The sequence below is a fragment of the Pseudoduganella violaceinigra DSM 15887 genome, assembly GCF_000425385.1.
Taxonomy (GTDB): domain Bacteria; phylum Pseudomonadota; class Gammaproteobacteria; order Burkholderiales; family Burkholderiaceae_D; genus Rugamonas; species Rugamonas violaceinigra.
The window spans coordinates 110,146-334,557 of record NZ_AUDI01000004.1; the positions used below are offsets into that span (position 1 = coordinate 110,146).

Below are 224,412 nucleotides of genomic sequence, written 5' to 3' on the forward strand. Positions count from 1 at the left end.
CTTGCGGCTGGGCGCCGGCGAACCGCCTTCGCACCTCTGGCTGGAACCGTGCATGGCGGCGGCGGGCGGCACGCTCAGGCTGCAGTTCGGCACAGGGGCTTAACGAAGACACAATGTTAATATTTGGGCTCCGCCATCACCGAGCCTGCCCATGAGCATCGTGTTCTCCAGCCTGAACCACGCACAGCGCGTGCCGCTCGCTGCCGAAATACATTCGCGGCCTTTCCTGAAATTGGATGCGCCAACCTTGCTGACCCATATCGCCATCATGGGCGAGGAGGGCCAGCAGGAATTGCTGGCGGAGCTGTGCGGCCATTTCGGCGTGGCGGCGCCGGCGGCGGGCGGAAAATACTTCAGCCACGACTTCGGCCGGTTCCGCCTGAAGTGGGAGCTGCACACGGAATTCGCCACGTTCACCTTCGCGGAAACCGTGGCCAGCATGCCGTTGCCGGAGGAGGCGTTCAGCAGCATGCCGTCGCGCCATCTGCCGGAACAATGGCTGTTGCGGCTGCAGGGCAGGGTGCTGGTGGCGGCGCACGTTCTGCTGGGCCGTCCAGGCGGCATGCAGCAGGCGTTCGCGGAAAGCCTGCAGCGCTTGTTCCAGGGCGCGCCGCTGGCGGGCAGCCAGGTGATGAACGGCGGTGAAATGTGGACCGATTTCGCCATCCACGCCGACGGTTTCAGCCGCTTCGTGATTTGCGATGCGGGCATGTACGAACAGCAGTCCGGCCGCCTGGTGCAGCGCGTGCTGGAGATCGAAACCTACCGCATGATGGCGCTGCTTGGCTTGCCCGCGGCGCAAGACGCGACGCCGGAACTGAACGCGGTGGAAGCCGAACTGGCGACCCTGGCTGGCGCCCTGGTGGAAGCCGACGGCAAGATCGACGACGGCACCACCGAGCAGATGCTGCTTGACCGCATTACTCACCTGGCTGCGCGCATCGAAAAGGTGTCGGCCGATACCAGTTACCGCTTTGCCGCGGCCAAGGCGTACTTCGGCCTGGTCAACGCCCGCATCGACGAATTGCGCGAGCTGCGCATCGAAGGCACGCCGACCGTTGAGGAATTCATGGACCGCCGGCTGGCGCCCGCCATGAAAACATGCGAAGCGGTGGCGGCGCGCCAGCAGGCGCTGGCCGGACGCATTGCCAATTGCAACGACTTGCTGCGCACCCGCGTGGGCATTGTGCAGGAGGCGCAAAACCGCAAGATCCTGCAGTCCATGAATGCCCGCGCGGCGCAGCAACTGCGCCTGCAGCAGGCGGTGGAAGGTTTGTCGGTGGCGGCAATCTCGTATTACCTGGTCGGACTGATCGGCTACACCGCCAAGGGTGCCAAGGTGGCGGGCGCCGCCGTCAATCCTGATTTGCTGATGGGCGTAATGGTGCCCGTCGTTGCGCTGGGCGTGTGGATCGGACTGCGCTGCATGCACAAGCGCCTGCATCAAGCATGAAGCGCGCATTCCGCTCCATCGCCGCCCTGGCATTGGCCGCCGCCCTGACGGCGTGCGCACCTGCGCGCGTCGCGCAGGGCCCGGCGCTTTCCTCCGTCAGCGCGCTGCGCTTCATCGGCGAGCAGCGCGTTCCGCATCAGGCCCTGTTTGAAGGGACCATGCTGGGCGGCTTTTCCGGCCTCGATTACGACGCGGCGCATGGCCGCTGGGTGGTCGAAAGCGACGACCGCTGCACCAAGAATCCGGCCCGATTTTACGAAGCCGAAATGGATTTCGACGCCAGTGCCTTCCGCGCGGTGCGTTTCGTCGGCATGCATTATTTCCTGAATGCGGACGGCAAGGATTTCGCCGCCAGCGCAACAGGCTGCGAACGCGCCGACGTGGAATCGATCCGCATCGATCCCCTGGACGGCAGCATGTGGTACTCCAGCGAAGGCGACCGGCGCTTTGGCCTGGATCCCTTCATCCGCCACGCCACGCGCGAGGGCGGCTTGGTGACCGAACTGCCGCTGCCGGAAAGCTTCAAGGTGCACAAGGACGAGGAGCGCGGTTCGCGCTACAATGCCACCTTCGAGGGGCTGACTTTTGCGCCGGGTGGCCGCAGCCTGTGGGCTTCCATCGAATGGCCGCTGTATGAGGACGGCCCGATCCCGACCCCGCAGCATGGCGCCATGGTGCGCATGACGCAGTTCCAGCGCGACGGTGCGGTGCTGCGCCAGTTTGCCTATCCGCTGGACGCGATTCCGGCTGAACCGGGGCCGGGCAAGGAAGCGGAGAACGGCGTTTCGGAAATCCTGGCGCTGCCGGACGGCGAACTGCTGGTGCTGGAGCGCGCGACGGTACAAGGCGCGGACGGCGTCCATACCAATTACGTACGGCTGTATGCCACCGACGCGCGCGGCGCCACCGATATCAAGACGCTGCCGGGCCTGGCCGGTGCGAACTTCATACCGGCCCGCAAGCGCCTGGTGCTGGACTTCGGCACTCTTGGCTTGCCGCGCATCGACAACTTGGAGGCGATGGCTTTCGGTCCGCGCCTGCCCAATGGGCACGCCACCATTGTGTTCGCCAGCGATGATAATTTCGGTAAGGCCCAGGTCACCCAATTCCTGCTGTTCGAAGTGTTGCCCTGACGATTATTCCATTTGGTGGAATGGTGAATTGCCGGCGGCGGCTATTCCCATCGCAGCCGGCATGGATCACACTTTCAGCATTACTTGAAGGGAGATCCCATGAAACTGTACTACCACCCGATTTCTGGCCACGCCCACCGCGCCCACCTGTTCCTGTCCTTGCTGGGGCTCGATTTCGAGCTGGTCGAAGTCGACTTGCTCAAGGCCGAGCAGAAGACCGAGGCTTTCCTCAAACTGAATCCGTTCGGCCAGGTTCCTGTGCTGGAAGACGAGGGCACCGTGATCGCCGATTCCAACGCGATCCTGGTGTACCTGGCCGCTCGCTACGGCGATGCGCGCTGGCTGCCGCAAGACCCGGTGGGCGCCGCCGCCGTGCAGCGCTGGCTGTCGGTCGCCGCCGGTGAAATCGCCAGCGGCCCCGCCACGGCGCGCATCATCAACCTGTTCAAGAAACCGCTGGACCCGGCCGATGCCATCGCCCGCGCACACCGCATCCTGGGCCTGGTCGACAGCAGCCTGGCTGGCAAGGATTGGATCGCCGCCGCCTGGCCGACGATCGCTGACGTGGCGCTCTACAGCTACATCGCCCGCGCTCCCGAAGGCAATGTCGATCTTGCGCCATATGCCAACGTCACATCGTGGCTGGCCCGCGTCGAAGCGCTGCCGCGCTTCCTGCCCTTCATCAAATCACCGGTCGGGCTGGCAGCATGAACACGCCCTGGCACGCCGGCGAAATCGCGATCCAGTCCACCCTTGGCGCGGTTGAACGCATGGACGAAATCGGCCGCAAGGTGATCCGCGACTATATGCCGGACCAGCACCGCGACTTTTTCGCCCAGCTGCCGTTCGCCGTGTTCGGCAGCGTCGATGCCGAAGGACGGCCGTGGGCCACGCTGCGTGCCGGGGAAGAAGGATTCATGCATTCGCCGGACCCGCACAGCCTGCAGCTCGCGCTGCCGGCCGATGCGGACGATCCGGCGCAGGACGGCCTGCGCGACGGCGCGGCGGTGGGCATGCTCGGTATCGAGCTGCACACGCGGCGCCGCAACCGTTTGAACGGACGCCTGCGGTCCCTGGAGGACGGGCGCTTTGAGCTGGCGGTGGCCGAGTCATTCGGCAACTGCCCGAAATACATCCACGTGCGCGATTACCGTTTCGAGCGGCTGCCGGGGGAGGAGTCCGGCTTGCCGCCGCGCCGTCTGCCGCAACTCGATGCGCTCGCACGCGACCTGATCGGGCGCAGCGGGACTTTCTTCGTTGCGACCTATTCCGGCGAAGGCGCAGGCATGCGGGTGGATGTCTCGCACCGCGGCGGCCCGTCCGGCTTCGTCCGGATCAACCGCGGCGGCGCCCTGGTGGTGCCGGATTTTGAAGGTAATCGCTTCTTTTCTACTCTCGGCAACATACTGCTGAACGGCAAGGCCGGACTGGTGTTTCCCGACTTCGACAGTGGCGGTTTGCTACAGATGAGCGGCAGCGCGAAAGTCATTCTGGAGGGGACCGAACGACACTGGGAATTCCAGCCGCAGGAGATTGTATGCCGGGAAGATGCGTTGCCAATCAGATGGGCGCTGCAAGCGAAATAGTTCTGCTACCATCGGTGGCATGGACAGGGCTTCTCCCGCTTCGCCGGGCAGGACCAGGCTGGACGCATTCACCGCCGTGTATGAACACAGCCCCTACCTGGCTTTCATGATGGATGCCGACGGCACGCTGCTGGCTGCAAATGCGCTTGCGCGCGGCTTGGCGGACGAGCTCGGCTCCGGGGAGACGGCATTCCGCCTGTTCCGCAGCTGGGCTGCCGCCGAATTGCGCGACGACGCTATTCCCGAAGCCAAACGGCGCGGTTCCTGGCGCGGCGAACTGGCCTTGCGCGCCGCCAGCGAGCAAGGGGGCGACGGGGAAGGCGCCCCGGTGTCGCTGGTGCTGGAATACTATCCGCCGCATGAAGGCCAGCCCGAGTGCTTCCGTGGCATTGCGACGCCGGTGCCGGAAATCGATTCCTACGGTTCGCGGCTGCGCTTCAAGCGCCTGTTCGACCGCCACCCGCATCCGATGTGGGTGTATGACCTGGAAACGCTGCGCTTCCTGGTGGTCAACCGGGCCGCCATGGCGGTGTATGGCTACAGCGAAGAAGAGTTCCTCGACATGACAATCGAGGATATCCGCCCACAGCACGAATTGGAGCGTTTGCGCGAAGACCTGCAGCGGTCGGTGCAATCGGCGGAGCAGCAATCGGGCGCCTGGACCCACTGCTGCAAGGATGGCCGCTGCATTCAGGTCGAAATTTCGTCCCACCCGCTGCTGATGGCCGGTCACAAAGCCCGCTTCGTCTTCGCCCACGATGTGACGGAGCGGCTGCGCATTGAACGGGCCTTGCACGCGTCGCAGGAGATGACGCAACTGGTGGTCGACCATATTCCGCACCAGATCTTCTGGAAAGACCTGGATTTGCGCTATCGGGGCTGCAACGACGTTTTCCTACAGGCGGCCGGCCTGTCGTCGCAGGAAGAAGTGGTGGGGAAAAGCGATTTCGACTTCCCCTGGTCGCACAATGCGGAGCGCATCCGCGCCGACGACGCCAGTATCATTCGCAGCGGGGTACCGCAACTGAACCGGGAAGACCACCTGCTGTTCGCCGACGGCAGCGTGCACTGGTTCCTGATCAACAAACTGCCGCTGCACGATCCCGGCGGCCGTACCATCGGCCTGCTCGGTACGATCGAAGACGTGTCCGAGCGCAAACAGGTTGAATTGATGCTGCAGCTGCATAACCGCGCGCTGGAGTCGAGCGTCAACGCCATCGCCATCACTGCCATCCATGAGGGCAGCGACGTGATCGAATATGCGAATCCGGCACTGGCCGAACTGACTGGCCATGCGGCCGCCAGCCTGGCCGGGCGCAGCCTGGAACAGTTGCTGGCAAGTGGAGAAGATGCTGCCGCCCGCACGGCGCTGCACGAAGCCATGCATGCTCAAAATGACGTGCAGCTCATATTGCGCGGGCACCGCAGGGATGGGCGGCCTTACTGGGCGCAATTGCAGGTAGCAGCAGTCGGCGGCAGCGAAGCGCGGCATACCCACCGGGTCTGCGTGCTGACCGACATGACGTCCACCATGGACTACCAGGCCCAGCTCGAACACCAGGCCAACCACGACGCGCTGACCGGACTGCCCAACCGCAACCTGTGTGGCGACCGCCTGGCGCAGGCGATCAGCTATGCGCAGCGTTACGGACATACTGTATGGGTGGCCTTCCTCGACCTGGACAACTTCAAGCTGGTGAACGACAACCTGGGCCACGGCGCCGGCGACGAATTGCTGCGCACCGTGGCGTCGCGCCTGCGCGCGTGCGTGCGCGACACGGACACCGTGGCGCGTATGGGCGGCGACGAATTCGTGCTGGTACTGCTGGACGGCCACGGTGCGACGCCTTCGCAAGCCCTGTTGCGCAAGATCCTGGACAACGTTTCAGCGCCGGTAATGTTGGGCGGGAAGGAACAGCTGGTCAATTGCAGCATCGGCGTCAGCCTGTATCCCGCCGACGCCACCGATCCGCAGATGCTGATGCGCTATGCCGATATCGCCATGTACCGCGCCAAGGAAAGCGGACGTAACCAGGTACAGTTCTACGAACCAGCCATGCATGCCCGCATCGTGGAGCGTGCCGCGATCGAGAACGAATTGCGCGGAGCCCTGTCGCGCGGCGAGATGTTCCTGGTCTACCAGCCGAAAATGAAGGTGGCATCCGGCGAGATATCCGGCGTCGAAGCCTTGCTGCGCTGGCGCCATCCGACCATGGGCTTGATCCCGCCCGGCCGTTTCATCGGCGTGGCGGAGGAGACGGGCCAGATCGTCGCGCTGGGGCGCTGGGTGATCCAGACCGCCTGTGCGCAGAACAAGGCCTGGCAGGATGCCGGCCTGCCGCCGCTACGGGTAGCGGTCAACGTGTCGGCGCGCCAGTTCCGCGACAAGGGCTTGGCCGACGACGTGGTGGAAGCATTACGCAGCAGCGGCCTGGAAGCCCAGTACCTGGAGCTGGAGCTGACCGAGAGCATGATGATGGAGAACGCCGACGAGGCGGTGGCCACCGTGCAGCGCTTGAAGAAGATCGGCGTCGGCCTGTCGATCGACGATTTCGGCACAGGCTATTCCAGCCTGGCCTACCTCAAGCTGTTCCCCATCGACTACCTGAAGATCGACCAGTCCTTCGTGCGCGACATGCTGGGCGACCCGACGGTGGCCGCCATTGTGCGTTCCGTGATTTCGCTGGGGCACAGCCTGGACTTCCGCGTCATTGCCGAGGGCGTGGAAACGGAAGGGCAATTGGCTTACCTGCGGCGCTACAATTGCGATGAAGCCCAGGGCTACCATCTGAGCCACCCGATCATGCCGGAGGAATTCGTCGTCTTGCTGAAGCAGGAGCAGTCGCGCCAACCGGCCTTGCGGCCAGCGGAAAGCAAACAGGGGACCTTGCTGTTGTTGGATGATGAACCGAATGTCCTGTCGTCACTGGTGCGGCTATTGCGCCGCGACGGCTATGAGATCCTCCAGGCGCACAATGCGCAGGAAGCGTTTTCCATGTTGGCCACGCATGAGGTGCAAGTGGTCGTCAGCGATCAGCGCATGCCCGATATGAACGGTACCGAGTTCCTGAGCCGGGTGCGCAAGCTGTATCCATCGACGGTACGGATCATCCTGTCAGGCTACGCGGAGCTGGAATCGGTGCTGGGCGCCATCAACCGCGGTGAAATCTACCGCTTCTACACCAAGCCCTGGGACGATCAGGCGCTGCGCGAAAATATCCGTGAGGCGTTCCGCTATCACGGCACGATGCGTGGCGGTGACGAGGCCACGACTGGCACCTAGGCGCCAAGCCCGATGATGGCTTGCAGCTCGGCGACGCATGGCCGGCGAAATGGCGAAATTTTCTTGGATCTTCATTGGCGCTACTGCCGATCGACGTTTCGGCGGAGCTGCCGTCGGATTTGCCGCTTGAAGCGTCGATGTGAGTTGTGCCATAATTTATATTATGGCAATAAAAAATGCAATAGATCAACCTACCACTTCCTTTGGCTGGGGATCGCCCGAAATTGATTTTTCGGCGGGTTCAAGTTTTTACCTTAACCCTAACAATGAAAAGAACTGATGGCGAATAGAAGAACGCGCATGCCGATAAACTTTAAGCAAGTGATTTCAGGTGTGGTGACCATTGCATTCGTCATTATTTGGGTCGGCGTGACACCGTTTTCTGAGCTTGCGCCAAAATGGACGTGGTTTACTCCTGAAGCAAAGAAGTTCGTTGATGGCGAATTGCTGACGTTTTGTGAAAAGATCAAATTGGAGGGTGGTTGTTCGGATCCAAAAACCATGGGGAAGCAGTACTGGATTGCCAGCAGTCCAATTGATCTGCCGGGGGAGCGCGTCGACGAAATACTGGTGAATCTGGGTTGGACGGAAAGCGCCAAATCCGCTCCAACTAACAGGGCGTACTGCAAAGGGGAGTACACATCAAAGGTTGATCAGCCGTCGGGGCGCGCGATTTCTATAGCGTTTCTCGGCGGCAGCTATAGCTGTGCCACCCGGTAGAGGGATCGCGGTTCGGCAAATGGAACGACGGAGAGAAACCACAGCAATCATTGGGCCGATTACAAACGTAAGGTGCCATCGTCAGGAGGCGACGGCCGATCAAGCAACGCTACCAGTTACGACGACTGGGCGCTTGGCAAAGGCTACATGACGCAGCAGCAGTGTAACGAGCGAAACGCCGCACGTGCTGCCGGGGTTGGGATTGGTGGAGCAGCGCTGTTCGGTGGTTAGGCTACCATCCAGGCGGAAGCCGCGGTGTCGTATGCGTCCAGCGCCACCACATATGAAAGGCCGTCTCGCTTCGCCATACTCCGATTTTCACTTCGAAGAGCAGGATGGAAACGGAGAGCGCGAGCAATTGTGGCAAGAGCGCATCGATCAATGGCGTAGCAGTGACCTTTCGCAATGCGCATCCAGGGCTTTGATAACTGTAAAAAAGGTGGATTCAGTGGTTGCTAGTTTATTGACTCCACGAGAACGAATTCATCGCAAGGAGAACTTGATGAAGGTCTGTTTTGCATTGGTTTTCCTTGTGTTTGGCACGATGCTTGCGCTAGATGGACAGGCGCAGCAGATGCCATTTGATTGGTCGATCTCTGAAGCCGACTCGAAGTACGATGAAGGAACGGGCGAGAGTGATGCGAAGGCATATCTGAGGTTGGGTGATATGGTTATTCTTGCACCGGGAAATCCACCTATTCAGTGGCGAGCCGATATTCGTGACAAGGAGTATCGACGTTTTGGCGTTGAGTGGCGGATCACTGGCGATGTGAGTATGCCGGAGTTTGAGGCGTATCGTAAAGGCTTCAACCGAATTATGGAGATAGCTGTTAAGAAGCGATTTGGAGCAGACTTCTTCGAGAAGAGTGAACGCCGAATTGATGATGCTATTCAAAAGGCGGCTCCAAAGGCGAGGAAACATTGAGCCAATGCAGCCGTGCTGTAGTTGATAGGACGCAATGAAGGACAAGCTGGTCAGTCGCTGCGCGGAAGGCAAAGGCCACGCTTGGTTCGTTCGCGGGCTACGTAGCGCGCGCCTTGCGGCGCTTGGCGCCGCGCTCCGCCATCAGTCAGTGAACTACAGCAAAGGCACAGCCCCTCCGGGGGAAATTGGCCGCTGCGCGGCCAATTGTCACATAACGCGGCATTCTGCAAAATCGCCCCCTTCGCTACGCTGCGCTTCGCTACTTGGGTCGATCGCTCCGGCTTCGCCTACGTGCCCTTCGGGTTTACGGAATAGGCGTTATGTCTCGCGCCCCTGCGCGGCTGCCAAGCCATAGTGTGCGCCTTGAGGGCGCATCAAGCGGTCAGCGTCACGGCGTGCGCGCCTATGGCGCTTACGGCCGCGCGTTGCCTTCAGTCCACTGAACACGTAACATTCCCTTTAGCACGGAGCGCACAAATGCGCACGCCCATTTGCTTGTCCGCCTCCGCCGCCGTCAGTCGATCCACCGCAAAAGCTCGTGGCTATGGCACCGTTGTCAAAAGTGGCGGAGCAGTCGTCTATTTAGCTACCACTGGTCCAGCGGCTGAAAGGCTCCATGCTGACGCCTGGAGGGACGTACCATTTCTTCCTTGCCGCATCCCATCGCGCACCAAGGCGTTTCGCCTCGTCTTTTTCGGCGTACGGTACGTTTAAAATCGTTCCTTTCGATACCTTCGCAGCTGGCGGAGCAGAAGCCTGCACCTCCTTGGCAAACGTTTCCGTGGTCCAGGAGGGGGCGGCGTCACATGGGACTTCAGTACCATCGTTCGATACGCTCACCCAACGATCGCCAGCCTCGCTGCTGATTCGTTTCACGTAAGGGGGATCAAAGGGCACAGTTGGATACATGCTTGAACAGTCGAATATTTGCGTAAAATCTGGCACTCGCTGACACAGCAAACGAAATGCTCTAGTATCGGATCAGCTGGCATTCTACCGAAGTTCACGTTTCACGGGGAATCGTATGAAAGTGGCCTCCGCACGTCCGACTCCGCCGCCGGCCTTTGTGGCGAAAAATACGCTTCCGCAAATTCCCCAGCCAGCGACGGGCAGGCCAATGCAGTTGAAATCCTTGTCGACACCGGCAGGCACTCTGACGACTGTACTGGCTTCGCGGACTGGGGTGATCCAGCGCTCTGAAATGTCGGCAAAAGAGAAGCTTGCAGCGAAAAATGCTGCTGCGAAAGCGCTAAAGGAACAGGCAAAGTTAGAGTCTGGACAGAAGGCCGTGGCGGAAGCCAAGGCCAAACGCCAGGCAAAATATCTCAAGAAGTTGCCTCATCTTGCGGGCGAGGAAGTGAATGGCGAACTCCAAGGCGGGCACTTGATCAGTTCGATGAAAAAGGCGCATCCAAACGGCATTTGGCTCAGCAGGGCTCCCGACCATAACAATCCATGGGCCGCGTATTGGACCGACGATCTCAATCGGGCAAAGTACAAATGGAGCACATTTTTCCCTGGTAGCTGGACTGAGAGCGATGCCCTCGGCCTGGCGACAGGCACCACTGACGCGCCATTTGAGATCTTTGAAGCCGACAACACCATGTACCCGCTCATGGGAAAGCAGGCGGCCCCGCCGCAGCCGGCAAAGACCGCAATGCAAAAAGCATGATCAGACCAGCCGACGACAGCCTAGCCGGACGATAGCGCCGAGAACGCGTCCAGCAGCGCGCGGGCGCGGAAGGGCTTCAGCACGATGCGGTTGATGCCTCGTTCGCGCAACGCTGTCAGCAGAGTCTCGTCGCAGCGCGATGCCAGCACGGCCAGCGGAATGCGCGGGCGGCTTGCGCTTTGGCCCTGGCGCACCAGGTCCAGCAGCGACAGGTCGAAGGCATCGCCTGCATCGATAGAAATCAAAGCGCCGTGAAAGGCGCGTTGGCCCAGCATCTGGCGGGCCAGCGACGTGCTGGCGGCTTCCTGCACTTCGGCCAGACCCATTGAACGCGCGGTGAGCGCCACCGTGCGGCGCAGGACGCTTTCCGGTTCCACCAGCAGCATTTGCTTGAGCTCAGCCACGGCTGGTCTCCAGTTCCTGGATCACCAGGCTACGCAAGGTGGATAGGATGGCCAGCTCCATTTCATCGAGTTTGCGTGGACGCGTGTCGATGATGCACAAGGTGCCCAGCGCGTAGCCATTGGACAGGATCAGCGGCGCACCGGCATAGAAGCGGATGAACGGCGCCCCTGTCACCAACGGGTTGTCGGCGAAGCGCGGGTCCAGCAGGGCGTCTTCCACCACCATGATTTCCGCACGCATGATGGCGTGGCCGCAGAAGGAGATGTCCCGTCCCGTTTCGCAAGTCGTTCCCAGACCGACTGCAGCTTTGAACCACTGCCGGTCGGTATCGAGCAGGGAGATCAAGGCGATCGGAACCTCAAATTCCTGGGCCGCGAATTCAACGATTTTATCGAAGCGTTCTTCGGGCGGCGTGTCGAGCAGCAGCAAGGCATACAAGGCAGCCAGGCGCTCGGCTTCATTCGAAGGAGTAGGGGCAAGGAGCATGGTAAGGCAAATGTAGCACGCTTCAATTTTTGCGCCTATTCTTTTGGATTTCTGGCAAGATTTGACGCAACACAATAAAAATGGGGGAGGCGATGACGAAGTGGCTGAAACGTCTTGCGGTCGCAGTATTGGCGCTGTTGCTGCTCACCGTGCTTGCGCTGTGGTTTTTCCTGCGCGGCAGCCTGGCTCAGCTCGATGGCAAGCGCAATGCGCCGGAGCTGGCAGCGAATGTGACTGTCACCCGGGATGACCTGGGCGTGCCCTCCATATCTGGCAGCGATCGCAACGACGTGGCTTATGCGACCGGCTTTGTGCATGCCCAGGACCGCTTTTTTCAGATGGATCTGCTGCGCCGCATGCCGTCCGGCGAACTTTCCGAGCTGTTTGGCGAGAAGGCGCTGGAGACCGATCGCGTCAACCGCCTGCACCGCTTTCGTGTCCGCGCGACGCTGGCCGTCCAATCGATGCCTGCCGGTGACCGCCAACTGCTGGAACGGTATACGGCGGGCATCAACGATGGTTTGAACGCGCTCGGCAACCGTCCTTTCGAATATGGCCTGGTCGGCGTTGCGCCGCGCCCCTGGGCTTTGGAGGATTCCTACCTGGTGGCGTGGGCGATGTATATTGATCTGCAAGTGACTGGCATTGGCCGCGAGCTGGCGCGCGGCTGGCTGAAAGAACATGCAAACCAGGAGCAGCTCGCCTTCCTCCTGCCCGGGAGCACGCAATGGGATGCGCCACTGGATGCCGCCAGCCCGCCCGCTCCCGACGCGCCAATCCCGGCCCGTGCGCCTGATTGGTGGGGCAAGGGTGTTGCCAAGGAACCGGCCACGCTGGCCGCTGCCGCGTTTGTCGACGGCGTTGGCAGCAATAACGGTGCGGTGGCGGGCAGCCGCAGCCGCGCCGGCGGCGCCATCGTGTCCGACGATATGCACTTGGGGATAAAGCTGCCAAGCACCTGGTACCGCTTGTTGTTGCAGGTGCCGGGCCCGCATGGCAGCACGCGCCGCGTTGTCGGCGTCAGCATCCCGGGTGTGCCGGCCGTAGTCGCGGGCAGCAATGGCGATGTGGCCTGGGGCTTTACCAACAGCTATGGCGACTATATCGACCTGGTGGAGGTCGGCGCGGCCAAGGACCGGCCCGGCCAGGCCAAGCTGCCGGGTGGTTGGGAGACACCGGTCGAGCATGCGGAAACCATCCTGGTAAAAGGCCAGGCGCCGGTCAGCCTGAAGGTGCGCGAGACTTCGCTGGGCCCGATCCTGCAGTCCGGCGGGCGTGAATATGCGGTGCACTGGGTGGCGCATGAACCCGGCGCCGTCAACATGACGCTGCGGCATATGGAGGAGGCGGGCAACGTGGCCGAAGCGCTGGCGCTGGCGCCGAAGATCGGCATGCCGGCGCAGAACCTGGTGGTCGGCGACAGGAGCGGCAATATCGGTTGGACCATCGTCGGCCCCTTGCCGCAGCGTCCCGCGGCGCCGGTCGACGCAAGCTATCCGCTGTCGGCCAATGGCAGTACGCGCGGCTGGCAAGGCTTGCTGCCGGCGGCATCCTATCCTTCCGTACGCAACCCGGCGGCCGGCCAGCTGGTGACAGCCAACAGCCGTCAGTTGCTTGGCGCCGACGCGGCCAAACTCGGCGACGGCGGGTTCGACCTGGGGGCCCGCACCAGCCAGGCGCGCGACGGACTGGCAGCGCTGGGCGAGAAGACCGACGAGCAGGGCGTCTTTAACGTCATGCTGGATGACCGCGCCCTGTTCATCTCGACATGGCGCGACCGGGCCCTGGCCGTACTCGATGCGGAAGCTGTGAAAGGCAAGCCGCGGCGCGCCGAGCTGGCCCGTCTGCTGAAGGACAGCTGGAATGGTCACGCCAGCGTGGATTCGGTGTCTTACCGCGCCAGCCGCGCATTTATGTGGTCGCTGTATGAATTGCTGTATGGCGGCGCCAATATGGAGCTGGCCAAGTTGAACAAGGATGCCACTATGCGCGCCGCATCGAGCCGCTGGCCGGTGGTGCTGGGGCGCCTACTGGACGAACAGCCTGGCGCCTGGCTGCCCCAAGGGTATGCAAGCTGGAAGGCGCTGCAGGTGGCGGCGCTGGACCGCACCATCGAGCATCTGGCGCCGGATGGCAAGCCGCTCGCATCGGCCACCTGGGGCGCGCGCAACACGGCCGCCGTTGCACACCCGATCGCCGGTGCTGTGCCGGCGTTGAGAAAGTGGCTGAGCGTGCCGCCCGATCAACTGCCCGGCGATAGCAATATGCCGCGTGTGGCGGGGCCGGCGTACGGGCAGTCCGAACGCATGGCCGTGTCGCCGGGGCGCGAGGAGCAAGGCTTGTTCAATATGCCGGGCGGCCAAAGCGGCCACCCGCTCTCGCCATTCTTCCTGGCCGGCCATGCCGACTGGGTGGCGGGCAAGCCAATGCCTTTTTTGCCGGGACCAGCAAGGCACACACTGACATTCGTTAAATAGTTTGCATGCACTTGTTTGGGGTGCATAATGGAGTTTCGACTCCGAGCAGGTCCGCTATAGATGAGGCAAGCAATGATGAACGATTTTGCGGCCGCTTCCAAGGCTACCATGCAGTTCTTGCGGCAACGCCTGGGCTTCAAGCTTTGGATGGTCACCCGCACCGACGGGAAAGACTGGATTGTGCTGTTTGCCGACGACCATGGTTATGGCGTCAAGGCAGGCGACGTTTTCAATTGGGCCGAAACATTGTGTTCGCGCATGGTGGAAGGGCAAGGTCCGCACATCGCTCCCGACATCGCGAGCGAACCGGCCTATGCCCAGGCCCCGATTACCGGAAAGATCGCGGCGGGCGCGTATGTCGGCGTGCCGCTGCGGCGGGCCGACGGCACCCTGTTCGGTACCTTGTGCGCCGTCGATCCCGAGCCGCAGCCAGAGCGCATCCGGGAAGACCAGGATATGGTCGTTCTAATGGGCGAGCTGCTTGGCGGCCTGCTGGAAGCCGAATTGGCCAATACCGAGGCGGTGCGCAAGGTGGAACGGCTGGATGTCGACAGTACACGCGATGAACTGACCGGCCTATACAACCGCCGCGGCTGGGAAATGCTCATGTTGCGCGAGGAGGAACGCTGCCGCCGCTACGGCCATCCGGCCTGCGTGGTGTCGATCGACCTGGACGACCTCAAGTTTTACAACGATACCCAGGGCTTCGCTTCCGGCGACGCGTTGTTGATCCGTTGCAGCAAGGCCTTGAAGGAAGTCACGCGCGGCTCCGATGTGGTGGCGCGCATGGGGGGCGACGAGTTTGCCATGCTGATGGTGGAGTGCGACTATTTCGATGCCCAGGCCATGCTGCTGCGCGTGCAGGAAACGCTGGCCGGCTACGATGTGCGGGCCTCGATCGGCATGGCGATGCGCAAACCCGGCATCGACATGGAGGAAGCCCTCGCCATTGCCGATGCCGAGATGTACCGCGCCAAGCGCTCACGCAAGGTGCTGAACTAATCCTTCCTGCGCGGCGGGCTTCGCGCCCGCCGTCTTCCCGACGCCGAGCAGCGGCTGCAGCAGCGGTACGCGGCGTACTATTTCAAACACCCCGAAGCTGATCGCCAGGGTCAGTACGACGATCAGCACGCCTTCCGTGGCCGGCGGCAGGCCGGCGGCGCGCAAGCCCATCGCCAGGCAGACGATCAGGGTCTGGTGCAGGATGTAGACCGGGAACACGGCCTGGGTCAGGTAGCGGCGCTTGGCGCTGTCGAAATTCAGGTGGCGATGACCGAAACCGCATGCGGCGGCGATGCCGCTCCACTGGCACAGGGCGTAGCAGGTGCGGGCCAGCGGCAGCCAGTTGGCGAATTCCTCGCCGACCGCGGAGTAGCAGACGATGGCGGCCCAGCTTGCGAGGAAGAAGCCCAGTGCGGCGAAGCGGGCGTCTTCCAGGCGTTGCCAGAAGTCGCCTTGGCGCGCCATGGCGGCGCCCAGCAGGAAAGCCGGCAGGCTCATGGCGTGGTTATGCCAGTCCGCCGTCAGGTTGTGCGTGTGCGGCCAGTGCGACAGCAGCAGAATGCGGCCCAGTGCTAGAAAGACGACGGGCAGGGCGAACAGCTTCCAGCCTTGCAGCTGGTTCAACAGCCAGTTGCCCGCGGCCTGCATGCGGCGGCTGCCGATGGCGGCCAGGATCAGGGTGTAGACCCAGAGGTAGGGCAGGAACCAGAGATGGTTCCAGGTCGGCAGGTCGAGGCAGCCGTTGTGGTCGCAGAAGCCGTGATAGGCGCGCAGGTACAGTTGCATGAAGTCGATGTAGCTGCCCTGATAAGCCACGTCCGATACCACCTCGAAATAAGACTGGGGCGGAACGATGAAGAACATGCCGAAAATGAGGGGAATGAGCAGGCGTTTGCTACGTTCCTTTGCCAAGCCTTTACCGCCCAGTTTCTCGAGCAGGAAGGCGGCCGCCGCGCCGCCGATCAGGAACAGCAGCGACATGCGCCAGGGCGATGAGAGCATCATGAACGGTTCGATGGCTTCGCTGGGGTGGGGCGTTTTCACATGCCAGTCCCAGCTTACGTAGTACATGCCGGTGTGGTACAGCACCAGGAGGAAGAAGGCGCCAATGCGCAGCCAGTCAAGGAAATACAGGCGTTTGTTTTGCATGATAAATTGGCAATCAGGGTTGGACATGCACCCAGATTAAGGCGACGGACCTTGCCAAGCCAGCAATAGGTGGCGAACGGCAACTGGCCGGGGCGAACGTCAAACCAGCATCCATTTCAACCAGCAGGCGTGCGGAATGCAATATGGCTGTATTGAGTGTTCCTATGGGAGTTTTTGATGGGTATTCCGGCGCCGGCGAAGAATTTTCTCGACTACGAGCCCGTGCTGTGGCGCGTATTGAGCAAGCTTGCGCGCGACGGTTATGTCATCCAGCCGCACGATGCGCGCGACCTGATACATGACTTTTTCCTGGAATGGGCTCCGCTCAATAGCCGCTTTGATGCCGGCAAGGGCGAATTCGGCCCCTATCTTGCCACTTCTTTCTACCGCTTCGGGCGTCGCCGGCAATTGAAATTGCACCGCTTGCGCTCGCGTGCAGTGGATATTGAGGAATGCATCGAGCTGGCGTCGGCAGACCCGTTGCCGCTGGAAAGCGTCGAGATGCAACAGCAAACCGCGCAACTGCACACCGTTCTGGGGCAGATGCCTGCGGCAGAACAGGCCTTGCTGGCCGATTTCCTGTCGGATCAGGCACCTGGCGAGCGTGAACTTGCGGAAAAACACCATCTCACGCGTTATCGATTGCGCGAGCAACTGGCTGCTTCAGTCAGCCGCGTCGCGTTGCAAATGATGGAGGCCGGGCCGAAGTCGGGTGACGCCGATGTCGCTTACCGGATCTGGGTGATGGGCCAATCTCCGCGAACGGTCGCTGCCCAGTTTGGAATTTCAACAGAACAGGTGAACCAGGCCAAGACGCGCTTTGCGCAAGCTTTGCTGAGCTCCATACGGGGTACGGAACAGCCGGTTCGCCAGGGGAAGATCATCATGATGAATCTCGAGATACTCAAGAATGCGCTGACCGCATTCGACAATAGTTCGGCATTGGACTGCCTGCGCGCGCATGCACCCCAAGTTCGGGCTACGCTGGAGCAGCAGGATATCGTGTTGGATGATGCCATCAGCCAGGCCTTGGACCAGCACCCGGAATGGCTGGCGAGCGTGTATGCGGCGCTGGCCGGGCCCGATGCGCTGAAGCCTGGGGCGAGCGACGATCAGCGTGCTATTGCCGAAATCCTTGCCAATGAGGACATTGCCATTGCCGAGGCATGGGCGGCCTTGCTCGATAAACTGGACGGGGCGACCGCGTGGGAGCAGCCCTTGCAGGAGGTGGGTACGCCGGACCCGGCCTTTATTGAGTATTTACGCCAGCAACGTCTGGTGCAGGGATGCGGCCTGGCGGAAGAGCGCCTGCTGCGCTATGGCTTGACACCCGCCATGCTGTTCGAGGCACTGCATCTGATGGAGCTGCTGTTTGACCGCTCCCTGCGCCGGGCCGGCAGCGAGTCCGCGCCGCTGCGCAGCAAGGACGAGGGGATTATCCTGCAGGACGGCCGAAAGACTGCAAGCGTTGGAACCCTTGCGCTGCATCGCCAGCTCGCGGGGACGCTGGACCTGCAGCCAGGGATGGCGGCGCCGCTGGCACGCAGCTTGTCGTGTATGTTGCAGTGGTCGCCGCTCCTGATAGACGGGTATCGCCATGTGGCGCCTGGCCGGTTCACTAAATTGCCGGCGAGCGCCCGGCAACCGGGCTTCCTGCAATCCGAACAGCTCGTTCGAAGGTGGTGCGCCAGCGATTGCGATCTTCCCTAATGCAAGGCGAACTGGCGTGGTGGGGAAAGGGGATTGAAGCCTTGCCTCGACCGGATGTAACTTGTCGCCATCCATTCAAGCCGGCCATCGACGTCGAAGATCCTATGCACGAACAAGGAATTCGGATTCGGCTTGATACGGCCGGGGTCGCGCAATTTCAGGCGCCATTTGAAGGGTACCGTATCCAATTGGGTCGTGGTGCCGGCCCCGAACTCCCAGCATTCGTGCACGCCGGAATAATGGCGTCGCGCGCTGGAAAGATGGGTGTGGCCGCACAAAATGACGGATACGTCCTGCCGCTGGATGAAGGCGTCCAGGTCCTGTTTGGCCTTGCCGGCCATGCCGAGCTCGAAGCCTGGCCAGGTGCGGGAATGGTGGATGAGTAGCGTGCGCACTTCGCGTTCGGGGCGGGGTTCGAGTTGCGTATCCAGTTTTTTCAGCTGCGAGGAAAAATTTCCCCTTGCATAGATCCGCTGGATCGAGTTCGGCAAGACGTCCGCGTCGGAGTCGATTTCAATCAGCCTGAGCGTGCGGCCGTGGGACCCCAGTGGAAAGCAGGTCATGTGCGGGAGCTCTTCGATGAAGCGGCTGTAGTAGCTGGATGGCGTTGCGCCGACCGGGCCCGCGTTGCCCGCCCAGTGGTCGTGATTGCCAGGGATCGTGAGGAGCCTGCCTGCCGCGCAGAGTCCGACCGTATCGCCCGATGCGGGATCGAGGTCGATCTGCCGTTCAAGAAAGCGCTGGGCCAGCGCGAGCTCCTGCCAATCGCCAAAACGGCTCACATCGCCCGAGACTAAAATATGGAACTTCTCGTCGCGATCGCGCAAGTCGTCCACGAATTTGGCCAGGTGCTGCAACGCCAGGCCGCGGTGGCCGAGCAATCCGTCGAACACGGGGAAATTATCCAGTCCAAATTGCACGCCTGGGCTGATGTTCGCGTCGCCCGTATCGGGATCGATACTTCCGATATGCAAATCGGAAATATGCACGAATGTGGCAAGCAGTTTTTGTTTTTGCATGGTGACCTCCCGGGTTAGTCCGCTTTGGACAGACGGGCAAGGAGAAAGTTCAAAGCTTTTGGCGATAATGGAAGCCGTGCGGCTTCAACATCGACGGACAGTCCTGGCCGTTGCGTCAAGCCTGAGCTTCACAAAGGCAGGGTAAGCCGGTGCGAGCGGTGATCGCAGCTATCGGGACTGGCGATGCGCGAGGGCTTCGAGAATGGCGGTCTTGAAATTGCGGCCAAGCGGGACGATGGCGCCACCACGAAGCAGCAATTGGCCGTCGTGATCGATCTTGTCGACCAGGGACAGGCGGACGGCGGCACGCCGGTGGCAGCGCACGAACTCTCCACCCAGGCTCTCCAGCAGGTCGGTCAGGGTTTGCCGCAGCAAGGGCGCGCCTTGTGCTGTGTGCAGCATGACGTAGTTATCGGCGGTCTCGAGCCATTGGATCTCGGCGACTGGTACCACACGGGTTCCGCCCCGTTCGCTGATTAGTAGTTGCTGCAGTGGCAGTCCAGGAACAACAGCCGGGCGGTCAGCCTGTACGGAGCGTGCCGCCAGCCGCTCGCGCAGGCGCTGCAAGGCGCGCTGCAGGCGCGTTGCGTCAAAGGGTTTCAGCAGGTAGTCGATCGCATTGGCGTCGAAGGCTGGCACTGCGTATTCGTCGAAGGCGGTGGCGAACACGACCAGGGGCGCGGGCTGGGGCAGGGAGGCTGCGACCTCGAGGCCGCTTACCTCCGGCATCTGCACGTCGAGGAAGACGGCGTCCGGCATAAAGCTGGCGACTTTCTCCAGCGCTTCCACGCCGTCGCGCGCTTCCTCAATGGCGCTTACGCCGGATTCCTGCAGCAGCATGCGGCGCAGTTTGTCGCGCGCAGGGCGCTCGTCGTCCACGATCAGGATACGCATGGCAGCCTCATTTCAGCCCGTACACCGGCCGGTTCTGTTTGCGACAACGCCAGACTGGCGGCGTCGCCGTGCAGCGCTTGCAGCCGCTCGCGCAAATTGCGCACGCCGATTCCGCTCGCTGGCTTGTCGGCAGCGTCCGGCGTGAGGCGGCCCGCGTCGTCGGCCACGGCGAGGAGCAGCTTGTCGCCATCGCGCCGCGCACTGATGGCGATCCTGGTTACCCCTCGCCGCCTTTCGACAGTGTGTTTGAACACGTTCTCGAGCAAGGGCTGCATGCTCATCACCGGGACCAGGCATTCGCCGCATGAGGCGTCGATGTCCCAGTCGATCTGCACGCGGTCCACAAACCGCTCCTCCATCAGCCTTGCATAGCCGCGCAATAAGCGAAGCTCGGTGGACAGCGGCGCCTGCTGCTGCCCGCTGACGTCCAGCGTGGCACGCAGTACGTCGGCCAGTTGAACCAGGGTTGCGTCCGCCCGCTCCACATCCGAATGCATGAGGGAAGAAATCGTGTTCAGGGCATTGAACAGGAAGTGCGGCTGCATCTGCTGCGTCAATTGATGCAGCTGCGCCGTGCGCAACTGTGCATTGGCCTGCTCCGCCGCGCGGAAGGACAGTACGCCGAAAATGATCAGCGTGAAGATCACCACGAAGATGGAGATCTTGATGTTTTCGTACAGGAGGGTTTCGCCCCAAGGCTCATGCCGGTATTCCAGCCCGAGCGCGGCATAGACCGCATGCCGGATGCCGAAGGCCAGCGGCGTGAACAGGATCCACCAGACCGGCAGCCATTGCGCTTGCTGCAGGAACCAGCGGGCCGGCGTGGCGATCAGCCCATCGTGGCGGCGCGAACCCAGGCGCTGCATGGCCAGCAGCAGCGTCGCCACCGCCATGGACGACGACTCCCACAGGATGGGCTGCCATAAAGGCCCATGATCGTCGTGGCGCAGGAAGTCCTGCACCGCGGTGGCCACCATCATGGCCCAGAACAGCAGCCATGCGGCCAGGAGCGACAGCGTGGCGCGCTTGTTCATTTTTTCTGGTGACGTGCTTCGACGAGGTCGATCTCGCGCACCAGCTTGCGCGCCGTTTCGTCGGAAATGTGGTGGTGGCGCGCCAGTTCGAAGATGGCCTGGCGCTCCGCTTCCATGGCCGCCAGGCGCAGTTCGCGCTCGGCGCGGTCAAGTTTGCGGAAATGTTCCTTGCTCTGGTCTTCCGATGACCAGGCCACGTTCAGCCGGTACTCATACAGTGCGATCACGCGCGCCGCGGCCTGCGGCAGCACGTCCGGGTGATGGTTGTCGGCCAGTGCCAGTTCAGCGCGCTCGATGGCTGCAATCGCGGCCGAAGCGGCCTGGCGGCGCGCCATGTCTTCCTGTTGGCGCTCGGCCGGCTCCTCCAGGAATTTCATGCCGCCCAGCAGGCGCGGCAGCCCGATGCTGGCCGCCAGCAGGGAAATAAGGATGACCGAGCTGGCCAGCAGGATGGTCAGGTCGCGCGCCGGGAATGGCTCGCCATTCGGTAGGGCCAGCGGCAAGGTCAACACACCGGCCAGGGTAATGGCGCCGCGCGCGCCGGCCAGCGCCGTTGCCAGCAGCAGGCGCCAGTGCGGCCTGCCGCCCTGGGCGGCGCTGCTGCGGCGGCTGCGGCGGTAAAGCGTCACCCGCAGGGTGGCCCAAACCCAGACGAAACGCAGGGCAATCAGGCCGAAGCTGATGGCGAAGGCATACAGCACCAGCCACCATGCATTGATATGGCCGCTCTGTTCCAGCGATTCGCTGGCGCCGCGCAGGATATCGGGCAACTGCTCGCCGAGCAGCACGAACATGATGCCATTCAGCGCGAATTGCACCGTGTCCCACACGGCGGTGCGCTGGATGCGGGTCGCCGCCAGCGACTGGCCGCTCAGTTCCACATAGCTCATGGTGATACCTGCCGCCACGGCGGCCAGGATGCCCGAGGCATGCATGCGTTCCGCCACCAAGTAGGCGCCGAAGGGAATCAGCAGGCTGACCAGGATGGGCGAGCCGGAAGGTTCGCCATAGCGCCTGGTCAAGGGCCCTTGCAGCCAGGCGATGGCGGCCGTGATCGCAACGCCGGCGGCGATGCCGGCGGCGGCCAGCCAGACAAAGGTCAGCGACGCCTCAGTCAGCGAAAAGGTGCCGGTCAACGCCGCCGCCACGGCAAAGCGGAAGCACACCAGGCCGCTGGCGTCGTTCAGCAGGGCTTCGCCTTCCAGGATATGCATCAGCCGCTTGGGAATCGGCGCGCGCGAAGCGATCGAGCCGACGGCAATCGGGTCGGTCGGCGAAAGAATGGCCGCCAGCGCGAACGCCACCGGCAGCGGCATGGCGGGAATCAGCCAGTGAATCAGGTAGCCGGCGCCCAGCACGGTAAAGATTACCAGGCCCAGGGCCAGTTCCAGGATTACCACGCGGTCGCGGAACAGGCCCGTGTTCGGGATGCGCCAGCCATCCAGGAACAGCAGTGGCGGGATGAACAGCAGGAAGAACAATTCCGGGTCGAGCTGGATGCCGTGGCCGGACCACGCGGCAATGCCGGCGCCAAGCCCGATCTGCACCAGGGGGAGGGGAATGCTGGCGCTCAGCATCCGCTTCAGGTACGCGCTGGCGATCACGGCCAGCAGCATTGCTAAAACTATCTCAATAGAATCCATGCGCGCATTATAGGGGGATGCCATTCGAAAAAGAACTTGTCACTTCTAACAGTGGCTGTCATAATAGCGCCTCCTCTGCGGGAATAGCTCAGTTGGTAGAGCGCAACCTTGCCAAGGTTGAGGTCGAGAGTTCGAGACTCTTTTCCCGCTCCAGAATTCTTAAAAGGACGCCAATGTGCGTCCTTTTTTTGTTGTTTCTGCCCCTCATCGTTCGCGGCACTGAAAAAAAGGCCGGTATACTGCCCAAACATTCCATATCAAAGGGAATGCTTCTCAAAGCAGACTGGAGCGATCGATGAATTCGGTTCAACAAGAAGTTGACGAGCGCAGTAATCTCACAAACTCCAACAAATTCGAGCTGCTGCTATTCCGCCTGGGCGTCGACGACACCAGCGGAAATTCCGAGCTGTACGGCATCAACGTCTTCAAGATCCGCGAGATTGTTGCGATGCCGACCGTGACCGCCGTCGCCGGCTCGGAGCCGCATATGCTGGGCGTGGTCAACCTGCGTGGCCAGATCATTCCTGTCATGGACCTGCCGGGCATCGTCGGCGTCAAGCCGAAGACCGGCCTGAATATCATGCTGGTCACGGAATTTGCCCGCACCACCCAGGCCTTTGCGGTGGAATCTGTGGATGAAATCGTGCGCCTCGACTGGAGCCAGGTGCTGAGCGCGGAAGGCAGCCACGGCGGCGGCATGGTGACCTCCATCGCCCGCGTCGACGGCGACGTGCAGAACACCCGCCTGGCGCAGGTGCTGGACGTGGAAACCATCCTGCGCAACCTGAGCCCAAGCGATGGCAAGGAAATCGATGAGACCGCGGTCGGGCGCCTGCCGCTGAAAGCCGGCACCTTCATCCTGGCCGCGGACGATTCCGTGGTGGCGCGCAACCTGATCGAACGCGGCCTGGAGGCCATGCACGCGCCATTCGTGATGATGAAGACCGGTAAGGAGGCGTGGGATAAGCTGAACCACATTGCCGAAGGCTGCAAGGCCGAAGGCATTCCGGTGGAGGACCGCGTGGCCCTGGTGCTGACCGACCTGGAAATGCCGGAGATGGATGGCTTTACGCTGACCCGCCTGGTGAAGCAGGATGCCCGCTTCTCCAAGATCCCGGTGGTGATCCACTCTTCGCTGTCGGGCAAGACCAACGAAGACCACGTGAAAGGCGTCGGCGCCGACGCTTACGTGGCCAAGTTCGTCGCGGAAGAACTGGCGGAAACCATCCGCAAAGTCCTTATGAAGTAATTGCCTTCAACTGCCGGCTGTGCAACTTCACATGGTCGGCAATGAAGCTCGAAATAAAGTAGTAGCCATGATCGTAGCCCGCATGCCGGCGCAGCTCCAAAGGCTGGCCGGCGGCGCGGCAAGCGTCCTCGAACACTCCCGGATATAACTGCTCCTCCAGGAACTTGTCGGCCAGGCCCTGGTCGATCAGGATGCCATTGGGGAAGGGCGCTTCGTCCTGCATGGACATCAGCGCGCTGGCATCGTGCCGCAGCCAGGTCTGCTTGTCCGCTCCCAGATATCCCGCGAAAGCTTTCTGACCCCATGGGCAGCGCGCCGGCGACGCAATCGGCGCGAAGGCCGAGACGCTGCGGAACAGGTCCGGCCGGCGCAAGGCCAGCGTCAGCGCGCCATGTCCGCCCATCGAATGGCCGAAGATGCCGACGCGGTGTGCATCGACCGGCAATTCATCGATCGCCAGCTTGCGCAGTTCGTGGATATAGCTCTCCATGCGGTAGTGCTGCGACCACGGCGCTTGCGTGGCATCGAGGTAGAAGCTCGCGCCTTCGCCGAAGTCCCAGCTCGCCGCTTCGCCTTCAATGCCGGTGCCGCGCGGGCTGGTGTCGGGCGCGATGAGGATGATGCCTTCCTGCGCCGCGTGCTGCTGCGCGCCGGCCTTGATGGCAAAGGTCTCCTCCGTGCAGGTCAGGCCCGCGAGGTAGAACAATGCGGGCACTGGTCCGGCCGCAGCTTGCGGCGGAATGAAGATGGAAAAGCGCATTGGCAAGCCAATCGCTTCCGACTCATGGCGGTAGAAGCGTTGCACTCCACCATGGCAAACGTGTTCGCTGATCATGTCCATGCATGGCATTGTAGCGGAGTTGAGTGCGACACGTTTTTCATCAATGCAATATAGTGAGGGTCGGAGGTAAGTCTATGACCGATATGTTAGTCATCTCTGACGAACTCGCGTGGCCTTGCGCCATGCTGCTTGCATGGCTCGCAGGTGAGTTCGTTCATCGTTGGACCAATCTGCCGCGCATCAGTGTGTACGGCGTAGTGGGCTTCCTGCTAGCGCAGGCTGTGCCCGATCTTCTCGTGCCGGATGGCAGCAGCCAGGTAACGCTGCTCGCCAATATCGCTTTCGGCCTCATCCTGTTTGAATTTGGTTACCGCATCAACCTGCGCTGGCTGCGCGTCAATCCCTGGATTGCGGTCAGCGGCCTCGCGGAATCCGCGCTGACTTTCGGCGCCGTGTATTTGATCGCGCACTGGCAAGGCATGCCGCCGTTGACGGCTTTGCTGCTCGCTTCATTGGCCATGTCCACATCGCCTGCCGGCGTGCTGCGCGTGATCAATGAGGAACGCAGCTCGGGCCAGGTCACGGAGCGCTTGCTGCACCTGGTGGCGATGAACTGCGTGCTGGCGCTGTTCGTGTTCAAAGTGGTGGTCGGCTTCTGGGTATTCCAGACGTCCGGCAGCCTGACGCAAGCGGTGTCCCACAGCCTGATCGAGTTGCTCGCTTCGGCCGTGCTGGGTGCGGTGGCGGGCATGCTGGTGCCGGCGTTGCTACGCAGCCTGGGAACGCTGGCGCGCGATGGCAGTGTGGCCTTTGCCATGGTGGTGGTGCTGCTGGTGTCGATCACGCAGGCAGCCGATTTGTCGCCGGTGCTCGCCACGCTGACGTTCGGCCTGATGGCGCGCCATCGCCGCGTCACGTTCACCCGTACCCAGCGCAATTTCGGCGCCATGGGCGAGTTGTTGACGGTGCTGCTGTTCGTGTTTGCCGTGTCCACCCTGGACTGGCAGCGCGTGGTGTTCGGCGCTTCGCTCGGCCTGCTGCTGGTGGTGGTGCGCTTTGCCACCAAGATCATTGCGGTGGCGGTGTTCTCGCATGTTGCGGGCATCTCGTGGCGCAAGGGAGCCTTGATCGGTCTGGCGTTGTCGCCGATGTCGGTGTTCGCCATCCTGCTGCTGGAACAGACGCGCTATATGGGTATTGTGCTGGTTGATGAATTGGCCGCACTGGCCGCCATGACGCTGTTCATGGAAGTGCTGGGACCTGTCATCACGCAGCGCGCGCTGATTTATGCGCGCGAAACGGCGAAAGAGGAGGGCTGATATGCCGTTGGAAGAATTCAAATCGTCGCAGCCATTGACCATGGGTGTGGAGCTGGAGCTGCAGCTGGTCAGCCTGTCGGACTTCGACCTGACCGCGTCGAGCCCGGACTTGCTGCACCTGCTGGCGCGCAAGCCGTTCCCCGGCCATGTCACGCCGGAGATCACTGAAAGCATGATCGAGATCAACAGCGACGTGCACACGAGGCACGGCGAGCTGCTGGCCCAGCTGCGCGAAACGCGCGACACGCTGGTGCGCGCAGCCGATACGCTGAACATCGGCATCTGCGGCGGTGGCACGCACCCATTCCAGCGCTGGTCGGAGCGCAAGATCTTTTCAAAGCCTCGCTTCAAGGAAGTGTCGGCGCTGTACGGCTATCTGGCCAAGCAGTTCACCATCTTCGGCCAGCACGTGCACATCGGCTGCAGCAGCGGCGACGATGCGCTCTACCTGCTGCATTCCCTGAGCCGCTATGTGCCGCACTTCATCGCCCTGTCGGCTTCGTCGCCTTATGTTCAGGGTAACGATACCCTGTTCAATTCGGCGCGCCTGAACAGCGTGTTCGCCTTCCCCATGAGCGGCCGCGCGCCGTTCATCCTGAAATGGGATGAATTCGAGCACAGCTTCTTCTCCAAGATGGAGCATACGGGCGTGATCAAGTCGATGAAGGACTTCTATTGGGACATCCGCCCCAAGCCCGAATATGGCACCATCGAGCTGCGCGTGTGCGACACGCCGCTGACGGTGGAACGGGCCGCTGCCCTGGCCTGCTATCTGCAGGCCTTATGTTCCTACCTGCTGGAGCGCAAGGAGGATCCGCCGGCCGAAGACGACTACCTGGTTTACAATTACAACCGCTTCCAGGCCTGCCGTTTCGGATTGGATGGCACGGTAGTGCACCCAAAGACATACGAAAGCCTGTCCCTGCGCGAAGATATCCTCACCACGCTGCGCCGCATGGACCTGCACGCGGAAGGTCTCGGCGGCAGTGCGGCACTGAACCACCTGATGCAGGTGACGCACATGGGCAGCGATGCCCACTACCTGCGCGCGGAGTTTGATGCATCGGGCAGTGTGGAGGGCGTCGTCGATGCTGCGATTGCTCGTTTCAGAGGAAGTTAATGAAGGCAGTTTTCATTGTCGCTAGCTTGATGGCGGCCGAACTCGCAGGTAACGCCGCGGCATGCACGTGTGCCGCGCCAACATTGGCGGAAGAGGTGGCAGAGTCGAAGTACGTCTATGTCGGCACAGTCATGCGTGTGCGCCTCATCAAGGGAAGCGAATCGCCGCATACCGAGTCGACCATCCTGGTACATCGCATCGCGAAGGGGGAAATGCCGACAAGTGAACGTGTCGTGACAACGCCTAGGAATATGTGCAGCACTCCGCTGTTAGTAGGGAGAACATACTCCATTTTTGAGGATGAAAATGGAAACGTGGATGCCTATTGCGGCAGAACGTCGCCCCTACATCGTGCGAACGAGGATGAATTCATTCGGAAGGTGAAAGAGGCAAGCGATGAAAAGTAAGCAGTTGGTCGCTGGCTTTCTGTGCCTGATTGCGGTCGTAGCTCACTCCGCACCACTAGCGCCGCCTCACTCTCCACCACAAAAAAGATATAGCGCCATCTTGCAGGAGGCGAAGGTGGTGCCGTCTCCGATTTGGGAACACGGCATTGAGTTTGAGGTCGTCGTGGAAGTGGCACCCAGCGGCGAACACAAGACGCTTCGATTATCCGGTGACGACGGCATGCGGATAGCGCTGTATCCAGGGGATTACTACAGCGTGAGCGAATATCGCGGTGGGAGCGCCAGCCTGGATTATTTGAGCTTTGCTGAACGGGAGGCATTCTCTAAGCCAACGAAAAAGAAGGCGAAACGATGAGGAATCGCCTGCGCTTGCGTTGATATCGCCTGTTTTCCGCCCGCTGTTCCAGGCAATGGACGGTCATAAGACCGCTGTATAATCAGGCACGTCCTTTAATTCGAATAGCTCATGAGCGATAACAGTTTCCTGGGAATTTACACCTTCGAAGGCGTTTTTGAAGGGAAGCCGGTCTACGAGTACGCACATCCGCAGGAGCATGCGCTGCATAAGTGCATGCTGTTCCTGTTGCAGGAGGGGGCGGAGGCCTTGTGGGATTCTGCAATTATCGAATGCAGCAAGTTCGGGTTCGAAGAAGTGGCGATGGATGCATTCAGCATTTTGCAGACTGAAATGCTGGAACAGGCGCCGTTCAAGGACCTTCACGCACATATTGAAGAATCGCTTTCCCTGGGCAGTTCGTTGGTCTATTACGCCAAACCATAATTCATGCAAGTCGCTGATTCATTCCAGCGGCAAGGCTTCGCAATCCTGGACGGCTTGCTCGATGCCGTCGAATGCCGGCAGTTGATTGAGCAGCTTCCTTCGGCCAACGGCCCCGGATCGCGCACTTTGCTTGGGCAACCGTGGTGCGCCAGCCTTGCCAACCGTCTTCTGTGTTCCGATGCATTGGTTGGTATTCTGCCGGCCGGTCACATCGCCGTGCAATGCACTTTCTTCGAGAAGTCTGAAACCATCAATTGGCTGGTGCCGGTGCACCAGGACCTGAGCATACCGGTACGCGAACGTAGTGATGCGCCGGGTTTGCGCGGATGGTCGCGGAAAGAGGATGGCTGGTACGTCCAGCCTCCCTTGGAAGTATTGGAGCAGTTGGTCGCCGTTCGCGTCCATCTCGACGAGTGCGGAGCCGATGATGGTCCCCTCTACGTGGTGCCGGGTTCGCACGCCCAAGGCGTCATTGGCGCTGGCGAGGCAGCGGAAATGAGGGGCGGCGAACAGGCTTGCCTTGCGGAGGCTGGCGATGCTTTGGTCATGCGGCCGTTGTTGCTGCATCGTTCGTCCAAATCGACTGGCGCCAGCAGGCGCAGGGTGCTGCATTTCCTTTTTGGTCCAGCTAGCATGCCGCTAGGTATAGAATGGCGAGAGTAAGGAGGAGTGCGGTATGAAACTTGTCGTCGCAATAACGGGCTTGGCCTTGTGCCAAGTCGCAATGGCCGGAATTAAACTGTCTGCCGCAGATGAAGCTGCCGCATTCAAGGCCGCTGGATTCAAGCAGCATGGAAAACAATGGAAGTCTTGCAAGGATTCCGGCTCCAGTTACGTGCCAGGGGCGATCGAGCAAGTCGTGGACCTCAATGGTGACGGACGTCCTGAAGTTGTGATCACCGAGGGTGGCACCGCTTGCTATGGCGATACGGGTGTCGGATTTAACCTGGTCAGCCAGCAGGCCGATGGCAGCTGGAAGCTGATGACGAATGGTATTGGTCTGTTAATGGTGCAAAAGACCAAAGGCAAAGACAACTGGCCCGATATCGTTATCGGCGGCCCCGGCTTCTGCTTCCCCATCCAGCGTTGGAACGGCAGCGAATACAGGGTCGTAGGCAAGGAATACGAAGGCAAGCCCTGCCAGCGCTGACGTATTGAGTGAGCTCAATGCATCAGTATCTCGGGAGACTTCTCCTGCGAGAACGGTCTAAGATAGCCATATGGGTTTGACCGTAAGGAGCTGGCTCATGAAATCCCAGAAAGACGCGGTTGAGGAGCACGATTCGAAAGTCGTTGAGTTCGAACGAAAACAGGTGGTCACGGAAATGTTTGCTCGCCTGCGCAAATATCGTGGCCGGTTGCCTCCCAACTTCAAGTTCAATCGCGAAGACGCCAATGAACGGCGCTAGGCCTTTCATCGACACCAACGTTTTGCTCTACCTCGCGTCATGTGAGCTTGCCAAAGCGCAAACTGCCGAAGACGTCCTCTCATTCGGCGGCACAGTAAGTGTTCAAGTGCTTAATGAGTTTGTTTCGGTAGCACGGCGAAAAATGTTGCTTTCGTGGCCAGAGATTGCGGATTTCACTCGTTCCATTCGTAATCTCTGCCAAGTTACTCCTCTTACTCTCGCGTTGCACGACCATGCCTTACAGCTCGCGGAGCGGTATCGTTTGCCTATTTACGATGCTGCAATCGTGGCTGCCGCCCTTGAAGCGGGGTGTGATCTCTTGTTGACCGAAGACTTTCAACCTGGGCAGATGTTTGAGCGGCGCCTGCGGGTTCACAATCCTTTCGCTGCCGCGCGCTAAAAACGCGTCTCGCGGGCCGCGCGCAGGAAGCTGTCGAGGATGCCGGTGCAATCCAGTAGTTCCACCCCTCCAGCGCGGTGGAATTCGGGGTGCCATTGCAGGCCCATGACGAAAGGCGCCCGCTGGTAGCGGATCGCTTCGATCATATTGTCCGGGTACGAAAGCGCTTCCACCTGCATGTCCTTGCCCAGGGACTTCACCGCCTGGTGGTGAATGGAGTTCACCAGTGCCCGTTGCGGGCCGCGCACCATGGCCGGCAGGGACGACCCGGGCGGGAATGTGACTTCGTGCCGGTGGCGGTCGTAATCGTCCGATACGTGGGCATGGGCATCCGGCACGTCGGTTGCAATATCCTGGTAGAGGGTACCGCCGAAAGCGACATTGAGCAGCTGGCAACCGCGGCAGATGCCCAGTACCGGCTTGCCCGCTTCGACAAATTCATGCAGCAGCTCCAGCTCGTACATATCGCGCGCGCGGTCGCCGTTCCACTCCGGCTTGGTTGGCGCTTCGGCATAGCTTTGCGGCGAGACGTCGGCGCCGCCTTGCAGTACCAGTCCGTCGAGGTGCTTGGCGTAGTCGCGCAGGCGGATATTGGACGGGTGCAGCAGGCCGGAGGTATTCACGGTCGGGATCATGAACACCAGCACGTCGCGCGACATGACCCACTGGGCCACCGACTCTTCGAGGTATTGCAGGTTCTTGCTGCGCAGGCCCGTGGCGCCGGGCTCGGGGTGGTAGATGCGGGCTGAGACCCCGATGTGCAAAGGGCGCTGGATGATGTGACGAGTCGCCGCCGCCGCCCAGCGCTTGTAGCGCGCCAAGATCACGCGGCCCCACAGGGTAAATACAGTCTCGCCGGGATCCAGATAGCGCGGTGCGTCGCCGGCGCGCCGCCGTTGTCCTTTGTCGCTTTCGCGCCGATCGTGCTTGCGGGGATCGTGGTCGGTCATGCTCGGGCTGCCTCCTCAGGGCGAGTGTCGCATACACGGCGCTTCAAAGTCGCACTACTGGCTGGTCAGCAGGTCCAGGACGTCCTCCTCTGAAACCTGCGGGAAGCTGCGGTAATGGCGGCTGACCGACGTGAAGTTCATGGGCGCCGCCAGGTAGACGATGTCGTCGCACAGCGGGGCGATGACTTCCAGCGAATCGGGGGCCGCGACCGGGATGGCGGCAATCAGCTGCCTGGGTTTGCGGGCTCGCGTCGAACGCAGGGCGGCGGCCATGGTGGAGCCGGTTGCCAACCCGTCGTCGACCACGACCACGATACGGCCTTCGGGGGCTGCCGGCGGCCGTTTGGCGCCATAGGAGGACCGCCGGCGGCGCATCAGTTCAATCTGCTCAAGGGTTTGCAGCTCGACCCACTCCATGCTGGTGCGGGTGCGGTTGAAGTAGGACGCCAGCTCGCGATTGCCATGTTCGTCGACGGCGCCGACCGCCAGTTCGGGATCGATTGCGGATGGGATTTTCCGCACCAGTACGACATCCAGCTCGCCTTCCAGGCGGTCGGCAATGATGCGGCCCATCAGCACCGCGCCGCGGGGAATGGCGAGGATCAGCGGATTGCTGCCGCGCAGATGCGACAGCCTTTCCGCCAGCAGCTCGGCGGCCTGTTTGCGGTCCTGAAGGGGGAGATCGATGTCGTCCATGCAAGCCTCCGCCACGCTGCCAATACGACAGCATAGCGCGGGACGGGGCCGGCGTTAAGCCTTGATATCGAGCAGTGTACCGATGCGCTCGTCCGCAGCCTGGACTACCTTGGCGGACAGGTCGAAGTTGGCCTTGTAGACCAGGGAATTGGTGATGGAACTGGCCGGGTCGGTGCCCGACGGCGCTGCACCGGCCGTGTCGGCTGCCGACAGGTTGCGCGCGGCGGTGGAAATGGTGACGCTGGTCCCGCCTTGCGTTTCCTGGAACTTCGCCTGCTGCGGCTGGAAGTTCTGCGTGGCCAAATTGGCCACATTGTGCGCTTCCACGCCCAGCGCTTGCTGGTTGGCTTGGAGGCCGGAGAGGCCGGCCTGGAGTGCGGAGATTGTCATGGCGCCAGTCTACATGATTCCGTATGGCAATGCTTGAGCGTGCTTAAAAAATGAGCGCTTCACGCAACAGCTGCCTCGACTGCCATCCGGGCGGCTTGGGCCGACCGCATCCCAGTGTCGCGGAATGTCTACAGTTCCCGCCCCAATCTTGCCGATGAAGTATTGAATCGCTGCATTCCTTGCTCTTAAACATGGGCTAATTGCTACGGTTAATGTTTTGGGATTGCTTTCCCGAGCGGTGCGCATAAGAATCTGGTGTATTGCCCAAACGCATTCAACGTTCCGGAGAGCATCATCAAACCCTTCGCCGCCCGCATCGCCGCTGTATTGCTGGCCTGTGCAAGCCTGCCATTCGCGCAGGCTGGTGAGGGAGCGCTCGATGCACGCCTGAATGAGCAAGTCATCATGGTGCCGGCTGGCCGTGCCCAATCGGTGCAGCTGGAGACGACGATATTCCGTCCGTCCGGCCCCGGTCCTTTCCCGCTCTTGATCGTCAATCACGGCAAAGCGCCTGGCAATCCCAAAATGCAGGCGCGCGACCGCTTCATTTACCTGGCCACGGCCTTTGTCCGGCGCGGCTATGCCGTGATGGTGCCGATGCGCACCGGCTTTGCCCACTCCACCGGCAAATTCGTCGAATACGGCTGCAATATGACGGCCAATGGATACGAGCAGGCTGGCGATATCGCCGACGTTGTGCGTTTCGCGCGCACCCAGCCCTGGATCGACAGCGACCGTATCGTGCTGGCCGGCCAGTCGTTTGGCGGCCTGGCGAGCATGGCGGCCGCCACCCAGGAATTGCCGGGCGTGCGCGGCATCATGAACTTCGCCGGCGGCCTGAAGGTGCATGGCGACTTGTGCGACTGGCAGGGCGCCCTGGTGAAGGCTTTCGGCGAATATGGGCATCGCAACAAGCTGCCCAGCATGTGGATGTACGGCGCCAACGACAGCTATTTCGGGCCTGAGCTGGTGGCGCGCATGCATGGCGCATTCACCGCGGCGGGCGGCAAGGCTGACCTGGTCGCCTATGGCGCCTTCAAGAAGGACGCGCACGGTTTGCTCGGCAATCGCGACGGTGCAACGGTATGGCTGCCGGAAGTGGAACGCTTCCTGAGCGGCCTTGGCATGCCGACCCGCGAGGTCTATGCGGTGGCCGAACCGCCGCCGCAGCGCGCGACGCATTATGCGGCGCTGGATGACGTGAATGCGGTGCCGTTTGTTCCACAGCGTGGCCGTGAGCAGTACCGTGAATTCCTGAAGAAAGCAACGCCGCGTGCGTTTGCGATTTCGTCCACCGGTTCTTGGGGCTGGGCGGAAGAGGGGGAGAACACCAACGAGAAGGCGGTGGCGGCCTGCCAAGCGGCGAGCAAGGAGCCGTGCCGTCTGTATTCGGTCGATAACGATATCGTCTGGACCGAGCGCGGCTCCGCTGGCCGCAATTGATCAAGTAAGCGTCACGGCGGCCACGATGGTGAGGCCGGCACTCAGGTAGCCCAGCGGGCGCTGGGCCCAAAGCATGAGATACGCCATGACGGCGCTGGGCCGGTGCAGGTGGACGAAGGCGTAGCTGGCCAACAGGTTTTGCAGCGCTACCCAGCCATGCATCACAATCGCGGCGCCCAGCAGGGCAATGGCGCCGCCGTGCGCGATGGCGCTATATTCAACTGCGGTGAAAACGACCGTACCCTGTCCGATTCCCAGGATCATTCCGAGCATGGCCACGCGCAGCAAACGCGGGTTGAAGTAATGGCGCTGCCATTGCGGCACCAGGCTCAGGGCGTGGAGGACGAGTATCGTCGTCAAGCAGAGCTGGTAGAGGTCTAACATGGACGCCAGGGATTGCAGATTTTCCACGGGCTGTCCTCCGTGCTGTGGCATCCTTATGTTGAAATTAACATATTCCTTCCCAGGGCTACGCATGATACCCTGAGGTAACCGCCATTTCGCGAGGTGAATCAGCCGATGATTCCAATTGCAGCGCAGGGTGCCAGCCGGGAACGGAAACGCCAGCGGCCGAAGGGCCGGCAGGTCGATGCTGCGGCGCTGCAGCAAGTACGGGCTTTGCTGGGCGAGGCGCCGCGCAGGCGGGATTTGCTGATCGAATATCTGCATCTGATCCAGGATGCGCATGGTTGCCTGTCGGCGCCGCACCTGGCGGCCTTGGCTTTTGAGCTGCGGCTGGCGCAAGTTGAAGTCTTCGAGGTTGCCTCCTTCTACCACCATTTCGACATCGTTCGTGAAGACGAACCACGGCCGCCGGCGCTGACGGTCCGGGTGTGCAACGGCTTGTCGTGCGAGATGGCCGGTGCTTCACATCTTCTGGAACGTCTGCCCGCGCTGCTTGGTCGTGAGGTGCGCGTGCTTGCGGCGCCTTGCATTGGACGCTGCGACCAGGCGCCAGCGGCGCTGGTCGGCCAAGCTGCGCTTGGGCAGGCCAGTTGCGAGAGCGTGGCGGCTGCGGTCGCCGCTGGACAGATTACGCCAGCTACCGCTGCCGTGAAGGCCGATACGAAGTTCGCTGTGTTGGAAGCATGCCTTTCCGGCGAACGGACAGTGGACGCGGTGATCGCGGAGCTGGAGGGTTCCGGCTTGCGCGGGCTGGGCGGGGCAGGTTTCCCGGCTGGGCGCAAATGGCGCATCGTGCGCAAGGAACCGGGCCCCCGGCTGATGGCGGTCAATATTGACGAGGGGGAGCCAGGCACTTTCAAAGACCGCTTCTACCTCGAACGCAATCCGCAGCAGTTCATCGAAGGCATGTTGATCGCTGCCTGGGCTGTGGAGATCGATGAAATCTATGTTTACCTGCGCGACGAATATCACGACTGCCGCAAGCTGCTGGAGCGGGAGCTTGCGCGGCTTGACGGGCGGGCGCCGCGCATACACCTGCGGCGCGGTGCCGGCGCCTATATCTGCGGCGAAGAGTCGGCGATGATCGAGTCGATTGAAGGCAAGCGTGGCATGCCGCGTTTGCGCCCGCCTTATGTCGCGCAAAAGGGCTTGTTCGGCAGGCCAACGCTGGAGCACAACTTCGAGACGCTGTACTGGGTGCCTGAAATCCTTGCAAAAGGAGCTGCCTGGTTCAACAGCCATGGGCGGCATGGCCGCCAAGGTTTGCGTTCGTTTTCCGTTTCAGGCCGCGTTAAGCAGCCCGGCGTGAAGCTGGCGCCGGCCGGTATCACGGTGCGGGAACTGATCGAGGAGTACTGCGGCGGCATGCAGGAGGGGCACCAGCTGTATGCCTACCTGCCGGGCGGCGCGTCCGGCGGCATTCTGCCCGCCAGCATGAGCGATATACCGCTCGACTTCGACACGCTTCAGCCGTACGGATGTTTCATCGGTTCCGCCGCTCTCATCGTTTTGTCGCAGTGCGATAGCGCGCGCGCCGCTGCCAGCAATATGATGCGCTTCTTTCAACATGAATCGTGCGGGCAGTGCACGCCATGCCGCGTCGGCACGGCCAAGGCGGCGGCTTTGATCGGGCAGCCTGTGTGGGATGCTGGCCTGCTTGGCGAATTGTCGCAAGTGATGCGCGACGCGTCGATCTGCGGCTTGGGACAGGCAGCGCCCAATCCGGTGGAGTGCGTGCTGAAGTACTTCCCGCATGAGGTGGCGCGATGATCGCCTTTGAACTCAATGGCCGCGCAGTGCAGGCCGCGGAGGGCGAAACGCTGCTGCAGGCCGCTCGACGTGAAGGCGTCGATATCCCGCATCTTTGCTATATGGACGGAATGGCCGCCGCTGGCAACTGCCGGGCGTGCATGGTGGAGATTGATGGCGAGCGAGTGCTGGCGCCTTCCTGCTGCCGTTATCCTTCAGATGGAATGAAGGTGCAAAGCACCAGCGCACGCGCGCTTGCCGCGCAGAAGATGGTGCTCGAACTGCTGCTGGCCGACATGCCGGAACAAATCCACACGCGGCACAACGAAGTCGAGCAATGGGCGGTGCGGCTGGCCGTTGGCAAGCCTCGCTTCGGAGCACGCCAGCAGCCCGCGCGCGATCTTTCGCATGCCGCAATCGCGGTCAACCTCGACGCCTGCATCCAGTGCACCCGCTGCCTGCGCGCCTGCCGCGACGAGCAGATGAACGACGTGATCGGCCTGGCCTGGCGCGGCGAGCAGGAGAAGATTGTCTTCGACATGGATGACCCGATGGGGGCGTCGACCTGCGTGGCCTGCGGTGAATGCGTACAAGCCTGCCCGACCGGTGCGCTGATGCCGGCGCGCGATGCGGCGCTGGCGGTGCCGGACAAGCGTGTCGATTCGGTTTGCCCCTATTGCGGGGTTGGCTGCCAGCTGACCTACAACATCAAGGACAACAAAATTTTGTTCGTGGAGGGGCGCGACGGGCCGGCCAACCAGGGCAGGCTGTGCGTGAAGGGCCGCTATGGTTTCGACTACGCCCATCATCCGCATCGTCTGCTCAAACCGCTGGTGCGCCGTACCGACGCCCCGCCTAAATCGGGCGATTTCGCCATGGATCCCGCGCGGGTGCAAGACGTTTTCCGCGAAGCGAGCTGGGAAGAGGCGCTGGCGCTGGCTGGTGGAAAGCTGGCGGCCATTCGCGATACGCATGGCCCAAGGGCGCTGGCCGGATTCGGTTCTGCCAAAGGCAGCAACGAGGAAGCCTACCTGTTCCAGAAGCTGGTGCGTACCGGCTTTGGCAGCAATAATGTCGATCACTGTACGCGGCTGTGCCATGCCTCTTCGGTAGCGGCGCTGCTGGAGGGCATAGGGTCGGGAGCCGTTTCCAATCCGGTCAAGGACGTGATGAAGGCGGAGGTGGTGATCCTGATCGGCGCCAATCCGGCCGTCAACCATCCGGTCGCCGCGACGTGGATCAAGAACGCCGTGCGGAATGGAACGAAGCTGGTGGTCTGCGATCCGCGCCGCTCCGACCTATCGCGGATTGCCCATCGCTTCCTGCAATTCAAGGCTGACAGCGATGTCGCGCTGCTGAACGCCATGATGAACGTGATTGTGGCTGAAGGATTGGTGGATAAGGACTTCATCGCCAGCCGCACCATCGGCTACGACGAACTGGCAGCCAATGTGGCTGATTACAGTCCGGAAGCGATGGCGCCGGTTTGCGGCATCGAGGCCGCGACCATCCGCGAGGTGGCGCGGCTGTATGCCACATCCCGCGCGTCGATGATTCTGTGGGGGATGGGAATTTCGCAACACGTCCACGGCACCGACAACGCGCGCTGCCTGATTGCGCTATCGCTGATGACGGGGCAGATCGGCCGGCCTGGGACGGGGCTGCATCCATTACGTGGCCAGAACAACGTGCAGGGCGCATCGGACGCTGGCCTGATTCCGATGATGTATCCGGACTACCAGCGCGTGACCGAGCCGGCCGCCCAGGCCCGCTTCGAAAATGCGTGGGGTCTGGCGCCGGGAGCGCTGGACGACAAACCGGGGCTGACCGTGGTGGAAGTGATGGATGCAGCGGCGGCGGGCCGGGTCAAAGGCATGTACATCATGGGCGAAAATCCGGCCATGTCGGATCCGGACGCCAGCCACGCGCGCGCAGCCCTGGCTTCGCTGGAGCATCTGGTGGTGCAGGATATCTTCCTGACCGAGACGGCCTACCTGGCCGATGTCGTACTGCCCGCCAGCGCCTTTCCGGAGAAGACCGGGAGCTTTACCAACACCGACCGCCTGGTGCAGCTCGGGCGCCAGGCCCTTGATCCGCCGGGAGATGCGCGGCAGGATCTGTGGATCATCCAGCAGATGGCACTGCGGCTCGGGCTCGACTGGCAGTACGGTGGCGCGGCCGACGTATTTGCCGAGATGCGGCGTGTGATGCCCAGTATCGCCGGGATCACCTGGGAGCGCCTGGAGCGCGAGCATGCCGTGACCTATCCCTGCCATGAGGAAGGCGATCCCGGCACGCCGGTGGTCTTTACCGAGATCTTTCCGCGCGAGTCGGGCCGGGCGCGCTTTGTACCGGCCGATATCATTCCGGCCGATGAACGTCCGGATGCCGAGTACCCGATGGTGCTGATCACCGGCCGCCAGCTCGAACATTGGCATACCGGCAGCATGACGCGCCGCACCGCGGTGCTGGATGCGATCGAGCCGGATCCGGTAGCGCTGGTGCATCCGCTTGATCTGGCGGCGATGGGCGGCAAACCGGGCGAGGTGGTGACTATTGCTTCGCGCCGCGGCCAGGTCGCGCTGTATGCGCGGGCGGATGAAAGTTCGCCGCGCGGTGCGGTGTTTGTGCCTTTCTGCTACTACGAGGCGGCGATCAACAAGCTGACCAATCCCGCGCTCGACCCGTTTGGCAAGATCCCTGAATTCAAATACTGTGCGGTCAAGGTCACGCTGGGCGGCACGGTCGCAGCCCAGTCCAGTTTTGGCGGCGGCAAGGCGACGGAGGCGGCGGGCGCATGAGACTACCGGAGATGACGCAGGCCAGCGTGCCGCTGACGCAGGAGGTGGAGGCGATCGACGAGAAGGGGCGCCGCTCGCAGATTCACATTCCCGCCGAGCGGCCGTTGACGGTGTATGTGGATAAGCGCGAACTGGTTACCCTGATGACGCTGGGCGGTGCGCCGGAGGCCCTGGTGCTGGGCTACCTGCGCAACCAGCGCCTGGTGCGCTCGGTGGAGGAGGTGGAATCCATCCATGTCGATTGGTCGGTTGCTGCGGCTGCCGTGAAGACTCGCGGCGGCGTGGCCGATATCGAGGAGCGCACCGCGCGCAAGGTGGTTACTACCGGCTGCGGCCAGGGATCGGTGTTTGGCGATTTGATGGACGAGGTGGACGAGATCGTTCTCCCGCCTGGCGCGCGGCTGAAGCAATCTGGCGTGTACCGCATCGTTGAAACCATTCGCGGCCTGCAATCGATTTATAAGCAGGCTGGCTCGGTGCATGGCTGTGCCTTGTTCACGCAGGCTGGTGAGCTCCTGTACTTTGTTGAAGACGTGGGCCGGCACAATGCGGTTGATTCGATCGCTGGGAAAATGTGGCTGGATGGGATGGATGGCGGCGACAAGGTGTTCTATACCACGGGCCGGCTGACGTCGGAAATGGTGATCAAGGGCGCGCAGATGTCGATTCCTTTTCTGCTGTCGCGCTCGGGCACCACGCAAATGGGCCATAGCGTCGCCAGCCGCCTCGGCATGACCTTGCTGGCGCGCTGCTCCGGGCGCCACTTCCTGCTGCTCTCTTCGCCCGAACGTTTGATCGCTGAACCTGAACTCGCTACGGTCGCGCCCGTGGCAAGCAAAGAGCCTGACCCCAAGGTTGCCACGGGCGCGGCTGTAGGCGGGGGGGCGTGATGGGGTTGTGCGATGCGGTGCGCGGGGCGTTTGGCTTGCTGTTCAACGGCGATCCCGTGCTTTGGCGGATTGTTTGGGTTTCCGTCAGCACCAGTGTGATTGGATTGATGATTGCTGCGCCGTTCGCGGTGATGGGCGGCTATGCCATTGCGATGAAGGAATTCCGGGGGCGCCGCGTCGTGATCTGGCTGGTGCAGGCGGCTTTGTCGTTGCCGACGGTGCTGATTGGGCTGGTGCTCTACATGATGTTGTCGCGCCATGGGCCGATGGGCGGTTTGCAGTGGCTGTTTTCGCAGCCGGGCATTGTGGTGGGCCAGGTGGTGATCGCCTTGCCGGTCTTGCTGGCCTTTACGCTGGCGGCGGTGCAGGCGGCCGATCCGCGGCTGGCGGAAACCGCTATCGCACATGGTGCTTCGTCCTGGCGGGTGATGTCGACCTTGCTTTACGAGGTGCGTTTTGGTGTGATGGCTGCTGTCATCAGCGGCTTCGGGCGGGTGATTTCCGAGGTCGGCTGCGCCATGATGGTCGGCGGGAATATCGCCGGTGAGACCCGCACCATCACCACGGCGATCGCGCTGGAAACCAGTAAGGGCGAGTTCGCGCAAGGCATCGCCCTTGGCGTGGTGCTGGTCGCTCTCGCCCTGGCTATGAACGGGGCGATGATGGTGCTGCAGGGCGATGCCCATGCGGCAAGGGGGCGGGGATGAACCCTATGCTGTCCATCGATCGTCTGACCAAGCGCTATGGCGGGCATCTGGTGTTCGATCTGAGGGCCTTCGAGCTGGAGGCGGCGCGCGCTTATGTGCTGACCGGGATGAATGGCGCCGGCAAGAGTACGCTGCTGCGGGTGCTGGCCGGCTTGGCGCCGGCCGATGCGGAAGGCGTGCGGTTCGCGGGGGAGCCGGTGCGGCTTGCACCTTACGCCGCTGCCCTGCGGCGCGACATCGTCTATGTGCACCAGCACCCCGTGATGTTTTCGACCAGCGTTGCGGCTAATATCGGCTATGGCTTGAAGGCGCGCGGTATGGCGCGCGAGGAGGCCGCCCGGCTGGTCGATGAGGCCATGCGATGGGCTGGCGTGGAGCATTTGCATGCCAGCCGGCCCGCGACCTTGTCCGGCGGGGAAAAGCAGCGGGTGGCGCTGGCCCGCGCCAAGGTGCTGCATCCGCGTTTGCTGTTGCTGGACGAGCCGACCGCCAGCCTGGATGGCGAGGCGAGAGAGCAGGTGCTGGCATTGATTCCTTCGCTGACTCTTGCGGGCAGCACCGTTGTCATGGCTTGCCACGACCGCGACTTGATCAACCTGCCCGATGTGCGGCGCCTGAAGCTGCGCGAGGGGCAACTTGAGGAGAAGTGAATGAAACGGCGGCTCCTGCTTGCTTTTGCCGCGGTCTTTGCGCTGTCGGGGACCGCTTACGCGCAGCAAATCATCCGCTTGTCGACGACGACGAGCACAGAAAATTCCGGGCTGCTGGCCTATCTGCTGCCCGCTTTCGAGGCGCAGACCAACACCAGGGTGCATGTGATCTCGGTCGGTACCGGCAAGGCGCTGGAGTTGTCGAAAAACGGCGACGTCGACGTGACCCTGGTGCATGCGCGCTCCGCGGAGGACAAATTCGTGGCGGAAGGCTGGGGCGTCGACCGGCGCGATGTGATGTACAACGATTTCATTGTCGTTGGCCCGGTTGGCGATCCGGCCGGCATCAAGGGCGGAAAGGATGTGCTGGCGGCTTTCCGCAAGCTGGCCGGCGGTCCGGCGAAATTCATTGCGCGCGGCGATAACTCGGGCACGGACATCATGGAAAAGACTTACTGGAAGCAGCTGGGGACGCAGCCGGCCGGCGCGCAGTATGTTTCGGCGGGTCTTGGGATGGGCGAAGTATTGACCATGGCCTCCGAAATGGGCGGCTATACGCTGACCGATCGCGCGACTTACGGCGCGTACCATGCCAAGACCGATCTTGCCCTGATGGTGGAGGGCGATGCGCGCATGTTCAACCCTTACGGCATCATCGCCACCAATCCGGCAAAGCATCCGGGCATCAACTATAAGGGCGCGCGCCAGCTGATCGAGTGGATCACCTCGCCGGAAGGGCAGGCCAGGATCGCGCAGTTCCGTCCCGCCGGCCAACAGTTGTTTTTCCCGAGCGCGAAGACCGATTTAAGCGCGCTGGAGCCAGGCAAGTAAGGCGTCGGCAACGGCGCCAGGGTTTTCTCGCTGCGGGAAGTGGCCGACACCGGCAAGCAGCGCGCGGTGATATGGCCCGCTGAACAAGTGTTCCTTGTGCTCGGAAGTCTGCGGGCTGTTGGCGCCGTCCTCGCTGCCATGCAGGGTGAGCGTGGGCACGCTGATGACGGAGTTATGCCGCAAGCGCTCTTCCTGTACGGCGTAGAACGGATCGGGCGGTGCCAGGCCCCAGTGGTGGCGGTAGGAGTGCAGGGAGACCTCCACCCAGTCCGGATTGTCCCAGGCATGCATGGTGTCGTGGAACAGGCCCTCGCCGAAATGCCAGGAGGGCGACCATGTGCGCCAAAGCAGCAGGGCGAATTCGCGCCGTTCCTTGCGCAGCGCGTCGGCGCCCCGTTCGATGGACATATACCACTGGTACCAGTGATTGCGCGCCTGGTGCAGGCTCAGTTGCTGGCGCGTGTCATTGGCGCCCCAGCCGACCGATAGGGCCATGCACCGCTGCACGCGCTCGGGCGCCAGGAGGGCGGCGTTGTAGGCCGCGCGCGCGCCCCAGTCATGGCCGACGACGTTGAAGCGTTCGATACCGAGGGCGGTGGCAAAGTCCAGCAAATCCTGGGCCATGGCCACCAGTTGGCCGCTGCGCGGGGTGGCGGGATCGAGGAAGCGGGTTTCGCCGAAACCGCGCAGGCTGGGCACAATCAGGCGGTAGCCGGCCGCCGACAGCGCCGGGATCACGCCGTCCCATGTGTGCATATCGTCCGGCCAGCCGTGCAGAAGGAAAATCGGTTCGCCGTGCATGTCGCCATGCTGGCGGAAGGCGATGCGCAAGCGGTCGGTGTTCACGTATTCCATGAGGTCTCCTGGCTGGCGAAGCGTGCCCTCGGGATTATAAGCCTGCGTTATACTTGTCCGCATGGAAAACCTGCATATCGTTTGCCCCCATTGCGACGCTGTCAACCGCGTCCCGTCGGTGCGCCTGGAAGAGGAGGCCACTTGCGGCACCTGCAAGCGCCCTTTGTTCACCGGCCATCCTACTGACCTGTCGACCGAACGCTTCCTCAAGCATATCCAGCGTAGCGATATTCCTGTGCTGGTCGATTTCTGGGCGCCGTGGTGCGGCCCTTGCCGGACCATGGCGCCGTTTTACGAGGAGGCGACCCGCCACCTGGAGCCTTACTTCCGGGTGGTGAAGGTGAATACGGAAGCCGAGCAGCAGCTGGCGACGCGCTTTGCCATCCGCAGTATCCCAACCCTGGCCGTGTTTAAAGGCGGCCGGGAACTGGCGCGCCAGCCGGGTGCCATGGATAGCAAGAGCATCATTGCGTGGGTGCAGCAGCACTTGCGCTAAATGCGCGCCAGCCAGCTGCGAATTCCGTCCACTGAGCGGAAGTCGGCCACCGAACGGCAGGCAATGCCGGGGTGGCGCGCCGACAACATCTTCGATAAAGCGCTGCCAGGGCCGAGCTCCAATGCCGCGGTGATGCCTTGTTCGGCGCAAGCATCCATGCATTCCGTCCACAATATCGGTTCGGCCAGTTGGCGTGCGAGGTGGGCGATCGCGGCTTCCGCCCCGCGCACCGTCATGGCGTCGATACCGCCCAGCACTGGCGTGCGCAAGCTGCCGAAGGATTCTTCCGCGAGCCTTGCCGCGAAGGCCGCTGCCGCCGCTTTCAGGTAAGGCGTGTGGGAGGCGACAGTCACCGGCAGCGGTGCAATGCGCGCTCCCGGGATCGCTATGGCGTTTGCCATGGCGGCCAGGCCGCCGGCAATGCAGCTGTCCTCGCCGGTTTCAATTGCGATGTGGAAGCCATGCGCGGCCAGTTGCTGGCGCAGGCTTGCGATGCGCCGGCCGCTGATGGCCAGCATCGCGTGCGGGCTGCCGGGCGCGACGCAAGCGTCCATCAAGGCGGCACGCTGTGCTGCCAGGGCGACGGTGCGCTCCGGACTGAAGGCCCCGGCCACGCCGTAGGCGGCCAGTTCGCCGACGCTGTAGCCTGCCACCAGCGCTGGCGCCGGGCATTCGCCGCGCAGCGCTTCCCACATAGCGAGGCTACTGGCGACAACGGCGGGTTGGGCGGCGCGGTTGTTGAACATAGTCTCCGGCATGGACAAATCGGGCAGCCATGGCGCCAATTGATCGAGCAGGGCGGCGCCGCGCGGGTCGCTGCGGGCCAGGTCGTACATCGCGGCGTGTTGGCCGCCCTGGCCTGGGCAGAGGATCAGCAGGCGGCTTTTCATGGCGGCGGCATGGTGGACAGGCTGTGCACCAGACAGGTGGCGGCCAGCAGGTCGGCGGCGCCGCCGGGCGAGAGGCGCTGGGCGACGAATTGCCGGTGGCAGGCCAAGGCGTGGTCATGCCAATGCGGGTTGGCCGTGGCGCCCTGGCGCAGGAATTGACTGGCTGCGTGGCGTACGGTTGCGGCACCTTCCGCCCCGCCGCGATGGTAAGTATTGGTATCGCTGATATGGGCCATGAGGGCGAAGATGGCATCGACGCGCGCGTGCTGTATTGTTGCCCCGCGCGCCAGCGCCGCTTGCATTGCGGGCAGACCAATCTCGAAGACGGACGGCAGACCGAGGGTGCCTTCTTCGCGCGCGCCGCTCGCTGCGTGGCGGGCGGCGGCGCGCAGGCCGTGGGAATCGCCGTCGGCGCGGGTGTGTCCGGCGAGTTCTTCACCCCAATGCAGAAGCAGGGCGGTGCGCAGGGTGGCCGGTGTCAGTGTCATGCGCAGCGCTCGTACGCGGCCCGCGGCGGCGCATAACAGGCCGAGTGCGAAAATGGCGCCGCGATGCGTGTTGATGCCGCGCGTGGCGGCCAGCATGCGCTGTTCGGCGGCGATGCCAAGCTTTTTCAGGTCGGAGAACGGCGCGCCGTCGTAACCGGCCTTGCAGATGCGGGCATAGTAATGGCGCAGGGAGAACAGGCTGCGCATGAAGGTCCTCGCATCCATGTCGGTATGGCTGCCGTTGTCGATCAAGGAGACCAGTCCGGGCTTTGGGTAGAGCGCCAGCTCCTGGTACAGGCTGCGTACGGCGCGCACGGCGACTTCGCGGGCGAGTCCCTGCGCCGGGTGGCGGCGCTGGTTGATGCGCGGGACTGGCCGGGCGTTCCGGGCGGTGGATGCAGACAGGTTCATGCCGGCTCCAGTTCGGCGCGTAGTTCGGTGCAGGCACGAAGCGTTACGCCGCTGTGCGATTTGACCAGGACGCGCCCGGACTGCCCGCGTGCTGAAAACCATTCCTTCCATGCCACCGCTTGCCCGCTGGGGAAGACGATCTCGCCATCCAGGGGGAGTTCCGCGAGATGGCCGGCGAGGAGTGCGGTGCCTTCATCCAGTTCGGCCGCGCTGCGGGGGCGGAACAGCAGGTCGATGTCGGAGCTCGCGCGCAGATAGATCTGGCCGGTCAAGACCTGCAAGGCAAGTGAACCGAAGACGCGCAAGCCCAGGTTGGCGCCGGATTGCTGCAGGCGGGCGAACGGCGCTTGCCAGCGTGCCGGCAAGGCGCTTGCGACGTCCTCCAGCGCCAACGGGGCGCGCCTGCGTTCAATGTGCCTTGCCGGTACGCGTAGTGGAAGGCGCATCCGGGCGCCGCTGCCTGTATCGGGCGGGGCGGCAAGGCCGAGAAAAACATCGTCCAGGCCTGCTCCGGGATCCGGCTCGCGCCGGCGCACAACCAGGGGCCAGCCGGCAGCCGCCCAGCGCTCGATCGCGGCGTGCGCAGGCGTATTCGTCGGCGCGGTCGCCAGCAAGTCCAGCCAGCCGGCGGATGTCAGCCATGCCAGGTCATGCCGTGCGTACATTACCGCCGCCAATGACTGCCTGGATGACCGGCTGCGCGGCCTTGCGGCCGCCGCGCAGCAGGCCGAGTGCGCTGCGCTGGTCCTCAGTGGGCGCGTTGGCAATTGCGTGCGCCAGGTGCGCTGCGAGGTCGCCTTCCCAGATCGCTTGCAGCCCGCCCATGCGAACGTAATTCTCCGGGCCGGGAGCAAAAACCGGATTGCTGCGCGCCAGTTCCACCAGCTTTTCCTCGGACACCTTGGTGATGCGGGCCATGGCCGGCAGGCCCATGACGCGGATGGTGGCATCCGGTAGCGCATAACAGGCATCCGCCATCAAGCCGCTGGTGATGAAGCCGCCCGACAGCGCCTGGTCGTACACCAGTCCGACGATGCGATGGCCCTGGCGGCGTGCCAGGTCGATGCACTTTCCCAGGTGGGCCATATAGCTGTTGATGCCGAGCATTTCGTCGCGGTGGCGCAGGCGCTGTCCCTGGGTGTCGACCAGCAGCACGATGGCGCGGCCGGGATGACTGCGCACCGTGGCCAGTACGGCCTTCGCTTGCGCCAGTGCGATCTCCACACCGATCGGTGCATGGCCGGTGGTGCCGATCACGCAGACGGTCTGCCCGTCCACGTGCGCGCTACCGCTCAGGAATTGCTCATGCTCCGCAATATCGTGCCCGCCCGGGAACAGGGCATCGGCCAATACTTTCCAGTCCATCGTCATGCTCCCTGGCGGTGCGGCGCGGCTGCCGCGATGAATGAAGCGGCATCCAGCATCGGGATGTCCTGCGCTGCTGCGATGCCGAGCGCGGCCCAGATATCGGCCGGGTCGCGCAGGCTGCCAAAGCGTTCGATACGCTGTTCCAGCATGGCGTGTTCCGCTTCCAGCCCGGCCAGCGTCAGTTCGACGGTCTCGTCGCGCGCCTGGATGATTGCTTCCTGCGCCGCCTGGCGGAATGCGGGAATACTGTCGTCCACGATGAGTTGCACGTCGCCCATCAGGTAGCGGTGCTTGCCGCCCGTGGTGCGCCAGACCAGGGCGCGGTCGCGCGAGTCGAATTCCTCCACGCCGTTGGCGGTCTCGATCACTTCCGGCCCCGACATGGCCAGGCGGCCTTCTTCGGAAATCACCAGGGAATTGGCGCAGCGCGCCACGATGCCCATGCCGCCGAAGGCTCCGTTCGAGCCGCCGATCAGGGCTACGACCGGAATGCCGGCCGCGCGCACATCGAGCACGGCGCGCATCACTTCCGATACGGCGATCAGGCCGGCATTGGCCTCGTGCAGCCGCACTCCGCCCGTTTCCAGCAAGAGCAGCACGGCCGCGGGACGTTCAATCAGCGCGCGGCGCAGCAAGCCGGTCAGCTTGGCGCCGTGCACTTCGCCTACGGCTCCGCCCATGAAGCCGCCTTCCTGCGCGGCCGCGAAGACGGCCAGGCCGCCCAGTGAGGCGCGGCCCACGACCACGCCGTCGTCGAAGGCCACCGGTGCATTGAGTTGGCCGAGATGCGGGCTTACGACGCGTTGTGCCGGGCCGACGAATTCTTCAAAACTGTCGAAGAGGGCAAGGCGCTCGCGCGCGGTGGCTTCCAGGTAGCTGCTCATGTGGCGCCTCCGAGCATTTCTTGCACTGCCTGGTCCAGGCGCAGGCTGACCACGGCGGGCGTGGCGCCCATGTCGTTAATGGCGATGCGTGTGTCGGCCAGCTGCCAGCGCTCCTGGAAGTCGCTGATCACCGCCTGCCAAATCTGGCCGAAGCCCTCCGCGGCAGTCTGGATGCCAACCTCGCAGGCTCCTCCCAGCGGCGTGCTTTCGATCAGCACTTCCAGGTTGCCGGAGCTGACCACGCCAACGATGCGCGGCTCCGCCGACAGCGGGCGCCGGCCTTGTTCGAAACGGTAATTGAGTGTTTCCATCTTGGCTCCTACCAGTTGCGGAAGCGTTTGGGCGGATCGTACAGTCCGCCCGATGCCCGCACCAGGTCTTTCATGTTTTTTGCCGCCAGCAGGTCGCGCGTGGCTTGCCGTTTGTCGATGCCCAGGTCTTCGGCGCGGGTAATGATGCCGCGGTCGCGCAGATTTTCCACCATGCGCCTGTCGCGCTGCAAGCCGACCGGGGTGTAGCCGGCGACCCCGCGTATGGCCTGCTCGCGCTCCTCGGCGCTGCGGCACAGCAACAGGTTGGCGATGCCTTCCTCCGTCAGGATGTGCGTCACGTCGTCACCGTAGATCATGACAGGCGGGATCGCCATTTTCGCCTGTTCGCCCAGTTCCCACGCATCGAGCCGTTCCACGAAGGCGGGCTGCATATGTTCGCGGAAGGTTTCCACCATCTGCACCACCAGCTTCTGGCCGCGCGGGATGGCGCCGCTGCCCCTGCGCGCCTGTTCCCCGGCCTTAAGCCATGCCGGGCTGGCGTGGCGCCGGCCGCGGGCATCGGCACCCATATTCGGTGCTCCGCCGAAGCCGGAAATGCGGCCCAGCGTGGCGGTCGACGAATTGCCGGTCAGGTCGATCTGCAGGGTCGAACCGATGAACATGTCGCAGGCATAATGCCCGGCAGCCTGGCAATAGGCGCGGTTGCTGCGCATGGAGCCGTCCGGGCCCACCGCGAAGACGTCGGGGCGGGCGCGGATGTAGTTTTCCATGCCCAGCTCCGAACCGAAGGAATGGACCGATTCGACAAAGCCCGCCTCGATCGCGGGGATCAGGGCCGGATGGGGATTCAGTGCCCAATTGGTGGCGATCTTGCCGCGCAGGCCGAGCGAGGCCCCGTACGTCGGCAGCAGCAATTCAATGGCGGCGGTGTCAAAGCCGATGCCATGGTTCAGTCGCTGCACCTGGTACTCGGCGTAGATGCCTTTGATTGCCATCATCGCCATCAGCACCTGGATCTCGGAAATCTGGGCCGGGTCGCGCGTGAAGAGCGGCTCGATATAGTAGGGCGTCGGCGACTGCACCACGAAATCGACCCAGTCGCCTGGCACATCGATGCGCGGCAACTGGTCCACAATGCGGTTGACCTGCACGATCACGATGCCGTTCTTGAAGGCGGTGGCTTCCACGATCGGCGGCGTATCCTCGGTATTCGGACCGGTGTACAGGTTGCCATGCCGGTCCGCCGCTTCCGCCGCAACCAGGGCAACACGCGGCGGCAGGTCGATGAAGTAGCGGCTGAACAGCTCCAGATAGGTGTGGATGGCGCCGATATTCAGCTTGCCCGCTGCGGCCAGCTTCGCCACGCGCGCTGCCTGCGGGCCGGAGAAGGAGAAGTCCAGTTTTGACGCGATGCCGCGCTCGAACACGTCCAGGTGTTCGGGCAGGGCCAGCACCGATTGCAGCATATGCAGGCCGTGCACGCGCTGCGGATCGAGTCCCGCCAATGCCTGCGCCAGAAAGTCGGCCTGCTTCTGGTTGTTGCCTTCAATGCAGACGCGGTCGCCGTTTTCCAGCACGGCATGCAGCAAGTCGGCGATGCGCCCGGCTGGCAGCGCCTTGCCGGCCAATTCAGCGCCCAACACGCCGCGGGCGCGTGCCAGGCGCTCGTTGCGGTTGCGCTGCAGGCGGTCCCACACGCGGACAGGGGCCGTCATTGCTTGGCCCCCATGATCGCGTCTGGCAGGCCGGTGGCAATGCCGGGGAAGACGCAGAGCAGGATCACCGCAAGCACCATCAGCAGCAGGAAGGGCATCACGCCCCAGATGACATCCTTCAGGGGAATGTCCGGTGCGATGTTCTTAATGACGAAGATGTTCAGTCCTACCGGAGGATGGATCAGCCCCATTTCCATCACCACCGTCATGACGATGCCGAACCAGACCAGGTCGAAGCCCGCCTCGCGCAGCGGCGGCAGGATGATCGGCGCGGTCATCAAGATGATCGACACCGGCGGCAGGAAGAAGCCGAGCACCACCACCAGCACCAGGATGGTCGCCAGCAGCACCCATTTGGACAGGTGCATGCCGACCACCCAGCTCGCCGCCGCCTGGCTGATGTGCAGGTAGCTCATGACGTAGGAGTACAGCAGCGACATGCCGATGATCAGCAGCAGCATGGTCGACTCCCTGATGGTGGACGACAGGATTGGCGACATGTCTTTGGGCCGCCACGCTCCGTACACCACGGCGATCAGGATCAGGGCCAGCAAGGCGCCAAGGCCCGCGGTCTCGGACGGCGTGGCAAAGCCGCCGTACAGTGCCACCATCACGCCGATCAGCAGCACGATGAAGGGCAGCACGCGCGGCAGCATTTCCACTTTTTCGCGCAAGGTGAAATGCTCGTCTTCCAGGTAGGCCGATTTGACGCCGCCATTCTGGTATGCCGCAAGCGCCAGCCGGTATTCGGCACGAGCGCGATAGACCGCATAGCCGGCAAACAGCAGCACCAGCAGCACGCCGGGCCCGATCCCTGCCAGGAACAGGCGGCCCAGCGATTGCTCCGCCGCGACTGCGTACAGGATCATGGTGATGGACGGCGGCAGCAGGATGCCCAGCGTGCCGCCCGCAGCGATAATGCCGGCCGCGAAACCGGGCGAGTAGCCGCGCTTGCGCATTTCCGGAATGCCCGCCGAGCCGATGGCCGAGCAGGTTGCCGGCGACGAGCCGGCCATGGCCGCGAACAGGGCGCAGGCAAACACATTGGCGATACCCAGCCCGCCCGGCACCTTGTGCAGCCAGGTGTGGATGGCCGAATACAAATCCTTCCCGGCCGGCGACTTGCCGATGGCCGCTCCCTTCAGGATGAACAGCGGAATCGACAGCAGGGTGATGGAAGCCATTTCCTCGTACACGTTCTGGGTGATCGTGTCGAGCGAGCTGGCGGGCATGAAGAAGTACATGAAGGTGGTCGCCACAATGCCAAGCGCGTAAGCGATCGGCATACCGGAGAACATGACCACCAGCGTGGCGATGCCGTACAGGGCGCCCAAAGCCAGTTCGCTCATTTTGCGGCTCCCTTGTCGGTGATACGGGCCAGCAACTGCACCAGGATCTGCAAGGTCAGCAAGGTCATTCCTGCGGCCATCATGGCGTAGGGTATCCACAGCGGCGGTGCGAACGTGGACGTGGTGGTCTGGCCGTCGACCCAGGCCTCATGCCACAGCGTCCAGGATTTCCAGGAGAAGAAGGCGCAGAAAATGAAGGACAGCAGGTCGACAATGAACAGCCTTACCGCGTTTGCCTTCGGCGGCAGGATGGCGGCGAGCGCCTCGATGCCGATATGTCCGCGGAAGCTCTGCACATAGGCGCAGCAGGAAAAGGTGACGCCCACCAGCATGAAGATGGACGCTTCATCCTGCCAGTCGGTCGGCGCATGGAAGAAGTAGCGCGAGACCACGGAATAAGTCAGGACCAGGGCTGTGCTGACCATCGCCACCATGGACAGGATCAGCAGGCCCTGGTTCACTTTCGCCAGCAGTGCCGCGACCGGCCCCAGTCCAGGCGTCTGCGGCAAGGCCGCTTCCTTGGGCGGATTGAGTTCGACGCCGTGGCTCACAGCGTCTTCTCCGCGAGCGCCAGCAATTTGGCGCAGCTGTCGTTCTTTTCGCCGTAGTCCTTCCAGGCGGTGGTGCGGGCGATCGCCTGCCACTTCTTGACCGAGGCGGCGTTCAGGTCGACCACCTTGGCGCCGGCTTTCTGGTAGACCGCCGCGACCTGCGAATCGTCCGCCTGCGCCGCGGACTTGGCGAAGGCTTCCAGCTCCGCGCCCACGGCCATGATAGCTGCCTGCTGGTCCTTCGGCAGGCGTTCGTAGGTGGAGCGCGCCATCATCAGCGGTTCGAACATGAACCAGTAGGCATTGCCGCGCCCCGTGGTCAGCGCTTTCGACACTTCCTCCAGGCGGAAGGAGATCAGGGACGTGGAGGAGGTCAGCGCGGCGTCCATGGCGCCGGTCTGCATGGCGGCATAGATTTCGTTGGACGGCAGCGAGACGACGGCGGCGCCGGCAGCCTTCAGGATCAAGTCCATTTCGCGCGAACCCCCGCGGATCTTCATGCCCTTGGCGTCTTCCGGATCGACCACCGGCTTCACGCGCGAAGCGACGCCGCCGGCCTGCCAGATCCAGCTCACCAGCACCACGCCTTTGTCCCATAGCAGCTGGGTCAGGGCCTTGCCGATGTCCTTGTTCTTCCAGCCGTAGCCCTGCTCATAGGAGGTGACCAGGCCGGGCATCAGGCCGATGTTCACTTCCGGGACTTCGCCTCCGGCGTAGGACAGCGGCACCAGCGACAGGTCCAGGGCGCCCTTGCGCATGGCGGAGAACTGCGCGTTGGTCTTCATCAGGGACGAGCCGGGATAGATGGAGAACTTCAGTGCTCCCTTGGTGCGCTTTTCCACTTCCGCCGCGAACATGCGGGTCAGCCGGTCGCGGAAGTCGCCCTCGGTCAGGGTGCCGCCGGGGAACTGGTGGGAAATCTTCAGGGCGCCGCTCTGGCCCCAGGCGGACTGCAGCCACAGCGGGCTGGTGGCGAGCGCGGCTACTACGGACCTGCGGGTCATCTGGGTCATGTCATCCTCCAAGGGTAAGTATGCAGCATTGATATTTATGTATACAAGAGTATCTTTACCGAATACATTGTCAAGCGAAATATGCGTCTTATAATGAAGCCTCATATACACACCGAATATCTCGTTCCATGGCGAAACATTCCTCCACCCTGCGGGAAACCATCGAAGAAATGATCGCGATGGGCGAGCTTCGGCCCGGCCAGCACCTCGACGAGACCGAGCTGGCCACGCGCTTCGGCGTCTCGCGCACGCCGATCCGCGAGACGCTGATCCAGCTGGAGTCGATGGGCCTGGTGGTGATCCGCCCGCGCCGCGGCGCGATCGTGGCGGAGCTCGGGCCGCAGCAGCTGCTGGAAATGTTTGAAGTGATGTCGGAACTGGAGGCGACTTGCGGGCGCCTGGCTGCGCGCCGCATGACGCCGGAGGAGCAGCAGGTGCTGCTGGCGGCGCATGAAGCCTGCAAGGCGGCGGTGGAGGCGCAGGAGCCGGACGAGTACTACTACCGCAACGAAGCCTTCCACGAAGCCATCTACGCGGGCAGCCATAACCGCTTCCTGTTCGAGCAGACGCGGGGCCTGTACCGGCGCCTGCGGCCATACCGCCGCTTGCAGCTGCGCGTACGCAACCGCATCGGCCATTCGTATGCCGAGCATGACGGCGTGGTGCAGGCCATCCTGGCAGGCGACGGCGACAAAGCCGCGGAACTGCTGCGCAGCCATGTGATGATCCAGGGGCAGCGCTTTTCCGACCTGATGGCATCGCTGCCGCAATTGAGCCAATCCGCCGCCTGATAAGTAAATCTTTTCGTTTACTTATTTGGCGGCCCTGGCTATATTGCTGGGCATGAACAACGCCCTCCTGATTGCTGCCACCTGCCTGCTTGGCCTGCTGTCCACCACGGGCGCCTCGCTCCCGTATCCGATCCTGCCGCCGCTGTTTGCCGCGGAAGCCCACAACTCGCTGAATAATTTCCTTGGCCTGCCGCCCAAGCTCTTGTTCGGGATCGCGCTGACGGTGAACCCGATCGGACTGGTGATCGGCTCGGCGCTGCTTGGCCCGCTGTCGGACCGATATGGGCGCCGGCCTATCCTGCTGGCGACCGCACTCGGCGCCGCCGCCGGCCATGCTCTGACGGCGTGGGCGCTGGTGATGCAGTCCTACCCGCTGTTCATCCTGGCCCGCTTCGGCACCGGCCTGCTGGAAGGGAATGGCGCCGTGGCGCGTGCCCTGGTGGCGGAAAAACTGCAAGGCCCGCAGCGTTTGCGCGCGCTGTCGCTGGTGAACGGTTCGCTGCACCTGGGCTGGCTGGTGGGACCGGTGCTGGCCGGCTTCACGCTCGGTTTTGGCATCACGGTACCGTTCTGGGTAGCCGTGGCGGCATTGATACTGGCGGCGGCGCTGGTGGCGATGACCGTGCCGCGCGCCGCACAAGCGCCGGACGATGGCGCTTCCTGGTGGCAGGTGGCACGCTCCCACCACGCCATGAACCTGCTGCGCTTTCCTGAATTGCGCACGCTGTTCATCGTGCAGCTGGCGCTGACCTGCGGGATCACGGGCTTCTACGAATACTACCCCTTATGGCTGGTGGAGCAGGGCGGCTACGATGCGCGCGGCATTGCGACCATCAATATGGCTATGTGCGCGATCATGACCCTGGCCGCCATCATCGCCGGACGTCCTAGCCGCATGGAGCCTCTGCACCGCGCCAGCTGGCTGGCATTCGGACTGGCGGCCGCGGTGGCCGGCGTCGCGCTGGGCAACCTGTGGGTCGGCATGGTGGCGATCTGCCTGTTCGGGCTTCCCAATGCCTTTTACAACGCGACGGTGCAATCCTGGGCCGCAGACCGCTTTGCCGCGCATGGACAGGGCTCGGTCATGGGCTTGCTGTCGATGACTTTCTGTTTCGCGAACATTGCCATGGCGGCCATTGGCTCGGTATTGACGCTGCTCGATACGCGGCTGATCCTGCTGCTCGGGGCGGTGCTGGCGACATGGGCAGCATGGCGGCTGCGCGGCTGGCGCCGCGAGCTGGCCGCCCCATCGGCCGCGATGCCGGCAGAAGGCGCCGGCGCATGAATACCGCGGACCAGATCCTCTTCCTGCTGAAAACACGGGGACCGCGCACGGCGCAGCAGCTGGCCGACCTGCTGGGCCTGACCTCGATGGGGGCGCGCCGCCATCTGGAGGCGGCCGAGGTTGCCGGGCTGGCAAGCCACGAAGACGTCGCCGAAAAAGTCGGCCGGCCATCGCGCCGCTGGCTGCTGACCGATGCCGGCCATGCGCGCTTTCCCGACCGCCACGCCGACCTGACGCTGCAGCTGATCGCGCAAGTCCGTGCCCTGTTTGGCGAAGACGGCATGGACAAGCTGATCATCGCCCGCGAGCAGGCCAGCGAGGCCTTCTACCGCGAGGCCATCGGCGCCGGCGCAGCGCTGCACGAGCGCGTGCAGGCCCTGGCGCTGGCGCGCGACGTGGAAGGCTATATGGCGGAGGTGGAAGCGCACGGCGACGGTTCGCTGCTCCTGGTCGAAAACCATTGCCCGATCTGCGCGGCGGCGCGCGAATGCCAGAACTTCTGCCGTTCGGAACTGGAGGTATTCCAGCGCGTGCTGGGCCCGGGGTGCGAGGTGCGGCGCGAAGAGCACATCCTGTCCGGCGCGCGCCGCTGCGCCTACCGCATCAAGCAGGTGTGACAATCATTCCATTACTGGTGTAGAGTGGGGGAAACCCAATGGAGGCGGCAATGGACGATGAAACCCGGCGGAAATTTGTCACCGACGTATGGAAACGCTATGTCGAGGTGCAGAACTGGGCCATTGCCAACTGGCCCGACCATGATCATCCGCTCAGCTCTTCCGACTTTGTCGAAGGCCGGAAAGAAATCCTCGGTCTAGGCTTGCCGTCCCACCTGAAACTCTCGCATGAGCCGCCGGCGCCGGCACCCGAGCCTGCGCAGGGCGGTCCGCAATATCAGGAAGTGACGCCGGCACCCTGGCCGTGAGTGGCGCCGCGGTAGGTGGCGTAGCTCACCGCCAGGCAAGCCACCAGGCCGAAAGCCAGGTGCAGGGCGCTGCCGAACAGCAGCGGCGCCACCAGTCCGGACACCAAAGCAAACAGCATCATCTGCAGGAACGACTGCATGGAGGCGGCCAGCCCGCTATGCTGCGGGAACAGGTTCATGCCGGCCAGCGTCAGCGGCGGCATCGCCAGCGCGAGCGAGAATGAGAACAGGAATAGCGGCAGCACGGCCCACGGCACGGTCGCCGCGAAGAACCAGTTGTATGCCACATTGATCGACGCGGCAATCGCCATCAGGCCGTAGCTCAGGCGGATCAGCTGCGGCGGCGCCAAGCGATGCGCCAGTTTGCCGCTGGCGCTGGCGCCCAGCACGTGGCCGCTGATCAAAGGGATGAACAGCCAGGCGAAGGCGGTCTCCGGCAGCTTCAGGATATGCATGATGAAGTAGGCCGCCGAGCCAATGTACAGCGCAAAGCCGCCGAAAGCCGCGCCCAGCGCAACGGACAGCAGCAGGAACTGGCGGTGCTTGAGGACCATCCAGTAGTTGCCGGCAATGGCGCCCAGGTGCAGCGGATGGCGCTTCTCTTTCGGCAGGCTTTCCGGCAGCCAGCGCCAGACCGCGATAAACATCAGCACCCCGAAGCCGGCCAGGAACCAGAAGATCGAACGCCAGCCGAAGGAGACCTGCAGCCAGCCGCCCAGCACCGGCGCAATGGCGGGCGCCAGGCCGAACACCATCATGATATTACCGAGGATTTTCTGCGCTGCCAGACCTTCAAAACGGTCCTGCACGATGGCGCGGCTGATCACCGAACCGGCGCCCGAAGCCAGGCCCTGCAGAATGCGCGCGCCGAGCAGGAAGCCGAAGGAACCGGCCAGCGCGCCGCCCAGCGACGCCAGCACATACAGCACCAGCGACCACAGGATGATGGGGCGGCGGCCGAAGCTGTCCGACAAGGTGCCATAAAACAGCATCATGAAGGCGAAGGTGAACAGGAACAGGCTCAGGGTCTGCTGGATCGCCATCGGACTGGCGCTGAAGGTGTCGGCGATCGCCGGGAAAGAGGGCAGGTAAGTGTCGATCGCCAGCGGGCCGACCATGGTGAGGCCGGCGAGCAGCAGTGTAAGCAGGATGTTTTTCATGTAAAGTCTATGCAGTGAACCTGACATTCTAAGGCAAAGCCTATATGCTTGCAGGGCATAAGCTAGTGCGAATAGTTTCTTTCGTTTTGGGACGGAGGCTCGATATGCTTGTGCCTTATGGCTAACGATTTCACCGGCGCCGACAGCGGCGCAACACGCTGGGACCTCGACCAAGTGGTCCACCAGCTTCGCGTATCGCGCGAAGCGACCCACAATATCCGCCACCAGCGCCGCGTGCGCGAACTGCCGTCGCGCGCGGAGCTGCAGCAGATCCTCGAAGGCCTGGCGGCGGCGCTGTTCCCAACGCATTACGGGCGCCCGAACCTGACCGACGAAAGCATCGACTACTTCGTCGGCGACACGCTGAACACCACGCTGGGCCGCCTGCACGAACAGATGCGGCGCGGCCTGCAGTTCGGCGGCGAGCGCGATGCCTATGCCATCACGCGGGATTTCGCGGCCTCGCTGCCGGCAATCCGCGCCCTGCTGGTATCGGACCTGCAGGCCGCCTTCGCGGGCGACCCTGCCGCCACCTCGATCGCGGAAATCCTCCTGTGTTATCCGGGCATGGTGGCGATCCTGCATTACCGCCTGGCGCACAGCCTGCACAAGCTCGGCGCGCCCTTCATCGCCCGCATGGTGAGCGACATCGCCCATTCGCGCACCGGCATCGACATCCACCCCGCGGCGCAGATCGGCGCCAGCTTCTTCATCGACCACGGCACCGGCGTGGTGATCGGCGAGACCACCATCATCGGCGAACGCGTGCGCCTGTACCAGCACGTAACGCTGGGCGCCAAGCGCTTCCCGGCCGATGAAACGGGCCAACTGATCAAGGGCACGCCACGACATCCGATTGTCGAGGACGATGTTGTCATTTATGCTGGCGCTACGGTGCTGGGACGTATCACCATTGGCGCCGGGTCGACGATCGGCGGGAATGTGTGGCTGACCCACGGCGTGGCTCCCGGCAGCAATGTGTCCCAAGTCCCTAATATCGAAAAATTCGATAAGTAGTGCGCACATTATGCGTTTTACACTGATCAATCATCGCCGCATAATGCGGGCACCATTTCCCCACATTGGAGCCTAGATAATGAAAAAACTGATCGCATTCGTCCTCGCCGCCGGTTTCTCCCTCGCCGCGTTCGCAGCGCCGGAAACCTATAACATCGATCCGACCCACTCCTATTCCCGCTTCGAATACAGCCACTTCGGCTACTCGACCCAGGTGAACAAGTTCAATAGCACCACCGGCAAGATCCAGATCGACCGCGCAGCGAAGACCGGTTCGGTGGAAGTGAGCATCGACCCAAAATCGGTCAACACGGGCTACGACACCTTCAACGACCACCTGCAAGGCCCTGACTTCTTCGACTCGGCGAAATACCCTGCCATCACCTACAAGTCCACCAAGTTCGTCTTCAACGGCGACAAGCTGGTCGGCGTGGAAGGCAACCTGACGATCAAGGGCGTCACCAAGCCGGTCAACCTGGAAGTGACATCCTTCTTCTGCATGCCGCACCCGATGCTGAAGAAAGACGCCTGCGGCGCCAACGCGATTGCCAAGATCAAGCGCTCCGACTTTGGCGCCGGCAAATACGCCCCGCACGTGAGCGACGACGTAACCCTCGGCTTCTCGGTCGAATCGGTCAAAGAATAAGCGTCAGAGCAGGCCAACAGCTGAGCCTGTGGCAACCTTGGGGTCAGGCCCGTAGCTTGCCACGGACTCAGCTGTAGTAGTTGCGGGCCGGCCATTGACTTCTGGGCGCCATGGTCAATACTTCCTTGACCGCCCATCCCGCCAGAAGGTGTTCCCATGGATTTGCTGCAATACCTCCCACGCGTCGATGCGGCGCGCAGTGCAATTGTCGACCGTGGTATTGAGGTGCAAGCCAGTTTCAGCACCGTGTGCGCCGTCGAATACATGAAGTCCCAGAATATCGCCCCCCATATCATCCAGCGCGTGCTGCTGCAGCCGGAACAACGGCGCCAGGCAGTTCAGGTTATGCACAAGAATTAACGACAAGTAACGCGCGACTTTATTTAGTTAAAGAACCCGCGTGAGAATCGGTGATTTTGTAAGTCGTTGATTTTCAATGCACTTTTCTCTGCACATTGAAGAGGCAGTTTGTTGGAAATGGCGTCGTTGAGGGCTGTTTGCCATGTCAAGCCCCCCTTATCAACAAAGATATCCACAAACAATGTGGATAATCGGAAAAGCCCTTTCCAATCCGCCACTTACGGTGTTTTGGCCGGAATTCGAAGACTTTAGTGGTGAAATAACTACTGTATATGGATACAGTGCTTATTTGACGATGTGTCCGGACGCCTTGAAACTGCCCGGTTCCGCCCCCGGATGGACCTGGATATCCACAGTTGAGGCCGGCTGACCGATGACCAGCTGGCCGGACCAGTCCTCACCGCGCTGCAAACCCTGCAGAATGGACGCAAATTGTTGGCGGTGCTGGTTGTACTTGGCCAGCTGGGATTGCAGGACAATCAGGTCGGAGTAATTGCGCAGCGAAGAAATCACGGTCGTAAACAGCTTGCGCGTGGTGAGGTCGGTCTTGCACCAGAAATCGTTGATGTCGTAGTCGAGGATGATGCTGTGTTCGAGCGCCTGGCCGGGCTGGCCGGTACGCAGGACGATGCGCACCAGTTCGTTCTTCAGCTCGGTGCGGATCTGGTTGGCGACGCGCAAGCCGGCATCGCTGGTTTCCATGATCACATCGAGCAACACCAAGGCCACATCGGGGTTGTTGCGCAGGGTGGTCAGCGCCTCTTCGCCCGAATAGGCGTGCAGGAAACTGAGGCGGCGCCCCATGAAGCATGCGTTGCTGAGCGAAAATTTGGTCACCACATGGACGTCGACATCATCATCGACGATCAGCACCCGCCAAGGGGCGGGATTAGCGCCTGGGGCTTGCTCGGACGCGCTGGCCTGCGCCTCGTCGTCGATCATCCAAGCTTCGCTTGCGTCGTCCTCAGGAACTTTCACGTCCATGCATTTTCCTTTGTCGGTTGTGGACACGTTATTCTGCGGCGGAACATTTGTCAAAATAATTTCCAGACGCTTAGTGAGTTGCATAATGGCATACGCACTGATTCGCTAAGTCGTTGATTTTATTCATACAATTTACCTGCCAAAGAAATGGGCAATTTATTGTAAGCCGCGCCGTTAAAGGCAAAACCGCCTGTCAAGCCCCGCTTTTCCACACGCTTATCCACAGTGGAAGTGGATAACTCAAATTTCGTCTTTAAAAACTTCGCATTAGAGCAATTTTATCATCCGGTTTAGGAGGCTGCCGCCTTCAGACGGTTGAGCTCGTCCAGGAAGCGCTCGCAGGCTAGCCCCGGCGGCCAGGGCTCCCAGGCCGGCGCCCCGTACAATGCCTGCAATGGATCTTCATTCAGCGGCACTGCCGTAATCTTCAATGTGCGCCGCACTTCGTCGCCGCTCCAGCCCACCACATGCACGGCTTCACTGGCCGCCGCCAGGCGGTCGGCGCGCTTGTGAACCTGGTATTCCTTCGGGGTCCAGGCCGGCAGGCCGTAGCGCAGGAAGACCGCCTGCTCGAGCCGCTGGCTCAATTCGCGGAAACTGTCGCCGAGGAAGGGCTTGAGCACGGAAATGCAGTCGAAGCCCAGCAACCCTTCTTCCGCATCATGCAGCAGCTCGCGCAAGGCGGTGAGGGGATCGAGCGGGGCGGGCGACCACAGGCGGCGCAATTGCAGCACGGTGATCGAATGCTGGGCCACCGACAGCGGCAGGGGCCAGGCCGAATGGCCGCCCCAGCGATAGGTCCGGGCCAGGCCGAGCGCAAGGTCGTCATCGTCCCAATCGAAGGGCGTGGGGTCCAGCAGGTCCAGCCGGCGGCCGGAGGGCATGCGCACCCAGGCGCGTTGTGTCGTCATGCAGCTATCGTATCGTCGCGGCGCAGGTCAGCGCAAGCTTGCACGATGAGTGTCTCCAGTTCCGGCAACAGGGCGCTGGCGCTGGCCAGGTCGCCGCTGGCGCTGGCTTTTTCCAGCTGATGGCACAGGGTGTGCAATTCGGGGGCGCTCAGGTAGCCGCAGCTGCCTTTCAGGGCGTGGAAAGCGCTGCTGGCGCCTTCGCCATCGCCATTCAGCAGGGCCAGGCGGCCTTCGTCCAGCCGGCGCGGCGCTTCGTCCAGGAAGGCTTGCGCAATGCGCTTCTGGTGGCGCGCCGAGATGCCGCTGATGGGCAGGATATGGATGGCCGGCGATGCCGGTTCGACCCCGAACATATCGTCCAGCTCGGCCAGGGTCGGCGCGGTGCGCGGCAGCTCGCGCCCGCGGCTGATCAGCTGGGCGATGGTCTTTTCCAGCTGATCGTACAGCAGCCGCTCGTCGACCGGCTTGCTGAGGAAACCATCCATCCCGGCCGAGAGGTAGCGGGCGCGGTCTCGATCGCTGGCGTTGGCGGTCAGGGCGATGATGGGCACCAGCGGGTCGCGCACCGGCAGGTCGAGGCTGCCGCCCCGGCGGATCAGGCGTGCCGCCTGCTCGCCATCCATTTGCGGCATGCGGCCGTCCATCAGGACCAGGTCGAAGTCGCGTTCGTGCAGCGCGCGCAGGGCTTCCAGGCCGTTCGCGGCCACCGATACCTCGTGTCCCATGCCTTCCAACAAGGTGCCGATGATGAGCTGGTTGGTGCGCACATCTTCCGCGCACAGCACGCGCAGGCGATGGGTATGGCGCAGGTGGGTGGGGATGTTCTGCGGCGGCTCCTCCGGCGGCGCGCCCAGGGCCAGCGGCAGCGAGAAGCGCAGCGTGCTGCCCTTGCCCAGGCGGGTGTCGGCTTCGATATGGCCGCCCATCAGGTCAACCAATTCCTTGCAGATCGCCAGTCCAAGACCGGGCCCGTCGGCGCGGCGCGTCGAGGACAGGTCGGCCGGTTCGAATTTACGGAACAGGCGCGGCAGCATTTCAAGCGGAATGCCGGGGCCGGTATCGGTGATGCTGAAACTGACGCGCGCCAGGCCGTCCGCCGTTTCGCCCGAGGCGCGCAGGCGCACTTCGCCGCGCTCGGTGAACTTGATGGCATTGCCCAGCAGGTTGAGCAGGATCTGGCGCAGGCGGTTGGGATCGCCCTGCACATGGCGCGGCAGACCCGGCGCCAGTTCGCAGCGCAGCAGCAGGGCCTTGGCATCGGCCTGTGGACGCAGGATGGTGATGGCTTCGTCGATGATGTCGATCAGGTCCAGGTCCTGGGTATTGATCGACAGACGGCCCGCGTCGATACGGGAGAAATCGAGCAGGTCGTTCAGGATGGCGAGCAGGGCTTCGCTGTTTTTCAGGCCGATGCGCAGGTATTCGCCGGTCCGGTCGGCAATGGTGCGGTCGCGCAAGGCGAATTTGAGCATGCCGATCACGCCCGCCAGCGGGGTGCGGATATCGTGGCTCATGGCGGCCAGGAAATCGATGCGGTGGCGGCCCAGTTTCTCATTTTGAATCTGGGTTTGCTTCAAGGCGTTTTCACGCGCCTCCAATTGCTTTTTTAAGCGGCGGTTCTCCAATATCAGCAGGATAAGCGCTGCCAACCCCGCAATTATTAATAGGGGCGTGGCAAATTGAATCAACGATGCAAACGAAGAAAGCAAAATATTAATGATCTCCCCAATAGTTCTGATTGTAATGGACAAAACCCGGCCAAATCATAACGAATTGTTACGGCGCGACGCTGTCGTGTATGATCCTGGCTATGCTAATTTCTCCTGAACAAGGGCTGGCCTTCCTGGCCGCCGCCATGCTGATCACCGTCTCCCCCGGGCCCGATAACCTGATGGTTTTAAGCATGGGCATGGCGCGCGGGCGCAAGCAAGGTGTGGTATTCGGCCTCGGCTGCGCGCTGGGCTGCCTCAGCCATACTTTGCTGGCCGCCCTCGGCGTGGGCGCGCTGATCGCCGCGTCGCCAACCGCCTTCACCGCGCTCAAGATAGCGGGGGGACTCTACCTCATCTGGATGGGAATCGGCGCACTGCGCAGCAAGGGGGGCGCACAGGTGGGGCAAGCGGCCTTGCCGGAAGAGTCCTTGGGCAAGTTGTTTGCCAAGGGGCTGTTTGCGAATGCGATCAATCCGAAGGTGGTGCTGTTCTTCCTGTCCTTCCTGCCGCAGTTCGTGGTGGCGGGACGGGGCGATGCCAGCTGGCAGACCGCCCAGCTGGGCCTGATCTTCACGATGCAGGCTTGCCTGCTGTTCGGAACACTGGGCTATTTTTCGGGCGCCGTGGGCAAGTGGATCAACCGCAACCCGCGCGCCGGCCTGTGGCTGGACCGCGGCGCGGGCGCGATCTTTGTCGGCCTGGGCTTGCGCCTTATCGTCGCGCGCTGATCGCGAAACGCAGTTCCAGCTCGTCTTTCACGGCCAGCGCGCCGCCGAAGACGGCGAACGGCGTGATCCCGAAATCGCTCTGTTTGACGGTGAAGGCGCCGCTGGCCTGCACGGTTCCACCATCCTCGCGCACGCTCACCGGAACACGGTATGCCCGTGTCACGCCATGCAGGGTGATTTCGGCGCGCAGCATTTCCCGCGAATCCGCCTCGAAGGCCGCGCGCACCAGCACCCACGGATAGGCCTCGGCCCGCAACACCTTGCCGAACATATTGCGGCGCGTTCCGTCGACGGCGTCGACGGAGGGCTGGGTATCCAGGCCCGCCTCCTTACGTAGCGCGGCGTCGTCCACCATGAGTTGGTCCAGGCGGAAGCGCAATTCAGTGCGGCCCTGACCCAGATCCACAAAACCTTCGAGCTGGCGGGTGGCGACCACGTGGTCGTGCCCCATGCGCGCCAGCGGGCCGCTGCGGCGAACGGTGATGGCGACGAGCGATTCGCCGGCCACAATGCGATGCGCTGACTGGATCGCTTGCAGCGCCGGCGCCGGCTCGGTGGCCGCTGGCGGGACGGGCGCGGTGCTGCAAGCCGAAATGCTCAATCCCGCCGCCAGCAAGGCGGGTTGAAATATCCATTTACAAATTTTTTTTTGCATTGTGACTATTGGATAGTTTCCATTATAAAAATTGTACTATCTTATAGGAAGTCGTGATGTTTTGTTCTTGGATAATCACCGCGCCATATTCGCATGTGAATATCCCCCTTGCACTTTCAAATCTCTCCCGATTTGAAATCCCTTCGCCCGCGCAAAGACGCGGGTATTTTTTTGCCCGCATGATTAAGTTCCTTAATGAACTCCTAAGCCTTAATCGGCGGAAAGCTGGCAAAGTAGCTCCATAGCGTACAGCATCCCTGTGCGCCGGGTTGCCGGATTCCTCAATCCGGCACGGATTCTTCGTCTATCCCCGCGCCCTAAAAAGCGTTTTTCACCGGCCCCCTCCAACTCGGCCGGTTTTTTTTTGCCTTCCGGGTTATTCTGTGCGCCACGAAGCGACCTGGAGATGCTCGATGATCGACCTGTACACCGCGCCCACGCCCAATGGCTACAAGATTTCCATTGCGCTGGAAGAGCTGGAACTGGATTACGAACTGCATGCGCTCGACCTGGGCAAAAATGAGCAAAAGGAGCCCTGGTTCACCGCCATCAATCCGAATGGACGGATACCGGCCATTATCGACCGCGCCAACGACGATTTCGCGGTGTTCGAATCGGGCGCCATCCTGGTCTACCTGGCCGAAAAGTGCGGCCGCCTGTTGCCGCTGGATCCCAAGGGCCGCTCGCTGGTGATGCAATGGCTGATGTTCCAGATGGGCGGGATCGGCCCCATGATGGGCCAGGCCAATGTCTTCCATCGTTATTTCCCCGAAAAGATCCAGCCCGTCATCGACCGCTACCAGGGCGAGTGCCGGCGCCTGTTCCGCGTGCTGGACGGCCGGCTGGCGCAGCATGAATTCCTGGCGGGCGACTATTCGATCGCCGACATCGCCAACTGGGCCTGGGTACGCACCCACCGCTGGTCCGGCGTGGAGACCGACGACCTGCCGCATCTGCGGCGCTGGATGCGCCAGCTCCGTGAGCGCCCCGCCGTACAGCGCGGCATCGAGCGGCCGCCGAGCAATGTGTTGGATCGTGCCGACAGCCGGGAGAAAGTGGAGCAATTTGCCGCCGAAGCCCGCAAAATGCTGGAAACCGGCCAATCGCGCTGAATTCCAATCAGGAGACCCAATGAAGCTGTACACCGCCCCTCGTGCCCCCAATCCGCGCCGCGTCGCCATGTTCATGGCGGAGAAGGGGATCGACATGGACCTGCAGCTGGTCGACCTGGGCAAGGGCGAGCATCGGAGCGAGGCCTATCTGGCGGTGAATCCCTTCGGCCGCTTGCCTGCGCTGGAGCTCGACGATGGCCGCATCCTGTGCGAGACGCGCGCCATCTGCACCTACCTGGAAGGCCTGCACCCCGGGCCGAACCTGATGGGCGAAGGCTACGAGGAGCGCGCCTTCATCGAAATGGCCGACCGCCGGGTGGAGCTGCACTTGCTGGCCATTGCAGCGAACTCGATCCGCCATTCCCATCCAGGCTTCGCCGCCCTCGAGAACCCGCAATTCCAGGACTTTGGTGCCTCGCAGGCCGGCAAGTTCCGCGACAATGCGCTGTGGCTGGACGGCGTGCTGGCCGGCCAGCCGTATGTGGCGGGCGGGCGCTTCACGATCGCTGACATCACGGCGTTCTGCGGCATGGAATTCGCGCGCGGGCTGATGAAATTCCGCCCGGCCGAACACGGGATGGCGCATCTGCAGGCCTGGCGCGACCGCATCGCGGCGCGCACTAGCGCCACCGCCGGGACCTGATGCATGGATGCGCCGCTGCGCCGGCGCGTGCTGGCCTGCTTGCCGGGCTGGCTGGTGTTTCTCTGTCCGTTGCCGGCGGCCGGCGCCGGACCGCTGCGCGCCGCCGTCATCCAGGTCGAGCCCTACGGCGTGATCGACGCCGATGGGCGGCAGTCGGGCGCTTACACGGAAATCTTCGGTTTGCTGGCAAGCCAGCTTGGGCGCCCGATCGACGTGGTGGTGGCGCCGTATGCGCGTTCGCTGGCGCTGCTGCGTTCGGGCGGTGTGGAGATGATGATGGCCATGCCCAGTCCCTTCATCGCGGAAGTGGCCGTCCCTGGGGGCGGCGTGTGGGCGCTGGAAGCCATTGTGATCGGCCGTTCCGGCCAGGACCTGCGCGGATCGGGCGACCTGCACGGTTTGACGGTGGCCCGCATCCGGGGCACGGATTACGGCCCTTCGTTCATGCAGGATCCGGCCATCCGCCATTACGAGATGACCAGCCATGTACAGGGCTTGCAGATGCTGCTGGAAAAGCGCGTCGATGCCGTTGTCGGCGGCCGGCCCGGCATTTTCCACGCGATGCGCAAGCTGGGTATCCGCCGCGCGCAGCTGGGAGCGTCCTTCGTCGTGCAGGTAAAGGAGGTGCAGTTGCACCTGTCGAAGCGCAGTGCGGAACCGGAGCTGGCCGCCGAGCTGCGGCGCGGCATCGCGGCGCTGCGGGCCGCCGGCCGGATCGACGCCGTGCTTGCTAAGTACTCGGCAGGCTTGCCGCGCGATTGAGCTTTCCAACGATCCCGTTGGGGAAGAAATAGATGGCGAGGATGAACAGGATGCCGAGCCACAGCAGCCAGCGGTCCGGATGCAGCGCCGCTTCCAGCAGCGGGATGCCGGCGGCGGCGCCCGCAGCCTGGGCCATCAATGCCTTCAGGTAGTTATTGGCCAGGATGAACAGGGCGGCACCGATCACCGCGCCGTACATGGTGCCCATGCCGCCGATGACAACGATCAGCAGGATATCCGTCATGACTTCGAAGCCCAGCGTGGTTTTCGGGCCGACGTAGCGCAGCCAGAGCGCCATCAGCGCGCCGGCCAGGGCGGCCGCCAAGGCGCCAATGCAGTTGGCTGCGATCCGGTAGGCGACGGTGCGGTAGCCCAGCGCCTCGGCCCTGAATTCGTTCTCGCGGATCGCCTGCAGCACGCGGCCGAAAGGCGAATTCACGACGCGCAGCAATGCCAGGAAGATCAGCGCCGCGCCGCAGAACACGATGTAGTAGGTGAGCACCTTGCCGTCCACGATGCGTCCCATGAATTCGCCGAATTCGTTGGCTGGCGAGAGCAGTTCGGGCACATCGAAGGTCTTGCCGTCTTCGCCGCCGGTCCATTCGGACAGTTGCGATGCCAGTACAGCAAACGAGGAAGCCACCGCGAGCGTCACCATGGAGTAGAAAATGGCACGCACGCGCAGTGCAAACAGTCCGATGAGCAGCGCCAGGACCAGCGTGAGCGCCAATGCCGCGGCCAATCCCAGCGCCATGCCGCCCCATCCGGGCGTCTCGCCCGCGAAGCCGAGGCCGACGCCGTAAGCGCCGATGCCGAAGAACATGGTGTGGGCAAAGGAAACGATGCCGGTATAGCCCAGCAGCAGGTCGTAGGAGGCGACCAGCACGATGTAGACGCAAATGGTGGCGGCGGTGTTCAGCGGCCGGGCGCCGCTGGTGATGAACGGGGCGAGCGCGAGGCCCAGCACGACCAGGAGCAGCAGGGCGGACATGGCGCGGCTGCGCGGCGCCGCGCCGGAGAGAAGGCGGTTCAGCATATCATTTCCTCGACAGGCCGGCCGGGCGCCACAGCAGGATGGCGATCATCAGCACGATGTGGGACACGAGCGCCAGCTTGGGCGCCAGGAAGCCGGCGTAGTTGGCCGTGAGCGCCATCAGCAGCGCGCCGATGAAACAGCCGCCGACCGAACCGAGGCCGCCGATGATGATGGTGATGAAGACCATGACCATCACCTCGCCGCCCATGGATGCGCTCAGCGTTTCCTTGTACAGCCCCCACATCACGCCGCCCAGGCCCGCCAGCGCGGAGCCGGCGGCGAACACCGCGACGAACAGGCGGCGGATGCGATAGCCGAGCGCTTCGACCATTTCGCCATTCTCGACGCCGGCGCGTATCAGCAGGCCAAGCTTGGTGCGGTTCAGTACCAGCACCAGCGCCACGAATACCAGCAGGCCGACCGCGATTGCCAGCAGCCGGTATTTTTCGATGGCGGCGTCACCCAGCATGACGGCGCCGCGCAGGGCGGTTGGCAGCGGCATGGGTTGATGGTCGGCGCCCCAGATCACATGGATCAATTGTTCGACGACGATCATGCCGCCCATGGTGATCAGGATCTGCTTCAGGTGCTGTCCGTAGACCGGCATGATGATGACGCGCTCGAAGGCCCAGCCCAGCAGGGCGGTGACGGCCATGGCCAGCGTAATCGCCAGTCCGAGCGCCGCCAGGTTCATGCCCAGCGAATCGGCTTGCATCCAGCCTTGCATCGGCACCAGCACCAGTGTCGCGGCAAAGGCGCCGACCGAAACGAAGGCGCCGTGGCCGAAGTTCAGCACGTCCATCAGGCCGAACACCAGGGTCAGGCCGCTGGACATGATGAAGATCATCATCCCCATCGCCAGGCCGGCAACGGTCAGCGTGACCCAGGTCGGCGTGCTGCCCACCAGCGGGATCACGGCCAGCATCAGCGCGGGCGCCAGCAGCGACGGGATATAGTCGCGCGGCACGGAAGGCAGTGTCGTATCGCTCACTGTCGCTCCTTATTGGTGTGAGTCGAGGGCCAGGCCAAGCAGGCGTTCCTGCAAGGCCCGGTCGGCGGCCAGTTCGGCCATCCAGCCGCTGTGGACGATGCGGCCGTCGTCCATCACGGCCACGCTGTCGCCCAGCTGGCGCACGAAGTTGAAGTTCTGCTCCACCAGCAGGATGGTGGTTTGTCCCTTCAGCTGGCAGATTGCCTCGGCAAGGTTCTGGATAATGGCCGGCGCCAGGCCCTTGGTCGGTTCGTCGATCAGCAGCAGCTGGCGCGGTTCGACGATTGCGCGCGCGATGGCCACCATCTGTTTCTGGCCGCCCGACAGATTGCCAGCCGGGTAATTCCAGAATTTCTTCAGGGCGGGGAAGAAGGAGAAGATCCAGTCCAGCCGCCCGGTATCCATCGGTCCGCTGCGCGCGGCCAGATACAGGTTTTCGCGCACGGTCAGCTCGCTGAACACGGCCATGGATTCGGGCACGTAAGCGATGCCTGCCTGGGCGATATCCGGGGTGCGCAGCTTGCCGATGTCGCGGCCATCGAATTCGACTTTGCCGGCACTGGCCTGCCATAATCCCATGATGGTGCGCAGGGTGGTGGTCTTGCCGGCGCCGTTGCGGCCCAAAAGGACGGTCAAGCCGCCGCGCGGCACGGCCAGGTCGACTCCCTGCAGGATGTGGTATTCGCCGATGTGGGTGTGCACGCCGGATAGTTTGAGCAAGGCCTCAGTCATGGATTGCCCTTCCCAGGTAGGCTTCCTGCACGATGTCCGACGCCATGACGGCGGCCGGGTCGCCATCGGCCACCAGGGCGCCGTTGTGCAGCACGATGATGCGGTCGGCCAAGGCGCGCACCACGTCCATCTTGTGTTCGACCAGGAGGACAGCCTTGTTGCGCCCGGCCTTGACCTGCTGGATCAGGTCCAGCACTACCGGCACCTCGTCCACGCTCATGCCGGCGGTGGGTTCGTCGAACATCATCACCTCCGGCTCCAGCGCAAGCATGATGGCCACTTCCAGCTTGCGCTTGTCGCCGTGCGAGAGCGCCGCAACCGGCGCGTCGCGCCGGGCAGCCAGCGCCACGCGTTCGAGGTAGTGGCCGGCGCGCTCCACCAGCTCCTTGTGGCTGGACCAGATCGACCACAGGTTCATTCCCGCGTTGGCGCGCGCCTGCACGGCAAGCCTGACGTTCTCGTGCACCGACAGGCGCGGGAACAGGTTGGTCAGCTGGAAGGCGCGGCCGATGCCTTTGCGGGTGCGGGCGGCGGGGCCGCTGCGGGTGACGTCCTCGCCGCGCAGCAGCACCTGGCCGCTGGTCGCAGGCAACTGGCCCGACACCAGGTTGAAATAAGTGGTCTTGCCGGCGCCGTTGGGGCCGACGATCACCGTCAACTGGCCCGCATGGAAGTCGGCGCTGACGTTGTCGACAGCCGTATGGCCCCCGAAGCGGATGCTCAGGCCGCGCGTGGACAGCAAAGGAGTCATCGGCTCAACGCTTGTTCTTGACGGGAACCGGCAGTTCCGCGGCCGGGATTTCGCGCACCAGCTCCAGCAGGTCCCATTCGTTCTTCTGGTCCTTTTTGATGCGGAAGTGGTACATCGGCTGCATGGCTTGATGGTCTTCCTTGCGGAACTTCATCGTGCCCTTCGGCGTCTCGAATTCCATGCCTTCCATGGCCGCGATCATTTTCTGCGTGTCGCCGCCGCCGGTCCTGGCCAGGGCGTTGTAGACCGCGCTGGCCGCGGTGAATCCGCCGGCGGTGAACATGTCCGGCGGCGACTTGAAGCGCTTCTGGTGTTCGGCCACGAACCAGTCGTTCATCGTATTGCGCGGGAAGGCGTAGTAGTAATAGATTGTTCCCTCGGTGCCGGCGAAGGACTTCCAGGTCTTGAGCACCGGCAGGATATTGCCGCCCGGCGCCAGCGAGATGCCGTAGCGCTCAGGCTTCATGTCGGCGATCTTGTTCATCGGATTGGGCCCGGCCCAGATGATCTGCAGGATGCGGGGCTGAGGCGCATCCTTCAATTTGTCGAACAGCCGCTGCGCCGAGGCGGTGAAGTCGGTCGCATTCTGCGGCGCGTATTCCTCATGCACGATAATGGCTTTGGAGCCGGTCAGCTTGAGGGCTTCGCGCGCGGCCGCCACCGCGTCCTTGCCGAAGGCATAGTCCTGCGCCAGGAAAGCCACGCTGCCTTGTTTGAAAGTGGATGCGGCAGCCAGGCCGTCCTGCATGGAATTGCGGGCAGTACGGAAAATATACCTGTTCCACTTGGCGCCCGTGATCGCATCGGCGACCGCCGGTTCCACGAGAAGGATCTTTTTGTACTCGGCCGCGATGGGCAGCATGGCGATGGCGGAACCCGAAGAGCTGGTGCCAACCGCGATGTCGACCTTGTCGTCGCCATAGGCTTCGGCCAGCAGGGTGCGGCCCAGGTCCGGCTTGCTCTGGTCGTCCTTGACGATGACTTTCAGTTTGCGGCCGTTGATTTCCATCTTGCCGCCGGTAAGGTACTCAAGTCCCATCATGAAGCCGGTCTCCGTCTCCCTGGCATACGGTTCCAGGATGCCGGTCTTGCCGGCGATGAGCGCGACTTTCAGTTCCTGCGCTACCGCAAGGACCGGCGCCAGCGCGATGAGGATTGGTAGTAGTTTTTTCATCAATGTCTCCGTGCCCGCCGAATATAGATCAATCCACGCCGGCCAGGAAGCCGCGCAGCGCTTCCTGTGCGGCGGGTTCGCTCAGCATCGGCGCGTGGCCTACGCCGGGTACTTCGGCATACAGCATGCGCGGTGCGGCGGCGCGCATGGCATTGGCCTGCGCCGGCTCGATCAGGTCGGACAGGGCGCCGCGCACCAGCATGGTCGGGCGGCGCCGCGCCAGGCGCCGGAAGGCGAAATGCGCGGCCATGGAGGTGGCGCGCAGCTTGTTGGCGCGGATCGGCACGGCGATATTCGGGTCGTAGCGCAAGGCCAGGCTGCCGTCGGCCTGCTCGCGGAAGGCGCGGCGCGCCCAGCGCTCCCATTCCTGCGGCGTATTGCCGGGGAAGGCGATGGTGTTGATACTGGCGATGTACTCGGCCGCCTGCTGCCAGCTGGTGAAGCGCTCGCCTTTGCCGGTGTAGTTCCGGATGCGGGAAAGGCCGCGTTCGGACAGCGCCGGCCCCACGTCGTTCAGGACGGCGGCCGCCACTAGGCTGGATTTGCGCACGGCGAGCGTCATGGTAATCAGGCCGCCCATCGAGGTGCCGATAAAAACGGCGCGCTCGATGCCCAGGTCGAGCGCCAGCTTGACCATGTCGTTGGCGTAGACCATGGTGGTGTAGCGCTCGGGCCGGGCATCGTATTCGGAGTTGCCGCGCCCCCGCACATCGACGGCGAGCACGCGCCGTCCCTGGGCCGCGATCCACGGCGCGACGTCTTCGAAGTCCGCAGAATTGCGCGTCAGGCCGTGGATGCAGATCACGGGCAAATGGGCCTGTCCGCTGGCGGCAGGGTAGTCGCGCGCATACAGGCGCAAGCCATCGTCGCTGGTGTAGCTGATCTCGGAAAACATGGTCCTCGTGGGCAGCGTTGCAGGAGCGTGCAGTGTGCAAGAAATGCATCAAACGTGGAACCGTTGGCGGCGCCCACTGTGTGTGCAAATTTGCACAGCAATACTACGGCACTGGAAAATGATGCACAATAAGGCGTATGAAAACACTGCCCGAATGGACCGACTTGCGCTTCTTTCTGGAGCTGGCCCGCGCCGGAACCTTGTCCGGCGCCTCGCGCCGTCTGGAAGTGGAGCACACCACCGTCTCGCGCCGCATCGACCGGCTGGAGCAGCAGCTCGGCGCCACGCTGTTCGACCGCTCGCGCGAGGGGTATGAACTGACGGAGATGGGCCAGGCGGTGCTGCCGCATGCGGAGGCGATGGAAAGCGCGGTGCTGGCGGCGCAAGGCCAGTTGTCCGGCACCGAGGTCGCCATCCGCGGCGTGGTGCGCCTGGGCGTGCCGGAGGCGCTGGGCGTGCGCTTCATCACGCCGCTGCTGGCGCAATTTCTGAAGGACTATCCGGACCTCTCGGTCGACCTGCTGGTGCAGCCGCGCTTCGCCAACCTGGCCAGCCGCGAGGCCGACCTGGGCGTGACGCTCGACGCGCCCCATACGGGCCGCTATATGGTGACGCGCCTGACTTCCTTCCGCCTGTATGTGTACGGTTCGCCGGACTACCTGGCGCGCCACGCGCCGATCCACAAGCGCAGCGACCTGGCGGGACACGATTTCGTCGACTATGTGCAGGACCGCCTGGCCAGCAATGAGCTGAACTTCCTCGATGAACTGGGCATCAATCCGCGCCGCCGCCTGTGCTGCACCGGCATGCTGGCGCAGGCGGAAGCGGCGGCCGCGGGCCTGGGCCTGATGATGGCGCCGCCGTATATGGCGACCGACGGCCGCCTGGTGCCGGTGCTGCAGGACGAAGTCTTCGTCGAGCGTGCTTACTGGCTGGTGGCGCCGGTCGACCTGTACCGCTTGCCGTCCGTCAGGGCGGTATGGAACCTGCTGCGCGAGTTCGCCGAATCGCGCGCCACACTGTTTATCGCGAACAAATGAGGCAGGTCGCGCCGGATCTCGGTCCGGTGCGGTTCCAGCCTGGGCGAGGCCGGCAGCGGCGCCCCTTGCGCCAGCGCGTGCAGGATGGGGGCCGGGTCATGGCTCCAGTCCACGATATGGCAGCCCGGATCGCCCTCGCGCACTTTCATCAGGGCCAGTTCGAACTGCGACACCGATACCACCAGCGCATCCCCGTGCCCGGCAAGGAAATCGAGGAAAGCCAGCGGCTGGTATTCGCGGAAAGGCGAGATGTTCTGCTGCCGGATGAATGCCTGCAGCGCTTCTTCCAGCATGCCGCGCCGCCGCAGCAGTTCGACGGTCAGGACGCAGCTTCGTTCCAGCACATAGACCCGCCACAGGTAGACATTGCCGCGCGCCTCGCGTAAATCCACCGAGCCTGCGACGCGGTGGTAGTAGGGCGCGTCGCCGGGGCCGGGCTGGTAGGTGGCGCGCATCAGGCCGAGCAGGATGCGCTGGTGGGTTGCCAGGTCCATGCTTATCTCCAGTCCCGTTCCCGCATCTGCCGCAGGGTGCTGGCGATGGCGGCATTTCCCAGGCCGGGCACCGCTTCCGGCATGAATTCGAAGACGATGACTTCCGCCTGCGTGGCAAAGTCGCGCAGGACTTGCTGCGCCAGGTCCATGGTGCAGGGGCGCGGCAGGCGCGAATGCACATCGAGCATCAGGCCGTTGTGCTTCACCCCGCAAGCGACGTGCAATTCCCGGACATGGCCGCCATCCAGCTCCGCCAGGAAGGCCTGGATATCGAGCGCATGGTTATGCGCATCGCATTCAAGGTTATAGACGTCCAGGATCAAGCCGCAGCCGCTGTGCTCCGCAATCGCATTCAGGAACCCGGCATCCGTGTAGTCTCCCGGACAATCGGAGACCACGTGCACGATATTCTCGAGCAGGAAGGGCAGGCCGTAGCGCTGCTGCAGACACCAGGCGCGCTGCGCGACCAGTTCGGCCGCCTGCTCGGTGCGCGGCATGGCCAGCATGATGCCGAGATGCTCGCCGTCGACCCGGGTATAGCCCAGGTGCTCGCTGTGCCAGCGCACCCGTACCTGGTCCATCAGTTCATCGAGCAGCTGCAGATAGGTCGGCGACCAGCCGTCATGCGATCCGATGGACAGGCTGACCCCGTGCACGACGATGGTCTTTTCACGGTCGATGTTTTTCAGCTCCGCCAGGATTCCCTTGTCCAGTGAAATCCGGTCGCCGTCGGCCACCGACATGGTTTCCGGCGTCACCTCGATGATGTCCACATGCGGCAGCATCATCTCGAGCAGCGCCGGATCGCGCCCCTCGTAGCTGACGCCCACGCCCAGCGGCGGGCATGGGGCGGCAGACGGCAGCCTAGCGGACGCCGATTTCATTTTCCAGCACCGCGCCTTCGATGTGCTGCACCTCGCGCAGCAGGCGGCCGACGGACGGGTCGCCGCGCAGGAACGACAGATCGAATCCGGTCAGGCCGCAATTGCAGCCGCCCTTGGGCACCATCTGGCTGACGGCGATGTCGAGGGCCTTGTGCAGTTCTTCCAGGGTGACCTTGCCTTCGCTGACAATGATCTTGATATGGTTTTTCTTGGGGGCGGCGTTGCGCAAGCTTTGCTCTTCCATGACGATCTCCAATTGGTCCGCGACTCAAGAAGGACGGGTCTTCCGGACCATTGTTCGACTCCGCCCCTTGCTTTCCATGGAGCTCACTTTACGTGGCGGACCGGCGCAGCGAATTGGTACTGGCACCCAGATTCCGGCGCAGGCAGCACCTAGTTTTTGCGCAGGGAGGTGGACGTGCGGCGCAGCAGGTCGAGGCGCGTGGTGGCGCCCATTTTGCCGAGCAGGGTGGAGACGTGATGTTCGACGGTGCGTTCGGAGCGGCACAGCCGCTGGGCAATTTCAAGATTGCTCAGCCCATCGAGCAGCAGTTCCAGCACTTGCGCTTCGCGCCGCGTCAAGCCGCTTGGATGCTCGCGCGCTGCCGCGTAGGGGCCGCGGCGCGCCTTGGGCAACTGCGCCTGGGCGCCGCATGCGCGCGCCCGCTGGCGGGCAAGGGCCGCCGCCGGGGCGGCGCCGATCTGTTCCAGCAGGGCGACGGCTTTCGGCATGGCCTGCGCCGCCGCGTCGCCCGGGATGTCGAGCAAGGCGAGCGCCGCCTCGAAGGGCAGCCCGAGTGCCAGCCAGGCATCGCAGGCCGCCTGCGCCTGGCCGGTACTCTCAGCGGCCCGTGGCGCCGGTACCTGGCACTGCCCGGCTGGGAGCGAGGGCAGTGCCGCGCGACGCCGCCAAGCGGCAAGTTCCGCCAGATCCCATTCGTTGACTTCGGACAGGTCGAACTGGCCGGCTTCTTCAAGCCAGCGCCGGCAGCTGTCGGGTTCCTGCGCCTGCCATGCCGCTTCGGTCAAGGCCAGCAGCACCGGCAGCAGGCGTTGGGCCTCGCCCGTGGCGCGCGCCCATTGCAAGGCCTCCAGCAGGCAGCGCATGGCTTCCGCCTCGCCCTGGCGCGACAGCGTGCGTCCCAGCACAGTCAACGCGGGCAAGCGCATGATCAGGCTCAAGGCCGGCAAGTCGAGCACTTGCCGCGCCAGCGCCGCCGCCGCAGCGAATTCGCCCTTTTCCAAATGAAGTTGCGCCTGCCAGCCGGTCAGGTAATGCACCCAGGCGTCCAGTTCGTGCTCGTGATGGTAGGCCAAGCCTTCGTCCAGCAAGCGTTCGGCCAGGGCGAAATGCTTGAACACGACGGCATACTCGATCCAGTTGCTGTAGATGCGGGCCGCGTGCTCGTGCAAATGCTGCTCCAGCGCGCATTGCAAGCCTTCCGCCAATTCCTGCTGGCCGCTGTCGTCGCCCTTGAACAGTTTGGCGCTGCCGATATTGGTCAGCGCATGCACGCGCGTGTCCTGGTCGTCCAGCGCACTGGCCAAATCCAACGCCAGCCGGCCCCACTCGATGGCGGAGTCGGGGTGATTTTGCAACAGCTGGTGCTGGGAACGCATGCTGTACGCCATGGCCAGCTCTTTGCTGTTGGGGAGCTGTTCCAGCGTACGTATCGCTTCCAGCCCATAGCGCTCGGCTTCTTTCGCTTCGCCGCGGTACCAATGGGTGCGCGCCAGCCAACGCAGGTTCAGGCCCACCTTGTCGGGCCGGTCGACGCTTTGCCACAGCGCGATCGCTTGCTGGCGGGCCTCGATCAGGCGTTCATCGATGCGCAGCAAACCCGCTTCATAGGCCCAGTCCTCGTACAGCTGGGCCGCTTCGCCGGTCCAGCTGACGGCATCGACGAAATGCAGGGCGCTCGCCAGGTGGGCCGCCGCCTGGCGGTGCGCGCCCAGCCGGGCGGCCTGGCGCGCCGCCCGGGGCGCGAGCTGCAGGACCATATGCGCATCCTGCGCGCCGGTCGCGTGGTGCACCAGGCGTGCCAGTTCCACCCGCGCATGGGTGGGCGCCTGCTCGGTCAAGGCCTTGCACAGGCGCTTGTGCAGGGCGCGCGAAGCGGCCGGACGCAGCCCGCTTAACACGGCCTGGCGCGCAAGTTCGTGCCGGAATGATAAGTGGCCGGGACTGGCGCGCTGCAGCAGGCCGCTGTCGGTGCTGCCGTCGATGGCGTCGTGGCCATCCTCGCCCAGCACAGCTTCCAGCAGCCACTCTTCCAGCGCGACAGGGCTGACGCTGACCAGTTCCAGCACCGTGCGCACCTGGGCATCGAGCCGCGACATGCGGGCCCACACCGCGTCGCGCACAGAAGCGGGCAAATGGCCGGGCGTCGTGTCGCAATCCGTCAACAGTTCGGAGAGGAAGAAGGGATTGCCGCCGCTGACCCGGTACAGTTCCTCCGGATCGCAGGCGGCGTCGCGCGCCAGCGTCGCGACAGCTTGCGGCGACAGCAATGGCAGCGTGAGGCGCTGGGTGCTGGCGGCGGGCAGGTCGCCGGCCCAGCGCCAGAAGGCATGGTCGGGCGGCAGCTCGTCGTTGCGGGCGCTCGCCAGCAGCAGGATGTGCTGGCCGGCGATGCGCCGCGCCAGATACTTGAGCAAATCCAAGGTCGCCTGGTCGGCCCAATGCAAATCTTCGCACAGGACCAGCACAGGGCGCGGCTGGGCGGCCAGATGCCCCAGCAGCATGGGCATCAGCACGTCGGGACTGGCGGCGTTGTCGATCGCCGACACCACGTCCGCCCCCAGTTCAGGGGCGAAGTCGCGGAAGGGGCCGAGGACGCGCGGCGTGGACAGGTCTTCGCAAGCGCCCTGCAGAACCAGAAACTGGCCCTTCAGCGGTGCGGTGAAGGTTTGCAGCAGGGACGACTTGCCGATGCCCGCTTCGCCCAGCACGAGGGCCATGCCGCCCGCGCCAGAGCTCACGCGGCCGGCAAGGCGCTGCAATGATTCCAACTCTTTTTCGCGCTCGAGCAACATCTGGCTCTCCTCCATGCCATGATATTCCTGTCAGCGCAAAAAGATTCTCACCAATCGTAACGTGCCTGGCTAGCTGCTTAGAACTTATACGAAGCAGTCAGCTTGTACGTGCGCGGATCGCCGTAGTAGGTGGTGACCGTGTTGAAGAAACCGCCGAAAGCATAGCCGGCCGTTTTGTAGCGTTTATCCGTCAGGTTGCGTCCATGCAGGCCGATTTGCAGGCGGCGGTCGGCGCTGGTCCATACCAGTCCTGCATCCCATAGGGTAAAGCCGCCTTGCGCCAGCATCTGGTTCTGCGCCACGAGGGCGTCCAGCGAGGCCACGCCGGTCAGGCGCACAATCTCGGCCTGGTACACCTTGTCCTTGTAGGACAGGCTGTTGTTGAAGCTCATGCTGCCGCCGCGGCCGAACAGGCTGACCGGCCATTCATACGTCGCCCCCAGGTTGGCGGCCTTCTTCGGCGTGTTCTGGAACTCGGCGCTGTGGGCGACATTGATCAGGTTAGCGCCACTGGCCACCATCCATTCCTTGTAGTCGGCATTGACGAAGCTCAGCATGCCGTTCAGGGACAGGCCGTCCGTCACGCGGGCAATCGCTTCCAGCTCCAGGCCCTTGATCTTGGCTTTGCCCGCATTGGTGAGCGTTCCGGCGAAACCATTGACCTGGCCCTGCGCATTGAAGGTCGGGATCGAGCCCGGAATCTGCACGTTCTTGTAATCGGTGTAGAACAGGGCGGCATTGGTTTGCAGGCGGCCGCCGTGCATCGACGATTTCAGGCCCAGCTCAATGGCGTCGACTTCTTCGGGCTTCACGCCCTTGCGTTTTTCTAGCGATGCCGGGGTGTTAGGGCCGCCGGAAGCGGTCAAGTCCATGCGCGGATCGAACATGCCGCCCTTGAAGCCGCTCTGGTAGCTGCCGTACAGGTTGTGCTCCGGCGCCAGCTTCCAGCCAAAGCCCAGTTTCGGCGTGAATTTCTTGTCCTTGCGATGCAGCGCGTCCTTGCCCAGGTCCGTGTTCGGCGCCAGGCCGATGGCGGCGGGGTTGCCCAGATTCGGCGAGCCGGCCAGGCCCAGATAGGTGCGCTTGAAGATGGCGGCTTCGCGCTCGTCATCGGTCCAGCGCGCACCCACGCTCACATTGAACGTATCGGAAACGTTGTAGCTGGCATCGGCGTACACTGCCCAGGTCTTCGAATCGATGTCGTCGCGGGTCAGCAGGGACAGGCCGGCACCCGCCCCGTACAGCACATCGAATTCATTGAAGGCATTGGTCTTCATATAGAACAAGCCGGCCACGCCATGCCATTTGGCGCCGGTGTAGGTCAACTGGAATTCCTGGCTGTCCTGCTTGTCGCTATAGATGGCAGGCGCCTCCCATAGCGCGGCGTTCAGGGAATCGAAATCGATCGGCGCGTAGGACTTGGAGGAACGGTGCGCCGTGACCGACTTGAACATCGTTTCGGCATTGATGTTGTAGTCGATGGTCAGCGCCGCGCCCTTGGTCGTCACCTGCTGTTCGTGGCCATTCACCTTGTACAGGTTGGCGCGCGTGTCATACAGGCCATCCAGCGGCGCTTCGTTGGCCGGCGGCGGGCCGTTCAGCAGGCGATAGCCTTGCTTGGGCTCCGATTTATCCCTGGTGTAATCGGCGGCGAAACGGATGAACAGATCCGAATTGGGCACCAGTTCGGCACTGACGCGGGCCGCGCCGACCTCCTTGTTATAGTTGTCGTGGCCATTGACGATATTCTTGCCGAAACCGTCGCGGTTGAACGTCCCGACCGTGGCGCCGACGCGCAGCATATCGCTGATTGGCGCACTGCCTTTCAAGACCAGGTCGTGCTGGCTGTAGTTGCCCAGGGCGCCCTTGATTTCGAAGCTGGGCTTAGGGGACAGCTTGCGGGTCACGTATTTGACCGCGCCGCCGATGGTGTTGCGGCCGTAGAGGGTGCCTTGCGGACCGCGCAGGACTTCGATGCGTTCCAGGTCGTAGATATCGGTCAAGGCGCCCTGCGGGCGGGCCAGGTAGACGTCGTCCAGGTAGATGCCGACGCCCTGTTCGTAGCCCGCAACCGGGTCTTGCTGGCCGATGCCGCGGATGAAGGCGGTCAGGGTGGTGTTGGTCCCGCGCGAAGCTTTGAGCGTGGTGTTCGGCACGATATCGGTCAGCGCTGTGATGTCGGGCAGCGCCTGCTTCTCCAGCTGGGCGCCCGACAACGCGGTCACCGCGCCCGGCACATCCTGGATCAGCTCTGCGCGTTTGCGGGCGGTCACGATCACTTTGTCGATCTCGCTGTCGGCCTTTTCACCGCCGCCGCTTTGCGCCATGGCGGGAGCGGTGTACAGGGCCGGCAGCGTCAACATCACGGCGGCAACGGAGCGGCGCAGGATGAAAATGTGTTTCGGCACACGCATCAAAGTCTCCTCAGGTTTTGTTATGCGAGGAGTGTGCATGTTTTGCCAACTGTGCGAAACTGACAGGGTTGCACTCACGTTGTGCAATTTTGCACACGTTGCTAAGCCATGCGCTTGTACCAGGACTGGCCAGGGGACAGGGCTTGATAGACGGCGGCGAAAGGCTCGGCCGGGTCGAGTTCGCGGTCCAGACCGAGCGTGCCGAAGGGGACCAGGCTGTCGTGGAAAAGCTGCAATACGCGCTGGCGCAACAGCGGGCCGAAGTCGGGCAGGGCGCGCTGGCAGGCGATCAAATTGAACTCGTTAAACGAGGCGTCGGTGACCAGGTTGTACTGCGCCCAACTGATATGGCTGCGCAGTGCGGGCGCCAGCACGGCACGTCCCGGTTGCAGCTGGAAATGGTCGGCAAGCCGCCCCCTGCCGCCGGCCTGGGCGTAGCTTTCCTGGGTGCGTTCCAGCTCCGCTTCGGACAACCAGGCCGACGCCGCCTCGTCCAGCATCTCGTCGCTGGCCACGGTGGCGTGGATTTCAGCGTGCGCCAGCAGCCCCATTTCGGCAAGGATGATGGCCAGCGTCCATGCCTGCCCGGCGCCGGCGCAGTCGGCCAGCCAGATCCGGGGCAGGGCGGCGCCGCGCAGGCAATGTTCGGCCGCTTCGCGCAGCATCAGCGCTTCCGCCGGATCGTCGAACAGGCTGGCGGGCGGCACATGCAATGCGCGCAGCAGTGCGCCCGCCGTCGCCGGATCGTGCAGCACATGGTCCTGGAGCTGGGACAGCGTCGCCATGCCGCGCTGCTGCATGAAGTCGAACAGCTTGCGCTTCAGCGGCGGGCGCTCGTGTAAGCGGAAGTCAAAGCCGAGGCGGCGCACCAGCGCCTCCAGCAGCAATTCCAGCTCGAGTTCTTCCAGTTCCGGCGCCGTGCCGCGGCGCAGCTCTTCATTGGCACCCATCAGTGCAGCCAGACCCGCATCAGGGACAGCAGCTGCGCCACGTCCACCGGCTTGGTGATGTAATCGGACGCGCCGGCGGCAATGCACTTGTCGCGGTCGCCCTTCATCGCCTTCGCCGTCAGCGTGATGATCGGCAGCGAACGGAATTTCGGGATGCGGCGGATGGCGCGCATGGTGTCGTAGCCGTCCATCTCGGGCATCATGATGTCCATCAGGACGATCTCGATGGTCGGGTCGCGTTCCAGCACCTCGATGCCGTCGCGCCCGTTCTCGGCGAAGGACACCTGCATCTGCTGGCGTTCCAGCAGCGAAGACAGGGCAAAGATATTGCGCAAGTCATCGTCGACGATCAGCACCTTGCGGCCGGCCAATCCGGCATCGGCAGCGTGGACCTCTTCCAGCATGCGCCGCTGCGCCTCCGGCAGATTGGCCTGCGAGCGGTGCAGGAACAGCGCCGTTTCGTCCAGCAGGCGCTCCGGCGAGCGGGCATCCTTGATGACGATGGTCTTGGCGTAGCGCTTCAGCTTCGCCACCTCCTTGCGGTTCAACTCCTTGGCCGTGTTGATCACGATCGGCAGGTCGCGCAGGCGCTGGTCCTTGCCGATCATGTCCAGCAATTCGAAGCCGTTGATATCGGGCAGGGTCAGGTCCAGTACCATGCAATCGAAGTGCGAAGCGCGCAGCGCCGCCAGCGCCTCCTGCGCCGTGCCGGCCGCCGTGATCTCGACGTCGGTATCGCCGATCAGCTTGACGATGGCATCGCGCTGATTCTCCTCGTCGTCGACCACCAGCAGGTTGCGTTTGCCACCGATCAGGAAGCGCTGGATGCGCATGAACTCCTCATTCAGATCTTCCTTGCTGACCGGCTTATTGAGATAGGAGATCGCACCCGAACGCAGCGCCCGTTCCCGCTCGCGCAGGCTGGACATCACATGCACCGGGATGTGGCGCGTGCTCGGGTCGCGCTTCAGCCGCTCAAGTACGGTGAACCCGTCGATATCCGGCAGATCCAGGTCGAGCAGGATGGCCGACGGCAGGTAATCGCGCGCCAGGCTCAGGGCCCAGTCGCCCTGGTGCGTGACAATGCCCTTGAAGTTCTTCTCGCGTGCGAAGTCCAGCACCACCTTGGCGAAGCGTTCGTCATCTTCGACGATCAGCACCGAAGGATCGCCCGGCGTTGTGAGACCACGGTCGTCGATGGTCGAACCGTATGGCTGTTGTTCAGCGTCCACCGCCTGCTCTGCGGCTGGCGGCGTGTACACCAGCGCAGGCGCCGTGATGATGGGCGCCGTCGCCACAGGTGCGGGCAGGCGCGGCATGGCCGGCTGGCGGGCCGTCTCGTAATACACGAAGCCCGAGCGGTTATACGGCAGGAAGAGGGTAAAGGTGGAACCCACGCCGACGGTCGATTCAACGCGGATCTCACCGCCCAGCAGGCGTGCCAGCTCGCGCGAGATCGACAGGCCAAGGCCGGTGCCGCCGTATTTGCGGGCGGTGGAGCCGTCGGCCTGCTGGAAGGCTTCGAAAATCAGCTGCAGCTTGTCGCCCGCGATCCCGACGCCGGTGTCGCTGACGGCAAAGGCCAGCACCGCATCGGCGTTGCCCAGATTCGGATGCTCGCTGCTCCAGCCGCTCTGCACCAGGGCGATGCCGAGCGATACCTGGCCATGGTTGGTGAACTTGAAGGCATTGGACAGCAGGTTTTTCAGCACCTGCTGCAAGCGCGTGGTGTCGGTCATCAGGGAAGCGGGCAGGTTCTCGCCCAGCTCCACGGTGAAGCCGAGGTGCTTGGCCTCCGCCATGTGGCGGAAAGTGCGCTCCACGTAGCTGCGCAGGTTGGCGAAGCGGTATTCGGACACGTCGAGCGTAACGGTACCGGATTCGATTTTCGACAAGTCCAGGATGTCGTTGATCAGGGTCAGCAGGTCGGAGCCGGAGCCGTGGATGGTCTTTGCAAACTCCACCTGCTTGCCCGACAGGTTGCCTTCCGGGTTATCGCCCAGCTGCTGCGCCAGGATCAGCAGGGAATTCAACGGCGTGCGCAGCTCGTGCGACATATTCGCCAGGAATTCGGACTTGTACTTGGACGAGAGGGCCAGCTGGGTCGCCTTTTCCTCCAGCGCCAGTTTGGCCTGCTCCACCTCGCGGTTCTTGCGTTCCACCTCGATATTCTGCTCGGACAGCAGACGCGCCTTTTCCGCCAGCTCCTGGTTGGTCTGCTGCAGCTCCTGCGCCAGCGATTGCGACTGGGTCAGCAGCGACTCGGTGCGGCTGTTCGCCTCGATGGTGTTCAGCACCACGCCGATCGACTCCATCAACTGGTCGAGGAAAGACAGGTGGGTCTCGGTGAAGCGGTCCAGGGAAGCAATCTCGATCACCGCCTTCACCTGCTGCTCGAACAGGATAGGCAGCACCACGATGTTGGTCGGCGGCGCCGCGCCGAGGCCGGAACTGACGACGATGTAATCGCGCGGCACATCGGTCAACCAGATGCGCATCTTCTCCAGCGCGCACTGGCCGACCAGCCCTTCGCCGGGCAGGAAGGACGTCGGCAGCTTGCGCGAAGAACGGTAGCCATAGCTGGCGATCATGCGCAGGCGGGCATCAGCCAGCTGCGAATCCATCATATAGAACACGCCATGGTGGGCCGATACCAGCGGCGCCAGCTCGGACAGGATCAGCTTTGTCACCGCCTGCAAGTCGCGCTGGCCCTGCAGCAGGCGGGTGAAGCGCGCCAGGTTGGTCTTCAGCCAGTCCTGCTGCGCGTTTTTCTGCGTGGTTTCCTTCAGATTGCGGATCATCTCATTGATGTTGTCCTTCAGGTAGGACACCTCGCCGCGCGCATCGACCTGGATGGAACGGGACAAGTCCCCGCGCGTCACGGCAGTGGCCACCTCCGCAATCGCGCGCACCTGGTTGGTCAGGTTCGCCGCCAGCTGGTTCACGTTCTCGGTCAAATCCTTCCAGGTACCGGCCACGCCGGAAACGTTGGCCTGGCCGCCCAGCTTACCCTCGGTACCCACCTCGCGCGCCACACGGGTCACTTCAGATGCGAAGGAAGACAGCTGGTCCACCATCACGTTGATGGTGTCCTTCAGCTCCAGGATCTCGCCCTTCACGTCCACCGTAATCTTCTTGGACAAGTCGCCGCGCGCCACAGCCGTGGTCACCGCCGCGATATTGCGCACCTGGCCGGTCAGGTTGGACGCCATGAAGTTCACATTGTCGGTCAAATCCTTCCAGGTGCCGCCCACGCCCGGCACATACGCCTGGCCGCCGAGCTTACCCTCGGTTCCCACCTCGCGCGCCACGCGGGTCACCTCGGAAGCGAAGGAGGACAGCTGGTCCACCATCACGTTGATGGTATTTTTCAGCTCCAGGATCTCGCCCTTCACGTCCACGGTAATCTTCTTGGACAGGTCGCCGTTCGCCACTGCCGTGGTCACCTCCGCGATATTGCGCACCTGGCCGGTCAGGTTGGACGCCATGAAGTTCACGTTATCGGTCAAATCCTTCCAGGTGCCGCCCACGCCGGACACGTTGGCCTGGCCGCCCAGCTTACCCTCGGTACCCACCTCGCGTGCCACCCGCGTCACTTCCGAAGCGAAGGAGTTCAACTGGTCCACCATCACGTTGATGGTATTTTTCAGCTCCAGGATCTCGCCCTTCACGTCCACGGTAATCTTCTTGGACAAGTCGCCGTTCGCCACCGCGGTGGTCACCTCCGCGATATTGCGCACCTGGGACGTCAGGTTACCCGCCATCGAATTCACCGAGTCGGTCAAATCCTTCCAGGTGCCGGCCACGCCCTTCACCTGCGCCTGGCCGCCCAGCTTACCCTCGGTACCGACCTCGCGCGCCACGCGCGTCACCTCGGAAGCGAAGGAAGACAGCTGGTCCACCATCACGTTGATGGTGTTTTTCAGTTCCAGGATCTCGCCCTTCACGTCCACGGTAATCTTCTTGGACAAGTCGCCGTTCGCCACCGCGGTCGTCACCGCCGCGATATTCCTCACCTGGCCGGTCAGATTGGACGCCATGAAGTTCACGTTATCGGTCAAATCCTTCCAGGTACCGCCGACGCCCGGCACATAAGCCTGGCCGCCCAGCTTACCCTCGGTCCCCACCTCGCGCGCCACGCGGGTCACTTCCGAAGCGAAGGAACGCAGCTGGTCCACCATCACGTTGATGGTGTCTTTCAACTGCAGGATCTCGCCGCGCACGTCCACGGTAATCTTCTTGGACAAGTCGCCGTTCGCCACGGCGGTTGTCACCTCCGCGATATTGCGCACCTGCGACGTCAGGTTGCCCGCCATCGAGTTCACGGAGTCGGTCAAATCCTTCCAGGTACCGGCCACGCCCTTCACCTGCGCCTGGCCACCCAATTTGCCCTCGGTCCCTACCTCGCGCGCCACGCGCGTCACCTCGGAAGAGAAGGACGTCAGCTGCTCCACCATGGTATTGGCCGTCATGGCCGCGCGCAGGTACTGGCCTTTCAGGGGATGGCCGTCCACCTCCAGCGCCATGGTCTGCGACAAGTCGCCCTTCGCCACGGCCCCGATCACGCGCGCCATCTCAGTGGTCGGGCGCACCAGGTCGTCGATCAGGGTATTCACCGCGCTGATGATGGTGGCATAGCCGCCGGGGACATGCACGGTCGCGCGCTGCGTCAAGCGGCCCTCGCGGCCCACGACGCGGCTCACCTCCGTCACCGACTTCACCATGCGTTCATTGGTCTCGATGATGTCGTTCAGGGTATCGGCGATCTTGCCCGACACACCGGTCCAATCGGACGGCAGGCGCGCCGAGAAATCACCTTTCTTCAAGGCCATCAGGGTGGACAAGATCAGCTTCAGGTCCAACTCTTCCGGGAGTTCGGTCATGTCGTTCATCGACGCTACCTCAGGTATAAAGGTGGAATGCAAGGAAGGCCTAATGTACTCCGGAGCTTGCGACAGTCAAGTACAAACTTGGCAAAAAACTTCAGTATATTAATAGGGCAACTCGCCAGGAAATACTTTCCCAAGCATAACGACGTGCAACTTCACCCCGCGCACGATTGCAGCAGTGCAACGTCGGGGTCAGGTCTGTCATTTGGACACGCAGCGCGCACCTTTGATATTTCTCAACACGCTGACTTATTTTTCTTCGAAAGCTTTAACTGCCCGGCTGACGGTTTTTACGGAAACACGGGCAAATTGGGCGATCTCCGGCATGGAATAGGCCAGCGAGCGATAAGCGTGTGCCATGGCCACTTTAGGATCGTGGAATTCGGCGAAGTAGTCCTGCAAAGGCCGTGAAATTGCCCGTCGCTGGGATCGCTTGACTTCCGCCAAATTGCCATCGCACTGACTTCCCACAACGCGCGCGCAGAACGCTTCGTCTCCCAGTATGAGCTGATGGGTCATGGCGCGCAGCGGACTTGGCATATCAATGCCTGCAATTACAAATTCTCCGTAAGCCTGCCTGGCCTGGTGTTGATCGCTATCGAAGCAGGCAAGCAGCTGATCCGACTTGAGCCATTCCTGGCCGTCGACCATGCCCATGGCGGCGCCGTGGCTGCTCCACAGCCAATGGGACGGCAAGGCAACCATTCTCGCCCGCACCGGATTGAGTTCAATATAGCGCGCCAGCTCTTTCAAGTAGAGGTCGCTTTGGCAAAGAATGGCGGTGAAGCGGCCCTGGAACAGATGCCCGACCAGGCGGTGCTGGCGGTTGAAATACTGCGAATAGCTTCCATTCAAATGGCGCATGCCGCGCGAGAGCTGGCCGTCAAAGGTCTCAAGCAGGATATGGAAGTGATTGGTCATCTGGCAATAGGCAAGCACCGAGAAATTGAAGCGGGCGCAGGTCTCGCCCAAGAGCGCAAGCCAGGTCATGCGGTCGCTATCGGACAGATAGATGCGACCCTTCCTGTTGCCGCGCACTGTGATGTGGAAGAGGGCGCGGTCAAGGCGGATTCGGAGTGGACGGTTCATGGGAAAAGCATAGGCAGCTTTCCCCCAAGCAGGATTGCGATGGCGCAATGAAAATGAAAACACCCGTCAGACATCAAATTCGTGACGGGTATATTGAGAAATATCAAAGGTCGGCTGTCGCTGTCCAAATGACAGACCTGACCCCGACTTTTATTTTAGTTGTTTGAGCAGGAAGGCGTAGGTCAGGGCCCACATCTGGGCTTGCTGGTCGTTGTTGGCGGCGCCGGCGTGGCCACCTTCGGTGTTTTCCCAGTACAGCACGTCGTGGCCTTGCTCTTTCATGCGGGCGACCATCTTGCGCGCGTGGCCGGGGTGGACCCGGTCGTCGCGCGTCGAGGTCGTGAACAGGACCCGCGGGTAGTGCTTGTCTTTGAAGACGTTCTGGTACGGCGAGTATTTGCTGAGGTAGGCCCATTGCTTGGGATCGTCCGGGTCGCCGTATTCGCCCATCCACGAGGCGCCGGCCAGCAGTTTGCTGTAGCGCTGCATGTCGAGCAGTGGGACTTGGCAGACCACGGCGTTGAACAGGTCCGGGCGCTGCGTCAGCGCGGCGCCGACCAGCAGTCCGCCATTGCTGCCACCCATGATGCCAAGGTGGCGCGGGCTGGTGATCTTGCGCCGGATGAGGTCCTGGGCAACGGCGATGAAGTCGTCGAAGGCGCGCTGCCGGTTTTCCTTCAGGGCGGCCTGGTGCCAGCGCGGGCCGAATTCGCCGCCGCCGCGGATGTTGGCGAGCACGTAGACGCCGCCTTGCTTGAGCCACGCTTCGCCCGTGGTGCCGCTGTAGAAGGGCTTCATCGATACTTCAAAGCCGCCGTAGCCGTACATGACGGTGGGATTCTTGCCGTCCAGCCGGGCGTTTTTATCCATCAGGACGAAGTAGGGGACTCGGGTGCCGTCTTTCGATTCGGCCATATGCTGTTGCACGGTGTAGGGCTGGGCGTCGAAGTAGGCGGGCAGCGCTTTGAGCGGGCTGCGTTCGTCCTTGCCGCTGTCGGCCAGGTACATCGTGGTCGGGTTGAGGAAGTCCGTCACCGTCAGGAAGTATTGCTCCGATTCGACGGGGTCGAGCGCTTGCACTTCCAGCGTGCCGAAGGCGGGGGCGTTGACGTCGCGGCGCTGCCATTTGCCGTCCACGTGGCGCAGTTCAACCAGGCGGTTCTTGACCTTGTCGAGGATGTTGAGCAGGAGGGCGCTGCGGGTGGCGGCGACGCCGTCGAGCGAGCTCTCTGGCGTCGGCGTGAACAGGATGTCGAAGTTGCGTTCGCCGGCCATGAAGGCCTTGAAGTCGACGGCGAGCAGGGCGCCTTGCGGGTAGGTGGCGCCGGTGACGGTCCAGTCCGAGCGCAGGTCGATGATCAGCTGGTCGCGCAGCGTGTAGGCGTTGGCGTCGTCCGGTTTCGCAATCCTGGTGAGTTGGTCGCCTTCGCGTACGAAGAGTTCGCTGGAGTAGAAGCCGATCTGGCGCGAAATGAACTGGTGGCTGTGGCCCGGCGTGAAGTCCTTGTAGGCGCCGACGCCCAGGTCGTCGCTCTTGGCTTGGTACAGGGTTTTGGCGGCCGCCAGCGGCGTGCCGCGCTTCCATTCCTTGACGATGCGCGGATAGCCGGAGGTGGTCATGCTGTCGGGGCCGAAGTCGGTGGAGACGAAGACGGTGTCGGCGTCGATCCAGGCGATGTCGCTTTTGGCTTCCGGGAGAGTGAAGCCGTCGGTGACGAAGCGGCGCTTGGCGACATCGTATTCGCGCACGACGTGGGCGTCGCCGCCGCCGCGCGAGAGCTGCACCAGGCATTGCTCGCCTTTCGGGTAGAGGCAGGATACGCCATGCCATACCCAGTTTTCATTCTCGTCGGCGGCCAGCTTGTCGATGTCGAGCACCGTTTCCCATTGCGGTGCGGCCTTGCGGTATTGCTCCAGCGTGGTGCGGCGCCAGATGCCGCGCGTGTGCTGGGCGTCGCGCCAGAAGTTGTAGTAATGGTCGCCGTGGCGGGTGACGTAGGGAATGCGCTCTTTGGAGTTGAGGATGGTCTTCAGGCGTTCGTGGATGGCGGGGTAGTTTGGCTGCGCCTGCAATTCGCGCAGGGCGGCGGCGTTTTGTTCCTTGACCCAGGACAGGGCCTTGTCGCCGCCCACGTCTTCCAGCCAGAGGTAGGGATCGCTGTCCTGCGCATAGGCGCCGCCTGTCGCCGCCAGTCCCAACACCATGCCTGAAGCCATCTTCCGATACGAGCGCATTCCTGCTCCTCAACAATTGAATGCGCTTAATCTACACTAAAGCTGGCGGGCCTCAAAGGTGTTGCACTGGGCGATTTCGCCCGATTCAATGCCGCGCGTGAACCAGCGTACGCGCTGCGCCGAACTGCCGTGGGTGAAGGAGTCCGGTACCACCTGGCCGCCGGCTTGCTTTTGCAGGGCATCGTCGCCGATGGCGGTGGCCGCGTTCAGGGCCGCTTCCACGTCGCCTTTTTCAATGATGCTGCGGGCGCGGTTGGCGTGGTAGGCCCATACGCCGGCGAAGCAGTCGGCCTGCAGTTCCAGCCGTACCGAGAGGGCGTTGGCCTGCCGTTCGGAGGCGTTGCGCTGGGCGTTGTGCACCTTGTCGCTCAAGCCCATCAAGTTCTGTACATGGTGCCCGACTTCGTGCGCAACCACATAGGCTTGCGCGAATTCGCCGGGGGCGTGGAAGCGCTGTTCCATCAGCCGGAAGAAGTCGAGGTCGATGTAGATCCTGCGGTCGCCGGGACAGTAGAACGGGCCGGTGGCGGACAGGCCCTGGCCGCAGGCCGTCGTTTCCCGGCCGGTGAAGACGATCAGTTTCGGCAGCTGGTAATTGCCGCCGTTGCGGCGGAATACTTCGGTCCAAACGTCTTCCGTGTCGGCCAGCACCACCTTCATCAGTTTGTATTCGCGGTCGTTGCCTTCCTTGTGCGGGCGGTGTTGCTGCTGGCTTACCTGCGCCGGGCCGCCAGCGCCGCCGCTCAGCAGGCCGAGCAGGGTCATGGGATTGACGCCCAGTACCCAGCTGCCGATCAGTGCGACGACAATCGTGCCGATGCCGATCGATCGGCCGCCGAAACCGAAGCCGCCGCCACCACCGCCGTCGTCGCCACGGTGGTCTTCTACATTGTCACTTTCCCGATTACCTTCCCAGCGCATTTTTTTAACTCCATGTTTAGTTTTGCTAAGTGTAACGCATTGGTGCCCGGCGCAGGCGCACGTACAATGGCGGCAATGAAGAAACCTGGCAAAGCATTGGCCCTGGCGCTGGGCGTGGGGTTACTGGTATTACTGGTGCTGCTGGCGGCGGGCGGCGCCTGGTACCAGCAGCGTTTGACGGAGCGCGGCAGCCTGCCGTGCGCGCAGCAGCCGCCCGCGCAATTGAGCCCGTATTGTCTGGCGCAGTCGCAGGCGGCGGCCGGCCGCGGCGACCGGGCGGCAATGGCGGCGCTGGTCGCGTATTTCGACCTGCACCAGCCGGCGCAGGCGCTGCGCTGGGTACGGGCGGCAGCCAAATTGGGTGATCCCCTAGCGATCAGCCGCGTGCTGGCTGCTTGCGGCGAGGGCAAACCGTTTTCGGTGGACGAGGCGCGCGCGCTGTTGCCGCAGGCGGGCGCGCTGGCGTCCTTGAACTTCCGCCTTGGCGGTTCGTGTTCGCCGGCCGATATGGACGCGGCGCGCAATTTCGCGCCTGCCAGCCTGATGGCGGCGCCCGACGGCGCCGGCCTGTGCGCGGTGGCGGTGCGCTATGGCTTGCTGCGCCTGTCGCCGGACGGGGCGCAGCTTGATTCGCCGGCGGCGCAGCTGCTGCTGGCCGAGTGCGAGCGCCGCCAGCAGGTCGCCCCCGGTCTGCGCAAGGAGGCGGAGTCGGTGCGCCAGATGCTGGCGCGCGAGATCAGGCCGGTACGTATCAGTGTTGATTGACCCAGACCGGCGCCGACCATAGCTGTCTGCCGTCATCCTGGGTAAGGCGGGCATAGTAGAAATGCATGCCGGGCGCCGGCGTGAAACTGTGCCGGGTTCCCGCCACGTCCGGCAGCGGTGTGACTTCCCCTTGCCGGCCCGGCACCCCTTCCATGATCTGCAGTGCGGCGATGCCGCGGCCCGTGCTGCTGGTGTAGTGCACCGCCAGGGCCAGGGGGCCGGCGTTGTCGATGGTGGCGCCCATCAGGGCGTCGTTGGCGGTCAGGGCGATGGCGCCATGCTTGTCCATGGTGGCGAAGACGTGGCGGGCGCGGATGGCGTCGAGCAGGGCCTCGACCTTGAGCGCGGTGCCGGCGGGCAGCAGGATGCCGGTGCGGTTGCCGTAGGCGGCGCCCCAGTTGGCGCAGTGGTTGTCCTGGTTGCTGCTGAACGCCAGCTTGTAGCCCGCTTCCAGCAGCTTGTCGCAAGCGTCTTCATAGAAGCTGTGGCGCGCTTCGCCTTCGTCGAGCCGTGCGGAGAAGGCGTTGCTGTTCATCACTTCGCACAGGGCCATGGCCTGGGCGCCGTCCTGGCTGAAGGCCAGCGCCTGGCCGCCGATGGCGAACTGGCCGCTGCCGGGGTGGTTGAACTGGCCGATCCAGCCCTGGTCTTTCATCAGGGTGTACAGCGCCGCGTAGTCGTTCTTCGGAGTGAGCACGTCGGCAAACGGTTCGCCGCTGCTGCTGCGCTCCCAGCCCAGCAGGGCGGGGCTGTTCAGGATGTTGAGGTGGCCGCCGCCGCTGATCACCCCCCATTCCAGGCCGTAGATGGCGGCAAAGCCCGGATGGCCGGCGCTGTACCGTTCGGCGGCGTCCAGGCCCAGCCGGTACCGCTGGCGGGCGGCCTGCGGGTCGGCGTCCGGGTCAGTGCCGTCGCTGCCGTCGTACATGTGGTTGTGTTCGGAGGTCATCAGGAAGTCCAGGCCGTGGCGCTTGGCGAACTGGAAGGCGTCTTCGGGGCCGAAGGCGCCGCTCTGGGGGTGCTGGGCGCCGTGGCATTGCGCCGGGTCGCCGCCGCCGTCGCTGTGGTTGGTTTGGCTGTGCAGATTGCCGTACACGATATCGAAGTCCAGTCCCGCCAGTTGCGATGGCGGGCGCGTGCTGCCGGCGCGCCGCCGGGCTTCCAGCACAGCCGCCGCTGGCGGCGCCGCGGGAGCGAGCAGCAGGGCGGGATGGCCGATGGCGATCGGCCGGCGCTGGTGGATGCCGCCGGCTTCCAGGCGCAGTTCGTATATGCCGGCGGGCAGTGAGCGGGACGGCCGCCAGCGAACGCTGGCCTTGCCGCTGTCGCCATGCAAGACGTGGCGGCCGCGCCACTCATTGATGAGTTTGCCGTCCTGCCGGTACAGGCCCACAGTCCAGTCCACCCGCTGCGCCGCGCTTGCACCGGGCAGTGTAAAGTGCACGATGAAAGTCCTGTTGCGCCCCGTGGCTGGCGCCTGGAAATCCGCCTCCAGCCCGGCATCGAATTCGCGGTGATCCAGTATTGGCGCGGGTGGCGGGGCGGGTGGCGAGTGCGCCGCGGCGCCGGGGGATGTGGCCAGGCCAAGCGCGGCGCACTGCATGCAGGCCAGGATATTCCGGCAAGTCCGCGATGCCGGTAAGATGTGGAATCGGTTTTTCATGATGAGCCCTCCTGTCGCGCTTTGATCAGGGGGCGTGGAATTGGTTCCGTTCCGGGCTGCTTTAATAGTATGCTGCTTAAATGCAAGACTTATCTCAATGGATGAAGCGTAGGCTGCGTGGATGGGCTTCCGGCCGGGCACTGCTATGGTTCCTGGGCCTGACGCTGGCGGCAGCCGTGGGCGCTACCCTGTACGCGACCGCCTCCAATATGGTCGAGGACGACGCACAGCAGCGCTTCGATAATATGAACCGGGCCACCCAGTACAGCATTTCGGCCCGGGTGAAAGCCTATTCGGACGTGGTGCGCGGCCTGGTGGCGCTGTTCCAGACCAGCGACCATGTGAGCCGGCTGCAATTTCGCCAGTACGTGACCACCTTGAACATCGGCAAGCATTTCCCGGCGATCGAGGCCATCACGTTCGCGCCCAACGTGCCCCAGGCGCAGCGCGATGCCTTCGTGGCGGCGGTGCGCGCCGATACCAGCCTGGCGCCGGGCGGTTATCCCAAATTCGATATCAAGCCGCCCGGCAAACGCGACGACTACGCGCCGCTGACCTACCTGGAGCCGATGGGCAGCCTGATGGAGAAATTCGGCGTCGACATCACCGCCAACCCGAATATCGCGCGCGCCCTGCAGCTATCGCGCGACACGGGCGAGATCAGCGCTTCCGGCCAGCCGGTGGTGGTCAAGCAGCCGGTGCCCCATATCGGGCTGGGCATGCGCCTGCCCGTCTACAAGCGCGGCATGCCGGTGGATGATGTGAACAGCCGGCGCGCCAATTTCATCGGTTCGGTCGGCATCGGTTTTTCCGTGGCCAAACTGATCCAGGGGGCGATCGACGAAATGGCCGACCGCCAGGTGCACATGATCCTGTATTCGGACGCCTCCACCGATCCGGAAAAGCGCAGCCTGGCCATCGAAAAGGAAGACCGCCTGCTGTTCAACGATAACGGCTCGATCGACAAGCCCGCCGCGCTGCCCGGCAATCCCGGCGATTATTTCGTTTCCGTGCTGCCGATCGATTTCAACGGCAGCCTGTGGAAAGCCCAGTTCTATGCGCGCAAGGACGCGATGATCGTCGGCTTCGACCGCTGGATGCCGTATATCGCGCTGGTGACCGGCTTTAGCGGCACGCTGCTGATTTATGGTTACCTGTTCACCATGTATTCGCAGCGGCGCAATGCGCTGGAGCAGCGCCGCCTGCTGGACAGCGTGCTCGATAACGTCGAGGCCCACGTCTATATGAAGGACCAGGACCGGCGCTACGTCTACGTCAACGCCAAGATGGCGGAAATGATCGGGCTGCCGGTGGAGGAAATTATCGGCCGGCTGGACATCGAAGTCATGCTCCAGCGCGATGCCGACGAGGCCTGGCAGGAGGACAGGGTGGTGCTGGCCGACCGCCAGAAGCGCTCCGGCGAGGCGAGCTACATCGACGGCCACGGGGTGGCCCACCATTTGTGGACGGTGAAGGCGCCGGTGCACCTGGAGAAGGACGTGACGGTGGTGATCGCATTGTCCACCGACGTGACCGAGCTGCATATGCTGAAGGAGCAGGCGCGCGCGGCCAACCAGGCCAAGAGCGACTTCCTGTCGAATATGAGCCATGAAATCCGCACGCCGATGAATTCCGTGATCGGCATGGCCCACCTGGCGCTGAAGGGCGCCACCAATCCGAAGCAGAAGGACTACTTGCAGAAGATTTACCATTCGGGCCAGCACCTGCTTGGCATCATCAACGATATTCTCGACTTCTCCAAGATCGAGGCGGGCAAGCTGGACCTGGAAGTGCTGGACTTCGCGCTGGAGTCGCTGTTGACCAATATTTCCAGCCAGCTGGGCGACGCGGCCAGCCGCAAGGGACTGGAGCTGGTGTTCGAGATCTGGCCTGGCCTGTCGCACCAGCTGCGCGGCGACCCGCTGCGGCTGGAGCAGGTGCTGCTGAACTTCACCAGCAATGCGATCAAGTTCTCGGAGAATAACAAGATCTATATCCGCGCGCGGCCGGTGGAAGACCGCGATAACTACACCGTGGTGCGCTTCGAGGTGCAGGACAACGGCATCGGCATGACGCCGTCCCAGGTCTCGAACCTGTTCCAATCCTTCCACCAGGGCGACACCTCAACCACCCGCAAGTACGGCGGCACGGGCCTGGGCCTGGTGATCAGCAAACAGCTGGCCGAGCTGATGGGCGGTACCGTGGGCGTGGACAGCGAACCGGGGCACGGCTCCACCTTCTGGTTCACGGCCAAGCTGCAGAAAGGCCCGCACCTGCTGCAGGCTGCCGATACCAATGCGCTGCAGCCGGATATGCTGGCGCCCATCCACGGCGCGTCGATCCTGCTGGTGGAAGACAATATCTTCAGCCAGCAGGTGGGCCAGGAACTGCTGGAGGACGCCGGCGCCACCGTGGTGGTGGCCAATAACGGCAAGGAAGCCATCGACCTGCTGCTGAAAGAGCATTTCGATTGCGTCCTGATGGATGTGCAGATGCCGGTGATGGATGGCTACGAGGCCACGCGCCTGATCCGCGCCCATCCGAAGCTCTCCGGCACCTTGATCATCGCCATGACCGCCAACGCGGGCCGGGAAGACCAGGCGCGCTGCCTGACGGCGGGGATGGACGAATTCGTCACCAAGCCGATTGCGCCGAACCTGCTGTTCTCGGTGCTGTCGAAGTGGATGAGCCAGCGCGCCGCCGAGGGCCGCCCGCCGCAGGTGCGCAGTATCACCAAGCCGGGTGAAACGGCGGCGCCCATGGCCAGCGTGCCGTCCCCTGCGCCGCAGTCGCTGCCGGAGCCGCTGCCGGAGCCGCCTGCAGTCGAAGCGGCGGCCGCGGGCGAGTCCGAATTGTTCGACCTGCGGGCCCTGGCCCAGACCTTCGGCAACAAGCCGGAGAAGATGCGCAAGTACGCCAATATGTTCCTCGACTCGGCGCAGGACGGCCTGCGCGAAGTCCAGGAGGCGCTGGCGGCGGGCGACATGGCCCGCCTGTCGGAATTGGGTCACCGCATCAAATCGTCGGCGCGGGCCGTGGGCGCGATGAGTTTCGCCGACCTGTGCCTGGCACTGGAGAAAATGACGCCGGCGGACGGCATCGAGCGCGCCCGCGCCGTCGTGCTGCAGATGCCGCCCCTGCTCGATCGCCTGCGCGAACATATCGCGCAGGAGATGAGCGTCAACGTCGTGGGCTGACGTCGCCTTTCTTGGCGGGGTCGGCCTTGGGCGCCGGTGCGGGAGGCGGGGCGGGGGCCGGGGTGGGGATGGCAAGGTCGATGCTGTAGGACGCCTGCTCTTTCTTGTCCGGCAGCGGGGTATGGGGAACGGCCGGGGTCAGCTCGATCCCGCGCAGCGCCGACATGAAGATGCCCAGGTCGCTCAGGTAGTATTCATCCACCTGTTCGCGGTCCAGCTTGGCGCTCTTGACCAGCAGGTGGGAGCGTTCGCAGCGCAGGATGATGGCCTCGCCCGGCAGCGCCTTGTTCAGTTTTTCGGCCGGCATTTTCTCGCCGACCACGCACACCATTTCAATGTCGGCGTCGAGGGCGTCGGCGCCGCCTTCCACCGAGCGCATGCTGTAGGCCAGGGCGAAGCGGGTGGCCCGCTGCGGCGGCAGGGTGAGCTGCTCGGCGCCGCGCACCTGGGTCAGGCGCATGGTGGAACGGGCCGGGGTGCTCTTGTCCTGCGGGCCGGCCGGACCGGTGAGGCAGGCGGCCTTCTTGCATACCGTCAACTCGCTTTCCTGCAGGCGTTCGACCGGCAGCAGCCCGTCCAGCAGGTAATACGTGGTTTCCGTGCTGGCGCCACGCATGCCGCTGGTGCCCGGTGCGCCCACGCGGTTCCACCAGGTCGCGTTGCCGGTGGCCTTGATGTAGCCGTCGCCAAATGGTTCGAGCTGGCGCGAAATATCGGATTTGCCGTTCGTGCCGCCTTTGGATTCGCTATATTTGAGGCGGAAGGCGTGGCCTGGGGCCCCTGGGCCGTCTTGGTTGGCCGGCAGTTTTTCCAGGCGCTGCAGCAGGTCGATGTCCTGCGGGGCGGCAAAAGTCGGCCGGCCGGCCGGGTGCGGCGCGTCCGGCGCGGCAGCCAAGGCGCTACCGGCGGCAAGCATCAGTGGCAGCAGCATGGCGGCGCGCATGGTGTGGCGGGGAGGGTAAGGCATGAGGTCCTCTGCTTGTTTGGCTGGGAAAAGCCGACATTGTAGCTTTCCCAGGCCGTGACAAGCCACATATAATGGCGCTCCCGGCACCCCTTTTTGTGAAATGGCTCAACCGATTACCCCAGGCCTGCTGATCCTGCACGGCAACCAGCTGGAAGAGCTGCGTGGCGCCGTCTTCCAGTGGTTGGCCAGCCATGCGCTGGCGCCCCTGGAACAGGAAATCTTCCTGGTGCAGTCGAACGGGGTGGCCGAGTGGCTGAAAATCGCGCTGGCCGAGCAGACCGGCTTGTGCGGCGCCACCCGCGTCGCGCTGCCGGCCCGCCTGCTGTGGGAAATCTACCGCGGCATGCTGGGCCACGCCCGCGTTCCACCCGTTTCCGCGTTCGACAAGGGCCCGCTGACCTGGCGCCTGATGCGCCTGCTGCCGCAATTGCTGGCGCAGGAGGCCTTTGCGCCGCTGCGCCACTTCCTGCGCGACGGCGATCCGGAGCGCCGCCTGCAGCTGGCCGAGCGGCTGGCCGACCTGTTCGACCAGTACCAGGTGTACCGCGCCGACTGGCTGGAAGACTGGGCCGAGGGACGCGACCAGCTGCGCGGCGCGCGCGGCGAGCCGGTGCCGCTGGCGCCGGACCAGCGCTGGCAGGCCGCGTTATGGCGCGCCGTGACGGCCAGCGTGCCGCAGGAAGAACGCGGGCTGGGACGGGCCAGCGTGCATGCGGCCTTCGTGGCGGCGGTGCAGCGCGGCGACACGCCTCTGGGCCGCCTGCCGCGCCGCATTGTGCTGTTCGGCGTGTCGGCCCTGCCGTACCAGACCTTGCAGGCCATGGCGTCGCTGGCGCGCTTCACCCAGGTGGTGATCGCGGTGCCCAATCCATGCCGCTACTATTGGGGCGACATCATCGAAGGCCGCGACCTGCTGCGCGCGGCGCGCCGCCGCCACGCATCGCGCAAGGACATCGACCTGTCGGCCGTGCCGCTGGAAGCGCTGCATGCGCACAGCCATCCGCTGCTGGCGAGCTGGGGCCGCCAGGGCCGCGACTATATCCGCATGCTCGACGAATTCGACAGCGCCAGCGACCTGGAAGGGCGCGACGACAAGCTGCGCGTCGATCTGTTCGGCGACGAGGCGGGCGACACCCTGCTGGCCCAGGTGCAGGCCGCCGTGCGCGACTTGCTGCCGCTGGCCGAGCATCCGCAGGTGCCGCCCGAGGATGCGGACCGCTCGATCGAGTTCCATGTGGCGCACAGCGTGCAGCGCGAAGTGGAAATCCTGCACGATCAGCTGCTGGCCATGTTCGCCGCCGATCCCTCCCTGCGTCCGCGCGACATCGTGGTCATGGTGCCCGATATCGACGTCTTCACCGCATCCATCCGCGCCGTGTTCGGCCAGCACCGGCGCCACGACCCGCGCTTCATCCCGCATGAAATCGGCGACGTCAACGACCGCAGCGTCAATCCGCTGCTGGTGGCGCTGGAATGGCTGCTGCGCCTGCCGCAGCAGCGCTGCCGCCAGAGCGAGGTGCGCGACCTGCTGGACGTGCCGGCCCTGGCGCGCCGTTTCGGCCTGGCCGGGGACGATCTGCCGACGCTGGGCCAATGGATCGAAGGCTCGGGCGTGCGCTGGGGCCTGGACGCCCGCCACCGGGCCGGGCTGGGCCTGGCGCCGGCCGGCGAGCAGAACGCCTGGATGTTCGGCGTGCGCCGCATGCTGCTTGGCTACGCGGCCGGCAACGGCGGGCAGTTTTCCGGCATCGAACCGTATGCGGAAGTGGGCGGCCTGGATGCGGCCCTGGCCGGTTCGCTGGCGCAGTTGATCGAGGCGCTGCTGGCCTGGCGCATGCACCTTGGCATCGCGCGCCGTCCGGCCGCCTGGGCGGAGCAGGCGCGCCTGCTGCTGGCCAGCTTCTTCAGCGACCGCGATGAGGCGGACCGCCTGACGCTGGCGCGCCTGGACGATGCGCTCGATAAATGGCTGGAAACCTGCGAGGACGCCGGCTTCGACGAGGAGGTGCCGCTGGCCACCCTGCGCGAAGCCTGGATGGGCGGGCTCGATGAACCGTCGCTGGAGCACCAGTTCGTGTCCGGCGGCGTGACCTTCTGCACCTTGATGCCGATGCGCGCGGTGCCGTTCCGCGTGGTGTGCCTGCTGGGCATGAATGATGGCGATTTCCCGCGCCGCGCCAGCCGCGCCGACTTCGACTTGCTGGCCTTGCCGGGCATGGCCCGTCCCGGCGACCGCTCGCGCCGCGACGACGACCGCTACCTGATGCTGGAAGCGCTGCTGGCCGCGCGCGACAAGCTGTATATCAGCTGGGTCGGGCGCAACGTGCGCGACAATACGGAGCAGCCGCCTTCGGTGCTGGTGGCCCAGCTGCGCGACTACCTGCAGGCCGGCTGGGCCATGGACCTGGCGGCCCGCACCACCTGGCATGCGCTGCAGCCTTTCAGCCGCGCCTATTTCGAGCGCGGCGGCCTGCTGACGTTTGCCGGCGAATGGCGCGCGGCCCATGCGGCGGGCGAAACGGCCGGCGTGGCGGCCGCATTGCCGCCGTACGAGGTGGAAGAGGGCTTCCGCCTGCGCCTGTCGATCCTCGCGGCCTTCCTGCGCCAGCCGGTGCGGCATTTCTTCCGCCAGCGGCTGGGCGTCTATTTCGCCGAGTCGGCGATGGTGGGCGAGAATGAGGAGCCGTTCCAGCTCGACGGCCTGCAGCGCTATACGCTGGAAGACGCCATGCTGGCCGACAGCGGCGAGCTGGAAGCGCTGGACGATGTGCGCGACTGCCTGCGGCAACGGGGCGAACGCCTGCGGCGCCAAGGTGTGCTGCCGATCGGCCTGATCGGCGACCGCGTGCTCAACGAGCTGGTGGAGGAACTGGTGCCGGTGCGCACGGCCTGGCTGACGCTGTGCGGCGCCTACGGGGAGGCCGCGCCCAAGCTGGCGCTCCACCTGGAGCTGGCGGGGCTGGTGCTGGAAGACTGGATCGACCAGCTGCGCCGCGCCGGCGACGCGACCGCCTGGCTGATGCAGATGTCCTCGCGCGTGTGCGACAAGTCCGGCGCCCTGCGCGGGGAAAAACTGATCCCGATGTGGCTGCGCCAGCTGGCCGCGGCGGCCCAGGGGCAGCCGGTCACCGGCTTCCTGGTGGCGCGCGATGCCATCGTCATCATGGAGCCGCTCGATCCGCAGGCGGCGCGCGCCGGGCTGGAGGCGATCGCCGCGCTGTGGCGCGCCGGCATGGACCAGCCGCTGCCTGCCGCCTGCAAGACCGGCCTGGCGCTGGTGATGGACGGCGATCCGCGCGCCACCTACGACGGCGGCTTCGAGCTGTCCGGCGAAAACGACGACCCGTGCCTGGCGCGCCTGTGGCCAGACTTTGCCGCCCTGGCGGCGCAGCCCGGCTTCGCGGACGCCAGCCGGGCGCTGTACCAGCCGCTGGCCGACTGGCTGGCGCAATCGGTGACGGTGCAGCCGATTGAAGGGGAAGCGGAGGAGGCGCAATGAGCATCGCCCTGAACCCGCTCGACTTTCCACTGCATGGATCGCGCCTGATCGAGGCCAGCGCGGGGACCGGCAAGACCTGGACCATCGCCGCGCTGTATGTGCGCCTGGTGCTGGGCCACGGCGGCGAGAACGCCTATTGCCGCCCGCTCATGCCCAACGAGGTGCTGGTGATGACCTTCACCCGCGCTGCCACGCGCGAACTGTCGAACCGGGTGCGCGAGCGCCTGGTGGCGGCGGCCGCCTATTTCCGCGCCGAGACCGCGCAGGCGTCCGACCCCTTCCTGGACGCGCTGCTGGAGGCGCTGCCCGGCGAGGCGGCGCGCCAGCAGGCGGCCTACCGCCTGCAACTGGCGGCCGAGACCATGGACGAAGCGGCGATCTTCACCATCGACGCCTGGTGCCAGCGCATGCTGCGCGAACATGCCTTCGACAGCGGCAACCTGTTCGACGAGGAGTTGCTGAGCGACGAAGCGGCCCTGTATGAGGACGCGGTGCACGACTACTGGCGCCAGCAGGTCTATCCCTTGGGCGAACCGGCGCTGCGCGTGCTGCTCGCGGCCTGCCGCGACGTGGCCGCCTTGGGCCGCAGCGTGCGCGAGCTGGCGCGCCGCCCGGATGCCGCCGAACTGGCCGAACTAGCAGGACCCGAGGCGCTGGGCGCCATGATCGCGCGCGTGCAGCACGCGCAGCAGACGGCCCTGGCGGCGCTCAAGCAAGGCTGGGCCGAGCGCGCCGGCCGCATGGAAGCCTGGATCGCCGCGCAGCGCGCAGCCAACCCCAAATGCTTCAACGGCACCAAGCTGCGCGCCGACTCCGTGACCAAATGGTGCGCCGCCCTGCGCGACTGGGCCAACGATCCGGCCCTGGTGGAGCCGGACATGAACGCCACACCCTGGTTCCGCCTGACCCAGGCCGGCATGATCGACGCCTGCGCGAAAGGCTTCGCGCCCGAGATCCCCGACGATTTCGATGCAATGGCCCCGCTGCGCCGCGCCCTGGACCAGATCGAGCCGCTGCGCCACCATGTCTTGCGCCATGCCGCGGCCACCATCGCGGCCCGCATGGCGGAATTGAAACGCCAGCAGCGCCTGTTCGGTTTCGCCGACATGCTCGAGCGCCTGCGCAGCGCCCTGGAAGGCGCCAACGGCGCGGCGCTGCGCCAGCGCATCGTGACCCAGTTCCCGGTGGCGATGGTGGACGAATTCCAGGACACGGCGCCCAGCCAGTACCGCATCTTCAACCTGCTGTACCAGGTGGCGGCCAACGATCCGCAGCAGGGCCTGTTCCTGATCGGCGACCCGAAACAGTCGATCTACGGCTTCCGCGGCGCCGACATCCACAGCTACCTCGACGCGCGGCGCGCCACGGCGGGGCGCCATTACCAGCTGGGCACGAATTTCCGCTCCACGGCGCAGGTGGTGGCCGCCGTCAACCAGGTCTTCCTGCATGCGGAAGGCGTGGCCGGGCAGGGCGGCTTTGCCCGCGGCGCGTTCCGCTTCCGCAGCGGCAAGGACAACCCGCTGCCGTTCGATGCGGTGGGCGCGCGCGGCCGCGCCGAGCGGCTGGTCGGCACGCAGGGCGACATCCAGGCCCTGACGGCCGGCTGCACCATGGAGCCGCTAAGCGCCGAGGCCTACCGCGAATTCTTCGCCGAGCAGTGCGCCGAGCACATTGCCTGCCTGCTCAACGACACCGCGGCCGGCTTCCAGAGCGGCGCCGGCTTCCAGCGCCTGCAACCGGCCGATATCGCCATCCTGGTGCGCGACCGGCGCGAGGCCGGCGCCGTACGCAAGGCGCTGCAGCGCCGCCTGGTGCCCAGCGTCTACCTGTCCGACAAGGATTCCGTGCTCGCCAGCGAGGAAGCGGTGGATTTGCTGCGCTGGCTGACGGCGGTGGCCAATCCGCTCGACGGCCAGCTGGCGCGCACCGCCTTCGCCACCCGCACCGCCAACCTGCCGCTGGCCGAGCTGGCGCAGTTCTCGGCCGACGAACTGGCGTGGGAGCGCCGCGTCGAACAGCTGAAGGAGCTGCACGTGGTCTGGCAGCGCCAGGGCGTGCTGGCCATGCTGCGCCGCTTCATCCACGACCTGGGCCTGCCGGCGCAGCTGCTGGCGCGGCCGGGCGGCGAACGCAGCCTGACCAACCTGCTGCACCTGGCGGAGCTGCTGCAGCAGGCCAGCCGCCAGCTGGAGGGCGAGCAGGCCCTGATCCGCTGGCTGGCCGAGCAGATCGACGAGGAGACCGATGGCGGCGACGAGCGGGTGCTGCGCCTGGAATCGGACGCGGAACTGGTCAAGGTCGTGACCGTGCACAAGTCCAAGGGCCTCGAATATCCGCTGGTCTACCTGCCGTTCGCCGTCACGGTGCGCAAGGTCGACAAGCGCAACCGCATCTTCTTCGAGTACACCGACGCCGACGGCCAGCGCCGCCTCGACCTGCACCTGTCCGAGGCGGGCCAGGAGGCGGCCGAAGCGGCGCGCATCGCGGAGGACCTGCGCCTGCTTTACGTGGCGCTGACGCGCGCCCGCCATTTCCTGTGGCTGGGCGTTGCCGCCCTGCCGGCGCGCAAGAAAGACGAAAATACGCTGCACGAATCGGCCCTGGGCTACCTGCTGACGGGCGGCGAGCCGCTGCCTTCCGGCCAGTTGCTGGAAAGCTGGCAGCGCCTGCGCGGCGATTGCAGCGCCATCGCCGTCGCCATGCTCGCGCCGTCGGTGCCGGTGACGCGCCTGGCGCGCGCGGTGGCATTGCCGCCGCTGGACGCGGCCCTGGCCTACCAGGGCGATTTCGAACGCGACTGGTCGGTTGGCAGTTTCAGTTCGCTGGCAAGGCGCAGCGGCGGCGAAGCGCTGCCGGCCCCGATGCACGCGGCGCAGGCCACCCTGCTGGAAGGCGAGGACGAGGGCGTGGCTCTGCGCATCGAGGACACGGCATGGCACCGTTTCCCGCGCGGCTCGGTGCCCGGCAACTTCCTGCACGAACAGCTGGAAGCGCTGGCGCGCGAGGGCTTTGCCGCCGTCCACCAGGCGCATTACGCCGAGCGCGCGGCGCGCCAGATCAAGCGCGCCGGCTGGGGCCACCGCGAGGCCGATACGCTCGCCTGGCTGCAGGTGATCGCCACCACGGTCCTGCCGCCGCTTGGCGGCGCCCTCGATGCGATCGGCCACCTGCTGACGGAAATGGAGTTCTGGTTCCCCAGCGAGCGCCTGGACACGGCGCAGCTGGACCGCCTGTGCCGCCAGCACCTGCTGGACGGCATTGCCCGCCCGGCGCTGCCGCAGCGCGAGCTGCACGGCATGCTGAAAGGCTTCTGCGACCTGGTGTTCGAGCACCAGGGGCGCTACTGGATCCTCGACTACAAATCGAATGCGCTGGGCGGCGGCGACGCGGCCTACCACAAGGCGGCCCTGGCGCATGGCATGGCGGCGCACCGCTACGATGTGCAGGGCGCCATTTATATGCTGGCCCTGCACCGCCTGCTGCGCACGCGCCTGGGCCAGGCCTACGACCCGGCGACGCAGCTGGGCGGCGCGATTTTCTACTTCCTGCGCGGTGTCGGCAACGAGCAGACGCGCGGCTGCTACCTGCTGCCGCCGGACGCCGCACTGCTGCAAGGACTGGACGGGCTTTGCCAATGAGTTTTTACGCACATATCGATATGCTGGCCGAAGGCGGCATGCTGCGCCGCCTGGGGCCCGCCTTCGCCCGTTTCGTCACGGCACTGGCGCCGGACGGCAGTGCCGCGGCGGGAACGCCGCTGGCGCTGGCCTGCCTGCTCTTGTCCGAGCTGGAAGGGCGCGGCCACAGCTGCCTGCAATTGTCGGCATTGGCCGGCGACCCGTCGGCCATGCTGGGCTGGAGCGAGGAGGACTGGGCAAGCCTGTGCGCGGAAGCGGGCGACCTGCCGCGCGATGCGGTCGCCTGGCATGGTTTGCTGCAGGCGTGCCCGCAAGTGCAGGCCTGGCCCGGCGGCGCCGACAGCGGCCAGCCGCTGGTGCTGGCCGGCAGCCGCCTCTACCTGCGCCGCTACTGGTCCGACGAAAACACGGTGGCCGATGCGGTGCGGGCCCGCACGGCGGCCGGCGCCGCCGCCGGTCGCGCCCAGCCGTCGCCCGCGCTGCTGCGGCACTGGCTGGACCAGTTGTTCACGCATGCCCCGCGCGAGGGCGGCGCCGACTGGCAGAAGATCGCCTGCGCCGTGGCCGCGCGCGGCGCCCTGGCCGTGATCACCGGCGGCCCCGGCACCGGCAAGACCTATACGGTGGCGCGCCTGCTGGCCCTGCTGTTCGCGGTGGAAGGTGCGCACGCGGGCCAGCTGCGCGTGGCGCTGGCGGCGCCCACGGGCAAGGCGGCCGCCCGCCTGAAGCAGGCCATCGACGATGCGCTGGACAAGCTGGAAGCGAGCCTGGGCGGGGCCTTGCCGCTGCGCGCCCTGGCCGAGCGCATGGGCGGCGCGCGCACCTTGCATTCGCTGCTGGGCGCGCGGCCCGATACGCGCGCCTTCCGCCACAATGCCGGCAATCCGCTCGACGTGGATGTGCTGATTGTCGACGAAGCCTCGATGGTGCACCTGGAAATGATGGCGGCCCTGCTGGACGCGCTGCCGGCCGGGGCGCGCCTGATCCTGCTGGGCGACAAGGACCAGCTGGCCTCGGTGGAGGCGGGCTCCGTGCTGGGCGACCTGTGCCACGACGCCCAGGCCGGCGGCTACGGCACCGCCACGGCGGCGTTCGTGGCGGCGGCCTCGGGCCAGACCATCCCGTCCGAATTCCTCGGCAATGCCGGCGCGCTGGCGCAGCAGACCGTCATGCTGCGCCAGAGCCGCCGCTTCGGCGGCCCGATCGGCCAGTTGGCGCTGGCCGTCAACAGCGGCGATGCCGAGGCGGCGCGCGCCGTGCTGCGTGCCGGCGGCGGTGGGCAACTGCTCTGGAACGAGGCGGCGCAGCCGGAAGACATGCTGCGCCTGGCGACCGAAGGCTACCGTCCATTCCTGGCCTTGGTGCGGCAGGGACGCGGCGCCGCCAGCCACGACGCCTGGGCGGCGGGCGTGCTGCAAGCCTTCGAAGGGTTCCGCCTGCTGTGCGCGGTGCGCGAGGGCGAGTGGGGCGTGTCGGGCCTGAACGAGGCCATCGCCCAGCGGCTGGAAGAGCAGGCGCTCTTGAAGCGGCGCGGCGACTGGTATGTCGGGCGCCCGGTGATGGTGACGCGCAACGACTACGCCACCGGCGTCTATAACGGCGACATCGGCCTGGTGCTGCCCGATCCCGAGCGGCCGGCATCGCTGCGCGTGTATTTCTCCGACGCCGGACAGGTGCGCAGCGTGCTGGCGACCCGCCTGCGCAATGTGGAAACCGCGTTCGCCATGACGGTGCACAAGTCGCAGGGCTCGGAATTCCGGCACACGGTGCTGGTGCTGCCGCGCGAAGCGTCCAGCGTCCTGGCGCGCGAACTGGTGTACACCGGGATCACGCGCGCGCGCGAGCGCTTTACCCTGTTGACCCCCAATCTCGGCGTGCTGCCGGACGCGATCCGGCGCCGGACCGAGCGCACCAGCGGCTTACGCAGCCTGCTCGCCTGATCCGGCCTGCAGGTCGGCGTGGAGGGCCCGCAGCATCTGCTCCAGCAGCGGCGCCAGATGCGCCAGTTCGTCCGCCGCGGCGCTGCCGGCCCGCAAGGCGTTCAGCACTTCGGCCGCCGCGCGGCGCAACGCTTCCATGCCCAGCTGGGCCGACAGGCCGGCCAGGGTGTGCGCCAGGCGCTGCGCGCGCTGGCTGTCGCCCTGCGCCACGGCGGCGCCGATGAGGGCGTGGATGCCGGCCTGGCCTTGCAGGAACTGCACCAGCAGCTTGCGCAACTGGGGGCCGTTGCCCTGGCAGCGCGCCCGCGCGCCCGCCAGGTCGGCGCCGCAGGCGGTGAGGGCGGGGTAGGCGGCGCGGGCCGCGGCCTGCGCTTCGGCGCTGCCGGCGCCGCCCGGCAAGGCGTGCGGGAACAGGGCCGTGAAAATGAAGCGGTTGCCCTGCACCGGGTCGCTTTCCAGCAGCAGGTGGCCGCCCATCATGGCCGCCAGCTGGCGCGCCACCGACAGGCCGAGGCCGGCCGCCGAGTCGCCCGGTCCGGCCGGTTCATACATCTGGACCGCGGCGTCGCGCGCCATGCCGGTGTCGTGCACTTCGCAGCGCAAGATGGTGCCGGCCGCGCTGCCGCCGTCCTCGCGCAGCAGCAGCTGCACCTTGCCCTGTTCCGTGAACCGGACCGCATGCCCCAGCAGGTGCTGCAGCAGCTGCTGCAGGCGCGCCGCGTCGCCCACCAGCTCGGCCGGCACCGCGGCCTGCACCGTGCAGGCCAGCTGCAGGCCCTTGTCCTGCGCCGCCGCCTGGCAGGCGGCGCAAGCCTGTTCGGCCGCCTGGCGCACGTTGAAGGCGCATTGCGCCATCGGGAACTGGCCCGCTTCGATGCGCGAGAAATCGAGGATGTCGTTGAACATGGCCAGCAGGCTGGCCGCGGCGGCGTCGATCTGCTGCAGATAGCTGCGCTGGTGCGCCGCGAGGTCGCCTTGCAGGGCCAGCGCGCTCAAGCCGATGATGGCGTTCAGCGGGGTGCGGATTTCATGGCTCATATTGGCCAGGAAGGCGGCCTTGCTGCGGTTGGCCTGGTCCGCCGTTGCCTGGGCGGCCGCGATGGCGTGTTCGGCCCGGCGCAGCGCCGTCACATCGATGCCAAAACTGAGCAGGGCGATCTCGCCCTCGTCCAGCACGCAGTGCCGCCAGGCGATGCGCCGTTCGTCGCCGGAAGCGGTTTGCAGCGGGTGTTCCTGGGCCGGCGGCATGGCCCGCCATTGCTCCGGATGGCCGCCGGCCGGCCAGAGCGCCACGGCGGACATGGGCAGCAGCGGCATGTCGCGCCACAGCCGTCCCAGCACGCTGTCGCGGCTGCAGCCCGTGGCCTGGGCGGCGGCCTCGTTGAAGAGCAGGACTTCGCCCTCGTGTCCCAGGCCGAGCACCAGCAGGTCCGTGCCATGCAGCAGCCGGTCCAGCAGCGCGCGCGTGCAGCGCAGCTTGCGCTCGCAGTCGGCGCGGCCGGCGGCGGCCTCGGCCAGGCCTTGCTGCAGCGCATGCAGGGCGGCCAGCAGCTCGCCGGTCTCGTCGCGGTAGGGCGCCGGTGCGGGCGAGGACAGGTCGCCGCCGCGCACCCGCTGCGCCAGCGCCAGCGCTTCGGACAGCGGCTGCGTGATGCTGCGGCTGATCAGCGACGCCAGCGCCACGGTCAGCGCCAGGAACACGGCCAGGATCACCAGCAGCTGCGCGCTGTCGGCCTGGACCCGGTCCGCCGCCTGCGCCTCGGTAAAGCGCGCGCGGCTGGCCGCTTGCGCCACCAGGTCGTCCACCACCTGCCGGTGCAGTTCGTATTGGCGCTGCATGGCCAGCAGCGCGCGCTCGGCGCGCGGCCGGTCGCCCAGTTCGAGCGCGGGCACCAGCTGGCCGAAGGCTTCCGTGTAGAAGGCGGTGGCGTGCCGATTCGCCTGGCGCAGCGATTGCGCCAAGCCCTGGTCGAGCTGCCGGCCCTGCCAGAATTCAGCGCGCGCCATCTGCTGCGCATGCAGGGTGCGCAGGCGCTGGGCCAGGTGGTCGCGCTCAACCTGGCCGGTGGCGGCGGCCAGCTGCTGCGCCACCAGGAACGATTCGATGATGTACAGCGGCGGCGGCAGCACGTCCGCGATCAGGTCCTTGCCCTGGATGACGTCCCCGTACAGCGGGCCGTTGACGCGCAAGGCATCGAGGGTGCGGAACGAGCATAGTCCGTACAGGAGGAAGCCGCCGGCGAAGATCCCGACCAGGATCGCCAGGCGGCGCGCGAAGCGCAGGTTGCGCAGCAGGTCCATGGAGCCCCTTGGCGATGAACCCCGTCCGGTATTACATGCGGCGGCGACGGCGTTCGGGAGTGCGGACGGCTTTCTTGCGCGGGGCGGACACCTTGATCACCTGCGGCGCATTGTCGCCGGCCAGCAGGCGGCGGATGTTGAGCGCATCCATCAGGCGCGCCGAATTGCCCGCGGCGTTCAGCAGGACCAGGGTGGCGTTGCGGCCGGCCTCGGTGATCCGCATGATCAGGCAGCGGCCCGCCTCCTCGGTGTAGCCGGTCTTGGACAGCCCGATGTCCCAGCCCTTGGCGCCAACCAGGCGGTTGGTGTTGTGGTAGGAGACCATGCGCCCCTTCATATTGATCACTTCCTCGGTATCGGTGGTGATACGGCGGATCTCCGGATACTGGGCCGCGGCGGCCGCCATCTTCACCAGGTCGGCCGCATTCGAGGTGTTGTTGGGCGACAGGCCGGTCGGTTCGTCGATGGTGGTGCTGGTCATGCCGAGCTGCTTGATCTTGGCGTGCACGGCGGCGGTAAAGGCGGTCGGGCCGCCGGGATAGGTGCGGGCCAGGGCGGCGGCGGAGCGGTTGTCGGACGACATCAGCGCCAGCTGCAGCACTTCGCCGCGCGAAAGGGTGGCGCCCACCGGCACGCGCGAGGTGCTGTGCTTGAGGGTGTCGATATCGTCCTTGTCGATGCTGATCTCCTCGTCCATATCAAGTTTGGAGTCGAGCACGACCATTGCGGTCATCAATTTGGTCAGGGAGGCGATCGGCACCACGGCCATCGCGTTCTTTTCGACCAGCACTTTGCCTGTCTCATCCTCGACGACAAGCACGGCTTGCGAGCCCAAGGGCACGGCAAACGCGGCTGCGGAGATCGACATCAGCAGGGCGGCGGTGAGTTTCTTCAACATGTCTGGAATCGGGCCTTCAGTGGGGGCGGAATATTGCTAAATAAGGGGCAATATTCTAGATAAAGACGATATCACTAACGGGTTAACTCGTCCAGCAAACGTCGATCATGCGCAACTGGACAATAAAATCAGCGGCGTGCGGCACGGCCGGCCCGAATGCTGTTATTGTTGTTTGAAAATATTTCCTTCTTGTCTTGCCATGTTGGTCATCGAGAGGATTGCACGCCATCCCTTGCGTTCCTGGGCCGCGGTCACGCTCTTGGCCGCGGCTGCGGCCGTGCTCGCGGGCAGCGCCCGGCGCGCCGGCCTGGAGCAGGCGCGGCTCGACTTGCTGACGATGGATGTGCAGCGCGATGCCGTCGCGGCCATGGCATTAACCCTGGACAGTAATTTAATGGGGTCGATTTCCCTGCTTGGATTAATTGAGCCGGATATCAAACGCGAATGCCAGGGCGCCATCCCGCCCAATCAGCCACGCATCATGGGTTTATTGGAGAACGTGGCACGCGGACAGCAAATCCAGGGTTTATTTCTGGTCGGCCGGGGCGGTATTGTCAAATCGTCCTGGGACGATAGCGGCCGGCCCTCGACTGGCATCGACGTGCGTTTTCGCCCTTATTACAAGGAGGCGATGGCGGGGCGGAAGAATATCTACGCCGCCGTCAGCCTGGCGCGCGGCGACCATGCCCTGTATTTCGCGGCGCCGGTCTATGCCGGCATGCTGCCCGGCGGCGATCCGGTGGGCGTGGTGGTGGCGCGCACCGATTTGGAAAAATTGCAGCGCCTGCTGGCGCGCAGTGGCCAGCCCACCCTCCTGCTGTCGCCGCAGGGCGTGGTGTTCGCCAGCAGCCGCCAGGACTGGCGCGGCATGGTGGCCGGCGCCATGAGCCCGTCCCGTTTGGCCGAAATCCGCGCCGTGCGCCAGTTCGGCAAACTGTACGACGACAAGGCGCCGCGCCAGCTGCCGGTCAGCGTGGCGCCGGGCATGGCGGAAGCGGAGGGCCGCCATTACGCGGTGGCCACGGCCGCCGTCGACTGGAATGACCCCTCCGGCGCCTGGCAGCTGGTGGCCATGGAAGACCTGGGCAACAGCGTGCCGGCGGGCAGCGGCGTGCCGGCGGCCCTGCTGGCCGCCGCCGTGGTGGGCTTGCTGGGCACGGCCGCACTGCGCTCGGTGCGCAGCCAGGCGGCGCAGCGGCGCGCCCACCGCCAGCTGGAAAGCGTGGCGCGCGACCAGGCGCAGCGTGCCGAACGCAAGATGCAGCTGGCGCAGGTGGCCCTGCTCATGCAGCAGGCGCCGGACCGCCAGGCCCGGCTCGATGCCTTCCTGGACCAGTGCCACCTCCTGTTCGGCGCCCTGCAGGGAGCGATCTATCGCGCCGAAGAAAATGGCCTGGCGCTGGCCGCCAGCTATGCCGGTGTCGCCGCGCCCGCCCGCATCGCCCTCGGCGAGGGTTTGCTGGGCCAATGCGCGCTGGAGCGCCAGGCGCGCGTTGTAAACGTCAGCGACACCAGCGACACCAGCGACACCAGCGGCGCCAGCGCCGTCTGGCATATCCGCTCGGGCCTGGGGGGCGCCGCGCCGGGCGCCTTGCTGCTGGCCCCCGTGCAGCTGCAAGGGCGCATGCTGGGGGCGGTGGAACTGGCGCTGCTGCAGGCGCCCGACAGCGTGGCCTACGAACAATTCCTGTCGGCGCTCGAGCTGCTGGCAATCACCATGACCGCGTAGGGAGGCACCGTGTCCCGCTTACTGAGCAAACTGGAACGACTGGGCCTGACCTGGAAGCTGGCGCTCGGTTTCGGCGGCAGCTTGTTCATCACCCTGGCCTTCGGCCTGCACAATGTCACCACCCAGGCCCGGCTGCACGACGACATCCTCGCCATCTACAAGAACGACCTGCTGGGCATTTCCGACGCCAAGGACGTGCTGATCCAGTTCGCCCAGCGCGGCCGCGCGCTGCGCCAGGCCTTGCTGGCGCGCGACCAGGCCGGCCGGGAAAACGCGCTGGCCCTGATCGAAGAATCCAAGCGGCGCCAGGACCGCGCCCTGGAGGAACTGCGCCCGCGCATCACCCGCGACGAGAGCCGCCGCAACCTGGCCGAATTCGAGGCCGCCTATGCCGACTACCATCTGCGCGTGGATGAAGCGCTGCGCCTGCTGCGCGCTGGCCAGGTGGAGCAGGCGGCGGCCGTGGTGGCCAGCGACGTCTTCCAGGAACAGGCGATCCGCGCCAACAACGCCTTGACGCGCATCGCCGAAATCAAGGAGGACAGCGCGCGCCACCAGATCGAGGCGATGCAGGAATTGTCGCGCTATGAGAAGCAGCTGACCTATGGCCTGCTGGGCTTGAGCCTGGTGCTGGGCGTGCTGTTCAGCTACCTGGTGGGGCGCTCGGTGCGCCTGCCCTCGGAGCGCTTGCGCAGCGCCGTGCAGCAGCTGGCAAAAGGCAAACTGGGCGCGGAAGTGCCGCTGACGGACTTCCCGAACGAGATCGGCAGCCTGGCGCGCTCGATCAAGGTGCTGCAGGAAGAAGCCTGCAAGATGGAAGCGCAGCGCTGGCTGAAGACCCATCTGGCGGCCATCGGCAACGACCTGCAGTCGGCCGACAGCGCCGCCGACCTGGCCGGGCGCACCCTGGCCGCGCTGGCGCCGCTGCTGCAGGCCGGCTATGCCGCGTTCTACCTGTACGAGGCGGAAGCGGGCAGCCTGTCGCTGCTGGCCGGCTACGCCCTGCGCGGCAAGTCCGCCGCGCAGCAGCACTTCCTGCTTGGCGAAGGGCTGGTGGGCCAGTGCGCGGCGGGGCGCCGGCAGATCGTCATGCGCCAGGCGCCGGCCGGCTACGTGCGCATCGGTTCCGCGCTGGGCGAGGCGGAGCCGGCCAGCATCGCCATCGTGCCGGTCCTGCGCAACGAGAACCTGCTGGGGGTGATCGAACTGGCCACGCTGGAGCCCTACGGCGACCAGGCGCAGTCGCTGCTGGACGGTGCGCTGCCGGTGATCGCCATGAATATGGAAATCCTGGCGCGCAACGAGCGCACCCGCATGCTGGAAGAGCGCAGCCGCCTGGTGCTGGGCGCGGTCAGCGACGGCATTGTCGGCCTGGACCTGGGCGGCCGCGTCACCTTCGCCAATGCGGCCGCGCCCTCCTTGCTGGGCTACCAGGCGGGCGAACTGGTGGGCGCCGAATGGCAGCAGGACGGCGAACAGCTGCAGCGCAAGGACGGCAGCAGCTTCCCGGTCGACTGCGTGGCCAGGCCGATGTACAAGGACGGCGCGCAGGTCGGGTCGGTGGTGGTATTCCGCGACATCACGGAGCGCAAGCTGCTGGAGGAGGAAATCCGGCGCACCAACTTCCTGGCCGACCTCGCGCTCGAGCTGACCGGTTGCGGCTATTGGGTGGTCGATTACAGTACGCCCGACTACTACAATCTGTCCGAACGGGCCGCCCGCCTGCTGGGCGAAGCGGCGCGGCCCGACGGCCGCTACCACTTGCAGGACGAATGGTTTGCGCGCCTGGTGGAAGCCGACCCCGAAGGCGCCTTGCGCACGGCGGCGCGGGTGCAGGGCGCGATCGACGGCACGTTCGACAAGTTCGACGCGGTGTACGCCTACAAGCGCCCGCTCGATGGCCGCATCATCTGGCTGCATGCGGTGGGCAAGGTGGTGCGCGACGAAGAGAACGGCGCGGCGCGCCTGATGTACGGCGTGTACCAGGACATCACGGCGCAGAAGGCGGCCGAGGACGAGCTGCGCATCGCCAAGGAGCAGGCGCAGGCGGCCACGCGCGCCAAGAGCGACTTCCTGGCCAATATGAGCCACGAAATCCGCACGCCGATGAACGCCATCATCGGCATGTCGCACCTGGCGCTGCAGACCAACCTCGACAAGCGTCAGCGCAACTACGTCGAAAAAGTGCAGCGCGCCGGCGAGAACCTGCTCGGCATCATCAACGACATCCTCGACTTCTCGAAGATCGAAGCGGGCAAGATGACGCTCGAGCATGTCGAGTTCGACCTGGACGACGTGCTCGACAACCTGGCCAATCTGATCGGCTTCAAGGCGGAGGACAAGGGCCTGGAGCTGCTGTTCCAGGTGGCGCCCGAGCTGCCGACAGGGCTGGTGGGCGACCCGCTGCGCATCGGCCAGGTGCTGGTCAACCTGGCCAACAACGCCGTCAAGTTCACCGACAACGGCGAGGTGGTGGTCGGCATCGAGCAGGGCGCCGCCGGCGGCGAGGGCATCGAACTGCATTTCTGGGTGCGCGATTCGGGCATCGGCATGACCGAAACGCAGAGCGCAAAACTGTTCCAGTCCTTCAGCCAGGCCGATGCCTCGACCACCCGCAAATACGGCGGCACCGGCCTGGGGCTGGTGATCAGCAAGAACCTGCTGGAGCTGATGGGAGGGCGCATCTGGGTGGACAGCGAAGTCGGCAAGGGTTCCACCTTCCACTTCACGGCCCGCTTCGGCCTGCAGGCCAATCCCAAGCCGCGCCGCATGTTCCGCGCCGACGAGCTGCATGGCGTGCGTGTGCTGGTGGTGGACGACAATGCCTCCGCGCGCGACATCCTGTCCGGCATTGCCCGCACCTTCGGCCTGGAAGTGGACGTCGCCCTGAGCGGCAACCAGGCCCTGGACATGGCGACGCGCTCGGAGCGTCAGACCGTGCCTTATGACCTGATCCTGATGGACTGGAAGATGCCGTCGATGGACGGGGTGGAAACGGTGCACCGCCTGCAAAGCGGCCGGGCGGGGACGCTGCCCGCCGTCATCATGGTGACCGCCTACGGCCGCGAGGAAGCGCTGGCCAGCGCCTCCGACCGCCATGTCGAACTCAAGTCCGTGCTCACCAAGCCGGTGACGCCGTCGGCCTTGCTGGAGGCGGTCGGCGACGCGCTTGGCAAAGGCGTGCTGGTGGAAAACCGGCGCGGCGCCGACCGCGACCTGCAGCTGGGCGAATCGATGGCGCGCCTGGCCGGAACGCGCGTGCTGCTGGTCGAGGACAATGAGATGAATCAGGAGCTGGCGATCGACCTGCTGGGCAAGGCCGGCGTCGACGCGGTGCTGGCCGGCCATGGGCAGGAGGCGCTGGACATCCTGGCACGCGATGCGCGTTTCGACGGCGTGCTGATGGACTGCCAGATGCCGGTGATGGACGGCTTCCAGGCTTCGCGCGAGATCCGCGCCAATCCGGCCTTCGACACACTGCCGATCATCGCCATGACCGCCAACGCCATGGCCGGAGACCGCGACAAGGTACTGGCATCGGGCATGCAGGACCATATCGCCAAGCCGATCAACGTGACGGAGATGTATGCGACGCTGGCGCGCTGGCTGCGCCCCGAACCGGGCGCGGGGCAGGCGGCGCCGGCCAGGCCGCGCCCCGCGGCGGCGGCCAGCGGCGACAAACCCGAACCGCTGCCGGCCCTGCCGATGGTCGACGTGCGGGCCGGCCTGGCAACCGCCATGGGCGACCACCATCTGTACCGCCGCCTGCTGCTCAAGTTCCGCGAGGGCCAGCAGGACTTCTCCGCCATGTTCGTGCAAGCGCTTTCCGGCGGCGATCCGGCGGCCCCCGAGCGATTGGCGCATACTCTGAAGGGAACGGCAGGCAATATCGGCGCGCGTAGCGTGCAGCAAGCGGCGCAGGCGCTGGAACTGGCATGCCAGCAGGGCGCCGCCAGGGATGCACTGGAGGGCCTGCTGGCGTCGGTGCTGGTGGAGCTCGACCCGCTGCTGATGGCGCTCAGGGCGGTCGATGCGGGCGTGCCGACCAGGGCGGCCCACCCCGAGCTGGCCCCGGCGCCGGCCGGCGCGCCGCTGCTCGGGCGCCTGCGCGGCTTGCTGGCCGATAGCGACGCGGAAGCGGCCGAATTGTGGGAGGCGCAGCTGGATCAATTCAAGGCCGCCTTGCCGGATCACTGGCGGCGCATCGACAACGGACTCGGGAACCTGGACCTGGAAGCCGCGCTGGCGGCGCTGGACGAAGCAATGGCAAGCGTGGAGGGGAAATGAGATGGAACTGGAATTGATCGCCAAAAAAACGGTGCTGCTGGTCGACGACGCGCCCGACAACCTGGTGCTGATGAACGACTTGCTGAAGGACCTGTACAAGGTGAAAGTCGCCAATAGCGGCGAAAAGGCGCTGCGCATCGCCCTCAGCGGCCCGCTGCCCGACCTGGTGCTGCTGGACGTGATGATGCCCGAAATGGACGGCTACCAGGTTTGCCGGCGCCTGAAAGCCGATCCTGCCACGCGCGACATCCCCATCATTTTCCTGACCGCCAAGTCGGAAGTGGACGATGAAAAGCTGGGTCTGGACCTGGGCGCCGTCGACTACATCACCAAGCCGATCAGCCCGCCCATCACGCTGGCGCGCGTGCGCAACCACTTGATGCTCAAGGAGCATGCCGACTTTTTGCGCGATAAGAACGACTTCCTGGAAAAGGAAGTCGAGGCGCGCACGCGCGAGGTGGTGGCGATCCAGGACGTCACCATCCTCGCCATGGCCTCGCTGGCGGAAACCCGCGACTCGGAAACGGGCAACCATATCCGCCGCACCCAGTTCTATGTGAAGGCCCTGGCCGAACGGCTGCAACACCACCCGCGCTTCAGCGCCGTGCTGACCGATGGCTTTATCAATCTGCTGTTCAAGTCCGCGCCGCTGCACGATATCGGCAAGGTCGGCATTCCGGACCGTATCCTGCTCAAGCCCGGCAGGTTCGAACCCCAGGAATTCGAGATCATGAAGACCCATACCACGCTTGGCCGCGCAGCCATTGAACACGCCGAGCGCTCCCTGGGCACGCCGATCGCATTCCTTTCGATCGCCAAGGAAATCGCGTACTCGCACCAGGAAAAATGGGATGGTTCGGGCTATCCGGAGGGGCTGGCCGGCGAGGCGATCCCCGTCTCGGCGCGCCTGATGGCGGTGGCCGATGTGTATGACGCCCTGATCAGCCGGCGCGTCTACAAGGACGGCATGCCGCACGAAAAGGCGGTGCAGATCCTGGTCGAAGGGAAGGGCCGGCACTTCGATCCCGACATGGTCGACGCCTTCCTGGCACTGCAGGATGAATTCCGCGCCATCGCGGCGCGCTTCCACGACTCCGACCATGATCTGGCGGAAAAGGAGGCGCAGATCGCGCTGACGCGGGCGTGATGGACACGCCCTGAGGGAAATTACTTGGAGCTGTAGATCTTGTCGAATTCGCCGCCGTCGTCGAAGTGCTTCTTCTGGGCCGCGCGCCAGCCGCCGAAGACCTCGTCCACGGTGAACAGCGAGATCGGCTTGAAGTTCGCCGCATACTTCTTGAACACCGCCTCCGAGCGCGGGCGCAGGTAGTGCTTGGCGATGATCTCCTGGCCGGCGTCCGTATACAGGAAGTTCAGGTAGGCGGTGGCTTCCTTGCGGATGTTCTTCTTGTCGACCACCTTGTCGACCACGGCGACCGGCGATTCGGCCAGGATCGAGGACGAAGGGTAGACCACTTCGAAGTCGTCGCCGAACTCCGCACGCACCAGGTTCACCTCGTTTTCGAACGTCACCAGCACGTCGCCGATCTGGCGCTGGGTGAAGGTGGTGGTGGCGGCGCGGCCGCCCGCATCCAGGATCGGCACGTTCTTGAAGATCTTGCCCACCAGCTCGCGCGCCTGGGCCTCATTGCCGCCTTTCTTCAGGACCGAGCCCCAGGCCGCCAGGTAGGTATAGCGGCCATTGCCGGCGGTCTTGGGATTGGGAATGACGACCTGCACGCCTGGCTTGGCCAGGTCGCCCCAGTCCTTGATGGCTTTCGGATTACCCTTGCGTACCAGGTAGACCATGGTGGAGTAGGCCGGCGCCGCATTGTTCGGGAATTTCTTGGCCCAGTCCTGGGCCACCAGGCCGCGGTCGGCCAGCATGTCGATGTCGTTGGCCTGGTTCATGGTCACGACCGACGCTTCCAGGCCGTCGGCCACGGCGCGCGCCTGCTTGGAGGAGCCGCCGTGCGATTGCTTGATGGTGATCTCGGTGCCGCTGCTCTTTTTGTAGGCAGCGATGAAGGCCGGATTGATGTCTTTATACAGCTCGCGTGCCACGTCATAGGACACGTTCAGCAAGGTCACTTCATTGGCCGAGGCGGCCGGGGCAAAACCGAAGCTGGCGGCCGCCAGGGTGGCGCCAAGTGCAAATGCGAATTTGTTATAAGGCATGGCAATCTCTATTGTGAAAACAGATAAGCATGGTCTAGAATCTCGCGCCGAATGGAAACTACTTATTCGTTATAAGCTTAGTTCCCGCCCTCACTAAGGTACTGCCGCACGGTCGCCGACGGGGTTTGGGCCGCTGGTGTATAGTCCCGGTAATTGCATACCTGTGAGCACGCATGAGTTTTGAAATTCGCCGCGCAGAAGCGAAAGACGCCACAGCTGCCTGTGAGGTGCTGCGACGCTCGATCGCCGAATGTTGTGTGCTTGATCATAAAAATGACCCCGCCATCCTTGGCGCCTGGCTTGGCAACAAGACGCCGGACACCGTGGCGTCCTGGTTTGCCTCGCCCACCAATTATGCGCTGGTCGCCGTCGAGGAAGGCGCCGTCGTCGGCGTCGCGCTGCTGACGGCCGCCGGCAAACTGGCCCTGTGCTACCTCCTGCCTGAAGTCCTGCGGCGCGGCGCCGGCAAGGCGCTGCTGGCCTACGTGGAACAGCAAGCCTGCAGCTGGGGCGTCAAGGCCCTGCAACTTCACAGCACCGCCAGCGGCGAGGAATTTTTCGCCCGCCAAGGCTACCTCCGCGCGGGCAATGTCCGCTCGCCCTATGGTGTCGACACCGTGTTTTTCTGGAAGCAGCTGGACGGCACAGTCTGCGACGTCTCCAAGCCCAAGCGTTTCTGCGGTTGTAACTAAGCCACCGCCGGTTCAATCGAACCATGCCATTCCGGGCGCGCTGCTATAGTGTTTTATCGACAAGCTTCGCGCGGGACGACCATGCTCCAGCCGCAGAATCAGCAGACGGATGTTTTCATCTCGACAGGTATTGCCGGGCTCGATGCGATCCTGGCCGGCGGCCTGACCAAGGACCGGCTGTACCTGCTGGAAGGCGACCCCGGCACCGGCAAGACCACCATGGCCCTGCAGTTCCTGGTGGAAGGCGCCCGGCGCGGCGAGCGGGTGCTGTATATCACGCTGGCGGAAAACGAGGTCGAATTGCGCGCCGTCGCGCAGTCGCACGGCTTTTCCATGGCAGGCATCGTCGTGCACGAAGTCATTCCGGCTGAAAGCGTGCTCGATCCGGATGAGCAGTACACCGTCTTCCACCCCTCCGAAGTGGAGCTGGGCGAAACCAACCAGATGATCCTGTCGAAAATCGACGCGCTCAGTCCCAGCCGCGTGGTGCTCGATTCGCTGTCGGAACTGCAGCTGCTGGCGGGCAGCCCCTTGCGCTACCGGCGCCACGTGCTGGCGCTCAAACAGTATTTCGCCAAGCGCGCCTGCACGGCGCTGCTCCTCGACGACAAAACCGCCATCGGCGGCGACCAGCAAGTGCGCAGCATTGCCCACGGCGTGATCTCGCTGCAGCAGCTGGAATCGGGCTACGGGGCGGAGCGGCGCATCGTGCGCGTGCTGAAATACCGCGGCATCGACTACCGGCGCGGGCCGCACGACTATGTGATCGTGTCGGGCGGGATCGTCGCCTATCCCCGCATTGTGCCCGCCGAATCGCGCGAAATCACCTCGCGCCAGCAAGTCGGCAGCGGACTGCCGGCGCTCGATGTGTTGCTGGGCGGCGGCATCGAAGAGGGCTCCAGCACCTTGATCTCGGGGCCGCCGGGAACCGGGAAATCCAGCCTGGCCGCGCAGTTCGTCGTGGCGGTGACGGCGCGCGGGCAGAAAGCGGCCATATTCATGTTCGAGGAAGCGCTGAATACCCTGTTGAACCGTGGCGACGGCATCGGCTTGGACCTGCGCACGCCCCTGGCATCGGGGCTGTTGACGGTCAGCCAGATCGATCCGGCCGAATTGTCGCCAGGCCAGTTCTCGCACGCGGTCTGCACGGCTGCCGACCAGGGCGCCAAGGTGATCGTGATCGACAGCCTGAATGGCTATATGAACGCAATGCCGGAAGCGCGCTTCCTGACCACCCATCTGCGCGAAGTGTTGACCTACCTGGGGCAGCGCGGCGTCGCCACCTTCCTGGTCGGAGTGCAGCACGGCCCGCTTGGCACGATGGGCGGCAGCGTGGATGTCAGCTACCTGGCCGACAATGTGCTGATGTTGCGCTACTACGAGGCCGGCGGCGCGGTGCACAAGGCCTTGTCCGTCTTCAAGAAGCGCGGCAGCGAGCACGAGACCACCTTGCGCTCGTTCGAGATCACGCGGCAGGGACTCCAGGTGGGGGCGGTGCTGGATGATTTTCGCGGCATCCTGACGGGCGTTCCCGTCCGCGTAGGCAGGGAGAAAGGGGAAGCCGAGGATGGATGATCTCGAACAGCGTGTCGTCGTCTTTGCGCCGGTGGGCAAAGATGCGCGCTTGATCAGGCAGGTGCTGGGACCAGCCGGCCTTGACTGCCAGCTCTGCGCCGGCCTTGGCGATGTCGTGCATGCGCTGCAGCGGGGCGCGGCGGCCTTGCTCGTGGTCGAAGAGGCATTCCATGCCGAATTCCTTGGCGAGCTCACTGGATTCCTCGCGCGCCAGCCGGCCTGGTCCGACCTGCCCGTGCTGGTGCTGAGCAAGCAGGGCCTGGATTCGCCTGGCATCCACAAGATTTTCGAACAGGTGGGCAATATGACGCTGCTGGAGCGGCCGGTACGCGCCGCCACCCTGGTCAGCGCGGCCTTATCGGCGCGGCGGGCGCGGCGCCGCCAGTATGACATGCGTGAAGTCGACCGCCGCAAGGATGAATTCCTGGCGATCCTGGGACACGAGCTGCGCAACCCGCTGGCGCCGATCGGCACCGCGATGGCTGTGCTCAACAGCATGCCCGACAGCACGGCCAAGATGCGCGAGATCACGCGGATCGTCGAGCGCCAGGTCAGGCACTTGACGCGGCTGGTGGACGACTTGCTTGATGTGGCCCGCATTACCAACGACAAAGTCGCCCTGAAGTGCGAATGGGTCAGCGTCGAGACGGTGCTGCAGCATGCGGTTGAAATCTGCAGGCCGCAGCTGGACGCCGGCCGCCACCGGCTCGACCTGCGCCTGCCCGCCGGCAAGGTGCTGCTGGCCGGCGACCAGGCGCGCCTGGTCCAGAGCCTGGCCAATATTCTGGGCAACGCCGCCAAGTTTTCACCGCCAGAATCGACCATCCACCTCAGTGCGCAGGCCGATGGGGCCGACATCGTGTTCGCCGTACGCGACCACGGCGCCGGACTTGAGCCGGAGGCGCGCTCGCGCATCTTCGAGCTGTTTGCCCAGGGGCCGGCGGGACGCGCCCACGCCCTCGGCGGGCTGGGCATCGGCCTCAGCCTGGCCGATCGCTTCACGCGCATGCACGGCGGAACAGTGCAGGTGTTCAGCGCGGGAAGCGGCCAGGGCTGCGAATTTGTGCTGCGCATGCCGATCGTGGTGGCGGAGCGCCGTAGCCGCGAGCGGCTGGCGCAGGCGGCAAAGCCTGCGGCGGCGGAAGCACCGGTGCGCATCATGGTGGTGGACGACAATGTGGACGGCGCCGACATGCTGCAGACGATGCTGGAAATGGATGGCTACCTGGTGGCCAAGGCCAGCGACGGGCAGGGCGCGATCGCGCTCGCCCAGGAAATGCACCCGAATGCGATCCTGATGGATATTGGCCTGCCGGACATGCAGGGCTACGAAGCGGCGCGCCGCATCCGCGAGCTGCCGGGGGCGGACGACATTGTGTACATCGCCATGACGGGCTGGGGGCACGACGAAGCGCGCCGCCTCGCCACCGAGGCCGGCATGCAGCACTACCTGGTTAAGCCGGTCGACTTGACCGTGCTGCGCCAATACCTGTCGGAGATCACTGGCCCCCGCCCGCCATCCGGCCCAGTGCCGCCTGCCTGAAATGCTGGGGCGCAGCACCCGGCGGTCCGCCTCAGCGCTGGTCGGCTTTGGCGGCGGCAGCGTTGGCGCGTAAGGTGGTGACATTGTTGTAGCCGATCCCCCAGTTATCGGTCTCGACCTCGTCGATAATGACGAAGGTGGTGGCTGGATTCTTGTTCAGCACGCGCTGCAACAGCTCTGTGGCGCCCTTGATCAATTCCAGTTTCTGCTCGGCGGTGACGCCTTCCTTGGTGACGCGGATATTTACGTACGGCATAGTGAAGCTCCTTTGGTTGAAAGTGGGGGTTTGATGCAGCGCCAAGCCAATACGGCGCCGAGCAGCAGCAGGGTGGTGGAAATGGCCAGCGCAATGCGGATATCGTGCATGGCGCCGAAGATCGCGACGCCCATGGCGCCGCCGACCTGGCGCGCCGTGTTCAATACCGCCGATGCGGTGCCGGCCTGGCAGCGCTCCACCGACGACAGGATGGACGTCGTCATGGCGGGCACGGCCAGTCCCATGCCGCCGGGGATCAGGGCCAGGCCTGGCAGCATCTGGAGAAAAGTGGCATCGCTCGCCACGCCAAAAAAACCGAGCAGCGCATAGCCCGCGGCGCCAAGCAGGCCACCGACGATCATTGGCGTGCGCGATCCCAGGCGCGCCTGCATCCGCCCGCTGGCGATATTCGAAATGATGAACGTGCCCGTCAGCGGCAGGAATACCAGCCCCGTGTGCATCACGGAGAAGCCGCGCACCTTCTGCAGATAAAAGCTGAGAACGAAGATCACACCGTAATACGCGAAATTGACCAGCACCCCGAACAGGACCGCGCCAGAAAAGCCGAGATCGCGGAACAGTCCAAGGGGCAGCATGGGCATCGCGCTGCGCCGCTGGCTGCGGATGAACAGCGCGGCCGCAGCCAGCGCGACGAGCAGCGCGCCCTGTACCAGGTGGCTGGACACCCCGAGCGCATTGCTCTCGATGACGGCGCCGATGAAGGCCGTCAGCGCAATGATGGCAAGCACCTGGCCGGCGATATCGAAGGAACGTCCCGGATCCTTCCCGCGCAGCACGGGAACCACGCGCAGCGTGAGCCAGAATCCCAGCAGGCAAATCGGGATATTCACCCAGAAGATGCTGCGCCAGCCGGCCATGCTCATCAGCGCGCCGCCCAGCACCGGGCCCGCCGCGATCGACACGCCGCCGGCGGCCGTCCACCACGCGATCGCCTTCGCCAACTGGGCGCGCTCATCGGCATACGTGGCATTGAGGATGGCGAGCGAGCTGGGCACAAGCAGGGCGGCGCCGACGCCCTGCACGGCGCGCGCCAGGTTGAGCGCCAAGGCGCCCGGCGCCATCGCGCAGGCCAGGGACGCAAAGGTGAACAGCGCAAAGCCGGACAGGAACACCCGGCGCGCCCCGTAACGGTCGCCCAGCACACCGGCCGACAGCAGGAAGACGGCAAAACCGAGCGTGTAGGCATCGACCACCCACTGCAGCGCGCTGACGCTGGCGCCCAGTTCGCGGCCGATTTCCGGCAAGGCCACGTTCACGATGGTCACGTCGAGCTGGACGATGATGAAGGCGAAACTGGCGGCGATCAGGATGGCGGGCGAAGGCTTGTGCATGGCGAAGCTCCCTTATGTCAGCTTGAACTATATCCCTCTTTTCACATCAATAAAAATGAATAATAATGAATCGAACTATCTCGAATGGAGAATGAAAATGGAATTGTCCTCGCTGCGGATCTTCAAGACGGTGGCCGAAGAAGGCAGCGTGACCCAGGCCGCCGTGCGCCTTAACCGCGTGCAGTCAAACGTCTCGGCGCGCCTGAACCAGCTGGAAGAATCGCTGGGCGTGACGCTCTTCAACCGATCCGGGCGGCGCATGCTGATCACGGCCGAAGGCACGCGCTTGCTGGCATATGCCGACCGCCTGCTGCGGCTGGCCGACGAAGCGCAAATGTCGGTGCGCGGGGACCAGCAACCATCGGGGCCGCTGCGCATCGGCTCGATGGAAACCACCGCGGCGGCGCGGCTGCCGCGCTTGCTGGGCGCCTTCCACCGCAGCTACCCGCAGGTCGACCTGCTGCTCGACACCGGCCCGACCGACTATCTGGTGCAGCAGGTACTGAACCACAAAGTCGACCTGGCGCTGGTATCGGCCCCGATCGAACGCCCCGAGCTGGCGCAGGTGCCCGTATTTGTGGAAGAACTGGTGCTCTTGACCGATGCGATGCACGGCCCGGTCAGCGGCCCGGCCGACGTGGCGCGCCGCACCCTGCTTGGCTTCCGCAGCGGCTGTTCATACCGGCGCCGCCTGGAATGGTGGTTTGCCGATGCCGGCATCGCGCACACGAAGGTCGCCGAGTTCGGCACATTTGAAGCCATCATCGGCTGCGTGGCCGCAGGCATGGGCGTGGCGATGATGCCGCGCGAAGTACTGAAACAGCGCAACCTTGGCCGCACGGTGCGATGTCACACCCTGCCGCCCGAGGTAGCGGAAGTGGAAACGATGCTGATCTGGCGCCGCGACATCCCCCACCACCCCGCCCGCGACGCCTTCGCCGCCAGTTTCTCCCAATAAGAACGTCGGGGTCGAACGTCGGGGTCAGGTCTGTCATTTGGACACCCGCGCAAGGTCTTTGATATTTCTCAATACGCGAAATCGTGCGATTTTGCGTATTGAGATTGATCAAACTAAGTGACTGCGTGTCCAAATGACAGACCTGACCCCGACTTTGACCCCGACTTTTAATAAGAAAAAAGCCCGCGGCGGCGGGCTTTTTGGACGGAGCGTTGCGGCGGCTTACAGGGTTGCCAGGGCTGCGTTGAAGGTGGCGCTTGGGCGCATCACGGCTGCGGTCTTCGCTGCGTCAGGCTTGTAGTAGCCGCCGATGTCCATGGCAGCGCCTTGCACCGAGTTCAGCTCTGCCACAATCTTCGCTTCGTTTTCGCTCAGCGATTTGGCCAGCGGTGCGAACTTGGCTTTCAGCTCCGCGTCTTCGTTCTGCGCTGCCAGGGCTTGGGCCCAGTACATCGACAGGTAGAAGTGGCTGCCGCGGTTGTCCAGCTCGCCGGTGCGGGTCGATGGCGATTTGTTGTTGTCCAACAGCTTGCCGGTGGCTTCGTCCAGGGTCTTGGCCAGGATCTTGGCTTTGGCGTTGCCCGACTTGATGCCCAGTTCTTCGAACGATACGGCCAGCGCCAGGAATTCACCCAGCGAGTCCCAGCGCAGGTGGTTTTCTTCCACCAGCTGCTTGACGTGCTTCGGTGCCGAGCCGCCGGCGCCCGTTTCGTACATGCCGCCGCCCGCCATCAGCGGAACGATCGACAGCATCTTGGCCGAGGTGCCCAGTTCCAGGATCGGGAACAGGTCGGTCAAGTAGTCGCGCAGGATGTTGCCGGTCACCGAGATGGTGTCCAGGCCGCGCGAGACGCGTTCCAGGGTGTAGCGCATGGCGCGCGTCTGCGACATGATCTGGATGTCCAGGCCCGAGGTGTCGTGCTCCTTCAGGTAGACCTGGACCTTCTTGATCACTTCCGCTTCGTGCGGACGGTAGGTGTCCAGCCAGAACACGGCCGGCATGCCGGAGTTGCGGGCGCGGGTGACGGCCAGCTTGACCCAGTCGCGGATCGGGGCGTCCTTCACCTGGCACATGCGCCAGATGTCGCCTTCTTCCACGTTCTGGGTCAGCAGCACTTCGCCGGTGGCCAGGTCGGTGATGTTGGCGATGCCGCCTTCCGGTACTTCGAAGGTCTTGTCGTGCGAGCCGTATTCTTCGGCTTGCTGCGCCATCAGGCCCACGTTTGGCACGGTGCCCATGGTCTTCGGATCGAAGTTGCCATGCCATTTGCAGAAGTTGATCATCTCCTGGTAAATGCGGGCGAAGGTCGATTCCGGCATGACCGCCTTGACGTCGGCGGTGCGGCCGTCGGCGCCCCACATCTTGCCGCCGATGCGGATCATGGCCGGCATCGACGCGTCGACGATCACGTCGTTCGGCGAGTGGAAGTTGGTGATGCCTTTGGCCGAGTCGACCATGGCCAGCTTCGGACGGTGCTCCAGGCAGGCGTGAAGGTCTTTCAGGATTTCTTCCTTCTGCGACGCTGGCAGCTTTTCGATCTTCTCATACAGGTTGACCATGCCGTTGTTGACGTTCACGCCCAGTTCGTCGAACAGCTTGGCGTGCTTCTCGAACGCTTGCTTGTAGAAGATGCGCACGCAGTGGCCGAATACGATCGGGTGCGATACCTTCATCATGGTGGCTTTGACGTGCAGCGAGAACATCACGCCGGTTTTGTAGGCGTCGTCGATTTCGCGTTCGTAAAATTCCAGCAGGGCTTTCTTCGACATGAACATCGAGTCGATGATTTCGCCGGCCTGCAGTGCGACTTTCGGTTTCAGGACGATGGTCTTGCCGGATTTGGTCAGCAGTTCCATCTTCACTTCACGCGCCTTGTCCAGGGTCATGGACTTTTCGCCGTGGTAGAAGTCGCCGCCGTGCATATGCGACACGTGGGTGCGCGATGCCTGGCTCCATTCGCCCATCGAGTGCGGGTTCTTGCGTGCGAATTCCTTGACTGCCTTCGGTGCGCGGCGGTCGGAGTTGCCTTCGCGCAGAACAGGGTTGACGGCGGAGCCGATGCACTTGCCGTAGCGGGCTTTCAGTGCCTTGTCTTCCTCGGTCTTGGCGTCTTCCGGGTAGTCCGGCAGCTTGTAGCCGGCCGCTTGCAGTTCGCGGATGCAGGCGATCAGCTGGGCGACGGATGCCGAAATATTCGGCAGCTTGATGATGTTGGTGTCGGCGTGCTGGGTCAGGGCGCCCAGTTCGGCCAGGTTGTCCGGCACTTTCTGCGCATCGGTCAGGTATTCCGGGAAAGCTGCCAGCACGCGGGCGGCGACGGAAATGTCGCTGGTGACGACGTCAACGCCGGCCGGCGCTGCGAACTTCTGCACGATAGGCAGCAGGGAATAGGTCGCCAGCAGTGGCGCTTCGTCGGTCAGGGTGTAGATGATTTTGGACTTTTGAGTCATGTTTTATTCCCTCAAATGCGGATGGTGTCCGCTGGTAATTCTTCCTGGGTCGTACCGGTTTGGCACACCCGGGCGGTGTTTGGCCGGCGATTGCCGACCGGATTAGCCGCATATTGTACTGCAACGAGTGCTCAGAGGAATGGCCGAATCAATTGACCCAGATAGGAAGTCGGGGCAGCGGCGCCCTGGACGCCCACTTCGCCCTTGCCGATCCGGCCCGGCGGCTGGCGGTACGTGCGGAACAGGTGGTCCCACAGCATCAGCCATTCGCCGAAATTGACCTGGGCGTCCTGGTAGTCCCGCTTGTGGTGCCAGCGGTGGGTTTCGGCCACGCCAAACAGGTGGCGCAGGGGGCCGAGCGAGTAATCGAGGTTGGCGTGCTGGAAGGCCAGGTGGACCGAAAGGATGGCCAGGGCGGCCGACATGGCGGCGGCCGGCGCGCCGCAGGCCAACAGCAGGCCCATGCCGGGGGCGCCCATCAGGATGGCATGCAGGGGGTGGCGGCGTTCGCCGTTCAGCCAGTACAGGCGTTCGCTGCTGTGATGGGCTTCATGGAAGCGCCAGAGGCGGTGGCTGCGGTGGCTGAGCCAGTGCATGGCGTAAAAGCCGAAGTCCAGCACCAGGATGGCGCTGCCGGCCTGGGCCCAGAGCGGCCATGCCGTCGGCCAGAGCATTGAAACGGGCAGCAGGGCGCGCAGCCAGGCCAGCGCTTCGAGGCTGCCATACAGGATGGTCAGGTTGACCAGGAAGTGCAGGCTGTCGGTCGCCGTGTCGCCATGGCCGGTGTGCCAGGCGGACTCATAGGGCTGGCAGCGTTCGAGTATTGCCACGATTGCAATACCGGCGAGGGCCAGCGCGGGGAGGGTGGGCCAATAGGGCAGGCCGGCACCGGCCGCCCAGAGGATGGCGGCCGCCGTGCCGCCGAAGATGGCTGGATAGCTGAGATAGCGAATTGCCCATTGCATCATTGTCGAGTCCTCCGGGAATGAATGAAGGGCCAGCTTAGGGCTTGCCGTCTCAGGCGGCTTGAACGAAAGAGCTGTCCAGGGTGATGCCGCGCAGCAGGGCGGCCGGGCTCATGCCAAACATTTCCCGGAAGGTCCGGGACAGATGGGCGGAGTCGGAAAACCCGGCGGCGTGCGCGGCGGCGGTCAGGTTGCCGCCCTGCGCCAGCCGGTGCAGGGCCAGTTCCAGGCGCAGCCATTTGCGGTAGTTGCGTAACGGCAGGCCGGTCTGTTCGACAAACCAATGCGAGAATCGGCTGGGCGAGATGTTCGCCAAGGCTGCCAATTCGTGGCGCCCATAGTTGCCTTCGCTGAGCCCGGCGCGCAGCGCACCCGCCACGCTTGCCATGCGCGGGTCCGGTGGTGCGGGCTGGGGCAAGCCGAAGGCATCGCGCAGGACGCTGCGCAGGCATTGGCCATCGCCCGCGGCCAAGCGCAGCTTGGCGCACAGGCCGGCGTCGAGCGGCTGCGCTTCCATGGCGGACGGCGCGCAAAGCGCCGCGCCTTCCGGCGTGAGCGGATCGATATACACCAGCAGGGCTTGTTCCGCGCAGACGCAATGCTGCAGTCCGGCGGGAATGCTGATGCCGGCGGCCCGCATCGGCCTGGTAGGAAAGGCGACCCCGACTTCCCCCTCGAACGCGACGACGAGCTGGTGCGCGGAATGGGCATGCAGGGCATGGGCCCCGACGGTGCCGTGAAAGACGCCGAAGCCGGCAGCGAGCAGGGCGCTGCCCGACCAGGCGGCGGGCGGCATCACGCTGCCGCGCATTTACGCACGGTATCCCAGGTGCGGGTCGTGATGTCCTTGCCGAAGGTCTTTTCGATGAGACGCATGAAGACCGGCCCGTCGCTGCTGGGTACATAGGTCGAGAATACCTCGCTGCCGATCACTCCCAGCATTTGCGCGCCGTCGACCGCTGGCGGCAGGGCCGCCTCGGATGGCGGCGCCGCGCGCAGGAAGCTGACCACGCGTTTGGCGGCCGGATCGGCGCCAAGGCCGGGGTAGGGATCGTCCGCCAAGAGCGCCTGCAAGTGCTGCTGCGGGCGGATGATGGTGTAGAAACTGCGCCCGAGCGCCTGTTCCATGGCCGCTTCAGCTTTGCGCTCGAGCGTCGGCACGGCGCTGCTGCGCGCATCAAATGCTACATTGCCGCTTGATAGAAGCGTTCTGACGTTGGAAAATCCCGCACTTTCGAAGGCGGCTTTGAGCTCCGGCATCTTGCAGTTCATCGGGCTGACGCCGCGGAGCAGGGCGATATAGCGAGGCATTGTGTTTCAAATAAGAGTTGAACCGAAGGGATTATCGTTCGAAACGGACGGCGAAGCCAGTCTGCTGGTGGCGGCCGCCCGCGCCGGGGTGGTGCTACCCAGCTCGTGCCGCAACGGCACATGCCGCACCTGCATTTGCCAGGTGCAGAGCGGCAAGGCGCGCCATCGGCTCGAATGGCCGGGCTTGAGCGTCGACGAACAGCGTGCAGGCTACATTCTGCCGTGCGTGGCGGTGGCCGAGACCGACCTCGTCATCGTCGCGCCGGCTGCCAAGTTTACGACAAATTGTTAAAGGACTTTCTCAACTCCCCATGCAGTTGCTATAGTAATTGTTATTGCAATTGACGGAATCACCATGGCAACACGCAGAGACTTCCTCCACCTGATGGCAGGCACCGCATTGGCGGGACTGCCCCTGGCCGGCCATAGCCGCAGCCAGCCTGAGCCGGAACCTCCGCCCGATATCTTCGATGCCCAGATGCTGGACCTGGAATTCTGGGTCAAGCCGCGCACGCTGACCGTGGTCCGGCCGCAAAGCGGCGAAAAGGCCAGGCTGCTGTACTGGAAGGATGGCGATATCATCGATTCGGCCTACCAGGAGCTGTGCCACCTGCTGCGCGACGTGAACGGGAAGGAAACCGCCGCGATCGACCCGAAACTGTTTGAAACCTTGTGGGGCGCGCAGGCCTTTGTGCAGCGTTTCGGCATCGACAGCCCGCTTGAGATATTGTCGGGCTACCGCACGCCGGCCTCGAACAAGCGCTTGATCGAGCAGGGCATTCCGGCGGCGCGCCAGTCGCTGCACATGAGCGGGAAGGCGGCCGATATCCGCATCCCGAACCTGAATGCCGAGGTGCTGGGCGGCCTGGTGCAGAGTTTCCGCCAGGGCGGGGTTGGCTTCTACTACCGCGAAGGCCCGCGCGGCGGCTGGATCCACGCCGATACGGGCCTGCAGCGGACCTGGAAAGGCTGAGGGGAACGGCGGGCGCAGGCGGACCCGGCTACCGCCGCTCAATGATAGTAATACGCCGGCGTCGGCACCGCATCGGTCCGCGCCAGCCGTTCCGCTTCCAGGTCGACCGGATGGTCCCACCAGATATTCCAGCCGGCCCGCTGATCCTCGACCATCTCCGGATGCTCCTGCAAGAGCTGGCCGAAGAAGGCATCAAACTCAGATACATATTCGTTTACTTTCATACCGCCTCCCAACGATTCGGTTACACTCCTGACCCATGTTTAATCACGATGATGAAGCGGCCAAGCCGCGTTTTCGCCCGGTACCTTGGACCGCACTGGAAACCCCGCAGGACGTCGAGCTGTGGATCGCCGAGCACGACCTGGCGCTGAAGGAGCACGTCGGCAAGCAGGAAACCGGCTATGGCGTGTGCTTCAGCCTGGCCGAGGGCGGCGAGATCTACATGCAGACCACCGAGGGCGCCGTTATCCTCGATGTTACTCCGGATGCCGATTGGGTGGAGCCCCTGTTGTGCGCCATTTCCGGCGCCGAGCCGCCCCAAGGCAGGCTGTGGACGCTGCCGGAAGACAAGCTGGTCCAGCTCATCCTTGGCCTGTCGACTCTGGTTGTCACCACCACCCTCGTCGTTGGCCATCATTTCGGCCGCCGCCGCTCTTATTAAAGGATCCCCGATGCGCTTCTTCGCAATTTTGCTGGCCGCCGCCGCCCTGCACGCCAATGCCGCCGACCTGCTGCAGACCGTCAAGGCGCGCGGGACGCTGAAAGTGGCGATGGAAGGCGTCTACCCGCCGTTCAATTTCAAGGAAAAGAACGGCGAGCTGGCTGGCTACGATGTGGATGTGGCGCGCCTGGTGGCTGGCAAGCTGGGGGTGAAACTGGAATTCGTCACCTCGGAATGGGCCTCGATCCTGGCCGGCCTGGCCAGCAACAAGTACGACGTGATCATTTCCCAGGTGGGCATCAATCCCAAGCGCGAGCAGGTCTTCGATTTCAGCGCGCCCTACATCTATTCCTCGCCGATGCTGATCTTGCGCAAGGACGAGAAGAACAACTGGACTTCGCTGGAACAGATGAAGGGCAAGCGCGTCGGCGCCGGGCAGGGCAGCGTGTACGAGATGCAGGCCAAGGCCGTGAGCGGGATTGAGGTCAAAGGCTATCCGGCCGCGCCGGAACAATTGCAGGACCTGGCCATGGGCCGTATCGACGCCGCCCTGAACGACAGCCTGATCGCCGCCTACCTGCTGAAGACCACCAAACTGCCAATCAAGGCCGGGGCCCGGGTGGGCGCCACCGAACGCATGGGCATTCCCTTCCAGAAGGGCAATCCCGAATTCAAGGCCGCCATCAACAAGGTGCTGGCCGATGCCGCCGCCGACGGCAGCCTGAAGGCGATTTCCGTGAAGTGGTTTGGCGTCGACGTCAGCAAGGCTCCCTAAGCATGGAGTGGCTGGAACTGCTGCACGAAGCGGCGCCCGCCATGCTCAAGGGGGCCGGCTACACCCTGGTCTTTGCCATGGCGTCGATGGTGGGCGGGCTGGTGCTGGGCTTCCCGACGGCGGTGCTGCGTATCCTGCCATGGCGCTGGCTGCGCTGGCCGGCCAATGTGTACGTCAGCCTGATGCGCGGCACGCCGCTGCTGGTGCAGATGTTCGTCATCTACTATGGCCTGCCCTCGATCCACATCGAGTTCACGCCGGTGACGGCGGGCATTCTGGCCCTGAGCCTGAACGCCGGGGCCTATCTCTCGGAAAGCCTGCGCGGGGCCATCCTGTCGATTCCCAAAGGCCAATGGTCGGCCAGCTACAGCCTGGGCATGGGCTATGGCCAGACCCTGCGCTACATCGTCATGCCGCAGGCGCTGCGCATTGCCGTTCCATCGATGAGCAATACCTTGATCAGCCTGATCAAGGATACTTCCCTGGTCTCGGTGATCACCATCACCGAACTGATGCTGTCGACCAAGGAAGTGATTGCCACGACCTTCCGCCCCCTGCCGCTCTACCTTGCGGCCGCGGCGATTTACTGGGTGCTGAGCCTCGCTTTCGAGCAATTACAACGCTTTGCGGAGCAACGCCTGAACCGCGCCCATCGTCACAGCTAGCTGCTCGACATTGCCACAAAGGCATGCTAGGCTGGAACCAATATGGATAAAGACCAGCATGCCAGGCAGGCGGCGCAGGCGACCGTCATCCGGCCCGCCGTCTCTGGACTGGCAGGCATCGATTCCCTCTTGCCTGGCGATGCGATGCTGGCAGCCATGGGCGGGACGCCCCCCACGGTGTACGCCAGCATGCAGCGTGCCGACGGCGCCCTGCAATTGGCGAGCGACCAGGACTATTTCAACGATCTTTACCTGCTGGCGCCGGTCGGCTATTTCGTCCTCGCCGGCGATACCACGATCCTGCAGATGAATCTGGTGGGCGCCGATCTGCTTGGCCTGCCGCGCGATAATCCCGACGGTATCGGTTTCCGCCAGTTCATCGCGCAGCGCTTCACGGCGGACTTCGACGCCTTCGTCAGCAACAGCCTGTCCACGGAAGAGCCGCAGCGCATGGCGCTGCAAATGACGCGCGGCCGGGGCGACCGCGGCTTCGCTGTCACCCTGCTCGGCAGCGGCACGCCGGGGGCCTCGCAGCTGCGCGTGGTGCTGGAAATGGCGGAAGGCAAGCTGGCCGCGCTGGAAAAAAGCGAAGAGCGCTTCCGCCGCATCGTGCACAGTGCGGAAGAGGGGATCTGGGAAATCGACGCCGCCGCGCGTACCAGCTTCGTCAATCCCAAGATGGCCGCCATGCTTGGCTATACCATCGAAGCCATGCTGGAACAGCCCCTCGTCGCGTTCATGGACGACGAGGGCCGCTCCCTGCTCGAGCGCAATATCGCGCGCCGCCAGCAAGGCATGGCCGAACGCCACGAGTTCAAATTCCTGCGCAAGGATGGCAGCGAGATGTGGGCCACCCTGGCCACCAATCCCATCTTCGATGCCGACGGCAGCTATCTGGGCGCGCTGGCGCTGGTCAGCGATATCACCGAGCGCAAGCTGTCGTCCGAGCTGATCTGGCACCAGGCCAATTATGACGCCCTCACGGCGCTGCCGAACCGCAATATGTTCCAGGACCGGCTGGCGCAGGAAATGAAGAAGGCCCGGCGCGACGGGCTCTTCCTGGCGCTGCTGTTCATCGACCTCGACCAGTTCAAGGAAATCAACGACCGCCTCGGGCACGAGATGGGTGATGCGCTGCTGGTGGAAGCGGCGCGCCGCATCGCCGCCTGCGTGCGCGCCTCCGACACCCTGGCGCGGCTGGGCGGCGATGAATTCGTGGTGATCCTGCCCGGCCTCGACCAGGTCAGCAATGCCGAGCGCGTCGCCCAGCAGATCATTGCCGCCCTGAACCGGCCGTTCCTGCTGGGCGAGAGCAGCGGCTCGGTGTCGGCCAGCATCGGCATCGCCCTGCACCCGTCGGACGCCAACGACCCCGAGCAATTGCTGCGCAACGCCGACCAGGCCATGTACGCCGCCAAGAATGCCGGCCGCAACCGCTACAGCTACTTCACGCCCGATATGCAGGCCGCCGCCCAGCTGAGGCTGCGCATTACGCACGACCTACAAATGGCGGTAAGCAACCAGCAGTTCGAGCTGCACTACCAACCCATCGTCAACCTGCACACGGGCGCCATCGAACGCGCCGAAGCGCTGCTGCGCTGGCGCCACCCCGAGCGCGGCATGCTCAACCCGGCCGAGTTCATCGGCAGCGCCGAAGCCAGCGGCGTCATCCTGGAAATCGGCGACTGGGTGTTCCGCCACGCCGCCGACCAGGCCAAGCGCTGGCAGGAAGAGCTGGGGCGCCCCTTCCAGATCAGCGTCAACCAGTCGCCGGTGCAATTCCGCCTGGGCCAGGAATTTTTTGAAGAATGGATGCGCTACGTTGAGCGCTTGGGACTGGCGCCGCGCAGCATTGTCATCGAAATCACGGAACGCCTGCTGCTTGACGAAAGCGGGCCCGTGATGGAGCGCCTGCGCCAGTTCCGGTCTATGGGCCTGCAGGTCGCGCTGGACGACTTCGGCACCGGCCACTCGGTGCTGGCCCACCTGAAGAAATTCGACATCGATTATTTGAAGATCGACCGCAGCTTCGTGATGGACCTGGCCGGCGACTCCGGCGACCTGGCGCTGTGCGAAGGCATCATCGTGATGGCGCACAAGCTGGGCCTGAAAGTGGTTGCCGAAGGGGTGGAAACGGAAACCCAGCTGAACCTGCTGAAAGCGGCCGGCTGCGACTACGCCCAAGGCTACGTTTACGCCCACCCCATGCCCCCCGCCCAGATGGGCGCCATGGCCCGCGGCCCCGCCAAACTGGCAAACTGAAAGCCGTGGTCAGCTCTGGCAATCGGACATGTTGCGGTAGGCCTGCAGCGCACGGCTGACCGTGCGCACGGAAACCTGGCAGAATTGCGCGATTTCCGCCATCGTGTAGGTGTGCGACAGATAGGCCTGCGCCATGGCCTGTTTCCGGTCCGGCTGCTCGAAGTATTCGGCTAAAGGCCGCACGATGGCCCGCCGCAAGATGCGTTTGATTTCCAGGGGATTGCCTGGAATTGGGCGGCGCCCGGCCTGCCGGCAGAACTCATCGTCGCCGAAAAACAGCTGGTTGCGCACGGCGCGGAAGGGATTTTCCTGCCCGATGCCCTCCAGGACAAAGACTTCAAAGGCCGCGGTCGCTGTGGCGCGGTCGCTGCCGAAATGCGCCAGCACGGCGTCGCGGGCCAGCCATGCCGGCGCGTCGAGTGTGCCGACCAGGGCGCCGTAGCTGCTCCACAGCCAATGGGCTGGATGGGTGGTCATGCCTGCGCGCACGGGGTTTAGCACGGCGTAGCGCGTCAGCTCCATCAGGTACTCGTCTTCCTGGCACAGGACGGCGTGATAGCGGCCCTGGAAGACATGCCCCACCAAGCCGTGCTGGCGGTTGAAGTACTGCGAGTAATTGCCGTTCAGGTAGCGCATGCCGCGCGACAGCTGGCCCTGCCGCGTCCGCACCACGAGGTGGTAGTGGTTGCCCATCTGGCAGTAAGCTTGCACGGCAAAATCGAAGCGTTCGCAACTTTCGCCGAGCAAGTCCAGCCACGTCAGGCGGTCGCTATCGGTGCGGAAAATGGTGCAGCGCCGGTCGCCGCGCGACGTCACGTGGTAGCAGGCGTTGTCGTGTTCGATGCGGAGAGGTCTGCTCATGGGCCGAGTGTAGGCCCGGCCAGGGGGAAGGGCTTTGCGCCCGCGCAAGAGATGGCCAGAAATGGCGGATTGCCAGAGCTGCCCCCGGCTTTTGAGCTGCTATTAACTGAGGCGCAGCAGCGAGACGACCCGGTCGCGGTTGATGCCGACCAGGGCGGAGGTCAGCGAGACCAGGGCGGAGTAGCCCGGCTGGTCGGCGATGTTGGCGAACACGTCGGCCATCTGGCCCATGCCGGCGACTTCCAGCTCCGGCAGGTCGAATTGCATGCGCTGGGTGGTGAGCGCGAGTTCCTGGCGCACTTTCGATAGGGCGGCTTCCACGTGCGCCAGCGCTTGCGTGACTTGCTGCAGCGTGGCGCGCATGGTTTCCATATCGCTGGCGCCCCAGCCTTCCGGCATCACCGCCGGCGCTTCGGCGTCCGCTTTGAGGCGGTTCAGTTGGCCGGCCGGGAAGCGGATGCCCGAGCCTTGCACCGCCAGCGCGTCGCGCACGCCGGGCCAGTTGCTTTCCGCGGTCGTGAACACCAGCTCGCCGTCTTTGTTGACCGAGACGCGCACGCCGGCCGGCGCCAGCGCCTGGTCGAAGCGGGCCACGACTTCGGCGTCGGACAGGCCGGGCGCCAGGTGCACCGAGCGCAGGCCGGCCGTGCCGCCGCCGACCGCAATGGCCAGGGTTTCGCGGGCGCCGTTGCGCAGGTTGGCCAGCGTCATGCCGCGCACGGTGAAGGTTTGCGTGGCGGGGTCGTTGGAGAAGTTCAGTTGCGCGTCGAGCGTGCCGCCGGACGCCTGGGCGCGGTTGCGCCAGGTTTCGGTGAACTGGCGCACGCGCTGTTCCACCTGGCCGTCGCGCATCTGGCGGCTGGCCAGCTTGGCGGCGATGTCGGTCTTCAGGGCGCGCAACTGGGCTGCGCTCTGTTCGAGGAAGTCGATGGCTTGCTGGGCGCCCGAGACGTCGTTCTGCCGCGGGGCGTCGAAATTGCTCAGGCCGCGCCGCAGGGGGGCGGGGGCGGGCGCCGTGCTGGCCGCTGCCTGGTCGACTGCCGCGCCAGCTTCCGCCAGCGCAGACTCAGCCGTGTTGGCCGCCGGGTTGGCGGGGGCACGGGCACTGAGGCCGGGACTACTGGGGCGCTGGGCAATTTCCATGATCTTCAGGACAGGACGTTGAACAGGGACAACCCGCTGACCTTGGCATAGGCCTGGTAGGTCGCTTGCAGGGCGCTATTGTATCCACTGAGCTGGGTGGCCGCGAGGCCATAGTCCAGCTGGGCGATATCGGTGATGGCGATCTTGTTCGACAGGCTGACGTTGCTGTGGTTGCTGGCCAGCGTTTCCATCACATTCTGCGCGCCGCCGAACTGGGCGATCTTGCCCGAGACCAGGCCGAGCGCCGTGTCGGTGCCGTCCAGCGCGGTCTTCAGCGCGGCCTGCAGCACGGGGTCGCTGGCGTTGACGGTGGGCTGTTTCAGCAGGTCGATGGCAGTGTCGAGCTGGTTCAGATAGGTTTCCATGCCGCTGACCGTGACGTTGGCCGGCTGGGTAATGCCGTTGCCGACCACCACGTCCTGCGAGCCGTTATTGCCGATATAGCTGTAGCGCGAGCCGATGGCGCCGGCCGCGTTGAAGGCCAGGGCCGGGGTCGAAGTCAGGGTGCCGGAAAAGATGTACTTGCCTTCCTGGTCGCGGGTATTGCTGTTGAAGAACAGCGAGTCGCGCAGGGCGCTCAGGCTGTTGACCATGGAATTCAGGTCGGCCGGGGTGTTGGCGCCGTCCGACGCCCAGACGAACAGGTCGCGCGCCGCGCCCATATCGCCCACCATCGAGGTCAGGTAGGTTTCATTCTTCGACAGGCGGATCTTCACCGCGTCGATATTTTCAATGTACTGGCCGACGATATTTTCCTCGCGGCGCAGGCGCGACAGGCGCACATTGGCGATCGGCTCGTCGGACGGCACCTGGATCTTGTTGCCCGAGGCCATCTGCTCGGTCAGCTTGGCGATCACCGACTGGTTGATCTGCAGCGAGCGGTTCATGGAAGCCTGGAACTGGCTGGACGCGATACGCATGTCAATTTTCCTCAGAACAGCGCCAGCGTGGCGTCGAACAGTGTGTTGGCCACGGCGATCACTTTCATGTTCGCCTGGTACATATTCTGGAATTCGACCAGGTTGATCGCTTCCTCATCCTTGTTGACCGAGCTGGTGGCGGCCCAGTCGTCTTCCGACTGCTCGCGCACGGTGGCGGCGGTGCCCAGCAGCGATTGGTTCTGGCCGCTGTCGATGCCGAGCTTGCCCACCAGCTGGGTGTCCGCGTCGCCCAGCAGCACGGTGCCGATCGAGGCCAAGGTCACCGGCTGGCCCTTGATGGCGATCAGGGCTTGCAGGTTCTTGCTGTCGCCCGGCGTGCCGTCGGAGGAGAAGGCCAGATCGGCGGCCTGCATGCCGGGCGTGATGCTGAGGATGCCGCCGGCGCCGGTCGGGTTGAAGGTGAACAGGGCGGTACCGGCCGCGCCATTGGGCTTGAAGCCGGCGGCGAGCTGGGTGTTGACCAGGTTCGCCATCTGGTTGGCCATGTCGGTCAGCGAAGTCTGCAGCGGGGCCAGGGTATTCTTTTCGAAATCGCCGAGGCCGCCCAGCTGGCCGCCCACCTTGGTGTCGTCCAGGCCGAAGGTGGTGCCGGCAAATTTCAGTTCCAGCGAGGCCGGGGTGGTCGAGGGATTCATCGACAGGGTGCCCGACAGGTTGCCGGCCACCAGGGGCTGGCCGCTGCGCAGGGAGACGCTGCGCGTGCCGTCGGGCTGCTCCAGCACCTCGATCGAGACCAGGTTGGCCAAGGAATCGATATTGCGGTCGCGCTCGTCGATCAGGGCCGAGACATTGGTGCCGGCCGCGCCCGAGCTGTTGATGCGCTGGTTCAGCGCCGCGATATTGGCGCTCAGGGTATTCAGCTGCGGCAGCATGGCGTCGCGCTGCTGCGTGATCGAGACCTGCTGCTGGCGCGTGACGTTGTAGATGCTGTTGAACGATTGCGCCATGGCGTTGGCGGCGGTCAGCACCTGCTGGCGCAGCGGAGTGGAGACGGGGTCGACGCCGGCCGCGTTCAGGGCGCGGAAGAACTGGTCGACGCCGTTCGACAGGCTGGTCTTGTCGTCGCCCATCACCCGTTCGAGCTGGGTGAAGTAGGGCTGGGACTGGCTGTGCGCGCCGAGCTCGGAATTGGCGCGCCACAGTTGCTGGCTCTTGTAGGAGTCGGAGAAGCGCAGCAGCTTGCTCACTTCGACGCCGAAGCCGGGGCCGCCGGAACCCACGGCCGGGGCGACGGCGGACAGCAGCACACCCTGGCGGGTATAGCCTTTAGTTTGCAAGTTTGCAATGTTCTGGCTGGTCGTGTTGATCGCGGTCTGGGCGGCCAACGATCCGGACAGGGCATTGTTAATTATCGACATGGTGCAATCTTCCCTTGGATTGGGCCATTGCTCAATGGCATCTTTGGCCCCTTAACTGGTAAAGGCGACCGCGCCAAGGTGGGGATTAAGCGCCAGTCGGGTTTTTCTTCGATAAAACTGAAATTTCCGGCGGGGAAGCCGGGGCTGCCGCGGCCGGCGGCAGCAGCTGGCGCAGGATCGCGTCGGCGACGCCGAAGGCGCGCCGGCCGGCCAGCTGGTCGGCCACCATATTGTCGGCCAGGTCGAGCAAATCGCTGTTGATCGAGTCTTTGTAGATACTGTCGTCGTCGGCCATGGCCTTGGTACTGTCGCGCATCTTGTGCAGGGCCTGGGCGATGAAGAAGCTTTCGAACTTGACAGCCGCCTCGGTGGCCTTGGCGCGGTAGCGCGTGGCGTCGGTCTGCGCCTCGGGCGCGGCCTGGCCGATCTTCGTGTCCGCCGGCTGGCCGATGTCGAGCCGGCGCACCGGCAGGGGGAGGAAGCGGCTGTCCATCAGATCACCACCAGTTCGCCTTCGATGGCGCCGGCCTGGTCCAGCGCCTGCAGGATGGCCATGATGTCGTCCGGCGTGGCGCCCAGGCTGTTGACCACGTCGATGATGGCTTGCAGCTTGGCGCCGGCCGGCCATTTGAAGGTGTGCGGCCGGGCTTCGTCCACCGCCACATTCGATTGCGGCGTGACGGCGGTCTGGCCCTGGCTGAACGGGGCCGGCTGGCTGACTTTCGAATTTTCCGAAATGACCACCTTGAGCGAACCATGCGTCACGGCGGCCGACTTGACGCGCAGGCCGTCGGAAATCACCACGGTGCCGGTGCGCGAATTGAACACCACGCGCGGGGTTTCGGCGCCCACGTCGATGGGCAGCGATTCCAATTTGGCCATGAAGGCCACGCGCTGGGTGGGATTGTCCGGTGCGATCACGTCGATGCCGGTGCCGTCGGCCGTGCTGGCCACTTCGCCGAAGCGGCGGTTGATCGCTTCCACGATATTGGTGGCGGTTTCGAAGTTTGGCTGGCGCAGCGACAGGTGCACGGTCGGCTTGCTGGCGAAGTCGGTGGCGATCTCGCGCTCGATCACGGCGCCGTTCGGGATGCGGCCGGCGGTCGGCGTATTCACCGTGACGGAGGAGCCGCTGCGGCCGGAGGCGGACAGGCCGCCCACCACCACATTGCCTTGCGCCAGGGCATAGACTTCATTATCGGCCGCCTTGAGCGGGGTCAGCAGCAGCGAGCCGCCGCGCAGGCTCTTGGCGTCGCCCAGCGAGGCCACGGTGACGTCGATCGGCTGGCCGCGCCGGTAGCCGGGCGGGAAGGTGGCCGACACCATCACCGCGGCCACGTTCTTGGATTTGGCATCCTGGCCGTCCGGCATCTTGACGCCGAACTGCTTGAGCATATTCACCACCGACTGGCTGGCGAACTTGACCTGGGTCGAATCGCCGGAGCCGTTCAGGCCGACCACCAGGCCGTAGCCCACCAGCGGATTGTCGCGCACGCCTTCGACGGCGACCAGGTTGCGCAGCTGGGGCGCGGCGGAGGCGGGCAGGGCGAGGGCCAGCAGCAGGGCGGCCACCAATCGGTAAGCTGGCCCGCGGCCGCCGCGCACCGGTGTCCGACCCCGCGGGTGGGACACCGCCCGACCGGTTTTCAAGCTGAACATCATCATCCCCTCAAAACGGCATCAAAGGACCCAGGAAGAAGCGCGTCAGCCAGCCTGGCCGGTTGGTATCGGCCAGCGTGCCCTGCGCGCCGTACGCGATGCGCGCATTGGCGATGCGCTGCGACGACACCTGGTTGTTGGCATCGATATCAGCCGCGCGCAAGTAGCCGCGCAGGCGCACGAATTCCTCGCCCTGGTTCAAGGTCAGCACCTTTTCGCCCGCCACCTTCAGCAGGCCGTTCGGCATCACTTCCTGCACGATGACGGTGATCGCCCCGCTCAGCGCATTGTGCTGCGTGCTCTGGGCATCGCCCTTGAAGCTGCGCTCGCCGGAAATATCCACGCCCACTTTCGGGAACGTCTTGCCCAGCAGGCTGGGCGTGGCGACGCCGACGGACGAATCCTTGGCCAGGGTGGTGCCGGCGCTCTTCGATGCCTGCGTGGTTTCCTGCAGGATCACGGTGACCACATCGCCGACGCGGAAGGCGCGGCTGTCCGACACCAGCGAGATGCTGCTGTCGGGATTGAAGACGCCGCCCGAGCTGCCGCGCGGCTGCGCCGAGCGCACCACGGTCGGGGCCTCTTCGAAGGGCGCCGGGCGCACGGTCGGCTGGAGGGCGTTGCAGCCCGCCAGCAGCACCAGCACCAGCGCGGGCAGGACGGTTTTCATCAGCGTGCAGCCTGGGCCAGGTATTGCAGCATATTATCCGCCGCGGTCAGCACTTTGGTGTTCATTTCGTAGGTGCGCTGGGCGGCGATCATGTCCACCATCTCTTCCACCACCTGCACATTCGAGCCTTCCAGGGCGCCCTGCTTGAGCTTGCCGAACTGGGCGTCGCCCGGCCGGCCTTCGGTCGGCGCGCCCGACGCCGCCGTCTCGGCGAACAGGTTTTCGCCCAGCGCCTGCAGGCCGGTCGGGTTGATGAAGGAGGTCAGGGTCAGCTGGCCCAGCTCGGTCGGCGCGGCATTGCCCGGCACCGTGGCCGAGACCGTGCCGTTCTCGCCGATGGTGACGGCGGTGGCATTGGCCGGCACGGTAATCTGCGGCACCAGCGGCAGGCCTGAGGCGTTCACCAGCACGCCGTCCTTGTCCACCTGCAGCTGGCCGGCGCGGGTGAAGGCCGGTTCGCCGTTCGGGCGGCGCACCTGCAGGAAGCCGTTGCCCATGATGGCCACGTCGAGCGAGTTATTGGTGGTCTGGATATTGCCGTTGGTGAAAATCTTCTGGGTGCCGACCAGGTGGGTGCCATTGCCCATCTGCACGCCGGACGGGTTCAGGGTGTTGTTGTCGGCGCGCTGGGCGCCGGGCTGCTGGTCGATCGAGTAGAACAGGTCTTCGAACACCACGCGGTCGCGCTTGAAGCCGACGGTGTTGGCATTGGCCAGGTTGTTGGCGATCGCCTGCAGTTTCGCGTCCTGCGCCTGGACGCCCGTCTTGCTGATCCACATTGCTGGATTCATCGTTGCTCTCCTGTTAGCCGGTAATCAGTTTATTGCCGGTGGTGGTCATGTCGTCGGCGGCCTTGAACAACTTCATCTGGATTTCGAAGGTGCGGTTCAGGCTCATGGTGGCCACCATTTCCTCCACCGCCGAGACATTCGCGCCTTCCAGATGGCCCGCCATGACGTGCACGGCGTTGTCGCCGTCCAGCGGCTGGCCGTCGCGCGACACCAGCAGACCGGCTTCGTTCTTGGTCAGCTGGGAGGCCTCGGCGCTCACCAGCTTGAGCTTGTCGATCACCTGCATCTCGGCATTGGCCGACTGGCCCAGCACGGAGACGGTGCCGTCCTGCCCGATCTCGACCTTGCGGTGGAGCGGCAAGGTGATCGGGCCGCCATCGCCCAGCAGCGGCATGCCATTGACGGTCAGGGTGCCGTCGGCGTCGAGCGTGATGGCGCCGGCGCGGGTGTAGGCTTCGCCGGTCGGCCCTTGCACCGCGAAGTAGCCGGGGCCGGAAATGGCGACATCGAGTTCGCGCCCGGTCTGGCGCACGCCGCCCTGGCGGTCGGTGACGGCGTTCGACTGCATCTGCGACATGTGGCGGTCGTCGTAGCCGTAGCCGGGCAGCTTGGCCGCTTGCGCCAGCTCCAGGTTGGCGCGGAAGCCGTTGGTGTCGAGGTTGGCCAGGTTGTTGGCGTGCACCTGCTGGCCACGCATGGCCCGCTCGGCGCCGCTCATCGCGGTATAGATCAGGGCATCCATTCCATCCGCCTTCTTTACAGGGCCTGCATGAGCGACTGCAGCATCTGGTTCTCCGCCGTGATGACCTTGGAGTTGGCCTGGTAGTTGCGCTGCGAGGTCATGAGCGACACCAGTTCCGAGGTCACGTCGACGTTCGAGGTTTCCAGCGAGGCGACGGTGAGCGCGCCGGCGATGCCTTGTCCCGCTTCGGACAGGTTGGCGTTGCCGGACTGGACGTTGGCGGTCCAGGCGGTTTCATTGATCGGGGTCAGCGCGTCTTCGTCGGGGAAGGTGGCGATGGTCAGGCGGGCGATGGCCTGCTTTTCGCCGTTGGAATACTTGGCCACCACATTGCCTTGCGGGTCCAGGTCCACGCCCACATAGCTGCCGGCCGCATAGCCGTCGGCGGCATTGGTGGAGGTGGTCGATTCGCCTTTCTGGAACGTGGTGCCGGTGTAGTCGATGTCCACCGTCATGGCGGCGGCAGGGTTGACCGCGAACGTCAGGTTGTGCGAGTAGGACAGGCCGGCGCCGGCCGGGTTGGCTGCCTTGTCCAGCTGGCCGTTCACGTCGAACACCAGGGTGTAGGGCGAGCCGCCGGCCGCGCCCAGGTCGGTGCCGTCGACGGCGGTATAGATATCCACCGTGCGCACCGCCGGATCCTTGACGAAGTACTGGGTCACCGTGTGTTCGCGGCCCAGCGAGTCGTGCACCACGGTGACCTTGGACATATTGTACATATTGGCGTCCGGCACCACCGGCGGCGTGACGGTGGCGTCGGGCAGCTTGGTGGTGATATTGCCGGTCGGGACAGTCCAGTCGGCCGACAGATTGGCCACGAAGGCGAGGTTGCCGGTGGCCTTGGCGGTCAGCAGGTTGGTCGGCACCTTGATGTCGCCCACCGGGCCGGCGATCAGGCTGGGCGGCGTCAGCTGGAAGCCCTGGATGCGCGCGCCGGCGCTGTTGACCAGGTAGTCGGTGGCATCTTTGGTGAAGATGCCGACGCGCGTGTAGTTGGTCTGGCCGGTGGAATCCTTGGCGACGAAGAAGCCGCGTCCGTTGATCAGGGCGTCGAGGCTGCGGTTGGTGGCCTGGATGCCGCCGTTCAGGGCGATCGACTGGGTAATCGAGCCCACGTGCACGCCGGTCGGCTGCGCGCCCGCGTGCAGCGAGGCGAAATTGGCGCGGCTGGACTTGAAGCCGTAGGTCCCGGCGTTGGCGATATTGTTGGAAATCGTGCCCAGTTGCTCGTTGATGGCCTGGATGCCGGACAAGGCGATATCGAAACTCATGGCGGGGACCTTTCGTTAAATGGCGGTAGTCGGGGCCTTGCCCCGGAATGCGGTAATGGCCGCGGGCGCCACTTCGCCCACGGTGTCGACTTTGACGGTGACGTTGCCGCCTGTGCCCAGCTGAACGCTGTCGAGGCGGCCCTGCACCGCCAGCGGCACGCTCGGGTTGCTCTCGCTGGCCACGCGCAGGGCATAGCTGCCGGCCGGCAGGCCCAGCGCGACCGGATCGATGCTGAACTGGTGGGTGCCGGCGGGCAAGGTGCCCATCACGATTTCAACCTGCTGGCCGTTGCTGGCGGTGAGCACCAGGCTGGTCTTGGCGGAGGCGCTGCCCAGCGTGGCTTCGCCCCGCACCTTGGCGCCGTCCAGGGTCACGTGGTCGGTCTGCACCATGACATTGGAGCCGACCTGGGCGCCCATGGCCAGCACCTGCATCGATTGCAGCACCGAGGCGTTGGCCGAGGTCAGGCTGGCCAGGTTCTGCAGCGCTTCGGTCTGCGACAGCTGGGTCAGTTGCTGGACGAACTGGGCCGGGTCCTGCGGCGAAAGCGGGTCCTGGTTGCGGATCTGCGCCACCAGCAGCTTGGTGAACATGTCGCGGCCCTCGTTGGAGGCGCCGTTCAGGGCCACGCCCGGCGGGTTGGCGCTTTGCGCGGCGGCATTGGTAAACAGGTTGGTTTCCATCAGGATTCACCCAGCTTGAGCAGGGAAGCCTGCATGCCGCGGATGCGGCCCAGCACTTCCACATTGGTTTCGAATGCACGCGAGGCCGACATCATGTCGGTCATCTCGGCCACCTGGTTGACGTTGGGGTAGAACACCATGCCGTCGGCATTGGCCAGCGGGTTGCCCGGCTCGTACACCTTGCGCAGCGGCTCGGCCGACTGCACCACGTCCAGCACCTGCACCCGGCCGCCGGCGGCATCGCCGTTTTCGTCCATGAGGGCGGCGAACACCGGCTTGCGGGCGCGGTAGGTTTCCGCTTCGCTGCCGGCCACCGAATCGGCATTGGCCAGGTTGGAGGCCACGGTATTCAGGCGCACGGTCTGCGCCGCCATCGCCGAACCGGCAATCTGCGCTATCTCTTTAAAGCTCATGGGGCGTCCCCTTACTGGCCGTTGATGGCCTTGGCCAGCCCGCGCAGCTTCATATTGATGAAGGTCAGGCTGGTGGCGAAATCGGTGGCGTTCTGCGAGAAGGCGGCCTGCTCGACGCCGATCTCGACGGTGTTGCTGTCGCCGCTCGGGTGATAGGGCACACGGAACTTGGTTTCGCCGTCGCCATCGAGGACCGGCTCGCCGGCCGTCTCGGCTTCCACGCGCGCCAGGGACTCCTTGAAGTCGATATCCTGGGCGGCGAAGCCCGGCGTATTTTCGTTGGCGATATTCGATGCCAGGACGCGCGTGCGTTGCGCGCGCAGCTGCAGTGCATCCGCATGCATGCCGACGGCGTCCTTGAAATTAATGGCCATTGTTACGCTCCTCTGGTAATGTCCCAGCGAATTTACATACTAAAGGTATTGCCCATGTCCAACAATCCAATTGTACAGGTTTTCGGTGGATTATTGCTCATAGGAATTCTTAATTGCCGTGTGGCAATTGCTGCAGCCGTGGAGGATCTGCTAAGCAAAGTTCAACTAGCAGCAGTGAACCAATTGCAAAACCACGCGCAAGCCCAGCACTGGCGGGACCCGCAGTTCGATGTCGAAGTGCTCAGGACCAACCGCAGCATCCCGGCCTGCCCCTCTGAGACGCGGGTGGAGAGCATGGATGCGCGCGGCATTGCGCGCATGCGTTTCGTGGTCGTTTGTCCAAGCTTGCAAGGTTGGCGATATGAATTTCTTGTTAAGGGAAAGGTGTCGGCAAAGGTTGCCGTTGCAGCCACGGATTTAATGTCCGGCAAAATTCTGTCGCCTTTAGACTTGTTGCAGGAGCGCCACGATATCACCTTGATTCCCGATGCCTTTTCCGACCCCGGCGAACTGGGCGGGATGGCCGCGCGGCGCAGCATCCGCGCCGGCGAAGTGCTGCGCCAGAACATGCTGGTGGCGCCGCAGCTGGTCAAGCGCGGCGACCAGGTGCGCATCGTGGCGCGCCGCGAGCAGATCGAAGTGTCGATGGCGGGCGAGGCGCTGGACAACGGCAGCCGCGGCGCCGTGATCCGCGTCAAAAACAGCAGCGGCAACCAGATCCGCGCACGGGTTATCGAGGCTGGGACGGTAGAGCCTGCTGACCTGCCTTGATGCTGGCCGCGACCCGTCCCAGCTTGTCGGCGTAGGCGGGATCGCTGGCATAGCCGCCCGCTTGCAGGGCGTGGGCGAAGGCTTGCGCATCGCTGCCCGTGTTGAGGGCGTGCCGGTAGCGCGGGTTGTCCAGCAAGAGCCCGGCATAATCCTCGAAAGCACTCGCCACCTCGCCATAGCCGCGGAATCGTGCGCTGCGGGCGACCGGCTGGCCGTCTTCCACTTCCAGCGTCGACAGGGCCTGCACCGCGCCCTGCCAATTCCCGCCGGCCTTGATGCCGAACATATTATTGCCCGGGGCATGGCGGCCCCAGCCAGTTTCCAGGGCCGCGTGCGCGGCCACCAGTTCGGGCGCCACGCCCAGGCGCGCCGCCGCCGCTTCCGCGTGCGGGCGGATGGCGTCCAGGAAGGCTTGCTGCTCGGTGTCGGGGACGCCGGCGTCGCCCATGGCAGCGCTGCCGCCGATGGCGCGCGCGGCCAGGCGCGCGCGCAGGGCGGCGCCGTCGGCGTTGAGGGTGCTGGCGGCGCCGGCAGCGGCCGCGCCAGGCGTGCCGGCTGCGGCGATATAGCGCTCGACTTCCGCATGCACCTGGCGGAAAGTGGCGCCCGCGGCCCCGCCCGCCGTGCTGGCGCTGTCGAAGGCGGCTGGCAGGACCGGCCGCGTGGCGCTCACATTGCTGGCGCTGGCCGCCGTGGCCTGGGTGGGCGCTGTGGCGGCCGTAAACGGCCTGTAGGGCGCGAAGTCAGACCGGCTCATAGGTTTGGTCATCCCCGTGCAGGACGCGCTGCATGATCGTGTATTGCTCCGCCAGCAGCTCGGCGTTGCGGCGCCCCATCTCGCGCGCCGTCTGCACCATCGCTTCCAGCTGGGCCCAGTCGGCTTCCAGGCGCGCCCGCGCTTCCGGCTTGAGCAGGGCGAACACCTGGTCCATTTTCGGCCCCGGGCCGGCCAGCAGGGTGGCCAGTTCGACGCGCTGGGCGCGCCGCGCCTGCAGTACGTCGACCAAGGCGCTGATGTCGGCCGCGATCTGTCCCAGGCGTTCGCTCTGGTGGCTGACGGCCGCTTCGAACTGCTGCGCGATCAGGTCCAGCATCTGCTGGTAGCTGTGCAGGTCGGCCTGGATGCCGTCCAGCAGCTGGCGCATGGCGTCCTGGCGGGTGGGCTGGCTCATTGCTCGCCTCGGTGGAATTTCTGGATCAGGCCGGCCAGCTTGCCGGCGTCGAACGGCAGCTCGCCCTTGGCCAGGGCGTCGCGCAGCTGGGCCACGCGGTCGTGGTCGATGTCGCCCATTTCCTTCAAGGCCTGGATGGCCGGCTGCATGACGGCCGACTCCAGCTCGCGCTGGGCGGCCGGCGCCGCGGCCGGGCGCGCCGTGTCGGCCGGTGCGCTGTCGGCCACGTTCTGCACCGGGCTGCCGGGGGTGGCACCGGAAATCCTCATGCGGTTTCCTCTTGACTTGACGTTAATTGCCATTGCTCTTCCCCTTGCCGGGCAGCAGTTGCTTGCGCAATTGCTGCAAGAGGCCGGGTTCGGGCAAATCCGATTCCCGGATGATAGCAGTCTTGCTGCCGGGCATGCCAAACATATTGGCAATGGCTTCGGCCTGGGTATTGGTCAGGATCAGCAACTCGATCCGGCGGTTGACGCCGGCATCGGCCCGTTTGCCATCGAGCGGCGCACGGTCGGCCATGCCGACCACCTGCAGCACGCTGTCCTGCGGCATGCTGCCGGCCAGCAGCTGGGAGCGCGCGGCCATGGCGCGGTTGCTCGACAGGTTCCAGTTGGAGAAGGCCTTGTAGCCGGTATCGGCGTACTGGGCCGAGTCGGTGTGGCCGACGATCAGCATCTGGTTTTCCATCTTAGCGAACAGGGGGCCCATATTCTGCAGCAGGCGCGCGAACTTGTCGGTCGGCACCGCCGAGCCGCGCACGAACATGCCCTGGCTGTCGGTATCGTGCAACATCACGCGCAGGCCGTAGGGGGTCACCACCGATTCCAGGTTGCTGCCCAGGCCGGCCGCCTCGCTCATCGTGGCCAGGGTCTTGGACAGCAGCTTGAGGTCTTCCGGCGACTCGTAGCGCACGCGGTTTTCCGCGGTCTGGTTGGGGCTCTTGTTGTAGCCTTGCGTGGCATTGCCGTCGACGTCGGTATTCCCCGTGCGCGGCATGGGGAAGCGTTCGATCAGGCTGCCGCGCGGGCCGCCCACCTGTTCCGGCATGACGCCCTTGCCGACGTCGGTCTTGCTGCCGTCGGACTGGGTCATGATGTGTTCCAAGGATTCCTGGTTGCGCACGGCCATCAGCCACAGCACCAGGAACAGGCACATCAGGGCGAGGCAGAAGTCGGCGAAGGCGACTTTCCAGGCGCCGCCATGCTCGTCGTGCTTGTGCTTGCCACCGCCGCGCTTGACGATGGTTTGCTCATGGTGCTTGTCATGCGGCTTTAGCACGGCCACCTCCTCGGCGCGAGCTCGATTCCGGCTCGTCGCCGCCCTCCATCGCATTGATCCAGCCTTCGAGCTGGGCGAAGCTTGGCTTGATGTTCAGCTGCACCAGGCGGCGACCGGCGTCGATCGCCAGCAGCGGCGGCTTGCCGGCCACATGGGTCACCAGCACCACCTTGACGCATTCCATGGTCGAGGCTTCCTGGTTGACCAGCTGCTTGAGCATGTTCGAGATCGGGTCCAGCACCCCGTAGCAGAAGAAGATACCGATGAAGGTGCCGACCATGGCCGCGCCCACGTGTTCGGCGATCTCGGCCGAGGTGGCGCCTTCGCCCACCGTGCCCATCGTGATCACGATGCCCAGCACGGCGGCCAGGATACCGAAGCCGGGCATCGCTTCGGCGATCTTGTTGATCGACTTGGCCGGCTGCGTCAGTTCTTCATGGATGGCTTCCAGTTCCTGCTCCAGCACCCCTTCCAGCTCGTGGGCGTTGATCTTGCCCATGGCCATCAGGCGGAAGTTGTCGACGATGAAGGCGAGCAGCTTGGGGTCTTCCAGGATCAGACGGTAGCGCTGGAACAGCGGCGATTCGCGCGGCGCCTCGACGTGGGCGTCGAGCGCCTTCAGGCCGCCGGCGGCCAATTGCAGCAGTTCGTACATCAGCAGCAGCAGCTGGCGCTGGAATTCGGAATCGTATTTTTTGCGCGACATCAGGTGCTTGATCTGGGTCAGCGATTCGGCCAGCACATGGCGCGGGTTGCCGATCACGAAGGCGCCGAAACCGGCGCCGGCAATCACCAGCAATTCCAGCGGCTGCCAGATCGCGGTGAAGTGGCCGCCCATCATGGCGTAGCCGCCGAACACGGAGCCAAACACGATCATGATGCCGAATAGTTGCTGCATGGTGTAAGCCTTTCCTGTGGTGTGCCTGGGGCCGCGGCGTCAGGCCGCCAGCACCGCCTTCATCTTGTTCAGGGCCGCCTTGTTCAGCTGGCAGACGCGGGCATCGGTCAAGTCCAGCACGGCGGCGATCTCTTTGTAGCTCAGTTCGAATTCGTAGTACATCTGGATCACGCGCTGCTCGCGCTCGTCCAGACCGTTCAGCGCCTGCTCCAGGCTGCGCCGTATCATCAGCTGCTCTTCCGGGCCGGACACGCTGCCGGTATCGGCCAGGGTGTCGTGCAGGATATCGTCGAAGCTGGCGATGGTTTCCGCGTTTTCATCGAGCAGGTAGGCCTGGTAGTCCTCGGCGTTCAGGCCGAGCGCGGCCATGGTTTCCTGTTCGTTCGGCTCGCGCCCCAGCTTGCGCGTCAGCTCGCGCACGGCGTCGCGCAGCTTGTGGCTCTGCTGGCGCACCGCGCGCGGGCGCCAGTCCTGGCGCCGCAGCTCGTCGAGGATGGCGCCGCGCACGCGCAGCGCGGCATAGCTGCCAAAGCCGCCGTCCGGCTCGCCGTAGCGGCGCAGGGCTTCCAGCAGACCCATCAAGCCGATCTGTTCCATATCGTCGCGGTCGATGGCGCCCTGCACCTGCGAATTGAGCTGGCGCACGATGCGCTTGACCAGCGGCGCGTAGGCCAGCAGGTGCTTTTGCTCGTCGGCCGCGCTGACGGCGCTGTAGCTGTCGGCGTAGGGCTCCGCGACCTTGTCCACCACCAATCCCATGGCAGCCTCTTTACTCCAGGATCAACTTGCCGATCATGACTTGCTGGAAGGGGCGCTCGCGCGCATCCTTGGCGTAGGCTTCATCGTAAGCCTTGTTCAATTCTTCCACAAACTGGTCGATGGTCATCATGGACGCCTTTTCCATCGGCAGCGCCGACAGCGCGCGCACCGCCACGCTGCGCAGCAGGGGCAGGGCTTCCTTGGCGTCCTTCTCCTGCTTGGCCGTGGTCGAGATGACCAGGTCGGCCGACATATAGTGCGGCACGGTGTCGCCCGGCTGGCGGCGCAGCATGACAATGACTTTCTCGATCGTGAGGTACTTCAGCGGTTCGGCGGCTTTCTTTTCCTCGGCCGCCTTGGCCGGCGCCGCGCTGTTGCCGCTCTTCAGGTACCAGACGGCGCCACCGGCGGCGCCCGCGCCCACCAGCAGCACGGCGGCCACGATCAGAACCAGTTTTTTATTCATCGAAGACTTACTCCCGCTCGCTCAACATGGCAAAAGTGGTGGTGCCGGCATCGCCTTCTTCCAGGGCACGGCCTGGCTGGCGCTGTTGTCCGGATTGCTGCTGGCGCTGCTGCTGGCCGCCGTCGGCCAGGCTGCGCGCATTGCTCGACGACACGGTCACCGCCACCTCGCCGAACTGGCGCTGCGACAGGTCCTGGCGCACGGCGTCGCCGATGGCATTCAGCTGGCGCAGCACTTCGTTGTGGCTGGCGGCGATATTGACTTGCAGGGCGCCGCCGCTGTGGCGCACGGAAATTTCCACGCTGCCCATATTGGGCGGCTCCAGCCGGATCACGGCGCGTTCGTCATTGCGCGCCAGTTGCAGCTGCAGGCGGTCGCCCAGGGCGGCGCGCAGCGGCTGCTGCCATTGTTCGGGGGCGCCGCTCAGTTGCAGCGCATCGGCCGGCTGGCTGGCGCCGGCATTGGCCAGCACGCTGCGGAAGCCGGGCAGTGCGGTTTCGCCGGGCGGGCGCTGCGGGCTGTCGCCCAGCAGGCTGGCGCCGTCCTTGGCCGCGACCGGGGCTGCGCTGCTGTCGGCGCCTGCGCCCGGCGGGACGCCCAGGGCGGTGGCCAGCGCGCTGCTGCTAGCCGCCTTGGCCGCATGGGCCGGGGCCGATGCGGACGGGACTGCAGGCAGGGCTGCGGGCAGAATAACCGGGCGGGCGGCGGCGGCCAGCAGGCTGGCGTGCCCATCGAGCTGGACGGTCTGGCGCACTTCGCTGCCGGCGCTGGCGGCCTGGGCTTCCAGCAGGCTGGTGGCGGCGTTGCGGGCGGCCAGCAGGGCGGCCGGCTGGCGCTGCACGGCGGCGTCGTTGCCGGCCGGGGCGGTCAGGGCGGCGGCCACGGCGGCCACGCTGTCCGGGGTGGCGCCCGGCGTGCCGCCCGGCAGGCCGGCCAGCGGCAGCGGCTCCATGGCCGGCAGCATGGTGGCCACGGCCTGCGCGGCCGCGGCGTCGGCGGCGTTGCCAGGGTCGGGCTGGGCCGGCGCCTCGGTTTCATCGGCGGCGGCGCCGTTCATGGCGTCAAGCAGGGCGCCAAAGGGCGCCGGTATCATGGCCGCGGCGAGGTCGCGCAGGGCCGCCGCGGGAGTACCGCCCGGGTCGGCGGCCTCCCGCGCGGGCGCGTCGTTGGCGGCCGGCAGCGGCTGGCCGGCGGCACCGGTGGCACCGGTGGCAGGAGGGACGGGAACGGCAGGCGCCGCGGGCAGGTTGATCATGCTCAGGTTCCGGTTTCAGCGTCGCCGCTGGCAAGGGCATAGGCCAGCCAGCCCTCGCGGTTGTTGGCCAGATCGGCCAGGTGCTGGCCCAACTCGACGGTGCTGCCGTCGACCTTGGCGACCGCTGCCAGGTGCAGCTCGCGCAGCGCCGCCAGCGCCGCGCGCTCGGCCGGCAGCCACGGACCCTGCGCCGCCAGCTCGGGCAGGGAAGACGCCATCAACGTATTCATCGCCGCCATGGCCGCCCAATCGTTGGCGGCGGTGGCGGCGCCCAGCTGCTGCCCCAGCTGCAGCAGCGTCGCCTGCCTATCCATGCTTGTCGTGCACGCCCTGCCAGCCGGCGCGGATTGTGGTCAACAGGCCCACCACTTCGTCAATGACGGCGGGATCCATGTCGACGCCGGCCCGGTACAGGCGGGCGGCGCAATAGTCGTACAGGCGGCCCAGGTTGGCCACCACCTCGCCGCCCTGGTCGAAATCGAGCGAGCTGGCGAGGCCGTTGATGATTTCCGTGCACTTGTCGAGGCTGAGCGCCTTCTGCTCGTAGCGCTTGCCCACGATATGTCCGCGCGCACGGGCCAGCTCCTCCAGCAAGCCATCGGTCAGCACCAGCACCAGTTCGATCGGCGTGGCGCGGGCCGTCTGCGATTCCAGATTGGTGGCGTGATAGCTGCCGTAAGCGTCGTGGTCCATTGTTTACAACCTTCAGGAATCGGATTTCGAGAACATCGCTTCAAACATGCTGGTGGTGCCGCTCATCTGCGACTGCAGGCTCTGCAGCTGCGTGAACTGCGCCAGATAGCGGGTGTAGGCATTGTCGTACTGGGTTTGCAGCGCGGCCTGGCGCGCCGTCAACTGGGTCTGCAGCTTGGCGTTGGCGTCCTTGCGGCTGGCGATCTGGCCGGTGCCGGTCTTGGTCCAGCTGCCGACCAGGGTGTCGAGCTTGCCCAGCACCCCGCTTGGCGAGCTGCTGCTGACCTTGCCGAAGATGGCGTCCAGGCCGTCCGGATTCACGGCCAGCGCCTTGTCCAGGCGCGTCTTGTCCAGCGACAGCGTGCCGTCGCGCTGGGCGGTGATGCCAAAGGTCACCAGGCTGGCGCCGCCCACCGAGGTGCGCAGCAGCGACTGCATGCGCGACTTGAGCGAGGAAATGCCGGCGTCCGACGCGTAGATGCCGCTGGCGGTGCCGCTGCTGGCATCGCCGGCCGCGGTCAGTTCGGCCAGCGCGGCATGCATCTTGTTCCACTGGTCGACGAAATTCTGCACATTGCTGGCGGTGCCGCCGCTGTCGCGCGCCACGTTCAGCGTGACCGGGGCCGCGCCGGGCGCCTGGGCCTTGGTGAAGGTCATCGACACCCCGTCCACCACATTGAAGGTGTTGGAGGCCTGGGTGATCTTGTTGGCCGGGGCGCCGCCCTGGGCGCCGAGCCAGACGATGGCGTCCTGGCCGGTCTGCATCACGGTGGTGTTGCCGGCGCCCAGCTGGGCCGCCAGGCCGGCGTCGCCCAGGCCGCTGGTATCGATGCCGACCACGCCGCCGTTCTGGCCGCTGACATTCGAAGTGAGCACCAGGCGCGTCTGGCCGTTGACGGTCAAGGTGGAGGCGGTGACGCGCGAATTATTGGTCGCTTCGATATTGATGGCGGCCGCGATTTCCTTGGCGCTCAGGACATGGTTGGCATCCTTGTCGCCGTTGGCCAGGCTGACGGTGAAACTGCTGCCGTCGGCCAGCTTGACCGCCAGGCTGCCGGCGCCGGCGCCGGTGACGGCGGAATCGCTGACACCGTTGAAGGACACCTGGCCGACCGTGGCCAGCTGCTCGACATAGAACTGGTAATTGCCGGCCGTGGCCGAGGCGCTGGCCGTGGCGGTGCCGACGTCGGTGCTGAAACTTGCCTTATTGGACACGACCGAACCGGTCGACGACATGCTCGACAGCGAGCTGCGGAAGGTGCCCATCGCGGCGCTGAGCTTGCCCAGCGCCTTGTCGATGGCCGCCGCATTGCTGGACTGGGCGTCCAGCATCGACTGGCGTCCCTGCACATACAGCTGTGCCAGTTGGGTTGCCGTGGATTTCGGATCGTAGGTTGGGACGTTGGTGGCCATTTCTCGTGCTCCGAGGAAATTAAATGAAGTGTACCAAGGTAAGAGGCGACCAAAGTAATGACTTCATGAAATATCCGCTTCAGCGTTTCATTTATGCCCGCGGTACCACAGTTGGGTTGCCAATTCATCATGGCGCTTGCGCTCTTGCGAATGCTGGGCCGTCACGGCGGCATGCTGGTGGCGTTCGAGCACCTGGCCCAGCACCTCGCGCTTGACGTAGGCGGCGGTCAGGGCGCGCTGCGACACGGCCATATCGGCCTCGTGCATGTGCAGGTTCAGGCGCTGGTGGTCGGCCAGCGCCATCACACCCTGCTTGTAGTCGCCGCAGTTCAGGGCCAGGGCCATGGGCAGGCGGCCGGAGGCGCCGCTGCTCTGGTACAGGTCGGTGAGGCGGTCGAGGGTCTTCTTGTAGCGCTCGCGTACGTTTTCCTTGGCGGCCATTTCCGTCTGCAGCTTATCGACTTCGTTGCTGCGCATGTCGACCAGGGTCGACAGGCTGCGAATGGTGTGCTGGGTGGGGGTCATGCCATCAGCCTTTCAAGTTGGGAGACGCAATGGGCGTACGGGGCCGGTTCCTTGGTCCCCTGGCACAGGAATTCTTCGATATGCGGGTTCAGATTGACCGCCTTGTCCGTCACCGGATCGGCGCCCGGCACATAGGCGCCCAAGGGGATCAGGTCGCGCACCCGTTCGTGGCGCGCCATCGACGCCTTCAGGGCGCGCGCCGCCAGCATGTGTTCGCGCGTGATCACATGGTTCATGCAGCGGCTGATGGAAGCGGCAATATTGATCGCCGGATAATGGCCGCGCTCGGCCAGTTCGCGCGTCAGCACGATATGCCCGTCCAGGATGGCGCGCGCGGTGTCGACCACCGGGTCTTGCTGGTCGTCGCCCTCGGCCAGCACGGTATAGATGGCGCTCATGCTGCCGTAGGGATTTTCGCCGTTGCCGGCCGATTCGACCAGCTGCGGCAGGGCGGAGAAGACGGACGGCGGATAACCCTTGGTGGCCGGCGGTTCGCCCAGCGCCAGCGCCACTTCGCGCAGCGCCATGGCGTAGCGGGTCAGGGAGTCCACCAGCAGCAGCACGTGCTTGCCCTGGTCGCGGTAATGGGCCGCGATCGAATGGCACAGCTCGGTGGCCATGATGCGCATCAGCGGCGATTCGTCGGCCGGCGCGATCACCAGCACGGCCTTCTTCAAGCCTTCCGGGCCGAGCGACATTTCGACGAATTCGCGCACCTCGCGCGAGCGCTCGCCGATCAGGCCCACCACCACCACGTCGGCCACGGTCTGGCGGGTGATCAGGCCCAGCAGCACGGACTTGCCGACGCCGGAGCCGGCCATCAGGCCCACGCGCTGGCCCTTGCCCAGGGTCAGCATGGCATTGATGGCGCGCACTCCGACGTCGAGCGATTCGACCACCGGCTGCTTCTTGAGCGGGTGGATGCGCGGCGGCTGGGCGTCGAGCGGATGTTCGCCGCCCAGCTTGCCCAAGCCGTCGATCGCTTCGCCGATGCCGTTGACCATGCGGCCCAGCCAGCTGTCGCCGATCTGCAGGCTGGAGCGTTCGGCCGATGGCAGCACGCGCGCGCCGGTGGTCAAGCCGCCGGCCCGCTTGAACGGCATCAGGAAGGTCAGCTTTTCGCGGAAGCCCACCACTTGCGCATCGAGCCATTCGCCCTCGACTGTCTCGATCTGGCAACGTTGGCCGGTATGCAATTTGCAACCCGTGGCCTCCAGCAGCAGGCCGGAAGCGCCCACCAGCCGCCCGGTCGGGGTGGCCAGGGGGACGTCGTCGAGTTCCAGCTTGCGCAGTGCGTCAGCAATCATTCTTCGCTCTCAGCCTCGTCGCCGCCATCGGCGGCCTGCAACTGATTATCGACCTGTTCCATGACCGCAGCAAGACGCTGGTGGCAACCGGCGTCGACTTCATTGTCGCCGGCCCGGATGCGGCATTCGCCCACGTCGAGGCGGGCGTCGCCGATCAGGTTCCAGCGCTTGGCGCGCTTGGGATCGACTTCCATGATGCGCTTGACCTCTTCCGGATTGAGGTAGACGTCGATCTCGTCGCGCGTGGGCGGCATCGAGGCCAGCGTCTCGTCGACCAGGGCCATGATCTGCACTGGCTGCAGGGCCAGTTCGGCGCGGATCACATTGCGCGCCACTTTGGCCACCAGGTCGACCACTTCCTTGCGCTGCGCGGCGCGGTAGTCGGCGCGCAGCTTCTTCAGCGATTTCAGCATGCCGTCCACCGGGCGCGCCAGGTGGTCGAAGCCGACCAGGGTTTCCTGGCGGCCTTCCTCGCGCCCCAGCTCGACGCCTTGCAGGCGGCCCGCTTCGAACCCTTCCTCCTGGCCGCGCTGCAGGCCGATCTCATAGCCGTCGCGCTGGCCCTGCTCGAAGCCTTCGCTGACCGAGGCCTGCCAGTGGGCGGCGTCGGCCGCCTGCCCCTGCGGCCGGCCGTGCTGGCCCGGCGTGTGCACATACTGCTGCAGGGGCGGGAAGCGGTAGGGGCGAAATTGCTTGAGCATCATTCGACCACCGTTTCGGCGAACAGCTGCACCTCGACCTCGCCGGCGTCGGCCAGCGCCTTGACGGTGGCCATGATTTCCTGGCGCGTGGCCTCGATGCGCGACATCGGCACCGGGCCGGCGCGCCGCATCATGTCCTCGAAAGCCTGGGCCTGGCGCTTCGGCATGGTCTTCAGCACCGCGTCGCGGATGGCCGGCTCGGCGCCCTTGAGCGCGATGGCCCACTGCTCGAGCGGCACTTCCTCGATGATGCGGGTGAGGGTGACTTCGGTCTGGGTCGAGAGGATCAGGAAGTCGTACATCTGCATTTCGATCTGGGCCACCATGTCCGGATCCTGGGCGCGCAGCAGCTCGACGATCTGGGCCCGGTTGCCGGGCAGGCGGTTCAGGATCTCGGCCACCTGGCGCACCCCTTCCACGCTGGTCGACTGCGAATCGAAGGAGGACAGGCAGCGGTTGACCAGCTCGTCCAGTTCCAGCAGCAGGTCGCGGTCGATCTCGTCCAGGCGCGCCATGTTCAGCAGCACCAGGTCGCGTCCTTCCAGCGGCAGGGCGTCCAGGATCTGGCCGGCCAGGGCGGGCGGCAGGAAGGCCAGGAACACGGCCTGCATCTGCACGTGCTCGTTGGCGATATAGTCGGCCAGCCAGCGCGGCGAGGCCCACTGCAGGCGCGCCATCTTCGGCCGCAGCTCGTCGCCGTAGATGCTGTTGAGCACAGTGTTGGCGATATCGCCGCCCAGCGCCAGGTCGAGCGAGCGCTTGAGGAAGGAGCGCGAGGCGCCGTGCACGCCGGACTGCTGGCGGTAGTCGTCGAAAAAGGTCTGCATGGCGGTTTTCACCGCTTCCACCTTGATGCCGCTCATGCGCGACATGACCTGGGTCACTTCCAGCAATTCTTCGCGCGAGAGGCAGCGCAGCACCGCCGCCGCCGGCTCCTCGCCGATCGACAACAGCACGATGGCGGCTTGCTCGACCGGGGTCAGGCCGCGCTCGTCCTGTTCCAGGCTATGGTTGGTGTCGGCCATTTTTCTGCATCCATTGTTTGACGACTTCGGCTACGCGCTCTGGCTCTTTCTCGGCCAGCACCTTGAGGTGGTCCACCATCACGTCGACCGGCGAACCGGCCGGCGGCAAATCGTAGTTTTCCAGCAGCGGCACCACCGGCATCTGGCTCGCTTCCAGGCTGCCGGTCTTGGCCGCCGCGGGTTCCGTGGCCGGCGCGCCCAGCGCTGCCGCCGGGGCGGTGGCGCCCGCGGCGGCGGCGCCGCCGGCCAGGGCCGCCGCGTCCGCCTGGGCCTGGCGTGCCGCGGCCGACAGGGCCGGCTTGGTGCTCGCCGCCTGGGGCGGCGCGAAGCGCAGGCCGAGCAGGCGCAGCAGCGGGCGCGCCAACAGCAGGTAGGCCAGCACCAGGGCCACCGCATAGCCGAGCCAGTTGGCCGACTCGACCACGGTATCGCGTTCCTGCCACCAGGGGGTCTCGGCGACCTTGGGCGGGAAGTTCATGGCGCTCACCACCAGCTTGTCGCCGCGTTCCTCGTTGATGCCCAGGCCGTTGCGCAGCAGCTTGTCGAGATTGGCGATTTCCGGCGCCGTCCAGCCCGTCTTGGGGAAGGGCGCCGCCGCATGGGCCAGCACCACCGCCACGTTCTGGCGCACCAGGCGGCCGCGCGCGCGCCGGGTCTGGGTGATGCTGCGGTCATAGGCGTACTGGCGCGTGGTGGCGTTCTTGCGCGCCGTGCCTTCGGGCACCTGGCCTGGCGCGCCGGCGCCGGACTGGGCCGCTGCCTGGGCCGCCTGGGCGTCGGCGGCCTGCTGCTGCGGCGGGCGGTTCGACAAGGTGCCCGGCACGCCCATGGCGATGCGGTTGCGGTCCTGCTCTTCGCGCATGGCTTCGCTGGTCACCTTCGGGTCGGCGCCGTATTTTTCAACGGTTTCTTCCACCTTGTCGTTGTCGACATCGGCGGTCACGCTGACGCGGAAATTATTGTCGCCGACGATGGGCCCCAGCAGGCCCTTGATGTTGTTGCGGATTTCCTCCTGCTGGCGCTTGGCGTTCTCGTTGCCGGACGTGGTGGCGTCGAAGGCTTCGGTCAGGTCGACGTGGGAGGACAGCAGGTTGCCGGCCTGGTCGACCAGGCTGACGCGCGCCGGGCTCAGCGATGCGACGCTGCCCGACACCATATTCACGATGGCGGCGATCTGTTCCGGCGCCAGCGCGCGCCCCGGCTTGGTGGCCACCACGATGGCGGCGGACGATTTTTCGCCGTCGCTCGACACGAAGGAGGTCGACTTGGCGATCGACAGGTGCACGCGCGCATGGGCGATGGCGTCGAGCGTCATGATCGATTGCGCCAGTTCGCCTTCCAGGCCGCGGCGGAAGCGCACATCCTGCACGAACTGCGAGACGCCGAGCGGATCGTTCTTGTCCATCAGTTCCAGGCCGGCCGGCAATTGCGCCGTCACGCCTTTGGCCGCCAGCAGCATGCGCACCTGGCCCAGCTTACTTTCCGGCACCAGCACCTGGCCGGTCTCCGGGTGGATGCGGTAGGAAATTTTTTCCGCATCGAGCACATTCATCATGTCGGCCGTGGCGACTTTCTCGCGCTGGCCGAAGACCGGCTTGTAGCCGCTCTGGTCCTTCCACAGGACCATCAGCACCAGCGCCGTCAGGCCGACGGCCAGCACCAGCATGGGGTACAGGCTCTTCATCACGGCCGGCGGCAAGGCCGGCGCCGCGGCGCCCCGCCAGCGTCCAATGGCGGACTTGAGGTTAGCGATCACGTCAGGTCTTTCGAGAAGGAAGGCGGAAACTGCAGCTTACAGCGGGAGCTTGATCAATTCATCGACGGCGCCCATCACCTTGTTGCGTACTTGCATCAACATCTGGAACGAGAGGCTGGCTTCCTGGCTGGCCAGCATGGCGCCGACCAGGTCGTCGCTGCGGCCGGCGTCGACGTCGGCCATCTTCTGGCCGGCATCCACATCCTGGGAGTTGACGCCGGCGACGGCGTCCTGCATGGTTTGGGCGAAGGAGAAGCTGGCGCCGGGCTGGGGGGCATTGAACTGGGCGGCAGGCGCGACGGCGTTGGCATTCTGAACCAGCTGCGCGGCGGCGTTGTTCAGGGATGCCAGATCGGCCTTGATCAGGCCAGCGAATTCATTTGCCATATAACACCTCAGGTTGGTTGCACCAGCGTTGGTGCAGCATTACCATTACTGCATCATACTTAACTTTCAGACAGCAACTAACAATCTGGTTGAATTGTTAAATGGTGCCGTGAAGGAACATGCATAGTAACCCGATTTCGGGCTCGCAACAACCGCTTATGAAATGCAAAACTTCTTATAAATCATGCACTAAGAGCTGTTTTGGCAATGTAAGGAAATTTCCTTGCGTAAATGAAGCTTACGCTGTGGAAATTTTTATGTAAAGACTTTTTGACTTTTGGGTTACTTGATTTATGGCAATACGGAGGGTTTTGAGTTATTCTACGCTTCCAGGATCGTCCTGAGCGGATAACTTTGCGATACGATTGCAGCAGACGGATGGCCAACCATGACTACCTCTCAAAGCGCTGTGCAATACGAAGTTCTTGACCCTTGCTTGCTGGGCAGGCCGGTGCACCGGCTGCCCGTGTTTGCTGCGCAGCTGCGCGAGGACCTGGCGCAAAGCATGCGCCTGAATGTGCACCGGCGCTACTGGGGCACCTTCCAGGTCGACGACGTTGCCTTCGCCCGCCTGGATGGCAGCGAAGCGCGCCAGCGCTGGCTGGGATTCGCGGCCCCCTCCGGCCAACTGGGGTTTGCGCTCGAGCGTAACCTCTTGTTAAGCGTACTGAATTACCGCTACGGGCGCGCCACCCGCGCCGATGCCGCCATGGACGAACAGGCCGTGCGCGTGACCGCTACCGAAGAGCGGCTTGCTGTGGTGCTGGGACAACAGTTGGCCAGCATCCTGTCGGCACGGATTGAAAGCAAGCTGCCGGAAGGCAGCCGCGACGGCGGCGACGCAGACGGCATCAAGGCCGACGCCGCTGCCGGCGCGGCCAGCCATCCCGCCAAGGGCAGCTGGGTGATCGCCGTCTCCCTGCGCGACGGCGAATTGCAAGGCAAGGCCTGGTTCTCGCTCGACAAGCAAATGATGGGCAATGTGCTGCGCGGCCTGCTGCCCGAGCGCGATGCCAGCAAGAAGGGCAGCAAGAATCCGGGGCCGCTGGCGGCGCGGCTCCAGGTTGGCGTGAGCGGCCGGCTGGTTTCCAAGGAAACCACGCTGGGCGCCATGTTTGACCTGCGTGTAGGCGATGTCATTCCCATCAGCCTGCACAGGGCAGACGTCATGCTCGAAGACTCCCGCCTGTTTACAGCTGCGGTAACTGAGCACAAGGGCAAACTCTGCTTAACTTCTTTTGAAGATATCGAATGAATATGATGAATAACCCCAACAGTTCCAACGACGCCATGCTGGACGATATGTCGGAGGAAATGATCATCGACCAGGTGGCGCAGGACTTGAACGATGTGCCGGCTGCGCGCGCTCCGCGGCGCGACTTGCCGGCCATGATGCGCAAGATCCCCGTGACGCTGACGCTGGAAGTGGGCTCGGCCCGCCTGTCGCTGCAGGACCTGATGCAGATCGGCCCGGACAGCGTGGTGGAACTCGATATGCTCGCTGGCGAGCCGCTGACCATCAAGGTCAACGGCACCGCCATCGGCCGCGCCGAAGTGGTGGTCGCTGGCGAAAACTACGGCCTCAAGGTCATCGATCTGGACGGGTTGAACCTGGACATGATGGCGCCATGACCCTGCGCCGCCTGGTGCCCGGCCTGGCGGCCGGGGCAGTGCTGCTATGCGCCTGCGCGCCGGCGTGGGCCCAGGATTTGCTTGCCGGCGTCGTCCCCGGCGCCAAGACCGAGCTCTCGGTGAAGATGCAGATCCTGATCGTCATGACCCTGCTGGGCCTGCTGCCCGTCATGGTCATGATGATGACCAGTTTTACCCGCTTCGTCATCGTGCTGTCGCTGCTGCGCCAGGCCCTGGGCCTGCAGCAGGGCCTGCCGAACCGCATCATCACCGGCGTGGCGCTGATCCTGACCTTGCTGGTCATGCGCCCGATCGGCGACGCCGTCTGGCGCGATGCCTTCGTGCCTTACGACCAGGACAAGATCGGCTTGCAGGACGCGCTCAAGATTGCCGAGAAACCGATCACGAAATTCATGCTGGCCCAGACCAGCAAGGCTGCGCTCAAGCAGATCGCCCACCTGGCGGGCGAGGATGCGATCACCAATCCGGCCGAGCATGCGTTTACCGTCAAGCTGGCGGCCTTTGTCCTGTCGGAACTGAAAACGGCGTTCCAGATCGGCTGCCTGCTGTTCATTCCCTTCCTGATCATCGACCTGGTGGTGTCCTCGGTGCTGATGGCAATGGGTATGATGATGCTGTCGCCGCTGGTGATTTCGCTGCCGTTCAAGCTGCTGCTCTTCGTGCTGGTGGATGGCTGGACCCTGACAGTGAATACGCTCGTGACAAGCATACAGGCCTATTAGATGCTGACCCCTGACGTGGCGGTCGACCTGGTGGTCGAAGCCCTGCACATCGTAATGATCCTGGTCATGGTGCTGGTGGTGCCAGGCCTGGTGGCGGGCCTGCTGGTGGCCCTGGTGCAGGCCGCCACCCAGATCAATGAGCAGACGCTGAGCTTCCTGCCGCGCCTGCTGGTCACCTTGCTGGCAATTATCCTGACGGGGCGCTGGATGTCCGGCTACCTGATGGATTATTGCGTGTCGATTTTCCAGCGCGCCGCGACCCTGGTCGGCTAGCGAGCCATGGAACAGGTCCTGGCAAACCTTCTCGTGTGGCTGACGGCGATCTGGTGGCCTTTCGTGCGCTGCATGGCCATGCTGAGCGCGGCGCCGGTGCTGGGCGAGATGATGGTGCCGGTGACGGTGCGCCTGCTGGTGTCGGTGGTGCTGGCGGTGATCCTGCTGCCGGTGACGCAGGGGCAGGTGGTGGCGGGGCTGGACCCGATGTCGGCGCACGGCATCGCCGCCACGCTGGAGCAGGCCGTGATCGGCGGCGTGATCGGGCTGGCCTTCCATTTTTCCATGTCCGTGATCGGCGTGCTGGGCTTCCTGGTTTCGAGCCAGGTCGGCTTTTCGATGGCGGTGATGAACGACCCGCTGAACGGCACCTCGTCCGACGTGGTGTCGGCCCTGCTGGCCATGCTGGCCATCGTGGTGTTCTTCGCCATCGACGGCCACCTGGTGCTGACCGGCGTGCTGGGGCAAAGCTTCAAGGCCTGGCCGGTGGGCGGCGGCTATCCGGCGCTGCTGCTGCAGACGGTGGCCTGGAACGCGGCCTGGATCTTCTCGGCGGCCATGCTGCTGGCGATCCCGGTGGTGTTTTCGGCATTGGTGGTGCAGCTGGGTTTCGGCTTCCTGAACCGGGTGGCGCCGACCTTGAACCTGTTTGCGCTGGGCTTTTCGGTGATCACCATCTTCGGCTTGCTGATGCTGGGCCAGGTGGTGCGCTTCATTCCGCAGCATTACATCCGCATGTCGAACCGCGTGCTCGACATGATCCAGCTCCAGATGGTGCCCCATGGCTGACGACAGCGGCGGCGACAAGTCAGAGAAGGCCTCAGCGCAGAAGCTGAAAAAGTCCCGCGACGAAGGTCAGGTGGTGCGTTCGCGCGACCTGGCGACGGCGCTTGGCATCCTGGTGTCGCTGAAGATCTTTGTGGTCATGCTGCCGTCCTACCTGCTGGAGTTCCGCGAGATCTTCTACCAGTCGTTCGCGCCCCTGGAGGGTGAGGGCGCGCTCGATAACGTCATGAGCACGGTCTGGAGCAGTTCGGCCTTGCTGCTGGTGAAGATGCTGCTGCCGCTGTTCGTGGTACCGCTGTTCGTGGTGCTGGGCGCCATGGTGCCGGGCGGCTGGGTCATGAGCGCCAAGAACCTGCAGCCGAAGTTCGAGCGTTTCAGCCCGGTGAGCAACCTGGGGCGGCTGTTCTCCAAGAAGCACGGCTTCGAGCTGCTGGTGTCGATGGGGAAGGCGGGGGTGCTGCTGTGGGTGCTGGTGCATGTGGGCACCGGCACGGTCAGGGAATACACCCGCCTGCAGGGCCTGGGCCTGAACGAGGCGCTGATCTCGGGCTCCGGCCTGATGCTGAACGGCCTGATGGCGATGGTGGCGGTATTCATCATCTTCGCCATTATCGACGTGCCGGCCCAGGCTTACTTCTTCGCCGAACAGCAGAAGATGTCCAAGCAGGAGCTGAAGGAAGAATACAAGACGCAGGAAGGGCGCCCCGAAGTGCGCCAGCGCATCCGCCAGCTGCAGCGGGCCCTGGCCGAACGCGCGGCGCGCAAGATCATTCCGGGCGCCGACGTGGTGATCGTCAACCCGGAGCACTATGCGGTGGCGCTGAAATACGACGAGAAGCGCGCCGAGGCGCCGTTCGTGCTGGCCAAGGGCGTCGATGAGATGGCGCTGTATATCCGCAAGCTGGCGCAGGAGAACGGGGTGGAAGTGCTGTCGCTGCCGCCGCTGGCGCGCGCCATTTACAATACGAGCCAGGTCAACCAGCAGATTCCCGTGCAGTTGTACCAGGCGGTTTCCATGGTCCTGCATTATGTGCTGCAACTGAGGGCGTTCCGCGAGGGGCGCCGTCCCTCGCAGCCCAATCCGCTGGATGCGGCGCAGGTACCGGTTCCAACTTCCATGAGTGAGGCAGCTGCCATATGAATTTCCTGAGGGCTTTGTTCGCAGAAGCGGGACGCCACAAACTCGCCACGCCGGTGTTCCTGCTGGCGATCCTGGCGATGATCATCCTGCCGCTGCCGCCTATCCTGCTGGACGTCCTGTTCACTTTCAATATCGTTCTCTCCCTGATCGTGATCCTGGTCAGCGTGAACGCCAAGCGCCCGCTGGACTTCTCGGTGTTCCCGACGGTGATCCTGGCCACCACATTGGCGCGCCTGACATTGAACGTGGCCTCGACCCGCGTGGTGCTGCTGCATGGTCACCAGGGCACCGATGCCGCAGGTAAGGTGATCGAAGCCTTCGGCCAGGTGGTCATCGGCGGCAACTACGTGGTCGGCATGGTGGTGTTCGTGATCCTGATGATCATCAACTTCGCCGTGGTGACCAAGGGCGCCGAGCGTATCTCCGAAGTGTCGGCGCGCTTCACCCTGGATGCCTTGCCGGGCAAGCAGATGGCGATCGACGCCGACTTGAACGCGGGCCTGATCAACCAGGAAAAGGCCACCTTGCGCCGCAAGGAAGTGGCGACCGAAGCCGACTTTTATGGCGCCATGGACGGCGCGGCCAAGTTCGTGCGCGGCGATGCGATTGCGTCGATCCTGATCCTGATTATCAATATCGTCGGCGGCGTCGCCATCGGCACCCTGATGCAGGACATGAGTTTCGGCGACGCCTTCAAGCAGTATGCGCTGCTGACCATCGGCGACGGCCTGGTGGCGCAGATCCCGGCGCTGCTGCTGTCGGCCGCGGCGGCAATCATCGTCACCCGCGTGTCCGAATCGGAAGGCGCCGATTTCGAATCCCTGGTGGGCCAGCAGCTCCTGACGTCGCCGAATGTGCTGTTCAGCGCGTCGGCCGTAATGCTGTTCATCGGCCTGGTGCCGGGGATGCCGAAACTGAGTTTCCTCACATTTGCCGCGGTGCTGGGCTACGTGGGCTGGCGTATGTATCAGCGCCAGGGTGTGCCCGTCACCGACAACCTGGCCGCCATTGAGGCCGCGCTGCGCGAAGAAAAGGTGCCGGAGCTGGAGTGGCAATCGCTGCCCGTGGTGCAGCCGCTGCAGGTTTCCCTGGGCTATAAGCTGGTCGGCATGATCGATAAGGCCCATGGGGAAATGCTGACCAAGCGCCTGCGCGGGGTGCGGCAAAGCCTGTCCGAAGCGATGGGCATGGTGCTGCCGCCGATCAGCGTGCGCGACGACCTGAGCCTGAAGCCCACACAGTATGCGGTGTTGATGGGCGGCTCCACGATCGCGCTGTCGGAAGTCTTTGCCGACAAGCTGATGGCGATCCCGTCGCCGAATGTGTACGGCCAGATCGACGGCATCCCGGGCGTGGAACCGGCCTACGGCATGCCGGTGACCTGGATCGACGCCAAGGACAAGGCGCACGCGCTGGGCCTTGGCTACCAGGTGGTGGAAGCGCCTAGCGCTATCGCCACCCATGTCTCGAAACTGGTGCGCGAATACCTGCCCGAACTTTTCCGCCACGAAGATGTGTCGGCGCTGATGGACCGGCTGACGGCGCTGTCGCCGAAGCTGGCCGGCGCGCTGGACAAGGCTTTGACGCATACCCAGTTGCTGCGTGTGTTCCGCGTGCTGCTGCAGGAGTCGGTGTCGCTGAAGGATATCGTGCCGATCGCCACCACGCTGCTCGATTCGTCGGAGACCACCAAGGACCCGATCCTGCTGGCGGCCGAGGTGCGCTGCGCGCTGCGGCGCCAGATCGTCTCCGGCCTGTTCGGGCAGAAGACGGAGATGCTGGCATTTAACCTCGGCGGCGAGCTGGAAAATATGCTGCTTGGTTCCCTGAACCAGGCGCGCCAGAGCGGCAAGGTGGTGCTGGACAACTATCCGATCGACCCGCACCTGCTGGCGCAATTGCAGGTCAATATGCCGGTGGCGCGCGAGCAGATGAAGCAGCAGGCCACGCCGCCGCTGCTGCTGGTGCTGCCGCAGATTCGCCCATTGCTGGCGCGCTATGCACGGCTGTTTGCGCCAGGTTTGCACGTGCTGTCGTACAACGAAGTGCCGGAGAACCGCGAAGTCTCCATTATCGGTACCGTCGGTTAAGCCGGCGACGGCGCGGCGGGGATAGTCACCACGAAGCGGCATCCCTTGCCGCCCATGCCTTCGCTCAGGCTGACCGCGCCGCGCAAGCGCGTGGCCGCTTCACGCACAATCGCAAGACCGAGGCCGGCGCCTGGCACGTCGTGCGCCTTGCCGCGGTAGAAGCGTTCAAAGACCAGTTCACGCAGGTCGGGGGCGATGCCGGGGCCATCATCGGTGACCGACAGGGTGATTTCGCCGTTGCGGTCCTTCAGTTCGACCGATACCTGCCCGTCCCGGTGTATGTAAGCCAGGGCGTTCGCGACCAGGTTATGCACGATGGACTGGAAAGCATGCACTTCGACCTCCGTCTGCAGTGTATCCGGGGCTTCCAGCGAGAGCTCGATATCGCGGGCGGCGGCCGCCGGCACCAGGGCCGCAAGCTCTTGCCGCAGCAAATGGGCGGCATCGATGCTGCCTGCCTTGCCGTCCCGGTGATTGCCGATCTGGGCGAGGTCCAGCAACTGCCCCACCAGGTGCGAGGCGCGGGCAATGGCGTGGTTCATGCGCTGCTCCGCCTCCGTACGCTGTTCCGGTGTCGTCGCCATGCTCAGTACGTGGGCTTGCGCTGAAATCACCGCCATCGGCGTGCGCAGTTCGTGCGCGGCATCCTGGACGAAGCCGTGTTCGCGCTTCAGCTTCATGCGCAGCCTGGAGATCAGGCTGTCCAGCGCGTTCGCCAGGGGCTGCAATTCGGCGTGCTTTGCCTCGTAGCCGAGCGGCGAAAGGTTGTCGTCCCCCCGTTTGGCAATCATGTCCGACAGCTTGTGCAGTGGACGCAGGCCGCTGCGGACCGCCAGCCATACGGGCAGCAGGACGAAGGGGAAGGCAATCAGCATGTCCACCGTCAGTTCGCCGCCCATCCTCGACAGGATCCACCACGAGTCCTGCTGCGGGGCCGCCACGGTCAGAGACCAGCGTTTGTCCTGGCGCAGATAGACCCGGAAACGCTGGCCGCCGATCGTTGCGCCGCCGACCATTCCCGGCATGCCTTTCAGCTTGGCTTGGCCTCCCTCCGGGGAGATGAACAGGCGCTCGCCGTCGGCGTTCGACAGCCCGATCAGCAGCGCACCCTGCACGCGGTTGTTCCGATAGCTGTCGTTGACCAGGGTCGAGGTGGATGCGGCGATTGCCCGCGCTTCGCCGTCGCTTTCAACGGAGGAGATCGATGCGAACAGGCTATCGCCCAGCGCCTGCAGGTTGCTGTCGAAGGCTTGCTGGTCTGTGGCGGTATAGAACTGCCGTGCCATGAGCGTGATCCAGACCAGGCCAAATGCAATCAGCAGTGACAGGACGATTCTTCTGGCGAGGGTTGGGCGCAGGATGGTGTTCATGGTGCGATGAGATAGCCGATGCCGCGCACGGTGCGGATACGTTCCGCGCCGATTTTCCGCCGCAGGTTGGAAATGTGAACCTCGATGGCGCCGAAATCGAGCGCATCGCCCAGCGGTTCCAGGCGCTGGGCCAGGGTGCCTTTGGGGACCACCACACCAGGCTCGCGTGCCAGCTCCATCATCAGCTTGAATTCGCGCGGCGACAGGTCGAGCTCTGCGCCGTTCAGCCTGGCCACGAAACTGCGCGGCTCGATCTGCAGGTCGCCGATGGTCCATATTTCGCTGGCCTGGCGCGCGTAGCGGCGCTGCACGGCGCGGATGCGCGAAATGAGTTCCGCGGTCTCGAAGGGCTTGACAACGAAATCGTCGGCCCCGCCATCGAGTCCGGCCAGGCGGTCGGCGAGGGCGGAGCGTGCGGTAATGATGATGATGGGGACGGATATGCCGGAGCGCCGCCAGCGCCGCAGCAAGTCCAGGCCCGAACCATCGGGCAGCGACAGGTCCAGCAGCACGCAGTCGACGTCCAGTCCAGCGGCCATGGGCGCATCCGACGCCTTGCGCAGCCATTGGCTGCTGACCCCTTCGGTTTTGAGGGCTTGCTGGAGGGCGAAGCCCAGGTCGATATCGTCTTCGATGATGAGAATGTGCATGAGCGGAGTATATCCGCTCAAATCTTAAGCTTAGCCAAAGGTTGGCGCCAATAGAATTCGAGCATCAAAGAACAGGAGAGTTGAATGCACTGGTATCGATTCGGTTTGACATGCGTCCTTGCCGCCTCCGCCCCGGCTTGGGCCGCGCCGCCGCCGACAGGCCCCGACGAATCAATGCCCGTGGTGAAGGTTGACGGCCTTGCCGATCCGGACGATCAATCATATCGGCGCATGGTCAAGGGGATGGACGCTTTCGAGAAATACCGGCATCTTGCGCCGAATGCCAGCTTGCGTTACCGCTTGTACCCGCGCATACAAGGCGTGAAGCTGTCGGGCATTCAGGTCGCAATACAAAGCGAGAGCGGCATGCAGCCGGTCCCACTGGAAAAAGACCTGACCTTCACCTTGCCGCGCGATGCCAAAGCGCTGGAGGATGGCGCCAGGGTAGTCGTGAACCGCAAGTCGCGCAGCTTTGCCTGGGGGCCGGAAGTGCGTACGCCGGGCTTGCCGCCAAATACGCGCCGTCTCGGCGACCTGCGGCTTGAGTGCCAGATCGACCGCGCAGCGACCCTGCTGGTGGGTTTCAAGCCGCCGGCTTACCTGGTGCTGGATGCACTGGTCGACGTTTGCACCACCTATCCGGGAGCCTGGTTGTATTACGGCGAGCGCGCCGTTTTCAATGTGACGCTGGTCGATGGCGCGCGAAGACAAGCGCTTTTTTCCAAGTTCATGTACGGAAACATGCTCTTGAAACCGTTCCACTTGTTTTATGACTTTTATCCGGTGCTGACCGAGCGGACTTACAACATCAATATCTCGGATCAAAGCTGGTCCGACGACACGCTGGTTGAACTGGAATATATGGAAGATGAACCGGTGAGGGCAACGCTATGAGGCGCAAGATGATGCAGCTGGTCTTTGCATGCGTTTTTGTGTTGGGCTTGAGCGGTTGTGCATCGCTTGGATTTGGGGGCGGCAAGCCGTTGACCGCCGAAGACACCCGCCGCGCTTTGACGATCGGGACCAGTACAAGAGAGGACGTCAAGGAGGTCCTTGGCAGCGCCAGCGTCAATTCCTTCGCGAGCGGCTATGAGGTCTGGAGCTACGACTACAAGGTTGGACTGCCCGCGTTTGCCGGGTTTCTGCCGGTGTTAGGAACGCTGTCGACGATCACCGCCGCGGTCACGCATGAGCGGGAATTGGTGATCCTGTTCGACCCTGCCGGCAAAGTCCGAAAATTCCTTATGCGGGAGGGTGAATCGAAGGCCGAGGCGATGCTGGCACGCCAGGCGCCTGGCAGTCCGTCGAACAAGGGTTCCGGAGGCGCCACCCAGTGAAAGGACCAGCGCCACAAGACCGGTGGCGCTGGCAATTGATTTCGCGCGCCAGGGCGAAGCCGGCGTTTTCAGCGGACCACCACGGCGAGTAACACAGCACTGCCGAGCGCTTCGGGCTTGCGCCTGCGGGCGCGCGTCATGCCAGGGCGCGTACCGCATCTACCGCGTCGAGGATCGCTTCGCCGGTGGCGGGCGGCCTCAATGGTGGATTGATGCAGTAGTCGCCCGGAAATCGGGCCCGTCAAGTTCGATCTTAAAGCCAAGGATGCATCGGCCCTGATCAACGGTTGCACCGCGTCGCTGGCGGTTGCCGTGCTGGCGGCGAAGGACGCGCGCGATCTGCTGACGGACGCTTGCCTGTCCCTCGGGCTGACGCTGGAAGCCATGCATGCCGAGATGTCCGGGTCTACCCACGGATCCAGCAGGCGCGCCCGCATCCGGGGCAGATCAAGACAGCTTCCGCGGTGCGCAAACTGCTGTAAGGTTCGACCCGCACAACGCATGAAGCGCGCACCGTGCAGTTTCCGGGCGAGTTGCGGCGCACGGACATGCCCTATACCCCGTGTATCCAGGACGTGTAATCGCTGCGCTGCACGCCGCAGGTGTACGGTCCGGTCTTCGATGCGCTGGACTACATCGACACTATCGTGAGAAACGAGATCAACTCGGCCCCCGACAACCCGCTGATCTTCGGCAAGGACGGCGGCGGCTTCGAGATCATCTTCGGCGGTAACTTCCACGGCCAATACCTGGCGCAGGCGATGGATCTGCTGGCGATCAGCATCACCTTCCTTGGGTGGCGCTGACCGCAAATAGGCGGGATCGGATTGCCCTGGCCTTAGGTGCCATGTCGTTCTGTTTTCATTTTTAACGTGATAATATTGTCTAGAAATTAACTTACGGCAACGGAAGCAAATGTCTTCTTTTCTCTCCGCAGTATGTTCAATAGCAATTCTATTTTCGGCATCAACTTCCCTTGACGCTGCGGTAATCGCAAATTGCGATCGCATTGCGCCTGACGTGAAAAGGGTTTCCTTGGCGTCGATGAACATCAAAACGTTGATCTACTTCGCTGATGCGGATGGAAAGCTGTTTGCCGGCAGCCTGACCGGGCAAAGCAGCAGGCGCCTGACTGACCATGATTTTGAATTCGACATGCACATGAAGCAGTCCGCAAATGGCCGCTGGATCAGCTATGGGGGAAGGCGAAAAGGTGGACAGAGCGTGCAATATTGGCTATTCGACCGCCAGGCCAATGCAGATCGTCTGATTTATGAACATCCGGCGCACGGGATCCTCCCTTCATTTTCGCCGGACAGCAATCACCTCGTTCTCAGGGGAGCTTATGCACCGCGCTGGGATAACGATCCGGACGCCGGTCTTTTCCTGGTCGACACAGCGACCTTGAAACGCACAGAAATCAAGCCGCCGGCAACCATTCCGGCAAAGGAACTCATGACCTTGCCCATATGGTCAAAAGATGGCTCGGAACTGCTGATTTTGGCGCGTAGCGCACTTCACAACGGATATGAGGTTCCTTTTGAGGTCTACTCGTATCGCTTGTCTTCGAAGTCTTTCGAAAGGCTGATCAGAAGAGATGAGTCCGATGGCCGGCTCCATGCGCTCGCACGAGATGGCCGGGAGATCCCGGTTTCCGAGGATCAGGATCCTCGCTCATCCCGCAACGGACCGGATTCGGAAAGTTCGCCGGATGGAATCTGGCGCGCTTTTGTCGAAAGCAAGAACGTCAAAGAATCCGAATATGTGCTTAAGCTCGAGAACCGCAAGGGCCGATCGAAGTTGATCGCAACAATGGGCGCGACAACTTGCGCGCGGCAGCTTATCGCGGGTTGGCTGGACAATGACCACCTGCTGTTAAGGCACGGCTTTCTTGATGAGTTCCTCGTTTATGAGGCGAGCAGTGGCAAAATGGCTGAACTCCCGCAGGAGTTGAAGGCTTCGAAGATGTTCACCTGGTGAATTCGAACCGGCTCACGCGGGCTTGTTTGTTGTCGCTTTCTCGTCGCTGGTGCGCCATTGGCCATCGTCCCACCATTCCATGGCCAGAATGGTCGGAACCTCGTAGAAATCGTCACTGTCGTCGCGATAGATGCCGATACCGAGCGATTCGGCGAGTTCGGCGTCAAATTGCCTGAACGCCTGGCGCAATTGTGCGTCTGCCGATTGGGGATAGACTTCGAAGCACACAAGCCTGTCGCGTTCATCGATTGCGAGCAGTTGACGGGCGAGGACGCGTCCCGAGGCATTGCGGGCGTACACCACTTGTTTGTTGGCGTCCACCAGGCAGGCTACCGACGAATACTCGCAAATTCCACCAAGGCCCAGGCAACTGCCGACGTAGCTGCCCAGCATCAGGATCTCCAGGGGATCGGTCTCGATCGAAATTTGTAGAGTCCCCTCGCCAACGAATTTGCGCAACTGGCCGCCACCCCACGTGGCCATATCGATACGCGCATGCCTTGCGTACCAGGCTCGGTTCAGCGGGTGATCCAGGTAGGTATGCACGCCGCCCTTTGCATATCCGAGTAAAAAACGCTTCAATGCCTTGCGGTTGCCGCCATTGATACTGGCGTGCAGGCGAACAGCATGGCTTGCCGCGGTCGATTCCGACCGCAGGTTGAAGGGGCCGTCGATCAGTTGCCAAGCCATCGCGTCGAGTGCAGCGAGCTGGATGTAGGGCAGGCGGGCGAGGGTGACGCCGCAGTGGCGGGCTATCTGCTGCTCGCTCAAGTTTGCTTTTCCGTTGATTTGCTCCCGCAAACGGCGCGGCAAAGGGCTATCCAATCCATACTCGGTGCTCAGTGCAAGGATACGTTCGCAAGCTTCCGTTGCTGCCATGTCTTCCCATTGGTTGGCAAACCACGGCGTCCGAACCGCTTGCGCGAGAAAGCGGCGACGCGTATTGTATTCAAGGCAGCCGACCAGGGACATCGACTGCATCAGCCGCTTCGGTGCGGAAATCAATGTGCTCAGGACAAAGTCCGGCATCGCTTCCGTCAGTCCAAATAAACCATAACGAATTAGCGATGCGTCATTGTCGCGGCGGCAGGCTTGTTCGATGGCGCGCCAGGTACTGTCAGGCATTGCTGCGAGCCGCCGCCAGCCATCGGCGCCGACATTCGCGGCCAACGCCGCCAGCGTATGGTTTCCGGTTGCATCAGATTCGAACGGCGGAAGGCATAAGCGCACCTGAAGGGGCAAAAGTACTGGCCAGCTGTCGCGCAGTGTTTCGGCATTCTCCCAGCCACATGAGTAGTCGAACAGCATGCTGACGAATCGTTCTTGCCGTTCGCGAGGCAGGGCGAGCAATTGCCGCTGCAACTCCGGGAACATGGCTAGGCGGAGGCGCCATTGCGCAGAGCGGATTGCCGGATTCGGGAAGTCCCATTCACTCACCCGGAACAGCGAGAGCCAACGATCAGCGACCGTGCTTGTCATGGACTCCCAGCTGGTTTCCCGAAGAATGCGGGCGTAGCCTGGCTGCGTTGCGCAGTAATCCCAGGCGCTTCGGGCCCAATGGCGTCCGTCGTCGCCCAATGCTGCCAGCATGCGTCCGATGTCCGCGACCGGTACATCGTCGCAATTGGACGCTGTGCGCAATCCCGCCATAAGCGATTCCTGACCCCATGAGCTGGTGGGTAACTGGCAGCCGATCAGCGTGTAAACGACGCTGACGCCGCGGCTGAGGTTTTCCAGAGCGACATTGAGATAGGCTTCAAACTGCTTGTCGTCTTTGCTTATAGCGTCCAGGGTGCATAGCTGCTCGCTGTTCAAATGGGAGCTCGGCAACCGGCAGGACTGGTGCTTGAGCAAGCTTATAAGGTAGATGGGCTGGCGTTCCTGCGGAAGATTCAAGGCCAATTCTGCCCAGGCATGCGTTGCGGGCGATATGCCGCATATGCGCGCCAGGATGGCCAACAGCGCGCCGTGTGACGGGGCTCCAAGCGCGCGCCAGAGCGCAAGCCATGTGAGACGCATTGTGCTTGGCGCAGTGCGCAGCAGCCACAGGAAATGACGCCTGAATGCGACTGGTATGTTTGCATCCTCGATTGCGCCCCGTTGCGCCAGTAACCGTGAGACGCTCGGCGTGTGCTCCAGGGAACCGTTGCCAGGCCAGGTACTGCCGTCAGGACCCAGCACCGGAAACCGCTCAAAATCGTGGCGAGCAAAGAAGCCATCGAGCAAGCGGTCGTCCGCCAACCAGGCATGCAGGTCCGATTCGTTTTGCGAAGGCTTGGGCGGCTGGAATTTTGTGCCGCGGAATGCACGGGGATGGGCCGCCGTGGCGGCTGGCTTCGCGGGCTGCGACGTCTGTTGTGGCATGGCTGCCGGGGCGGTGTCCTGGGGCTCAGATATCGTCGCCCAGAACACTCGCCAGAATGCCGGCCAGACTGCACCCGCCTCGCGGGCGCTTCCAAGTGACTGCCAATCGGCGAGCAACGATCTGCGTTCAGGGAGAGTGGAGATATCCAGGTCTTCCAGTGGGCGACTTATGAGGACGGGGGATCCGGAATCTTCGTCAAGCTCGCTGACCCAGGCCTTAATGCCGGTTCGGCAGCGAACCAGGCTGATTAGAATTGGGTTGGACAACGGCGAGTAATCTGTGAATTTGATGGTGACATTCCTTGCGGTGCTATGGTAGCACGCGGTTGCTTGCCTGCCTTGCACGCAGACTGTATATCGCGTCTAATAACGGGTTTTTGATTTACTAACCTATTTGGGAATGGAATAGCGTTGAAATCCTTGCTGTTAAAGATCCTGGTCGGCGGCTTTATACTGGTGCTCGCATTGGTTTTGAGCGTGCTATTCATCAATCGCAAGGACGAGCCACCGTCCCAAACCACGCTCGATTTGCATCGCATCACAGAAAATGCGACTTCTGTGGATGACCGGGAAAATGCGTACGTATATGTCGCAGGCTTCTCCGCTGCCGACGATTCCGACGCGAGACGGGTTGGCCTTGATCGCGTTGAGTGGCACCGCACATTTTCTGCCACCTCCAAACCAGGTCGAATAGCTGAGTGGCCCGGTGCAAAACGCGATTCTTCCGAAATGCGTGATGCTGAGTTGAAGCAGTTTTCGAAGCTCTGCAAGGAAAACAATCGGGCCTGCGCAGATGCTATGGATCGAGAGCCGGCGCGCGTGGCGAACTGGATCCAGCGCGACGCGAAACTGATTGCCCGCTACGAAGATCTTCTCAACTTTACGCATTGGCGGAACTTATGGCCGAGCGATGTAACGTCGCCAATGCTACCGTATGGCCATGTCATGGAGGCCCAGCGCCTGACGCTGCTTAAAGCATGGCAAATGGCAGGTATGGGCGATGACGCAGGCTGCAAGGGTTTGCTCGAACGCGACCTACGGTTCTGGCGGATGACCCTCAGCGAGAGTGCAAGCTTGATTGAAAAGATGATCGCCGTCGCTGCGATTGAGCAGCATTTCATGATCGGGAATCTTGCTCTGCGCCGTTTGTCGCCTGCCAATGCCTCGAAAGCAATTCCGGCCGGATGGAGCGAGCCGATTACCAATCGCGAACGTTCCATGGCCAAGACAATGGCGAATGAATGGGCGTTCTTCGAAAAGAATGCCGCTGACGGTGCAAGGAATGAAGTTTTGGGGCAGAAGAAAGGAGCGTCTGTTTTCGATGCTTTCACCTCAGAACAATTCGCAGGGCGCTTGTTCCAGAAGCAGGCTACAAGTAACGCGTATGCGGTGCGCTTGATGGGAATCGTGAAGCTGTTCGACCACGATTATGCCGCTCTTCCAGGCGCGGCGGAGACTTTGTTGACGTCCAAGGAACTCGGTCAAAAGGACATTACTGAGATTGGCGTCTACAATCCGATTGGCCATATACTGGTTAATCTGAACAATTTGAGTGACTTCACGAAGTACGGATTCCGTGTCGCTAACCTGGAGGGAGTTCGCCGAGCATCGGTTCTGGCAGCTCAGTTCCGGTCCAACGGGGTGGAGGCCGACGAGGTGAAAGAACTCTTGGGAAAAGCCGATTTGCGCGACCCATACGATGGCAACGCATTCGGATGGAATTCAAAGGAGAATGCGATTGTGTTCAGGCGTACCCTGTCAGGCAAGCCTGACTTGAACATCGCTTATTGAGTCATCATCGGGGGCTCGAGGTTGTCGCCATCTGTCTGGTCGAGCTTCCAATCGCCATCTCCCATCAAGTGCAGCACATGGGTATGGTGGCGTAGCAGCGTATCTTTGTGCGCAACACTGATCAGGGTAATGCCTTGTTTGCGCAGTTGTCCGTAAAGCGATGCTTCGTTGGCACTATCGAGGGCGCTGGTCGCTTCGTCCAGAATAACGATGCGCGGTTCCTGGACCAGCACGCGGGCGAAAGCCAAGCGCTGCTGTTCTCCCACCGACAGCAGTTTTCCCCAGTCGTGTACTGCGTCAAGGCCGCCAACGCGCTCAGCGAGACTTGGCAAATGGACTTGTTCCAGGACGTGCAGCAGATCCTGGTCACTCAGGTTCGACTGAACGCTGGGATAGATCAGTTGGCTGCGTAGTGTGCCGGGCTGCAAATAAGGCTGTTGGGGAAGGAAAAAGAATTCACCCAGCGGAGGCCGGTGTATCACGCCGCTACCGGCGTTCCATAAGCCGGCAATCGCGCGCAGTAAGGAACTTTTTCCGCATCCGCTGGGGCCGGTAATCAGTAATGCGTCGCCCGGTTTCACCACAGCCGTCAGGTCTCTGATCAGCACCCGTTCAGATTGTGGAGGGCACAGTGTCAGCGACTCGAATGACAGTTGTTTCGCCGGACGGAACTGAATTCTAGGCTGCGTGTCGCCGGTCATGCGTTCGGTTGGCAGCACAAGCCTGGATAAAGTCTGCAGGCGTTCCGTGCCGGCCACGAATCGGCTCAGGCTCTCGAAATTTTCGACGACGACACCGACTGCGGAGAGCACTGCGGCAAATGCTCCTGCTGCCTGGATGGCCCGCCCCACCTCCAGCTCACCGGATAGAACCTGTTCGGCCAGGATTACTCCTGGCAATATCAATGTCAACTGGCTGAAGCTGCGCTGGAACAGATTCAACGCCCGCTGCCTTTTGATCAGCCTGGCGAAGTTGTGAAATACCTTGTCGAACTTACTGTCTATGTAGGAACGCTCCTGTTCCTCGCCACGGTAGAAGGCGATGGCCTCGGCATTCTCACGCAAGCGCATCAGGCTGAACCGGAAATCCGCTTCCCGTTGCAATTGCCAGAAGTTCAGGCGGATGAGGGGATTGCCAAAATAATAGAGTGCGATGATGGTGCCCGCTAAGGCATACGTGGCCAGCACGCCGACCAATAAATGCGAGATCGACCAGAGCACGGCACTGAAAGCAACCAGCTGCATAATCGAGCCAAGGAAGATCAACAGGAAATGGATAGACCTTCCGGTGAAAGTGTTGATGTCCTCGCTGATGCGCTGGTCGGGGTTGTCGATGTCGCTGTTTGCCAGGAGTTCGTAATATTTGCGCCCGTTCAGGTAGCCATTGAGGAAACGGCCGGTGAGCCAGCGCCGCCAGCGGTTGGCGAAGAGGTCGCGCATATAGTAATAAAACGCGTAGGAGGGCACCGCAAAAGCCAGGACGAGCAAACTGGTGCGCACGGAGTTCCAGAACCGGTCGGCTTCTCTTCCGGCCAATGCGGACGTCATCTCGCCGGACTGGTTGTTCAACATGACCGCCAACTTGGTCTCGACCAGCATGAGAACGACCAAGAGCATCAGCATGCCCCAGGCTTCCCATTTTTTCTCCTCCAGCCAAAAGGGCTTGGCGACATTGAAGAATTGCTTCAATGCAGCAAGCGATAGCGGGGCGGTTCGACGCCTTCCGCGGCTCGGCGCCGAGGCTTCGCCGGTCGCTGTCCTTGCGGCAGAGGAATGCGGAATATCCATTTTCTTGCTTTCAGGCTAGGATGTGCCCAAGCATACGACTCAGCATGGGCGCGCTCTGTGCGGAAACGGACATAGCGCCCGTTTCCTTTCGCTGCATTCAATCAGCTCCAGCCCCTGGCGCGTACCCGACAGGAAAAAGCCCGGGATATCGAAGGTATTGATCGGTTCCACCAGCAGCGGAATGCCGGCTTTTTTCAACGCCACGGCCGCGAACTTGAGGTTCCGGACCAGGACGGCGCGGGCATCGGCATCGTCCACGCCTTGCGGCTTGACGCCAACCAGGCAGTTGATGCGCTGTGTGCCCAGCACGCTAGCATAGGCCAGCGCCGTTTCCACTCCCTGCTCGAATTCGGCCACCCGGTTCGGATGGCCGCGTTCGCCGCCCGTCCAGTCGCCTGCCGGGAGGTTGTGCAGCACCATTTCGAGCTGGTGCTGCTGCAGTTGATGGGCGGCGATCTGCGACAGGCCGATGGCGGACACGTAGCGCGTATCGCGGCCGAAGTACTTGTTCATTTCCTCGTAGACCCGCAGGGGCTTGACCGGGACGTTGTCGTAGTCGGTCTTGCGCAGCATGGTGCGCTTGCGGTTCTGGCATTGGGCCACCCGGCCGGTACGGTCGCGCAGTCGGCCTGCGGCCTTCCAGTCTTTGGCTGCTTCGATCAGCACCGGGCCCGGACGGCCGGAGCGCATCAGGTGGAGGCTTGCTGGAACACGCGCGGCACCTGGGCCGGTTCCAGCACCGTGGTGGCCAACTTGGTGACCGGCTTGGCGATGGCGGCGATGTCCACGCCCGGAAATCTTCCTTGTGCAGGCGGGCGCGCGGCGCCTGGCCGGTGATGCACAGGATGGGAATGGAATCGGCTTGCGCCGAATACAGGCCGGTGATCATGTCGGTGCCGGCCGGACCGGAAGTGCCGATGCAGACGTTGATATTGCCCGGCGCGGCGCGGGGATCGTGCCCGCCCCGGCCTCGTTCGGGCGCCAGCATGTTGCACCGCACGCGCCGCCGTTCCTGGCCGCCAATCCCGACGTGCAGATATCCTTCAACCTGACCGACCAGGTGATCGACCTGGTGCGCGAGGGCTATGACCTCGGCATCCGCATCGGCGGCGTGATCGATCCCAGTTTTGTCGCGGTGCGCCTGGCGAAGAACCGCCGTGTTGTATGCGGCACGCCGGAGTACTTTCGCACGGCATGGCATTCCGCGCACGCTGGACGACCTTGCGCAGCACAACTGCCTAGCCTTCAACTTGCAGGGGGCCAGCAGCACGGCTGGTATTTCCAGCAGGGCGGCAAGCCCGTTACGGTCAAGGTGCAGGGGAACCTGGATTGTAATGATGGCGAATTACTGCATCGCTGGGCGTGCGAAGGACTGGGACTGGCGTGGCGGTCGACGTGGGAAATCCAGGCGCAGCTGGCGGAGGGCAGCCTGATCACGGTGCTGGACGATGTTGCGCTGCCGGACTACGACATCATGGCCGTCTACGCTTTTTTATCGACGAACTGAAAGCGGTTTACGCGCAGCCGGATTACTGGACTAGGCCGACAGCGCTTCGTTCGGCAAGCGTGGCTGGGAAAGGAATACCGCCACTTCCGCCATTGCCTTGAAGACCGCTTTGCTGAGCAGCGAAATCTGGGCGCGCGAGGGATCGTTATCGAGTGAATTGACCGGCGTCAGCTCGCGCATCAGGCGCGCCCGCACGATCTGCAGCCCGCAGCGGCCGATGATGGTGGCGATCTGCGGCAGCAGTTCGCGCATCTGCTGCATGGCTTCATTGGTGTGCGCGCCGATTTCCAGCACCACGCCAAGTTCGGCCGGCTCCATCTGCACCACCACCTTGCCGATATCCGGCAAGTTCATTTCCAGGCGCACCGCTACGCGCGGGCGCCGGCGGCGCGGCTGGTCGGGCGCTTCTTCCTCGCCGGGATCGCGCGCCACCACGCGCAGCGTCAGCTTTTCCGCGCCCCAGGCATACACGGCGAAGCGCCAGGCGTCGAGGTCGGAAATCAGGCCCGGGTAAGGGCGGCTGTCGCGCAGCACGGCCGGCGGCGGATCGGCCATGAACAGGCTGGCGGGGACATGGCGGCCTTCATTCTGCTGCAGCATGGCGGCGCGCTGCTCGCTATAGGTGCGCACCATGACTTGCCAGGACGCGGCTAGCAGCGATGTATCGGGGTTATGCCAGACCAGCTGGCGCAAGGGGAACAATTGGTTGGGCTGCATCGACAGCGATTCCTGCGCCAGCATGGCGCCGGCGGCGGCACCCGCAGCGGCAGCGGACTTCGCGGCGGCCTGGCCTGGCTGGGCGCCTTCCATCGCTTCGATCAGCGCACCGACAGCGGCAGGCAAGCCGCCCTGCAGGGAAAACTCCGGCGTATCGCCCGGGGGCTGGGCAACTGGCGGCACCGGCTGGGCGTTGACCTGGCCGGGAATCTCGCGCACCTGGCGATCGTGGATGCTCAGGGCCGGATTGGACGGAGTGACGCGATCGATTGCCATAAAAACGGATAGTAATACGGCGATGTACAAAAAGCCAACCGCGCACGGTTGGCTTTCTCAAGCAAGCTGCGATATTACTGCAGCAGGGACAGCACCAGCGAGGACTGGCTGTTCGATTGCTTCAGCATGGCAGTGCCAGCTTGCAGCAGCATTTGCGAAGACGTCATGGTGGCCGATTCGGAAGCGAAGTCGACGTCCATGATGCGGCCGGTGGCGTTCTTGGTGTTGGTCGAAATATTGGACAAGTTGTTGTAGACGTGGTCCAGACGGTTCGACACGGCACCCAGCTTGGAGCGCAGTGCGCCAACCGAGTCAATTGCGGTGGCCAGCTTGTCGATGCTGGTGTTGGCGGCGGCGGCGGTGCTGATTTCCGCACCGGCTGCGGCGCCGGCAACGCCATTGTCCTTGAAGCCGGTAGCGGCAGCCAGGATGTCGGTGGAAGCCTGGGTCAGCTCTGCAGTGAAGTTGGCCGCCAGGGTTTCGCCGGTGCTGGCGCCGATCTGGAAGGTGATGGCAGCGGACAGTTTGCCTGGCGCAGCGCCACCGGCTTTTTGCAGCAGGGTGGTGCCGCCGAACTTGGTGTTGTTGAAGATGTTCGACAGTTCGTCGCTCAGGGAGTTGAATTCCTTCTGCATCGCGGTCTGGTCGGCCGTGGTCGAGGAGCCGTCGGCAGCCTGGGTGGCCAGGTCTTTCATGCGGTTCAGAATGTTGGTGGTCTCATCCAGCGCGCCTTCCGAGGTCTGCATCAGGGAGATCGAATTCTGGGTGTTGCGCATGGCCACCGACATGCCGCTGGTCTGAGTCTTCAGGCGGGTTGCGATCTGCAGGCCGGCAGCGTCGTCCATTGCCGAGTTGATGCGCAGGCCGGTGCTCAGGCGGGTCATCGAGGTCGACAGCGAGGACTGGGTGCGGGAAATCGAATTTTGCGCGGACAGCGCCGCTGCATTGGTGTGAAGGCTCAGCATGCTAACTCCTGGGTGGTGGGTTCAAATTGAGCAGCGGTTCTTTTTCTGCGCTCTCATAAGTACAAGACGACCGTTTGGCGGGATGCATTAAATGCCGAGTGGAAATTTTCTTCGATTTTTTTCGGCCGCATGAAACGAAAAAAGCCAACCGCGTACGGTTGGCTCTTCCGGGCAGTCGAAGCGATTACTGCAGCAGCGACAGCACCAGGGAAGACTGGCTGTTCGACTGCTTCAGCATGGCGGTGCCGGCTTGCAGCAGCATTTGCGAAGACGTCATGGTTGCCGATTCGGAAGCGAAGTCGACATCCATGATGCGGCCGGTGGCGTTCTTGGTATTGGTCGAAATATTGGACAAGTTGTTGTAGACGTGGTCCAGGCGGTTGGACACGGCGCCCAGTTTGGAACGCATGGCGCTGACCGAATCGATCGCGGTCGCCAGCTTGTTGATGCTGGCGTTGGCGGCGCCGGCCGTGCTTATTTCCACGCCGGCAGCGGCGCCCACCGTGCCGTCGTCCTTGAAGCCGGCGGCGGCAGCCAGGATGTCGGTGGCGGCCTGGGTGCGTTCCGCGGTGAAGTCGGCGGCCAGGGTTTCGCCGGTGCTGGCGCCGATCTGGAAGGTGATCGCTGCGGACAGCTTGCCTGGGCTGGCGCCGGCTGCCTTTTGCAGCAGGGTGGTGCCGCCGAACTTGGTGTTGTTGAAGATGTTCGACAGTTCGTCGCTCAGGGAATCGTATTCTTTCTGCATCGCAGTCTGGTCGGCCGTGGTCGAGGAGCCGTCGGCAGCCTGGGTGGCCAGGTCTTTCATGCGGTTCAGGATATTGGTGGTCTCATCCAGTGCGCCTTCCGAAGTCTGCATCAGGGAGATCGAATTCTGCGTGTTGCGCATGGCCACCGACATGCCGCTGGTCTGGGTCTTCAGGCGGGTGGCAATCTGCAGGCCGGCAGCGTCGTCCATTGCCGAATTGATACGGAAGCCGGTGCTCAGGCGGGTCATCGAGGTCGACAGCGACGTTTGGGTGCGGGAAATCGAGTTTTGCGCGGACAGTGCAGCTGCATTGGTATGAAGACTCAGCATGATGACTCCTGGGTAGTTGGTTCAATTTGGGCAGCGGGGCATGCCTGCGTTCACAAAAGTACAAGACGACCGCCGGGAGGCGCGCATTAAATTCTTAATAGAAATTTTGCGCTTTTGCGGCCCCAAATGAAAAAAGCCAACCGCGTACGGTTGGCTTTCCTGGGGATGCTAAGCGATTATTGCAGCAGCGACAGCACCAGGGAGGACTGGCTGTTCGACTGCTTCAGCATGGCGGTGCCGGCTTGCAGCAGCATTTGCGAAGACGTCATGGTTGCCGATTCGGAAGCGAAGTCGACGTCCATGATGCGGCCGGTGGCGTTCTTGGTATTGGTCGAGATGTTGGACAAGTTGTTGTAGACGTGGTCCAGACGGTTCGACACGGCGCCCAGTTTGGAGCGCAGCGCGCCGACAGCGTCGATGGCGGTCGCCAGCTTGTCGATCGATGCATTGGCGGTCGCGGTCAGCTCGGTACCTGCGGCTGGCACGGCTGCACCAGTGTCCTGGAAGCCGGTGGCTGCGGCCTTGATCAAGCCTGCCGCGCCGGTACCGCCGCCGGCGGTGCCCAGTTCAACGGTGAAGTCGGCCGCCAGGGTTTCGCCCGAGCTGGCACCGATCTGGAAGGTAATGGCAGCTTGCATCTTGCCGCCAGCCGAGTTGAACAGCGACGTGCCGCCGAACTTGGTGTTGGTGAAGATGTTCGACAGTTCGTCGCTCAGCGAGTTGTATTCCTTTTGCATCGCAGTCTGGTCGGCCGCGGTGGAGGAACCGTCGGCAGCTTGGGTGGCCAGGTCTTTCATGCGGTTCAGGATGTTGCTGGTTTCGTCCAATGCGCCTTCGGCGGTCTGCATCAGGGAAATCGAATTCTGGGTGTTGCGCATCGCAACCGTCATACCGCTGGTCTGGGTTTTCAGACGGGTTGCAATTTGCAGGCCCGCAGCATCGTCCATGGCCGAATTGATGCGCAGGCCGGTGCTCAGGCGGGTCATTGAGGTCGACAGCGAAGACTGGGTGCGGGAAATCGAGTTCTGTGCGGAAAGGGCGGCCGCGTTGGTGTGAAGGCTCAGCATGCTAACTCCTGGGAGGTTGGTTCAAATCGAGCAGCGGATCTTTCTCTGCGCTCTCAGAAGTACAAGACGACCGCCAGGCCGCGCCTATTAAATTCCTGACGGAAATAATTCGGGAAAATTCTGCGCCATGTAAAAGGGGGCCGAGGCCCCCTTGTCATTCCTTACATATTTGGATAGTTCGGGCCGCCGCCGCCTTCCGGCGTGACCCAGACGATATTCTGGGTCGGGTCCTTGATATCGCAGGTCTTGCAGTGAACACAATTTTGCGCATTGATCTGCAGGCGGTCCTGGCCTTCGTCGGTCTTGACGAATTCATACACGCCGGCCGGGCAGTAGCGCGATTCCGGACCTGCATATTTGGCCAGGTTGACATTCACCGGCACCGAGTTGTCCTTCAGCGTCAGGTGGATAGGCTGGTCTTCGGCGTGGTTGGTGTTCGAGATGAACACCGAGGACAGGCGGTCGAAGGTCAGCTTGCCATCCGGCTTCGGATAGGTGATCGGCGCGAATTCGGCAGCGGGGCGCAGGGCCGCGTGGTCCGGAGTCGAGTGGTGCAGGGTCCAAGGGGCCTTGCCGCGGAAAACGATCTGGTCGATGCCGGTCATCAGGGAGCCCAGGTACAGGCCCTTCTTCAGCCATGGCTTGACGTTACGCGCCACGTGCAGCTCTTCGTGCAGCCAGGATTGCTCGAAGGCGGTCGGATAGGCCGCCAGCTCGTCGGCAGCGCGGCCGGCGCCCAGCGCCGCCACCACGGCTTCGGCCGCCAGCATGCCGGACTTGATGGCAGCGTGCGAGCCCTTAATGCGGCTCATGTTCAGGAAACCGGCGTCGCAGCCGATCAGGGCACCGCCCGGGAACACCAGCTTCGGCAGCGATTGCAGGCCGCCCGCAGTGATCGCGCGCGCGCCGTAGGAAATGCGCTTGGCGCCTTCGAAGAAGGTGCGGATTTCCGGGTGGGTCTTGTAGCGCTGGAATTCTTCGTATGGCGACAGGTATGGGTTCTCGTAATCGAGGCCCACCACATAGCCGACCATGACCTGGTTGTTTTCCATGTGGTACAGGAAGGAGCCGCCATAGGTCTTGCTATCCAGCGGCCAGCCGGTGGTGTGGATCACCAGGCCAGGCTTATGCTTGGACGGGTCGATTTCCCACAGTTCCTTAATACCGATGCCGTAGGATTGAGGATCCTTGCCCTTGTTCAGGTCGTACTTGGCCATCAGCTGCTTGCCCAGGTGGCCGCGCGCGCCTTCGGCGAACAGGGTGTACTTGCCGTGCAGTTCCATGCCCAGCTGGAAGTCGGGACCTGGCTCGCCGTCGCGCTTGACGCCCATATTGCCGGTGGCAACACCTTTGACCGAACCATCATCGTTGTACAGGATTTCAGCACCGGTGAAGCCAGGGAAGATTTCCACGCCCAGGGCTTCGGCCTGCTGGCCCAGCCAGCGCACCACATTGCCCAGCGAGATGACGTAATTGCCGTGGTTCTCGAAACACTTCGGCAGCATGAAATTCGGGGTCTTGTAAGCCTTGGATTCAGTCAGGAACAGTACGCGGTCTTCAGTGACTTCGGTGTTCAGCGGCGCGCCCAGCTCTTTCCAATTAGGGATCAGTTCGGTGATCGCCTTAGGATCCATCACGGCGCCGGACAGGATGTGGGCGCCCAGTTCGCCGCCTTTTTCCAGCACGACCACGGAGGTATCCGCATTCAGCTGCTTGATCTTGATCGCTGCCGCCAGGCCGGCCGGGCCGCCGCCCACGATCACAACGTCGTACTCCATTGCCTCGCGTGGGCCGTACTGTTCTACTAGGTTGCTCATAGTATTTTTATAAGAATGTTGGAAAATTCGGTGCAGGAAATAGAACGAGTGTGCTCTTTTTTCCTTGGGATTGCAACGGTGGCGCCATTGTGAGGGCTAATATTAGACGTGGCAATCTAATAAGGAGGTTTTTTGTGTCATCATGGCGGAACAGAATCATGAGGAGTAGGCGGTGGGGATCGAAGTAAATTTTGAGGGAAAAATCGCCCTGATCACGGGCGCCTCCAGCGGGCTCGGCGCCCGTTTCGCCAAGGTGCTGGCCAAGGCTGGATGCCAGGTGGTGCTGGCCTCGCGCCGCAGCGAACGCTTGAAAGAACTGCGCGCCGAGATCGAAGCCGACGGCGGCGCCGCCCACGTGGTCACCTTGGATGTGACCGACTTTGCCAGCATCAAATCCGCCATCGCCCATGCGGAAACCGAGGCCGGGCCGATCGATATCCTGGTGAATAATTCCGGTGTGTCAATGACGCAACGTTTGCTCGATGTGTCGCCCGAGGATTACGACTTTGTCATGGACTGCAACCTGCGCGGCGCCTTTTTCGTGGCGCAGGAAACCGCCAAGCGCATGATCGCGCGTTCCAAGGGCGACTCGCGCAAGCAGCACCGCATTATCAATATCGCTTCGGTGGCGGGCTTGCGCGTGATGCCGCAGATTGGCGTGTATTGCATGAGCAAGGCCGGTGTGGTGCAGATGACCAAGGCCATGGCGGTGGAGTGGGGCAAGTATGGGATCAACACCAATGCCATCTGCCCGGGGTATATCGAGACTGAAGTCAATGAAGACTACTTTGCCAGCGAGCAGGGCAAACGGCTGATCGATATGCTGCCGCGCAAGCGGGCCGGCAAGCCGGAGGACCTGGATGGGCTGATGCTGTTGCTGGCGGGGGATGAGGCGCATTTTATCAATGGCGCCATTATTTCGGCGGATGATGGGATGATGGCTGGCTAAAACCGGTAAACCGGGGTCAGACCCCAGGGTCTGACCCCGTACGGTCTCCGGGCCACGGGGAGGTTCGAGGTCTTTGATTTTTTAAGAAGATCAATAGCGCACCACCACCAACAGCCTGGGCGCAGACGGCGTCAGACCCTCGGGTCTGACCCTGGTTTACCGGTTTTACCGGGCCCCAGCCAGCTTGTGCACCAGCTCCGTCGCCGTCGCCGCCCCAAACTTGCGCATCAAACTGGCCCGATGCATCTCCACTGTCCGCGGCGACAAGCCAGCGTCGCGCGCAATCATCTTGCTGGTCTTCCCTTCGACAAGAAGCGCTGCAATCTCGCGCTCGCGCGGGGTGAGGGCGGCCGACACCGGCCGCTGCTCCGACACATCCTCGAAAGTCCAGATCCCCGCACCCAGCGGCTGCGCCGGATCGAGCGCCCGTCCGGTCACATGGCACCAGAACAGCTCACCGCTGGCGCGGCGCATGATGCGCTCATCCGAATAGCGCCCCTTGGCATTCATGATGGGAATGATGCGGTCGCCCGTGCGCAGGTATTCATCCTGGGTCGGGTACAGCACCTGGAACGACTGCCCTTCCAGCGCGCCCGCAGCGTAGCCGAACATGGCGCCCAGCGCATCGTTGCCGGCCTGGATCACGCGGTTATCGGACACGCACATGCCCACCGGGGCGTACTTGAAGATGGATTCAAAGTCGATCGGCATTGCGGTATTTCTACGGTATTGAAGTTTGGGCGGGCGTATTCTATCCTCAAACGCCATCTGGCCAATTAAGCAAGGAGACATAATGAATAAAATTTACCCGGATGCCAAGGCCGCCCTGGCCGGTATCGTGGCCGACGGCCAAACGATTGCCGTCGGCGGTTTCGGCCTATGCGGCATCCCGGAAGCCCTGATCGCCGCCCTGCGCGACAGCGGCGCCACCGGCCTGACCGCCATTTCCAATAACGCAGGCGTGGACGGCTTTGGCCTGGGCCAGCTGCTGGAAACCCGCCAGATCAAGAAAATGATCTCCTCCTACGTGGGCGAGAACAAGGAATTTGCGCGCCAGTTCCTGGCCGGCGAGCTGGAGCTGGAATTCACCCCGCAAGGCACGCTGGCTGAAAAGCTGCGTGCCGGCGGCGCAGGCATCCCCGCCTTCTTCACCAAGACCGGCGTCGGCACCATCGTCGCCGACGGCAAGGAAATCCGCGAATTCGACGGCGAGCAATATGTGATGGAGCGCTCCCTGGTGGCCGACGTGTCCCTGGTCAAAGCCTGGAAGGCCGACAAATCGGGCAACCTGGTGTTCCGCAAGACCTCGCGTAACTTCAACCCGAACGTCGCCGCTGCCGGCAAGATCTGCGTGGTGGAAGTGGAAGAAATCGTGGACGTCGGCGCCATCGACCCGGACGCCGTGCACCTGCCGGGCATTTATGTGCACCGTATCGTATTGAACGCCACCCCGGAAAAACGCATCGAACAGCGCACCGTGCGTGCCAACTAAGGAGAAGACAACATGGCATGGACTCGTGATGAAATGGCCGCGCGCGCGGCAAAAGAGCTGCAGGACGGCTATTACGTAAACCTGGGCATCGGCTTGCCGACCCTGGTCGCCAACTACGTGCCGAAGGACATGGAAGTGTTCCTGCAGTCGGAAAACGGCCTGCTGGGCATCGGCCCGTTCCCGACCGAAAACGAAGTGGACGCCGACCTGATCAACGCAGGCAAGCAGACCGTGACCGCGCTCCCGGGCGCCGCCTACTTCAGCTCGGCCGACTCGTTCGCCATGATCCGCGGCGGCAAGATCAACTTGGCGATCCTGGGCGCGATGCAAGTGTCGGAAAAGGGCGACCTGGCCAACTGGATGATTCCAGGGAAGATGGTGAAGGGCATGGGCGGCGCCATGGACCTGGTGGCTGGCGTCAAGAAAGTGGTCGTGCTGATGGAACACGTCGCCACCGCCAAGGATGGCTCGACTTCGCACAAGCTGCTGAAGAAATGCGAGCTGCCGTTGACGGGCGTGGGCGTGGTGGACTTGCTGATCACCGACCTCGGCGTCATGGAAGTGACGCCAACCGGCATCAAGGTAACCGAACTGGCGCCCGGCGTCACGCGTGAAGAGATCAGCGCCGCCTCCGGCGTCGAACTGAGTTTTGCGTAATCGCAAGCCACTGGCAATAAAAGTCGAGCTCTGGCTTCTCGAGGAGCTTTTCGCTTCGCGACGCGCAGCGAAATGTCCGATTGCCAGAGCTCGACTTTTATTCTGAGACCAACGTTCGGGTTTCTTCCGATGCGTCGCAGCGGGATTCGCCGACGATCCAGTCGGGAATGCAGTCGAGCTCTTTCATCCATTCCAGGATGTGCTGCCGGCACAGCGAACAGGGATTGGTGCGGTAGATGATCTCTGCAACGCCTGCCAACCGGCGGTCATGATTTTCGCTGCATACGTGCCGCACACTCATGCCCAGTGCGTGCATTCCATGTTCATCGGCTTTGATGCGCTCCAGCGCGCTGGCGATAATCTGTTCATCTCCTGGCTCGTAGTTGTTGATGAAGAGTTCAATTTCATCGCTCCTGAATAGCCGGCTCATGCGGCGCCAGGCGGACCAGCTCCGCAAGCACCTGCCCGCGCAGCGTCTCGTCCTCAATCAGAAAATCAAGGCCGTCGAAGTATTCGTCGGGATCGTCGATGAGTTGCTGACCGAGGCGGCGCACCACTTCAATCGCTGCAGGCAGGCCGTCGAGTTCGATGATGGCAATTTCGCCCGCGAGATCATTGCGGTCCCAGAAGCGGCGCAGGGCCGCGGCAGCTTCCTGATTGCCATGCACCGCAAGCTGCCCTACCACATTGGCGATCTGGAATATGTTGTGTTCTTCGTCGGCGCTCTTGAACGCTTCGATAACCGCGGCACACAGTTTTTCGTCGCGCGCAATCAGGCCATACAGCCATTTTTCGCGCGAGTCTTCGCATTGGCGGTCGTAAGCACGATTATTCAGGCAGGCATCAAGGATGATGTCGAACAGGCCGTCGGTGCCATATTCCTGCACGTGGATGAAGGCACTGCCGCGTCCATCGTGCAGCGCTTTGGTGAATTCCTGTGGAGTGAGGCGGGGGACGGGGTGTTTTTGCATGCCGGCACTGTAGCAGAAGCCAGGGGACGCCGCGGCGTCCCCTGGCTGGCTTACTGGCCTTTCACGTAGGTGTATTTACGTTTGCGGGTCGATTTGATTTTCGGTGCGACTTTCGACGAATCGATCGGCGACGGCGTGTAACCCGAGCCGATCACCACCGAGACGCGGCGCGTGGTGCCGTCGGCCAATCGGACCGGCACGCCGCTGGCCAGCACCGGCGATGGCGGCAGGCCGCCGCCGGCGAAGCTGGCGGAGCGGTTGCCGCCGCAGATGCCATCCGCCCCGACCGCGCCGGAGGCATTGAACAGGTTGACGACGTAGCCGCGCGCTTCGCCCAGCGCGGTGGAGCAGCTGGCGCTGCTGCCCACGATAGGGCGGTTGGTGCTGAACATCACGGTGCCGCTGACGATCAGGGCCGAAGTCACGACCTGCTCGCCCTTGGCCAGCTCCATGAACCAGCCTTTGCTGCTGCCATTGGGCAGCGCGGCAGGCGAGTTGCAGTCCGTGGTGGCGGTGTTGTTGGTCAGGCCATTGTCCATGTCCAGGCCGCCCGCGTCCGTCAGCGGCTTGTTGGCCAGGCTGTCCAGCACGACGTAGAAGCGGTTCTTCACCGAGGTGTACGGATACTGCCAGGACAGCGGGTGTTCGCGGTCGCCGCTGCCCAGGGCCAAGTAGACCGAGCCATTGCTGTACAGGAGGGAGGGCGCGAAGATGAATTTGCGCGGACTGGTGGTGTCGTTGGTGTAGGCGACGCGGTACATGCGCCAGCTGGAGGGGCTAAGGGCGCCCTTGCTGGTCGGGCCGTCGATGAAGTCGATGCGGTAGACATTGCCGCCCAGGTCGGCCGCGTAAGCATAGTCCGGCATGCCGTCGCCATCAATGTCGACCATGGAGATGTCGCCGACCACGCTGCGCTTGGTCTGGAAGCTGGCGATCTTGACGCCGGTCTCGGCGTTCAGGATGTAGATGAAGCCACCCTTGCCGCTGGTGCAGGTCGGCGCGCCGGTGTTGGCGTCTTCGCAGTTGTCGTAACCGCCGCCGACCGCAATCAACGGCGCCGTGGCCGAATTGCCCTTGATGAAGGCGACTGACGGGGTCGACCAGGTCTGGCCGATGCCGTCGAAGCCGCTGGTGCAGCCGCTGTCATTGCTCAAGCTTGGGCAGCCGACCGACCACATCAGCTTGGGAGAATCGATGTTGGTGACATTCAGGCCGTACAGCATGCGGCCGCCGCGCCGCATGGTGGGGAACAGCCAGATCTTGCTGTTGTCGGCATTCTGGTACACGCCGGTGGAGCCGTCGAAGAAGTAGTCCTTCTGGGTGCCGACCGCCGCCACGTCGCCGGGGCCGGCAACGTTCGGGTAGTTCACCAACGGCGACTGGTCTTTCAGGCGCTGCAGGCGGCTAAAGAACTCGGGCGCGATGAAGGCCCAGCGCTCGCGGCCATTGCTGGCGTCAATCGCGCGGAAGGTGCCGTCATTGGCGCCATAGAACACGAAGACGTCGGTATCGTTGTAGGCCAGCGGCAGGGGACGCGAGTGGATCACGTCGCCGTGGATCGACGGACGGGTCTTGGTGGTCTGGCCCAGGCCGCGTTCGTTGTTCACGTCGGCGCCCTTGATGTAGTTGACCAGGTCGGCCGACAGGCCGCTGCTGCTGGTATCGAAGTCCACCAGGGTGCTGCCGCTGGCGGTGCGGGTCAGGACTTTGCGGTTGACCGCATAAGTGGGGGCGGTCGCGGTCACGGTCGGGTCGTTGCCGTTGCGCAGGGCCTGGCCGACCGCGCCTTTTTCCACCAGCGGGCCGTCCGGCGTGTCCGAGTACACGGGTTTGCCTTTGCAGGCGCTGGCCGGATCGGGGTTGATGCCAAGGTTCTGCCAGTAGGCCCCATTGTCGGTGGTCCACCAGCTGACGGCGCAATCGGTGACGAAGCCGGTGTTATTGTTGACCGCTTCCTCGCCCAGGAAGTCGCCCAGTTTGACATCGGCGCCTTTGACGATCAGTTGGTAGCGCTTCAGGTTGCCGAACCAGCGCGGCTTGGCGTCCGGGTCGGGGCGGAACATGCCGATGAAGACCTGGTTCTGGTTCTGCGAACGGTTGGTGGAGTTCACCGGCAGCGAGGTCGAGGCAAAGGTGGAGTTGACCGCCAGTACTTCGCCGATGATCTGGTTGAGCGCATCGACGATGGCTTGCTGGTTCTTGGCGGCGAAATACTTGCCGCCGCCCGCTTTCGCCATGCTCAGCATCAGCTTGGTGTGGGTAATATTCTGCTGCGCGTTATAGACGTCGATCGTGTAGAACACCACCTTGGATTTCAAGGTGCTGCTGGGGATGGGCACGCCCTTGTCATGCATGAAGCGGGCCCACTCGTCGGCATTGAAGGGGGCGCTGTCGACCGTTTCACCGGTAGTGGCGGCATTGGTGACGGTGGTGTTGAGGCCATTGATCGCCCACGAGAACTGGCCTGCCGGGCAGAACAGGCTGCCATCGTTCAGGGCCGAACCGATCTTGCAGCCATCGGTATAGTTGGCGCAGGTGCTCGGCCAGGGCGCCTTGTTCAGCTCGGCCGCAGCCGCGCCGGCATCCGAATAGCAGACTGAAGTCTGGCCGATATTGGTGGTGCTGGTCTCGGTCTTGGTCGAAAAGTTCGGCAAGCCCAGTTGTTTGGTGTCGCCGCCCAGGCCCGACAGCAGGCCCGTGTTGATGCTGTCGTCCTTGGTCGGACCACTCTGGTCCGGGTTGGTGACGAAGATGACGATGGTCTTGGCGCAGCTCGAGTCGGCGGTCAGCGGTGACTTGAAGGTGCCCCAGCGGCTGGTGTAGGCGGTGGGGTCGGCCAGCGTGGCCGGCGTGGCGGACGGCGAATAACCGTTCAAGCCGCCCAGGTAGTTGTACACGTCGTACAGCAGGTTGCCGTACATGGTGTTCGAATTGCGCTTTTCGTTCGGATCGGTGATGTTGCCGTCGATCGTGTCCAGTTTCGCGTTAAAGGCGGTGCGCGCCGCGGCGCTCATGGGCTGGATGTTGAAGCGTACATAGCCGCCGTTGTCATTGGCGTTACCGGCCGTGACATACTCAAGGAGGCCGACATTGACCTTGTCGTCCAGGCCGCCAATCGCGCTCTTGATCGCCCGTACTTCGGACTGGCCCTGGGTCAGTCCACCGGGCCATTTCTGCGCCTGGCGCGACCAGTTGGACGTATTGTCCAGCACGATCAGGATACGCGGGTTGATCGAGGTGCCGGCCGAGGCGCCGGTGAAGATATCGATGTCATCAGCGCCAGCTGGGAACGACAGCAGTGTGGCACAGGCACCGAGGCTGGCGGCCACGGCGGTTAATAGCTTTTTTGGCATGGCGGGCTCTCTTAAAAAAGCGTGGCGTGTTTATTTACAGCTGGTTTCGACGCTGTCGGCGGAAACCCGTACCGCGACCCCTTGCACCATATCGACTTTGGACTGGACTTGCGCGTCGACGCTGGAGGCCATCATTTCCCAGGTACTGTCGGCGCACATCGAGTTGCCTTTCTGCCCCTGGCCGCCGACGATGCCAAAGTCCTGAGTGGCGCCCAGGCTGCAGCCCTGGTCTTCCGTATTGCCCAGGTCCAGTTCACTGGTCTTGATGCTGCGCGCCTTGACGCAAGACGGTTTGGCCAGCGTGGTGACGATATCGCTCTTGCCATCGCCGTTGACATCGCTGCAGCGCACATTGCTGTTCTTGCAGGGATTGGCCAGGGAGTCTTCCGGGGTCTGGAAGAAGCGCGTGCTCGACATCGCTTCATCGAGCACGCGCCGACTGGCGGCCACGCCTTCGTCGCGGTTCTGCATATTGTTGACGACCTGGATGCTCGATTTTCCCAGGTTGAAGGTGGACATGGCGAGCATGGTGGTCAGCACCAGCATGATCAGTGCCATGAACAGGGTCATACCGCGCTGGCGATGGAGTGCAGGGGATTTCATCAGGATTTCCTTCCAGCCACGTTTGGCAGACCGATCAATGAAGTAAACACATGGCGCTTGAATTTGTCGTTGGTGGGGCCATACACATTGGGCTTGCCCTTGCTGTCCAGGCCAAGCGTGTAGCTCTTGGCGTCGATCTGGCCGACCGACGGGGTCAGGGTGCGCGCCAGCAGGTACAGCTTGAGCGACACCACATTGCTCCAGTTGGTGACGGCGCAATCGGCCTTGTGGCAGTTGGCGGCGCTGTCGGTATCGGAGGTGTAAATGTCGGCCACGCCGTCGGCATTGCTGTCGATGCCATATTCAATCTGCATGTTCTCGATACCCTCGGACAATGGCACGACCTGGACCGAGAGGACGCCGCCGTTGCTGACGACTTCCGCGCGCTTGAGCGTCGGAATGCCGTCGCCGGCCATGCTGTTGTTGGCGATGAAATAGATATGCGTCAGCAGGCGGCGCAGGTCGGCGGGGGTGCCGCTGCCTGGCGTGCTGTTGCAGTCTTTCTTGTGCAGGGTGAAGCCGCTGTCGATGGCGGCCACCTGGAATTGATTGAGCGGGTCGCTGGACCCCAGTTCGGCATCATTGTTGCAGGTCGACGCCTGGAAAAAAGGCCCGCCGGCGCTGGCGGCATCGCAATCGGCGGCGCCCACCACGCAAGTGTCGGTGTGCCGTACCACCACGATATCGGTGTTGGCCTTGAGGTCGGGCAGGCAGGTGATGGTGGTGCTGTTGTCGTAGCCCTGGACGGGCAGGGCGATGCCGCTGCGCAGGTCGGCCAGGTTGGTCGAGCAGGGGTCGGGGGCGGCAGCCGGCAGCGCCAACTGGGCCGGGTCGAATTCGGCGAAAAAGCCGGCGTTGCGCAAGTCGCCCGTCATCAGTTGCATGGCATAGCGTCCGTTCTCCACCTGGCGGTTGGCGCGTTCGACTTCCGATTGCGCATTGCTATTGCTGAAGAATAGGCTGGTGAGCCCGGCTAGCAGCATCAGGCCGATGGCAATCGACACCATCAGTTCAACCAGGGTAAAGCCGTGCTGGCGGCGGTCACGGTGCATGTGCAGGCTCCTCATTTGCAGGCCAGTTGAGGAATCATGACCTGGGCGGCGATCAGGCGGCGGTAGGTCTCGGTGCCGAACTTGTCCTTGCCGCAGTCCAGGTTGGGGGCCTGGGTCGGGTGCAGGCCTTGCCAGGCGACGGCCACCTGGTAAATGCCGGGGACGCATTTGCCGTCCGCCGGGTCGGGCGCCTGGAGCTGCGTGATACAGCCGCGCGCACCGATCATGGCGCCGACCTTGGCGTTGCCGTGATCCGTCTCGGCCGCGCCCTTCAGCGCGTTGCTCCAGTCGCACAGGTCGCGTGCCGCACCCACGGCGACCGTGCTGCAATCGCCGGGCTGGGTGTCGCCGGTGCCGATGCCGTCGGCCACGTAGGCGGCGCTGTTGGCGGGATTGCCTTGCAGGCGGGCGCTCATATCGTCCAGCAGGATGACGGCCTGGGCGCGCTGGTAGGATTCGACCGAACCAACGCTGGCCTTGGACTGGAAAATCGCGATGCCCAGCAGGCCGAACGCCAGGATCACCAGGGTCACCAGGATTTCAATCATCGAGATGCCGTGTTGGCGATGCATGAGAGGCCTCAGCATGATTTGGCTTGCACGTTGGGACGCCCGCCCAGGTCGACGGTGATGCAGCGGGGCTTGCCGTTGGTGGCCGAGACATTGAACTGCAGGTTGCCCGCGCCCTTGACGCGCCCGGCCGGAGTGAAGGTGACGCCGCCGTTTGGACCGGTGACCTTCACGCTGGAACGCGTGCTGAAACTGGCCAGGACCGGCTCGCCGGTATTCGGACTCAGAATGGCCCAGCCCGTTTCCCAGCTGGTGGAGGGCGTCATCTTGACATCGGCATTGCGTTTGATGGCCTCGCTGCGCGCACGCAGCAGGCTGCTGAACAAATCATTGGTGGTGGACTTGATGCGCTGGTTGGTGATGAAATCCTGCATGGCCGGTACGCCGACGCTGGCCAGGATCAGGATGATGCCCACCGTCACCATCATTTCGATCAGGGTAAAGCCGGACTGGCGCTCCATGGCGTCACCATTTATCTGCCGGCAACTTGCCGCCAGCCTGGTCGATACTGAGGTTGCCATCGCTGACCTGCTTGCTGCCGGCTACGGGCGTGGCGGTGATTTTGAAGGTGGGCGGCGGGCCATCGCTGGTGTCGATGGTAACGGTATAGAAGCGGGAAACCGCAGGCGGGGTGGGGATATTCAGGTCGCTGAGCGTGTTCTTGTAGACGCGCGCATCGGCCAGGAATTGCTGCTCGCGCTGGGCCAGCTCCAGCAAGTACTCTTGCGCGGCTGCCCGGTTGCCGCGAAGGACGTAGCGGCTGTAAGAGGGAAGGGCGATCGCAAGCAGCAGGCCAACGATTGCAACTGTGGCCATGACCTCGATCAGCGTAAATCCTCGGTGGCTGGGTAACTTCATGCCTGGCTTCCGAATAATTATGCGAATTAGTGAGTTCATTCTAGTTTCCATGTTTCCATGTGTCAACTTTTGGTCAATGACTCCTCGTTACAATCAAACCACAAAAGAAGACGGGCCGCATGCAGAATTGCGTGCGGCCCGTGGCGGATGTTGCTGAATTGCAGGAGTACTTATTCGCTAGTAGCGGCCAGCGGTTCCTGTGCCGCCGGCTGGACTGGCGCCGAGTCGGGGTGGGCCAGTTCGCGCTGCAAGGTTGCCGAGTCGAGTTCGCCTTCCCACTTCGCCACCACCAGGGCGGCGACGCCGTTGCCGATAAAGTTGGTGAGGGCGCGGCATTCGCTCATGAAGCGGTCGATGCCAAGGATCAGGGCCATGCCGGCCACCGGAATACTTGGTACCACGGCCAGGGTCGCGGCCAGGGTGATGAAACCGGCGCCGGTGATGCCGGACGCGCCTTTCGACGTCAGCATCGCCACGCCGAGAATGGTCAGCTGCTGCATCAGGGTCAGGTCGGTGTTGGTGGCCTGAGCCACGAACAGGGCCGCCATGGTCATGTAGATATTGGTGCCGTCCAGGTTGAAGGAGTAGCCGGTCGGGATGACCAGGCCGACCACCGGCTTGGAGGCGCCGAGTTTTTCCAGCTTACGCATCAGGGAAGGCAGGGCGCTCTCCGACGAGGAGGTGCCCAGCACGATCAGCAGTTCTTCCTTGATGTAGGAAATGAAGCGGAAGATCGAGAAGCCGGTGTACTTGGCGATCAGGCCCAGCACGATGATCACGAACAGGCCGCAGGTCAGGTAGAACGAACCCATCAGCTTGGCCAGCGGCAGCAGCGAGGCGATACCGTACTTGCCGATAGTAAAGGCCATGGCGCCGAAAGCACCAATCGGGGCGGCCTTCATGATGATGTTGACCATGCCGAAGAAGGCGTGCGAGACCTCGTCGATCAGCTTGTGCACAGGGCGGCCGCGTTCACCCAGCAGCGACAGGGCGAAGCCGAACAGCACAGCCACCAGCAGCACCTGCAGGATGTCGCCCTTGGCGAAGGCATCGAACACGGTGGTCGGGATGATGTTGAGCAGGAAGTCGACCGTGGTCAGCGACTTGGTCTTGTCCGTGTACTGGGCCAGGGCCTTGGTGTCCAGGGTGTGCGGGTCGGCGTTGAAGCCGGCGCCGGGCTGGATGAAGTTGGCCACGCACAGGCCAATGATCAAGGCGAAGGTGGACACGATCTCGAAGTAGAGCAGGGCCTTGCCGCCGACGCGGCCGATCTTCTTGACGTCCTGCATGCCGGCGATGCCGCTGACCACGGTGCAGAAGATGACTGGGGCGATGATCATCTTGATCAGCTTGATGAAACCGTCGCCAAGCGGTTTCATGGCCACGGCGTCAGTCGGCAGGTAAATGCCGAGCAGTACGCCGCAGAAAATGGCGAACAGTACTTGTACGTACAGTATCTTGTAGAAGGGCTTCTTTTCCATGGTGAGTTGCCTCAGTAGTCTCCGAATATTCTCATCATGACAAATCAGTTGCAATGACGCTATTGTGTGTATCCCTATTGTGGAAAACCACAATACGTTGTGCAACAGTACATTGCAATATAATTAATGCATGTCATTGCAAGCCTACCTTGAAACCTTCCCCAGCCTGGCCGAAGGCGTTTATGCCCACCCCTCGGCGCAGATCATCGGCGACGTCAGCGTCGGCCGCGATTCCTCCATCTGGTGCAATGCCGTGCTGCGCGGCGATGTCAACCGCATTACGATCGGCGAGAAAAGCAATGTGCAGGATTTCGCCATGTGCCATGTTTCGCACAAGTCGGCGGCCAAGCCGGAGGGCGCGCCGTTGACGATCGGGAACTACGTCACGATCGCCCACTCGGTGCTGCTGCATGGCTGCACCATCGGCGACGAATGCCTGGTCGGCATGGGGGCGATCGTCATGGATGACGTGATTATCGAGAAGCACGTCATGGTGGGCGCCGGCAGCCTGGTGGCGCCGGGCAAGGTGCTGAAGAGCGGGGGCTTGTATGTCGGCCGGCCCGCGGTGCGCGTGCGCGAGCTGACCGAAGGGGAGATTGCGCACTTCAGGTACTCGGCCGAGCACTACGTGCGCGTCAAGAACAACTATCTGGCGCAAACGCCTTAAGACTTTCTACTGGGCGACCCAGCCGCCGTCCATATTCCAGGCCACGCCGCGCATCTGGCGCGCCGCGTCGGAGCACAGGAATACCGCCATCGCACCCAGCTCTTCCGGCGTGACGAACTCGCCGGACGGCTGTTTTTCCGCCAGCAGGGCGGCTTTGGCCGCTTCGTTCGACAAGCCTTCCTTTGCGGCGCGCGCGTCGACCTGCTTCTGCACCAGCGGGGTCAGGACCCATCCCGGGCAGATCGCATTGCAGGTGATGCCGCTCCTGGCCGTCTCCAGCGCCGTCGCCTTGGTAAAACCGACCAGACCGTGCTTGGCCGCCACATAGGCCGATTTGCCGGCCGACGCCACCAGTCCATGCACCGAAGCGAGATTGATGATGCGGCCCCAGTCGCGCGCCTTCATATGCGGCAGCGCCAGGCGGGTGGTGTGGAAGGCCGAGGTCAGGTTGATGGCGATGATGGCGTCCCAGCGCTCGGGCGGAAAATCCTCGACATTGGCCACATGCTGGATGCCGGCGTTATTGACCAGCACGTCCACCCCGCCAAATTTGCTTGCCGCATAGGCCATCATGGCTTCGATTTCGGCAGGCTTGCTCATGTCCGCACCGTGGTATCCCGCCTGCACCCCGAATTCGGCGGCCAGCGCTTCCTGCAGCCTGGCGATTTCTCCCGCGTCGCCGAAACCGTTCAAAACGAGATTGGCGCCTTCTGCCGCCAGGCTGCGTGCGATGCCCAGTCCGATGCCCGACGTCGAGCCGGTAACAAGCGCGGTTTTGCCGCGCAAAGTCGTGCTGACCATTTGGTCCCCTATAATTAGTTAGCCAATGTAGAATGTAGCGCAAAAACCAATAGCATGGGGAGTGAGGAATCGAATGCCAGAAGCCAAAATCAAATCCGTGCAATGTTTCTCCATGTCCGGCCTGCACACCATGGCGTACAAGGAATGGGGTGAGGAAGACAACCCGAACGTATTGGTTTGCGTGCACGGCGTGACCCGCGTTTCGGACGATTTCGATAATCTCGCGCAGGCACTGTGCAAGGATTACCGGGTGGTCTGCCCGGATGTGGTGGGGCGCGGCCGCTCGGGCAGCCTGGTCAACCCCCAGCTATACCGCCTGCCCCAGTACGTAAGCGATATGGTCACGCTGCTGGCGCGGGTGCTGGCCAACGGCGAAACCCTTAGCTGGTTCGGCACGTCGATGGGCGGCCTGATCGGGATCGGTCTCGCTTCACTGCCCGACAACCCGGTCAGCAAGCTGGTATTGAACGATATCGGCCCCACATTGGATGCGCTGGCGATCCAGCGCATCGGCGACTACATCGCGCAGGAAGTGCGCTTCCCGACATTCAAGGCCGGCGCCGAATTCGTGAAGATGGTGTCGACGACTTTCGGCGAACACACGGACGCGGAGTGGCATAAGCTGGCCGCAGACGTTCTGCGCCAGGACCGCGACGGCAGCTGGGTGCGCCACTACGATATGGGCCTGGCCCTGCCTTTCCAGTCGGTGACGCCGGAGTCTGCAAAGGCTGACGAAGCCATGCTATGGGCCGCCTACGATGCGATCCGCTGCCCGACGTTGCTGGTGCGCGGCGCCAATTCGGACTTGCTGTCGCGCGCCACGGCCGACTTGATGACGCAGCGCGGGCCGAAGGCCAAGCTGGTCGAAATTCCCGGAGTCGGCCATGCGCCCACCTTCCTGCACCAGGACCAGATCGCGATCGCCAAGGATTTTTTGTTGAACCACTAAGAAGGTAATAATGGAAATCAATCGTTTTCACGTAGGGAAGCGCCTGTCCGAAATGGCGGTGCACAATGGCACCATCTATCTGGCCGGCATGGTGCCGGAAACCGGTGGCGACATCCAGGCCCAGACCGCCGATGTGCTGGCGCAGATCGACCGCCTGCTGGCCGAGGCGGGCAGCGACAAGTCGCGTATCCTGATGGCGCAGATCTACATCACCGACCTGGCCAACTTCGCCGGCATGAATGAAGTGTGGGATGCCTGGGTTGTCGAAGGCCACACCCCACCGCGCGCTACCGTAGTGGCGCAACTCGCCCGTCCCGAATGGATGCTGGAAATCGTGGTGACGGCCGCACAAAAATAAGCTGCATGAGGTAAGAAGTAATGGTTTCAATCGCGGCTCTTAATAGCGCAACGACGGAGCAGCTGGCACAAGGCTTGTCCGCAGACGATGGAGCGCGCGTGCTCGCCGCGCTTGACCATGCTAGCCAGGCGTACAGTGGCCGCATCACCGGCCATGGGCAAGACGCCCTGGAATTCGCCATTGGAGTGGCCAGCACACTGGCCATCCTGCGCACCGATGCGGAAACCCGCATTGCGGCACTGATGTTCGAGCTTACCCTGCTCGACGCCGACACCGCTCCATCGATCGAACCGCGCTACGGCAAGGAAGTCAACGACCTGGTGGCAGGCGTGCGCCAGCTGATACGCCTGCGCGAACTGACGCTGGCGTCCTCCGGCAGCGCTGCGCGCACCAAGACGGCGGCCCAGCAGGCCGTCTCCCAGGTTGAATCGCTGCGCAAGATGCTGCTGGCCATGGCCAGCGATATGCGCGTGGTACTGGTGCGCCTGGCCTCCTGCTGCAGCACCTTGCGCTACTTTGCCGACATCAAGCGCTTCGACGATGTGACGCGCGCATATGGCCGCGAGACGCTGGACCTTTACGCGCCGCTGGCCAACCGCCTCGGCATCTGGCAGATCAAATGGGAGCTGGAGGACCTGTCCTTCCGCTTCATCGAGCCCGATACCTACAAGCGCATTGCCAAGATGCTGGAAGAAAAGCGCATGGCACGCGAGAGCTTCGTCACATCGTCCATTGCGCGCTTGCAGTCCGAACTGGCGGCCGCAGGCATCAAGGCCGAAGTATTCGGCCGGCCCAAGCACATCTACTCCATCTGGAACAAGATGAAGGGCAAAGACCTGGACTTCTCCGAGTTGTATGATGTGCGCGCCTTCCGCGTGATCGTCGACGACGTGAAGACCTGCTACACGGTGCTTGGCGTGGTCCACAACATCTGGACCCCGATCCCCAAAGAATTCGACGACTACATCTCCCGTCCCAAGGCCAATGGCTACCAGTCGCTGCACACGGTGGTGACGGCGGACGACAGCCGTCCCCTGGAAGTACAGATCCGCACCCAGGAAATGCACAACTTCGCCGAATATGGCGTGGCGGCGCACTGGCGCTACAAAGAGGAGGGCGGCTCCAACTTCAAAGGCCAGCAATACGACGAGAAAATCGCCTGGCTGCGCCAACTGCTGGCCTGGAAGAGCGAGGTGGCTGATGCCGTGGTCGGCAACGAAGACCAGCAGCGCGAATGGGTGGAAAAGCTCAAATCAGCCGCCCTGGACGACCGCATCTTCGTCTTGACGCCGCAAGCGCGCGTGATCGAGCTGCCGGTCGGCGCCACGCCGATCGACTTCGCCTACCATTTGCACAGCGATGTCGGCCACCGCTGCCGCGGCGCGCGCGTCGACGGTCAGATGGTGCCGCTGAATACCGCCTTGAAAAGCGGGCAAACTTGTGAAGTTATCACCGCCAAAGGCGCCCCCGGCTCAGCAGGCCCGTCGCGCGATTGGCTGAGCCCGGGATATACCGTATCGAACCGTACCCGTACCAAGGTGCGGGCCTGGTTCCACGCAATTGACACACAGGAAACTGTCGCCAACGGCCGCACGCTGGTCGAGAAATCGCTGCAGCGCGAAGGCAGGACGGCGGTCAACCTGGAAGCGCTGGCGCAAAAGCTCGGCTTTGGGAAAGTGGACGATTTATTCCTCTCTGTCGGCAAGGACGAATTTTCGCTGCGCCATGTCGAAGCCGCGCTGCGCGATCCGGCGGAAACGGAAGAAGATTTAACCGACCAGGTCGCGGTTAGTAAAAGCCGGAATTCCAGCGTTGAATCCGGCGCCAAATCAGGCGTATTGGTGGTTGGCACCGACGGCTTAATGACGCAATTGGCCAAATGCTGCAAACCAGCGCCGCCCGATCCGATTGTGGGATTTGTCACGCGCGGTAAAGGCGTATCGATCCACCGCGCCTCCTGCAAAAACTTCGCTGAAATGCGCGCCAAGGCGCCGGAGCGCGTTATTGTCACCGCGTGGGGCGCTGCGCGTTCGGACACGGTATTCCCGGTCGACTTATTTGTATTGGCGACCGACCGCCAGGGATTACTGCGCGATATTTCCGAGATTTTCTCGCGCGAGAAAATCAACGTCACCGGCGTCAATACCCAATCCGCCAAGGGTCAGGCCCGCATGACCTTCACGGTTGAAATTGGCGCCACCAGCCAGCTGCAAAAAGCCCTCGCCGCGATCAGCGAAGTCAACGGCATCCTCGAAGCGCGCCGCGCCTGAGCAGCTCTTCCTGGCGATAGATGGAACTCCGCCGGTAGCGTGCCAAGGCTTGGCGCGTTGCCGCCAATTTCCAGCGTGCGGCGCCGTCCATTCGTGGGGCAGGAGGGGGGAGCGATATGGTGAGCGGGCCGATACTTGCAGACGTCGTGCAATCGCTGCCTGGAATGTGCAGGGCTGCGCTCAATTTGGGTTTGTCATTATTGTTCCGTGACGGCGGAAATTGAGCGCAAGTATTGCTGGTCAAAAAATGCCGACCCGCTTTCGCGGTGCGCCTGCTGGGCGTTTTCAGTGCCGATTAATTCACGAGCGACCTGGTTATGCAGGGCGAGTTATTTCGCGGTCATGCAAAAATACTCTTGTGCGGTGGTGATCGCGCGCACCGCTACTCGAGCCTTTGTCCTATTAAAAAATCAGCTGCGATGAATGGACCTTTAATAGTTTGTGCGGCGCATGGAACGCATCGCCAGCAAGCCAAGGCCCAGCAGGAATATTGACCCTGGTTCTATCACACCATTAAAGTCCTGGATGCCGCTAATCGACGATATGGCGACGACGCGTGCGTCGGCGCAATTGGCGGTATCGCATTGGATGCCTTGGGTCGTGTTATTGAAAGCGCTGAAGGCCGCCGCGTAGAAGGGGACGGGGTCGACGAAATAGGCCTTGCCTTCATCGGTGAGAGACCAGCCGAAATTCAGATTGACGAAGGCGCCGCCCAGATCATTCAAGCCACCGAGTCCGCGGCGGATGGCGTCGCTGGAATAGGCGAGCTTGTACTGCTGGCCGACCGTATCGATCCAACCATCGGACGCCAGCGTGGCGGCGTGGTATTGATTGTCGTTGCCCGGATCGGCGAACATATCGAGGTTAAAGTGGGTGATCTGGCAGCTCACGCCGCGCCCGAGGAGGGACCCGCAATGGAAGGTGGTTTGGAAGGCGGCGTACAGCCCATAGTCGAGGTTGGCGCGGCTGTGTGCGGCCGAGACCGGCATGCCGTTGTCGGAAAAGCTGTCAAAGTACGCATAGCCTCTCGAGATATAAGTGGCGCCCGCCCCTGCCGCGAGAGGCGCGGCGCCGGTGAGCGCGATCCTGTGTGAGGAAATGCCGTTGATGGCCGTTGCGTGGAATGCCTGCCCGCTATTCGTCAGGATGCCCCCATTCCCATTCGGATTGACCATGAAAGCGGGCGAGGCATTGGCGTTGGCCAGAACCAGCATCAACGTCGCCGTGGCGCCGAGTGTTGGAAGAGTTTTCATTAGGACCTCCGGAAAATGATGAAGAATCGGCCGTGTGGCTAATCCTGATGAGCATCATTTGTGCCTGGTGAGTCCTGCCTGGGGCGTTGCGGCGGGCGTCAATTGCGCCGACGCCCGGTTAATGACAGCTTGCGATCGCTTCCGACCCGCCCAGGTGGAAAGGACGGACTCAGCGGGATGCGTGATTGTGGCGGCACCAGCGTGATCTGCGTAAGGAAGTCCGGCAATCCCAAATGCAAATTCCGCAAATTCCGCAAATTCCGCAAATTCAAATTCGGGGTCAGGTCCTGACCCCGAATTTTGACCGTCCCTTTCTTCGCTCATTCGCCGTGTGGTTCCGCTTGAATAGTGATGTGGTCGATGCCGTGTTTTGATAGCAGCATGGTCTTGACGCTGTGCAGGATTTGTGGCCAGGCTTGCAAGTCGCTGATTTCCAGGTGCCCAATCAGCGCTGGCTGCCCGGGCGACATTTCCCAAACGTGCAGGTCGTGCACGGAGCGCACGCCCGACACTTTGGCCAGGTCGGCGCCGATCTGGGCGTAGTCCGCACTATCCGGCACCCCTTCCATCAGGTGGTGGAAGGATTCGCGCAGCACGCCAATGGTGGATTTCAGGATCAGCAGTGAGACCAGCAGCGAGAGGATCGGGTCGATCCGCATCCATCCGGTCCACAGGATGACGCTGCCCGCGATCAGCGCCGCGACCGAGCCGAGTAAATCGCCCAGTACATGTACCAGCGCGGCTTTGGTGTTCATGCTTTCCTTGTCGCGCGACAGGCTCCATGCGACCAGTATATTGACTGCCAGGCCGATGGCGGCTACCACGAGGACGGTGCCGCCTTTCACCGCTACCGGGGCGGAGAATCGTTGGACAGCTTCGAATATGATCCAGCCGACCACCAGCAGCATGGCGAGTCCGTTGACGAATGCCGCTAGCGCTTCGGCGCGGCCAAAGCCAAATGAATAGCGCGCGGAAGGGCGGCGCTTGGCAATTAACTGGGCCAATAGTGCCAGGCCGAGTGCGGCGGCGTCGGTCACCATATGGCCGGCGTCGGAGATCAGGGCCAGCGAGTTGGCCATGAAGCCGGCCACTACTTCGACTACGGCAAAGCCCAAAGTGAGCGCCAGTGCGGCCGCCAGCGCCGCCTGGCTGCGGTGTTCATTGAAGTGGGCGTGCTGCGCGTCGCCGTCCAAATGGGCGTGGAGGTGTGTGGAATCGTGGTTTTGCATAGCGCCTGAATATATCAGCAATGTTTTCTTCGGAAAACACTTGTCACAGTGGGAAGCTCTCTCTATAATGCTGGCTCTCGGGCGGTTAGTTCAGCTGGTTAGAATACTTGGTCGACATCCAAGGGGTCGGGGATTCGAATTCCTCACCGCCCACCAGAACATTTTTATGTAGTACCATTGCAAAAGACACGGGCGGTTAGTTCAGCTGGTTAGAATACTTGGTCGACATCCAAGGGGTCGGGGATTCGAATTCCTCACCGCCCACCAGACATTTTGTAAGAGCGAGAAAGGCACACCGGTTATGACACCGCGAACTACCATCAAGGTTGGTGAGTGACGCTAGTCGATCGGCTTTCTTTTGCTTGTTCAATTGAAGAAAAACGCGGCTAGCCCGCGTTTTTTTTCGTCCATATTTTCCTGCATTACCTTTTTCTTCCGGAGATCCATAATGGTTTCAGTCCGACTGCCTGACGGTTCCGTCCGTCAATTCGATGCCCCCCTGACCGTGGCGCAGGTTGCGTCCAACATCAGCACCAGCCTGGGCAAAGCCGCCCTGGCCGGCAAGGTTGATGGCAAGGTCGTCGATACTTCCTTCCTGATCGAGAAGGACGCCGATGTTGCCATCGTGACCGACAAGGATCCCGAGGGCCTGGACGTTATCCGCCATTCGACCGCCCACTTGCTAGCCTACGCCGTCAAGGAGCTGTTCCCTGACGCGCAGGTGACCATCGGCCCGGTCATCGAGAACGGTTTTTACTACGACTTCTCGTACAAGCGCCCGTTCACCCCGGATGACCTGGTGGCGATCGAGAAGAAGATGGCCGAGCTGGCGAAGAAGGACGAGCAGGTGACCCGCAAGGTCCTGCCGCGCGACGAGGCTGTGGCGTACTTCAAGTCCATCAATGAGCACTATAAGGCCGAGATCATCGCGTCGATCCCGTCCAATGAGGATGTGTCGCTGTACACGGAAGGCAATTTCACCGACTTGTGCCGCGGCCCTCACGTGCCGTCGACCGGCAAGCTGAAGGTCTTCAAGCTGATGAAGCTGGCCGGCGCTTACTGGCGCGGCGATAGCAAGAACGAGATGCTGCAGCGCGTGTACGGCACCGCCTGGACCAAGAAGGAAGACCAGGAGCAGTACCTGTTTCAGCTGGAAGAGGCGGAAAAGCGCGACCACCGCAAGCTGGGCAAACAGCTGGACTTCTTCCACTTCCAGGATGAGGCCCCGGGCCTGGTGTTCTGGCATCCAAAGGGCTGGACCATCTGGCAGCAGGTGGAGCAGTACATGCGCCGCAAGTACCAGGAAAACGGCTACCAGGAAGTGAAGGCGCCGCAGATCCTGGACGCTTCGCTGTGGGGCAAGACCGGTCACTGGGAAAACTATCGCGAGAACATGTTCGTGACCGAGTCCGAAAACCGTTCCTACGCGCTGAAGCCGATGAACTGCCCGGGCCACGTGCAGATCTTCAACAGCGACCTGCGTTCTTACCGGGACCTGCCGCTGCGCTATGGTGAATTTGGCCAATGCCACCGTAACGAGCCTTCGGGCGCGCTGCACGGCATCATGCGCGTGCGCGGCTTCACCCAGGACGACGGCCATATCTTCTGCACCAATGCGCAGATCGAGCCGGAGGTGGTGGCTTTCCATCAGCAGGCGATGGAAGTTTATAAAGATTTCCATTTCGAGAACATCGACGTCAAGCTGGCGCTGCGTCCGGATAACCGCATCGGCGACGATGATGTGTGGGATAAGGCGGAAGAGGCGCTGCGCTCGGGCCTGCGCGCTTGCGGCGTGACTTGGACCGAATTGCCGGGCGAGGGCGCTTTCTATGGTCCGAAGATCGAATACCATCTGAAGGATTCGCTGGGCCGTCCATGGCAGGTTGGCACCATGCAGGTCGACTTCTTCATGCCGGGCCGTCTGGGGGCGGAATATGTGGCGGATGACAACACCCGCAAGACCCCGGTCATGCTGCACCGCGCGATCGTGGGCTCGCTGGAGCGCTTCATCGGCATCCTGATCGAGAACTATGCCGGCGCACTGCCGATGTGGCTTGCTCCTCAGCAAGTGTCGATTCTGAACATCAGTGATGCCCAGGCCGATTACTGCAAGGCGCTCGAATCCAGGCTGCGTAAACTGGGCTTCCGTGTCGCTGCTGATTTGCGCAACGAGAAGATTACGTATAAAATCCGCGAACATTCCGTCCAAAAAGTGCCTTTCATTCTCGTGGTGGGCGACAAAGAACGGGATGCCAATACCGTGGCCGTGCGTGCGCGGGGCAATGTCGATCTGGGTGTTATGCCGATCGAAGCCCTGGTGGAGCGACTTCAGAACGACGTCGATACCAAAGCCTGATGCGGGGAGCCCCGCAACCGGCCCACTAAACCAACATTGAAGGAAACTACAATAGCTACTGACAAGTCTTCCCATCGCATCAATGGCGAGATCACCCACCCTGAAATGCGTCTGTCGGGTGTGGAAAATGAACCGCTGGGCATCGTAAGCCTGGCCGAAGCCTTCCGCCTGGCGGAAGAGGCCGATGTCGACCTGGTCGAGATCGCGCCGAACGCGAATCCTCCAGTCTGCCGACTGATGGATTATGGTAAGTTCAAGTATTCGGAACAGAAGAAAGCGCACGAAGCCAAGTTGAAGCAGAAGGTGATTTCGGTCAAGGAAGTCAAATTCCGTCCGGGCACCGATGATGGTGACTACAACATCAAGCTGCGCAACCTGACCAAGTTCCTGGAAGAGGGCGATAAGACCAAGATCACCCTGCGTTTCCGCGGCCGCGAAATGGCCCACCAGGACATCGGCATGCGCATGCTTGAGCGTCTGAAAGCTGACCTGGAGGCCGTAGGCCAGGTCGAGCAGTTCCCTAAAATGGAAGGTCGCCAGATGATCATGATCCTGGCGCCGAAAAAGAAGAAGTAATTCTTCCGCGGCACCCACATAAAAGGGCTAGCTTGATTGCTGGCCCTTTTTGTTTTCAGCGGACGACTTCAACATGGTATTTGTGCTTGATCCAGAGCGGTTTGCCGTTCTTGATCTGCTCTGTGTCGCGGCATGCCATGGCAGGTAGGTCGAACGGCACCTGAACCTTTTCGCCGGAAGTCGTGTCGTAGACGCCGATTTCGCAGGCGCCAGCGTTGCTGTGCACGACCAGGTCCGGCAGATATTGGCGTTAGGCTTCGGGCGTGAAAGCGACCGTTATTGGGCAGCGCATCCTGACAGGGCAAGCGTTATCGCAATACCGGCAAGTACTTTCATGCTGGACCTTTAATCTTGTAAAAAGAAAACGAAAATATAGCAGACATGCCCTGGCTGGGTGGGAGCTTGTTTTAGCCTGGAAATGTGTTACACTCCTGGGTTCCCGTGAGAGTAGGCACTAAAAGTGTAGCAAAGTTGCTGCCACCTACAATCCGGTCATATTTGGAGCATTCACATGCCAAAAATGAAAACTAAGAGCTCCGCGAAAAAGCGTTTTCGCGTGCGCCCAGGTGGCACCGTTAAGTCGGGCATGGCTTTCAAACGCCACATCCTGACCAAGAAGACCACCAAAAACAAGCGTCAGCTGCGTGGTACCCGTAACATCAATGCGTCGGACGTGACTAGCGTTCTGCGTATGATGCCAACCGCTTAATCTCACATTATTTAAGGAGCTACTATGCCTCGAGTAAAACGTGGGGTTACCGCGCGTGCCCGTCATAAAAAAGTACTGAACCTGGCCAAGGGTTACCGCGGTCGTCGCAGCAAAGTATTCCGTATTGCCAAGCAAGCAGTGATGCGCGCTGGCCAGTACGCATACCGCGACCGTCGTAACAAGAAGCGCGTCTTCCGCGCCCTGTGGATCACCCGTATCAACGCGGCTGCCCGCGAACACGGCGTGACCTACAGCGTGTTCATGAACGGTCTGAAGAAGGCCGCGATTGAACTGGACCGTAAGGTCCTGGCTGATATGGCTGTGATGGACAAGCCTGCATTTGCAGCGATTGTCAACGTCGTCAAAGCCAAGATCGCTGCTTAATTGCCAGTGATGTGCGCTGCCTCCGGGCAGCGCTCATAAGAAGCGGGACATGGCTTAGCTATGTCCCGTTTTTAATTTCCAACACAGGAAAACCGTCGGATGAACTCGCTCGAACAACTCGTCGTCTCCGCGCAGGCTGACTTCCTCGCCGCCGTAGACGCTGCCGCACTTGAAAACGCCAAAGCCAAATACCTTGGCAAGACTGGCCAGATCACCGAAATGATGAAGGGCTTGGGCAAGCTCGACCCTGAAGAGAAAAAGGCGCAGGGCGCCCTGATCAACGCAGCCAAGGTGCAGATCGAGACTGCGCTGACCGCGCGCCGTGACGCGCTGGCTGAAGCCCAGCTGCAGCTGCGCCTGAATGCCGAAGCGATCGACGTGTCGCTGCCGGGCCGTGGCCGCAGCAAGGGCGGCATCCATCCTGTGATGCGCACCTGGGAGCGCGTGGAAGAGATCTTCCGCTCGATCGGCTTCGACGTTGCCGCCGGCCCTGAGATCGAAACCGACTGGACCAACTTTACCGCACTGAATTCGCCGGAGAACCATCCCGCGCGTTCGATGCAGGATACCTTCTACGTCGAAGGCAACGACAGCACCGGCAAGCCGCTGCTGCTGCGTACCCACACCTCGCCGATGCAGGTGCGTTATGCCCGCAATAACAAGCCGCCGATCAAGGTGATCGCGCCTGGCCGCACTTACCGCGTCGACTCCGATGCGACCCACTCGCCGATGTTCCACCAGGTCGAAGGCCTGTGGATCGCGGAAGACATTTCCTTCGCCGACCTGAAGGGCGTGTACCTGAATTTTGTTAAAGCTTTCTTTGAGACGGACGACCTGCAAGTGCGCTTCCGTCCTTCGTATTTCCCGTTCACCGAACCGTCGGCGGAGATCGATATCGCCTTCGGCAGCGGTCCGCTGAAAGGGCGCTGGCTGGAAGTTTCGGGCTCGGGCCAGGTGCATCCGAATGTGGTGCGCAATTTCGGCCTGGATCCGGAAAAGTACATCGGTTTCGCGTTCGGCTCCGGCCTTGAGCGCCTGACCATGCTGCGCTATGGCGTCAATGACCTGCGCCTGTTCTACGAAGGCGATTTGCGCTTCCTGAAGCAGTTCAACTAAAACCGGTAAGGCGGTGCCCGCCCCGCAGGGTCGGACACAAGTATGCCAAAGCCGCTGGCCGATGAACTGCGAGTGTCCGACCCTGCGGTCAGGCACTGGTTTACCGGTTTTAAAAATACGAAAAGGCTGACTATGCAATTCTCTGAAAACTGGCTGCGCACGATGGTCGATCCGAAGATGACTTCGGATGAACTGGCACACATGCTGACCATGTCCGGCCTCGAAGTGGAAGACATCGATCCTGTCGCGCCGCCTTTCACCAATGTGGTGGTGGGCCATGTGCGCGAAACCGCCAAGCACCCGAACGCCGACCGCCTGAACGTCTGCCAGGTCGACGTGGGCACCGGCACTTTGCTGAACATCGTCTGCGGCGCGCCGAACGTGCGCCCGGGTCTGAAGGTCGCATGCGCCATGGCCGGCGCTGTGCTGCCGCCAGGCGCGGACGGCAAGCCGTTCGAAATCAAGGTCGGCCAACTGCGCGGCGTGGAGTCGCAAGGCATGCTGTGCTCGGCCAAGGAACTGAAACTGTCGGAAGAAGGCGCGGGCCTGATCGAGCTGCCCGATGATGCGCCGGTCGGCCAGAACATCCGCGACTTCTTCGCACTGAACGACCTGAAATTCACCATCAAGCTGACCCCGAACAAGGCGGACTGCCTGTCCGTGCTGGGCGTGGCGCGCGAAGTCGCGGCGCTGACCGGTTCGCAGCTGACCGTGCCGCACAACGCCATCGTGCCGGTCACACTGGACGAAAAGCTGGCGGTCAAAGTGTCGGCGCCGGACCTGTGCGGCCGTTTCGCCGGGCGCGTGATCCGCGGCCTGAACGCGAAGGCGCAAACGCCGGCCTGGATGAAGCAGCGCCTGGAGCGCAGCGGCCAGCGTCCGGTCTCCGCGCTGGTGGATATTTCCAACTACGTGATGCTGGAGATGGGCCGTCCTTCGCACGTGTTCGACCTGGACAAGATCCACGGGTCGCTCGAGGTCCGCTGGGGCAAGAAGGGCGAGCAGATCAAGCTCTTGAACGGCAATACCATCGAAGTCGATGAGTGGGTCGGCGTGATCGCCGATGACAAGGAGCTGGAATCGCTGGCCGGTATCATGGGCGGCGACGCCACCGCCGTGTCGGACGACACCACCAACATCTACCTGGAAGCGGCGTTCTGGTGGCCGAACGCCATCCAGGGCCGCGCCCGCAAGTACAACTTCTCGACCGACGCGGCGCACCGCTTCGAGCGCGGTGTGGATTTCGCCACCATCCCCGAGCACCTGGAGCGCATCACCGCGCTGCTGCTGGAGATCTGCGGCACGCCGGACACCAAGGTCGGCGCCATCGACGACCAGGTCGTCAACCTGCCGCAGCGCGCGCCGGTGCAGATGCGCACTGGCCGCGCCGCGAAGGTGATCGGCGTGGCACTGAACGACGCGATGGTGGCCGACATCTTCAAGCGCCTGGGCCTGGCGTTCACGCTGGCGGATGGCGTGTTCAGCGTCACCGCGCCGTCCTACCGCTTCGACATCGAAATCGAAGAAGACCTGATCGAAGAAGTGGCCCGCGTGTACGGTTTCGAAAACATCCCGACCCTGCCGCCAGTGGCCGCCGCCGAGATGTTGATCGCGCCGGAAAACACCCGCTCGATCTTCGCCGTGCGCCACCAGCTGGCTGACCTGGGCTTCCAGGAAGTGGTCAATATGAGCTTCGTGGAAGCGCAGTGGGAGCAGGACTTCAACGGCAACGATAGCCCGATCAAGCTGCAAAATCCGATCGCCAGCCAGATGTCGGTCATGCGTTCCTCGCTGATCGGCAGCCTGGTGGCCAATGTGCGCTACAACGTCAACCGCAAGCAGGCGCGCGTGCGCCTGTTCGAAGTCGGCGCCATCTTCAAGCGCGATGCATCGGTGCAGGACGGCCCGCTGACGGTGGCCGGTTACGACCAGCCGCAGCGCGTGGCGGCGATGGCCTACGGCCCGGCGGCCGACGAGCAGTGGGGCCTGGAGACCCGCGACGTCGATTTCTTCGACCTCAAGGCCGATCTGGAAGCCCTGTTCGCGCCGGCCCAGCTGCGCTTCGCCAAACTGTCGCATCCAGCCCTGCACCCAGGCCGCGCGGCTTCGGTGGAATTGGATGGCAAGGTGATCGGCTTCATCGGCGAACTGCACCCGCGCTGGCTGCAAAAGTACGACTTGCCGAAAGCACCGGTGCTGTTCGAAGTCGATGCCGTTGCGTTACAGCAACGTGGCGTGCCAAAATATGAAGAGATCTCGAAGTTCCCTGGCACCACGCGCGACGTTGCGCTGGTGGTGAAGCAGGCTGTGCCGGTGCAGGAACTGCTCGACGCCTTGCACGGCGCCGTGGCCGCTCACGCGCAGGGGCGCATCGTGCAAGCCATTGTTTTGTTTGATGAATATCGCGGCAAAGGCTTGGAAAGCGACGAAAAATCACTTGCTTTCCGCTTTAGCTTGCAAGATACTCAAAACACCCTGCAGGACGATGTGGTGGATGAGCTAATGAAGACGCTGACCGCCCATGTTGTTCTGGCACATGGTGCGAAATTGCGGGCTTGATTTAACATTTCAGTAATCCCAGCGAGTCCGGCACTGCCGGACTCATGTACTTTAAAAGGCAGGGCAGCAAAATTAATAACAACGACGTCGATTCCGCCGTACTTGAATCCGCACTGGACGCCGAACTGCACAGCGCCATGCAGAGTGCCAAGGTACGCCAGGAAGCTGAAAAAGATTTGCCGACGCTGACCAAGGCGGAACTGGCCGAACTTTTGTTCGAACAGGTGGGCCTGAACAAGCGTGAGGCCAAGGATATGGTCGAGACTTTCTTTGACGAGATCCGCAACGCGCTGGAACGGGGCGAAGCGGTCAAGTTATCCGGTTTCGGCAACTTCCAGCTGCGCGACAAGCCGCAGCGTCCGGGGCGCAACCCGAAAACCGGCGAGGAAATCCCGATCACGGCACGCCGTGTGGTGACCTTCCACGCCAGCCAAAAGCTCAAAGGCATGGTCGAAGACTGCGCCGGTACGGCGCGTGCCGCCTGAATCAAGGTGCGTGAATGACCGACCGTCCTGTCAAGGCAGACGTGGCCGTATTGCCGCCAATTCCGGCGAAACGCTACTTCACCATCGGCGAAGTCAGTGAATTGTGCGGCGTCAAGCCGCATGTGCTGCGCTACTGGGAACAGGAGTTCACCCAGCTGAAACCGGTCAAGCGGCGCGGCAACCGCCGCTACTACCAGCATCACGAAGTGCTCCTGATCCGCCGCATCCGCGAACTGCTGTACGAGCAGGGCTTCACCATCAGCGGCGCCCGCAACAAGCTCGATAGCCGGGCCGCCGATTCAGTCCAGGGCGAGTATGATGAAGCACTGGAGCCGGGCGCTGCGGAAGATGCGCTGCCGCTGGACCGGGAAATGCTGCGCGGCGAATTGCTAAGCATACTCGCGCTATTAAAGTTGTAAGCAGCTGTAGCAAGGGCGCTTAGGCGTCCTTTTTTTCAGTTAGACTCCGCTAAACTGTTAAACCATTGGTGCTACAATATTAACGTTATGATTTTGCTAGTGATATTGCAGACGCTGGCTCCGTTCCCACGTTAAGATTTTAAGAGGGAAGATCAATGATTCGCGTAGCCATCTGTGACGACCACCAGATAGTACGGGCGGGTTTCAAGCAAATCTTTTCGTCCTCGGACGAATTCAGCGTAGTCGCTGAAGGCAGCACCGGGCGCGAAGCGCTCGATATCGCACGCAAGGAAGTGTGCGACGTGCTTTTGCTGGACATCGCCATGCCGGACCAGAGCGGCATTGACACTCTGCGTACCATCCGCCAGGGCCAGCCGGACCTGCCGGTGTTGATCCTGTCCGGCTATCCGGCCCAGCAATACGCGCTGAACCTGTTCAAGATGGGCGCGAACGGCTACCTGAACAAGGAATGCGAGGCGGAAGAACTGATCAACGCCGTGCGCACCGTGCACCAGGGGCGCCGCTATGTCAGCTCGCAAGTGGGCGAATTGCTGGCGCAGAGTTTCGACCGCGATCCGAATACGGCCCTGCACACGGAGCTGTCGGACCGCGAGTTCCAGGTGTTCCTGCGCCTGGCGCGCGGCGCCACCGTGTCCGATATCGGCACGGCGCTGTCGCTGAGCATCAAGACAGTCAGTACCTATCGCACGCGCATCATGGAAAAGATGGGCCTGCAGTCGAATAGCGACCTGACGTATTACGCAATGAAGAATAATTTGCTGGATTGAGGCGTCTGCTTACCAATCTCCGCTGCTGTACGATAGACTTTCCGTGCAGCAGCATCCTTGCGGCGGGTCTATAATGGGGAAAATGTACTTCACCATCGAACCAGCGCCGCGCCACCGGCTGCCGCTCTACAAAACGCTTTTATGCGTGACGTGTGCGCTGATCCTCATCGTGAACGGCTTCAGCCTGTTCCACAACCTGCAATCCCTGAAGGGCGCCAACGAACAGCTTGCACTGAGCTCGCGCGTGGCGGAGCGCCTGCAATACTTGAATGTGCTGGTGCTCGATGCCGATAGCAGCGCCCGCGGCTACTTCATCTCGGGCAAGGAAACCTATCTGGGGCCGACGCGCTTGGTGGTCACCGAGTCCGAGCGCGAATTCCGCGAGCTGGAAAAACTGCTGGCCAATAATCCGATCCAATTAAAGAACCTGCAGCAGCTGCAAACGCTGGTGCGCAAGCGCATCGCCATCCTGGGCCAGGCCATCGAGGTCTACAAGCATAGCGGCCTGGATGACATCGTGGCGATCGCCAAAGTGAGCGACGAGCGCAGCGGCATGGATGAAATCCGCCTGCAGGTGGTGATCATGGTGCGCGAGCAAAGCGAAGCCATGGCGGCACGCGCCGCCAGTTTTTACCAGGAATACCAGAAAGCGGTCGTCATGGGGGCCGGCATCAATGCCGTCGCCATCGTGGTGCTGATCATGTTTTACCAGCTGGTGCGGCGCAGCTTCGTCCACCGCGCGGCGGTGGAACACGCGCTGCAGCTGTCGAATGAAAGCCTGGAATCGATGGTGCAGCAGCGCACCGAGCAGCTGTCGGTGCTCTCGCGCCACCTGATTTCGATCAGCGAGGAAGAGAAGATGCGCCTGTCGCGCGAGCTGCACGATGAGATGGGCGCCAACCTGACGTCGATCAGCATGGATATCGCCGCCGTTACGCATCAGCTGCAGAAGACCAATCCCGAGCTGGCGGCCCAGTTGCGCCGCGCGCGCGGTACCCTGATGGATACGGTGGAACTGAAGCGGCGCATCATCGAAGACTTGCGTCCGAGCCTGTTGGACAACCTGGGCCTGTGCGCCGCCATCGACAGCTATTGCGAAGACTTCACGCGCATGACCGATATCCCGTGCGAGACCGAGATCGCGAGCGAGATTGACGCCGTGGCCAAAGCCGGCGACCGAGGCCTGTCGATCGCTCTGTTCCGCATCGTGCAGGAGTCGCTGACCAATATCCGCAAATACGCCAAGGCCAGCCAGGTCAGCGTGTCGCTGAAGCTGCAGCGCGACGATATGCTGGTGCTGCGGATTATCGACGATGGAGTCGGGATTGCCGCACCCACGCTGGCCAAGCCGATGTCGCATGGCTTGCTGGGGATGCGGGAACGTGCTTTGCTGCTGGGCGGGGTGTTGAATATCCGCCGTGGGCGGGGGGAGCGGGGGACTTGTATCGAGGTTTATATACCGCTGAAAGGCGGGCAGGGCGGGCGTAAAGCCGGCGCCGTGCCCCCACCCTTACTGCAGCCTAGCAGCACGCCACATCAGCGAGCAGGCGATCGTACTCAATCTTCGCGACCTTATAGCACTCGCCAGCGTAGCGTTCCAGACCTTCACGATCAATCACAGTGATGTTGCCGCGGCGGTAGGTGATCATGCCGTCTTCCTGCAGTTTGCCGGCGGCGGCGGTGATCGATTCGCGGCGCACGCCCAGCATGATCGAAATCATTTCCTGGGTCACCTTCAGTTCATTGCTTGGCGAGCGGTCCAGACGGTCCAGCAGCCAGCGGCACAGCTTTTGCTCGATCGAGCTGTGGCGCCCGCCGACGGCGTTCTGCGCCATTTGGGCGAACAGGGCGGCGTTGTAGCGCATCAGCAGCTGGGGCAGGGCGCCGCCCTGGTTGAAGGCGTCGCGCAGGGCTTGCGCCTTCAGGCGGTAGCCGTAGCCGGCGCTTTGCACCACGGCGGTGCTCATGGCGCGCTCGCCGGCGAACATCGACACGCCCACCACGCCTTCGTGGCCGACCACGGCGATCTCGGTGGTCGCGCCGTCTTCCATCACGTACAGCAGGGACAGGATGGCGGTGGTCGGGAAGTAGACATACTCGAGTTTGCTGCCGAACTCGAAGAGCTCCTTGCCAAATGGCAGCTGGACCAGTTCCAGGTGTTCGAACAGGGCCTCCAGTGCTTCACGAGGGAGGGCGGCCAGCAGTTCATTCTGCTGGGCGCCGCTGTAGCTGACAACGGGCCGGGACGCAACTTTGAACTCCGTCGAACCAATTGGCATAGCCTGGGACAGCGAGTTCTTGGCAGAGACGCTAAGTTGAGTGTTGTTCATTTTATCCTCACAAAACTAAAGTACACGGTATTGCAGTCGGCTTTCCTGGCGTGCAGTTTGCCGATCGCGTTGGTAATACTTTAAGTTTCTATGTGAGTTATGAACATAAGACCTGTTACCTCCGTCATGTAGGCTGGCAACATGGCAGTTTGTCAGGCTAGTCCTACAACATTGTAATTTTTGCTGGCGCACTGTTGAAAAGTGCTCAAAATAAGGGTAAACCCCTATTGCGGAAATGATGTAGAGCAATTGTTGTTTCATTATGAATCCGGGCATAATGTGCGGTAATCAACTTTTTTGACGCCCCCATGCATGTAATCCTGGTAGAAGACGACGCAATCCTGGCTGACGGCCTGGTCCGTGTATTGGGCGGCCACGGCATGAAGGTGGAGCTGCTGCAAAACGGCAGCGAGGCCGATGCCATGCTGCAGCGCCCCGGCCCCGTCGACGTGCTGGTATTGGATATCGGCTTGCCCGGCCTGGATGGCTTTGAAGTCGTGCGCCGCCTGCGCGCGCGCGGCAGCCAGTTGCCGGTGCTCTTGCTGACCGCGCGCGACGCGGTCGAAGACCGGGTGCGCGGCCTGGAACTGGGCGCCGACGATTACCTGGTCAAGCCGTTCGCCACGCCGGAACTAGTGGCGCGCCTGCGGGCGCTGGCGCGGCGCCATGCGCCCAAGCCCAGCGTGCTGCAAATGGGCGAACTGGTGCTGGATCTGGGTGCCAAGCGTGCCCGCGTACGCGACCTGGTGATCGACTTGTCGGTGCGCGAGTGGGCGGTGCTGGAATACCTGCTGCAGCATAGCGCGCGTGTGGTGAGCAAGCAGCAGATCATCGATGCCATCCTGCCCTGGGGCGAGGATGTCACGCCGAATGCGGTGGAGGTGTATATCTCGCGCATCCGGCAGAAAACGGCCGACGCCGGCATCAGCATCCGCACCATTCGCGGCTTCGGCTACATGCTCGAGCCGGTCTGCGCGTAAGCATTATGGAAAGCATCCGCCTGCGCCTGCTGAAGTGGCTGATCGGTCCGGTTCTGTTGCTGAACCTGGCCGGGGTGACGTTGAGCTACTCGCTGGCCTGGATCCCGGCCCAAATCGCCTTTGACCAATCGCTGACCGATGCCGCGGCCATGCTGGGCGCGTGGGTGGGCGAGCGTGGTGGCCGGCTGATCATGGAGCTGCCGCCGGCCGCCGAACGCGCACTGCGCAATGACGAACTCGATCAAACCTATTTCGCCTTGCGCGATGCGCGCGGCCAGCTGGTGGCCGGTGATGACAGCCTGCCGTCGGTGCCGGCGCGCAGCGGTGCGCCCGTCAGCGACGGCATGGTGGCGGGAGAGGCGGTGCGTTTCGTGGTACTTTCTGTCGCGGCGGGGCCGCAGCGAGGCACGGTGGTGGTGGCCAAGACACTGCGCAAGCGCGGCCAGGCGCGCGCCGCCATCGTGCGCGCCATGCTGCCGCTGGCGGCGTTGTTTACCCTGGCCTCGGTGGGGCTGGTGTGGTTCTCGGTCACGACCGGGCTGTCGCCGTTGAACCGGATGCGGGCCAGCATCCAGGCGCGCACGGCGGAAGATGTCTCTCCGATTGCGCCTGCCGACGTGCCGCCCGAGGTGAAGCCTGTGGTGCAAGCCTTTAACAGCCTGCTGGAGCGGGTCAGGGCGGGCGGCCAGGCGCAGCAGGATTTCCTGGCCAATGTGGCGCATCAGCTGCGCACGCCGCTCGCCGGCATGCGGACCCAGATTGAATTGCTGGCGGCGCAGGAGCGCTCTCCGCGGGCGGCATCGTCGCTGGCGATGATGCAGGCGTCGACCGAGCGCATGATCCGCCAGGTCAATCAGCTGCTGGCGCTGGCGCGCGCCGAACCGGGTCCCATGCGCAAGACGCGCATGGAGCGCCTATCGCTGGACCAGTTGCTGGAGGAATCGATCCAGCATTTCGTCGAGCAGGCCTTGCGCAAGGATGTCGACCTGGGCTTCGACCTGCGGCCGACCCGGGTGACGGGCGACCGTTTCCTGCTGCGCGACCTGGTCGATAACCTGGTCGACAATGCGATCCGCTACACCCCTGCCAACGGATCGGTCACGGTGAGCTGCTTTCCGCACCTGGGCGGCGGCATGCTGACGGTGGAGGATTCCGGTCCCGGCATCCCGCCGGGCAAGCGGGCCGCCGTCTTCCAGCGCTTCCAGCGCCTTGATGAAAAGACGACCGGCAGCGGCATCGGCCTGGCCATTGTGCGCGATATTGCCAATGCCCACGGCGCCACGGTGGCCATCGATACCCCGGCCAGCGGCCAGGGCGCCCTGTTTTCGGTGTTCTTCCCCTCGTAAAAAATGTTTCCTGTCAGGAATTTGTCAGGATTTCCTCAGGGTAATGCAAGGTTGCTTGTTTAAACTTGCGTTATCAAATACCAGTATTGGGAGCTTATAGATGAATCAGCAGAAAGCCGTTACGGCGCGACAGTCCGGCGTAACATTGATCGAATTGATGGTGACTCTGGCAATTATTGCCATCCTGACGGCGATCGCGGTGCCGCAGTACAGCGATTACAGCAAACGCGGCAAGATTCCGCAGGCGACCAACACCCTGGCCACCATGCGTGTCAAGCTGGAGCAGTATTACCAAGATAATCGCACTTATATCGGCGCCTGCGCGAACAACACCGTCGCACCGTTGCCGCCTGCGGATGATTTTACCTACGCTTGCCCAACGTTGACTGCCACGACGTTTACGGTGACGGCGACGGGTACTGGCGGGATGACCGATTTTAACTATTCCATCGACGAATCGAACGCCAAGAAGACCACCAAGCTGCCAACCGGTTGGGGGCCTACGTCGGGCACCATGCCGATCACTTGCTGGGTTCGTAAAAAGGGCGGCGCATGTTAAGCCGGCGCCAGGAAGGGGTCACCCTGCTCGAGCTGATGGTCGGGGTGGCGGTGCTGGCCATCGCGCTGGCCATGGGCCTGCCCTCGTTCGGCGCATGGATTCGTAATACGCACAACCGCACGGCGGCCGAATCGATCGTCAACGGCTTGCAGCTGGCCCGCGCCGAAGCGGTGCGGCGCAATACGCTAGTGCGCTTCGACCTGACCGATGCGGGCGGCAAAGTTGAATGGAAAGTGGGTTGCGTCAACGTCACCGCGGCGTGCCCGGCCAATATCCAAACCCGTCCGGCGGCCGAGGGCAGTGTTGACGCGCGCGTTGGCACCTCGGCTTCGGTGATTCCGTCGCCCGCGCCAGCCGGCTTTTTCAACACGCCGGTTAACCCTGGCACCAACGCCGTCGCCGGCATCAGTTTCAATGGCCTGGGCCGCGTGCCGGACGCCAATGTCGGTAACGATATTACGCGCGCCGACATCACCCACGTGAGCGGTGTGGCAAATGCCAAGCGCTATGTCGTGCTGGTCAGCCGCGGCGGCTTGATCAGGATGTGCGATCCGGCGCTGGATTTTTCGACCAACCCGCAAGGCTGTAGTTAAGGGGAATTGAAATCATGCAAAAGATGCAGAAACGTACTTTGAAAAACCAGGGCGGTATTGTGATGCTCGAAGGCCTGGTTGCCATCGTCATCTTCTCCTTCGGCGTGCTGGCGATGGTTGCGATGCAAGCAGTGACGACGCGCGCAGCCGGCGACGCTAAGTACCGGGTCGACGCCAGCTTTGTGGCCACCCAGACAATGGGCGAGCTGTGGGGTGACCGCCTCAACCTGGCTGCCCATGCAAAAACCGACGAACCTATCGCCTCCCTGCCGGGCGGCAAACGCACCATTCTCGTCAACGGCAACCAGGTGACGGTCACCGTGTCTTGGCAATCGCCGGGCGAGAGCAAGGCGCATACTCATTCAACTACTTCGACCATCAATGGTTAACACAATGAACAAGCACATGCGTACGCATGAAGAAGGATTCAGCCTGGTCGAAATCATGGTCGGGTTGGCTATCGGGATGCTGGCCATGATCGTGGTCATGCAAGTGTTCAGCCAGTCGGAAGGGCAGAAGCGTACCACCACGGGCGGTGCCGATGCGTTGAGCAATGCAGCCGTCGCGCTGACCATGATAGAACGCGACATCCGCAATGCCGGCTGGGGGATGGGGGCCGACAAGATCTCCGACTGCAAAAAAACTTTCACCAGCTGCAATGGCAGCGCCGCATGCGGCGGCACGGCGGGCGAAATCAGCGACTTCCCGTCCGGGGGGGTGTTTATCACCGACGGCGGAACCAAGCCTGACGGCTTGTCGATGATGTACTTTACCAACCCGAACGTCGCTGCGTTCCGGATCGCGTCGAATACGGTGGTAACAGATAATATGGCGGATCCGTCGGCTGAAATCACGGTCGCCAGCACGGAAGGCTGCCAGGCCGGCAGCCTGATGCTGGTGTCGAACGACGACCACCAATGTTCGCTGATGCAGGCCACCGATGTCGATAATGTGACGAAGAAGATCAAGCATGTCGGCGGTTCCTTTAATCCGGCAGACGCGAGCGCTTGGCCGAATTACACCCAGGGCGCGAAATTGAGCTGCTTTACGGCGGCCAGCGACGGTCCGCAGTTCAAGCGCAGCTACGCCATCAACAGCACGCTGCGCCAGTTGCTGCGCTCGGACAATGCGCCGGAATCGGCGGCCAACAACGAGGTGATGACCGCCGAAATTGTTGACTTGCAGGCGCAATACGGCGTGTCCTCTGTCGCCTCGGAGGGACAGGCGCCGTCGATCGCATCGCAATCGATCAACCAATGGGTGGACGCTACCGGCACGCCATGGAGCAAGCCGGCCCTGGCCGACCGCAACCGCATCAAGGCTGTGCGCATCGCCATCGTCGCACGCAGCGCCCAATACGAAAAACCGCTGAGCGGCGCGCAATGCGCCACGACGACCCAGGCCATGGCCGATCAATGGTCGACGTGGGCGAAGTTCGCCACCGCCAGCTACCCGGCCGATTGGATGTGCTACCGCTATAAGGTGATCGAGACGATCGTGCCTTTCCGTAATACTCTGTGGGGAGGTGTATGAACTACCGTAAATTCATGGGCTGGAAAGCCCTGCAGCAGGGCGTCGTCCTGCCCATCACGCTGATCGTGCTGGTGGCCATGACGCTGGCCGGCATCGCTGTGATGCGCTCGCTCGATACTGCCTCGGTTATCGCCGGCAATATGGCCTTCAAGCAAAGCGCGACGGCCAGCGGCGACTTTGGCGTGGAGGCAGCCATTACCTGGCTCGCCGCCCAAAACAAGAACAAAGCCAACCCGCTGTACATCGATGGCGCAAATGCCACCGGCACCGGCTACTACGCAACGCGCCAGGATACGCTGGACATGACCGGCAATAACACCGCTGGGTCAACCGATAATATGGACTGGGATAATGCCGCCAGGGCGCGGACCCTGCCGGCCGACAGTGCTGGCAATGTCGTGTCCTACGTCATCCACCGCATGTGCAACAACGCCGGCACGCCGGATGCGGTCAGCTGCTCCATGGAGCAGACCTCGCGGAGTGGCAGCTCGAAGGGCATCGTGCGACAAATGATGACTTACCAGCCCAACGCGTGGACGGAACTGGCGAACCGCGTCTATTACCGGGTTACGGCACGGATTACCGGGCCAAGGAACACCACCAGCTACGTTCAAGTAGTGGTCTTAATCTAACGCAGGAGAATTCAAATGAACTGGACCAATGTCCCGCATTCCCGCCTGCGTGCCTTGCTGGCGTCGCTCGGGCTGTGCCTGATCCCCATGCAAGTGGCGCATTCGGGACCGACCGAATTGGCTGATATCCCGATGGCCAACGCATCGACCGCCAATATTTTGCCCAACATTATGTTGGACCTCGATAATTCCGGCAGTATGTCCTGGGATTACATGCCCGACCACGTGCGCTATCAATCCGATGGCAACGGTTTCAGCCGGGTTTGCCGCGGCCCCGACGGGCCGCTGGTCTGCGAGACCGGCGACGCGCCGCGCTCGGCCAGTAACTTCAACGGTTTGTACTACAACCCGGCAATCAGCTACCCGTGGCCATTGAAGTCCGATGGCACCCGCCTGGCCGATAAACTCAACAACACCAGCTACGTCAGCCCGTGGAGCGCGGTGCCAAGCGATGGCTACGGCATCCAGGACGTGGAAGATACCAGCGCGACCGATCCTGCCAGCACCCCTTGCACGCCGGCGATCATCGGCGGCGCCTGCCCAACCCTGCCGCCCAATACCCCCATGAACCTGGTGACCGGCTATCCGGAGCGCGTCTGGTGCGATAGGACCGATAGCCGACGCACTTGCGTATCGTCCCTGGACTCGGGCAACAACTATTCCTACCCTAATTCGACTTACCGGTACCGCGACGTGAAGAAGGGTGCGCCTTTCTACTACAACGTCAGCGTGGAGTGGTGCAGTTCGACCGACAGCTCGGGCATGAATTACGGCCAGGCGGGCACCTGCCAGGCCAAGAAGACCTCGACCTATAAGTACGTGCGCTTCTACAACTGGTCGCGTGTGAATATCGTTTCAACGGTCAACTCCTATCCGAAGGCCGCATCGCGTAACGACTGCAAGGGGGCGACCTGTACCTACGCCGAAGAAATGGCGAACTTCGCGACATGGTACGCCTGGTACCGTACGCGCGCGCAAATGACCAAGAGTGCGATCGGTTTGTCCTTCAGTGATGTGCGTGGCGTTCCGATTGAAAACAATCTGGATGATGCGAACTACCTGCACGCGCGCGTTGGCTTGACCACGATTAACAATCCTGGTGCCAACAAGATCAATATTGACAACTTCGAGCAGACGCAAAAGGATTCGTTCTACAGTAAGCTGTACGGTTTTGACCCGTCCGGCGGTACTCCGCTGCGCAGTTCGCTGATGTCGGTGGGTGAGATGTACAAAGGCGTCACGACCACTTACACGGATCCAGTGCAGTTCGCATGCCAGAAGAACTACGCGATCCTGGCGACCGACGGTTACTGGAATGACGACTTGGCATCGGAAGTGAGAGGTGGGCAATTCGTGCCGCCGGATGCCGCCAAGCCAGACCAGGACGGCGACGCAACGCGCCCGGCGAAAGACGATCTGCGCACGCCGAACACCTTGGCTGACGTGGCCTATTACTACTACAACACTGACCTGCGTACGTCCAATTGCGGCACGCCGGATCGCTGCGCGAATATCGTGTCGCCGTCGGGTTCGGATGCCACGATGGACGACGTGGCCAACTACCAGCACATGACCACCTTCACCATTGGTCTGGGGGTTGATGGCACGCTGCAATACGACGCGAACTATAAGACCGCCCCAAGCGGAGACTTTGCCAATATCAAGCAGGGCACCTTGAAATGGCCGGCGCCGGTGAAGAACAAGCCGGAAACCATTGATGACCTGTGGCACGCTGCCGTGAACGGTCATGGTACTTACTTCAGCGCCTCGAACCCGGCAGTACTGGAGTCGAGCTTGAGGAAGGCGCTCGCCAGCATCGACAGCACCACCGGTGCCGGCGCCGCAGCGGGTACCAGTAGCATTCAACCGACCCCGGGCGACGACAAGATTTTCACCGCCACCTATCGCACCCTGAAGTGGGACTCGGACATTACCGCCTACAAGATGGACTTGGATACGGGCGCGATTCTCCCGACTCCGGTATGGCAAGCTGAGCCGCTGCTGCGCAGCCGAATTGTTGCAGCAGGCAATAGCGATACCCGCACCATCTATACCGGCAACTATTCCGGAACCGGCACCATCACCCGGACGCTGTTCAACATTGGCACCGGCGGCCTGACGGCAGCACAGCTGGCACTGTTCGACACGAGCAAGCTGAGCCAGGCAAGCAGCTGGTCGACGGCGCAATCGACTGCGGCAACCCCGCTCTCGCTGTTGAATTACCTGCGCGGCCAGGACCGCAATGAAGACCAGACGCGTCCGAATACCTATGGTCCATATGACCGCCTGTATCGCGACCGCGAAAAGGCCCTCGGTGATATCGTGCATTCCCAGCCGATCTTCGTGAAGCAGCCGCAGAACAAGTACATCGATCCTGACTTCGGCGCCTATAAACAGAGCCTTGCAAAGCGCAAACCGACGCTGTACGCCGCCTCCAACGACGGCATGCTGCACGCGTTCGATGCCGACACCGGCGATGAGCGCTGGGCGTATATTCCGCCGATGATGCTGCCGAATCTGTGGCGCCTTGCCGATGCCAATTACGAAAGCAAGCACCGCTATTACCTGGACGGCCCATTGACCATCAATGATGCCGAGCTGAATGGCACGTGGAAAACTGTTTTGATCGGTGCACTGGGCAAGGGCGGCCGCGGCTACTATGCGCTGGACGTGACCGATCCCGAGGATCCGAAGACCCTGTGGGAATTCAACGCCGACAAGAACCCGAACGTAGGCTATACCTACGGCACCCCGATGATTACCATGCGCAAGGATGGTACATGGGTGGCGGTGGTTGCTTCGGGCTATAACAATATTCCTGAAGATGACGGCAAGGGTGGCCTCAAGTACCCGACTGCCGACGGCAAAGGTTATGTGTTCGTGCTCGACATCGCCACCGGTAAAGTACTGACGACCATTCCGACGAACGTTGGCAGTGTCACCAATCCGAGCGGCCTGGCATGGCTGAACGTCCGGGTCGACAATTTTGCGAAGGTGAACCAGGAATTGGTGGCCTATGGCGGCGACCTGACCGGCGTCATGTGGCGTTTCGACATTGACGCTGGTGTCGCCAGCCAGCTGGCGAATATCGGTGCCACCAAGCCGATTACCACTGCTCCGGAAATCGGGCAGATCGATACTGTCGGCGGCACGCCGCTGCCGACTCCGGTGAAAACCGTCTATTTTGGCTCTGGCCGCTATCTGGGCAAGGGTGACCTGGACGATAAGGACGTGCAGACCCTGTACGCCGTCAGGGATGACGGCAAGACCACCATCCGCGGAACTTCCGGCCTGCTGCAGGCGACCGCCTCCGGCGCCAGCGGTACGCGCAGCGTCACCAATGGCGGCAAATTCGTCGATTGGCAGAAGGATTGGGGCTGGTACCTGAACCTGATCGATTCGGGTGAACGCCTGGCGCTGAACCCTCAGTTGTTCTTTGGTACCGTGCTGTTCTCCACGACGGTGCCTTCGATTTCCGAATGCCAGCCTGGCGGCTATAGCTGGCTGTACCAGCTGGATGCCGAAAATGGCGATGAAGTGACTGAGAATATGGGCGGTCTGCAATTCACCTCGCCGGTCGTGGGTATCACGGTATCCAAGCTGCCGAATGGTAAGCCGATCTTCCACGCAGTGACCGCGGATGGTAAGAAACCGAATCCGACCGACCTGCAAGTTGGCAAGCCTGACTTCCCGCCGAAGCGTGTTCTCTATCGCGAACTGAACAACTGATGGCGTTCTGATGGCTCACCGTACCCGTCCTTCGCTGGCGCTGCTGGTTTCGGTCTTGGTGCATGCCGGTATCGCCCTGTTCCTGGTTGGCCAGGCAGGGTGTACCGGTGGTGCCGGTGCCGGTGCGGCGCAACAGGGGCGGGCCCTGACGGTGAGTCTGCTTGCTTCAACCCCGGCGGCGGTCCACGGCAGCGCTCCCGCGCTCGCTGTCGCTGCCGCCGAAGCGGCGAAGCCTGCGTTGACGCACAGCGTACCAGTGGCCGCCGGGAATCCGGCTGCCGAGGCTGCCGCGCCAGGTACGGCGCAAGCGACGGCGCCCGAGCATCATTATTTCGGCGCCAGTGAAACAACCCAGCAGGCGGAGGTGGTCGAGGGACTGCTCCACGGCCGCCTGTTGATCGTGCCTGGGCTTCCGCCGCAGGAAGTGTCCTTGCAAGTATGGATCAGCGATGAAGGTGTGGTGGAGCGGGTGGAACTCGATTCACCGCTGCCTGAAGAGCAACAGCAGCTCTTGCTGGCAGCTTTCGCCAAGGTCCGT

The 224,412-nt window shown here is 63.5% G+C and carries 209 protein-coding genes, 3 tRNA genes and 4 pseudogenes (2 of these 216 cut by a window edge); 103 read left to right on the forward strand and 113 right to left on the reverse strand.

Features of this window, described 5'->3' with window-relative positions; all coding sequences use genetic code 11:
- The 8 genes from H597_RS0104280 to H597_RS0104315 all read left to right on the forward strand — a co-directional run.
- Positions 1-103, forward strand: partial view of an aldose epimerase family protein gene (locus H597_RS0104280; protein WP_161630573.1) — the 3' end only. Its footprint begins 467 nt before the window's first position; the window shows 103 of its 570 coding nt (coding positions 468-570); the start codon falls outside the window, past its left edge; its stop codon occupies positions 101-103.
- A 48-nt stretch (positions 104-151) separates the two neighbouring features.
- The gene (locus H597_RS0104285; RefSeq protein ID WP_028101041.1) at positions 152-1,453 is read left to right on the forward strand and encodes a DUF3422 family protein; all 1,302 of its coding nucleotides are present in this window, start codon (positions 152-154) and stop codon (positions 1,451-1,453) included.
- Positions 1,450-2,586, forward strand: a complete 1,137-nt coding sequence (locus tag H597_RS0104290; protein ID WP_028101042.1) for an esterase-like activity of phytase family protein — start codon at positions 1,450-1,452, stop codon at positions 2,584-2,586. The genes H597_RS0104285 and H597_RS0104290 overlap by 4 nt, the downstream gene beginning before the upstream one ends.
- A 99-nt stretch (positions 2,587-2,685) precedes the next feature.
- The gene (locus H597_RS0104295; RefSeq protein WP_028101043.1) at positions 2,686-3,297 is read left to right on the forward strand and encodes a glutathione S-transferase family protein; all 612 of its coding nucleotides are present in this window, start codon (positions 2,686-2,688) and stop codon (positions 3,295-3,297) included.
- Positions 3,294-4,172: a pyridoxamine 5'-phosphate oxidase family protein gene (locus tag H597_RS0104300; RefSeq protein ID WP_051293526.1), complete on the forward strand. Its 879-nt coding sequence runs from the start codon at positions 3,294-3,296 to the stop codon at positions 4,170-4,172. Before H597_RS0104295 ends, H597_RS0104300 begins: the two co-directional genes overlap by 4 nt.
- Positions 4,173-4,191: 19 nt before the next feature.
- Entirely contained in the window at positions 4,192-7,455 is a 3,264-nt protein-coding gene (locus H597_RS29695) for an EAL domain-containing protein (RefSeq protein WP_051293527.1), read from the forward strand.
- A gap of 300 nt (positions 7,456-7,755) precedes the next feature.
- Entirely contained in the window at positions 7,756-8,175 is a 420-nt protein-coding gene (locus tag H597_RS0104310) for a hypothetical protein (protein WP_028101045.1), read from the forward strand.
- Positions 8,176-8,458: 283 nt separating this feature from the next.
- The gene (locus tag H597_RS0104315) at positions 8,459-9,100 is read left to right on the forward strand and encodes a hypothetical protein (RefSeq protein ID WP_154667948.1); all 642 of its coding nucleotides are present in this window, start codon (positions 8,459-8,461) and stop codon (positions 9,098-9,100) included.
- Between the two features lie 582 nt (positions 9,101-9,682).
- Here the strand turns inward: H597_RS0104315 and H597_RS35810 are convergent.
- A complete protein-coding gene (locus H597_RS35810) occupies positions 9,683-10,009 on the reverse strand; it encodes a DUF5710 domain-containing protein (RefSeq protein ID WP_229632085.1) in 327 nt (108 codons plus the stop codon).
- A gap of 115 nt (positions 10,010-10,124) precedes the next feature.
- Here H597_RS35810 and H597_RS0104320 point away from each other — a divergent pair, with 115 nt between their 5' ends.
- The gene (locus H597_RS0104320) at positions 10,125-10,772 is read left to right on the forward strand and encodes a hypothetical protein (RefSeq protein ID WP_154667950.1); all 648 of its coding nucleotides are present in this window, start codon (positions 10,125-10,127) and stop codon (positions 10,770-10,772) included.
- Positions 10,773-10,792: 20 nt separating this feature from the next.
- Here the strand turns inward: H597_RS0104320 and H597_RS0104325 are convergent, their stop codons facing one another.
- Together H597_RS0104325 and H597_RS29700 are read right to left on the reverse strand one after the other, a co-directional pair.
- Positions 10,793-11,176, reverse strand: a complete 384-nt coding sequence (locus H597_RS0104325; RefSeq protein ID WP_028101048.1) for a response regulator — start codon at positions 11,174-11,176, stop codon at positions 10,793-10,795.
- On the reverse strand, positions 11,169-11,663 hold the full coding sequence (locus H597_RS29700) for a GAF domain-containing protein (RefSeq protein WP_051293528.1): 495 nt from the start codon (positions 11,661-11,663) through the stop codon (positions 11,169-11,171). Before H597_RS29700 ends, H597_RS0104325 begins: the two co-directional genes overlap by 8 nt.
- A gap of 92 nt (positions 11,664-11,755) precedes the next feature.
- Between H597_RS29700 and H597_RS0104335 the strand changes: the two genes are divergently transcribed.
- A complete protein-coding gene (locus H597_RS0104335; RefSeq protein ID WP_028101049.1) occupies positions 11,756-14,140 on the forward strand; it encodes a penicillin acylase family protein in 2,385 nt (794 codons plus the stop codon).
- A gap of 72 nt (positions 14,141-14,212) precedes the next feature.
- Positions 14,213-15,142: a sensor domain-containing diguanylate cyclase gene (locus H597_RS0104340; RefSeq protein ID WP_051293529.1), complete on the forward strand. Its 930-nt coding sequence runs from the start codon at positions 14,213-14,215 to the stop codon at positions 15,140-15,142.
- On the opposite strand, the gene H597_RS0104345 is transcribed toward H597_RS0104340, so the two are convergent.
- Positions 15,122-16,291: an acyltransferase family protein gene (locus tag H597_RS0104345; RefSeq protein WP_035373208.1), complete on the reverse strand. Its 1,170-nt coding sequence runs from the start codon at positions 16,289-16,291 to the stop codon at positions 15,122-15,124. The genes H597_RS0104340 and H597_RS0104345 overlap by 21 nt on opposite strands.
- A 177-nt stretch (positions 16,292-16,468) precedes the next feature.
- Between H597_RS0104345 and H597_RS0104350 the strand changes: the two genes are divergently transcribed.
- Positions 16,469-18,001, forward strand: a complete 1,533-nt coding sequence (locus tag H597_RS0104350; protein WP_154667952.1) for an RNA polymerase sigma factor — start codon at positions 16,469-16,471, stop codon at positions 17,999-18,001.
- On the opposite strand, the gene H597_RS0104355 is transcribed toward H597_RS0104350, so the two are convergent.
- The 4 genes from H597_RS0104355 to H597_RS0104370 all read right to left on the reverse strand — a co-directional run bounded on the left by H597_RS0104355 (position 17,998) and on the right by H597_RS0104370 (position 22,591).
- Positions 17,998-19,020, reverse strand: a complete 1,023-nt coding sequence (locus H597_RS0104355) for a metallophosphoesterase family protein (protein WP_028101053.1) — start codon at positions 19,018-19,020, stop codon at positions 17,998-18,000. The two genes, H597_RS0104350 and H597_RS0104355, sit on opposite strands and share 4 nt — an antisense overlap.
- Positions 19,021-19,188: 168 nt before the next feature.
- On the reverse strand, positions 19,189-19,914 hold the full coding sequence (locus H597_RS0104360) for a LytR/AlgR family response regulator transcription factor (RefSeq protein WP_028101054.1): 726 nt from the start codon (positions 19,912-19,914) through the stop codon (positions 19,189-19,191).
- Positions 19,902-20,948: a sensor histidine kinase gene (locus tag H597_RS0104365; RefSeq protein ID WP_028101055.1), complete on the reverse strand. Its 1,047-nt coding sequence runs from the start codon at positions 20,946-20,948 to the stop codon at positions 19,902-19,904. Before H597_RS0104365 ends, H597_RS0104360 begins: the two co-directional genes overlap by 13 nt.
- On the reverse strand, positions 20,945-22,591 hold the full coding sequence (locus tag H597_RS0104370; RefSeq protein WP_028101056.1) for a Na+/H+ antiporter: 1,647 nt from the start codon (positions 22,589-22,591) through the stop codon (positions 20,945-20,947). Before H597_RS0104370 ends, H597_RS0104365 begins: the two co-directional genes overlap by 4 nt.
- Positions 22,592-22,668: 77 nt before the next feature.
- Between H597_RS0104370 and H597_RS0104375 the strand changes: the two genes are divergently transcribed.
- Together H597_RS0104375 and H597_RS0104380 are read left to right on the forward strand one after the other, a co-directional pair.
- Positions 22,669-22,744, forward strand: a tRNA-Gly gene (locus tag H597_RS0104375).
- Between the two features lie 142 nt (positions 22,745-22,886).
- Positions 22,887-23,840 carry a chemotaxis protein gene (locus tag H597_RS0104380; protein WP_028101057.1) on the forward strand — a complete coding sequence of 318 codons (954 nt, stop codon included), beginning with the start codon at positions 22,887-22,889 and terminating at the stop codon, positions 23,838-23,840.
- On the opposite strand, the gene fghA is transcribed toward H597_RS0104380, so the two are convergent.
- Positions 23,830-24,681 (reverse strand): S-formylglutathione hydrolase, encoded by an 852-nt coding sequence (gene fghA, locus H597_RS0104385; RefSeq protein WP_028101058.1) that lies wholly within the window; start codon positions 24,679-24,681, stop codon positions 23,830-23,832. The genes H597_RS0104380 and fghA overlap by 11 nt on opposite strands.
- Positions 24,682-24,755: 74 nt before the next feature.
- On the opposite strand from fghA, the gene H597_RS0104390 reads away from it, so the two are divergent.
- From H597_RS0104390 to H597_RS0104430, 9 genes are all read left to right on the forward strand, one after another.
- A complete protein-coding gene (locus H597_RS0104390) occupies positions 24,756-25,940 on the forward strand; it encodes a cation:proton antiporter (protein ID WP_028101059.1) in 1,185 nt (394 codons plus the stop codon).
- A gap of 1 nt (position 25,941) precedes the next feature.
- A complete protein-coding gene (locus H597_RS0104395) occupies positions 25,942-27,060 on the forward strand; it encodes a YbdK family carboxylate-amine ligase (RefSeq protein WP_028101060.1) in 1,119 nt (372 codons plus the stop codon).
- The gene (locus H597_RS0104400; RefSeq protein WP_028101061.1) at positions 27,060-27,467 is read left to right on the forward strand and encodes a hypothetical protein; all 408 of its coding nucleotides are present in this window, start codon (positions 27,060-27,062) and stop codon (positions 27,465-27,467) included. Before H597_RS0104395 ends, H597_RS0104400 begins: the two co-directional genes overlap by 1 nt.
- Entirely contained in the window at positions 27,457-27,822 is a 366-nt protein-coding gene (locus H597_RS0104405) for a hypothetical protein (RefSeq protein ID WP_028101062.1), read from the forward strand. The genes H597_RS0104400 and H597_RS0104405 overlap by 11 nt, the downstream gene beginning before the upstream one ends.
- A gap of 111 nt (positions 27,823-27,933) precedes the next feature.
- Entirely contained in the window at positions 27,934-28,248 is a 315-nt protein-coding gene (locus H597_RS0104410; RefSeq protein WP_028101063.1) for a hypothetical protein, read from the forward strand.
- Positions 28,249-28,251: 3 nt separating this feature from the next.
- A complete protein-coding gene (locus tag H597_RS33800; RefSeq protein ID WP_083940943.1) occupies positions 28,252-28,911 on the forward strand; it encodes a phytanoyl-CoA dioxygenase family protein in 660 nt (219 codons plus the stop codon).
- A 13-nt stretch (positions 28,912-28,924) separates the two neighbouring features.
- Positions 28,925-29,398, forward strand: a complete 474-nt coding sequence (locus tag H597_RS0104420) for a hypothetical protein (protein WP_028101065.1) — start codon at positions 28,925-28,927, stop codon at positions 29,396-29,398.
- A gap of 97 nt (positions 29,399-29,495) precedes the next feature.
- Positions 29,496-29,657 (forward strand): hypothetical protein, encoded by a 162-nt coding sequence (locus H597_RS34675; RefSeq protein WP_154667954.1) that lies wholly within the window; start codon positions 29,496-29,498, stop codon positions 29,655-29,657.
- A complete protein-coding gene (locus H597_RS0104430; protein ID WP_028101066.1) occupies positions 29,644-30,057 on the forward strand; it encodes a PIN domain-containing protein in 414 nt (137 codons plus the stop codon). Before H597_RS34675 ends, H597_RS0104430 begins: the two co-directional genes overlap by 14 nt.
- Here H597_RS0104430 and H597_RS0104435 read toward each other — a convergent pair.
- Genes H597_RS0104435 through H597_RS0104445 form a run of 3 tightly spaced genes read right to left on the reverse strand, consistent with a single transcriptional unit; the run spans position 30,054 to position 32,093 of the window.
- Positions 30,054-31,007, reverse strand: coding sequence for a gamma-glutamyl-gamma-aminobutyrate hydrolase family protein (locus H597_RS0104435; protein WP_028101067.1), 954 nt, complete (start codon positions 31,005-31,007; stop codon positions 30,054-30,056). The genes H597_RS0104430 and H597_RS0104435 overlap by 4 nt on opposite strands.
- A 54-nt stretch (positions 31,008-31,061) precedes the next feature.
- On the reverse strand, positions 31,062-31,703 hold the full coding sequence (locus H597_RS0104440; protein WP_035373106.1) for a phosphoribosyltransferase: 642 nt from the start codon (positions 31,701-31,703) through the stop codon (positions 31,062-31,064).
- A gap of 54 nt (positions 31,704-31,757) precedes the next feature.
- Positions 31,758-32,093 carry a flagellar basal body protein gene (locus H597_RS0104445; RefSeq protein WP_028101069.1) on the reverse strand — a complete coding sequence of 112 codons (336 nt, stop codon included), beginning with the start codon at positions 32,091-32,093 and terminating at the stop codon, positions 31,758-31,760.
- Between the two features lie 255 nt (positions 32,094-32,348).
- Between H597_RS0104445 and H597_RS29705 the strand changes: the two genes are divergently transcribed.
- Entirely contained in the window at positions 32,349-33,536 is a 1,188-nt protein-coding gene (locus H597_RS29705; protein WP_229632086.1) for a dienelactone hydrolase family protein, read from the forward strand.
- Here H597_RS29705 and H597_RS0104455 read toward each other — a convergent pair whose 3' ends face one another.
- Entirely contained in the window at positions 33,537-33,947 is a 411-nt protein-coding gene (locus H597_RS0104455; protein WP_154667955.1) for a hypothetical protein, read from the reverse strand.
- A 96-nt stretch (positions 33,948-34,043) separates the two neighbouring features.
- Between H597_RS0104455 and H597_RS0104460 the strand changes: the two genes are divergently transcribed.
- The 6 genes from H597_RS0104460 to H597_RS0104485 are packed head-to-tail and all read left to right on the forward strand — an operon-like array spanning position 34,044 to position 41,569.
- Positions 34,044-35,711: an NADH-ubiquinone oxidoreductase-F iron-sulfur binding region domain-containing protein gene (locus tag H597_RS0104460; RefSeq protein WP_028101071.1), complete on the forward strand. Its 1,668-nt coding sequence runs from the start codon at positions 34,044-34,046 to the stop codon at positions 35,709-35,711.
- Entirely contained in the window at positions 35,708-38,491 is a 2,784-nt protein-coding gene (fdhF, locus tag H597_RS29710) for a formate dehydrogenase subunit alpha (protein WP_035373107.1), read from the forward strand. Before H597_RS0104460 ends, fdhF begins: the two co-directional genes overlap by 4 nt.
- Positions 38,488-39,381 carry a formate dehydrogenase accessory sulfurtransferase FdhD gene (locus H597_RS29715; protein WP_083940944.1) on the forward strand — a complete coding sequence of 298 codons (894 nt, stop codon included), beginning with the start codon at positions 38,488-38,490 and terminating at the stop codon, positions 39,379-39,381. Before fdhF ends, H597_RS29715 begins: the two co-directional genes overlap by 4 nt.
- Positions 39,381-40,088, forward strand: coding sequence for an ABC transporter permease (locus H597_RS0104475; RefSeq protein ID WP_028101072.1), 708 nt, complete (start codon positions 39,381-39,383; stop codon positions 40,086-40,088). The genes H597_RS29715 and H597_RS0104475 overlap by 1 nt, the downstream gene beginning before the upstream one ends.
- Positions 40,085-40,738, forward strand: a complete 654-nt coding sequence (locus H597_RS0104480) for an energy-coupling factor ABC transporter ATP-binding protein (protein ID WP_028101073.1) — start codon at positions 40,085-40,087, stop codon at positions 40,736-40,738. Before H597_RS0104475 ends, H597_RS0104480 begins: the two co-directional genes overlap by 4 nt.
- Positions 40,739-41,569 carry an ABC transporter substrate-binding protein gene (locus H597_RS0104485; RefSeq protein ID WP_028101074.1) on the forward strand — a complete coding sequence of 277 codons (831 nt, stop codon included), beginning with the start codon at positions 40,739-40,741 and terminating at the stop codon, positions 41,567-41,569.
- Here the strand turns inward: H597_RS0104485 and H597_RS0104490 are convergent.
- Positions 41,543-42,424: an alpha/beta fold hydrolase gene (locus tag H597_RS0104490; RefSeq protein WP_028101075.1), complete on the reverse strand. Its 882-nt coding sequence runs from the start codon at positions 42,422-42,424 to the stop codon at positions 41,543-41,545. The genes H597_RS0104485 and H597_RS0104490 overlap by 27 nt on opposite strands.
- Positions 42,425-42,485: 61 nt before the next feature.
- On the opposite strand from H597_RS0104490, the gene trxC reads away from it, so the two are divergent.
- Positions 42,486-42,920, forward strand: a complete 435-nt coding sequence (trxC, locus tag H597_RS0104495; RefSeq protein WP_035373109.1) for a thioredoxin TrxC — start codon at positions 42,486-42,488, stop codon at positions 42,918-42,920.
- Here trxC and H597_RS0104500 read toward each other — a convergent pair.
- The 10 genes from H597_RS0104500 to dctP are packed head-to-tail and all read right to left on the reverse strand — an operon-like array spanning position 42,917 to position 51,861.
- Entirely contained in the window at positions 42,917-43,810 is an 894-nt protein-coding gene (locus tag H597_RS0104500) for an ACP S-malonyltransferase (protein WP_028101077.1), read from the reverse strand. The genes trxC and H597_RS0104500 overlap by 4 nt on opposite strands.
- Positions 43,807-44,709, reverse strand: a complete 903-nt coding sequence (gene mdcB / locus H597_RS0104505) for a triphosphoribosyl-dephospho-CoA synthase MdcB (RefSeq protein WP_028101078.1) — start codon at positions 44,707-44,709, stop codon at positions 43,807-43,809. The genes H597_RS0104500 and mdcB overlap by 4 nt, the downstream gene beginning before the upstream one ends.
- Positions 44,706-45,374, reverse strand: a complete 669-nt coding sequence (mdcG, locus tag H597_RS0104510; RefSeq protein ID WP_035373110.1) for a malonate decarboxylase holo-[acyl-carrier-protein] synthase — start codon at positions 45,372-45,374, stop codon at positions 44,706-44,708. Before mdcG ends, mdcB begins: the two co-directional genes overlap by 4 nt.
- The gene (gene mdcE / locus H597_RS0104515) at positions 45,358-46,074 is read right to left on the reverse strand and encodes a biotin-independent malonate decarboxylase subunit gamma (RefSeq protein ID WP_028101080.1); all 717 of its coding nucleotides are present in this window, start codon (positions 46,072-46,074) and stop codon (positions 45,358-45,360) included. Before mdcE ends, mdcG begins: the two co-directional genes overlap by 17 nt.
- Before the next feature lie 2 nt (positions 46,075-46,076).
- On the reverse strand, positions 46,077-46,961 hold the full coding sequence (locus H597_RS0104520) for a biotin-independent malonate decarboxylase subunit beta (RefSeq protein ID WP_028101081.1): 885 nt from the start codon (positions 46,959-46,961) through the stop codon (positions 46,077-46,079).
- Positions 46,958-47,272: a malonate decarboxylase acyl carrier protein gene (gene mdcC / locus H597_RS0104525; RefSeq protein WP_028101082.1), complete on the reverse strand. Its 315-nt coding sequence runs from the start codon at positions 47,270-47,272 to the stop codon at positions 46,958-46,960. Before mdcC ends, H597_RS0104520 begins: the two co-directional genes overlap by 4 nt.
- Before the next feature lie 8 nt (positions 47,273-47,280).
- Positions 47,281-48,948: a malonate decarboxylase subunit alpha gene (mdcA, locus tag H597_RS0104530; protein WP_028101083.1), complete on the reverse strand. Its 1,668-nt coding sequence runs from the start codon at positions 48,946-48,948 to the stop codon at positions 47,281-47,283.
- On the reverse strand, positions 48,945-50,297 hold the full coding sequence (locus H597_RS0104535; protein ID WP_028101084.1) for a TRAP transporter large permease: 1,353 nt from the start codon (positions 50,295-50,297) through the stop codon (positions 48,945-48,947). The genes mdcA and H597_RS0104535 overlap by 4 nt, the downstream gene beginning before the upstream one ends.
- Positions 50,294-50,848, reverse strand: a complete 555-nt coding sequence (locus H597_RS0104540) for a TRAP transporter small permease (RefSeq protein WP_028101085.1) — start codon at positions 50,846-50,848, stop codon at positions 50,294-50,296. Before H597_RS0104540 ends, H597_RS0104535 begins: the two co-directional genes overlap by 4 nt.
- Positions 50,845-51,861 carry a TRAP transporter substrate-binding protein DctP gene (dctP, locus tag H597_RS0104545; protein ID WP_028101086.1) on the reverse strand — a complete coding sequence of 339 codons (1,017 nt, stop codon included), beginning with the start codon at positions 51,859-51,861 and terminating at the stop codon, positions 50,845-50,847. The genes H597_RS0104540 and dctP overlap by 4 nt, the downstream gene beginning before the upstream one ends.
- Positions 51,862-51,989: 128 nt before the next feature.
- Between dctP and H597_RS0104550 the strand changes: the two genes are divergently transcribed.
- From H597_RS0104550 to H597_RS0104565, 4 genes are read left to right on the forward strand one after another with little or no spacing between them, the layout of a single operon-like run.
- A complete protein-coding gene (locus H597_RS0104550) occupies positions 51,990-52,652 on the forward strand; it encodes a GntR family transcriptional regulator (RefSeq protein WP_028101087.1) in 663 nt (220 codons plus the stop codon).
- A 52-nt stretch (positions 52,653-52,704) separates the two neighbouring features.
- Entirely contained in the window at positions 52,705-53,937 is a 1,233-nt protein-coding gene (locus tag H597_RS29720; RefSeq protein ID WP_035373111.1) for an MFS transporter, read from the forward strand.
- Positions 53,934-54,554: a helix-turn-helix transcriptional regulator gene (locus H597_RS0104560; protein WP_028101088.1), complete on the forward strand. Its 621-nt coding sequence runs from the start codon at positions 53,934-53,936 to the stop codon at positions 54,552-54,554. Before H597_RS29720 ends, H597_RS0104560 begins: the two co-directional genes overlap by 4 nt.
- A gap of 50 nt (positions 54,555-54,604) precedes the next feature.
- On the forward strand, positions 54,605-54,862 hold the full coding sequence (locus H597_RS0104565; RefSeq protein WP_028101089.1) for a hypothetical protein: 258 nt from the start codon (positions 54,605-54,607) through the stop codon (positions 54,860-54,862).
- Here H597_RS0104565 and H597_RS0104570 read toward each other — a convergent pair.
- On the reverse strand, positions 54,832-56,022 hold the full coding sequence (locus H597_RS0104570; RefSeq protein ID WP_028101090.1) for a multidrug effflux MFS transporter: 1,191 nt from the start codon (positions 56,020-56,022) through the stop codon (positions 54,832-54,834). The genes H597_RS0104565 and H597_RS0104570 overlap by 31 nt on opposite strands.
- Positions 56,023-56,139: 117 nt before the next feature.
- Here H597_RS0104570 and epsC point away from each other — a divergent pair, with 117 nt between their 5' ends.
- The 3 genes from epsC to H597_RS0104585 all read left to right on the forward strand — a co-directional run bounded on the left by epsC (position 56,140) and on the right by H597_RS0104585 (position 58,045).
- Entirely contained in the window at positions 56,140-57,039 is a 900-nt protein-coding gene (epsC, locus tag H597_RS0104575) for a serine O-acetyltransferase EpsC (RefSeq protein WP_028101091.1), read from the forward strand.
- Positions 57,040-57,118: 79 nt separating this feature from the next.
- Entirely contained in the window at positions 57,119-57,685 is a 567-nt protein-coding gene (locus H597_RS0104580; protein WP_028101092.1) for a YceI family protein, read from the forward strand.
- Positions 57,686-57,841: 156 nt separating this feature from the next.
- Positions 57,842-58,045 carry a hypothetical protein gene (locus H597_RS0104585; RefSeq protein ID WP_035373113.1) on the forward strand — a complete coding sequence of 68 codons (204 nt, stop codon included), beginning with the start codon at positions 57,842-57,844 and terminating at the stop codon, positions 58,043-58,045.
- Positions 58,046-58,330: 285 nt separating this feature from the next.
- Here the strand turns inward: H597_RS0104585 and H597_RS29725 are convergent, their stop codons facing one another.
- The 3 genes from H597_RS29725 to H597_RS29730 form a co-directional block, all read right to left on the reverse strand.
- Entirely contained in the window at positions 58,331-59,029 is a 699-nt protein-coding gene (locus H597_RS29725; RefSeq protein ID WP_229632087.1) for a PleD family two-component system response regulator, read from the reverse strand.
- A 290-nt stretch (positions 59,030-59,319) separates the two neighbouring features.
- On the reverse strand, positions 59,320-59,940 hold the full coding sequence (locus H597_RS0104595; RefSeq protein WP_028101094.1) for a hypothetical protein: 621 nt from the start codon (positions 59,938-59,940) through the stop codon (positions 59,320-59,322).
- Positions 59,937-61,517 carry an ATP-binding protein gene (locus tag H597_RS29730; RefSeq protein WP_229632088.1) on the reverse strand — a complete coding sequence of 527 codons (1,581 nt, stop codon included), beginning with the start codon at positions 61,515-61,517 and terminating at the stop codon, positions 59,937-59,939. Before H597_RS29730 ends, H597_RS0104595 begins: the two co-directional genes overlap by 4 nt.
- A gap of 233 nt (positions 61,518-61,750) precedes the next feature.
- Between H597_RS29730 and H597_RS0104605 the strand changes: the two genes are divergently transcribed.
- Positions 61,751-62,380 (forward strand): LysE family translocator, encoded by a 630-nt coding sequence (locus H597_RS0104605; RefSeq protein ID WP_028101095.1) that lies wholly within the window; start codon positions 61,751-61,753, stop codon positions 62,378-62,380.
- Here the strand turns inward: H597_RS0104605 and H597_RS0104610 are convergent.
- Positions 62,364-63,035, reverse strand: a complete 672-nt coding sequence (locus H597_RS0104610; protein WP_051293531.1) for a YceI family protein — start codon at positions 63,033-63,035, stop codon at positions 62,364-62,366. The two genes, H597_RS0104605 and H597_RS0104610, sit on opposite strands and share 17 nt — an antisense overlap.
- 413 nt (positions 63,036-63,448) lie before the next feature.
- Here H597_RS0104610 and H597_RS0104615 point away from each other — a divergent pair, with 413 nt between their 5' ends.
- From H597_RS0104615 to H597_RS0104625, 3 genes are read left to right on the forward strand one after another with little or no spacing between them, the layout of a single operon-like run.
- Complete coding sequence (locus H597_RS0104615; protein ID WP_028101097.1) at positions 63,449-64,147, forward strand: glutathione S-transferase family protein; 699 nt, start codon at positions 63,449-63,451, stop codon at positions 64,145-64,147.
- Positions 64,148-64,166: 19 nt separating this feature from the next.
- Positions 64,167-64,790 (forward strand): glutathione S-transferase family protein, encoded by a 624-nt coding sequence (locus H597_RS0104620; protein WP_028101098.1) that lies wholly within the window; start codon positions 64,167-64,169, stop codon positions 64,788-64,790.
- Positions 64,791-64,793: 3 nt separating this feature from the next.
- Positions 64,794-65,552, forward strand: a complete 759-nt coding sequence (locus H597_RS0104625; protein WP_028101099.1) for a substrate-binding periplasmic protein — start codon at positions 64,794-64,796, stop codon at positions 65,550-65,552.
- Here H597_RS0104625 and H597_RS0104630 read toward each other — a convergent pair.
- From H597_RS0104630 to H597_RS0104655, 6 genes are all read right to left on the reverse strand, one after another.
- On the reverse strand, positions 65,521-66,588 hold the full coding sequence (locus H597_RS0104630) for a branched-chain amino acid ABC transporter permease (RefSeq protein WP_211232007.1): 1,068 nt from the start codon (positions 66,586-66,588) through the stop codon (positions 65,521-65,523). The genes H597_RS0104625 and H597_RS0104630 overlap by 32 nt on opposite strands.
- Before the next feature lies 1 nt (position 66,589).
- Complete coding sequence (locus H597_RS0104635) at positions 66,590-67,513, reverse strand: branched-chain amino acid ABC transporter permease (protein WP_154667985.1); 924 nt, start codon at positions 67,511-67,513, stop codon at positions 66,590-66,592.
- Between the two features lie 75 nt (positions 67,514-67,588).
- The gene (locus H597_RS0104640) at positions 67,589-68,311 is read right to left on the reverse strand and encodes an ABC transporter ATP-binding protein (protein WP_028101102.1); all 723 of its coding nucleotides are present in this window, start codon (positions 68,309-68,311) and stop codon (positions 67,589-67,591) included.
- A complete protein-coding gene (locus H597_RS0104645; RefSeq protein WP_211232015.1) occupies positions 68,304-69,053 on the reverse strand; it encodes an ABC transporter ATP-binding protein in 750 nt (249 codons plus the stop codon). Before H597_RS0104645 ends, H597_RS0104640 begins: the two co-directional genes overlap by 8 nt.
- A gap of 13 nt (positions 69,054-69,066) precedes the next feature.
- Positions 69,067-70,236 carry a substrate-binding domain-containing protein gene (locus H597_RS0104650; RefSeq protein ID WP_028101104.1) on the reverse strand — a complete coding sequence of 390 codons (1,170 nt, stop codon included), beginning with the start codon at positions 70,234-70,236 and terminating at the stop codon, positions 69,067-69,069.
- A 28-nt stretch (positions 70,237-70,264) separates the two neighbouring features.
- The gene (locus tag H597_RS0104655) at positions 70,265-71,131 is read right to left on the reverse strand and encodes an alpha/beta fold hydrolase (RefSeq protein WP_035373116.1); all 867 of its coding nucleotides are present in this window, start codon (positions 71,129-71,131) and stop codon (positions 70,265-70,267) included.
- Between the two features lie 137 nt (positions 71,132-71,268).
- Here H597_RS0104655 and H597_RS0104660 point away from each other — a divergent pair, with 137 nt between their 5' ends.
- Positions 71,269-72,171, forward strand: coding sequence for a LysR family transcriptional regulator (locus H597_RS0104660; RefSeq protein ID WP_028101106.1), 903 nt, complete (start codon positions 71,269-71,271; stop codon positions 72,169-72,171).
- Here H597_RS0104660 and H597_RS34680 read toward each other — a convergent pair.
- The 10 genes from H597_RS34680 to ypfJ form a co-directional block, all read right to left on the reverse strand.
- A complete protein-coding gene (locus H597_RS34680) occupies positions 72,057-72,665 on the reverse strand; it encodes a hypothetical protein (RefSeq protein WP_154667956.1) in 609 nt (202 codons plus the stop codon). The genes H597_RS0104660 and H597_RS34680 overlap by 115 nt on opposite strands.
- A 2-nt stretch (positions 72,666-72,667) precedes the next feature.
- Complete coding sequence (locus tag H597_RS0104670) at positions 72,668-73,549, reverse strand: MbnB/TglH/ChrH family RiPP precursor modification enzyme (RefSeq protein ID WP_028101108.1); 882 nt, start codon at positions 73,547-73,549, stop codon at positions 72,668-72,670.
- Complete coding sequence (locus H597_RS0104675; protein WP_028101109.1) at positions 73,530-73,793, reverse strand: hypothetical protein; 264 nt, start codon at positions 73,791-73,793, stop codon at positions 73,530-73,532. Before H597_RS0104675 ends, H597_RS0104670 begins: the two co-directional genes overlap by 20 nt.
- A 149-nt stretch (positions 73,794-73,942) precedes the next feature.
- Positions 73,943-76,585 carry an ATP-binding protein gene (locus H597_RS0104680; protein ID WP_028101110.1) on the reverse strand — a complete coding sequence of 881 codons (2,643 nt, stop codon included), beginning with the start codon at positions 76,583-76,585 and terminating at the stop codon, positions 73,943-73,945.
- Positions 76,586-76,662: 77 nt separating this feature from the next.
- Positions 76,663-78,999 carry a TonB-dependent receptor gene (locus tag H597_RS0104685; RefSeq protein WP_035373117.1) on the reverse strand — a complete coding sequence of 779 codons (2,337 nt, stop codon included), beginning with the start codon at positions 78,997-78,999 and terminating at the stop codon, positions 76,663-76,665.
- 101 nt (positions 79,000-79,100) lie between these two features.
- A complete protein-coding gene (locus H597_RS0104690; RefSeq protein ID WP_051293533.1) occupies positions 79,101-79,949 on the reverse strand; it encodes a CheR family methyltransferase in 849 nt (282 codons plus the stop codon).
- Positions 79,949-84,841, reverse strand: a complete 4,893-nt coding sequence (locus H597_RS0104695; RefSeq protein ID WP_028101113.1) for a HAMP domain-containing protein — start codon at positions 84,839-84,841, stop codon at positions 79,949-79,951. Before H597_RS0104695 ends, H597_RS0104690 begins: the two co-directional genes overlap by 1 nt.
- Before the next feature lie 246 nt (positions 84,842-85,087).
- A complete protein-coding gene (locus H597_RS0104700; protein WP_028101114.1) occupies positions 85,088-85,927 on the reverse strand; it encodes a transposase in 840 nt (279 codons plus the stop codon).
- Between the two features lie 150 nt (positions 85,928-86,077).
- Complete coding sequence (locus H597_RS0104705) at positions 86,078-88,162, reverse strand: prolyl oligopeptidase family serine peptidase (protein WP_051293535.1); 2,085 nt, start codon at positions 88,160-88,162, stop codon at positions 86,078-86,080.
- A gap of 36 nt (positions 88,163-88,198) precedes the next feature.
- The gene (gene ypfJ / locus H597_RS0104710; protein WP_028101116.1) at positions 88,199-89,083 is read right to left on the reverse strand and encodes a KPN_02809 family neutral zinc metallopeptidase; all 885 of its coding nucleotides are present in this window, start codon (positions 89,081-89,083) and stop codon (positions 88,199-88,201) included.
- A gap of 75 nt (positions 89,084-89,158) precedes the next feature.
- Here ypfJ and H597_RS0104715 point away from each other — a divergent pair, with 75 nt between their 5' ends.
- Positions 89,159-89,848 carry a hypothetical protein gene (locus H597_RS0104715; protein ID WP_154667958.1) on the forward strand — a complete coding sequence of 230 codons (690 nt, stop codon included), beginning with the start codon at positions 89,159-89,161 and terminating at the stop codon, positions 89,846-89,848.
- Here the strand turns inward: H597_RS0104715 and H597_RS0104720 are convergent.
- Positions 89,835-91,511 carry a CehA/McbA family metallohydrolase gene (locus H597_RS0104720; protein ID WP_229632089.1) on the reverse strand — a complete coding sequence of 559 codons (1,677 nt, stop codon included), beginning with the start codon at positions 91,509-91,511 and terminating at the stop codon, positions 89,835-89,837. The two genes, H597_RS0104715 and H597_RS0104720, sit on opposite strands and share 14 nt — an antisense overlap.
- A 101-nt stretch (positions 91,512-91,612) precedes the next feature.
- Between H597_RS0104720 and H597_RS0104725 the strand changes: the two genes are divergently transcribed.
- Positions 91,613-94,708: a CHASE domain-containing hybrid sensor histidine kinase/response regulator family protein gene (locus H597_RS0104725; protein ID WP_028101119.1), complete on the forward strand. Its 3,096-nt coding sequence runs from the start codon at positions 91,613-91,615 to the stop codon at positions 94,706-94,708.
- Here the strand turns inward: H597_RS0104725 and H597_RS0104730 are convergent.
- Positions 94,692-95,675: a hypothetical protein gene (locus H597_RS0104730; RefSeq protein ID WP_154667959.1), complete on the reverse strand. Its 984-nt coding sequence runs from the start codon at positions 95,673-95,675 to the stop codon at positions 94,692-94,694. The two genes, H597_RS0104725 and H597_RS0104730, sit on opposite strands and share 17 nt — an antisense overlap.
- Positions 95,676-95,775: 100 nt before the next feature.
- Here H597_RS0104730 and recC point away from each other — a divergent pair, with 100 nt between their 5' ends.
- From recC to recD, 3 genes are read left to right on the forward strand one after another with little or no spacing between them, the layout of a single operon-like run.
- Positions 95,776-99,174, forward strand: a complete 3,399-nt coding sequence (gene recC / locus H597_RS0104735; protein ID WP_028101121.1) for an exodeoxyribonuclease V subunit gamma — start codon at positions 95,776-95,778, stop codon at positions 99,172-99,174.
- Positions 99,171-102,812 (forward strand): exodeoxyribonuclease V subunit beta, encoded by a 3,642-nt coding sequence (gene recB, locus H597_RS0104740; RefSeq protein ID WP_028101122.1) that lies wholly within the window; start codon positions 99,171-99,173, stop codon positions 102,810-102,812. The genes recC and recB overlap by 4 nt, the downstream gene beginning before the upstream one ends.
- The gene (gene recD, locus H597_RS0104745) at positions 102,809-104,752 is read left to right on the forward strand and encodes an exodeoxyribonuclease V subunit alpha (RefSeq protein WP_035373119.1); all 1,944 of its coding nucleotides are present in this window, start codon (positions 102,809-102,811) and stop codon (positions 104,750-104,752) included. Before recB ends, recD begins: the two co-directional genes overlap by 4 nt.
- Here the strand turns inward: recD and H597_RS33085 are convergent.
- Together H597_RS33085 and H597_RS0104755 are read right to left on the reverse strand one after the other, a co-directional pair.
- On the reverse strand, positions 104,732-107,053 hold the full coding sequence (locus H597_RS33085) for a histidine kinase dimerization/phospho-acceptor domain-containing protein (protein ID WP_028101124.1): 2,322 nt from the start codon (positions 107,051-107,053) through the stop codon (positions 104,732-104,734). The two genes, recD and H597_RS33085, sit on opposite strands and share 21 nt — an antisense overlap.
- A gap of 31 nt (positions 107,054-107,084) precedes the next feature.
- Positions 107,085-107,951, reverse strand: coding sequence for a serine hydrolase (locus H597_RS0104755; RefSeq protein WP_028101125.1), 867 nt, complete (start codon positions 107,949-107,951; stop codon positions 107,085-107,087).
- A 232-nt stretch (positions 107,952-108,183) separates the two neighbouring features.
- On the opposite strand from H597_RS0104755, the gene H597_RS29740 reads away from it, so the two are divergent.
- From H597_RS29740 to H597_RS0104770, 3 genes are read left to right on the forward strand one after another with little or no spacing between them, the layout of a single operon-like run.
- Positions 108,184-109,680 (forward strand): GAF domain-containing protein, encoded by a 1,497-nt coding sequence (locus H597_RS29740; protein ID WP_211232008.1) that lies wholly within the window; start codon positions 108,184-108,186, stop codon positions 109,678-109,680.
- Between the two features lie 9 nt (positions 109,681-109,689).
- Complete coding sequence (locus H597_RS29745; protein WP_051293537.1) at positions 109,690-113,967, forward strand: response regulator; 4,278 nt, start codon at positions 109,690-109,692, stop codon at positions 113,965-113,967.
- 1 nt (position 113,968) lies between these two features.
- A complete protein-coding gene (locus tag H597_RS0104770; protein WP_028101126.1) occupies positions 113,969-115,114 on the forward strand; it encodes a response regulator in 1,146 nt (381 codons plus the stop codon).
- Between the two features lie 20 nt (positions 115,115-115,134).
- On the opposite strand, the gene H597_RS0104775 is transcribed toward H597_RS0104770, so the two are convergent.
- A complete protein-coding gene (locus H597_RS0104775) occupies positions 115,135-116,145 on the reverse strand; it encodes a sulfate ABC transporter substrate-binding protein (RefSeq protein WP_028101127.1) in 1,011 nt (336 codons plus the stop codon).
- 173 nt (positions 116,146-116,318) lie between these two features.
- Between H597_RS0104775 and H597_RS0104780 the strand changes: the two genes are divergently transcribed.
- The 3 genes from H597_RS0104780 (at position 116,319) to H597_RS29755 (ending at position 119,955) form a co-directional block, all read left to right on the forward strand.
- Positions 116,319-116,837, forward strand: a complete 519-nt coding sequence (locus H597_RS0104780; RefSeq protein WP_028101128.1) for a GNAT family N-acetyltransferase — start codon at positions 116,319-116,321, stop codon at positions 116,835-116,837.
- A gap of 81 nt (positions 116,838-116,918) precedes the next feature.
- Positions 116,919-118,412 carry an ATPase domain-containing protein gene (locus H597_RS29750; RefSeq protein ID WP_051293538.1) on the forward strand — a complete coding sequence of 498 codons (1,494 nt, stop codon included), beginning with the start codon at positions 116,919-116,921 and terminating at the stop codon, positions 118,410-118,412.
- Positions 118,405-119,955 carry a hybrid sensor histidine kinase/response regulator gene (locus H597_RS29755; protein ID WP_051293539.1) on the forward strand — a complete coding sequence of 517 codons (1,551 nt, stop codon included), beginning with the start codon at positions 118,405-118,407 and terminating at the stop codon, positions 119,953-119,955. The genes H597_RS29750 and H597_RS29755 overlap by 8 nt, the downstream gene beginning before the upstream one ends.
- A 31-nt stretch (positions 119,956-119,986) precedes the next feature.
- Here H597_RS29755 and H597_RS0104795 read toward each other — a convergent pair whose 3' ends face one another.
- Both H597_RS0104795 and H597_RS0104800 read right to left on the reverse strand, forming a co-directional pair.
- Entirely contained in the window at positions 119,987-120,211 is a 225-nt protein-coding gene (locus H597_RS0104795; protein ID WP_028101129.1) for a tautomerase family protein, read from the reverse strand.
- Positions 120,199-121,563, reverse strand: a complete 1,365-nt coding sequence (locus tag H597_RS0104800; RefSeq protein ID WP_028101130.1) for an MFS transporter — start codon at positions 121,561-121,563, stop codon at positions 120,199-120,201. The genes H597_RS0104795 and H597_RS0104800 overlap by 13 nt, the downstream gene beginning before the upstream one ends.
- Before the next feature lie 97 nt (positions 121,564-121,660).
- On the opposite strand from H597_RS0104800, the gene H597_RS0104805 reads away from it, so the two are divergent.
- On the forward strand, positions 121,661-122,521 hold the full coding sequence (locus tag H597_RS0104805) for a LysR family transcriptional regulator (protein WP_028101131.1): 861 nt from the start codon (positions 121,661-121,663) through the stop codon (positions 122,519-122,521).
- A 222-nt stretch (positions 122,522-122,743) separates the two neighbouring features.
- Here the strand turns inward: H597_RS0104805 and H597_RS0104810 are convergent, their stop codons facing one another.
- From H597_RS0104810 to H597_RS0104825, 4 genes are all read right to left on the reverse strand, one after another.
- Positions 122,744-124,972 (reverse strand): NADP-dependent isocitrate dehydrogenase, encoded by a 2,229-nt coding sequence (locus H597_RS0104810; RefSeq protein WP_035373121.1) that lies wholly within the window; start codon positions 124,970-124,972, stop codon positions 122,744-122,746.
- 131 nt (positions 124,973-125,103) lie between these two features.
- Positions 125,104-125,940, reverse strand: coding sequence for a sterol desaturase family protein (locus H597_RS0104815; protein ID WP_229632090.1), 837 nt, complete (start codon positions 125,938-125,940; stop codon positions 125,104-125,106).
- Positions 125,941-125,989: 49 nt separating this feature from the next.
- Positions 125,990-126,748 (reverse strand): AraC family transcriptional regulator, encoded by a 759-nt coding sequence (locus tag H597_RS0104820; RefSeq protein ID WP_028101134.1) that lies wholly within the window; start codon positions 126,746-126,748, stop codon positions 125,990-125,992.
- Complete coding sequence (locus tag H597_RS0104825; protein WP_051293540.1) at positions 126,733-127,248, reverse strand: DUF1697 domain-containing protein; 516 nt, start codon at positions 127,246-127,248, stop codon at positions 126,733-126,735. Before H597_RS0104825 ends, H597_RS0104820 begins: the two co-directional genes overlap by 16 nt.
- Positions 127,249-127,258: 10 nt before the next feature.
- Here H597_RS0104825 and H597_RS0104830 point away from each other — a divergent pair, with 10 nt between their 5' ends.
- Both H597_RS0104830 and H597_RS0104835 read left to right on the forward strand, forming a co-directional pair.
- On the forward strand, positions 127,259-127,540 hold the full coding sequence (locus H597_RS0104830) for a 2Fe-2S iron-sulfur cluster-binding protein (RefSeq protein ID WP_371850717.1): 282 nt from the start codon (positions 127,259-127,261) through the stop codon (positions 127,538-127,540).
- Between the two features lie 63 nt (positions 127,541-127,603).
- On the forward strand, positions 127,604-128,221 hold the full coding sequence (locus H597_RS0104835) for a YcbK family protein (RefSeq protein WP_028101137.1): 618 nt from the start codon (positions 127,604-127,606) through the stop codon (positions 128,219-128,221).
- A 38-nt stretch (positions 128,222-128,259) separates the two neighbouring features.
- Here H597_RS0104835 and H597_RS0104840 read toward each other — a convergent pair whose 3' ends face one another.
- Positions 128,260-128,445 (reverse strand): DUF3460 family protein, encoded by a 186-nt coding sequence (locus H597_RS0104840; RefSeq protein WP_035373125.1) that lies wholly within the window; start codon positions 128,443-128,445, stop codon positions 128,260-128,262.
- Between the two features lie 35 nt (positions 128,446-128,480).
- Here H597_RS0104840 and H597_RS0104845 point away from each other — a divergent pair, with 35 nt between their 5' ends.
- The 4 genes from H597_RS0104845 to H597_RS0104860 are packed head-to-tail and all read left to right on the forward strand — an operon-like array spanning position 128,481 to position 132,587.
- Positions 128,481-128,885: a hypothetical protein gene (locus H597_RS0104845; RefSeq protein WP_028101139.1), complete on the forward strand. Its 405-nt coding sequence runs from the start codon at positions 128,481-128,483 to the stop codon at positions 128,883-128,885.
- A gap of 10 nt (positions 128,886-128,895) precedes the next feature.
- The gene (locus tag H597_RS0104850) at positions 128,896-129,660 is read left to right on the forward strand and encodes a transporter substrate-binding domain-containing protein (protein WP_028101140.1); all 765 of its coding nucleotides are present in this window, start codon (positions 128,896-128,898) and stop codon (positions 129,658-129,660) included.
- A 2-nt stretch (positions 129,661-129,662) separates the two neighbouring features.
- The gene (locus H597_RS0104855; RefSeq protein WP_028101141.1) at positions 129,663-130,325 is read left to right on the forward strand and encodes an amino acid ABC transporter permease; all 663 of its coding nucleotides are present in this window, start codon (positions 129,663-129,665) and stop codon (positions 130,323-130,325) included.
- 42 nt (positions 130,326-130,367) lie between these two features.
- On the forward strand, positions 130,368-132,587 hold the full coding sequence (locus H597_RS0104860) for a putative bifunctional diguanylate cyclase/phosphodiesterase (RefSeq protein WP_229632091.1): 2,220 nt from the start codon (positions 130,368-130,370) through the stop codon (positions 132,585-132,587).
- A 9-nt stretch (positions 132,588-132,596) separates the two neighbouring features.
- Here the strand turns inward: H597_RS0104860 and H597_RS0104865 are convergent, their stop codons facing one another.
- The 13 genes from H597_RS0104865 to flgB all read right to left on the reverse strand — a co-directional run bounded on the left by H597_RS0104865 (position 132,597) and on the right by flgB (position 143,494).
- A complete protein-coding gene (locus H597_RS0104865) occupies positions 132,597-133,448 on the reverse strand; it encodes a transposase (RefSeq protein WP_028101143.1) in 852 nt (283 codons plus the stop codon).
- Between the two features lie 102 nt (positions 133,449-133,550).
- A complete protein-coding gene (locus tag H597_RS0104870) occupies positions 133,551-134,591 on the reverse strand; it encodes a hypothetical protein (protein WP_028101144.1) in 1,041 nt (346 codons plus the stop codon).
- Between the two features lie 5 nt (positions 134,592-134,596).
- Positions 134,597-135,511, reverse strand: coding sequence for a flagellar hook-associated protein FlgL (gene flgL / locus H597_RS0104875; protein WP_028101145.1), 915 nt, complete (start codon positions 135,509-135,511; stop codon positions 134,597-134,599).
- Between the two features lie 11 nt (positions 135,512-135,522).
- Complete coding sequence (gene flgK, locus H597_RS0104880; RefSeq protein WP_028101146.1) at positions 135,523-136,890, reverse strand: flagellar hook-associated protein FlgK; 1,368 nt, start codon at positions 136,888-136,890, stop codon at positions 135,523-135,525.
- Between the two features lie 85 nt (positions 136,891-136,975).
- Complete coding sequence (locus H597_RS29760; protein ID WP_229632092.1) at positions 136,976-137,383, reverse strand: flagellar biosynthesis protein FlgJ; 408 nt, start codon at positions 137,381-137,383, stop codon at positions 136,976-136,978.
- Positions 137,383-138,495: a flagellar basal body P-ring protein FlgI gene (locus H597_RS0104890; protein WP_028101147.1), complete on the reverse strand. Its 1,113-nt coding sequence runs from the start codon at positions 138,493-138,495 to the stop codon at positions 137,383-137,385. The genes H597_RS29760 and H597_RS0104890 overlap by 1 nt, the downstream gene beginning before the upstream one ends.
- Positions 138,496-138,559: 64 nt before the next feature.
- Positions 138,560-139,219 carry a flagellar basal body L-ring protein FlgH gene (flgH, locus tag H597_RS0104895; RefSeq protein WP_028101148.1) on the reverse strand — a complete coding sequence of 220 codons (660 nt, stop codon included), beginning with the start codon at positions 139,217-139,219 and terminating at the stop codon, positions 138,560-138,562.
- The gene (gene flgG, locus H597_RS0104900; RefSeq protein WP_169433285.1) at positions 139,219-140,010 is read right to left on the reverse strand and encodes a flagellar basal-body rod protein FlgG; all 792 of its coding nucleotides are present in this window, start codon (positions 140,008-140,010) and stop codon (positions 139,219-139,221) included. Before flgG ends, flgH begins: the two co-directional genes overlap by 1 nt.
- Positions 140,011-140,023: 13 nt before the next feature.
- Positions 140,024-140,752, reverse strand: a complete 729-nt coding sequence (locus tag H597_RS0104905; RefSeq protein ID WP_028101150.1) for a flagellar basal body rod protein FlgF — start codon at positions 140,750-140,752, stop codon at positions 140,024-140,026.
- Between the two features lie 14 nt (positions 140,753-140,766).
- Positions 140,767-142,023: a flagellar hook protein FlgE gene (locus tag H597_RS0104910; RefSeq protein ID WP_028101151.1), complete on the reverse strand. Its 1,257-nt coding sequence runs from the start codon at positions 142,021-142,023 to the stop codon at positions 140,767-140,769.
- Positions 142,024-142,038: 15 nt separating this feature from the next.
- Positions 142,039-142,707: a flagellar hook assembly protein FlgD gene (locus H597_RS0104915; RefSeq protein ID WP_028101152.1), complete on the reverse strand. Its 669-nt coding sequence runs from the start codon at positions 142,705-142,707 to the stop codon at positions 142,039-142,041.
- A complete protein-coding gene (flgC, locus tag H597_RS0104920; protein WP_028101153.1) occupies positions 142,707-143,120 on the reverse strand; it encodes a flagellar basal body rod protein FlgC in 414 nt (137 codons plus the stop codon). The genes H597_RS0104915 and flgC overlap by 1 nt, the downstream gene beginning before the upstream one ends.
- Before the next feature lie 11 nt (positions 143,121-143,131).
- A complete protein-coding gene (gene flgB, locus H597_RS0104925; protein WP_028101154.1) occupies positions 143,132-143,494 on the reverse strand; it encodes a flagellar basal body rod protein FlgB in 363 nt (120 codons plus the stop codon).
- Between the two features lie 54 nt (positions 143,495-143,548).
- On the opposite strand from flgB, the gene flgA reads away from it, so the two are divergent.
- Positions 143,549-144,265 carry a flagellar basal body P-ring formation chaperone FlgA gene (gene flgA, locus H597_RS0104930; protein WP_035373236.1) on the forward strand — a complete coding sequence of 239 codons (717 nt, stop codon included), beginning with the start codon at positions 143,549-143,551 and terminating at the stop codon, positions 144,263-144,265.
- On the opposite strand, the gene H597_RS0104935 is transcribed toward flgA, so the two are convergent.
- The 17 genes from H597_RS0104935 to fliE all read right to left on the reverse strand — a co-directional run bounded on the left by H597_RS0104935 (position 144,225) and on the right by fliE (position 157,900).
- Complete coding sequence (locus tag H597_RS0104935) at positions 144,225-145,022, reverse strand: glycoside hydrolase family 73 protein (protein ID WP_028101156.1); 798 nt, start codon at positions 145,020-145,022, stop codon at positions 144,225-144,227. The two genes, flgA and H597_RS0104935, sit on opposite strands and share 41 nt — an antisense overlap.
- The gene (locus H597_RS0104940; RefSeq protein ID WP_028101157.1) at positions 145,009-145,437 is read right to left on the reverse strand and encodes a flagellar protein FlgN; all 429 of its coding nucleotides are present in this window, start codon (positions 145,435-145,437) and stop codon (positions 145,009-145,011) included. The genes H597_RS0104935 and H597_RS0104940 overlap by 14 nt, the downstream gene beginning before the upstream one ends.
- The gene (gene flgM, locus H597_RS0104945) at positions 145,434-145,706 is read right to left on the reverse strand and encodes a flagellar biosynthesis anti-sigma factor FlgM (RefSeq protein ID WP_028101158.1); all 273 of its coding nucleotides are present in this window, start codon (positions 145,704-145,706) and stop codon (positions 145,434-145,436) included. The genes H597_RS0104940 and flgM overlap by 4 nt, the downstream gene beginning before the upstream one ends.
- Positions 145,707-145,728: 22 nt before the next feature.
- The gene (locus H597_RS0104950; protein WP_035373238.1) at positions 145,729-146,715 is read right to left on the reverse strand and encodes a flagellar motor protein MotB; all 987 of its coding nucleotides are present in this window, start codon (positions 146,713-146,715) and stop codon (positions 145,729-145,731) included.
- A complete protein-coding gene (motA, locus tag H597_RS0104955) occupies positions 146,699-147,613 on the reverse strand; it encodes a flagellar motor stator protein MotA (RefSeq protein WP_028101160.1) in 915 nt (304 codons plus the stop codon). The genes H597_RS0104950 and motA overlap by 17 nt, the downstream gene beginning before the upstream one ends.
- A gap of 39 nt (positions 147,614-147,652) precedes the next feature.
- The gene (fliA, locus tag H597_RS0104960; RefSeq protein WP_035373127.1) at positions 147,653-148,372 is read right to left on the reverse strand and encodes an RNA polymerase sigma factor FliA; all 720 of its coding nucleotides are present in this window, start codon (positions 148,370-148,372) and stop codon (positions 147,653-147,655) included.
- Positions 148,373-148,382: 10 nt separating this feature from the next.
- Entirely contained in the window at positions 148,383-148,838 is a 456-nt protein-coding gene (locus H597_RS0104965; protein ID WP_028101162.1) for a flagellar basal body-associated FliL family protein, read from the reverse strand.
- Positions 148,839-148,845: 7 nt separating this feature from the next.
- The gene (locus tag H597_RS29765) at positions 148,846-150,093 is read right to left on the reverse strand and encodes a flagellar hook-length control protein FliK (RefSeq protein WP_051293541.1); all 1,248 of its coding nucleotides are present in this window, start codon (positions 150,091-150,093) and stop codon (positions 148,846-148,848) included.
- Positions 150,094-150,095: 2 nt separating this feature from the next.
- Positions 150,096-150,407 (reverse strand): hypothetical protein, encoded by a 312-nt coding sequence (locus tag H597_RS0104975; RefSeq protein ID WP_028101163.1) that lies wholly within the window; start codon positions 150,405-150,407, stop codon positions 150,096-150,098.
- On the reverse strand, positions 150,400-150,786 hold the full coding sequence (fliS, locus tag H597_RS0104980) for a flagellar export chaperone FliS (protein WP_028101164.1): 387 nt from the start codon (positions 150,784-150,786) through the stop codon (positions 150,400-150,402). The genes H597_RS0104975 and fliS overlap by 8 nt, the downstream gene beginning before the upstream one ends.
- A gap of 12 nt (positions 150,787-150,798) precedes the next feature.
- On the reverse strand, positions 150,799-152,199 hold the full coding sequence (gene fliD, locus H597_RS0104985) for a flagellar filament capping protein FliD (protein WP_028101165.1): 1,401 nt from the start codon (positions 152,197-152,199) through the stop codon (positions 150,799-150,801).
- Positions 152,200-152,286: 87 nt separating this feature from the next.
- Entirely contained in the window at positions 152,287-152,724 is a 438-nt protein-coding gene (fliJ, locus tag H597_RS0104990; protein WP_051293542.1) for a flagellar export protein FliJ, read from the reverse strand.
- Positions 152,721-154,031, reverse strand: a complete 1,311-nt coding sequence (gene fliI / locus H597_RS0104995) for a flagellar protein export ATPase FliI (protein ID WP_028101167.1) — start codon at positions 154,029-154,031, stop codon at positions 152,721-152,723. Before fliI ends, fliJ begins: the two co-directional genes overlap by 4 nt.
- On the reverse strand, positions 154,028-154,732 hold the full coding sequence (gene fliH, locus H597_RS0105000) for a flagellar assembly protein FliH (RefSeq protein WP_028101168.1): 705 nt from the start codon (positions 154,730-154,732) through the stop codon (positions 154,028-154,030). Before fliH ends, fliI begins: the two co-directional genes overlap by 4 nt.
- Complete coding sequence (locus tag H597_RS0105005; protein ID WP_028101169.1) at positions 154,732-155,757, reverse strand: flagellar motor switch protein FliG; 1,026 nt, start codon at positions 155,755-155,757, stop codon at positions 154,732-154,734. Before H597_RS0105005 ends, fliH begins: the two co-directional genes overlap by 1 nt.
- A complete protein-coding gene (gene fliF, locus H597_RS0105010; protein WP_028101170.1) occupies positions 155,738-157,513 on the reverse strand; it encodes a flagellar basal-body MS-ring/collar protein FliF in 1,776 nt (591 codons plus the stop codon). Before fliF ends, H597_RS0105005 begins: the two co-directional genes overlap by 20 nt.
- A 36-nt stretch (positions 157,514-157,549) precedes the next feature.
- Positions 157,550-157,900, reverse strand: coding sequence for a flagellar hook-basal body complex protein FliE (gene fliE, locus H597_RS0105015; protein ID WP_028101171.1), 351 nt, complete (start codon positions 157,898-157,900; stop codon positions 157,550-157,552).
- Between the two features lie 388 nt (positions 157,901-158,288).
- Between fliE and H597_RS0105020 the strand changes: the two genes are divergently transcribed.
- Genes H597_RS0105020 through H597_RS0105050 form a run of 7 tightly spaced genes read left to right on the forward strand, consistent with a single transcriptional unit; the run spans position 158,289 to position 164,565 of the window.
- Positions 158,289-159,155 (forward strand): FliM/FliN family flagellar motor switch protein, encoded by an 867-nt coding sequence (locus tag H597_RS0105020; protein WP_028101172.1) that lies wholly within the window; start codon positions 158,289-158,291, stop codon positions 159,153-159,155.
- Entirely contained in the window at positions 159,152-159,532 is a 381-nt protein-coding gene (locus H597_RS0105025) for a FliM/FliN family flagellar motor switch protein (RefSeq protein ID WP_028101173.1), read from the forward strand. Before H597_RS0105020 ends, H597_RS0105025 begins: the two co-directional genes overlap by 4 nt.
- Positions 159,529-160,275, forward strand: a complete 747-nt coding sequence (gene fliP, locus H597_RS0105030) for a flagellar type III secretion system pore protein FliP (RefSeq protein WP_028101174.1) — start codon at positions 159,529-159,531, stop codon at positions 160,273-160,275. Before H597_RS0105025 ends, fliP begins: the two co-directional genes overlap by 4 nt.
- Positions 160,276-160,548 carry a flagellar biosynthesis protein FliQ gene (fliQ, locus tag H597_RS0105035; RefSeq protein ID WP_028101175.1) on the forward strand — a complete coding sequence of 91 codons (273 nt, stop codon included), beginning with the start codon at positions 160,276-160,278 and terminating at the stop codon, positions 160,546-160,548.
- Positions 160,549-160,554: 6 nt separating this feature from the next.
- Positions 160,555-161,337, forward strand: coding sequence for a flagellar biosynthetic protein FliR (locus H597_RS0105040; protein ID WP_028101176.1), 783 nt, complete (start codon positions 160,555-160,557; stop codon positions 161,335-161,337).
- The gene (flhB, locus tag H597_RS0105045; protein ID WP_028101177.1) at positions 161,330-162,475 is read left to right on the forward strand and encodes a flagellar type III secretion system protein FlhB; all 1,146 of its coding nucleotides are present in this window, start codon (positions 161,330-161,332) and stop codon (positions 162,473-162,475) included. The genes H597_RS0105040 and flhB overlap by 8 nt, the downstream gene beginning before the upstream one ends.
- Positions 162,472-164,565: a flagellar biosynthesis protein FlhA gene (locus tag H597_RS0105050; RefSeq protein ID WP_028101178.1), complete on the forward strand. Its 2,094-nt coding sequence runs from the start codon at positions 162,472-162,474 to the stop codon at positions 164,563-164,565. Before flhB ends, H597_RS0105050 begins: the two co-directional genes overlap by 4 nt.
- On the opposite strand, the gene H597_RS0105055 is transcribed toward H597_RS0105050, so the two are convergent.
- Both H597_RS0105055 and H597_RS0105060 read right to left on the reverse strand, forming a co-directional pair.
- Positions 164,562-165,935 carry a sensor histidine kinase gene (locus H597_RS0105055; RefSeq protein ID WP_028101179.1) on the reverse strand — a complete coding sequence of 458 codons (1,374 nt, stop codon included), beginning with the start codon at positions 165,933-165,935 and terminating at the stop codon, positions 164,562-164,564. The two genes, H597_RS0105050 and H597_RS0105055, sit on opposite strands and share 4 nt — an antisense overlap.
- Entirely contained in the window at positions 165,932-166,585 is a 654-nt protein-coding gene (locus H597_RS0105060; protein WP_028101180.1) for a response regulator, read from the reverse strand. The genes H597_RS0105055 and H597_RS0105060 overlap by 4 nt, the downstream gene beginning before the upstream one ends.
- An 84-nt stretch (positions 166,586-166,669) precedes the next feature.
- On the opposite strand from H597_RS0105060, the gene H597_RS0105065 reads away from it, so the two are divergent.
- From H597_RS0105065 to H597_RS0105080, 4 genes and pseudogenes are all read left to right on the forward strand, one after another.
- Complete coding sequence (locus H597_RS0105065; protein ID WP_154667961.1) at positions 166,670-167,479, forward strand: hypothetical protein; 810 nt, start codon at positions 166,670-166,672, stop codon at positions 167,477-167,479.
- An 8-nt stretch (positions 167,480-167,487) separates the two neighbouring features.
- Positions 167,488-167,922: a hypothetical protein gene (locus H597_RS0105070; RefSeq protein WP_154667962.1), complete on the forward strand. Its 435-nt coding sequence runs from the start codon at positions 167,488-167,490 to the stop codon at positions 167,920-167,922.
- 231 nt (positions 167,923-168,153) lie between these two features.
- Positions 168,154-168,719: pseudogene (locus tag H597_RS33805) on the forward strand (aromatic amino acid lyase); the annotation flags it as partial.
- Positions 168,720-168,837: 118 nt separating this feature from the next.
- A complete protein-coding gene (locus tag H597_RS0105080) occupies positions 168,838-169,902 on the forward strand; it encodes a TolB family protein (protein WP_154667963.1) in 1,065 nt (354 codons plus the stop codon).
- A 12-nt stretch (positions 169,903-169,914) separates the two neighbouring features.
- Here the strand turns inward: H597_RS0105080 and H597_RS0105085 are convergent, their stop codons facing one another.
- Entirely contained in the window at positions 169,915-172,266 is a 2,352-nt protein-coding gene (locus H597_RS0105085) for a hypothetical protein (RefSeq protein ID WP_154667964.1), read from the reverse strand.
- A 411-nt stretch (positions 172,267-172,677) separates the two neighbouring features.
- Between H597_RS0105085 and H597_RS0105090 the strand changes: the two genes are divergently transcribed.
- A complete protein-coding gene (locus H597_RS0105090) occupies positions 172,678-174,057 on the forward strand; it encodes a hypothetical protein (RefSeq protein ID WP_028101186.1) in 1,380 nt (459 codons plus the stop codon).
- Here H597_RS0105090 and H597_RS29775 read toward each other — a convergent pair.
- The 3 genes and pseudogenes from H597_RS29775 to H597_RS35620 form a co-directional block, all read right to left on the reverse strand.
- Positions 174,051-175,844: an ABC transporter ATP-binding protein/permease gene (locus tag H597_RS29775; RefSeq protein WP_083940946.1), complete on the reverse strand. Its 1,794-nt coding sequence runs from the start codon at positions 175,842-175,844 to the stop codon at positions 174,051-174,053. The genes H597_RS0105090 and H597_RS29775 overlap by 7 nt on opposite strands.
- A gap of 99 nt (positions 175,845-175,943) precedes the next feature.
- A pseudogene (locus H597_RS35815) lies at positions 175,944-176,294 on the reverse strand (TIM barrel protein); the annotation flags it as partial.
- Positions 176,286-176,793 (reverse strand): annotated as a pseudogene (locus H597_RS35620) (thiamine pyrophosphate-binding protein); the annotation flags it as partial. The pseudogenes H597_RS35815 and H597_RS35620, both read right to left, overlap by 9 nt.
- Between H597_RS35620 and H597_RS29785 the strand changes: the two are divergent.
- Positions 176,719-177,452: pseudogene (locus H597_RS29785) on the forward strand (substrate binding domain-containing protein); the annotation flags it as partial. The pseudogenes H597_RS35620 and H597_RS29785 sit on opposite strands and share 75 nt — an antisense overlap.
- On the opposite strand, the gene H597_RS29790 reads toward H597_RS29785, so the two are convergent.
- The 5 genes from H597_RS29790 to H597_RS0105135 all read right to left on the reverse strand — a co-directional run bounded on the left by H597_RS29790 (position 177,382) and on the right by H597_RS0105135 (position 183,229).
- Positions 177,382-178,344, reverse strand: a complete 963-nt coding sequence (locus H597_RS29790; RefSeq protein ID WP_035373128.1) for a hypothetical protein — start codon at positions 178,342-178,344, stop codon at positions 177,382-177,384. The pseudogene H597_RS29785 and the gene H597_RS29790 overlap by 71 nt on opposite strands.
- Positions 178,345-178,418: 74 nt before the next feature.
- Positions 178,419-179,309: a flagellin N-terminal helical domain-containing protein gene (locus H597_RS0105120; RefSeq protein WP_028101187.1), complete on the reverse strand. Its 891-nt coding sequence runs from the start codon at positions 179,307-179,309 to the stop codon at positions 178,419-178,421.
- A gap of 184 nt (positions 179,310-179,493) precedes the next feature.
- Positions 179,494-180,384 carry a flagellin N-terminal helical domain-containing protein gene (locus H597_RS0105125; RefSeq protein WP_028101188.1) on the reverse strand — a complete coding sequence of 297 codons (891 nt, stop codon included), beginning with the start codon at positions 180,382-180,384 and terminating at the stop codon, positions 179,494-179,496.
- A 176-nt stretch (positions 180,385-180,560) separates the two neighbouring features.
- Positions 180,561-181,451 carry a flagellin N-terminal helical domain-containing protein gene (locus H597_RS0105130; protein ID WP_028101189.1) on the reverse strand — a complete coding sequence of 297 codons (891 nt, stop codon included), beginning with the start codon at positions 181,449-181,451 and terminating at the stop codon, positions 180,561-180,563.
- A gap of 161 nt (positions 181,452-181,612) precedes the next feature.
- Complete coding sequence (locus H597_RS0105135; protein ID WP_028101190.1) at positions 181,613-183,229, reverse strand: electron transfer flavoprotein-ubiquinone oxidoreductase; 1,617 nt, start codon at positions 183,227-183,229, stop codon at positions 181,613-181,615.
- Positions 183,230-183,440: 211 nt separating this feature from the next.
- Here H597_RS0105135 and H597_RS0105140 point away from each other — a divergent pair, with 211 nt between their 5' ends.
- Complete coding sequence (locus H597_RS0105140) at positions 183,441-184,217, forward strand: SDR family oxidoreductase (RefSeq protein WP_028101191.1); 777 nt, start codon at positions 183,441-183,443, stop codon at positions 184,215-184,217.
- A gap of 165 nt (positions 184,218-184,382) precedes the next feature.
- Here the strand turns inward: H597_RS0105140 and H597_RS0105145 are convergent, their stop codons facing one another.
- Entirely contained in the window at positions 184,383-184,928 is a 546-nt protein-coding gene (locus H597_RS0105145) for a PAS and helix-turn-helix domain-containing protein (RefSeq protein WP_028101192.1), read from the reverse strand.
- Between the two features lie 82 nt (positions 184,929-185,010).
- Here H597_RS0105145 and H597_RS0105150 point away from each other — a divergent pair, with 82 nt between their 5' ends.
- Both H597_RS0105150 and H597_RS0105155 read left to right on the forward strand, forming a co-directional pair.
- The gene (locus H597_RS0105150; RefSeq protein ID WP_028101193.1) at positions 185,011-185,709 is read left to right on the forward strand and encodes a CoA transferase subunit A; all 699 of its coding nucleotides are present in this window, start codon (positions 185,011-185,013) and stop codon (positions 185,707-185,709) included.
- A gap of 12 nt (positions 185,710-185,721) precedes the next feature.
- Complete coding sequence (locus H597_RS0105155; protein ID WP_028101194.1) at positions 185,722-186,366, forward strand: CoA transferase subunit B; 645 nt, start codon at positions 185,722-185,724, stop codon at positions 186,364-186,366.
- Positions 186,367-186,463: 97 nt separating this feature from the next.
- On the opposite strand, the gene H597_RS0105160 is transcribed toward H597_RS0105155, so the two are convergent.
- The 9 genes from H597_RS0105160 to H597_RS0105200 all read right to left on the reverse strand — a co-directional run bounded on the left by H597_RS0105160 (position 186,464) and on the right by H597_RS0105200 (position 195,253).
- Positions 186,464-186,796, reverse strand: a complete 333-nt coding sequence (locus tag H597_RS0105160; RefSeq protein WP_028101195.1) for a hypothetical protein — start codon at positions 186,794-186,796, stop codon at positions 186,464-186,466.
- A complete protein-coding gene (locus H597_RS0105165) occupies positions 186,771-187,337 on the reverse strand; it encodes a hypothetical protein (RefSeq protein ID WP_028101196.1) in 567 nt (188 codons plus the stop codon). The genes H597_RS0105160 and H597_RS0105165 overlap by 26 nt, the downstream gene beginning before the upstream one ends.
- A 50-nt stretch (positions 187,338-187,387) precedes the next feature.
- Entirely contained in the window at positions 187,388-190,690 is a 3,303-nt protein-coding gene (locus tag H597_RS29795) for a pilus assembly protein (RefSeq protein ID WP_028101197.1), read from the reverse strand.
- Positions 190,691-190,720: 30 nt separating this feature from the next.
- The gene (locus H597_RS0105175) at positions 190,721-191,293 is read right to left on the reverse strand and encodes a pilus assembly PilX family protein (RefSeq protein ID WP_035373130.1); all 573 of its coding nucleotides are present in this window, start codon (positions 191,291-191,293) and stop codon (positions 190,721-190,723) included.
- Positions 191,293-192,345, reverse strand: a complete 1,053-nt coding sequence (locus H597_RS0105180) for a PilW family protein (RefSeq protein ID WP_028101199.1) — start codon at positions 192,343-192,345, stop codon at positions 191,293-191,295. Before H597_RS0105180 ends, H597_RS0105175 begins: the two co-directional genes overlap by 1 nt.
- Positions 192,346-192,356: 11 nt before the next feature.
- Positions 192,357-192,917, reverse strand: a complete 561-nt coding sequence (locus tag H597_RS0105185) for a type IV pilus modification PilV family protein (RefSeq protein WP_035373133.1) — start codon at positions 192,915-192,917, stop codon at positions 192,357-192,359.
- Between the two features lie 8 nt (positions 192,918-192,925).
- On the reverse strand, positions 192,926-193,375 hold the full coding sequence (locus H597_RS29800; RefSeq protein WP_051293547.1) for a GspH/FimT family pseudopilin: 450 nt from the start codon (positions 193,373-193,375) through the stop codon (positions 192,926-192,928).
- 4 nt (positions 193,376-193,379) lie between these two features.
- On the reverse strand, positions 193,380-193,772 hold the full coding sequence (locus H597_RS0105195; RefSeq protein WP_028101201.1) for a type IV pilin protein: 393 nt from the start codon (positions 193,770-193,772) through the stop codon (positions 193,380-193,382).
- A 170-nt stretch (positions 193,773-193,942) separates the two neighbouring features.
- Entirely contained in the window at positions 193,943-195,253 is a 1,311-nt protein-coding gene (locus tag H597_RS0105200) for a dicarboxylate/amino acid:cation symporter (RefSeq protein ID WP_035373134.1), read from the reverse strand.
- Positions 195,254-195,383: 130 nt separating this feature from the next.
- On the opposite strand from H597_RS0105200, the gene H597_RS0105205 reads away from it, so the two are divergent.
- Positions 195,384-195,920 carry a gamma carbonic anhydrase family protein gene (locus H597_RS0105205; protein ID WP_028101203.1) on the forward strand — a complete coding sequence of 179 codons (537 nt, stop codon included), beginning with the start codon at positions 195,384-195,386 and terminating at the stop codon, positions 195,918-195,920.
- Positions 195,921-195,926: 6 nt separating this feature from the next.
- Here the strand turns inward: H597_RS0105205 and H597_RS0105210 are convergent, their stop codons facing one another.
- Positions 195,927-196,721: a 3-hydroxybutyrate dehydrogenase gene (locus tag H597_RS0105210; RefSeq protein ID WP_028101204.1), complete on the reverse strand. Its 795-nt coding sequence runs from the start codon at positions 196,719-196,721 to the stop codon at positions 195,927-195,929.
- A gap of 73 nt (positions 196,722-196,794) precedes the next feature.
- On the opposite strand from H597_RS0105210, the gene H597_RS0105215 reads away from it, so the two are divergent.
- Genes H597_RS0105215 through H597_RS0105225 form a run of 3 tightly spaced genes read left to right on the forward strand, consistent with a single transcriptional unit; the run spans position 196,795 to position 200,298 of the window.
- Positions 196,795-197,670 (forward strand): alpha/beta fold hydrolase, encoded by an 876-nt coding sequence (locus tag H597_RS0105215; protein ID WP_028101205.1) that lies wholly within the window; start codon positions 196,795-196,797, stop codon positions 197,668-197,670.
- Positions 197,671-197,680: 10 nt separating this feature from the next.
- Positions 197,681-198,028 (forward strand): RidA family protein, encoded by a 348-nt coding sequence (locus H597_RS0105220; RefSeq protein WP_028101206.1) that lies wholly within the window; start codon positions 197,681-197,683, stop codon positions 198,026-198,028.
- A gap of 20 nt (positions 198,029-198,048) precedes the next feature.
- On the forward strand, positions 198,049-200,298 hold the full coding sequence (locus H597_RS0105225; protein ID WP_028101207.1) for a RelA/SpoT family protein: 2,250 nt from the start codon (positions 198,049-198,051) through the stop codon (positions 200,296-200,298).
- Positions 200,299-200,729: 431 nt separating this feature from the next.
- Here the strand turns inward: H597_RS0105225 and pepA are convergent, their stop codons facing one another.
- Positions 200,730-201,551, reverse strand: coding sequence for a flocculation-associated PEP-CTERM protein PepA (pepA, locus tag H597_RS0105230; RefSeq protein ID WP_154667965.1), 822 nt, complete (start codon positions 201,549-201,551; stop codon positions 200,730-200,732).
- Positions 201,552-201,871: 320 nt separating this feature from the next.
- Entirely contained in the window at positions 201,872-202,780 is a 909-nt protein-coding gene (locus H597_RS0105240) for a cation diffusion facilitator family transporter (protein ID WP_028101209.1), read from the reverse strand.
- 79 nt (positions 202,781-202,859) lie between these two features.
- On the opposite strand from H597_RS0105240, the gene H597_RS0105245 reads away from it, so the two are divergent.
- The 4 genes from H597_RS0105245 (at position 202,860) to infC (ending at position 205,712) form a co-directional block, all read left to right on the forward strand.
- A tRNA-Val gene (locus H597_RS0105245) sits at positions 202,860-202,936 on the forward strand.
- 34 nt (positions 202,937-202,970) lie between these two features.
- Positions 202,971-203,047 (forward strand) — tRNA-Val (locus H597_RS0105250).
- Positions 203,048-203,228: 181 nt separating this feature from the next.
- Entirely contained in the window at positions 203,229-205,136 is a 1,908-nt protein-coding gene (thrS, locus tag H597_RS0105260; RefSeq protein WP_028101210.1) for a threonine--tRNA ligase, read from the forward strand.
- 36 nt (positions 205,137-205,172) lie between these two features.
- A complete protein-coding gene (gene infC / locus H597_RS0105265) occupies positions 205,173-205,712 on the forward strand; it encodes a translation initiation factor IF-3 (protein WP_083940950.1) in 540 nt (179 codons plus the stop codon).
- 55 nt (positions 205,713-205,767) lie between these two features.
- Here the strand turns inward: infC and H597_RS34690 are convergent, their stop codons facing one another.
- Complete coding sequence (locus H597_RS34690; RefSeq protein WP_154667966.1) at positions 205,768-205,938, reverse strand: hypothetical protein; 171 nt, start codon at positions 205,936-205,938, stop codon at positions 205,768-205,770.
- 285 nt (positions 205,939-206,223) lie between these two features.
- Between H597_RS34690 and rpmI the strand changes: the two genes are divergently transcribed.
- The 8 genes from rpmI to H597_RS0105310 all read left to right on the forward strand — a co-directional run bounded on the left by rpmI (position 206,224) and on the right by H597_RS0105310 (position 213,796).
- Complete coding sequence (rpmI, locus tag H597_RS0105275; protein ID WP_028101212.1) at positions 206,224-206,421, forward strand: 50S ribosomal protein L35; 198 nt, start codon at positions 206,224-206,226, stop codon at positions 206,419-206,421.
- Positions 206,422-206,445: 24 nt separating this feature from the next.
- The gene (gene rplT, locus H597_RS0105280; RefSeq protein ID WP_028101213.1) at positions 206,446-206,805 is read left to right on the forward strand and encodes a 50S ribosomal protein L20; all 360 of its coding nucleotides are present in this window, start codon (positions 206,446-206,448) and stop codon (positions 206,803-206,805) included.
- Positions 206,806-206,904: 99 nt separating this feature from the next.
- A complete protein-coding gene (gene pheS / locus H597_RS0105285) occupies positions 206,905-207,921 on the forward strand; it encodes a phenylalanine--tRNA ligase subunit alpha (RefSeq protein ID WP_028101214.1) in 1,017 nt (338 codons plus the stop codon).
- Positions 207,922-208,053: 132 nt separating this feature from the next.
- Entirely contained in the window at positions 208,054-210,480 is a 2,427-nt protein-coding gene (pheT, locus tag H597_RS0105290) for a phenylalanine--tRNA ligase subunit beta (protein WP_028101215.1), read from the forward strand.
- Positions 210,481-210,617: 137 nt separating this feature from the next.
- Positions 210,618-210,965 (forward strand): integration host factor subunit alpha, encoded by a 348-nt coding sequence (locus tag H597_RS0105295; RefSeq protein ID WP_035373250.1) that lies wholly within the window; start codon positions 210,618-210,620, stop codon positions 210,963-210,965.
- A 14-nt stretch (positions 210,966-210,979) separates the two neighbouring features.
- Entirely contained in the window at positions 210,980-211,384 is a 405-nt protein-coding gene (locus H597_RS0105300) for a MerR family transcriptional regulator (RefSeq protein WP_028101217.1), read from the forward strand.
- A 155-nt stretch (positions 211,385-211,539) separates the two neighbouring features.
- Positions 211,540-212,172 (forward strand): response regulator, encoded by a 633-nt coding sequence (locus H597_RS0105305; RefSeq protein WP_028101218.1) that lies wholly within the window; start codon positions 211,540-211,542, stop codon positions 212,170-212,172.
- Positions 212,173-212,254: 82 nt separating this feature from the next.
- On the forward strand, positions 212,255-213,796 hold the full coding sequence (locus H597_RS0105310) for a CHASE3 domain-containing protein (protein ID WP_028101219.1): 1,542 nt from the start codon (positions 212,255-212,257) through the stop codon (positions 213,794-213,796).
- Here H597_RS0105310 and H597_RS33810 read toward each other — a convergent pair.
- Positions 213,693-214,502, reverse strand: coding sequence for a Crp/Fnr family transcriptional regulator (locus H597_RS33810; protein ID WP_083940951.1), 810 nt, complete (start codon positions 214,500-214,502; stop codon positions 213,693-213,695). The two genes, H597_RS0105310 and H597_RS33810, sit on opposite strands and share 104 nt — an antisense overlap.
- A 308-nt stretch (positions 214,503-214,810) precedes the next feature.
- On the opposite strand from H597_RS33810, the gene H597_RS0105320 reads away from it, so the two are divergent.
- From H597_RS0105320 to H597_RS29815, 9 genes are all read left to right on the forward strand, one after another.
- Positions 214,811-215,482 (forward strand): response regulator transcription factor, encoded by a 672-nt coding sequence (locus tag H597_RS0105320; protein ID WP_028101221.1) that lies wholly within the window; start codon positions 214,811-214,813, stop codon positions 215,480-215,482.
- A 5-nt stretch (positions 215,483-215,487) separates the two neighbouring features.
- Complete coding sequence (locus H597_RS0105325; RefSeq protein ID WP_028101222.1) at positions 215,488-216,828, forward strand: sensor histidine kinase; 1,341 nt, start codon at positions 215,488-215,490, stop codon at positions 216,826-216,828.
- Positions 216,829-216,928: 100 nt separating this feature from the next.
- Positions 216,929-217,387: a type IV pilin protein gene (locus H597_RS0105330; RefSeq protein WP_028101223.1), complete on the forward strand. Its 459-nt coding sequence runs from the start codon at positions 216,929-216,931 to the stop codon at positions 217,385-217,387.
- Positions 217,381-217,980, forward strand: a complete 600-nt coding sequence (locus H597_RS29805) for a GspH/FimT family pseudopilin (RefSeq protein WP_083940970.1) — start codon at positions 217,381-217,383, stop codon at positions 217,978-217,980. Before H597_RS0105330 ends, H597_RS29805 begins: the two co-directional genes overlap by 7 nt.
- Before the next feature lie 14 nt (positions 217,981-217,994).
- Positions 217,995-218,369: a type IV pilus modification PilV family protein gene (locus H597_RS0105340; protein ID WP_035373135.1), complete on the forward strand. Its 375-nt coding sequence runs from the start codon at positions 217,995-217,997 to the stop codon at positions 218,367-218,369.
- Positions 218,370-218,385: 16 nt separating this feature from the next.
- Entirely contained in the window at positions 218,386-219,513 is a 1,128-nt protein-coding gene (locus H597_RS0105345; RefSeq protein WP_028101225.1) for a PilW family protein, read from the forward strand.
- A complete protein-coding gene (locus tag H597_RS33100) occupies positions 219,510-220,145 on the forward strand; it encodes a pilus assembly PilX family protein (RefSeq protein ID WP_051293549.1) in 636 nt (211 codons plus the stop codon). The genes H597_RS0105345 and H597_RS33100 overlap by 4 nt, the downstream gene beginning before the upstream one ends.
- A gap of 15 nt (positions 220,146-220,160) precedes the next feature.
- Positions 220,161-223,874 (forward strand): pilus assembly protein, encoded by a 3,714-nt coding sequence (locus H597_RS0105355; protein ID WP_028101226.1) that lies wholly within the window; start codon positions 220,161-220,163, stop codon positions 223,872-223,874.
- 10 nt (positions 223,875-223,884) lie between these two features.
- Positions 223,885-224,412: the 5' portion of a hypothetical protein gene (locus H597_RS29815; RefSeq protein WP_035373137.1), read on the forward strand. The gene runs 84 nt beyond the window's last position; only the first 528 of its 612 coding nucleotides appear in the window; it begins with the start codon at positions 223,885-223,887; its stop codon lies beyond the right edge, outside the window.

What these genes read in the sequence shown, in the direction of transcription:
- H597_RS33100 (WP_051293549.1), top strand. Translation starts at nt 219,510, where the DNA reads ATGAACTACCGTAAATTCATGGGCTGGAAAGCCCTGCAGCAGGGCGTC.
- H597_RS0104565 (WP_028101089.1), top strand. Translation starts at nt 54,605, where the DNA reads ATGGACGATGAAACCCGGCGGAAATTTGTCACCGACGTATGGAAACGC.
- H597_RS29695 (WP_051293527.1), top strand. Translation starts at nt 4,192, where the DNA reads ATGGACAGGGCTTCTCCCGCTTCGCCGGGCAGGACCAGGCTGGACGCA.
- H597_RS0104800 (WP_028101130.1), bottom strand. Translation starts at nt 121,563, where the DNA reads ATGCACAAGCCTTCGCCCGCCATCCTGATCGCCGCCAGTTTCGCCTTC.
- flgM (WP_028101158.1), bottom strand. Translation starts at nt 145,706, where the DNA reads ATGAGGATTTCCGGTGCCACCCCCGGCAGCCCGGTGCAGAACGTGGCC.
- H597_RS0104485 (WP_028101074.1), top strand. Translation starts at nt 40,739, where the DNA reads ATGAAACGGCGGCTCCTGCTTGCTTTTGCCGCGGTCTTTGCGCTGTCG.
- recB (WP_028101122.1), top strand. Translation starts at nt 99,171, where the DNA reads ATGAGCATCGCCCTGAACCCGCTCGACTTTCCACTGCATGGATCGCGC.
- H597_RS0104650 (WP_028101104.1), bottom strand. Translation starts at nt 70,236, where the DNA reads ATGAAAAAACTACTACCAATCCTCATCGCGCTGGCGCCGGTCCTTGCG.
- H597_RS0104290 (WP_028101042.1), top strand. Translation starts at nt 1,450, where the DNA reads ATGAAGCGCGCATTCCGCTCCATCGCCGCCCTGGCATTGGCCGCCGCC.
- H597_RS0104910 (WP_028101151.1), bottom strand. Translation starts at nt 142,023, where the DNA reads ATGAGTTTCGATATCGCCTTGTCCGGCATCCAGGCCATCAACGAGCAA.
- H597_RS0104295 (WP_028101043.1), top strand. Translation starts at nt 2,686, where the DNA reads ATGAAACTGTACTACCACCCGATTTCTGGCCACGCCCACCGCGCCCAC.
- fliE (WP_028101171.1), bottom strand. Translation starts at nt 157,900, where the DNA reads ATGGCAAATGAATTCGCTGGCCTGATCAAGGCCGATCTGGCATCCCTG.
- H597_RS0104400 (WP_028101061.1), top strand. Translation starts at nt 27,060, where the DNA reads ATGAAGGCAGTTTTCATTGTCGCTAGCTTGATGGCGGCCGAACTCGCA.
- H597_RS0105215 (WP_028101205.1), top strand. Translation starts at nt 196,795, where the DNA reads ATGCCAGAAGCCAAAATCAAATCCGTGCAATGTTTCTCCATGTCCGGC.
- H597_RS0104780 (WP_028101128.1), top strand. Translation starts at nt 116,319, where the DNA reads ATGAGTTTTGAAATTCGCCGCGCAGAAGCGAAAGACGCCACAGCTGCC.
- rpmI (WP_028101212.1), top strand. Translation starts at nt 206,224, where the DNA reads ATGCCAAAAATGAAAACTAAGAGCTCCGCGAAAAAGCGTTTTCGCGTG.
- H597_RS0104865 (WP_028101143.1), bottom strand. Translation starts at nt 133,448, where the DNA reads ATGAGCAGACCTCTCCGCATCGAACACGACAACGCCTGCTACCACGTG.
- H597_RS0104855 (WP_028101141.1), top strand. Translation starts at nt 129,663, where the DNA reads ATGGAGTGGCTGGAACTGCTGCACGAAGCGGCGCCCGCCATGCTCAAG.
- H597_RS29765 (WP_051293541.1), bottom strand. Translation starts at nt 150,093, where the DNA reads ATGATCAACCTGCCCGCGGCGCCTGCCGTTCCCGTCCCTCCTGCCACC.
- flgC (WP_028101153.1), bottom strand. Translation starts at nt 143,120, where the DNA reads ATGAGCTTTAAAGAGATAGCGCAGATTGCCGGTTCGGCGATGGCGGCG.
- H597_RS0105080 (WP_154667963.1), top strand. Translation starts at nt 168,838, where the DNA reads ATGTCTTCTTTTCTCTCCGCAGTATGTTCAATAGCAATTCTATTTTCG.
- H597_RS0104560 (WP_028101088.1), top strand. Translation starts at nt 53,934, where the DNA reads ATGAATACCGCGGACCAGATCCTCTTCCTGCTGAAAACACGGGGACCG.
- H597_RS0105345 (WP_028101225.1), top strand. Translation starts at nt 218,386, where the DNA reads ATGCGTACGCATGAAGAAGGATTCAGCCTGGTCGAAATCATGGTCGGG.
- H597_RS0104825 (WP_051293540.1), bottom strand. Translation starts at nt 127,248, where the DNA reads ATGCCTCGCTATATCGCCCTGCTCCGCGGCGTCAGCCCGATGAACTGC.
- H597_RS0104730 (WP_154667959.1), bottom strand. Translation starts at nt 95,675, where the DNA reads ATGCCTTACCCTCCCCGCCACACCATGCGCGCCGCCATGCTGCTGCCA.
- H597_RS0105185 (WP_035373133.1), bottom strand. Translation starts at nt 192,917, where the DNA reads ATGCATCGCCAACACGGCATCTCGATGATTGAAATCCTGGTGACCCTG.
- H597_RS0105135 (WP_028101190.1), bottom strand. Translation starts at nt 183,229, where the DNA reads ATGGAGTACGACGTTGTGATCGTGGGCGGCGGCCCGGCCGGCCTGGCG.
- H597_RS0104500 (WP_028101077.1), bottom strand. Translation starts at nt 43,810, where the DNA reads ATGAAAAGCCGCCTGCTGATCCTCTGCCCAGGCCAGGGCGGCCAACAC.
- H597_RS29720 (WP_035373111.1), top strand. Translation starts at nt 52,705, where the DNA reads ATGAACAACGCCCTCCTGATTGCTGCCACCTGCCTGCTTGGCCTGCTG.
- H597_RS0104420 (WP_028101065.1), top strand. Translation starts at nt 28,925, where the DNA reads ATGAAACTTGTCGTCGCAATAACGGGCTTGGCCTTGTGCCAAGTCGCA.
- H597_RS0104850 (WP_028101140.1), top strand. Translation starts at nt 128,896, where the DNA reads ATGCGCTTCTTCGCAATTTTGCTGGCCGCCGCCGCCCTGCACGCCAAT.
- H597_RS0104705 (WP_051293535.1), bottom strand. Translation starts at nt 88,162, where the DNA reads ATGCGCTCGTATCGGAAGATGGCTTCAGGCATGGTGTTGGGACTGGCG.
- H597_RS0104815 (WP_229632090.1), bottom strand. Translation starts at nt 125,940, where the DNA reads ATGATGCAATGGGCAATTCGCTATCTCAGCTATCCAGCCATCTTCGGC.
- fdhF (WP_035373107.1), top strand. Translation starts at nt 35,708, where the DNA reads ATGATCGCCTTTGAACTCAATGGCCGCGCAGTGCAGGCCGCGGAGGGC.
- H597_RS0105120 (WP_028101187.1), bottom strand. Translation starts at nt 179,309, where the DNA reads ATGCTGAGCCTTCACACCAATGCAGCGGCGCTGTCCGCGCAAAATTCG.
- H597_RS0105005 (WP_028101169.1), bottom strand. Translation starts at nt 155,757, where the DNA reads ATGGCCGACACCAACCATAGCCTGGAACAGGACGAGCGCGGCCTGACC.
- H597_RS29775 (WP_083940946.1), bottom strand. Translation starts at nt 175,844, where the DNA reads ATGGATATTCCGCATTCCTCTGCCGCAAGGACAGCGACCGGCGAAGCC.
- fliQ (WP_028101175.1), top strand. Translation starts at nt 160,276, where the DNA reads ATGCTGACCCCTGACGTGGCGGTCGACCTGGTGGTCGAAGCCCTGCAC.
- H597_RS0104610 (WP_051293531.1), bottom strand. Translation starts at nt 63,035, where the DNA reads ATGCAAAAAAAAATTTGTAAATGGATATTTCAACCCGCCTTGCTGGCG.
- H597_RS0104440 (WP_035373106.1), bottom strand. Translation starts at nt 31,703, where the DNA reads ATGGACGACATCGATCTCCCCCTTCAGGACCGCAAACAGGCCGCCGAG.
- H597_RS33800 (WP_083940943.1), top strand. Translation starts at nt 28,252, where the DNA reads ATGCAAGTCGCTGATTCATTCCAGCGGCAAGGCTTCGCAATCCTGGAC.
- H597_RS0104860 (WP_229632091.1), top strand. Translation starts at nt 130,368, where the DNA reads ATGGATAAAGACCAGCATGCCAGGCAGGCGGCGCAGGCGACCGTCATC.
- H597_RS0104975 (WP_028101163.1), bottom strand. Translation starts at nt 150,407, where the DNA reads ATGGATAGGCAGGCGACGCTGCTGCAGCTGGGGCAGCAGCTGGGCGCC.
- H597_RS0104775 (WP_028101127.1), bottom strand. Translation starts at nt 116,145, where the DNA reads ATGCCTTATAACAAATTCGCATTTGCACTTGGCGCCACCCTGGCGGCC.
- H597_RS0105320 (WP_028101221.1), top strand. Translation starts at nt 214,811, where the DNA reads ATGCATGTAATCCTGGTAGAAGACGACGCAATCCTGGCTGACGGCCTG.
- H597_RS0105295 (WP_035373250.1), top strand. Translation starts at nt 210,618, where the DNA reads ATGCAGAGTGCCAAGGTACGCCAGGAAGCTGAAAAAGATTTGCCGACG.
- dctP (WP_028101086.1), bottom strand. Translation starts at nt 51,861, where the DNA reads ATGACCCAGATGACCCGCAGGTCCGTAGTAGCCGCGCTCGCCACCAGC.
- H597_RS0104935 (WP_028101156.1), bottom strand. Translation starts at nt 145,022, where the DNA reads ATGAGCCGGTCTGACTTCGCGCCCTACAGGCCGTTTACGGCCGCCACA.
- motA (WP_028101160.1), bottom strand. Translation starts at nt 147,613, where the DNA reads ATGCAGCAACTATTCGGCATCATGATCGTGTTTGGCTCCGTGTTCGGC.
- H597_RS0104805 (WP_028101131.1), top strand. Translation starts at nt 121,661, where the DNA reads ATGGAATTGTCCTCGCTGCGGATCTTCAAGACGGTGGCCGAAGAAGGC.
- mdcE (WP_028101080.1), bottom strand. Translation starts at nt 46,074, where the DNA reads ATGGACTGGAAAGTATTGGCCGATGCCCTGTTCCCGGGCGGGCACGAT.
- H597_RS0105300 (WP_028101217.1), top strand. Translation starts at nt 210,980, where the DNA reads ATGACCGACCGTCCTGTCAAGGCAGACGTGGCCGTATTGCCGCCAATT.
- H597_RS34675 (WP_154667954.1), top strand. Translation starts at nt 29,496, where the DNA reads ATGAAATCCCAGAAAGACGCGGTTGAGGAGCACGATTCGAAAGTCGTT.
- fliD (WP_028101165.1), bottom strand. Translation starts at nt 152,199, where the DNA reads ATGGCCACCAACGTCCCAACCTACGATCCGAAATCCACGGCAACCCAA.
- pepA (WP_154667965.1), bottom strand. Translation starts at nt 201,551, where the DNA reads ATGAAAACTCTTCCAACACTCGGCGCCACGGCGACGTTGATGCTGGTT.
- H597_RS0104940 (WP_028101157.1), bottom strand. Translation starts at nt 145,437, where the DNA reads ATGAGCCAGCCCACCCGCCAGGACGCCATGCGCCAGCTGCTGGACGGC.
- H597_RS0105040 (WP_028101176.1), top strand. Translation starts at nt 160,555, where the DNA reads ATGGAACAGGTCCTGGCAAACCTTCTCGTGTGGCTGACGGCGATCTGG.
- H597_RS29725 (WP_229632087.1), bottom strand. Translation starts at nt 59,029, where the DNA reads ATGGACGTGAAAGTTCCTGAGGACGACGCAAGCGAAGCTTGGATGATC.
- H597_RS0104690 (WP_051293533.1), bottom strand. Translation starts at nt 79,949, where the DNA reads ATGGGTGCCAATGAAGAGCTGCGCCGCGGCACGGCGCCGGAACTGGAA.
- H597_RS0104670 (WP_028101108.1), bottom strand. Translation starts at nt 73,549, where the DNA reads ATGAAATCGGCGTCCGCTAGGCTGCCGTCTGCCGCCCCATGCCCGCCG.
- H597_RS0104620 (WP_028101098.1), top strand. Translation starts at nt 64,167, where the DNA reads ATGAAGCTGTACACCGCCCCTCGTGCCCCCAATCCGCGCCGCGTCGCC.
- fliJ (WP_051293542.1), bottom strand. Translation starts at nt 152,724, where the DNA reads ATGACCCCCACCCAGCACACCATTCGCAGCCTGTCGACCCTGGTCGAC.
- H597_RS0104605 (WP_028101095.1), top strand. Translation starts at nt 61,751, where the DNA reads ATGCTAATTTCTCCTGAACAAGGGCTGGCCTTCCTGGCCGCCGCCATG.
- H597_RS0104300 (WP_051293526.1), top strand. Translation starts at nt 3,294, where the DNA reads ATGAACACGCCCTGGCACGCCGGCGAAATCGCGATCCAGTCCACCCTT.
- H597_RS33810 (WP_083940951.1), bottom strand. Translation starts at nt 214,502, where the DNA reads ATGAACAACACTCAACTTAGCGTCTCTGCCAAGAACTCGCTGTCCCAG.
- pheT (WP_028101215.1), top strand. Translation starts at nt 208,054, where the DNA reads ATGCAATTCTCTGAAAACTGGCTGCGCACGATGGTCGATCCGAAGATG.
- H597_RS0104390 (WP_028101059.1), top strand. Translation starts at nt 24,756, where the DNA reads ATGACCGATATGTTAGTCATCTCTGACGAACTCGCGTGGCCTTGCGCC.
- H597_RS0104380 (WP_028101057.1), top strand. Translation starts at nt 22,887, where the DNA reads ATGAATTCGGTTCAACAAGAAGTTGACGAGCGCAGTAATCTCACAAAC.
- H597_RS0104630 (WP_211232007.1), bottom strand. Translation starts at nt 66,588, where the DNA reads ATGCTGAACCGCCTTCTCTCCGGCGCGGCGCCGCGCAGCCGCGCCATG.
- H597_RS29805 (WP_083940970.1), top strand. Translation starts at nt 217,381, where the DNA reads ATGTTAAGCCGGCGCCAGGAAGGGGTCACCCTGCTCGAGCTGATGGTC.
- fliP (WP_028101174.1), top strand. Translation starts at nt 159,529, where the DNA reads ATGACCCTGCGCCGCCTGGTGCCCGGCCTGGCGGCCGGGGCAGTGCTG.
- trxC (WP_035373109.1), top strand. Translation starts at nt 42,486, where the DNA reads ATGGAAAACCTGCATATCGTTTGCCCCCATTGCGACGCTGTCAACCGC.
- mdcB (WP_028101078.1), bottom strand. Translation starts at nt 44,709, where the DNA reads ATGAACCTGTCTGCATCCACCGCCCGGAACGCCCGGCCAGTCCCGCGC.
- H597_RS29715 (WP_083940944.1), top strand. Translation starts at nt 38,488, where the DNA reads ATGAGACTACCGGAGATGACGCAGGCCAGCGTGCCGCTGACGCAGGAG.
- H597_RS0104625 (WP_028101099.1), top strand. Translation starts at nt 64,794, where the DNA reads ATGGATGCGCCGCTGCGCCGGCGCGTGCTGGCCTGCTTGCCGGGCTGG.
- H597_RS0105020 (WP_028101172.1), top strand. Translation starts at nt 158,289, where the DNA reads ATGACTACCTCTCAAAGCGCTGTGCAATACGAAGTTCTTGACCCTTGC.
- H597_RS0104700 (WP_028101114.1), bottom strand. Translation starts at nt 85,927, where the DNA reads ATGAACCGTCCACTCCGAATCCGCCTTGACCGCGCCCTCTTCCACATC.
- flgA (WP_035373236.1), top strand. Translation starts at nt 143,549, where the DNA reads ATGTCCAACAATCCAATTGTACAGGTTTTCGGTGGATTATTGCTCATA.
- H597_RS0104695 (WP_028101113.1), bottom strand. Translation starts at nt 84,841, where the DNA reads ATGAACGACATGACCGAACTCCCGGAAGAGTTGGACCTGAAGCTGATC.
- recD (WP_035373119.1), top strand. Translation starts at nt 102,809, where the DNA reads ATGAGTTTTTACGCACATATCGATATGCTGGCCGAAGGCGGCATGCTG.
- pheS (WP_028101214.1), top strand. Translation starts at nt 206,905, where the DNA reads ATGAACTCGCTCGAACAACTCGTCGTCTCCGCGCAGGCTGACTTCCTC.
- H597_RS0105125 (WP_028101188.1), bottom strand. Translation starts at nt 180,384, where the DNA reads ATGCTGAGTCTTCATACCAATGCAGCTGCACTGTCCGCGCAAAACTCG.
- H597_RS0104310 (WP_028101045.1), top strand. Translation starts at nt 7,756, where the DNA reads ATGCCGATAAACTTTAAGCAAGTGATTTCAGGTGTGGTGACCATTGCA.
- H597_RS0104490 (WP_028101075.1), bottom strand. Translation starts at nt 42,424, where the DNA reads ATGGAATACGTGAACACCGACCGCTTGCGCATCGCCTTCCGCCAGCAT.
- H597_RS0105145 (WP_028101192.1), bottom strand. Translation starts at nt 184,928, where the DNA reads ATGCCGATCGACTTTGAATCCATCTTCAAGTACGCCCCGGTGGGCATG.
- H597_RS33085 (WP_028101124.1), bottom strand. Translation starts at nt 107,053, where the DNA reads ATGGACCTGCTGCGCAACCTGCGCTTCGCGCGCCGCCTGGCGATCCTG.
- H597_RS0105195 (WP_028101201.1), bottom strand. Translation starts at nt 193,772, where the DNA reads ATGAAGTTACCCAGCCACCGAGGATTTACGCTGATCGAGGTCATGGCC.
- H597_RS29755 (WP_051293539.1), top strand. Translation starts at nt 118,405, where the DNA reads ATGGATGATCTCGAACAGCGTGTCGTCGTCTTTGCGCCGGTGGGCAAA.
- H597_RS0104640 (WP_028101102.1), bottom strand. Translation starts at nt 68,311, where the DNA reads ATGACTGAGGCCTTGCTCAAACTATCCGGCGTGCACACCCACATCGGC.
- flgL (WP_028101145.1), bottom strand. Translation starts at nt 135,511, where the DNA reads ATGCGTATCGCGTCCAGCCAGTTCCAGGCTTCCATGAACCGCTCGCTG.
- H597_RS0104810 (WP_035373121.1), bottom strand. Translation starts at nt 124,972, where the DNA reads ATGACTCAAAAGTCCAAAATCATCTACACCCTGACCGACGAAGCGCCA.
- H597_RS0104430 (WP_028101066.1), top strand. Translation starts at nt 29,644, where the DNA reads ATGAACGGCGCTAGGCCTTTCATCGACACCAACGTTTTGCTCTACCTC.
- H597_RS0104350 (WP_154667952.1), top strand. Translation starts at nt 16,469, where the DNA reads ATGGGTATTCCGGCGCCGGCGAAGAATTTTCTCGACTACGAGCCCGTG.
- H597_RS35810 (WP_229632085.1), bottom strand. Translation starts at nt 10,009, where the DNA reads ATGTATCCAACTGTGCCCTTTGATCCCCCTTACGTGAAACGAATCAGC.
- H597_RS0105050 (WP_028101178.1), top strand. Translation starts at nt 162,472, where the DNA reads ATGAATTTCCTGAGGGCTTTGTTCGCAGAAGCGGGACGCCACAAACTC.
- H597_RS0104915 (WP_028101152.1), bottom strand. Translation starts at nt 142,707, where the DNA reads ATGGAAACCAACCTGTTTACCAATGCCGCCGCGCAAAGCGCCAACCCG.
- H597_RS0105305 (WP_028101218.1), top strand. Translation starts at nt 211,540, where the DNA reads ATGATTCGCGTAGCCATCTGTGACGACCACCAGATAGTACGGGCGGGT.
- H597_RS29795 (WP_028101197.1), bottom strand. Translation starts at nt 190,690, where the DNA reads ATGCCAAAAAAGCTATTAACCGCCGTGGCCGCCAGCCTCGGTGCCTGT.
- mdcC (WP_028101082.1), bottom strand. Translation starts at nt 47,272, where the DNA reads ATGGAAACACTCAATTACCGTTTCGAACAAGGCCGGCGCCCGCTGTCG.
- H597_RS29800 (WP_051293547.1), bottom strand. Translation starts at nt 193,375, where the DNA reads ATGGAGCGCCAGTCCGGCTTTACCCTGATCGAAATGATGGTGACGGTG.
- H597_RS0104405 (WP_028101062.1), top strand. Translation starts at nt 27,457, where the DNA reads ATGAAAAGTAAGCAGTTGGTCGCTGGCTTTCTGTGCCTGATTGCGGTC.
- fliS (WP_028101164.1), bottom strand. Translation starts at nt 150,786, where the DNA reads ATGGACCACGACGCTTACGGCAGCTATCACGCCACCAATCTGGAATCG.
- H597_RS0104870 (WP_028101144.1), bottom strand. Translation starts at nt 134,591, where the DNA reads ATGGAAATTGCCCAGCGCCCCAGTAGTCCCGGCCTCAGTGCCCGTGCC.
- H597_RS0105065 (WP_154667961.1), top strand. Translation starts at nt 166,670, where the DNA reads ATGCACTGGTATCGATTCGGTTTGACATGCGTCCTTGCCGCCTCCGCC.
- H597_RS0104410 (WP_028101063.1), top strand. Translation starts at nt 27,934, where the DNA reads ATGAGCGATAACAGTTTCCTGGGAATTTACACCTTCGAAGGCGTTTTT.
- mdcA (WP_028101083.1), bottom strand. Translation starts at nt 48,948, where the DNA reads ATGACGGCCCCTGTCCGCGTGTGGGACCGCCTGCAGCGCAACCGCAAC.
- H597_RS0105340 (WP_035373135.1), top strand. Translation starts at nt 217,995, where the DNA reads ATGCAAAAGATGCAGAAACGTACTTTGAAAAACCAGGGCGGTATTGTG.
- H597_RS0104835 (WP_028101137.1), top strand. Translation starts at nt 127,604, where the DNA reads ATGGCAACACGCAGAGACTTCCTCCACCTGATGGCAGGCACCGCATTG.
- H597_RS0104720 (WP_229632089.1), bottom strand. Translation starts at nt 91,511, where the DNA reads ATGAAAAACCGATTCCACATCTTACCGGCATCGCGGACTTGCCGGAAT.
- H597_RS0104550 (WP_028101087.1), top strand. Translation starts at nt 51,990, where the DNA reads ATGGCGAAACATTCCTCCACCCTGCGGGAAACCATCGAAGAAATGATC.
- flgG (WP_169433285.1), bottom strand. Translation starts at nt 140,010, where the DNA reads ATGAATCCAGCAATGTGGATCAGCAAGACGGGCGTCCAGGCGCAGGAC.
- H597_RS0104795 (WP_028101129.1), bottom strand. Translation starts at nt 120,211, where the DNA reads ATGCCGTACGTAAATATCCGCGTCACCAAGGAAGGCGTCACCGCCGAG.
- H597_RS0104370 (WP_028101056.1), bottom strand. Translation starts at nt 22,591, where the DNA reads ATGGATTCTATTGAGATAGTTTTAGCAATGCTGCTGGCCGTGATCGCC.
- H597_RS0105055 (WP_028101179.1), bottom strand. Translation starts at nt 165,935, where the DNA reads ATGAACACCATCCTGCGCCCAACCCTCGCCAGAAGAATCGTCCTGTCA.
- H597_RS0105160 (WP_028101195.1), bottom strand. Translation starts at nt 186,796, where the DNA reads ATGAGCCGGCTATTCAGGAGCGATGAAATTGAACTCTTCATCAACAAC.
- H597_RS0104675 (WP_028101109.1), bottom strand. Translation starts at nt 73,793, where the DNA reads ATGGAAGAGCAAAGCTTGCGCAACGCCGCCCCCAAGAAAAACCATATC.
- ypfJ (WP_028101116.1), bottom strand. Translation starts at nt 89,083, where the DNA reads ATGCGCTGGGAAGGTAATCGGGAAAGTGACAATGTAGAAGACCACCGT.
- H597_RS0104615 (WP_028101097.1), top strand. Translation starts at nt 63,449, where the DNA reads ATGATCGACCTGTACACCGCGCCCACGCCCAATGGCTACAAGATTTCC.
- H597_RS0104635 (WP_154667985.1), bottom strand. Translation starts at nt 67,513, where the DNA reads ATGCTGGCCGTGATCCCGCTGGTGGGCAGCACGCCGACCTGGGTCACG.
- flgB (WP_028101154.1), bottom strand. Translation starts at nt 143,494, where the DNA reads ATGGCCATTAATTTCAAGGACGCCGTCGGCATGCATGCGGATGCACTG.
- fliA (WP_035373127.1), bottom strand. Translation starts at nt 148,372, where the DNA reads ATGGGATTGGTGGTGGACAAGGTCGCGGAGCCCTACGCCGACAGCTAC.
- H597_RS29700 (WP_051293528.1), bottom strand. Translation starts at nt 11,663, where the DNA reads ATGCTCCTTGCCCCTACTCCTTCGAATGAAGCCGAGCGCCTGGCTGCC.
- flgH (WP_028101148.1), bottom strand. Translation starts at nt 139,219, where the DNA reads ATGAAAACCGTCCTGCCCGCGCTGGTGCTGGTGCTGCTGGCGGGCTGC.
- H597_RS0105070 (WP_154667962.1), top strand. Translation starts at nt 167,488, where the DNA reads ATGATGCAGCTGGTCTTTGCATGCGTTTTTGTGTTGGGCTTGAGCGGT.
- H597_RS0105205 (WP_028101203.1), top strand. Translation starts at nt 195,384, where the DNA reads ATGTCATTGCAAGCCTACCTTGAAACCTTCCCCAGCCTGGCCGAAGGC.
- H597_RS0105060 (WP_028101180.1), bottom strand. Translation starts at nt 166,585, where the DNA reads ATGCACATTCTCATCATCGAAGACGATATCGACCTGGGCTTCGCCCTC.
- H597_RS0105220 (WP_028101206.1), top strand. Translation starts at nt 197,681, where the DNA reads ATGGAAATCAATCGTTTTCACGTAGGGAAGCGCCTGTCCGAAATGGCG.
- H597_RS0104840 (WP_035373125.1), bottom strand. Translation starts at nt 128,445, where the DNA reads ATGAAAGTAAACGAATATGTATCTGAGTTTGATGCCTTCTTCGGCCAG.
- H597_RS0104570 (WP_028101090.1), bottom strand. Translation starts at nt 56,022, where the DNA reads ATGAAAAACATCCTGCTTACACTGCTGCTCGCCGGCCTCACCATGGTC.
- epsC (WP_028101091.1), top strand. Translation starts at nt 56,140, where the DNA reads ATGGCTAACGATTTCACCGGCGCCGACAGCGGCGCAACACGCTGGGAC.
- H597_RS0104395 (WP_028101060.1), top strand. Translation starts at nt 25,942, where the DNA reads ATGCCGTTGGAAGAATTCAAATCGTCGCAGCCATTGACCATGGGTGTG.
- H597_RS0104755 (WP_028101125.1), bottom strand. Translation starts at nt 107,951, where the DNA reads ATGTTGAAGAAACTCACCGCCGCCCTGCTGATGTCGATCTCCGCAGCC.
- H597_RS0105325 (WP_028101222.1), top strand. Translation starts at nt 215,488, where the DNA reads ATGGAAAGCATCCGCCTGCGCCTGCTGAAGTGGCTGATCGGTCCGGTT.
- H597_RS0104335 (WP_028101049.1), top strand. Translation starts at nt 11,756, where the DNA reads ATGACGAAGTGGCTGAAACGTCTTGCGGTCGCAGTATTGGCGCTGTTG.
- H597_RS0105355 (WP_028101226.1), top strand. Translation starts at nt 220,161, where the DNA reads ATGAACTGGACCAATGTCCCGCATTCCCGCCTGCGTGCCTTGCTGGCG.
- H597_RS0104965 (WP_028101162.1), bottom strand. Translation starts at nt 148,838, where the DNA reads ATGAATAAAAAACTGGTTCTGATCGTGGCCGCCGTGCTGCTGGTGGGC.
- H597_RS0104315 (WP_154667948.1), top strand. Translation starts at nt 8,459, where the DNA reads ATGAAAGGCCGTCTCGCTTCGCCATACTCCGATTTTCACTTCGAAGAG.
- fliI (WP_028101167.1), bottom strand. Translation starts at nt 154,031, where the DNA reads ATGATTGCTGACGCACTGCGCAAGCTGGAACTCGACGACGTCCCCCTG.
- H597_RS0104475 (WP_028101072.1), top strand. Translation starts at nt 39,381, where the DNA reads ATGGGGTTGTGCGATGCGGTGCGCGGGGCGTTTGGCTTGCTGTTCAAC.
- H597_RS0104680 (WP_028101110.1), bottom strand. Translation starts at nt 76,585, where the DNA reads ATGTTGCTCGAGCGCGAAAAAGAGTTGGAATCATTGCAGCGCCTTGCC.
- thrS (WP_028101210.1), top strand. Translation starts at nt 203,229, where the DNA reads ATGGTTTCAGTCCGACTGCCTGACGGTTCCGTCCGTCAATTCGATGCC.
- H597_RS0104685 (WP_035373117.1), bottom strand. Translation starts at nt 78,999, where the DNA reads ATGCGTGTGCCGAAACACATTTTCATCCTGCGCCGCTCCGTTGCCGCC.
- H597_RS0105330 (WP_028101223.1), top strand. Translation starts at nt 216,929, where the DNA reads ATGAATCAGCAGAAAGCCGTTACGGCGCGACAGTCCGGCGTAACATTG.
- H597_RS0104535 (WP_028101084.1), bottom strand. Translation starts at nt 50,297, where the DNA reads ATGAGCGAACTGGCTTTGGGCGCCCTGTACGGCATCGCCACGCTGGTG.
- H597_RS0105310 (WP_028101219.1), top strand. Translation starts at nt 212,255, where the DNA reads ATGTACTTCACCATCGAACCAGCGCCGCGCCACCGGCTGCCGCTCTAC.
- H597_RS0105150 (WP_028101193.1), top strand. Translation starts at nt 185,011, where the DNA reads ATGAATAAAATTTACCCGGATGCCAAGGCCGCCCTGGCCGGTATCGTG.
- H597_RS0104355 (WP_028101053.1), bottom strand. Translation starts at nt 19,020, where the DNA reads ATGCAAAAACAAAAACTGCTTGCCACATTCGTGCATATTTCCGATTTG.
- mdcG (WP_035373110.1), bottom strand. Translation starts at nt 45,374, where the DNA reads ATGTACGCACGGCATGACCTGGCATGGCTGACATCCGCCGGCTGGCTG.
- H597_RS0104655 (WP_035373116.1), bottom strand. Translation starts at nt 71,131, where the DNA reads ATGTTTTCCGAGATCAGCTACACCAGCGACGATGGCTTGCGCCTGTAT.
- fliH (WP_028101168.1), bottom strand. Translation starts at nt 154,732, where the DNA reads ATGCTCAAGCAATTTCGCCCCTACCGCTTCCCGCCCCTGCAGCAGTAT.
- H597_RS0104715 (WP_154667958.1), top strand. Translation starts at nt 89,159, where the DNA reads ATGAAGAAACCTGGCAAAGCATTGGCCCTGGCGCTGGGCGTGGGGTTA.
- H597_RS0104580 (WP_028101092.1), top strand. Translation starts at nt 57,119, where the DNA reads ATGAAAAAACTGATCGCATTCGTCCTCGCCGCCGGTTTCTCCCTCGCC.
- H597_RS0105175 (WP_035373130.1), bottom strand. Translation starts at nt 191,293, where the DNA reads ATGAAATCCCCTGCACTCCATCGCCAGCGCGGTATGACCCTGTTCATG.
- H597_RS0104905 (WP_028101150.1), bottom strand. Translation starts at nt 140,752, where the DNA reads ATGGATGCCCTGATCTATACCGCGATGAGCGGCGCCGAGCGGGCCATG.
- H597_RS0104725 (WP_028101119.1), top strand. Translation starts at nt 91,613, where the DNA reads ATGAAGCGTAGGCTGCGTGGATGGGCTTCCGGCCGGGCACTGCTATGG.
- H597_RS0104585 (WP_035373113.1), top strand. Translation starts at nt 57,842, where the DNA reads ATGGATTTGCTGCAATACCTCCCACGCGTCGATGCGGCGCGCAGTGCA.
- H597_RS0105130 (WP_028101189.1), bottom strand. Translation starts at nt 181,451, where the DNA reads ATGCTGAGCCTTCACACCAACGCGGCCGCCCTTTCCGCACAGAACTCG.
- flgK (WP_028101146.1), bottom strand. Translation starts at nt 136,890, where the DNA reads ATGTCGATAATTAACAATGCCCTGTCCGGATCGTTGGCCGCCCAGACC.
- H597_RS0105200 (WP_035373134.1), bottom strand. Translation starts at nt 195,253, where the DNA reads ATGGAAAAGAAGCCCTTCTACAAGATACTGTACGTACAAGTACTGTTC.
- H597_RS0104480 (WP_028101073.1), top strand. Translation starts at nt 40,085, where the DNA reads ATGAACCCTATGCTGTCCATCGATCGTCTGACCAAGCGCTATGGCGGG.
- H597_RS0105240 (WP_028101209.1), bottom strand. Translation starts at nt 202,780, where the DNA reads ATGCAAAACCACGATTCCACACACCTCCACGCCCATTTGGACGGCGAC.
- flhB (WP_028101177.1), top strand. Translation starts at nt 161,330, where the DNA reads ATGGCTGACGACAGCGGCGGCGACAAGTCAGAGAAGGCCTCAGCGCAG.
- H597_RS0104435 (WP_028101067.1), bottom strand. Translation starts at nt 31,007, where the DNA reads ATGACCGACCACGATCCCCGCAAGCACGATCGGCGCGAAAGCGACAAA.
- H597_RS0104845 (WP_028101139.1), top strand. Translation starts at nt 128,481, where the DNA reads ATGTTTAATCACGATGATGAAGCGGCCAAGCCGCGTTTTCGCCCGGTA.
- rplT (WP_028101213.1), top strand. Translation starts at nt 206,446, where the DNA reads ATGCCTCGAGTAAAACGTGGGGTTACCGCGCGTGCCCGTCATAAAAAA.
- H597_RS34680 (WP_154667956.1), bottom strand. Translation starts at nt 72,665, where the DNA reads ATGGACCTGGCAACCCACCAGCGCATCCTGCTCGGCCTGATGCGCGCC.
- H597_RS0105155 (WP_028101194.1), top strand. Translation starts at nt 185,722, where the DNA reads ATGGCATGGACTCGTGATGAAATGGCCGCGCGCGCGGCAAAAGAGCTG.
- H597_RS0104595 (WP_028101094.1), bottom strand. Translation starts at nt 59,940, where the DNA reads ATGACGACACAACGCGCCTGGGTGCGCATGCCCTCCGGCCGCCGGCTG.
- H597_RS0104660 (WP_028101106.1), top strand. Translation starts at nt 71,269, where the DNA reads ATGAAAACACTGCCCGAATGGACCGACTTGCGCTTCTTTCTGGAGCTG.
- H597_RS0104285 (WP_028101041.1), top strand. Translation starts at nt 152, where the DNA reads ATGAGCATCGTGTTCTCCAGCCTGAACCACGCACAGCGCGTGCCGCTC.
- H597_RS0105025 (WP_028101173.1), top strand. Translation starts at nt 159,152, where the DNA reads ATGAATATGATGAATAACCCCAACAGTTCCAACGACGCCATGCTGGAC.
- H597_RS0104340 (WP_051293529.1), top strand. Translation starts at nt 14,213, where the DNA reads ATGATGAACGATTTTGCGGCCGCTTCCAAGGCTACCATGCAGTTCTTG.
- H597_RS29750 (WP_051293538.1), top strand. Translation starts at nt 116,919, where the DNA reads ATGCTCCAGCCGCAGAATCAGCAGACGGATGTTTTCATCTCGACAGGT.
- recC (WP_028101121.1), top strand. Translation starts at nt 95,776, where the DNA reads ATGGCTCAACCGATTACCCCAGGCCTGCTGATCCTGCACGGCAACCAG.
- H597_RS0105225 (WP_028101207.1), top strand. Translation starts at nt 198,049, where the DNA reads ATGGTTTCAATCGCGGCTCTTAATAGCGCAACGACGGAGCAGCTGGCA.
- H597_RS0104520 (WP_028101081.1), bottom strand. Translation starts at nt 46,961, where the DNA reads ATGAGCAGCTACCTGGAAGCCACCGCGCGCGAGCGCCTTGCCCTCTTC.
- H597_RS0105210 (WP_028101204.1), bottom strand. Translation starts at nt 196,721, where the DNA reads ATGGTCAGCACGACTTTGCGCGGCAAAACCGCGCTTGTTACCGGCTCG.
- H597_RS0104770 (WP_028101126.1), top strand. Translation starts at nt 113,969, where the DNA reads ATGGAACTGGAATTGATCGCCAAAAAAACGGTGCTGCTGGTCGACGAC.
- H597_RS0104365 (WP_028101055.1), bottom strand. Translation starts at nt 20,948, where the DNA reads ATGAACAAGCGCGCCACGCTGTCGCTCCTGGCCGCATGGCTGCTGTTC.
- H597_RS0105180 (WP_028101199.1), bottom strand. Translation starts at nt 192,345, where the DNA reads ATGCACCGTGACCGCCGCCAGCACGGCTTTACCCTGGTTGAACTGATG.
- H597_RS0104820 (WP_028101134.1), bottom strand. Translation starts at nt 126,748, where the DNA reads ATGCGCGGCAGCGTGATGCCGCCCGCCGCCTGGTCGGGCAGCGCCCTG.
- H597_RS0104360 (WP_028101054.1), bottom strand. Translation starts at nt 19,914, where the DNA reads ATGCGTATCCTGATCGTGGACGACGAGCGCCCTGCGCGCGACAAACTG.
- fghA (WP_028101058.1), bottom strand. Translation starts at nt 24,681, where the DNA reads ATGGACATGATCAGCGAACACGTTTGCCATGGTGGAGTGCAACGCTTC.
- H597_RS0104345 (WP_035373208.1), bottom strand. Translation starts at nt 16,291, where the DNA reads ATGCAAAACAAACGCCTGTATTTCCTTGACTGGCTGCGCATTGGCGCC.
- H597_RS0104445 (WP_028101069.1), bottom strand. Translation starts at nt 32,093, where the DNA reads ATGACAATCTCCGCACTCCAGGCCGGCCTCTCCGGCCTCCAAGCCAAC.
- H597_RS0104320 (WP_154667950.1), top strand. Translation starts at nt 10,125, where the DNA reads ATGAAAGTGGCCTCCGCACGTCCGACTCCGCCGCCGGCCTTTGTGGCG.
- H597_RS29790 (WP_035373128.1), bottom strand. Translation starts at nt 178,344, where the DNA reads ATGGCAATCGATCGCGTCACTCCGTCCAATCCGGCCCTGAGCATCCAC.
- H597_RS29760 (WP_229632092.1), bottom strand. Translation starts at nt 137,383, where the DNA reads ATGGACAGCCGCTTCCTCCCCCTGCCGGTGCGCCGGCTCGACATCGGC.
- H597_RS0105165 (WP_028101196.1), bottom strand. Translation starts at nt 187,337, where the DNA reads ATGCAAAAACACCCCGTCCCCCGCCTCACTCCACAGGAATTCACCAAA.
- H597_RS0105085 (WP_154667964.1), bottom strand. Translation starts at nt 172,266, where the DNA reads ATGCCACAACAGACGTCGCAGCCCGCGAAGCCAGCCGCCACGGCGGCC.